202 protein-coding genes and 2 pseudogenes (1 of these 204 cut by a window edge) are annotated in these 230686 nt (G+C 64.1%); 86 read left to right on the top strand and 118 right to left on the bottom strand.

From position 1 onward, the window contains the following. Nucleotides 1-46: 46 nt before the first annotated feature. Genes XH80_RS31095 through XH80_RS31075 form a run of 5 tightly spaced genes read left to right on the top strand, consistent with a single transcriptional unit; the run spans nt 47 to nt 4814 of the window. Nucleotides 47-256: a ferredoxin gene (locus tag XH80_RS31095; protein ID WP_018648108.1), complete on the top strand. Its 210-nt coding sequence runs from the start codon at nt 47-49 to the stop codon at nt 254-256. 56 nt (nt 257-312) lie between these two features. Further along, nucleotides 313-1533: a cytochrome P450 gene (locus XH80_RS31090; RefSeq protein WP_271601878.1), complete on the top strand. Its 1221-nt coding sequence runs from the start codon at nt 313-315 to the stop codon at nt 1531-1533. A gap of 33 nt (nt 1534-1566) precedes the next feature. Beyond that, nucleotides 1567-2889, top strand: a complete 1323-nt coding sequence (locus XH80_RS31085; protein WP_271601877.1) for an MFS transporter — start codon at nt 1567-1569, stop codon at nt 2887-2889. Nucleotides 2890-2906: 17 nt separating this feature from the next. After that, complete coding sequence (locus tag XH80_RS31080) at nt 2907-3566, top strand: sulfite oxidase-like oxidoreductase (protein ID WP_271601876.1); 660 nt, start codon at nt 2907-2909, stop codon at nt 3564-3566. A 24-nt stretch (nt 3567-3590) separates the two neighbouring features. Next, nucleotides 3591-4814, top strand: coding sequence for a bifunctional alpha/beta hydrolase/OsmC family protein (locus XH80_RS31075; protein ID WP_271601875.1), 1224 nt, complete (start codon nt 3591-3593; stop codon nt 4812-4814). On the opposite strand, the gene pdxR is transcribed toward XH80_RS31075, so the two are convergent. Beyond that, nucleotides 4811-6241, bottom strand: a complete 1431-nt coding sequence (gene pdxR, locus XH80_RS31070; protein WP_271601967.1) for a MocR-like pyridoxine biosynthesis transcription factor PdxR — start codon at nt 6239-6241, stop codon at nt 4811-4813. The genes XH80_RS31075 and pdxR overlap by 4 nt on opposite strands. Nucleotides 6242-6341: 100 nt before the next feature. Between pdxR and XH80_RS31065 the strand changes: the two genes are divergently transcribed. Continuing rightward, nucleotides 6342-7259: a DMT family transporter gene (locus XH80_RS31065; protein WP_271601874.1), complete on the top strand. Its 918-nt coding sequence runs from the start codon at nt 6342-6344 to the stop codon at nt 7257-7259. On the opposite strand, the gene XH80_RS31060 is transcribed toward XH80_RS31065, so the two are convergent. From XH80_RS31060 to XH80_RS30980, 17 genes are all read right to left on the bottom strand, one after another. Continuing rightward, nucleotides 7238-8293, bottom strand: a complete 1056-nt coding sequence (locus tag XH80_RS31060) for a YeeE/YedE family protein (RefSeq protein ID WP_271601873.1) — start codon at nt 8291-8293, stop codon at nt 7238-7240. The two genes, XH80_RS31065 and XH80_RS31060, sit on opposite strands and share 22 nt — an antisense overlap. A gap of 149 nt (nt 8294-8442) precedes the next feature. Further along, nucleotides 8443-9447 (bottom strand): quinone oxidoreductase family protein, encoded by a 1005-nt coding sequence (locus tag XH80_RS31055; RefSeq protein WP_271601872.1) that lies wholly within the window; start codon nt 9445-9447, stop codon nt 8443-8445. Nucleotides 9448-9534: 87 nt separating this feature from the next. Next, nucleotides 9535-10866, bottom strand: coding sequence for a phenylacetate--CoA ligase PaaK (gene paaK / locus XH80_RS31050; protein WP_271601871.1), 1332 nt, complete (start codon nt 10864-10866; stop codon nt 9535-9537). A 30-nt stretch (nt 10867-10896) separates the two neighbouring features. Further along, nucleotides 10897-11346, bottom strand: coding sequence for a hydroxyphenylacetyl-CoA thioesterase PaaI (gene paaI, locus XH80_RS31045; RefSeq protein WP_271601870.1), 450 nt, complete (start codon nt 11344-11346; stop codon nt 10897-10899). 55 nt (nt 11347-11401) lie between these two features. Beyond that, the gene (paaE, locus tag XH80_RS31040) at nt 11402-12484 is read right to left on the bottom strand and encodes a 1,2-phenylacetyl-CoA epoxidase subunit PaaE (RefSeq protein WP_271601869.1); all 1083 of its coding nucleotides are present in this window, start codon (nt 12482-12484) and stop codon (nt 11402-11404) included. Between the two features lie 2 nt (nt 12485-12486). Then, a complete protein-coding gene (paaD, locus tag XH80_RS31035; RefSeq protein ID WP_271601868.1) occupies nt 12487-12990 on the bottom strand; it encodes a 1,2-phenylacetyl-CoA epoxidase subunit PaaD in 504 nt (167 codons plus the stop codon). Further along, nucleotides 12984-13760, bottom strand: a complete 777-nt coding sequence (gene paaC / locus XH80_RS31030) for a 1,2-phenylacetyl-CoA epoxidase subunit PaaC (protein ID WP_271601867.1) — start codon at nt 13758-13760, stop codon at nt 12984-12986. The genes paaD and paaC overlap by 7 nt, the downstream gene beginning before the upstream one ends. Before the next feature lie 13 nt (nt 13761-13773). Next, nucleotides 13774-14061, bottom strand: a complete 288-nt coding sequence (gene paaB, locus XH80_RS31025) for a 1,2-phenylacetyl-CoA epoxidase subunit PaaB (RefSeq protein ID WP_008136594.1) — start codon at nt 14059-14061, stop codon at nt 13774-13776. Nucleotides 14062-14071: 10 nt separating this feature from the next. Beyond that, nucleotides 14072-15064, bottom strand: a complete 993-nt coding sequence (gene paaA, locus XH80_RS31020; protein ID WP_271601866.1) for a 1,2-phenylacetyl-CoA epoxidase subunit PaaA — start codon at nt 15062-15064, stop codon at nt 14072-14074. A gap of 229 nt (nt 15065-15293) precedes the next feature. Next, on the bottom strand, nt 15294-16466 hold the full coding sequence (locus XH80_RS31015) for an OpgC domain-containing protein (RefSeq protein ID WP_271601865.1): 1173 nt from the start codon (nt 16464-16466) through the stop codon (nt 15294-15296). Between the two features lie 790 nt (nt 16467-17256). Next, nucleotides 17257-18123, bottom strand: a complete 867-nt coding sequence (gene paaX, locus XH80_RS31010; protein WP_271601864.1) for a phenylacetic acid degradation operon negative regulatory protein PaaX — start codon at nt 18121-18123, stop codon at nt 17257-17259. Nucleotides 18124-18323: 200 nt separating this feature from the next. Beyond that, nucleotides 18324-19094 carry an esterase/lipase family protein gene (locus tag XH80_RS31005; RefSeq protein ID WP_271601863.1) on the bottom strand — a complete coding sequence of 257 codons (771 nt, stop codon included), beginning with the start codon at nt 19092-19094 and terminating at the stop codon, nt 18324-18326. A 202-nt stretch (nt 19095-19296) separates the two neighbouring features. Then, entirely contained in the window at nt 19297-20583 is a 1287-nt protein-coding gene (locus tag XH80_RS31000; protein WP_271601862.1) for a DUF445 domain-containing protein, read from the bottom strand. Nucleotides 20584-20791: 208 nt separating this feature from the next. After that, on the bottom strand, nt 20792-21244 hold the full coding sequence (locus XH80_RS30995; protein ID WP_271601861.1) for a phasin: 453 nt from the start codon (nt 21242-21244) through the stop codon (nt 20792-20794). A gap of 269 nt (nt 21245-21513) precedes the next feature. After that, entirely contained in the window at nt 21514-22107 is a 594-nt protein-coding gene (locus XH80_RS30990) for a GNAT family N-acetyltransferase (RefSeq protein ID WP_271601860.1), read from the bottom strand. Further along, nucleotides 22104-23186 carry a PHA/PHB synthase family protein gene (locus XH80_RS30985; RefSeq protein ID WP_271601859.1) on the bottom strand — a complete coding sequence of 361 codons (1083 nt, stop codon included), beginning with the start codon at nt 23184-23186 and terminating at the stop codon, nt 22104-22106. Before XH80_RS30985 ends, XH80_RS30990 begins: the two co-directional genes overlap by 4 nt. Then, nucleotides 23183-23563 (bottom strand): hypothetical protein, encoded by a 381-nt coding sequence (locus XH80_RS30980; RefSeq protein ID WP_271601858.1) that lies wholly within the window; start codon nt 23561-23563, stop codon nt 23183-23185. The genes XH80_RS30985 and XH80_RS30980 overlap by 4 nt, the downstream gene beginning before the upstream one ends. 126 nt (nt 23564-23689) lie before the next feature. Between XH80_RS30980 and XH80_RS30975 the strand changes: the two genes are divergently transcribed. Beyond that, complete coding sequence (locus XH80_RS30975) at nt 23690-24649, top strand: alpha/beta fold hydrolase (RefSeq protein ID WP_271601857.1); 960 nt, start codon at nt 23690-23692, stop codon at nt 24647-24649. Here the strand turns inward: XH80_RS30975 and XH80_RS30970 are convergent. From XH80_RS30970 to XH80_RS30945, 6 genes are all read right to left on the bottom strand, one after another. Beyond that, nucleotides 24646-25320 (bottom strand): spermidine synthase, encoded by a 675-nt coding sequence (locus XH80_RS30970; RefSeq protein ID WP_271601856.1) that lies wholly within the window; start codon nt 25318-25320, stop codon nt 24646-24648. The two genes, XH80_RS30975 and XH80_RS30970, sit on opposite strands and share 4 nt — an antisense overlap. Before the next feature lie 30 nt (nt 25321-25350). Then, a complete protein-coding gene (locus tag XH80_RS30965) occupies nt 25351-28587 on the bottom strand; it encodes a bifunctional cytochrome P450/NADPH--P450 reductase (protein WP_271601855.1) in 3237 nt (1078 codons plus the stop codon). A gap of 150 nt (nt 28588-28737) precedes the next feature. Further along, nucleotides 28738-29733: an alpha/beta fold hydrolase gene (locus XH80_RS30960; protein WP_220000812.1), complete on the bottom strand. Its 996-nt coding sequence runs from the start codon at nt 29731-29733 to the stop codon at nt 28738-28740. Between the two features lie 10 nt (nt 29734-29743). Continuing rightward, complete coding sequence (locus XH80_RS30955) at nt 29744-31294, bottom strand: WS/DGAT/MGAT family O-acyltransferase (protein WP_271601854.1); 1551 nt, start codon at nt 31292-31294, stop codon at nt 29744-29746. A 46-nt stretch (nt 31295-31340) separates the two neighbouring features. Beyond that, nucleotides 31341-32141, bottom strand: a complete 801-nt coding sequence (locus XH80_RS30950; RefSeq protein ID WP_271601853.1) for an esterase/lipase family protein — start codon at nt 32139-32141, stop codon at nt 31341-31343. Continuing rightward, nucleotides 32141-32398, bottom strand: a complete 258-nt coding sequence (locus XH80_RS30945; protein ID WP_057753225.1) for a DUF6489 family protein — start codon at nt 32396-32398, stop codon at nt 32141-32143. The genes XH80_RS30950 and XH80_RS30945 overlap by 1 nt, the downstream gene beginning before the upstream one ends. Nucleotides 32399-32774: 376 nt before the next feature. On the opposite strand from XH80_RS30945, the gene XH80_RS30940 reads away from it, so the two are divergent. The 12 genes from XH80_RS30940 (at nt 32775) to XH80_RS30885 (ending at nt 46488) form a co-directional block, all read left to right on the top strand. After that, nucleotides 32775-34373: an ABC transporter substrate-binding protein gene (locus XH80_RS30940; RefSeq protein ID WP_271601852.1), complete on the top strand. Its 1599-nt coding sequence runs from the start codon at nt 32775-32777 to the stop codon at nt 34371-34373. Between the two features lie 116 nt (nt 34374-34489). Then, a complete protein-coding gene (locus tag XH80_RS30935) occupies nt 34490-35470 on the top strand; it encodes an ABC transporter permease (protein WP_271601851.1) in 981 nt (326 codons plus the stop codon). A gap of 1 nt (nt 35471) precedes the next feature. Further along, entirely contained in the window at nt 35472-36434 is a 963-nt protein-coding gene (locus XH80_RS30930) for an ABC transporter permease (RefSeq protein ID WP_271601850.1), read from the top strand. 13 nt (nt 36435-36447) lie between these two features. Continuing rightward, complete coding sequence (locus XH80_RS30925; protein ID WP_271601849.1) at nt 36448-37434, top strand: ABC transporter ATP-binding protein; 987 nt, start codon at nt 36448-36450, stop codon at nt 37432-37434. Further along, nucleotides 37431-38420: an ABC transporter ATP-binding protein gene (locus XH80_RS30920; RefSeq protein WP_271601848.1), complete on the top strand. Its 990-nt coding sequence runs from the start codon at nt 37431-37433 to the stop codon at nt 38418-38420. Before XH80_RS30925 ends, XH80_RS30920 begins: the two co-directional genes overlap by 4 nt. 82 nt (nt 38421-38502) lie before the next feature. Further along, nucleotides 38503-40308 carry a gamma-glutamyltransferase family protein gene (locus XH80_RS30915; protein ID WP_057753239.1) on the top strand — a complete coding sequence of 602 codons (1806 nt, stop codon included), beginning with the start codon at nt 38503-38505 and terminating at the stop codon, nt 40306-40308. Nucleotides 40309-40317: 9 nt separating this feature from the next. Continuing rightward, entirely contained in the window at nt 40318-41028 is a 711-nt protein-coding gene (locus tag XH80_RS30910) for a DUF1028 domain-containing protein (RefSeq protein ID WP_271601847.1), read from the top strand. Continuing rightward, nucleotides 41025-42008, top strand: coding sequence for an ABC transporter ATP-binding protein (locus XH80_RS30905; RefSeq protein WP_271601846.1), 984 nt, complete (start codon nt 41025-41027; stop codon nt 42006-42008). Before XH80_RS30910 ends, XH80_RS30905 begins: the two co-directional genes overlap by 4 nt. After that, entirely contained in the window at nt 42008-43114 is a 1107-nt protein-coding gene (locus tag XH80_RS30900; RefSeq protein WP_271601845.1) for an ABC transporter ATP-binding protein, read from the top strand. Before XH80_RS30905 ends, XH80_RS30900 begins: the two co-directional genes overlap by 1 nt. A gap of 22 nt (nt 43115-43136) precedes the next feature. Then, nucleotides 43137-44645 (top strand): ABC transporter substrate-binding protein, encoded by a 1509-nt coding sequence (locus XH80_RS30895; protein WP_271601844.1) that lies wholly within the window; start codon nt 43137-43139, stop codon nt 44643-44645. A 10-nt stretch (nt 44646-44655) separates the two neighbouring features. Further along, on the top strand, nt 44656-45597 hold the full coding sequence (locus XH80_RS30890; RefSeq protein ID WP_220000800.1) for an ABC transporter permease: 942 nt from the start codon (nt 44656-44658) through the stop codon (nt 45595-45597). Nucleotides 45598-45600: 3 nt separating this feature from the next. Continuing rightward, nucleotides 45601-46488, top strand: a complete 888-nt coding sequence (locus XH80_RS30885) for an ABC transporter permease (protein ID WP_271601843.1) — start codon at nt 45601-45603, stop codon at nt 46486-46488. On the opposite strand, the gene cnbZ is transcribed toward XH80_RS30885, so the two are convergent. The 10 genes from cnbZ to XH80_RS30835 all read right to left on the bottom strand — a co-directional run bounded on the left by cnbZ (nt 46485) and on the right by XH80_RS30835 (nt 58939). After that, nucleotides 46485-47231: a 2-amino-5-chloromuconate deaminase CnbZ gene (cnbZ, locus tag XH80_RS30880; RefSeq protein ID WP_271601842.1), complete on the bottom strand. Its 747-nt coding sequence runs from the start codon at nt 47229-47231 to the stop codon at nt 46485-46487. The two genes, XH80_RS30885 and cnbZ, sit on opposite strands and share 4 nt — an antisense overlap. A gap of 8 nt (nt 47232-47239) precedes the next feature. Continuing rightward, nucleotides 47240-48490 (bottom strand): adenylate/guanylate cyclase domain-containing protein, encoded by a 1251-nt coding sequence (locus tag XH80_RS30875; RefSeq protein WP_271601841.1) that lies wholly within the window; start codon nt 48488-48490, stop codon nt 47240-47242. After that, nucleotides 48487-48876 carry a response regulator gene (locus XH80_RS30870; RefSeq protein WP_057753253.1) on the bottom strand — a complete coding sequence of 130 codons (390 nt, stop codon included), beginning with the start codon at nt 48874-48876 and terminating at the stop codon, nt 48487-48489. Before XH80_RS30870 ends, XH80_RS30875 begins: the two co-directional genes overlap by 4 nt. Further along, a complete protein-coding gene (locus XH80_RS30865) occupies nt 48873-51440 on the bottom strand; it encodes a sensor histidine kinase (RefSeq protein ID WP_271601840.1) in 2568 nt (855 codons plus the stop codon). The genes XH80_RS30870 and XH80_RS30865 overlap by 4 nt, the downstream gene beginning before the upstream one ends. Before the next feature lie 54 nt (nt 51441-51494). After that, a complete protein-coding gene (locus tag XH80_RS30860) occupies nt 51495-52475 on the bottom strand; it encodes an ABC transporter substrate-binding protein (protein WP_271601839.1) in 981 nt (326 codons plus the stop codon). A 114-nt stretch (nt 52476-52589) separates the two neighbouring features. Beyond that, on the bottom strand, nt 52590-55685 hold the full coding sequence (locus XH80_RS30855) for a MexW/MexI family multidrug efflux RND transporter permease subunit (RefSeq protein WP_271601838.1): 3096 nt from the start codon (nt 55683-55685) through the stop codon (nt 52590-52592). A 68-nt stretch (nt 55686-55753) separates the two neighbouring features. After that, nucleotides 55754-56947: an efflux RND transporter periplasmic adaptor subunit gene (locus XH80_RS30850; protein WP_271601837.1), complete on the bottom strand. Its 1194-nt coding sequence runs from the start codon at nt 56945-56947 to the stop codon at nt 55754-55756. A gap of 1 nt (nt 56948) precedes the next feature. Then, nucleotides 56949-57650, bottom strand: a complete 702-nt coding sequence (locus tag XH80_RS30845) for a TetR/AcrR family transcriptional regulator (RefSeq protein WP_271601836.1) — start codon at nt 57648-57650, stop codon at nt 56949-56951. Between the two features lie 144 nt (nt 57651-57794). Continuing rightward, on the bottom strand, nt 57795-58385 hold the full coding sequence (locus tag XH80_RS30840) for a thiamine pyrophosphate-dependent enzyme (protein WP_271601835.1): 591 nt from the start codon (nt 58383-58385) through the stop codon (nt 57795-57797). Beyond that, nucleotides 58382-58939, bottom strand: coding sequence for a phosphonopyruvate decarboxylase (locus tag XH80_RS30835; RefSeq protein WP_271601834.1), 558 nt, complete (start codon nt 58937-58939; stop codon nt 58382-58384). Before XH80_RS30835 ends, XH80_RS30840 begins: the two co-directional genes overlap by 4 nt. A gap of 106 nt (nt 58940-59045) precedes the next feature. Here XH80_RS30835 and XH80_RS30830 point away from each other — a divergent pair, with 106 nt between their 5' ends. From XH80_RS30830 to XH80_RS30815, 4 genes are all read left to right on the top strand, one after another. Then, nucleotides 59046-60278: a cytochrome P450 gene (locus XH80_RS30830; protein ID WP_271601833.1), complete on the top strand. Its 1233-nt coding sequence runs from the start codon at nt 59046-59048 to the stop codon at nt 60276-60278. Between the two features lie 6 nt (nt 60279-60284). Further along, complete coding sequence (locus XH80_RS30825; RefSeq protein ID WP_271601832.1) at nt 60285-60962, top strand: potassium channel family protein; 678 nt, start codon at nt 60285-60287, stop codon at nt 60960-60962. A gap of 243 nt (nt 60963-61205) precedes the next feature. Continuing rightward, complete coding sequence (rocD, locus tag XH80_RS30820) at nt 61206-62420, top strand: ornithine--oxo-acid transaminase (RefSeq protein ID WP_271601831.1); 1215 nt, start codon at nt 61206-61208, stop codon at nt 62418-62420. A gap of 562 nt (nt 62421-62982) precedes the next feature. Beyond that, nucleotides 62983-64365 (top strand): Spy/CpxP family protein refolding chaperone, encoded by a 1383-nt coding sequence (locus XH80_RS30815; RefSeq protein ID WP_271601830.1) that lies wholly within the window; start codon nt 62983-62985, stop codon nt 64363-64365. 68 nt (nt 64366-64433) lie between these two features. On the opposite strand, the gene XH80_RS30810 is transcribed toward XH80_RS30815, so the two are convergent. The 7 genes from XH80_RS30810 to XH80_RS30780 form a co-directional block, all read right to left on the bottom strand. Further along, nucleotides 64434-64856, bottom strand: a complete 423-nt coding sequence (locus tag XH80_RS30810) for an SgcJ/EcaC family oxidoreductase (RefSeq protein ID WP_271601829.1) — start codon at nt 64854-64856, stop codon at nt 64434-64436. A 118-nt stretch (nt 64857-64974) separates the two neighbouring features. Beyond that, complete coding sequence (locus XH80_RS30805; RefSeq protein WP_271601828.1) at nt 64975-65244, bottom strand: hypothetical protein; 270 nt, start codon at nt 65242-65244, stop codon at nt 64975-64977. A 106-nt stretch (nt 65245-65350) separates the two neighbouring features. Then, nucleotides 65351-66214 (bottom strand): sugar phosphate isomerase/epimerase family protein, encoded by an 864-nt coding sequence (locus XH80_RS30800; protein WP_271601827.1) that lies wholly within the window; start codon nt 66212-66214, stop codon nt 65351-65353. Beyond that, entirely contained in the window at nt 66214-67404 is a 1191-nt protein-coding gene (locus XH80_RS30795; protein ID WP_271601826.1) for a dihydrodipicolinate synthase family protein, read from the bottom strand. The genes XH80_RS30800 and XH80_RS30795 overlap by 1 nt, the downstream gene beginning before the upstream one ends. A 131-nt stretch (nt 67405-67535) precedes the next feature. Next, the gene (locus XH80_RS30790) at nt 67536-68687 is read right to left on the bottom strand and encodes a Gfo/Idh/MocA family protein (RefSeq protein ID WP_271601825.1); all 1152 of its coding nucleotides are present in this window, start codon (nt 68685-68687) and stop codon (nt 67536-67538) included. 346 nt (nt 68688-69033) lie between these two features. Further along, nucleotides 69034-69693 (bottom strand): TetR/AcrR family transcriptional regulator, encoded by a 660-nt coding sequence (locus tag XH80_RS30785; protein WP_271601966.1) that lies wholly within the window; start codon nt 69691-69693, stop codon nt 69034-69036. Between the two features lie 318 nt (nt 69694-70011). Then, a complete protein-coding gene (locus tag XH80_RS30780; protein ID WP_271601824.1) occupies nt 70012-70860 on the bottom strand; it encodes a VOC family protein in 849 nt (282 codons plus the stop codon). A 209-nt stretch (nt 70861-71069) separates the two neighbouring features. On the opposite strand from XH80_RS30780, the gene XH80_RS30775 reads away from it, so the two are divergent. After that, entirely contained in the window at nt 71070-71963 is an 894-nt protein-coding gene (locus tag XH80_RS30775; RefSeq protein ID WP_271601823.1) for a sugar kinase, read from the top strand. 10 nt (nt 71964-71973) lie between these two features. Next, complete coding sequence (gene rbsK, locus XH80_RS30770; RefSeq protein ID WP_271601822.1) at nt 71974-72879, top strand: ribokinase; 906 nt, start codon at nt 71974-71976, stop codon at nt 72877-72879. 10 nt (nt 72880-72889) lie between these two features. Here the strand turns inward: rbsK and XH80_RS30765 are convergent, their stop codons facing one another. Then, a complete protein-coding gene (locus tag XH80_RS30765; RefSeq protein WP_271601821.1) occupies nt 72890-74110 on the bottom strand; it encodes an NAD(P)/FAD-dependent oxidoreductase in 1221 nt (406 codons plus the stop codon). Between the two features lie 236 nt (nt 74111-74346). On the opposite strand from XH80_RS30765, the gene XH80_RS30760 reads away from it, so the two are divergent. Beyond that, nucleotides 74347-75141, top strand: a complete 795-nt coding sequence (locus XH80_RS30760) for an enoyl-CoA hydratase/isomerase family protein (protein WP_271601820.1) — start codon at nt 74347-74349, stop codon at nt 75139-75141. Nucleotides 75142-75144: 3 nt separating this feature from the next. On the opposite strand, the gene XH80_RS30755 is transcribed toward XH80_RS30760, so the two are convergent. The 4 genes from XH80_RS30755 to XH80_RS30740 all read right to left on the bottom strand — a co-directional run bounded on the left by XH80_RS30755 (nt 75145) and on the right by XH80_RS30740 (nt 79995). Then, on the bottom strand, nt 75145-76485 hold the full coding sequence (locus tag XH80_RS30755; RefSeq protein ID WP_271601819.1) for a TRAP transporter large permease: 1341 nt from the start codon (nt 76483-76485) through the stop codon (nt 75145-75147). Further along, entirely contained in the window at nt 76482-77060 is a 579-nt protein-coding gene (locus XH80_RS30750) for a TRAP transporter small permease (protein WP_271601818.1), read from the bottom strand. The genes XH80_RS30755 and XH80_RS30750 overlap by 4 nt, the downstream gene beginning before the upstream one ends. 175 nt (nt 77061-77235) lie before the next feature. Beyond that, nucleotides 77236-78231: a TRAP transporter substrate-binding protein gene (locus tag XH80_RS30745; protein ID WP_271601817.1), complete on the bottom strand. Its 996-nt coding sequence runs from the start codon at nt 78229-78231 to the stop codon at nt 77236-77238. 63 nt (nt 78232-78294) lie between these two features. Continuing rightward, nucleotides 78295-79995, bottom strand: coding sequence for an IlvD/Edd family dehydratase (locus XH80_RS30740; protein WP_271601816.1), 1701 nt, complete (start codon nt 79993-79995; stop codon nt 78295-78297). A 174-nt stretch (nt 79996-80169) separates the two neighbouring features. Here XH80_RS30740 and XH80_RS30735 point away from each other — a divergent pair, with 174 nt between their 5' ends. Then, nucleotides 80170-80859, top strand: coding sequence for a GntR family transcriptional regulator (locus tag XH80_RS30735; RefSeq protein WP_271601815.1), 690 nt, complete (start codon nt 80170-80172; stop codon nt 80857-80859). Here the strand turns inward: XH80_RS30735 and XH80_RS30730 are convergent. Then, nucleotides 80848-81270 carry a hypothetical protein gene (locus XH80_RS30730; protein ID WP_271601814.1) on the bottom strand — a complete coding sequence of 141 codons (423 nt, stop codon included), beginning with the start codon at nt 81268-81270 and terminating at the stop codon, nt 80848-80850. The two genes, XH80_RS30735 and XH80_RS30730, sit on opposite strands and share 12 nt — an antisense overlap. A gap of 247 nt (nt 81271-81517) precedes the next feature. Here XH80_RS30730 and XH80_RS30725 point away from each other — a divergent pair, with 247 nt between their 5' ends. After that, nucleotides 81518-82201, top strand: coding sequence for a nitroreductase (locus XH80_RS30725; protein WP_271601813.1), 684 nt, complete (start codon nt 81518-81520; stop codon nt 82199-82201). A gap of 13 nt (nt 82202-82214) precedes the next feature. On the opposite strand, the gene XH80_RS30720 is transcribed toward XH80_RS30725, so the two are convergent. Together XH80_RS30720 and XH80_RS30715 are read right to left on the bottom strand one after the other, a co-directional pair. Further along, nucleotides 82215-82622 carry a hypothetical protein gene (locus XH80_RS30720; RefSeq protein ID WP_271601812.1) on the bottom strand — a complete coding sequence of 136 codons (408 nt, stop codon included), beginning with the start codon at nt 82620-82622 and terminating at the stop codon, nt 82215-82217. 334 nt (nt 82623-82956) lie between these two features. Next, nucleotides 82957-83781: an NAD-dependent epimerase/dehydratase family protein gene (locus XH80_RS30715; RefSeq protein ID WP_271601811.1), complete on the bottom strand. Its 825-nt coding sequence runs from the start codon at nt 83779-83781 to the stop codon at nt 82957-82959. Between the two features lie 89 nt (nt 83782-83870). On the opposite strand from XH80_RS30715, the gene XH80_RS30710 reads away from it, so the two are divergent. Beyond that, entirely contained in the window at nt 83871-84839 is a 969-nt protein-coding gene (locus XH80_RS30710) for an SMP-30/gluconolactonase/LRE family protein (RefSeq protein WP_271601810.1), read from the top strand. Nucleotides 84840-85042: 203 nt separating this feature from the next. Here XH80_RS30710 and XH80_RS30705 read toward each other — a convergent pair whose 3' ends face one another. Continuing rightward, entirely contained in the window at nt 85043-86473 is a 1431-nt protein-coding gene (locus XH80_RS30705) for an aldehyde dehydrogenase family protein (RefSeq protein WP_271601809.1), read from the bottom strand. Between the two features lie 250 nt (nt 86474-86723). After that, nucleotides 86724-89087 carry a transketolase gene (locus tag XH80_RS30700; protein WP_271601808.1) on the bottom strand — a complete coding sequence of 788 codons (2364 nt, stop codon included), beginning with the start codon at nt 89085-89087 and terminating at the stop codon, nt 86724-86726. A gap of 130 nt (nt 89088-89217) precedes the next feature. Here XH80_RS30700 and XH80_RS30695 point away from each other — a divergent pair, with 130 nt between their 5' ends. Further along, nucleotides 89218-89679 (top strand): Lrp/AsnC family transcriptional regulator, encoded by a 462-nt coding sequence (locus XH80_RS30695; protein WP_057753316.1) that lies wholly within the window; start codon nt 89218-89220, stop codon nt 89677-89679. A 155-nt stretch (nt 89680-89834) separates the two neighbouring features. On the opposite strand, the gene XH80_RS30690 is transcribed toward XH80_RS30695, so the two are convergent. The 11 genes from XH80_RS30690 to XH80_RS30640 form a co-directional block, all read right to left on the bottom strand. Then, nucleotides 89835-90914, bottom strand: a complete 1080-nt coding sequence (locus tag XH80_RS30690) for a zinc-binding dehydrogenase (protein WP_271601807.1) — start codon at nt 90912-90914, stop codon at nt 89835-89837. A 61-nt stretch (nt 90915-90975) separates the two neighbouring features. Beyond that, nucleotides 90976-91917, bottom strand: coding sequence for a DMT family transporter (locus XH80_RS30685; protein WP_271601965.1), 942 nt, complete (start codon nt 91915-91917; stop codon nt 90976-90978). A 186-nt stretch (nt 91918-92103) separates the two neighbouring features. Further along, the gene (locus tag XH80_RS30680; RefSeq protein WP_271601806.1) at nt 92104-92943 is read right to left on the bottom strand and encodes an aldo/keto reductase; all 840 of its coding nucleotides are present in this window, start codon (nt 92941-92943) and stop codon (nt 92104-92106) included. Nucleotides 92944-93273: 330 nt separating this feature from the next. Next, a complete protein-coding gene (locus XH80_RS30675; RefSeq protein WP_271601805.1) occupies nt 93274-95979 on the bottom strand; it encodes a nitrate reductase in 2706 nt (901 codons plus the stop codon). 1 nt (nt 95980) lies between these two features. Then, the gene (locus tag XH80_RS30670; RefSeq protein WP_271601804.1) at nt 95981-97198 is read right to left on the bottom strand and encodes an NAD(P)/FAD-dependent oxidoreductase; all 1218 of its coding nucleotides are present in this window, start codon (nt 97196-97198) and stop codon (nt 95981-95983) included. 10 nt (nt 97199-97208) lie between these two features. After that, entirely contained in the window at nt 97209-97637 is a 429-nt protein-coding gene (locus tag XH80_RS30665) for a globin family protein (protein ID WP_057753819.1), read from the bottom strand. A 121-nt stretch (nt 97638-97758) separates the two neighbouring features. Then, nucleotides 97759-99138: an MFS transporter gene (locus tag XH80_RS30660; RefSeq protein ID WP_271601803.1), complete on the bottom strand. Its 1380-nt coding sequence runs from the start codon at nt 99136-99138 to the stop codon at nt 97759-97761. 337 nt (nt 99139-99475) lie between these two features. Continuing rightward, nucleotides 99476-100270 (bottom strand): ABC transporter ATP-binding protein, encoded by a 795-nt coding sequence (locus XH80_RS30655; protein WP_271601802.1) that lies wholly within the window; start codon nt 100268-100270, stop codon nt 99476-99478. A 13-nt stretch (nt 100271-100283) separates the two neighbouring features. After that, nucleotides 100284-101180, bottom strand: a complete 897-nt coding sequence (ntrB, locus tag XH80_RS30650) for a nitrate ABC transporter permease (protein WP_271601801.1) — start codon at nt 101178-101180, stop codon at nt 100284-100286. 61 nt (nt 101181-101241) lie between these two features. Beyond that, a complete protein-coding gene (locus XH80_RS30645; protein WP_271601800.1) occupies nt 101242-102558 on the bottom strand; it encodes a CmpA/NrtA family ABC transporter substrate-binding protein in 1317 nt (438 codons plus the stop codon). Between the two features lie 393 nt (nt 102559-102951). Then, entirely contained in the window at nt 102952-103194 is a 243-nt protein-coding gene (locus XH80_RS30640) for a hypothetical protein (protein ID WP_271601799.1), read from the bottom strand. Between the two features lie 43 nt (nt 103195-103237). Here XH80_RS30640 and XH80_RS30635 point away from each other — a divergent pair, with 43 nt between their 5' ends. Together XH80_RS30635 and XH80_RS30630 are read left to right on the top strand one after the other, a co-directional pair. Then, nucleotides 103238-104077, top strand: coding sequence for a formate/nitrite transporter family protein (locus tag XH80_RS30635; RefSeq protein WP_271601798.1), 840 nt, complete (start codon nt 103238-103240; stop codon nt 104075-104077). Between the two features lie 84 nt (nt 104078-104161). Then, nucleotides 104162-105895: a bifunctional protein-serine/threonine kinase/phosphatase gene (locus XH80_RS30630; protein WP_271601797.1), complete on the top strand. Its 1734-nt coding sequence runs from the start codon at nt 104162-104164 to the stop codon at nt 105893-105895. 12 nt (nt 105896-105907) lie between these two features. Here XH80_RS30630 and XH80_RS30625 read toward each other — a convergent pair whose 3' ends face one another. After that, complete coding sequence (locus XH80_RS30625; protein WP_271601796.1) at nt 105908-106825, bottom strand: intradiol ring-cleavage dioxygenase; 918 nt, start codon at nt 106823-106825, stop codon at nt 105908-105910. Nucleotides 106826-106984: 159 nt separating this feature from the next. Between XH80_RS30625 and XH80_RS30620 the strand changes: the two genes are divergently transcribed. Continuing rightward, the gene (locus XH80_RS30620) at nt 106985-108259 is read left to right on the top strand and encodes a serine hydrolase domain-containing protein (protein WP_271601795.1); all 1275 of its coding nucleotides are present in this window, start codon (nt 106985-106987) and stop codon (nt 108257-108259) included. A gap of 249 nt (nt 108260-108508) precedes the next feature. Here XH80_RS30620 and XH80_RS30615 read toward each other — a convergent pair whose 3' ends face one another. After that, nucleotides 108509-108742, bottom strand: coding sequence for a hypothetical protein (locus tag XH80_RS30615; RefSeq protein ID WP_271601794.1), 234 nt, complete (start codon nt 108740-108742; stop codon nt 108509-108511). Nucleotides 108743-108877: 135 nt separating this feature from the next. Here XH80_RS30615 and XH80_RS30610 point away from each other — a divergent pair, with 135 nt between their 5' ends. The 3 genes from XH80_RS30610 (at nt 108878) to XH80_RS30600 (ending at nt 112185) form a co-directional block, all read left to right on the top strand. Beyond that, the gene (locus XH80_RS30610) at nt 108878-109222 is read left to right on the top strand and encodes a DUF1236 domain-containing protein (protein WP_271601793.1); all 345 of its coding nucleotides are present in this window, start codon (nt 108878-108880) and stop codon (nt 109220-109222) included. A 357-nt stretch (nt 109223-109579) separates the two neighbouring features. Then, nucleotides 109580-111037 carry a sensor histidine kinase gene (locus tag XH80_RS30605; RefSeq protein WP_271601964.1) on the top strand — a complete coding sequence of 486 codons (1458 nt, stop codon included), beginning with the start codon at nt 109580-109582 and terminating at the stop codon, nt 111035-111037. Nucleotides 111038-111051: 14 nt separating this feature from the next. Next, complete coding sequence (locus XH80_RS30600) at nt 111052-112185, top strand: mandelate racemase/muconate lactonizing enzyme family protein (protein WP_271601963.1); 1134 nt, start codon at nt 111052-111054, stop codon at nt 112183-112185. Nucleotides 112186-112232: 47 nt separating this feature from the next. On the opposite strand, the gene XH80_RS30595 is transcribed toward XH80_RS30600, so the two are convergent. Next, complete coding sequence (locus tag XH80_RS30595; RefSeq protein WP_271601792.1) at nt 112233-112964, bottom strand: cytochrome c biogenesis CcdA family protein; 732 nt, start codon at nt 112962-112964, stop codon at nt 112233-112235. A gap of 208 nt (nt 112965-113172) precedes the next feature. Next, nucleotides 113173-113439: a hypothetical protein gene (locus tag XH80_RS30590; RefSeq protein ID WP_057753345.1), complete on the bottom strand. Its 267-nt coding sequence runs from the start codon at nt 113437-113439 to the stop codon at nt 113173-113175. Between the two features lie 470 nt (nt 113440-113909). On the opposite strand from XH80_RS30590, the gene XH80_RS30585 reads away from it, so the two are divergent. The 5 genes from XH80_RS30585 (at nt 113910) to XH80_RS30565 (ending at nt 118629) form a co-directional block, all read left to right on the top strand. Beyond that, nucleotides 113910-114959: a LysR family transcriptional regulator gene (locus XH80_RS30585; protein ID WP_271601791.1), complete on the top strand. Its 1050-nt coding sequence runs from the start codon at nt 113910-113912 to the stop codon at nt 114957-114959. 29 nt (nt 114960-114988) lie between these two features. Further along, a complete protein-coding gene (locus XH80_RS30580; RefSeq protein WP_020608151.1) occupies nt 114989-115360 on the top strand; it encodes a helix-turn-helix domain-containing protein in 372 nt (123 codons plus the stop codon). A gap of 405 nt (nt 115361-115765) precedes the next feature. Continuing rightward, the gene (locus tag XH80_RS30575) at nt 115766-117130 is read left to right on the top strand and encodes a L,D-transpeptidase family protein (protein WP_271601790.1); all 1365 of its coding nucleotides are present in this window, start codon (nt 115766-115768) and stop codon (nt 117128-117130) included. A gap of 109 nt (nt 117131-117239) precedes the next feature. Further along, entirely contained in the window at nt 117240-118055 is an 816-nt protein-coding gene (locus XH80_RS30570) for an enoyl-CoA hydratase (RefSeq protein ID WP_057753349.1), read from the top strand. A 298-nt stretch (nt 118056-118353) separates the two neighbouring features. Beyond that, a complete protein-coding gene (locus XH80_RS30565; protein ID WP_220000733.1) occupies nt 118354-118629 on the top strand; it encodes a hypothetical protein in 276 nt (91 codons plus the stop codon). Nucleotides 118630-118670: 41 nt separating this feature from the next. Here XH80_RS30565 and XH80_RS30560 read toward each other — a convergent pair whose 3' ends face one another. The 8 genes from XH80_RS30560 to XH80_RS30525 form a co-directional block, all read right to left on the bottom strand. After that, nucleotides 118671-119750, bottom strand: coding sequence for an isocitrate/isopropylmalate dehydrogenase family protein (locus tag XH80_RS30560; protein ID WP_271601789.1), 1080 nt, complete (start codon nt 119748-119750; stop codon nt 118671-118673). A gap of 110 nt (nt 119751-119860) precedes the next feature. Beyond that, the gene (locus XH80_RS30555) at nt 119861-120928 is read right to left on the bottom strand and encodes an alcohol dehydrogenase (protein ID WP_271601788.1); all 1068 of its coding nucleotides are present in this window, start codon (nt 120926-120928) and stop codon (nt 119861-119863) included. 79 nt (nt 120929-121007) lie between these two features. After that, nucleotides 121008-121979 (bottom strand): ABC transporter ATP-binding protein, encoded by a 972-nt coding sequence (locus tag XH80_RS30550; RefSeq protein ID WP_271601787.1) that lies wholly within the window; start codon nt 121977-121979, stop codon nt 121008-121010. After that, on the bottom strand, nt 121976-122968 hold the full coding sequence (locus XH80_RS30545) for an ABC transporter ATP-binding protein (RefSeq protein WP_439405354.1): 993 nt from the start codon (nt 122966-122968) through the stop codon (nt 121976-121978). Before XH80_RS30545 ends, XH80_RS30550 begins: the two co-directional genes overlap by 4 nt. After that, the gene (locus tag XH80_RS30540) at nt 122965-123837 is read right to left on the bottom strand and encodes an ABC transporter permease (RefSeq protein ID WP_271601786.1); all 873 of its coding nucleotides are present in this window, start codon (nt 123835-123837) and stop codon (nt 122965-122967) included. Before XH80_RS30540 ends, XH80_RS30545 begins: the two co-directional genes overlap by 4 nt. Beyond that, nucleotides 123824-124774, bottom strand: coding sequence for an ABC transporter permease (locus XH80_RS30535; protein WP_271601785.1), 951 nt, complete (start codon nt 124772-124774; stop codon nt 123824-123826). The genes XH80_RS30540 and XH80_RS30535 overlap by 14 nt, the downstream gene beginning before the upstream one ends. Before the next feature lie 7 nt (nt 124775-124781). Beyond that, nucleotides 124782-126326, bottom strand: coding sequence for an ABC transporter substrate-binding protein (locus XH80_RS30530; protein ID WP_271601784.1), 1545 nt, complete (start codon nt 126324-126326; stop codon nt 124782-124784). A gap of 130 nt (nt 126327-126456) precedes the next feature. Continuing rightward, nucleotides 126457-127653, bottom strand: coding sequence for a CaiB/BaiF CoA transferase family protein (locus XH80_RS30525; protein WP_271601783.1), 1197 nt, complete (start codon nt 127651-127653; stop codon nt 126457-126459). Between the two features lie 196 nt (nt 127654-127849). Between XH80_RS30525 and glgA the strand changes: the two genes are divergently transcribed. Next, nucleotides 127850-129265 (top strand): glycogen synthase GlgA, encoded by a 1416-nt coding sequence (gene glgA, locus XH80_RS30520; RefSeq protein ID WP_271601782.1) that lies wholly within the window; start codon nt 127850-127852, stop codon nt 129263-129265. A gap of 138 nt (nt 129266-129403) precedes the next feature. On the opposite strand, the gene XH80_RS30515 is transcribed toward glgA, so the two are convergent. From XH80_RS30515 to XH80_RS30460, 12 genes are all read right to left on the bottom strand, one after another. Further along, on the bottom strand, nt 129404-130354 hold the full coding sequence (locus XH80_RS30515) for an oxygenase MpaB family protein (protein ID WP_271601781.1): 951 nt from the start codon (nt 130352-130354) through the stop codon (nt 129404-129406). Nucleotides 130355-130426: 72 nt separating this feature from the next. Beyond that, nucleotides 130427-131566 carry a patatin-like phospholipase family protein gene (locus XH80_RS30510; RefSeq protein ID WP_271601780.1) on the bottom strand — a complete coding sequence of 380 codons (1140 nt, stop codon included), beginning with the start codon at nt 131564-131566 and terminating at the stop codon, nt 130427-130429. A gap of 129 nt (nt 131567-131695) precedes the next feature. Beyond that, nucleotides 131696-131866, bottom strand: a complete 171-nt coding sequence (gene ccoS / locus XH80_RS30505) for a cbb3-type cytochrome oxidase assembly protein CcoS (protein ID WP_057753377.1) — start codon at nt 131864-131866, stop codon at nt 131696-131698. Further along, entirely contained in the window at nt 131866-134055 is a 2190-nt protein-coding gene (locus tag XH80_RS30500) for a cation-translocating P-type ATPase (protein WP_271601779.1), read from the bottom strand. The genes ccoS and XH80_RS30500 overlap by 1 nt, the downstream gene beginning before the upstream one ends. A gap of 10 nt (nt 134056-134065) precedes the next feature. Then, nucleotides 134066-134551 (bottom strand): FixH family protein, encoded by a 486-nt coding sequence (locus XH80_RS30495; protein WP_271601778.1) that lies wholly within the window; start codon nt 134549-134551, stop codon nt 134066-134068. A 15-nt stretch (nt 134552-134566) separates the two neighbouring features. After that, nucleotides 134567-136033: a cytochrome c oxidase accessory protein CcoG gene (gene ccoG / locus XH80_RS30490; protein WP_271601777.1), complete on the bottom strand. Its 1467-nt coding sequence runs from the start codon at nt 136031-136033 to the stop codon at nt 134567-134569. Nucleotides 136034-136154: 121 nt separating this feature from the next. After that, nucleotides 136155-137030 (bottom strand): cytochrome-c oxidase, cbb3-type subunit III, encoded by an 876-nt coding sequence (gene ccoP, locus XH80_RS30485; protein ID WP_271601776.1) that lies wholly within the window; start codon nt 137028-137030, stop codon nt 136155-136157. Between the two features lie 6 nt (nt 137031-137036). Then, nucleotides 137037-137201: a CcoQ/FixQ family Cbb3-type cytochrome c oxidase assembly chaperone gene (locus XH80_RS30480; protein ID WP_057753387.1), complete on the bottom strand. Its 165-nt coding sequence runs from the start codon at nt 137199-137201 to the stop codon at nt 137037-137039. A 13-nt stretch (nt 137202-137214) separates the two neighbouring features. After that, nucleotides 137215-137949, bottom strand: coding sequence for a cytochrome-c oxidase, cbb3-type subunit II (gene ccoO, locus XH80_RS30475; protein WP_271601775.1), 735 nt, complete (start codon nt 137947-137949; stop codon nt 137215-137217). A gap of 10 nt (nt 137950-137959) precedes the next feature. Continuing rightward, complete coding sequence (gene ccoN / locus XH80_RS30470) at nt 137960-139609, bottom strand: cytochrome-c oxidase, cbb3-type subunit I (RefSeq protein ID WP_271601774.1); 1650 nt, start codon at nt 139607-139609, stop codon at nt 137960-137962. A gap of 216 nt (nt 139610-139825) precedes the next feature. Next, the gene (locus tag XH80_RS30465; protein ID WP_271601773.1) at nt 139826-140251 is read right to left on the bottom strand and encodes a CBS domain-containing protein; all 426 of its coding nucleotides are present in this window, start codon (nt 140249-140251) and stop codon (nt 139826-139828) included. A 37-nt stretch (nt 140252-140288) separates the two neighbouring features. Beyond that, nucleotides 140289-141119 carry a universal stress protein gene (locus XH80_RS30460; RefSeq protein WP_271601772.1) on the bottom strand — a complete coding sequence of 277 codons (831 nt, stop codon included), beginning with the start codon at nt 141117-141119 and terminating at the stop codon, nt 140289-140291. A gap of 188 nt (nt 141120-141307) precedes the next feature. Here XH80_RS30460 and fixL point away from each other — a divergent pair, with 188 nt between their 5' ends. The 4 genes from fixL (at nt 141308) to XH80_RS30440 (ending at nt 144832) form a co-directional block, all read left to right on the top strand. Then, nucleotides 141308-142825, top strand: a complete 1518-nt coding sequence (gene fixL, locus XH80_RS30455) for a sensor protein FixL (protein WP_271601771.1) — start codon at nt 141308-141310, stop codon at nt 142823-142825. A 3-nt stretch (nt 142826-142828) separates the two neighbouring features. Next, nucleotides 142829-143446, top strand: a complete 618-nt coding sequence (gene fixJ / locus XH80_RS30450) for a response regulator FixJ (protein WP_271601770.1) — start codon at nt 142829-142831, stop codon at nt 143444-143446. Nucleotides 143447-143489: 43 nt separating this feature from the next. Then, entirely contained in the window at nt 143490-143912 is a 423-nt protein-coding gene (locus XH80_RS30445) for a response regulator (RefSeq protein ID WP_057753397.1), read from the top strand. Nucleotides 143913-144133: 221 nt separating this feature from the next. Continuing rightward, a complete protein-coding gene (locus tag XH80_RS30440; protein WP_271601769.1) occupies nt 144134-144832 on the top strand; it encodes a helix-turn-helix domain-containing protein in 699 nt (232 codons plus the stop codon). Nucleotides 144833-144874: 42 nt separating this feature from the next. On the opposite strand, the gene XH80_RS30435 is transcribed toward XH80_RS30440, so the two are convergent. Genes XH80_RS30435 through XH80_RS30420 form a run of 4 tightly spaced genes read right to left on the bottom strand, consistent with a single transcriptional unit; the run spans nt 144875 to nt 150789 of the window. Beyond that, a complete protein-coding gene (locus tag XH80_RS30435) occupies nt 144875-146185 on the bottom strand; it encodes an MFS transporter (RefSeq protein ID WP_271601768.1) in 1311 nt (436 codons plus the stop codon). Nucleotides 146186-146208: 23 nt separating this feature from the next. Continuing rightward, nucleotides 146209-146739 carry a PRC-barrel domain-containing protein gene (locus tag XH80_RS30430; RefSeq protein ID WP_271601767.1) on the bottom strand — a complete coding sequence of 177 codons (531 nt, stop codon included), beginning with the start codon at nt 146737-146739 and terminating at the stop codon, nt 146209-146211. Between the two features lie 22 nt (nt 146740-146761). Next, on the bottom strand, nt 146762-148966 hold the full coding sequence (locus tag XH80_RS30425) for an amylo-alpha-1,6-glucosidase (RefSeq protein ID WP_271601766.1): 2205 nt from the start codon (nt 148964-148966) through the stop codon (nt 146762-146764). Nucleotides 148967-149025: 59 nt separating this feature from the next. Then, complete coding sequence (locus XH80_RS30420; RefSeq protein WP_271601765.1) at nt 149026-150789, bottom strand: ABC transporter ATP-binding protein; 1764 nt, start codon at nt 150787-150789, stop codon at nt 149026-149028. Nucleotides 150790-151059: 270 nt separating this feature from the next. Here XH80_RS30420 and XH80_RS30415 point away from each other — a divergent pair, with 270 nt between their 5' ends. Further along, the gene (locus tag XH80_RS30415; protein ID WP_271601764.1) at nt 151060-152130 is read left to right on the top strand and encodes a glycosyltransferase family 4 protein; all 1071 of its coding nucleotides are present in this window, start codon (nt 151060-151062) and stop codon (nt 152128-152130) included. 157 nt (nt 152131-152287) lie between these two features. Here the strand turns inward: XH80_RS30415 and XH80_RS30410 are convergent, their stop codons facing one another. The 4 genes and pseudogenes from XH80_RS30410 to XH80_RS30395 form a co-directional block, all read right to left on the bottom strand. Next, complete coding sequence (locus XH80_RS30410; RefSeq protein ID WP_057753838.1) at nt 152288-153571, bottom strand: TRAP transporter large permease; 1284 nt, start codon at nt 153569-153571, stop codon at nt 152288-152290. A 243-nt stretch (nt 153572-153814) separates the two neighbouring features. Next, nucleotides 153815-154156: pseudogene (locus XH80_RS30405) on the bottom strand (TRAP transporter small permease); the annotation flags it as partial. Between the two features lie 260 nt (nt 154157-154416). Beyond that, the gene (locus tag XH80_RS30400) at nt 154417-155418 is read right to left on the bottom strand and encodes a DctP family TRAP transporter solute-binding subunit (RefSeq protein ID WP_271601763.1); all 1002 of its coding nucleotides are present in this window, start codon (nt 155416-155418) and stop codon (nt 154417-154419) included. A 254-nt stretch (nt 155419-155672) separates the two neighbouring features. Then, nucleotides 155673-156443: a methyltransferase domain-containing protein gene (locus XH80_RS30395; protein ID WP_271601762.1), complete on the bottom strand. Its 771-nt coding sequence runs from the start codon at nt 156441-156443 to the stop codon at nt 155673-155675. A gap of 144 nt (nt 156444-156587) precedes the next feature. Here XH80_RS30395 and XH80_RS30390 point away from each other — a divergent pair, with 144 nt between their 5' ends. After that, nucleotides 156588-157331 carry an SDR family NAD(P)-dependent oxidoreductase gene (locus XH80_RS30390; protein WP_271601761.1) on the top strand — a complete coding sequence of 248 codons (744 nt, stop codon included), beginning with the start codon at nt 156588-156590 and terminating at the stop codon, nt 157329-157331. A 523-nt stretch (nt 157332-157854) separates the two neighbouring features. Here XH80_RS30390 and XH80_RS30380 read toward each other — a convergent pair. Continuing rightward, on the bottom strand, nt 157855-161148 hold the full coding sequence (locus XH80_RS30380; protein ID WP_271601760.1) for an AIDA repeat-containing protein: 3294 nt from the start codon (nt 161146-161148) through the stop codon (nt 157855-157857). Between the two features lie 201 nt (nt 161149-161349). Next, nucleotides 161350-162279, bottom strand: coding sequence for a helix-turn-helix domain-containing protein (locus XH80_RS30375; RefSeq protein WP_271601759.1), 930 nt, complete (start codon nt 162277-162279; stop codon nt 161350-161352). Between the two features lie 499 nt (nt 162280-162778). Here XH80_RS30375 and XH80_RS30370 point away from each other — a divergent pair, with 499 nt between their 5' ends. The 6 genes from XH80_RS30370 (at nt 162779) to XH80_RS30345 (ending at nt 170468) form a co-directional block, all read left to right on the top strand. Then, nucleotides 162779-163789 carry a helix-turn-helix transcriptional regulator gene (locus XH80_RS30370; RefSeq protein ID WP_271601758.1) on the top strand — a complete coding sequence of 337 codons (1011 nt, stop codon included), beginning with the start codon at nt 162779-162781 and terminating at the stop codon, nt 163787-163789. Nucleotides 163790-164007: 218 nt separating this feature from the next. After that, a complete protein-coding gene (locus XH80_RS30365) occupies nt 164008-164877 on the top strand; it encodes an alpha/beta fold hydrolase (protein WP_271601961.1) in 870 nt (289 codons plus the stop codon). Nucleotides 164878-165002: 125 nt separating this feature from the next. After that, nucleotides 165003-166208: an NAD(P)/FAD-dependent oxidoreductase gene (locus XH80_RS30360; protein ID WP_271601757.1), complete on the top strand. Its 1206-nt coding sequence runs from the start codon at nt 165003-165005 to the stop codon at nt 166206-166208. A 37-nt stretch (nt 166209-166245) separates the two neighbouring features. Then, nucleotides 166246-167157: an MBL fold metallo-hydrolase gene (locus tag XH80_RS30355; protein ID WP_271601756.1), complete on the top strand. Its 912-nt coding sequence runs from the start codon at nt 166246-166248 to the stop codon at nt 167155-167157. Between the two features lie 660 nt (nt 167158-167817). Next, complete coding sequence (locus XH80_RS30350; RefSeq protein WP_271601755.1) at nt 167818-169251, top strand: DUF1254 domain-containing protein; 1434 nt, start codon at nt 167818-167820, stop codon at nt 169249-169251. Between the two features lie 170 nt (nt 169252-169421). After that, a complete protein-coding gene (locus XH80_RS30345; RefSeq protein ID WP_271601754.1) occupies nt 169422-170468 on the top strand; it encodes an alpha/beta fold hydrolase in 1047 nt (348 codons plus the stop codon). Nucleotides 170469-170631: 163 nt separating this feature from the next. On the opposite strand, the gene XH80_RS30340 is transcribed toward XH80_RS30345, so the two are convergent. Beyond that, entirely contained in the window at nt 170632-172827 is a 2196-nt protein-coding gene (locus XH80_RS30340; RefSeq protein WP_271601753.1) for a hypothetical protein, read from the bottom strand. Between the two features lie 422 nt (nt 172828-173249). Between XH80_RS30340 and XH80_RS30335 the strand changes: the two genes are divergently transcribed. The 11 genes from XH80_RS30335 to XH80_RS30285 all read left to right on the top strand — a co-directional run bounded on the left by XH80_RS30335 (nt 173250) and on the right by XH80_RS30285 (nt 184197). Beyond that, nucleotides 173250-173699, top strand: coding sequence for a (2Fe-2S)-binding protein (locus XH80_RS30335; protein WP_057753426.1), 450 nt, complete (start codon nt 173250-173252; stop codon nt 173697-173699). Nucleotides 173700-173711: 12 nt separating this feature from the next. Further along, nucleotides 173712-175895 (top strand): xanthine dehydrogenase family protein molybdopterin-binding subunit, encoded by a 2184-nt coding sequence (locus tag XH80_RS30330; RefSeq protein WP_271601752.1) that lies wholly within the window; start codon nt 173712-173714, stop codon nt 175893-175895. A 46-nt stretch (nt 175896-175941) separates the two neighbouring features. Then, the gene (locus XH80_RS30325) at nt 175942-177225 is read left to right on the top strand and encodes an FCSD flavin-binding domain-containing protein (protein WP_442869188.1); all 1284 of its coding nucleotides are present in this window, start codon (nt 175942-175944) and stop codon (nt 177223-177225) included. Between the two features lie 13 nt (nt 177226-177238). Then, entirely contained in the window at nt 177239-177670 is a 432-nt protein-coding gene (gene soxX, locus XH80_RS30320; protein WP_442868690.1) for a sulfur oxidation c-type cytochrome SoxX, read from the top strand. Between the two features lie 8 nt (nt 177671-177678). Continuing rightward, nucleotides 177679-178137 (top strand): SoxY-related AACIE arm protein, encoded by a 459-nt coding sequence (locus XH80_RS30315; RefSeq protein ID WP_271601749.1) that lies wholly within the window; start codon nt 177679-177681, stop codon nt 178135-178137. Then, entirely contained in the window at nt 178137-178454 is a 318-nt protein-coding gene (soxZ, locus tag XH80_RS30310; RefSeq protein ID WP_271601748.1) for a thiosulfate oxidation carrier complex protein SoxZ, read from the top strand. Before XH80_RS30315 ends, soxZ begins: the two co-directional genes overlap by 1 nt. Beyond that, a complete protein-coding gene (gene soxA, locus XH80_RS30305) occupies nt 178451-179230 on the top strand; it encodes a sulfur oxidation c-type cytochrome SoxA (RefSeq protein WP_271601747.1) in 780 nt (259 codons plus the stop codon). Before soxZ ends, soxA begins: the two co-directional genes overlap by 4 nt. A gap of 79 nt (nt 179231-179309) precedes the next feature. Further along, complete coding sequence (locus XH80_RS30300; RefSeq protein ID WP_271601746.1) at nt 179310-180635, top strand: ABC transporter substrate-binding protein; 1326 nt, start codon at nt 179310-179312, stop codon at nt 180633-180635. Next, entirely contained in the window at nt 180632-181570 is a 939-nt protein-coding gene (locus XH80_RS30295) for a carbohydrate ABC transporter permease (protein ID WP_057753437.1), read from the top strand. The genes XH80_RS30300 and XH80_RS30295 overlap by 4 nt, the downstream gene beginning before the upstream one ends. Then, nucleotides 181567-182391: a carbohydrate ABC transporter permease gene (locus XH80_RS30290; RefSeq protein WP_271601745.1), complete on the top strand. Its 825-nt coding sequence runs from the start codon at nt 181567-181569 to the stop codon at nt 182389-182391. Before XH80_RS30295 ends, XH80_RS30290 begins: the two co-directional genes overlap by 4 nt. Before the next feature lie 78 nt (nt 182392-182469). Beyond that, entirely contained in the window at nt 182470-184197 is a 1728-nt protein-coding gene (locus tag XH80_RS30285) for a tannase/feruloyl esterase family alpha/beta hydrolase (protein ID WP_271601744.1), read from the top strand. 51 nt (nt 184198-184248) lie between these two features. Here XH80_RS30285 and XH80_RS30280 read toward each other — a convergent pair whose 3' ends face one another. The 3 genes from XH80_RS30280 to XH80_RS30270 all read right to left on the bottom strand — a co-directional run bounded on the left by XH80_RS30280 (nt 184249) and on the right by XH80_RS30270 (nt 187908). Further along, the gene (locus XH80_RS30280; RefSeq protein ID WP_271601743.1) at nt 184249-185916 is read right to left on the bottom strand and encodes a regulator; all 1668 of its coding nucleotides are present in this window, start codon (nt 185914-185916) and stop codon (nt 184249-184251) included. Between the two features lie 9 nt (nt 185917-185925). Next, nucleotides 185926-186624 (bottom strand): cysteine hydrolase family protein, encoded by a 699-nt coding sequence (locus XH80_RS30275; RefSeq protein WP_057753445.1) that lies wholly within the window; start codon nt 186622-186624, stop codon nt 185926-185928. A 330-nt stretch (nt 186625-186954) separates the two neighbouring features. Then, the gene (locus tag XH80_RS30270) at nt 186955-187908 is read right to left on the bottom strand and encodes a hypothetical protein (protein WP_271601742.1); all 954 of its coding nucleotides are present in this window, start codon (nt 187906-187908) and stop codon (nt 186955-186957) included. Nucleotides 187909-188071: 163 nt separating this feature from the next. On the opposite strand from XH80_RS30270, the gene XH80_RS30265 reads away from it, so the two are divergent. After that, the gene (locus XH80_RS30265) at nt 188072-191548 is read left to right on the top strand and encodes an indolepyruvate ferredoxin oxidoreductase family protein (RefSeq protein ID WP_271601741.1); all 3477 of its coding nucleotides are present in this window, start codon (nt 188072-188074) and stop codon (nt 191546-191548) included. 134 nt (nt 191549-191682) lie between these two features. On the opposite strand, the gene XH80_RS30260 is transcribed toward XH80_RS30265, so the two are convergent. From XH80_RS30260 to XH80_RS30245, 4 genes are all read right to left on the bottom strand, one after another. Beyond that, nucleotides 191683-193413: an FAD-dependent oxidoreductase gene (locus XH80_RS30260; protein ID WP_271601740.1), complete on the bottom strand. Its 1731-nt coding sequence runs from the start codon at nt 193411-193413 to the stop codon at nt 191683-191685. Nucleotides 193414-193471: 58 nt separating this feature from the next. After that, on the bottom strand, nt 193472-194491 hold the full coding sequence (locus XH80_RS30255) for a S1C family serine protease (protein WP_271601739.1): 1020 nt from the start codon (nt 194489-194491) through the stop codon (nt 193472-193474). 91 nt (nt 194492-194582) lie between these two features. After that, nucleotides 194583-195032, bottom strand: coding sequence for a hypothetical protein (locus XH80_RS30250; RefSeq protein WP_271601738.1), 450 nt, complete (start codon nt 195030-195032; stop codon nt 194583-194585). A gap of 7 nt (nt 195033-195039) precedes the next feature. Further along, nucleotides 195040-196638 (bottom strand): GMC family oxidoreductase, encoded by a 1599-nt coding sequence (locus tag XH80_RS30245; RefSeq protein ID WP_271601737.1) that lies wholly within the window; start codon nt 196636-196638, stop codon nt 195040-195042. A gap of 200 nt (nt 196639-196838) precedes the next feature. Between XH80_RS30245 and XH80_RS30240 the strand changes: the two genes are divergently transcribed. After that, nucleotides 196839-197627 (top strand): thermonuclease family protein, encoded by a 789-nt coding sequence (locus tag XH80_RS30240; RefSeq protein ID WP_271601960.1) that lies wholly within the window; start codon nt 196839-196841, stop codon nt 197625-197627. Nucleotides 197628-197842: 215 nt separating this feature from the next. On the opposite strand, the gene cyoD is transcribed toward XH80_RS30240, so the two are convergent. Genes cyoD through XH80_RS30220 form a run of 4 tightly spaced genes read right to left on the bottom strand, consistent with a single transcriptional unit; the run spans nt 197843 to nt 201693 of the window. Beyond that, nucleotides 197843-198232, bottom strand: a complete 390-nt coding sequence (cyoD, locus tag XH80_RS30235) for a cytochrome o ubiquinol oxidase subunit IV (protein ID WP_271601736.1) — start codon at nt 198230-198232, stop codon at nt 197843-197845. Further along, nucleotides 198229-198870 (bottom strand): cytochrome (ubi)quinol oxidase subunit III, encoded by a 642-nt coding sequence (locus XH80_RS30230; RefSeq protein ID WP_271601735.1) that lies wholly within the window; start codon nt 198868-198870, stop codon nt 198229-198231. The genes cyoD and XH80_RS30230 overlap by 4 nt, the downstream gene beginning before the upstream one ends. After that, entirely contained in the window at nt 198870-200870 is a 2001-nt protein-coding gene (gene cyoB, locus XH80_RS30225; RefSeq protein ID WP_271601734.1) for a cytochrome o ubiquinol oxidase subunit I, read from the bottom strand. Before cyoB ends, XH80_RS30230 begins: the two co-directional genes overlap by 1 nt. Continuing rightward, a complete protein-coding gene (locus tag XH80_RS30220) occupies nt 200860-201693 on the bottom strand; it encodes a cytochrome ubiquinol oxidase subunit II (RefSeq protein WP_271601733.1) in 834 nt (277 codons plus the stop codon). Before XH80_RS30220 ends, cyoB begins: the two co-directional genes overlap by 11 nt. 249 nt (nt 201694-201942) lie before the next feature. Between XH80_RS30220 and XH80_RS30215 the strand changes: the two genes are divergently transcribed. Next, nucleotides 201943-202743 (top strand): SDR family NAD(P)-dependent oxidoreductase, encoded by an 801-nt coding sequence (locus tag XH80_RS30215; RefSeq protein ID WP_271601732.1) that lies wholly within the window; start codon nt 201943-201945, stop codon nt 202741-202743. 15 nt (nt 202744-202758) lie between these two features. On the opposite strand, the gene XH80_RS30210 is transcribed toward XH80_RS30215, so the two are convergent. Further along, complete coding sequence (locus XH80_RS30210) at nt 202759-204069, bottom strand: PQQ-dependent sugar dehydrogenase (protein ID WP_271601959.1); 1311 nt, start codon at nt 204067-204069, stop codon at nt 202759-202761. Nucleotides 204070-204274: 205 nt separating this feature from the next. Between XH80_RS30210 and XH80_RS30205 the strand changes: the two genes are divergently transcribed. The 3 genes from XH80_RS30205 (at nt 204275) to XH80_RS30195 (ending at nt 207611) form a co-directional block, all read left to right on the top strand. Then, nucleotides 204275-205468 carry a urate hydroxylase PuuD gene (locus XH80_RS30205; protein WP_271601731.1) on the top strand — a complete coding sequence of 398 codons (1194 nt, stop codon included), beginning with the start codon at nt 204275-204277 and terminating at the stop codon, nt 205466-205468. A 145-nt stretch (nt 205469-205613) separates the two neighbouring features. Next, nucleotides 205614-206471, top strand: a complete 858-nt coding sequence (locus XH80_RS30200) for a VOC family protein (protein WP_271601730.1) — start codon at nt 205614-205616, stop codon at nt 206469-206471. A 171-nt stretch (nt 206472-206642) separates the two neighbouring features. Next, complete coding sequence (locus tag XH80_RS30195) at nt 206643-207611, top strand: lytic transglycosylase domain-containing protein (RefSeq protein WP_271601729.1); 969 nt, start codon at nt 206643-206645, stop codon at nt 207609-207611. A 46-nt stretch (nt 207612-207657) separates the two neighbouring features. Here XH80_RS30195 and XH80_RS30190 read toward each other — a convergent pair whose 3' ends face one another. Beyond that, the gene (locus XH80_RS30190; protein WP_271601728.1) at nt 207658-208791 is read right to left on the bottom strand and encodes a DUF1236 domain-containing protein; all 1134 of its coding nucleotides are present in this window, start codon (nt 208789-208791) and stop codon (nt 207658-207660) included. A gap of 436 nt (nt 208792-209227) precedes the next feature. On the opposite strand from XH80_RS30190, the gene XH80_RS30185 reads away from it, so the two are divergent. From XH80_RS30185 to XH80_RS30145, 9 genes are all read left to right on the top strand, one after another. Further along, the gene (locus tag XH80_RS30185) at nt 209228-209830 is read left to right on the top strand and encodes a hypothetical protein (protein ID WP_271601727.1); all 603 of its coding nucleotides are present in this window, start codon (nt 209228-209230) and stop codon (nt 209828-209830) included. After that, nucleotides 209827-210171, top strand: coding sequence for an HGGxSTG domain-containing protein (locus XH80_RS30180; RefSeq protein ID WP_271601726.1), 345 nt, complete (start codon nt 209827-209829; stop codon nt 210169-210171). Before XH80_RS30185 ends, XH80_RS30180 begins: the two co-directional genes overlap by 4 nt. A 25-nt stretch (nt 210172-210196) precedes the next feature. Beyond that, nucleotides 210197-210553 (top strand): response regulator, encoded by a 357-nt coding sequence (locus XH80_RS30175; protein ID WP_271601725.1) that lies wholly within the window; start codon nt 210197-210199, stop codon nt 210551-210553. 488 nt (nt 210554-211041) lie between these two features. Then, entirely contained in the window at nt 211042-211365 is a 324-nt protein-coding gene (locus tag XH80_RS30170) for a PadR family transcriptional regulator (RefSeq protein WP_220000671.1), read from the top strand. After that, nucleotides 211366-211938, top strand: coding sequence for a DUF1700 domain-containing protein (locus XH80_RS30165; RefSeq protein WP_271601724.1), 573 nt, complete (start codon nt 211366-211368; stop codon nt 211936-211938). It begins immediately after the preceding gene. A 13-nt stretch (nt 211939-211951) separates the two neighbouring features. Next, the gene (locus XH80_RS30160; RefSeq protein ID WP_271601723.1) at nt 211952-212869 is read left to right on the top strand and encodes a GIN domain-containing protein; all 918 of its coding nucleotides are present in this window, start codon (nt 211952-211954) and stop codon (nt 212867-212869) included. 46 nt (nt 212870-212915) lie between these two features. Beyond that, nucleotides 212916-213902, top strand: coding sequence for an alpha/beta hydrolase family protein (locus XH80_RS30155; protein ID WP_271601722.1), 987 nt, complete (start codon nt 212916-212918; stop codon nt 213900-213902). A gap of 223 nt (nt 213903-214125) precedes the next feature. Further along, nucleotides 214126-215628, top strand: a complete 1503-nt coding sequence (locus XH80_RS30150; protein WP_271601721.1) for a CYTH and CHAD domain-containing protein — start codon at nt 214126-214128, stop codon at nt 215626-215628. A 16-nt stretch (nt 215629-215644) separates the two neighbouring features. Further along, on the top strand, nt 215645-215827 hold the full coding sequence (locus XH80_RS30145) for an avidin/streptavidin family protein (protein ID WP_271601720.1): 183 nt from the start codon (nt 215645-215647) through the stop codon (nt 215825-215827). 313 nt (nt 215828-216140) lie between these two features. Here XH80_RS30145 and XH80_RS30140 read toward each other — a convergent pair whose 3' ends face one another. The 3 genes from XH80_RS30140 to XH80_RS30130 all read right to left on the bottom strand — a co-directional run bounded on the left by XH80_RS30140 (nt 216141) and on the right by XH80_RS30130 (nt 217796). After that, nucleotides 216141-216416, bottom strand: coding sequence for a hypothetical protein (locus tag XH80_RS30140; RefSeq protein WP_271601719.1), 276 nt, complete (start codon nt 216414-216416; stop codon nt 216141-216143). Between the two features lie 215 nt (nt 216417-216631). After that, the gene (locus XH80_RS30135; protein ID WP_271601718.1) at nt 216632-217078 is read right to left on the bottom strand and encodes a hypothetical protein; all 447 of its coding nucleotides are present in this window, start codon (nt 217076-217078) and stop codon (nt 216632-216634) included. Nucleotides 217079-217148: 70 nt separating this feature from the next. After that, nucleotides 217149-217796 carry a GDSL-type esterase/lipase family protein gene (locus tag XH80_RS30130; protein ID WP_333968880.1) on the bottom strand — a complete coding sequence of 216 codons (648 nt, stop codon included), beginning with the start codon at nt 217794-217796 and terminating at the stop codon, nt 217149-217151. A 51-nt stretch (nt 217797-217847) separates the two neighbouring features. On the opposite strand from XH80_RS30130, the gene XH80_RS30125 reads away from it, so the two are divergent. From XH80_RS30125 to XH80_RS30105, 5 genes are all read left to right on the top strand, one after another. Beyond that, nucleotides 217848-219095 carry an MFS transporter gene (locus XH80_RS30125; protein ID WP_271601717.1) on the top strand — a complete coding sequence of 416 codons (1248 nt, stop codon included), beginning with the start codon at nt 217848-217850 and terminating at the stop codon, nt 219093-219095. A 34-nt stretch (nt 219096-219129) separates the two neighbouring features. Beyond that, nucleotides 219130-220335 carry a M20/M25/M40 family metallo-hydrolase gene (locus XH80_RS30120; protein ID WP_271601716.1) on the top strand — a complete coding sequence of 402 codons (1206 nt, stop codon included), beginning with the start codon at nt 219130-219132 and terminating at the stop codon, nt 220333-220335. Between the two features lie 147 nt (nt 220336-220482). Next, nucleotides 220483-221571, top strand: a complete 1089-nt coding sequence (locus tag XH80_RS30115) for a mandelate racemase/muconate lactonizing enzyme family protein (protein WP_271601715.1) — start codon at nt 220483-220485, stop codon at nt 221569-221571. A gap of 100 nt (nt 221572-221671) precedes the next feature. After that, a complete protein-coding gene (locus XH80_RS30110) occupies nt 221672-222820 on the top strand; it encodes an amidohydrolase (protein ID WP_271601957.1) in 1149 nt (382 codons plus the stop codon). Nucleotides 222821-222890: 70 nt separating this feature from the next. Further along, nucleotides 222891-224036: a caspase family protein gene (locus tag XH80_RS30105; protein WP_271601714.1), complete on the top strand. Its 1146-nt coding sequence runs from the start codon at nt 222891-222893 to the stop codon at nt 224034-224036. A gap of 127 nt (nt 224037-224163) precedes the next feature. Here XH80_RS30105 and XH80_RS30100 read toward each other — a convergent pair. From XH80_RS30100 to XH80_RS30085, 4 genes and pseudogenes are all read right to left on the bottom strand, one after another. Continuing rightward, nucleotides 224164-224909, bottom strand: a pseudogene (locus tag XH80_RS30100) (Crp/Fnr family transcriptional regulator). Beyond that, the gene (locus XH80_RS30095) at nt 224909-228076 is read right to left on the bottom strand and encodes a CheR family methyltransferase (protein ID WP_271601713.1); all 3168 of its coding nucleotides are present in this window, start codon (nt 228074-228076) and stop codon (nt 224909-224911) included. The pseudogene XH80_RS30100 and the gene XH80_RS30095 overlap by 1 nt, the downstream one beginning before the upstream one ends. A gap of 169 nt (nt 228077-228245) precedes the next feature. Beyond that, a complete protein-coding gene (locus tag XH80_RS30090; protein WP_271601712.1) occupies nt 228246-228527 on the bottom strand; it encodes a hypothetical protein in 282 nt (93 codons plus the stop codon). 8 nt (nt 228528-228535) lie between these two features. After that, nucleotides 228536-229543: a chemotaxis protein CheB gene (locus tag XH80_RS30085; protein ID WP_271601711.1), complete on the bottom strand. Its 1008-nt coding sequence runs from the start codon at nt 229541-229543 to the stop codon at nt 228536-228538. A gap of 90 nt (nt 229544-229633) precedes the next feature. Between XH80_RS30085 and XH80_RS30080 the strand changes: the two genes are divergently transcribed. After that, nucleotides 229634-230035: a response regulator gene (locus XH80_RS30080; protein WP_271601710.1), complete on the top strand. Its 402-nt coding sequence runs from the start codon at nt 229634-229636 to the stop codon at nt 230033-230035. Between the two features lie 360 nt (nt 230036-230395). On the opposite strand, the gene XH80_RS30075 is transcribed toward XH80_RS30080, so the two are convergent. Next, nucleotides 230396-230686: the end of a DEAD/DEAH box helicase gene (locus XH80_RS30075; protein ID WP_271601709.1), read on the bottom strand. 2817 nt of this gene lie beyond the right edge of the window; 291 of the gene's 3108 nt are visible here — the last part of the coding sequence; its start codon lies beyond the right edge, outside the window — the gene reads right to left on this strand; its stop codon occupies nt 230396-230398.

Here is a 230686-nt window from a genome sequence, read left to right as displayed (position 1 = left end):
GAACGCGCAGCCCTCGGGCTACGCGCACACGACCGAGGGAGCCGCAATGGCAGAACGACTGAAAGTTCACGTCGATCCCGACAAATGCCAGGGCCATGCACGCTGCAAGGCGCTGGCGCCTGAATTGTTCGAGCTCGACGAATACGGCAACGCCCACGAGGCCGGAGATGGCACAGTTCCGCCAGGGCTCGAAGACAAGGCCTGGCTTGCCAAATCCAACTGCCCGGAAATCGCGATCGATGTGATCGAGGAGTAGCGCGGCGCCCGCCCGCGCGTGCCTTCAGCGAACACGAGCCTCAAGGGATTCTTCCGATGTCCGATGTCAGCCAGCCCGTCGCCCATCCGCCCGTGACCGACTGGGTCAACGATTTCGACCACACCGATCCGCAATGGACGGACGATCCGTTTCCGATCTGGGAGGAGCTGCGCGCCGCGAGTCCGATCGTGCACACCGAGCGCTTCCTCGGTTGCTACATGCCGACGACCTACGAGGCGGTGCGCGCGATCGCCAACGACACCGAGCATTTCTCCTCGCGCCGAATCATCGTTCGCGACGTCCGGCCCGAGGTCGCGAGGAACGCGGCCCCGCCGATCACGTCGGACCCGCCCGTGCACAAGCCGGCCAAGCAATTGCTGCTGCCGCCCTTCACGCCGGATGCGATGAAGAAGCTGGAACCGCGGATGCGGGCGATCTGCAACGAGCTGATCGACGGGTTCATTGCCGACGGCAAGGTCGACGCCGCCGCGCGCTACAGCAAATACATCCCGGTGCGGGCCATCGCGCACATGCTCGGCATTCCCGAAAGCGACAGCGATCTCTTCATCAACTGGATTCACATGATCCTGGAGCTCGGCATCAGGGACGAGAGCAAGCTGCTCCAGGCCGTGCAGGAGATGAGCGACTATTTTAGGACGCATATCGAAGAGCGCCGGTCGAAGCCGACCGACGACCTGATCTCGTATCTGATGAATGCCCGGGATCGGGAAGGCCAGCCGCTGGAAGAGTCGCACGTGCTGGGTTCGCTGCGGCTGCTCCTGATCGCCGGCATCGACACGACCTGGAGCGCGATCGGCTCCTCACTGTGGCATCTCGCCCGGACGCCGGCGGATCGCGAGCGGCTGATCGCAGAGCCAGGTCTGATTCCCACCGCCGTGGAGGAGCTGCTGCGCGCCTATTCGCCTGTCACGATGGCCCGCGAGGTGGTCAAGGACACCACGGTCTCGGGCTGTCCGGTCAAGGCGGGCAACATGGTGCTGCTGTCCTTCCCGGCCGCCAACCGGGACCCAAAAATGTTTCCGGACGCCGACAAGGTCGTGATCGATCGCCGGGAGAACCGCCATGCCGCCTTCGGCCTCGGCATCCACCGCTGCGTCGGTTCCAATCTGGCGCGAATGGAGATGCAGGTTGCGCTGGAGGAATGGCTGAAGCGAATTCCGGCCTTCGCCCTCGATCCCGCCGGCACCGTGACCTGGTCGCAGGGCACGGTGCGGGGACCTCGCCAGTTGCCATTTCTGCTGGGAAAGGCGATGTAGGCACCCAGACAATAGACTTCTGGGAGGCCGGACGTGACAGAGCAAGCAATCGAACCGGCCTCTGACCATTTCGACATCGCCGACGCCAAGCGGCGAATCAAGGCGATCTTCATCGGCTCCGTCGGCAATCTCGTCGAGTGGTACGACTTCTACGCCTATACGGCCTTCGCGCTGTATTTCGCCCCGGCCTTCTTTCCCGGCAACGATCCCGTGGTGCAGCAATTCAATGCCGCCGTGATCTTCGCGGCGACCTTCCTGATGCGCCCGCTGGGCGGCTGGTTCTTCGGCTACCTCGCCGACCATTACGGCCGGCGCATCTCGCTGACCCTGTCGGTTGTCTTCATGTGCTTCGGCTCGCTGATCATCGCGCTGACGCCGACCTATGCGACGATCGGCTTCGCCGCGCCTGTGATCCTGGCGATCGCCCGGATCATCGAGGGCCTGAGCTTAGGCGGCGAATACGGCGCCAGCGCCACTTATTTGAGCGAGGTCGCCGATCCCAGGCATCGCGGCTTCTATTCGAGCTTCCAGTACGTCACCCTGATCGGCGGCCAGCTGACCGCGATCATCGTGCTATTGCTCCTGCAAAAGGTCTTCCTGACGCCCGATGAGCTGAAGGCCTGGGGCTGGCGCATTCCGTTCGCGATCGGCGCGGCGCTCGCGATCGTTGCCGCGGTGATGCGGCGCAATCTGCACGAAACCGAAGCCTTCGAGGAAGCCAAGAGGGTGGTGAAGCCATCAGGCTCGATCACCAATCTGCTGCGCTATCCGCGCGAGCTGCTGCTGGTGGTCGGCCTCACCGCCGGCGGCACCGCCGCCTTCTACACCTTCACCACCTACATGCAGACCTTCGTCAAGCTCTCGGTCGGGCTGACCGAGGACCAGACCACCTTCGTGATCTTCGGCACGCTGGTGTTCGCGACCATCCTGCAGCCGATCTACGGCGCGATCTCCGACAAGATCGGCCGCAAGCCGCTTTTGATCTTCTTCGGCGTCGCCGGCACCCTCGCGACCGTGCCGCTGCTGATGACGCTGAAGGAGACCAAATCGCCCTTCATGGCGTTCATCCTGATCAGCTGCGCCTGGCTGTTCGTCGCCGGCTACACCTCGATCAACGCGGTGGTGAAGGCCGAGCTGTTTCCAACCACTGTCCGCGCGCTCGGCGTCGGGCTACCCTATGCCATCACCGTCTCCATCTTCGGCGGCACGGCGCCGGCGATCGCACTCTATTTCAAGACCATCGGGCACGAGCAGTGGTTTTACTACTATCTCGCCGGCATCATCTTCCTGTCGCTGATCATCTATTCCACCATGCGCGACACCAAGCGCGAATCCGCGATGCATCGCCACGAGTAACTGACTTCGAGTAAACCATGGCCGACGAAACGCCATCCAACAGCAAGCTGACCCGCACCAAGGAAAAATGGGCGCGCGAAGGCCGCTTCCTTACCGGCAAGGTCACGCGCCCTGAAGACCAGCGATTGCCGCCCGGCCAGCATCTGACAAAGGACTGGCCGGTGCTCGATCTCGGTGTCGTGCCGCCGGTGTCGCGCGAGCGCTGGCGGCTGGACGTCTATGGCGCGATCGATAATCCCATCTTCTGGACTTTTGCAGATTTCGCCGCGCAGAAGCAGGAGCAGTTCACCTCCGACATCCATTGCGTCACGACCTGGTCGCGCTACGACAATCAGTGGGAAGGCCTGGCCACGCGCGAGCTGCTCGCGGTCTGCCAGCCGCGCGAGAATGCGCGCTTCGTCGTGTTGCATTCCTATGACGGCTACACCACCAACCTCGCGTTGGAAGACTTTGCCGCCGAGGATGCGCTGCTGGCCCATAGCTGGTCGGGCCAGCCACTGTCGGACGAGCATGGCGGCCCTGTCAGGCTCGTCGTGCCGCATCTGTATTTCTGGAAGAGCGCCAAATGGCTGCAAGCCATCGAATTCGTGACTGAGGATGCGCCGGGCTTTTGGGAAGTCCGCGGCTATCATAATCGCGGCGATCCCTGGGCCGAGCAGCGCTATTCAGGGGACTAGCCTCAAGCAAACAAGGGGGAGCCCATGCCGACCGAACGCTTCCAGTTCACCGGTGAAGGCGGTCATCAGCTCGCAGCGGCGCTCGAGCTGCCGGACGGCGAGCCCGCAGCCTACGCACTGTTCGCGCACTGCTTCACCTGCGGCAAGGACACGCTCGCTGCAAAACGCATCTCGGTCGCGCTCGCCGCCAAGGGCATCGCGGTCTTGCGTTTCGACTTCACCGGCCTCGGCTCCAGCGAGGGCGATTTCGCCAATTCGACCTTCACCTCGAACGTCGCCGATCTCGTGCGCGCGGCCGATCATCTCCGCAGGTCCCGCAAGGCGCCGTCGATCCTGATCGGCCATAGCCTGGGCGGCGCCGCGATCCTGGCGGCCGCCGGCAAGATTCCTGAGGCAAGAGCCGTCGTCACCATCGCGGCACCGTCCGACCCGGCTCATGTCACCGGCCTGTTCGGGGAACATGTGGATGCGATCCGCGCGCAGGGTGAAGTCGAGGTTTCGCTTGCCGGACGCCCGTTCCGGATCAAGCGCGAATTCCTCGACGACATCGTCGAGCACGAGCTGATGAAGGACATCACTGGCCTGCACAAGGCACTGCTGGTGATGCACTCGCCCGTTGACGACACCGTCGGCATCGACAACGCGACCAAGATCTTCGTTGCAGCCAGGCATCCCAAGAGCTTCGTTTCGCTCGACGACGCCGATCATCTGCTGACCAAGCCGGCCGATGCGCTCTATGCGGCCGACGTGATCGCCGCCTGGGCCAGCCGCTACATCGACACGGCAAAGACCGCAAAAGCGATCGATCTCCTCGATGAACCACGCAAGGTCGTGGTCCAGGAAACCCGCAAGAGCAAGTTCGACCAGCTCATCACCGTCGGGCCGCATCATCTCGTGGCGGACGAGCCGAAAGCGGCCGGCGGCGAGGATGCCGGCCCCGGCCCCTATGATTTCCTGCTGGCGGGCTTGGGCGCCTGCACCTCCATGACCATGCGCCTTTATGCTGACCGCAAATCGTTGCCGCTCGACCGCGTCACCGTCACGCTGAAGCACGCGAAAATCTACGCCAAGGACTGTGCGGAATGCGAGACGCGCGACGGCATGCTCGACCAGATCGAGCGCGAGATCGCGATGGACGGCGCGCTCGATGCCGAGCAGCGCAAGAAGCTGATGGAGATCGCCGACAAGTGCCCGGTGCACCGGACGCTGACCTCGGAGATCCGTATCGTGACCAAGGCCGTGGATTAGAAGCATGCCGCCATCGTTCGCACCGCCGCAGCTATCTCGCTCTCGCGCCAGGCCGCAAAGCCGAGCAGCAGGCCATGATCGCGCGGCTTGCCCAGCGCCAGGCTGGATAGTGCGCGCGCTTCAACGCCGGCGTCGACCAAGCGCTTCACCACCGCCTGATCGGCGCGCCCTCGTTTCAGGCGGGCGACCAGCTGGATGCCGCCCTGGGGCACCTCGACCGTCAACGCCTCGCCGAGATGGCGTTGCAGCCCGTCGACGAGATGATCGCGCCTGAGATGGTACAGCCGGCGCATCCGGCGCAGATGTGCCAGGAAATGCCCGTCAGTGATGAACTCGGCGAGCGCCTCCTGGACGTGGCTGGATGCGATCAGGCCGATATGCCGCTGCGCAATCTCGAATGTGCTGGCCAGCGCGGGAGGCACGACGAGATAGCCGAGCCGGATATCCGACGTCATCGCCTTCGAGAAGGTGCCGACATAGAACACGCGGCCATGGGCATCGAGCCCTTGCAGGGACGGCACCGGGCGGCTGTCATAGTGGAGTTCGCCATCGTAGTCGTCCTCGACGATCCAGGTCCTGCCGGGCCTGCTTGATCCGAGAAACGCGGTGCGGCGGGCCAGCGACATCAGCCGCCCGGTCGGATGCTGATGCGACGGCGTCGTGAAGATGAGTTTCGGCGCGGCCATCCCAGGCATCTGCTGCATGCCCTGCTGATCCAGCCCGATGCCGGTGACGCGCGCGCCAGAGGCACGAAAGCCGGCCGCCGCGCCGGGATAGCCGGGATCTTCGACATAGACCTCATCGCCCGGCGTGATGAGCACGGCCGCAATCAAGGTCAGGGCGGCCTGCGCGCTCGGCAGGATCATGATCTGGTCCACGGCTGCGCGAACGCCCCTGCTGGCCGCGAGGTAATGCGCCAGCGCCTCGCGCAGGCGTGTGCGGTTGACCGGACCAAGCTCACGCTTGGCGGCACGCACGGCGCTGCGGCGCAGGCACCGCGCCCAGACCTCGTTCGGAAACTCTCTTGCATCGCCATGCCCCGGACGCAGCGGCTTGAGCGGCGCCTGATAGGACATCGGCCAGTCGGTCTGCTTGAGCTTTGAAGCCCAGGGTGAAAGCCGAGGCCTGGCGGACCGGGCCTTCGATGCGGCAACGCCCATGCCTTCGATCCGCTCGCCGCCATCGACGGTCACCACAGGACGACGTCCACGCGATGCGGCGAGATATCCCTCGGCGGCAAGCTGCTCGAACGCATAGGTGACGGTGTTGCGTGAGACACCGAGATCGCCGGCGAGCCTGCGGCTGGACGGCAGCGCGCAGCCCTTGGCGATGCGGCCGGCCGCGATCAGGCCGCGAAGCTGGCCCGTCAGTTGCGCCACCAGCCCCTGCTCGTCGGCGCGGTTCAGGACGATCAGGCCGGAGATCATGCTGTCCGAAACTGGCACTCTATTCCTTTCCAATCTGGCGCTTTTTCAGGTGCCAGTCCGGATGCTATCCACCGCACCGGACCGCTTCAAGGACCTTGCGATGAACTCTTCCTTGTCTCCCCGCGCCGCCGTCGGCCTGTTCCTGATAGTTGTGCTGGCCTGGGGCGTGAACTGGTCGATGACCAAGCAGATCGTGCAGTTCCTTCCGCCGCTATGGACGTCGGCGATCCGGAGCTGGATCGCGCTGGCCGGCTTGTTCGTGATCCTTAAGGCGAGCGACAATCTGGTGATCCCGGAGCGGCGCGACATCCCTGTCATCCTCAGCGTGGCGCTGCTGCACATGACGATATTCTCTGTCCTGGTCGCGGCCGGTGTGCGCTTCCTGCCCGCGAGCAAGGCGATCGTGCTCGGCTACACCACGCCGCTGTGGGTCGCGATATCAGCCCCCATGCTCGGCAAGGATACGCTGACCGCACCCAAGCTTGCCGGCGCCTTGTTCGGCCTGGTCGGCCTTGCCGTCATCCTGAATCCCAACTCGATCGACTGGAGCAATCGCAACGTCCTGCTCGGCGCCGGCATGGTGATCCTCGCCGCGATCTCCTGGGCCGCGAACATCATCTATCTCCGGGCGCATCGCTGGATCGGCTCTCCGCTCCAGCTCCTGATCTGGCAGCTGCTGGTTGCGACCATCGTGCTCACGGCATTGGCCGTCATCACCGATGGCCTGCCGCACGCGGCATGGTCATGGAAGCTGGTGCTGCTGCTCCTGTATTCCGGCCTGGTCGGGACGGCGCTGGCCTATTGGGCGATGTCGATGGTCAACAGGAGCATCTCGGCGCTGACGACGGCGCTCGGCACCACGGGGACGCCGCTCGTCGGCATCGCCAGCGCGGCGATCCTGCTGGGCGAGCCGATCGACATCAGCCTCGTCCTCGCAGCCGCGCTGATCGTGACCGGCATCGGCCTTGCGACCTTGGGCGATCGGATGTTGCGCCGTCAGGCGACTGCGAGCGGCTGAACGCGCATGGCTCCGCGCAGGCCCGCCGCCGTGCCGAGCACGATGCCGGCGACTGCGATGAACGAGCCGACCGCAAGCGTCGAGATGCCGGTGAGCCCCTGCCCGATCGAGCAGCCGAACGCCATCACGCCGCCGATCCCCATCAGCGCGGCGCCGGTGCCTGAGCGCAGCATGTGACGCGGCGAGGAATAGCCTTCGAGCTTGAAGCGACCGGTGGCGAGCGAGGTGAGCAGGCTGCCCGCGAAGACCCCGCCCACGGTCGCAATTCCGAAGTTCGGCGTTAGCCCGGTCGAGAGCATCGCATATTGCAGACTATCGGCGATCGGCGCGACGAAGGTGAGCGAAGTCACCGGCACCGGATTGAACTCGTCCGCACCGAGATAGCCGGTGACATACCAGCCGCCGGCAACGAGAAGGCCCACGATGACGCCCGCCGCGACCTGGCCCGGCGAGCGGCGAAACGGTGGATGAGCGAAGGCAAACAGGATCAGCGCAACGACGATCACAGCCGCGGCCAGCGCGCGCGCAACCAATTCAGTGACACCGACCGTCGCGAGCACCGATGGCAGCGAATTCATGGTGACGGTGATCTGCGAGGCCTGGACCAGCGCAATGCGCGCCGGCGCAATCAGGCCCTTGAGCGTCATCTGCGCGGCGATGGCGAGCACGATCACCACGACGAAGGAACGCAGATTGCCGCGGCCGAGCAGCACCAGCGCGCGCGAACCGCAGCCGTTCGAGAGCACCATGCCGTAGCCGAACAGCAGGCCGCCAAGGAACAGCACCGGCACCGAAAAGGTGGGTTGCAGATAGATCGACTTGCCGAGATCGACCATGCCGCTGCCGGCGAGGAGCTGGCTCGCAACAATCGCAACCGCGATCGCCAGCGCGTAAGTTCGCACCAGCCGCCCATCCCCCTCCGCCAGCCATCCGCGCATGCTGCTCATCAGGCAGAAGCCGCTGAGCAGGCCGACGGAGCCGTAGACAAGGCCGATAACGAGGCCGGCGAGGATGACGAGTTGGGCGGATTCCATCGGTAGCTCTCAGACCTCTCGCCATTTTCCGTCATTGCGAGCCACCGGGTCCGCGCAAAGCGCGGCCCGATGACAGGCTCCGCGAAGCGATCCAGACTGTCTCCGCGGAAAGACTCCGGATTGCTTCGCCGCGCTCGCAATGACGAGCTTCATGGCCGCAGGATGACCCTATCGCGCGACGAGCCGGCCACGGCGACATAGGCCTCCTTCGCACGCTGCAGCGGATAGATCGCACTCGCCTTGATCGGGAACGGCTTCAAACGCCCACTCGCAAAGCCCGATTCCAGGTCGCGCAGCACCGCGCCTGTCGCAGCCGACGACAGGCCGAGCGTGTCGATGCCGACATAGGTGTGCTGGCCGCGATAGAATTCCAGAATGTTGAACTGCACGATGCGGTCGATCGCGGCGATCAGGATCTGGCGACCGCGCAGGCCGAGCGACTTGTGCGCGGCCTGGAAATAGGGATCGCCGACCGTGTTGAAGACGATGTCGGCGCCCTTGCCGCCGGTCAGCTCGCGCACGCGCGTGGCGACATCGGTTGTGGAAGCGTCGATCACCTCGATCGGCGCATTGCTGTGGCCCTCATAGGCCTCCGCCTTGCGCACCACGCCGATGACGCGCGCACCCTGCCAGGTCGCGATCTGCACCGCTGATTGCCCGACCTTGCCGTTGACGCCGAACACCAGCAGGGTCTCGCCCGGTTTCGGAACACCGGCGCGGCGAAAGCCTTCCATCGCGGTGACGAAGGGCACGCCGATGCCGGCGGCCTCCTCCCATGACACCGTGTTCGGCTTCTCCACCACGGCATCGGCTTCGACGACGAGATGGCTCGCATGCGTGCCGTCGCGGCGGATGCCGAGATCGCCGGAGGAGCCGAACACCTCATTGCCGACCGTGCCGGCCGGACCATCGATCACCACGCCGGCGTAGTCGCGGCCCGGCGTGCGCGGGAACACGGCGTAAGGCATCAGTCCGGTCGCAGCCTTGACGTCGGATGGATTGACGGCGGCGGCCTTCACCTCGATCAGCAGATCGTTCGGGCCACGCGCGAGCGTGCGACGCTCGACATCGGGGGCAAGCGCAGCAGCGTTTTCGGCCTTGCTATTGAGGCGAACGCAGCGTGCTTCGATGGTCATGGTATCGGCTGGCGACATGGGAAAGGCCCGCGATTTCTCGCGGGCCTTGTCGCCTCTGGGGGCGGTCAAGTCAATCCGTCAACTCAGTCCTTGATCAATCCTTGCTCAATCCTTGGGCCGCTTGTCGTAGAGCCGCTTGGCCTTGCCGAGCGAGCGCTCAAGCGTGGCCGGCGCGACCACCTGGACCCTGGAGCTGACACCGATCGTGTTCTTGATGTGGGTCGAGATCCGGTCGGCATGGTCGACGAGGCCGCGGCCATCCCAGCTCTCGGGCCGGGCCTCGGCGATGATGGTCAGCTCGTCCATGCGGCCTTCGCGGGTCAGCTCCAGGATGAAGTGGCCGCCGCACCAATCGGTCGCGAGCAGCACCTCCTCGATCTGGGTCGGGAACAAATTGACGCCGCGCAGGATGATCATGTCGTCGGAGCGGCCCGTCACCTTCTCCATGCGCCGCATGCCCGGCCGCGCGGTGCCCGGCAGCAGCCGGGTCAGGTCGCGGGTGCGATAGCGGATCACGGGGAACGCTTCCTTGGTCAGCGAGGTGAACACCAGCTCCCCCTTCTCGCCATCAGGCAGCACCGCGCCGGTCTCGGGGTCGATCACTTCGGGGTAGAAATGGTCTTCCCAGATGTGCAACCCGTCCTTGGTCTCGATGCACTCCTGCGCAACACCGGGGCCGATCACCTCGGAGAGGCCGTAGATGTCGGTCGCGTCCATATCGAAGGCGTCCTCGATCTCGCCGCGCATCGCATTGGTCCAGGGCTCGGCGCCGAAGATGCCGATCTTGAGCGAGCATTGGCGCGGATCGAGCTTCTGCCGCTTGAACTCGTCGAGGATCGCCAGCATGTAGCTCGGCGTCACCGTGATGATATCAGGCCGGAAGTCGTTGATGAGCTGCACCTGCCGCTCGGTCATGCCACCGGAGATCGGAACCACCGTGCAGCCGAGCTTCTCGGCACCGTAATGCACACCGAGCCCGCCGGTGAACAGGCCATAGCCATAGGCATTGTGGATGATCATGCCGGTGCGGCCGCCAGCGGCGCGGATCGAGCGCGCCATGACGTCCGACCAGGTGTCGATGTCGCGCTGGGTATAACCGACCACGATCGGCTTGCCCGTCGTGCCCGAAGAGGCATGCACGCGCACCAGCTTTTCGCGCGGCACCGCAAACATGTTGAAGGGATAATTGTCGCGGAGGTCCGTCTTCACCGTGAACGGAAATTTCGCGAGATCGGACAGCTCGCGAAAGTCCGAGGGATGCACGCTGGCCTTGTCGAAGGCCTTGCGATAATGCGCGACGTTGTCATAGGCGTGCTTCAGCGACCAGGCCAGCCGCTGCGTCTGCAGCGCCATGATCTCATCGCGCGAGGCGCGCTCATGCGCGTCCATCTCGGCCTTATAGGTGTGGCCGCCTTCCTTCAGCTTCGTCGAAGCCATTCTCGTTTCCCCACATATGTGTTCTTCTCTTTATTGATCTTGCGTGGGCAGCCACGTGCCCGGAACGACACGCGAATGCCCACGGAATTCAGCAATGACGGTGTCGCCTGATGTGACGCGCACATCATAGATGCCGGAGCGGCCGCCGCGGCTCACCTCCCGCGCCGTCGCAACAAGGCGGTCGCCGAGCCTGCCGGGCTTGAGAAAGGTGATCTGCCCCTGCGCCGCGACGACGCGCTCATTGTGCGAGTTGCAGGCAAAGGCGAAGGCGGAATCGGCGAGCGTGAAGATGAAGCCGCCATGGGCGATGCGCTGGCCGTTGACCATGTCCGGACGCACAATCATGGCCAGCGTCGCGAAGCCCGGGCCGATCTCGACGATCTCCATGCCGAGGCCCTTGGAGGCATCGTCTTCGGCCCACATCGCATCGGCACAGGCGCGGGCAACATCCTCAGGCGACAGGGCGGCTTTGACGTTCACGCGCTTCTCCCGGTGAAATGCTTGCTCATGATGTTCTGCCTGATGGCCAAGACTGTCAAACGTGGTCGTAGTCGACCACCACGCGCTCCGACGATGGCTTGGCCTGGCAGGTCAAGACAAACCCGGCCTTCAGCTCCCAGGGCTCCAGTGAATAATTGATGTCCATGGCCGCCTCGCCCTCGACCAGCTTGGCGCGGCAGGTCGAGCACATGCCGCCCTTGCAGGCAAAGGGCAGATCCACGCCGGCGCGCAGCGCGGCATCGAGGATGGCCTCGTTCTCGGCGACCGGCACGTCGCGGCGCTTGCCGTCGATGATCAGTGATGCGACCGCCTTCGGCGGCGCATCTGAAACTACGACTTGCTTCGGCCGCGGCTTGCCGCCGAACTCCGAGACGAAACGCTCGACATGGATGCGCTCCCCCGCGATGCCGAGATCGCGGCAGGTCGCCTCGATCTCCTCGCTCATGCCCAGGGGACCGCAGATAAAGACGTGGTCGACGCTCTCCGCCGGCACCAGCGAGCGCAGCAGCACCCGCACCTTGTCGCCGTCAAGCCGGCCATGCAGGATCGGGATGTCCTGCTCCTCGCCGGAGATGACATGGAAGATCGAGAGGCGATCGATGAAACGGTCCTTCAGCTCCTCGAGCGCCTCCAGGAACATGATGTTGTCGGTGGTGCGGTTGCCGTAGAACAGGAAGAAGCGGCTGTCCGGCTCGCGCGCCAGCACGCCCTTGACGATCGACAGGATCGGCGTGATGCCGGAGCCCGCGGCAAAGCCGACATGGATGCGTCCGGCCTCGGCCGGAGGGATCACACCAAAGCGCCCGGTCGGCGTCATCACGTCGAGCTCGTCGCCGCGTTTCAGCTCCTCCGCGGCCCAGCTCGAAAACGCGCCGCCGTCCACCTTCTTCACGGCAATACGGATCTCGCCGTCATCGGGGCCGGAGCAGATCGAATAGGAGCGGCGCACCTCCTCGCCGTCCAGCGTGGTGCGCAGCGTGAGATACTGGCCGGGGCTAAAAGCATAGTCGTCGGCGAGCTCGCGCGGGATGGCGAAGGTCATCGAAACGGCGTCCGACGCCTCGCGGCGGAGGTCGTTGACGGCCAGGCGGTGAAAGCGCGGTGCGGCTGCGGACATGGTCAATGACACTTGAAATAATCGAAGGGTTCGCGGCAGGCCTTGCAGCGCCAGAGCGCTTTGCAGGAGGTCGAGCCGAATTCGGACAGCAGCTCGGTCTTCTCAGAGCCGCATTGCGGGCACGCGACGGCTTGCTCGCCGAACAGCGCGCGGCGTGAGCTTGAGGCTTGCGGTGGCGCGATGCCGTAGGCACGCAGCTTGCGGCGCCCCTCCTCGCTCATCCAGTCCGTGGTCCAGGCCGGCGACAGCACCGTGCGCACCGTCGGACGATGGAAGCCGGCGCGCTCCAGCGCGATCTCGATTTCCAGCGCGATCATGTTCATCGCCGGGCAGCCCGAATAGGTCGGGGTGATCGCGACCTCGACGCGGTCGCCGTCGACGGAGACATCACGCAGCACGCCGAGATCGGCGATGGTCAACACCGGAATCTCGGGATCGACCACGCTCGCCGCAGCGTCCCAGGCGCGCTGGCGCAATTCGCTGTCGTGCTCCAACAACGTCACCATGTCTGCCCCGGAAAGGTGCGCTGCATCGATTGCAGCTCGGACAGGAGGTGGCCGAGATGCTCGCTGTGCCGGCCGTAACGGCCGCCCTGCTGCATCCAGTCGTTCTGCGGCAGTATAAGCGTTGCCTCGCTGACGACGTCGGACAGCGTCGTCAGCCAGTGGCCGCGCAGGGTGCCGGGATCGATCGCGATACCGGCGTGGATCAGCGCGCGTTCGCCGTCGTCGACGGCGAACATCTCGCCGGTGAAGGCCCAGAGGTGATCGATCGCGGCTTGCGCGCGTGCGTGACTTTCGTCAGTGCCATCGCCGAGCCGGACGATCCATTCCGAGGCGTGGCGCAGATGATAGGCGCTTTCCTTTTCCGACTTCGCGGCGACAGCCGCGAGCGTCGCATCGCGCGAAGCCATCATCGCGCGCCAATAGATATCGGCGAAGGCGGAATAGAAGAACTGCCGCACCAGGGTCTGGGCGAAGTCGCCGTTGGGCTGCTCAACCAGCAGCAGATTGCGGTACTGCCTGACATCCCGCAGATAGGCAAGCTTGTCCTCGTCGTTGTCCCTGCCCTCGACCTTGGCGGCATAGGTGTAGAGCTCGCGTGCCTGGCCGATCAGGTCGAGCGCGATGTTGGAGAGCGCCATGTCCTCTTCCAGCATCGGCGCGTGCCCGCACCATTCCGACAGCCGATGGCCAAGGATCAGCGCATCGTCGGCGCGCCGCAGCGCGTAGAGCACCAGTGGCGTTTCGGAGACCTGGATGTTGGCGGAAGACATCACATCACCCCCATCACATGTGTCCCACTTCCTCGGGCACCTCGTAGAAGGTCGGATGCCGGTAGATTTTCGATTCCGCCGGCTCGAACATCATGCCCTTCTCGGCGGGATCGCTGGCGGTGATCGCGGTCGACGGCACCACCCAGATCGAGAGGCCCTCGCCGCGGCGGGTGTAGATGTCGCGGGCGGCTTGCAGCGCCATGGTGGCGTCGCTCGCATGCAGCGAGCCGACATGCTTGTGCGCAAGCCCGTTGCGGCTGCGAATGAAGACTTCCCACAGCGGAGTGTTCGGCGTGGCCATCCTGATCTCCCTATTCCGCGGCTTGCGCGGTCTGACGCCGGGCGCGCTTGGCGGCATAGGCGGCAGCGGCCTCGCGCACCCAGGCGCCCTCGTCGTGCGCCTTGAGGCGCGCGGCCATGCGGTCGCGGTTGCACGGGCCGTTGCCGGCTAGCACCTGCTTGAACTCGGCCCAGTCGATCTCGCTGTAGCGCCAGTGGCCATCTGCGTCCTGGGTCATGCCGGGATCGGGAATGGTGAGGCCGAGATATTGCGCCTGCGGCACGGTGGCATCGACGAACTTCTGGCGCAGCTCGTCGTTGGAGAAGCGCTTGATCTTCCACTTCGTCGAAGTGTCGCTGTGCTGGCTCGTCGCGTCAGGCGGGCCGAACATCATCAGCACCGGCCACCACCAGCGGTTCAGCGCATCCTGCGCCATCGCCTTCTGCTCGTCCGAGCCGCGGCACAGCGTCAGCATGATCTCGTAGCCCTGGCGCTGGTGGAACGACTCCTCCTTGCAGACGCGGATCATCGCGCGCGCATAGGGGCCGTAGGAGCAGCGGCATAGCGGGATCTGGTTCATGATCGCGGCGCCGTCGACCAGCCAGCCGATGGTGCCGATGTCGGCCCAGGTCAGCGTCGGATAATTGAAGATCGAGGAATATTTTGCTTTCCCGGCGAGCATGGCGTCGACCAGCTCTTCGCGCGAGCTGCCGAGCGTCTCGGCAGCGGCATAAAGATAGAGCCCGTGACCGCACTCGTCCTGCACCTTGGCCAGCAGCGCGGCCTTGCGGCGCAAGGTCGGCGCGCGCGTGATCCAGTTGCCTTCGGGCAGCATGCCGACGATTTCCGAATGGGCGTGCTGGGAGATCTGGCGGGTCAGCGTCTTGCGGTAGGCCGCCGGCATCCAGTCATTCGGCTCGATGCGCTCCTCGGCATCGATGCGGGCCTGGAACTGCGCAGCTCGGCCTGCGTCCTCGAGACCCCGATCGTCGGTCTCGGCCGTGTTCAGCGCCTGGGTATACATGCGCAGTCCTCCCAATTTGTTGGAGGCAACATATAACAAAAATTACGTCATGCAAGATATTTCTGTAACATAAAAAAAGGAGCCTAGCCTTTCTTCTCTTCTCCCCTCGTGGGAAGACGGGCCGGGCTCCAGTGCCCTATGCGGCCTCGCCTCGTGGCCCTCCGAAGCCCGCCGGTGTCTGTGTCGTGGCCTGGCTGATGCCGCGCGAGCGTCAATGATTGGTCAACAACTACTGCTCGGGCACGTAGCTCTCCGCAACCGAAAATAGGCTCGGAAGACTGCGATACCACGTCGCGAGCCAAGCTATGCTCACCAACAGAGCAATGCCGACAACGCTGACAAGGATCTGGGCGACGATGCCGTCGCTGACCTGCACGAGGATCCAGTAAGCGGCAAAGGAAAGGAATACGCCGAAGCAGAATACAGGCAGCGAGCGCTGACCACACAGGATCACTGGCCGCAGCCGTTTGGAACTGAGCCAGTGCGCGTCCGGTGGAAGGAAATGCAGCAACACGATCAGTGTGGCCACGAAATGCGTGAGACGCAGCGGGTCGAGGTTGGTTTTGTCGATTGGATAAATTGCACGACTTAAAGCCTCTGGCACAAATCCTTCCAAACTTGGCACATGCCATGTCATGACGATCAGAAACGCGAATATGAGCAATGCCACCGCGACAACAGTGACCGAGCGAGACAATGCTGTGGACCTTATCCTTGGCCCGCTACCAAAACCGCACCAGATCCCGAATACAAACAAGAACTGCCATGCGAACGGGTTGAAGTACCATTTGCCTCCTGGGAACGAGGGTAAATTCCAATCGAGATGCCGAGCAACAAAATAAACCATCGCAGAGGCGAGCAGGGTCAAGTTCGGTCGCCGCAGCAGGCACCACAACAGTGCTGGCGCAGCGAGAACCAGCACGATGTAGAGAGGAAGGACATCGAGGTTGACTGGCTTATACCTTAGCATAAGGGCCTGGCCGATCATGATATCGGGACGATTGAGAAATTGCGCCACATTGAACACGTCCTTGTACATCGGGTTGTCAAAGCGAGCCGCGGTGCGCGCGACTTGCGCGACAAAAAACAAGAACAGGAAGATGTGCGCGACATACAGCTGCGACGCTCGCGTCCAAAGCCGCTTCGCTGCGGCTAAGAGCAGCCCGTTCCTGACGGCTGGTCCATACGCAAACCCGATCGAATAGCCCGAGGCATAGACGAAGAATTCTGCAGCGTCGCTGAAGCCGAAGTTGCGAAGGGTGAACCAATTGCAGAAGTTATTTGGGATATGGTCGAGGAAGATGATCCACTGTCCGATGCCGCGGATGAAGTCGAGCCGTAGGTCGCGTTCAGGTGGCTGTAAGAGAAGCGTCATGCGCGGCCCTGCGCTACTTGCACCCATGTCCTGAGCCCTCCGCAGAACTGTTTCAGGCTGTCGCGTGAGGCCGCCGCTTAAGTTGATCTAGCTCAAAGCCGCTGTCGAAAAGGAAGATCCGTTGATGGCCGATGTGGGATTTCGCGTCACCTCGCGTTCACACCGCTATCGAGGGCATAAGCGGACTTCGTTCAAATGTGGGCCGGGCGGGACCAAAGTTGGGTTGTATCGCCTTCGGGCTTCGAGCGAGGCTGGGACCAAGGCTTCCGACATGTAAGGGTTTTATTCCTAGGAATATATCCACAGGAAACTGTCGCTCTCTTCGAATTGGCGCAGGGGGCAGCTTGATCTAGCGCAAGGAACGAACTTCGGAGCGTCCCACGTTGGTGTCGTGAATTAGCAAACCCCTTGGAGACAGCAATGAAGCACGCACGTTCCACTCTCGTGCTGACCGCCCTTCTCTCGACGCTGCTGACAACAACAACTTATGCGGCATCGAAGCATCAGCCACAGATAACCCAAGCCCACTACGACGCGATGGAAAAGTGCGTCTCCCAAACACTCGAGGCACTGCCCGGAACCCCGTCACAGGGAAACGGCCTCTCGGATCGGCGGAGGGCGATGTACATGGAATGCGCAAGAAAGGCTGGCTTTAGGCCTTGAGTTTCTTTGAAACTGAGAATTGTCTGGGACAGTCCGACAATTGTCGACGGCTTGGGGATTTGGGGCGATCAGGCCGCGCTGCAAATCCTCCGGTAGTCAACGGCTGATCGATCATCCGGCACAGTTGGCGCTGCAATACGCAGCTCGCGCGGCTTCAGCTACCGAACCTCCGCTCCAACAGCTTTCGCGCCGACGGCAATGGCCCCTTCTCATTGCTTCCATGGCCGTCAAGCCATTGTTCGGACGGGACAAGCAGCGCGCGATAGATCTCGCCGCAGAGCGCGCGGGCCGCCCTGCCCGGCCAGTCCGCCGGCAGCAGGCTTTCGGGCAGCAGCGGATCGCGCAGCACGACGCGGCGGTAATAGTGGATCAGGAGGATGCGCGCGGTGAAGGCGTCGGCCTCGGACAAATCCGTGCCGCGCGCGAGCGCGGCGCGCAGCGGCTCAAAGGTCTTCATGAATTTCAGATAGGCGTCGGCGGTGCGCTCCAGCGGCCAGCTTGCGCTGAGCAGGCGACGGCCGCTGTCATCCTCCGCCGACACCTCGAGGCGGATCGCGCCCGCGGCCTCGTCAGGCACCGGCACGCCTGACGGAGCGACCCACACGCCCGGCAGCGGGCTGCCGAAGCCGGCATTGCGCAGCGCTTCGCGCGAGGCATCGCGATCCTCACCATTGCCGATCAGCAGCAGCTCGAAGCGGCCGGTCCAGTCCGACGGCGGCGGATCGTAGATGTGACGCGTCGCGGCCTCGAACGTCTCGCGTCCCTTCTCGGCGAGACGATAAAAACTGTTGCGACCGACCTTCTCGCGCGTCAGCCAGCCATCGGCGGCAAGGCGCGACATCGCCGTGCGCACCACGCTGCCATCGATGTCGAGCCCCTCGAAGAACGCCAGCAGCGTGCCGAGCCACACCGAACCGCCGCGCGGCACAATGGCATCGCCAAACATGGTGATGACGATGGAGCCCGTGCGCGACGGCTCACGCTTGAGCTGGTCGATGATGCGAGAAAGCGGATGCGCCATGCGGCAGGCTTAGCGCGTTTGGTGCAGGCGCGACAATTCCCTCTTCTCCTTCTCCCCGCTTGCGGGGAGAAGGTCGGGATGAGGGGGAGTCTCCGCAGGGTCGGCGAGAGTGGGATTCGCGGAGAGTCCCCCTCACCCGGAATTTGCTGTTCGCAAATTCCGGCCTCTCCCCGCAAGCGGGGAGAGGCGAAGAAAGAGCATCACCTATGCGGATCGGGATAGACCACGCTGCGCCAGCCGCTGCGATCGAAGGGGCGCCATTGGCCTTCCTTCTGCGCGAGGCGGTCGGCCACCGCATAGACGACGGCGGGATGGTGACCCATGCCGCAATGGCTGCTCTCGACCTCGATGCTCTCGGTCTGCGCGCCCGTCTTCTCCATGCAGCCCTGCCAGGCGCAGACGCCGTCGGTGCGGCTGAAGATGGCGGTGGTCGGGACCGGCGGCGGGGCGCCGAGGTCGCCGCCGAAGCGCGGGTCGACCTCGTCGGCGCGGCGGCCGCTGGCCCATTCATAGACGCGCCAGGCATTGGTCGATCGAGGATTGCCGGCGAAGGGGCTGCCGAGCGTAATCACCTGGCGCACACGATCGGGCATCATCTTGGCGAGCTGGCGCGCATAGAGGCCGCCAAGGCTCCAGCCGACCAGGCTGATCTTGCGACCGTGGGTGTCGTTGAGCTCCTCGACCAGATCGACCATCGCATGCTGCACGCCCGGCCGCAGGCCGTAGTTACGGCCCTGGCGCCAGCCGCTCACGGCGTAGCCCTTGCTGGTGAGAAAGGTGCGCAGCGCGCGCGTGGAGACATCGGAGGCGACGAGGCCCGGCAGCACCAGCACCGGATGGCCGTCGCCGCGCGGCGCAAGGCTCAGCAGCGGCAACGCGCCGAGGAACGCGCCGAACTCGTGGATCGCGCGCCCTTCCAGAAACATCAGAGTACGGGACGGCGGGCGCAGCGTCTGGGCGGTAGCGGTCATCAATGGATCCCCTTGGGAAGAATTCCTGAACAGCCCGCCGGCCGCGATATCGGCAACGGGCACGAATTCCAATACGCCGGCTTCTTGATCGTTCCGCAGCGCAACATGAATCAGCTAGGCGGCCGGTTCCCGATATTCAAGCGGGAGAGACACGGGGCCACAATAGGCCCGCGCGTTAATGCTGTCAGGCGTGACGCAAAAGTCACAACAATCGGAGCAGGAATTCGCCCGTGTAGAGCGCAAGTCCCGCGAGCCCGCCGATCAGCGAGCCGTTGAAGCGGATGTATTGCAGGTCGCGGCCGATGTTGATTTCGATCAGCGAAATCAGCTGCGCCATGTCCCACGCCTTGACCTGGTCGGAGATGAAGGTCGAGACGCCGCTCTTCTGGTCGGCGACGAAGCTGCGCAGCACTGTGACCAGGCCCTGGTTGATCTCGCCGCGCAGCTCGGCATCGCCGGCGAGCGCTTCGCCCGCCGCGACGAACATGCCGGCGAGATGATGCTGCAGCACCTGGGTCTCGCCGGATGCGCTGCGCTCGATGAAGGAGCGCGTGTTGGCCCAGACGGTGCGGGCGAGATCGGCAAGCTCGGGCCGCGCCAGGAAATCGCGCTTCAAGCCGTCGATGCGGTCGATATAGGCCCGGTCGGTGCCGAGCCGGTCGACGAAGCTGAGCACCATGCGGTCGAACTCGCCGCGGAACGGATGCCTGGGATCGCTGCGCACCTCGTTGAAGAACGCGGTGGCGGACGAGACGATCTTGTTCACGAGAAACTTGTCGGCGCGATAGAGCTTGAGCAGGGTCGGCAATTCCGCGCGCACCTTCTCGCGGATCATCGCCATCGTTTCCTTCTGGTTCAGCGTCTCGTGCATCACGCGCAGGAGATCGTCGAACAGGATCTGGTGCCGCCCCTCCGCGACGAAGCCGCGCAGCGTGCCGGCCGCGAGCGGTGCGAGGTCGATCGCCTGGATTTGTGTCGACATGCGGCGAATGATGAAGGTCATCAGGCCGGAGCTTTCGGTCGCGGACACCGCCTCCGGCAGCAGCCGCAGCGCAAAGCGCGCGAGGTCATCGCTGCGCTTGCGGTCGCGCAGCCAGTCGGCGACGAAGGAGCCGAAATCGATCTCCTTCAGCTTGGCCTCGACGGGACCGGCCTCGAGGAAATGGACCTGGATGAACTCGCCGAGCTTGTCGGCGATACGGGCCTGGTTGCTCTGGATGATGGCCGTGTGCGGAATCGGCAGGCCCAGCGGCCGCTTGAACAGCGCCACCACGGCATACCAGTCGGCGAGGCCGCCGATGGTCGCGGCCTCCGCAAAAGCGGCGACGAAGCCGAACACGGGATGCACCGGCAGCAGCCATTTTGCGACGATGAACAGAGCAAGCGTCGAGGCCAGCACCAACGTCGCCAGCGCTTTCACGCGGCGAAGCTCCGCGGCGCGTTCGGCGTCGCCAGGGGTGTCGAATGAGAAAGTGGCGGGGCGAGTCATTGTGAATTGGAGACTACGTCATTCCGGGACGATGCGAAGCATCGAACCTCAGGTACGCAATTGCGCACCTGAGAATCTCGAAATTCCGGGTTCGCCCTTCGGGCGCCCCGGAATGACGGGGGATGATGACGGCAGCGCAAACAAAAGGCCCGCCGAAGCGGGCCTCAAAACACAGTTTCAACTCAACGCAACAAACTCAACCACACAATCAGGCGGGCTTGTAAACCTTGGCGAAGTTATCCTGAGCGGACTTCGCACCGTTGGCGGCGAGCTTGCCGAGATAGTCGGCGGTCGCCTTGGTGCGCGAGACGAACGCTTCGCCGCGGGCGCGGAGCAGGCTCGACTGGATCTCGACGGCTTCGCTGAACGACTTGGCGGACGCGAGCTTGTCGATACCCGAGAAGAACGCCTCGGCGTCCTCGTAGATCGCCTGCTGGATGTTGCGGCTGATCTTGCCGGCTTCAGTGACGGACTCGGTCACCGCGTTCTCGACGGCGGCGGTCACGCGCTCGGAGCCAGCGAACACCTCGGCAGCACGGTCCTTGGCGGTGTTGGCGGTCTTCTTGACGAATTCGCGGGCAGCCTCGGGAACTTCCAGGTTCTGGATGTTCTTGAAAGCGTCTTTGAAGCCCTCGAAAGCGCTGTTGGTTTCGGTGGTCATGGGGGTTCTCTCCATCCTCATTAGGTTGAGCTATGGGCTCACCCCGTCCTCGATGGCCCGGGGCACTGGATATATGGCATTGTTAATTGTGCGACGCAATATTCATGGTGCAATGCGGCATCACGAATTCGTGATCAGCCTTATCTGGAGGCATTCTGATGCCTCCCTGCCCCCGCCGCCTACTGTGCATGGGGTTGTTTTGCGGTTTTTGGCCGGCGGGGTGGCGCTTTTAGTGCTGGACGGCACTTCTTAGTGCTGGACGGCACTTCTTAGTGCTGGACGGCGCCTGGCAGCCCATAGGCCTCCATCTGGGCCTGGACCTGCGCGATGTTGTGGCCAAGCACGACGATGTCGTGGGTCTTGCCGTCGACGTCCCGGACATGGTCCCGGAGCAACGCCTCAGCCTTGAAGCCGAGGCTTTCGAACAGCGCGATCGCCGCCTGCTGGTCGACCGTCATCTGGACCGAGAGCTTCTCCAGCCCCGCCCCGAGCGCGAGCGCGAAGGTCTCCTGCGACAGCGCCTTCCCGACCCCCTTCCCGCGCACGTCCTGCGAGACCACCATGCGGATCTCGCCGACATGGGGCGACCAGGAATGCGGGTCGCGCACCAGGGTGCCGCAGCCGACGACCGTGCCACCCCTGACCGCGAGCAGGCTCTGAATGGCGCCGCGCTCGATCTCCTTGACCCAGGCCGACAGCACCTTCGGCTCGCTGATGTTGCGCGGCAGGAACAGCAGGTCATGGGTCGGCAGGCCTTTGCCGAAGGCAAGCACGGCGGCTTCATCGGCGGCCGACATCAGGCGGATCTCGATATCGCCGGCGTCGGTCTTGACGTGGCGCGGATAGGTACGCTGCTCAGTCATGTTGATCGTGTCCCCAGCCAGGAATCCAGTTTCGGCCATAGCCGCTTGATGGCATTGGCGCCGGCGACCAGCGAGACGTGACCGCCTTTCAGCATCACCTCTTCCTTGTCCGCCGAGCCGATCTTCGCGATCAGATGTTTGGCCGCGTCATAGGGCACGATGTGATCGTGCTCGGCGACCGCGTGCAGGATCGGCACCTTGATGTTCGCGAGCTTTGCCGGGCGGCCGCCCACCGACATGGTGTCGTTGTAGAGCTTGTTGTCCCACATCAGGTCCTTGGTGATGGTGCGAAAATATTCACCGGCCAGCGGCAGCGTGTCGGTCGCCCAGCGGTCGAACATCCGGTACGACTTCACGAACTCGTCGTTCCAGATGTTTTCCCAGAGCTGGATCTGGCTCGCCGCGCGCGAGGCCGGACGCAGCATCTCGAACGACGACAGGATCATCTCCGGCGGCACGTTGCCGACGCTGTCGACGAGGCGGTCGACGTCGAAATAGCGGCGGTCGGAGAAATTGGAGAACAGCTTCATCTCGCGGAAGTCGATCGGCGTGGTGAAGCAGATCAAATTCTTCATCGGCCCGTCCGGAAAGATCGAGCCGTACAGCAGCGACAACACGCCGCCGAAGCAATAGCCGATGACAGAGACGTCCTGCTCGCCGGAATCGGCCTGCACGCGGCGGACGCAATCGGGTATGAAGTCGAGGACATAATCCTCCATCCGCAGGCTTCGCTCCTCCGGCCGCGGCGCGCTCCAGTCCAGCATGTAGACGTCGTAGCCGCGCTTCAACAGGAACTCGATGAAACTCTGGCCAGGCACGAGGTCGAGGATGTAGCCGCGATTGGTGGTCGCCATCACGATCAGCACCGGCACGCGGTAGATCTCGTCCGACATCGGCCGGTAGTGATAGAGGCTCATCGTGCCGCGCGAATGCAGCACGTCCTTCGGGGTCGATCCGAGCGTCGGACCCGAGGTCGAGAAATATTCGACGCCCTTGATGCTGCGCTGGATGGCGCGCTGCACCTCGGCCTGGATGCGCTCCGGGATGCTAGCGAAATCAAGTCCCGTCGGCGCGTTCATCTCGGCCCTCCGCCTTCGGATGGCGGACGTTTGGTACGCGGCGGCCGCAGTGCGGCATCGACCGGCGATCCGCCCGACGCCGCCGACATCTGGCTGAGCATCGACTTGATCTCGCCGATCTGACCCTCGATGGCTTGCAGCCGCTCGGCGATGCCGGTCATCTGCTCGCGGCTCGGCAGGTTCATCGAGAGAAGATATTTCTCCATGAGATCGCCGAACTGCTTCTGAGCGCCCGCAGCAGCACCGCCGGCCCGATTCATGGCCTGCGAGAATTCAGGCGTCTCCATCGCCTTGGTGGCGAAGGAGTTGAAGCCCTTCTCCATCTCGCCAACCATCTTCTGCCACAGGGCGACAGGGTCGGTGATCTTGTCGGTCATCGGCGTCCTCCAGGTCACGAGGGCTTCTTGCGCCCCTCTTTTGCCGCCATACCACACCGTTGCGACGGGCCGGTCAACGGCTAAGCGACAGGCTGATGTCGTACGGCTTCTTTGCGGCGGCAAACCATGCGATACAATTCCGGCCTGCCACAGGGGAACAATCCGGTGAACGCTTCCGCCCATCAGCCGCCGCAGACCGTTCGCGCCAACGGCATCGACATCTGCTACGAGATTTTCGGCAACGACAATGCCGAGCCGCTTCTGCTGATCATGGGGCTCGGCGCGCAGATGATCCACTGGGACGATGGCTTCTGCGAGCAGCTTGCCGCGCGCGGCTTTCGCGTGATCCGCTTCGACAATCGCGACATCGGGAAGTCGAGCCATCTCACGGGCGGCAAGCGGCTGACGCCGCTCGAATTGATGAAGCTGCGCTTCCTCAGGATTCCCGTGGCCGCTCCTTACAAGCTGATCGACATGGCCAAGGACACGGTCGGCCTAATGGATGCGCTCGGCATCAAGTCTGCGCATCTGGTCGGAGCGTCCATGGGCGGCATGATCGCGCAGGAAGTGACGTTGTCGTTTCCCCAGCGCGTACGCTCGTTGACGTCGATCATGTCGACGACGGGCAATCCGCGTGTGCCGCCGCCGACGCGGGAGGCTGCCGCGATGTTGATGGCGCCGCCCCCGCGCAGCAAGGAAGAGTTCATCACGCGCTTCGGCGAGACCTGGAAGATATTGCGGGCCGGCTCCTTTCCCGAGGAAGAAGCGCTCGATCCAGGTCGTGCCGAACGCGTCTTCGCCCGCGGGCTCAATCCCGCCGGCGTCGGCCGGCAACTCCGCGCCGTGCTGGCCTCCGGCAGCCGCAAGGAACGGCTGCATGGCGTGAAGACGCCGACGCTGGTGATCCATGGCTCCGTCGATCCGCTGGTGCGCCCCGAGGGCGGCAAGGACACGGCGGAGTCAATTCCGGGCGCAAAGCTGTTGATGATCGAGGGCATGGGCCACGCGCTGCCGATGCGGTTCTGGCCGGAGATCATCGGCGCGATCGACAAGCACGCGCATGGCGCCGCGGCCAAAGCGGCTTAAGCCTTCTTCGCGATCCAGATCACGTGGCGCGCCCCGCCGCCTTTGCCGGTGGCGCGCACATTGATCTCGTTGACGTCGAAGCCGGCGCGGCCAAGTCGTTTGGTGAAAGCGGGATTGGGCCCCGATGACCAGACGGCGAGTACACCGCCGGGCCGCAGCGCCGCCTTTGCGGCCGTCAATCCGCTCGCACTGTACAGTGCATCGTTGCCTTTCCGCGTAAGCCCCTCCGGTCCGTTATCGACGTCGAGGAGAATGGCGTCGAAGGCCGAGCTCTTCGCTCGGATGATTTGGCCAACATCGATTTCGCGGATGCTCACCCTGGCATCATCGAGACTGTCGCCGAAGACCTCCGCCATCGGACCGCGCGCCCACGCCACCACCGCTGGCACCAGCTCGGAGACCACGATCTTCGCTTTGGCCCCAAGCGCGGCCAGCGCCGCGCGCAGCGTAAAGCCCATACCGAGGCCGCCGATGAGGACGACGGGTCTTGCCACCTTCTCGATCTGCTTCGCTGCGAGCGTTGCGAGGGCGGCTTCGGAGCCCGACAGGCGGTTGTTCATCAGCTCATTGGTGCCGAGTTTGATCGAAAACTCCTTGCCCCGCCGCATCAGGCGGAGCTCCTCGTCCGAGCCGGGGATTTTGGCGGTGTCGATTTTTTCCCAGGGAATCATGGGAGACGTTTAGCACGATTGGGCTGGCGGTCACCCGCCGGCCCAGACGTCCAGCACGTAGCGGTTCTTCGTACCCATCTCCTCAATCCAGCGGGCGCCCGCGGCCGCATCGCTGCCGCTCCTCTCGCGGTAGATCGCGACCAGCGCCGCCTTCACGTCGGGCTCCATCCTGCTGCCGTCGCCGCAGACATAGATGATTGCGCCCTGCTCGATCAACGGCCAGACCTTGTCTTTCTGCGCGGCGAGCACGTGCTGCACATAGGTCTTCGGTCCGTCCGCCCGCGAGAACGCGGTGAACAGCTCGGTGATGCCGCTCGCAGCAAGCGCCTTGAGCTCATCCGCGTAGAGGAAGTCCTGGTCCGGATGGCGGCAGCCGAAAAACAACATGGACGGTCCGAGGCTGGCGCCCTTGGCCTTGCGCGCGGCGCGCTCCTGGAGGAAGCCGCGGAACGGCGCGAGCCCCGTGCCCGGACCGATCATGATGATCGGCACGGACGGATCGTCGGGAAGCCGGAAACCGGCCTTGGTCTCGCGCACGGTGGCGTAGACCGTGTCGCCCGCACGCCGGTTGGCGAGATAGTTCGAGCAGATGCCCTTGTACGTACCGCGCCCGGAGGCCGCCGGTCCTTCGACCACCCCGACGGTGACGCTGCAACGCGCAGGATCGACCGACGGCGAGGACGAGATCGAGTAATAGCGCGGCGCCAGCAGCGAGAGCATTTCCAGATAGACGTGGAACGGCAACTCGCAAGCCGGATATTCAAGCAGGAGGTCGAACACTGATTTGCGCTTGCCCAGGATCTCGGTCCGGTAGCGCTCGAGCGTTTCAGCCTCCTCGCCGACAAAGGCCAGCAGCTTCGGCTTGGTGACCGGACAGCGGGTGTGCTCCGCCATGGTCTGGATCTGCTTCCGTGTCGCCACCTGCTGCAACTCGACAAACTCGCTGAGCAGGCGTCCGACCGACACGGCATTGCCAACGGGCAATTGCGCGCGGCGGCCTTCAGCCACCTGAAGCCTGATCTGGTCGGCCGGCAGGAAGCCGAAGCGGCGGGCAACGGAGTCCACCAGCGTCGGATCGTTGCGCGGAACGACGCTCAGGTGATCGCCAACCCGATAGCTGATGTTGGCCGGCAGCTGCACCTCGATATGGCGCGTCGATCGCTCCGACGGATTTGCACCGGACCTGTTCTGAAGCTCGTCATTGATAAGCACCTTCATCGCGACCGCGCCGCCCTGGGCGACGATGGTGTTGACGGCGGTCACCGCGACAGGCTCGATCGCGTAGAGCGGATCATCCTCCGCGGTGCGGGTGAAATTCCAGTCGATGCCGAATTCCTTGGTCGCGACCTGGGCAGCCGCCGGGAACCATTTCTGGAACTGGCCGTCGAGATCGCTGCGCGCATCGCCCTCGCCGCGCGGATAGACCGCGCGTGCGCCATGCTTGGACATCTGCTCGTCGATTAAGCGCGGCACCGATTGATAGGTTGCGGCCCAGTCGCTGTTGCCGCAGCCGAACACGGCGTAGCGCACACCGGCAAAGGCATCCTTCGGCAAATCCTCGCCCAGCCATTTGACGAATTGCGTCGCATTATCGGGCGGAGCGCCGTTGTAGGATGCGCAGATGATCAGCACGCCGCCCTGCTGCGGCAACTTCCCGACATACTCGTCGAGCGGCCCGAGATGCACGGCAAAGCCGTTGATCTCGGCAAGATCGGCCATGCGCGTCGCGAGCTCCTCAGCCGTGCCGAGATTGGAGCCGTAGAGCACCAGCATCGGCGTGTTATGGCCTGGCCGTGTCGTCGGCTGGCGTGGTGCCTTTGGCGCAGAAGCCGCAGCCGCGACCGGGCCGCCATAGGCGCCACGCTCGCGATCCGCACGCGGACGCACCTTGATCTTGAAGCCTTCCGGCTTGATCGTCAGCGTTTCCTTCAGGTGCATCTGATAGCGCTGGTGATCGATCAGCTTGAAGCGCTGGAGGATCATGCCGAGCGCCAGCGCCGCCTCGTGCATGGCGAAGCCGCGTCCGATGCAGGCGCGCTGGCCGTTGCCGAACGGCTTCCAGGCATTGATCGGCCGCTTGGCCTCGGCTTCCTTGCTGAAATTCTCGGGATCGAAGGCATCGGGCTTGGGTCCCCAGACGCTGGGGTCGCGATGCAGCGCGGTCACCAGGATCGTGACGAACGTGCCCTTCCTGAGCTTGTACTTGCCGCCGCCGATGGTCTCGTCGTTCAGCGGCGAGATGCCGTAGGCCGGCGCTGGCGGCCACAGCCGCAGCGCCTCCTTCAGGATCTGTGTGATGTAGGTAAGCTGCGTCACCTGCTGATAGGTCGGCTTGGCATTGACGTCGGGGCCGAAGACGCGGTCGACCTCGTCATAGGCCTTCTTGAGAATGTCCGGATGCTTCAGCAGCGCATAGAGCGTGTAGGACAAAAGGCCGCTGGTGGTCTCGTGACCTGCGATCAGGAACGTGTTGATCTGGTAGCGAATGTTGACATCGTCGAGCTGCTCGCCGGTCGAGCGGTCGACGCCGGTCATCATCGCGGCGAGCATGTCCTTCTTGTCGTCAATGCCTTCCGCACTCTTACGGCGCTCGGCGATGATCTCGTCGACCATCTTGTTCATGAAAGCGACGTCTTCGCCGAGCGTCTTCCGCCGCTTCTGCATCCAGAGCTGCTCGAACGGCAGGCCGCGCGTCATCATGATGGTTTCGAGCGAGCGCACCAGCGACTCGACGAAGGGATGGTAGTCGCGCCGGTAGAACGAGTTGAAGCGGTAGTCGAAGCCACAGAGGCCGATGGTGTCGAGCGTCAGCGCGGTCATGTCATGGACGACGTCGATCTCGTCGTCGGCGTTCAGACGCTCCCATTTCTGGACGAGCTGCTCGGCGATGTCGACCATGCTCGAATGATAGGACTGCATGGCGCGATTGCCGAAGGGCTGCAGCAGAATATTGTGCGCCTTGCTCCAGTTCGGCTCCTTGGTATCCGCTGTGAACAGGCCGTCGCCCCCGACCGCCCGCACGCGCCGCAACGCACCGCGCACCGTCTTGTCGAAGCGCTTCTCGTCGGACAGCTCGTCGACGAGATCATGGCCGGACACGACGACGATCGGCGAGCCCATCATGTCGAGCCAGAAGATCGGGCCCAGTTCCTTGGCAAGTCGGGTCAAATGCTGCACGGGTGCGGCCGAGTCGAGCGACAGCATGTTGCCGACCACCGGCTTGGTTGGCGGCTGCGGAATCGGATCCAGACGGTTCTTCGATGACATAAAAAACGTTTCCCCCTGCCGCGATCGCCAACTTCGTCATTGCGAGGAGCTCGCGACAAAATTGCGGAGCAATTTTGCGCTAGTGATGAGCAATCCAGACCGTCTCCGCGGATGCATTCTGGATTGCTTCGCTTCGCACGCAATGACGAGCTAGCCGAACCGCCTTCTACGCCATTCGATCAGCTTGCTGCTGACCTCTTCCGGCTTCTCCTGCTGCGTCCAATGGCCGCTGTCCTTCACCAGGTACTTCTCGAGGTCAGTCACCAGTCTCTCCATGCCGTCGGCCGCCGACGGCGGCAGCACCGCGTCGTTCTCGGCCATGATCATCAGCGAGGGCACGGTGATGTGGTGATCGAGCCCTTTCGAGCGTTCCCAATTGCGGGTGAAATTGCGATACCAGTTGATGCCGCCGGTGAAGCCGGTTCTTGTGAACGTGTCGACGAACACCTTCTTCTCGTCCGCCGACAGGATCGGCGTGCGCGGATCATGCCTGGCGTCGTAGTTCGCGATCATCTGCGGGAACGCCAGGTTGATGCGGGGCGAAGCACCAATGCCGGCAATCGGCTGTTCCTCGGGCGCACCGGGAGGGCGCGCAGCCGGCTTGCGCATGAAGGCGTCAAACGTCTGCTCGACGCGGCTGCCAAAGATCCTGTCCGGCTCGCGCGCGGGGTCCTGGAACTGGACGATATACATCTGGTCGCCGAAGCGCTGGCGGAACAGCGCGATCGGATCCATCGGCGCGCGATCCCAATGCGGCGTGTTGACACCGACGACCCCGGCAACGCGTGAGGGGTGCCGCAACGGCATCTGCCAGACGACGAAACCGCCCCAATCGTGGCCGACGAAGATCGCCTTCTCGATGTTGAGATGATCGAGCAGCCCGACGAGATCGCCGGTCAAATGCTCCATGTCGTAGGCCTCGACCGGCTCGGGCCGGTCGGTCGCGCCATAACCGCGCTGATCGGGCGCGATCACGCGGATGCCGGCCTCGCTCAGCGCCTTGATCTGGTGGCGCCAGGAGAAGGCAAGCTCCGGCCAGCCATGGCACAGCACAACCGGCGGCTTGTCGGTCACTGGGCCCGCATCGTGATAGCCCATGCGGATTCCGTTCGTCTGCGCGAACTGGAGCGGCGGCATTTCAATCATCGCTTGTTCCTTATTCCGCGGCGCCCTTGATGTCGGTCGCCGGCGGCCCATAGGCCGCTTCGAGCGCGGCGAACTCCTCCGGCAGCATGTCGCACATCACCTGCACATGCGGAATGATGTTGGCGCCGACGATGAAGCCGAAGTCGAGCTGGTCGCGATAGCTCTGCACGGTGATGTTGAGCGCCTGCCCGTGGGTCGAGATCGACACGGGGAAGATGTGCAGCAGCTCTGCGCCGGCGGCGTAGAGCGTTTGACGCGGTCCCGGCACGTTGGACACGGTGATGTTGGCGGCCGGCGGCAACACGTCCGACAGATTTGAGCGGCTGTAGAGCAGCGCCAGGATCTGCACCATGATCGGCGCGCCCAGCATCGAGATGTTGGAGACCTGCGGCATCAGCGCGCGCAAGGGATGCGACATCTCCTTGGACTTGGTCGACTGCGCGATGATCGCCTCGAGCCGCGCCTTGGGATCCGCGACATTGGTCGCGATCGAGCAGATCATGCCGAACACCTGGTTGTTGGCCTCGGTGTTGCCCTCCTCGCGCAGCGAGATCGGCACGGCGGCGGTCAGGGACTTCGCCGGCAGCGTACCGTATTGCAGCAGATAGCGGCGGACGACTCCGGAGGCCAGCGCGAGCACGACGTCGTTGAGCTTGCCGCCGGCCTGCTTGGCCAGCGCCTTCGCGCGCGACAGCGAGATCGATACGCCGGCAAAGCTCCGCTCCGACGAGATCGTCTTGTTGAGCATGGTCGGCGGCGACACCATGCTGGCAAGACTCTCGCGCGACTTGGGATCGGCGATCTTGCCGAGTACGTCGGACACGCTCTTGAGCACGGTCGGGATGTTGCCGGCGAAGCGCACGGCGCTTTCGATCTGGTACATCGCGTTGTCGAACAGGATCGAACCAATATCGCTCTTGCCGGTGCGCGGCAGTTGCAGATTCTTCGCAGCCGTCGACGCTTCGAGCGGCTGGCTGAAGAGCTGCTGATAGGAATCGAGCAAGTTCGCGGCGATGTCGCGCGGCTCCTGCCCGGGCTTCGACCCGCCCGTCGGCGGCTCGACCTTTCGCGGGATCGGCGAGATGTCGTAGATCATGTTGGTCAGCGCCGCACCGGCGCCGCCGTCGATGGCGGCATGGTGCATCTTGGAATAGAGCCCGACCTCATTGTCCTTCATGCCCTCGAACACGTAGAACTCCCAGAGCGGGCGGGCACGATTCAAGAGCTTGGCATGCATCCAGCCGACGATGCGCTCGAGCGTGGCGCGGTCGCGCGGCGCCGGCAGGCTAGCGCGGAAGATGTGACGATCGATGTCGAACTGGTCGTCCTCGACCCAGGTCGGATGATCGATGTCGAGCGGCGCCTTCTCCAGGCGCGCTTTGAGGATCGGCGCAATGTGCAGCCGCGAGACGATCATCGCCTTGAAGTCTTCGAAGAAGTCGCCCTTGTAGTCGTCAGGCAGGCTAAAGATCGCCATGCTGCCGACATGCATCGGCATCTCAGGCGTTTCCAGATAGAGAAACGACGCGTCCAGCGACGACAGCTTCTTACCGTCAGCCATAGTTCCCTCCCGAATATTCGACGGGCGCCTTTGACGGCGCTTCTCGTCAGGCCGATACTGCCCGCTCCGGCGGGGCATATGCAATGGCAAACGGCCCTCTGCGGTCAAATGGCCAGAACTCCCCCTCCGGTTGCGCCAGGCGATCGGCCACGGCCCATAGTGCCGCCGGGTTCACCCCGAGCCCGATATGGCTGGCGAAATACAGTTCGATATTCTCGGCCCGGTCCGAGGGGTGCAGCAGGCAAGTCCGCCAATTCACGACGCCGTCTGCGCGCGAATAAATCGACGTCGCCGGCACCTTGAGATCACCGGCGATCGCCTCGCGCAGTTCGGCAAAGTTTTCAACCCGCTCGCCGGACAACGCCTCATACAGCGCGGTCGCATTGGTCGCCCGCACATCATTGGCAAAGGGGCTGCCGAGTGTGATGACATAGCGGACCAACTCAGGTGCCTGAAGCGCGAGATCCCTGGCATAGACACCGCCGAGGCTCCATCCGACCAGGCTGACCTTGCGTCCACTTGCGGCGTGGATCTCGGTGAGACGGGCGAGCAAGGTTTCCCGCATCCGCGCCAGCCCGCCGAGATTGCGGCCCATGCGCCAGGCATGTGCCTCATAGCCGAGCTCGCGCAGATAGCGCCGCATCGGCGCCATCGACAGATCGCTGGCGAGAAAGCCCGGCAGCGCCAGCACCGGATGGCCGTCGCCCCTGGGCGCGCGCATCAGCAGCGGTGACAGCAACACGCTGGCGTTGAATTCGAACAGGCCGCGCGCCTCCGCGAGCAGCAGGCCGAGGGCCGGCGGACGAAGCCGGCCCGAGCCTGGCCCCGCCTCGCGCGCGTCGGACATTACTTCTTCTTGTCGCCGCTGCGCGGGGCGCCGAGACCAGCCATGGTCACGAACATGTCCTGAAACCGTTCCGCCAGCTTGGGATCGAAGGTGAACCAACTCTGGATCAGCGATTCCGGCGAGACCTTATCGATATTGCTCAGGACCTGCTGCTGCAGCTTATCCATGACGGCAATCTGCATCGGCGAGACATCCGGCAATCCGAAGAACTGGCGGGCCTCGAGGGGGGTACAGTCGATTTCGATATTAACTTTCATGTGCCCTCCGGATGAGATTCGAGCGGCGTCAGACAGTATCGCCGCGACATGGTGTGCGACGCAAGCGACCTGAGCCGGGGACGGGACACCGGCCTGCCGCGATCGGCGGATATGGTCAATCAAATTGTCGGCGCGAACGGGCGCCGGCGGGCCATTTCCACCTCATTTTCGAGGTCCGACCCGGCCGAAAGTTCAATGTCGCTCGCGCGCCTGTCTCCCTTAAAAGACTGGTCAGCATTGCTGCAAAGCGGTGCAACTTGGCGCGTTCCTTGCTGGAATGGCGCTTGCACGGGTCGAGAAACTCTGGGCAACATGGATCGATCAGCCCCGCCGAACAATCAAAAATGACGGTCGGGGCGAGTGAAGAGGGTCAAGAATGTCAGTCGGACGAAGTCTATTTGCGGCGACGCTCGCCGGTGCGCTTGCGTTGGCGGTGTCGCCGGTGTCGAGCCAGACGCTGCGCTACGCCAACCAGGGTGAGCTGAAATCGCTCGACCCCTACACCCTGAACGAGTCGACCACCAGCGCGCATCTCGGTCATGTCTATGAGGGCCTGGTCGCCCGCGGCAAGGACCTGAAGATCATCCCGGCGCTTGCCGAAAGCTGGGAGACGCCGGAGCCAACGCGCTGGCGCTTCCATCTGCGCAAGGGCGTGAAATTCCACAATGGCGACCCCTTCACCGCTGACGACGTGGTGTTCTCGGCCGAGCGCGTGCGGGCAAAAGGTTCAAACTTCCTCAGCCGCGTCCCGGCCGATGCCAAGGTCGTCAAGGTCGACGATTACACGGTCGATTTCGTCCTGAGCTCGCCCAATCCCATCCTGACGGCGCTGTGGGCGACCTGGTACATCATGGACAAGAAATGGGCAGAGGCGAACGATGCGGTGGCACCGACGCCAGCCGCGGCGACGACCCCGAGCTATGCCTCGCTCCATGAGAACGGCACCGGTCCCTTTACCATCGAGAGCCATCAGCCGGGCGTGAAGACCGTCTTCAAGGCCAATCCGAACTGGTGGGGCAAGCCGGAGCATAATCTGAAGGAAATCGTCTTCACCCCGATCTCAAACCCGGCCACGCGTGTCGCAGCGCTGTTGTCGGGCGAGGTCGACGTGATCGAGCCGGTTCCGGTCCAGGACATCGAGCGCGTCAAAGCGAGCCCCAACGCCACCGTGCTGACAGGACCCGAGCTCCGCACCCTCTTTGTCGGCATGGATCAGGCACGTGACGAACTGCTGTATTCCAACGTCAAGGGCAAAAACCCGTTCAAGGACGTTCGCGTTCGTGAAGCCGTTTACCGGGCGATCGACATCGAGCTGATCAAGAATCGCGTCATGCGCGGACTCTCCACGCCGTCCGCATTGATGGTGGCACCGGAGATCTTTCCCTCGAAGGATTTCACCCGGCCGAAGTTCGATCCGGACGCCGCCAAGAAGCTTCTGGCAGACGCAGGCTATGCTGACGGTTTCGAGGTGACGATGGATTGCCCGAACGATCGCTACGTCAATGACGCCGCGATCTGCCAGGCGATCGTCGGCATGCTCGCCCGCATCAACATCAAGGTGGACCTGCAGGCACAACCGAAGGCCCAGTATTTCGCCAAGGTGCTCAAGCCCGGCGGCTACAAAACTTCGCTGTACATGCTGGGCTGGACCCCGGATACGCTCGATTCCCAGAATGTGCTGCATGACATCATGGGCTGCCGCGACGATCCCAAGGATCCCAATCGCGGTGAAGCCAATCTCGCCGGCTATTGCAACAAGCAGTTCGACGAGCTCGCCGACAAGGTTCTCGTGGAATCCGATACGGCCAAGCGCGATCTCCTGATCAAGCAGGCTTTCGAGCTGTCGATGAAGGACTGGGCCTATATCCCGCTGCACCAGCAGGCGCTCGCCTGGGGCGTGTCGAAGAAGGTGAAGCTGACCCAGGGCGCGGACAACATGGTCAGGCTCTACTGGGCGACCATGCAAGGCGAGTAGGTGTCGGCTAGTTGTGGAAGTCCCGGAAGCCATCGCTTTCAAGATCTGGCTTCCGGGACTTGTTGTTTCGGGCTAACGCAATGATGCGTGCTGCTGAAGAGATGTGAAAGGAACAGATGCTCGCTTTCACACTACGCCGGGCAATCCAGGCCGTCGGCGTCATGATCGCCGTTGGAATCATCGCGTTCTCGATGTTCCGCTTCGCCGGCGATCCCGTGAACCAGATGGTCGGGATGGATACGTCGGGCGCCGAACGCGCCGCGATCCGCAAATCGCTCGGCCTCGACGATCCCGTCATCGTGCAGTTCGGCCGCTATCTCGGCAACGCTGCGCAGTTCAAGTTCGGGGTGTCCTACCAGTTCCGCCTGCCTGTCACCAATCTGCTGATGGAGCGGATGCCGGCGACGCTCGAGCTGGCCATCGTTGCCACGATCTTCGCGATGCTCAGCGGCATCCTGATGGGCGTTTATTCGGCGCTGCGCCGCGACAGCTGGCTCACGCATATATTCCAGGCCGTCTCGCTGATCGGCATCTCGCTGCCGACCTTCCTGATCGGCGTCCTCATGATCTACCTGTTCTCGGTGACGCTCGGCTGGCTGCCCTCGTTCGGCCGGGGAGACGTCGTGCATATCGGCTGGTGGACCACGGGCCTGCTGACCTTATCAGGATTGAAGGCGCTGATCATGCCCGCGATCACGCTTGGCCTGTTTCAGATGACGCTGATCATGCGGCTCGTCCGCGCCGAAATGCTGGAAGTGATGCGGACCGACTACATCCGTTTCGCCCGCGCCCGCGGCCTCAGCACACGCGCGATCCATTTCGGGCACGCCCTGCGCAACACGATGGTTCCCGTGATCACGGTGGCCGGCCTGCAATTTGGCTCGGTCATTGCTTTCGCGATCATCACCGAGACCGTGTTCCAGTGGCCGGGCATGGGGCTCCTGTTCGTGCAAGCCGTTCAGAACGTCGATATCCCGATCATGGCGGCCTATTTGATGATGGTGTCCCTGATCTTCGTCACCATCAATCTCGTGGTTGATATCCTCTATACCATCGTCGATCCGCGGCTGCGCTCGACGGTCAGCCGGGCACACTGACATGAGCGAAGCTGTCGTTCCGCATACAACCGAGAAGCGCCCTGCGGCGCCGCCTGGCCGGTTCAGGCGCGCGCTCGACGGCGACGTGTTCTACTCGTTCCGCCGCTCCAAGATCACCATGATCGCGGCGGGTGTGACGCTGCTGTTCTTCCTGGTCGCGATCTTCGCTTCGGTGCTGTCGGTGCAGAATCCGTTCGACCCGGCGCAGCTCCAGCTGATGAATTCGCGCATCTCGCCGCTCTGGACCGCCGACGGTCAGAGCCCGTTCCTGCTTGGCACCGACGAGCAGGGCCGCGATGTGCTGTCCGCGATCCTCTACGGCCTGCGCATCTCGCTGCTGGTCGGGGTGCTCGGCGTGGTCTTGTCAGGCGCGATCGGCATCCTGCTCGGCTTGACGGCCGGCTATTTCGGCGGCGCGGTCGACGGTTTGATCATGCGCATCGCCGATGTGCAGCTCTCCTTCCCGGCCATCCTGATCGCGCTTCTGATCAACGGCATCGCCAAATCGGTCTTCGGCAACAAGCTCGACGAGATGAGCATGCTGGCGGTCCTGGTCTTTGCGATCGGGTTGAGCTTTTGGGTGCAATATGCCCGCACGGTGCGTGGCTCGGTCCTGGTCGAGAAGAACAAGGATTATGTCGCGGCCGCGCAATTGATCGGCCTGCCCGCCCCCGTGATCATGCTGCGCCACGTGCTGCCGAACACCACCGGGCCGATCCTCGTGATCGCCACCATCAACCTCGCGCTCGCCATTATCACCGAGGCGACGCTGTCGTTCCTCGGCTCGGGCATGCCCGAGACCATGCCGTCGCTCGGCACGCTGATCCGCATCGGCAACGGCTATCTGTTCGCAGGCGAATGGTGGATCGTGGCCTTCCCCGGAATTGCACTTGCGGCGTTGATCCTGTCGATCAATCTGCTCGGCGACTGGCTGCGCGACGCGCTCAACCCCAAACTCCGATGAGTCTACAGCGTTCATGACCGAACCCGTCCTCTCCGTCCGCAATCTCAAGGTCGAGTTCGCCTCGCGCCGCGGCACACTGCGCGCCATCGACGGCGTCTCGTTCGACATCGCCAAGGGCGAAGTACTCGGCGTGGTCGGCGAATCCGGCGCCGGCAAGTCGGTGACCGGGCTTTCAGTGATCGGCCTGATCGACCCGCCCGGCCGCATTGCCGGCGGCGAGATTCGCCTCGCCGGCCTGCGCATCGACAATCTGCCGCCGGAGGAGATGCGACGCGTCCGCGGCAAGCGCATCGGCATGATCTTCCAGGATCCGCTGACCTCGCTCAATCCGCTGTACAAGGTCGGCGACCAGATTGTGGAGACGATCCGGACCCATCTCAATTTGTCCGAACAGGCCGCGCGCCGCCGCGCCATCGATCTGCTCGCCGAGGTCGGCATTCCCGCGCCCGAAAAGCGCATCGACGGCTATCCCCACGAATTCTCCGGCGGCATGCGCCAGCGCGTGGTGATTGCGCTCGCGATCTGTGCCGAGCCGGAGCTGATCATCGCGGACGAGCCGACCACCGCACTCGACGTCTCCGTGCAGGCGCAGATCATCTCGCTGATCAAGCGGCTTGGCCGCGACCATGGCACCGCCGTGATGCTGGTGACCCACGACATGGGCGTGATCGCCGAGACCTCGGACCGCGTCGCGGTGATGTATGCCGGCCGTGTCGCCGAGATCGGTCCGGTGCAGGATGTCGTCAAGAACCCGCTGCATCCCTATGCCAAGGGCCTGATGGGCGCGATCCCGACGCTTGCCGGCGACGACAAGCGCCTGGTGCAGATCCCCGGCTCGATGCCGCGGCTCTCAGCCATCCCGCGCGGCTGCTCGTTCAACCCGCGCTGCGCCTTCGCATTCGACCGCTGCCGCATCGACCGGCCCGAGCCGCTGCCGCACGGCGCGCAATCGGTCGCCTGCCATCTCTATGACACCGTGCCGGCGGAGACCGCGGCATGAGCACGCCTTTCGTCCAGGGCACAAATCTGCGCCGCGTCTTCGACGTTTCAAAGCCCTGGCTCAACCGCGTGCTCGAAGGTGGGCATCTCGAATTTCTCAAAGCCGTCGATGGCGTCACCTTCGACATCAAGAAGGGCGAGACCTTTGCTCTCGTCGGCGAGTCCGGCTCGGGCAAGACCACGGTGGCCCGGATGGTCGTCGGCCTTTTGCCGCCGAGCTCCGGCGACGTCCTGATCGACGGCATCTCGATGACCGATCCGCGACAGGCGCAGGCGCGACGAAAGCTGCGCCGCCGCATCCAGATGATCTTCCAGGATCCCTATGCGAGCCTGAACCCGCGCTTCCGGGTCGATGCCATCATCTCCGAGCCGATCCGCGCCTTCGACCTGATCCAGGGCGAACGCGACATCCAGGCCCGCGTCGGCGAGCTGCTCAGCCTCGTCGGCCTGCATCCTGACGATCGGTTGAAATTTCCGCACGAATTCTCCGGCGGCCAGCGCCAGCGTATTGCGATCGCGCGGGCGCTCGCCTCCGACGCCGAGTTCATCGTCTGTGACGAGCCGACTTCGGCGCTCGATGTCTCCGTGCAGGCACAGATCCTGAACCTGATGCGCGACCTCCAGGACAAGTTCGGCCTGACCTACATGTTCATCAGCCACAACCTCGCCGTGGTCCGCCACATGGCGAGCCGCGTCGGCGTGATGTATCTCGGCCGCATCGTCGAGATCGCGGAGGGACGCGAGCTGTTCTCCAACCCGCGCATGCCCTACACCAAGATGCTGCTCGGCGCCGTGCCTGATCTCGCCATGAGTGGCCGCCAGCGCATTCCGGTGAAGGGCGAGATTCCGAACCCGATCAATCCGCCTGCTGGCTGCGCCTTCAATCCGCGCTGTCCGCTGGCGTTCGAGCTTTGCCGCAAGGAAGTTCCGAAACTTATCGACGGCGTCGCCTGCCATGCCGTGAACACCTCGCCGGTCCCGGCATAACGCGCGCGTGCCATGCGGCCTGTGCATTTGGCATCCCAGGGCCTGATGTGATCAATTGCGCGCGCCGTCAACGAGGTAGCCCATGGCCAGCATCGTCAATCCGGATCCCTTCACGACGCGTCCCGAGATCGAGGGCACGTTTGGGGTCGTCGCCTCAACGCACTGGATCGCGACCGCCGTCGGCATGGCCATCCTGGAAAAGGGCGGCAACGCGTTCGATGCTGGTGTCGCCACTGCTTTCACGCTTCAGGTCGTCGAGCCGCATCTGAATGGCCCCGGCGGCGATGTGCCTGTCATCGTCCACGACGTGAAGCGCGGCCGCACCGAGGTGATCTGCGGCCAGGGCCCGGCGCCGGCGCGCGCCACCATCGCGCATTACAAGAGCGAAGGCCTCGACATGGTGCCCGGCACCGGCCTGCTCGCGGCCTGTGTTCCCGGCACCTTCGAATCCTGGATGATGCTGCTGCGCGACTACGGCACCATGCGCGTGCGCGACGTGCTGGAGCCCGCGATTTCTTACGCCCGCGACGGCTACCCGCTGGTCGAGCGCGCCTGCGCGACGATCCAGACGGTCGAGCAATTGTTCCGCAAGCACTGGCCAACCTCGGCCGCGGTCTATTTGCCGAACGGCGAGGTGCCGAAGCCCGGCACGATCTTCACCAACAAGACGCTGGCCGGGACTTACGCCCGCATCCTCAGCGAGGCCGAGAGCGGCGGCGGTGGTCGTGACGCCGAGATCGAGCGTGCGCGCAAGGCCTGGTCGCAAGGCTTCGTTGCGGAAGCCATCGACAAGTTCTGCCGGACGCAGGAGGTGATGGACGTCAGTGGCTCCCCGCATCGCGGGGTGCTCTCCGCCGACGACATGGCGCGCTGGCAGCCGACCGTCGAAGCGCCGCTGACTTACGATTACGGCCGTTACACCGTCTGCAAGGCCGGGGTCTGGAGCCAGGGCCCGGTGACGCTGCAGCAGCTCGCGCTGTTGAAGGGCTTTGCGCTCGACGGGCTCGATCCGACCGGGCCGGAGTTCATCCATCTCCAGATCGAATGCGCAAAGCTCGCCTTCGCCGACCGCGAAAAATTCTACGGCGATCCGAAGTTCTCCGACATCCCGATCGCGACGCTGCTGTCGGATGCGTACAACGACGAGCGCCGCAAGCTCGTCACCGACAGGGCCTCGCTCGACTTCCGGCCCGGCACCGTCGAAGGCTTCGGCGGCGTGGTCAAGCTCCGCCGCGCCGAAGGGCAGCGCGAGGCGGTTGGCGCGCTCGGCGCCGGCGAACCGACCGTGGGACGCTTCGGCGAGGTGCGCGGCGATACCGTGCATTTCGACATCATCGACAAGGCCGGCAACATGGTGTCCTCGACGCCGTCGGGTGGCTGGCTGCAATCCTCGCCTGTTATCCCCGAGCTTGGCTTCTGCCTCGGCAGCAGAGCCCAGATGTTCTGGCTTGAGGAAAACCATCCCGGCTCGCTCGCGCCCGGCAAGCGGCCGCGCACCACGCTGTCACCGACCATGGCATTGCGCGACGGCGAGCCGTATCTGGCCTGGGGTTCGCCCGGCGGCGATCAGCAGGACCAATGGATCACGCAGTTCTTCCTGCGCCACGTCCATTGCAATCTCAATCTCCAGGAGTCGATCGACGCGCCGGCCTGGCACTCGGAACATTTCCCGATCTCGTTCTGGCCGCGCACCGCGCGTCCCGGCGTGCTCGTCGTCGAGAACCGCGTGCCGAAGGCAACGATCGAGAATTTGCGCGAGCGCGGACATATCGTCGAGGTCGGCCCCGACTGGTCGGAAGGCCGCCTCACCGCGGCCTCGCGCGTCGGGGTGCGCCGGCGCGCCGCCGCCAATCCGCGCGGCATGCAGGGCTACGCCGCAGGACGCTGAAGGCAGCACATGACCTGGTCGATCATCGCGCGAGACCCTGCCACCGGCCAGTTCGGCATTGCGGTCGCAACCCGCTTCTTCGCTGTCGGCGCCCGCGTGCCCTACATTGCGGCCGGCCTCGGCGCCATCGCGACCCAGGCCTTCGTCAATCCCTATTACGGCATCGACGGCGTCAAGCTGCTGCGCGAAGGCCTCAACGCCCATGACGTGCTCGCCGCGCTGCTCGCGACAGACGACGGCCGCGAGAGCCGGCAAATCCATATCATGGATGCGAGCGGTGCGATCGCCGCGCATACCGGACGCGACTGCGTCGACTGGTGCGGCCACATCGCCGGCAGCGGGTTCTCGATCGCCGGCAACATGCTTGCGGGTGCCGATGTGCTCGCCGAGACGGCGAAGACCTATATCGCCAATGACAGCCTGCCCTTCCCGCGCCGCCTGCTCGCGGCAATGCGCGGAGGCGAAGCCGCCGGCGGCGACAAGCGCGGCAAGCAATCGGCCGCGCTGCTGATCCACGGCGAGGAGGAATGGCCGGCGCTGGACATCCGCGCCGACGACCATCCCGATCCACTCGTGGAGCTCGAACGGCTCGAACGGGTCAGTCACGAGCTCTGGGTCCATTTCCGCCCGTCCATGCCGACCCGGAAGAACCCGGCCGGCAACACCGATCGCAGCGTCATCGAGGCCAGCATCGCCGCGGCGCGGGCGAGACAAGCATGAGCCCTCTCATCGAGATCAGGGACCTTCGTGTCCGCTTTCACGGCGACGACGGCCGTATCACCCACGCGGTCGACAGCGTCGATCTCAGCGTCGCCAATGGCGCGACGCTCGGTCTCGTCGGCGAATCCGGCTGCGGCAAGAGTGTGACGTCGCTGGCGATCATGGGCCTGCTGCCGAAGCAGACGACTGAGATTACTGGCGCGATCCGCTTCGACGGTTTTGACCTGCTGAAGACCCCGGACCAGACCCTGCGGGATCTCCGTGGCAACCGGCTCGCGATGATCTTTCAGGAGCCGATGACGTCGCTCAACCCGAGCTTTACGATCGGCGACCAGATCATCGAGACGATCCTGCGCCATCGCGGCGGCTCGCGGAAAAGCGCGCGCGAGCGGGCCATCGAGCTGCTGCGCCGCGTGCACATCCCCTCGCCCGAGCGACGCGTCGACGAATATCCGCACAAGCTCTCCGGCGGCATGCGCCAGCGCGTGATGATCGCGATGGCTCTAGCCTGCGATCCGCAGCTCCTGATCGCGGACGAGCCGACCACCGCGCTCGACGTCACCTTGCAGGCGCAAATCCTGGAGCTGATGCGCGAGTTGAAGGCGGCCAGCGGCGCCGCCATCATCCTGATCACCCACGATCTCGGGGTCGTCGCAGAAGTCTGCGACGAGGTCGCGGTGATGTATGCCGGCGAGATCGTCGAGCGCGCGCCGGTCGACGAATTGTTTTCAGCGCCGCAGCATCCCTACACCGTGGGCCTGCTTGGCTCGATCCCGCGCCTCGACCATCGCGCCGAGCAGCTGGCGACCATCGAAGGCATGGTACCGAACATGGCGCAGCCGCCCGCCGGCTGCCGCTTCGCCGCGCGCTGTCCGTTCGTGCTGGAGGCCTGCACCAGGGCGCCGCCGCAGCTGATAAACGTCAGCCCGAACCACGTCTCGCGCTGCATCCGCGCACCGCTCGAAGTTTTGGTGTCGTGATGGCGCTGCTCGAGGTCAACGGACTGGTCAAGCACTTCGTCGCCGAACGCTCGCTGTTCGGCCGGGCGCGGGCGCATGTCAAAGCGGTCGATGGCGTGACGTTCTCCCTGGAGGCGGGCAAGACTCTCGCCCTGGTCGGTGAATCCGGTTGCGGCAAATCCACTGTTAGCCGTCTGGTGCTGCGGCTGATCGAGCCGGATGCAGGCAGCGTGCGGTTCGACGGCCGCGACCTGCTCTCGCTCGATGCCGATGCGCTGCGCAAATTCCGCCGCGAGGCGCAGATCATCTTTCAGGACCCCTACGCCTCGCTCAATCCGCGCATGACGGTTGCGCAGATCCTGACCGAACCCCTGGCGCTGCACGATCTCGTTCCACCGGCGCAGCGGCCACAGCGCGTCGCGGAGCTGCTGCGGCTGGTCGGGCTCGAGCCGCGACTGGCCCGGCGCTATCCGCACGAATTCTCCGGCGGCCAGCGCCAGCGCATCGCCATCGCCCGCGCGCTTGCGGTCGAGCCGAAGCTGATCATCTGCGACGAGCCGGTCTCGGCGCTCGACGTCTCGATCCGTTCGCAGATCTTGAACCTGCTGCGCGAGCTTCAGGACCGGCTTGGCCTCGCCTACATCTTCGTCTCGCATGACCTCGCCGTGGTCAAACACATCGCCGACCGCGTCGCGGTGATGAATCTCGGCTGCATCGTCGAAGAGGCCGACGCAGACGAATTGTTCGCCCAGCCCCGCCACCCCTATAGCCGCGCTCTGCTGTCGGCGATCCCGCTGCCCCGGCCTCACGCCAAGCGGGCGAAGGTCGTGCTGCAAGGCGAGATCCCGAGCGCGCTCAATCCGCCGGCGGGTTGCCGCTTCCACACCCGCTGCCCCTTCGTGATCGACCGCTGCCGCACCTCAGCGCCAGCGCTGGTGGCCGACGGCGCGGGCCACGCCACCGCCTGCCACCGCGTCAGCGAGCTGCCCCCGGCCGACGCGATACTGCCCGCAGCGGCCGGATTTTCCCCGGCACTGGCAAAATTAGTCGCGGCCTTCAGCCGAAAGACGGAAGGCGCGAACCCGGCCGGTGTTGGTATACAGAGTGCAAGGCCACCAACCACGTAGCCCGAGCAATGGGGACTGTCCGATGAAGATGTTTCGCCTGGCCGCGACGGCTGCCGTTGCCCTGCTGACGCTTGGAGCCGCGCAGGCCCAGACCACGCTGCGGATTGGGCTTGCCGAGGACCCTGACATTCTCGATCCCACCATGGCGCGGACCTATGTCGGCCGCATCGTGTTCGCCGCCTTCTGCGACAAGCTGTTCGACATCGACGAGAAGCTGAACATCGTGCCGCAGCTCGCGCTGTCGAGCGAGACCGTCGATGATGGCAAGGGCCTCGTCATCAAGCTCCGCCCCGGCGTGAAATTCCACGACGGCGAGCCACTCGATGCGGACGCCGCCAAATTCTCGCTGGAGCGTCACTTGACCTTCCCCGGCTCGTTCCGCAAGCCGGAGCTCGCCTCGGTCGACCACATCGATGTCGTCGATCCCCTCACCATCAAGCTGGTGCTGAAATCGCCATTCTCACCGCTGCTCGCCCAGCTCACCGATCGTGCCGGCATGATGGTGTCGCCGAAGGCGGCGAAGGAAGCCGGCGACAAGTTCGGCCTGCACCCGGTTTGCGCCGGTCCCTACAAATTCGTCGAGCGCGTGCAGCAGGATCGCATCGTGTTCGAGAAGTTCGCCGACTACTGGAACAAGGATAACGTCTTTATCGATCGGATCGTGTTCCAACCCATCGTCGACACCACCGTGCGGCTCGCGAATTTGAAATCGGGCGGCCTCGATTTGATCGAGCGCGTGCTCGCCACCGACCTCAAGGAGGTGCGTAGCGATTCACGGCTGAAGGTCGCGACCGCCATCGAGCTCGGCTATCAAGGCATCACGCTGAACATCGGCAAGGACAAAGCCAAGGGCCCGCTCAGCCAGTCCGCCAAGGTGCGGCAGGCGCTCGACCTTGCCATCGACCGCGAGGCGATCAACCAGGTCGTCTTCAACGGCGAGTTCCAGGTCGGCAATCAATGGGTCAATCCTGATCACCCCTACTATCAGAAATCCCTTCCGGTCCGTGCGCGCGACGTGGAGAAGGCCAAGGCCCTGCTGAAGGAAGCTGGCGTGAAGCCGCCGGTCAGCGTCGATTTCCTGGTGCCGAAGGGCGCGGAAAACGAAACACCGGCGCAGATGATCCAGTCAATGGCCGCAGAAGCCGGCTTCGACATGAAGATCCGCGTGACCGAGTTCGCGACCGGGCTAAAGCAGGCCGAGGCCGGCGATTATCAGGCCTTCTGGCTCGCCTGGAGCGGCCGCATCGATCCCGACGGCAACAGCGTCGTCTTCCTGCACAGCAACGCGCCTCAGAATTACAGCGACTGGAACAATGCGCAGGCCGACAAGGCCCTGGAGGACGCGCGGCTCGTGACCGACCCGGCCAAGCGCAAGGCCAGCTACGAAATCCTGGCCAAGCTGGTCCAGGACGAAGAGCCCATCCTCTATCTCTACCACCGCCGCATCATCATTGCGCACACCACCAAGCTCGAGGGTTACAAGCAGATGCCCGACGGCCTCGTGCGCGTCGTCGGCCTCAAGCTGAAGTGACGCCAAGCGGATGCTGAACTTCCTCGCCCGCCGGCTTGCGCAGATCGTCCCGACGCTATTCTTCGTGTCGGTGCTGATTTTCTCGCTGCAGCAATTGCTGCCGGGCGATCCCGCCCTGGTGATGGCGGGCGAAGAACGCGATCCTGCCGTGATCGAGCAAATCCGGCACCAATACCGGCTCGATCAACCCGTCCCCGTGCAATACGTCTACTGGATCAAGGGCGTCCTTGTCGGCGACTTCGGCGAATCCCTTCGCAACAAGATGCCGGTGCGCGAGCTGATCGCGCAAAAGCTGCCGGTGACGCTGCAGCTCGGCGCCATGGCCATCATCATCGCCTTCCTGATCGGCATCCCCGCCGGCATCGTCGCGGCCGTGAAGAAGGGGACGGCCTGGGACTACGGTGCCAATTTCTTTGCGCTGTGGGGCATCTCGACGCCGAACTTCTGGCTCGGCATCATGCTGATCTTCCTGTTCTCGATCGAGCTCGGCTGGCTGCCTGCCTCCGGCTATGTGCCGCTGACCGAGAACTGGCGCGCGAGCCTGGCCGCCACCATCATGCCGGCTTTCGTGCTCGGCAACGCCATCGCCGCGATCCTGATGCGGCATACCCGTAGCGCCATGCTGCAGGTGCTGGAGAGCGACTATGTGCGCACGGCGCGCGCGAAAGGCCTGTCCGAGCGCTCGGTGATTCTCAAGCATGCGATGCGCAATGCGCTCACGCCGATCATCACGCTCGGCGCGCTCGAACTCGGCACGCTCCTGTCCGGCGCGGTGCTGACCGAGCAGATCTTCTCCATTCCCGGCTTCGGCAAGCTGATCGTCGACGCCGTGTTCAACCGCGACTACGCCGTCGTGCAGGGTGTGGTGCTGGTGACCGCCACGGTCTACATCACGCTCAATCTGGTCGCCGACCTCGCCTATATCCTCGTCAATCCGCGGCTGAGGGGCTAGGCCATGACCGACGCCGTGCTTACGGCCACCCCCATCACTGATACCGGCGAGCTGGACAGCCCGGCGCGCCGGGCGCGGCGTCGCCTGTTCAAGCGCAAGGCGGCGGTTGCGGGCCTCGTGGTCCTCATCGTTTTCATCCTGCTCGCACTGCTGGCGCCTCTGCTCGTGCCCTATGATCCCATCGCGACGAGCTGGAGCCTGGTGCGCAAGCCGCCGACGACCGCGCACTGGTTCGGCACCGACGAGCTCGGCCGCGACATCCTGAGCCGCGTCATCTATGGCGCACGCGCCTCATTGCTGGCCGGCCTGATCTCGGTTGCGATCGCGCTCGGCATCGGCGTTCCTCTTGGCCTGGTCTCCGGCTATCGCGGCGGATTCGTCGATGCGCTGATCAGCCGGATCACCGATGCGATGCTCGCCTGTCCATTCCTGATCCTGGCCATTGCGCTGGCCGCGTTCCTCGGCCCGAGCCTCGGCAATGCCATGATCGCAATCGGCATCTCGGCGACGCCGGTCTTCATCCGCCTCACCCGTGGCCAGGTGCTGAGCGTCAAGGCCGAGGACTATGTCGAAGCTGCTCGCGCGCTCGGCAATCCGCCCTGGCGGATCGCGGTCTCCCACATCCTGCCGAACATCCTGCCCGCGCTGCTGGTCCAGGCGACCTTGTCGATCGCCGCGGCGATCATCGCGGAAGCCGCCCTGTCGTTCCTTGGGCTCGGCCAGCAGCCGCCGTCGCCGTCCTGGGGCAGCATGCTGAATGCGGCGCAACGCTTCCTGACCCAGGCGCCCTGGATGGCGATCTGGCCGGGGCTGGCGATCTTCCTCGTGGTGCTGTCACTGAACCTGCTCGGCGACGGCTTGCGCGATGCGCTGGACCCACGGCAGCGTTAGATCACCACCTCACGCATCACGCGGCGACAATCCATCTCATATTCCAGGTCGACCACCGGCGGCCGCGCAAAGTGCCAGGTCAGGCCCGAGCGCAGCGCGCCGCGCCGTACCAGCTCGTCGACCAGCGCATGATGGAAGTCGTGCACGGAATAGGCCTGGACGCCGGTGGTGTCCTTCCAGCCGAATCCAAATGCCGCCATCCGGTTCTCCATCTGCGAGGTCGTCGTGAAGCGCACCTTCTCGCGCAGGCCTTCCGGACTGAGGTCGCGATAGCGCACGGTACGTTCGACATAGGTGCCGCTGCCTTCGCGCGCCTCGGCACCACCGGCGATCACGAAGGACGGCGCCTTCGACGTCGTCGGGCGCGTGAACGAGAACGCATGGAACGACGGCTCCGCGGGCGGATCGATTTCCGGACAGACATTGCTGCGTGCCACCGGATTGGTGCTGCCGTCGAAGATGCCCCACTCCGACAGCGTCTTCACATAATGCAGGTTGAAGGCGCGAAAGCCTTCCTCGCTGAAGGCGGCCGGCGAGCGCAGCTCGCAGGCGCAGAAAGCCGTCAGCGGACGTCCTTGCGCCTGGATGTAGTTTGCAGCCAGCGTAAACCCGTCGGCCAGCGTCACCAGGCGATCGAACCTGACGCGCTCGATCTCATAGCCGTCGTCGGCAGCAGCACCAGCAGAATACTGGAACACGGAAGGGATGAACCGGTAATTTCCGGCAGAGAATTCACGCGTCATGTCGAACCCTAATCCAGCTGGATGCGAATGCCTTTGGCGCCGTTGAGCAGGCGTCTCAAGTGAAAGCCGGCGAGCGGATCGTCGGCGTGCATCCCGACCAGCGCGGCGAAGGCCGGCATCGCCGCGGCGTCGCCCGCCTCCATCCTTGCAAATGCCTCGGCATATTGTGCCGTCGCGGGCGCATCAAACTTGTCCTGCGGCAGCGGCTCGAACGCGCGCAGCGGTTCGCTGCGTCCGCGCAGCATCAGATCACCCACCGGGCGCCCCTGAAAGCTCGCCGCCGCCTCGGCGACACTGGAGCTGACGCAGATGCGGGTGCCGAGCTGCTTGTTGGCGGCCTCCAGCCGCGCCGCGATGTTGATGGTGTCCCCATAGGCGGTGTAGTCGAAGAAACGATTGCCGCCGAAATTGCCGACCAATGCGGATCCTGCGTGAATGCCGATACGGGTTGTGCCGAAATTCACGCCCCTGGCCTTCTGGCGCACGCAAAAATCCTGCGCCCAACGGTCGAGATCGTGTGCGCAGGCCACCGCACGCGTCGCATAGTCGGGCTGATCGCCGGGCGCATTGAACAGCACGTGGATCGCATCGCCGATGATCTTGGCAACCGTCCCCTCATGCGCGAAGATCACTTCGGTCATCCCACCGACATATTCGTTGAGGAGCCCGCCCAATGTCTCGGGCGCTGCGCTCTCGACCAGCGATGTGAAGCCGGTGATATCAGTGAATATGACGGCGACATCGCGCCATTGCACCTCGATACCCTCGCTATCGCTGCCTGCCGCCAGGCGTTTGGCGAGCTCGGGCGAGAAGTGGCGCGACAGCGCGGCGTGGGCCCGTTCGGCTTCCGCCTGACGGCGCCGCACCTCGCGTAGCATCTCGATGTGGCGAAGCGTCTTCTCGATCGTCGTTTCGAGGTCGGCGAAGTCGATCGGCTTGGTGAGAAAATCGAACGCGCCGCGGTTCATGGCGGTGCGGATATTGCTCATATCGCCATAGGCCGAGACGATGATGGTCGACTTCTTGTCCTCGGCTTCCTGCAGCTTCTGCAAGAGCGACAGCCCGTCCATCCTGGGCATGTTGATGTCCGAGACCACCATGTCGACATGCGGGTTCTGCTCGAGCGACTCCAGCGCCTCGATACCGTCGCGTGCGAACATGATGGCGAGAAGCCCGTCACGGATCTTCCTGCGGAATTTCTGCAGGATCAGCGCCTCGAGATCGGGCTCATCGTCGACGAAGAGAATAGTCGGGGTCATGCCGCCTGCTCGAGCCTCGTGTCGATCTGCTGGCGCAGCTGCGCGAAGTCGATCGGCTTGGTGAGGAGCCCGCTGGCGCCGCGCTCGATCGCCTTGCGATGCGTCTCGGCATCACCGTAGGCCGTGATCATGATCACAGGAACATTCGGATGCTCGGCGCGCACCCTGGGCAGCATATCAAGCCCGCTCATGCCGGGCATGTTGATGTCGGACAGGATCAGGATCAGCGAGGGATCGCGCACCTCGGCGGCACGCTTCAGCGCATCGGGCGCAGAGGGTGCGAACTCCATCTGGAAACGGCCGGCACGCAGGTCGCGCCGGAATTGCTGCCGGAACAGCGCCTCGACATCGGGCTCGTCATCGACGACCAGGATGTAAACGTTCACGTCTTGCCTCCCGAAGTGCCGCTTGCCGCCATTGCGCGCGGCAGGGTGATGATGAATTCGGTGAAGGCACCGGGTGTGGTGTTCACGTCGATCGTGCCGCCGTGCTGCTTCACGATGATGTCGTGGCTCATGGACAGGCCAAGCCCGGTGCCCTCGCCTGCCGGCTTGGTGGTGAAGAAGGGATTGAACATCTTCTCCTTCACGTCCTGCGGAATACCCGTGCCGTTGTCGCGTATCCGGATCTCGACCTTATCGCCGAGATTTTTCGTCGATGCGCTCAGGGTCGGCTCGAAGCCGTCGGCTCCGCTCTCCTTGCGCTTGGCCGCCGCATAGAAACCGTTCGAGATCAGATTGAGGAAGACGCGGGTGATTTCCTGCGGGTAAATATCGACCATGCCGGCTGCGGGGTCGAAGTCGCGCTTGAGCGTGACGTTGAAGTTGGACTTCTCGGCCCGCGCGCCGTGATAGGCCAGATTGAGGCTTTCCTCCAAGATCGCGTTGATGTCGGCGGGGCGATGCTCGCCAGAGCCTTCGCGCGAATGCAGCAGCATGTTCTTCACGATGGAATCGGCACGCCTGCCGTGCTGCACCACCTTGTCGAGATTGCCCTTGAGCATGTGGGTCAGCTCGTCGACCTCTTCCTTCGCCTTGCTGTCGAGCTGCGCCGATTGCAGAACTTCGTTCAGTTCGTCGATCAACTCCATCGAGAGAGACGAGAAATTGTTGACAAAGTTGAGTGGGTTCTTGATCTCGTGCGCGATGCCGGCGGTGAGTTGGCCGAGCGAGGCAAGCTTCTCGGTCTGGACCAGACGGTCCTGGGCGGTGCGCAGATCGTCGAGGGATCGCGATAGCTCTCTGGTGCGCTCCTGGACTTCCTCGAACAGGCGCACATTCTCAATCGCAATCAGAGCCTGATCTGCAAAGGTCGTGGCGAGCTCGATCTGCTTTTCACTGAACGGACGCACGACATGCCGCGTCAAGACGAAGACGCCGATAGGCGCCCCCTCCCGCAGCAACGGGACACCCAGCATCGTACGCACGTTGGAGCGTCTTCGCGCAGACGAAGGTGCATACTCCGGATCGGCCTGCACATCGGGAATATGGACTGTCCTGCAATCGAGCAGGGTGCGTCCGACGACACTTCCCCGCTCCGGCACGGAAGCAAATGTCCGAAGCTTGTTCTCCTGCTCCGCATCGAGGCCGCAGCTCGCTGCCAGATAAAAGGCGCCATCGCGGGGCCGGAAGATCGTTCCTTCGTCGGCATCGCACAGGCGGGCAGCCGATCCCACCAGCGTGTCAAGCACGGTCTGTAGATCAAATGTCGAACGGCTGATCACCTTCAGCACATCGGCGGTCGCGGTCTGCTGCTGTAGCGCTTCCCGCAATTCTGCCGTCCTCTGCTCGACCTTGTTTTCGAGGTCGGCGTAGGATTCCTGCAGCCGCGAGCCCATGTCGTTGAACTGGTCCGCGAGCCCTTCCAGCTCGTCGCCGGTCTTGATCGAGATGCGCTGGGAGAAATCGCCGCCGCCCATCCGCTCGGCGCCGCTGCGCAGTGCCTGGATCGGGCCGACCATGCGGCGCGCCAGGAAAATCCCCGCCAGCACTGCGAAGATCGAGGCAGCGAGCAGCACGATCGCGAGCCGCTGCAATGAGGCATAGAGCGAGGCATAGGCCTCCTCGACCGGCAGCTCGACGAACATGGTCCAGTGTAGCGGCTCGATCGGGGCCGAGGCGGTCAGAACCTTCTGGCCCTGGATGTTGATCGCCTCCTGAAGCGCATCGGGCATGACGCCGCCGCCGGCCTGCGCTGCGCGGACCTGTGCGAGGCCGGACATGTCGGTATTGCGCAGCACCAGGCTGATGTCGGGATGGGCGATCAGCCGCCCCTCGGGGCCGACCACATAGGCGTGCCCATGCTGGCCGACCTTGATCTGGGAGACGACGTCCCAGATGAGCTTCAAATTGACTTCGGCGATGCTGACCCCGGCATCCTTCCTGGCCCCGGCCAGCGCCAGTGTCATGTAGGGCTCGGACTCGCGGCGAAAATACACCGGTCCATAATAGACCTTGTGCGCGACGGCTTCGGTGAACTTCGGATCGCTCGACAGATCAACGCCGCTGTCGATCGCGTCCATCGCCAGCCGCGAGACGCGCAGCCGCTCTTTGCCGGTCGAATCCAGCTGGGCGAGCTCGGTGATTGCAGGCACCTGACGCAGCAGCCGCAGCGCATCGAACCGGCGCGGCTCGATCGAACCCGCAGACCAGGGCAGCTGCGTGGTCCAGCCGAGCTGGCTCTCGATCTCCTTGATGAACTGGCTGATTTTGGCGGCGGCCGCCTCGGCCTGCTCGTGCTGGACCCGGATCAGGGCGGCCTTGTGTTCCCTGTAGTAGAACAAGACCTCGAACAGGCCATTGGTCAGCAGGGCGACCGCGACCACGGCCACGAACAGCGCGACATATTTGGTGAACAGGCGGGTCCTGATCCCCCGCCCCGTCGTGGCGGACCCGGCCGCGCTCGGCAGGGTCCTGGTCTGCGGGGTGTCGGGATGGACGGAAATGCTCATTTCCCCGAGCCTAGCAAGAAGGCCGCACCTTGTCTCTCGCCACGGCGGGCAAGGTTACTCGATGACCTCGTCGGCAAGTGCAAGCAAGGTCGGGGGAATTTCAAGGCCGGTGGCCTTGGCCGTCTTCAGATTGATCACCAGGGGATAGCGGGTCGGCTGCTCGAATGGCAGATCGCCGGGATTGGCACCGTTGAAAATGCGGGCGACGAGGGCGGCCGCCCGCTCGAAGGATTCCAGCACATCCGCTCCGTAAGACATCAGCCCTCCGTCGCGAGCGAGATCGGCATTTTCGTAGATCGCCGGCAGTTTCCGGTGGACGGCGAATTCGTACACGCGCTTGCGGTTGAGAATGGTGAGTGCGTCGGCCACCATCAGGATGCCGTCCGGCGGATCGGCATTCATCACGGAGAAAGCCTCCTCGAAATCATCGGGTTCGCGGACACCTAACGCCTGCACGGACAGCCCGAGCGCCTGTGCAGCCTTCGCGGACGCCTGGTAGCGCATTGTCATGCCGAGGTCGTCCTTGTTCCAGAGCATTGCGACCTTGGTCAATTTCGGCGACATGTCCTTGAGCAGCGACAGCCGCTTGGCGCTGAGTGTCGCTGCGACGTCCGAAATCCCGGTGATTTTGCCGCCTGGATGCGCCAGGCTCTCGATCAGCCTGGTCTCGACGGGATCACCGATGCCACTGGCCGCCACGGTGGGAATGTCGGCCGCTTTGGCCGCCATTGCCGTCGGATAGCCAACGATCACGACGGCATCGACTTTCGCAGCCTTCAGCTCTGCAATCAGCGCGGGGAGCTTCGCGACGTCGCCCGCCGCCCCGCGCGCTTCAATGGCCAAGTTCTGGCCAAGCTTGAAACCGCGCTCGCCGAGCACCTTGATCAGGATCTTGCCGCCAGGACTGGTCTCCGTGATCGGTGCGATCGGCGTCAGCGTGCCCAGACGGAACATCCTGTCGCTCTGAGCCGCGGCCGAGCACGGCCCCAACAGCGAGACACAGCCGAGCCCTGCCAGGAATTCGCGCCGCCTCATCACGTCTCCCTTGCCCCTGGCGCAATAGCACGCCAGCCAAGTCTAGCACGAGACAAGAAAAAAGCGGCAATGGCGATGGCCATTGCCGCCCTGCAATCTTTGATTCGGCCGGCCTCAGGTCGGCCGAAGCGCCTTGGCGTTGAGGTCGAGCTCGTTGACCTGCTTGGTACGCTCGGAATCGGCGGCCGCACGATGGTCGGTCGCCAGCACGACGTAAACTGCGGGTAGGACAAAGAGCGTGAACAGCGTACCGATCGACATGCCGGCGACGACCACGAGGCCGATCGAGAAGCGGCTGGCTGCGCCGGCGCCGGTCGCAGTCAGCAGCGGGATCAGGCCGGTCACCATCGCAGCCGTCGTCATCAAGATCGGCCGCAGGCGGATGCGGGCCGACATTTCGATGGCCGATCGGCGGTCCAGCCGTTCATTCACCTGGAGCTCGTTGGCGAACTCCACCATCAGGATGCCGTGCTTGGTGATCAGGCCAACCAGGGTGAGCAGACCGACCTGGGTGTAGATGTTCATGGTCGCCACGCCGAAGAACAGCGGAATCAACGCACCGACGATCGCCATCGGCACCGAGATCATGATCACCAGCGGATCACGCAAGCTCTCGAACTGGGCCGCCAGCACCAGGAAGATGATGATCAGCGCGAACCCGAAGGTGATCGCGAGCTGATTGCCCTCCTGCACATACTGTCTGGAATCCGCGAGATAGTCGTGGCTGAAGCCTTGCGGCAGCTTCTTGGCCTCGCTCTCGAGGAAGTCAACCGCGGCGCCGACGGTCACGCCGGGCATCGGCACGGCCGAGAACGTCGCCGAGTTGAGCTGATTGTAGTGCGTCAGCGAATTCGGATCGGTCTTGGTCTGGATCGAGACCACGGTCGACAGCGGGAGCTGTTGGCCGGTGCTGGTCGTCACATAGTAACCGCCAAGCGATTCCGGTGACAGTCTGTTGGCGCGCGGCACCTGCGGGATCACCTGGTAGGAGCGGCCCTCGAGATTGAAGCGATTGATGTAGTTGCCGCCGAGCAGAACCGCGAGCGTACTGCCGAGGTTCTGCATGTTGACGCCGAGATCCTGTGCCTTGTTACGGTCGATCGTGACCACAACGCTGGGCTGGTTAAAGGCGAGGTCGCTGTCGGAAACGATGAACATGCCGCTCTTGCGCGCAGCGTCCTTCAGCCTCTCCATCTGCTCAAAGACGGTCTGGTAGCTCGCGGTGGAATTGATGACCATCTGCACCGGCAGACCGCCCGGACCACCCGGCAGCGGCGGCAGATTGAACGCGAACGCCTGCACGCCCTCGATCTTGGAGAGCTCGGCCTGCACCAGCGGCTTCAGCGCGATCGACGATCGCTTGCGCTCTTCCCAGGGCTTGAGCAGCATGCCGGCGATGCCGCCCTGCGGGCCATTGATGCCGTTCAGCACGAAGCGCAGATCGGTCTCCGGGAAGCTCTGAAATTTCTTGTCGAGCTTGTCGCCGTAGAAATCGACATAGTCGATATTGGCGTATTTCGGCGCCTTGGTCACTGCGAACACGATGCCCTGGTCTTCCTCAGGTGCCAGTTCCTTCGAGGTGTGCATATAGAGGAAGCCGACGAGCCCGAGGATCGTGATTGCGAACAGGCCGGTAATTGCCTTGTAATCGAGCGACCGGTCGAGCCTGCGGCCATACCAGCGCGTCAGTGCGCCGAACACCTTGTTGACCAGCTTGGCGAAGCGGCCTTCTTCGGTGTTCTTGAGCAGCACCGAGCACATCATCGGCGACAGGGTCAGCGCAATCACGCCCGATACGATCACTGATCCGGCGAGCGTGAAGGCGAATTCCCGGAAAAGCGAACCGGTGAGACCGCCGAGGAAGCCGATCGGGGCATACACTGCGGCAAGCGTGATGGTCATCGACACGACGGGACCGACGATCTCACGCGCGCCTTCGAGCGCCGACTGCACCGGCGTCTTTCCCTCCTCGAGATGCCGGTGGATGTTCTCCACCACCACGATGGCGTCGTCGACCACGAGGCCGATCGCGAGCACCATCGCGAGCAAGGTCAGCAGATTGAAGCTGAATCCCAGCGCCAGCATCAGAGTGCAGACGCCGATCATCGACAACGGGATGGTGACAACAGGAATGATGACCGAACGCAGCGAGGCCAGGAACAGGAAGATCACCACGATCACGATGATCACGGCTTCGCCAAGCGTCTTCTCCACTTCGTCGATCGAGGATTGGATGAACTTGGTCGAGTCATAGGCGACCTTCATCTTCATCGACGGCGGCAGGTTGCGCTCGAGCTCCGGGAACAGCGCCCTTACACCCTTGACCAGCGTCAGCGGATTGCCCTGCGGCGTCGCGTTCACACCGATGAAGATCGCATGCTCCCCGTTGAAGGCAACACTCGCGTCGGTGCTCTGCGCCGCAAGCTCGACCGTGGCGATGTCCTCCATCCGGACGAAGCCACCGTCCTTGGCCTTCACGATCATCTTCCTGAACTGGTTGACGTCCGTCAGGCTGGTGTTCGTCGAGATGTTGGAAACGATGAGATAGCCCTTGGTCTGGCCCGCCGCGGATTGGAAGTTGTTGGCCGTGATTGCGGCCGCAACATCCGCCGGCGACACACTGCGGCCGGCCATCTTCACGGGATCAAGCCAGAGCCGCATCGCAAAGGTCTGGCCACCAAGAATGTCGGCCGAGGCGACGCCGTCGACGGTCGACAGCACCGGCTGCACCACACGCGTCAGATAGTCCGAGATCGCCGAGCCTGACAGTTCCTCTGAGGAGAAGCCGAGATACATCACGGCCGTGGTCTGGCCTGTGGTCTTGGTGACGATCGGGTCGTTCGATTCCTTCGGAATCAGGTACTTGACCGAGTTCGTCTTGGCCAGCACCTCGGTGAGCGCCTGGTTCGGGTCGAAGTTCAGCTTGATGTAGACCTGGATGGTCGAGGTGCCGAGCACCGAGGACGAGGTCATGTAGTCCACGCCCTCGGCCGAGGCGACCGCCTGCTCGATCGGCGTCGTGATGAAGCCCTGGATCAAATCCGCGGACGCGCCGGGATAGACGGTCGTGATGTTGATGACTGTGTTCGACAGCTTCGGGTACTGCCGGATCGGCAGCACCATCGCCGCGCGCAGGCCGATCAGCAGGATCAACAGGCTGACGACGACCGACAGAACCGGGCGCTTGATGAAAATATCAGTAAAGGCCATCGCGGCGATCTCGACTTCTATGTCTCAAGAGACGTGATCCGGCCGGGCCGGATCACGCGAGTGTACTGTCAGTAGCGCGGGGGCTGCGCCGGGATCGGCGGAGCCGGATCGGTCGAAATTGCGACAGCGGCGCCCGACTGCAGCTTGAGCTGGCCGACGGCGACGACCTTGTCGCCCGCCTTCACGCCCTTGATGATCTCGACGCGACCGTTGACCCGATTGCCGGTCTGCACGAAGGTGCGCACTGCGCTCAGCGTCGTCTTGCCGTCCTCGCCCTGCTTCTCGGTGATCATGAACACGGAGTCGCCGTACAGCGTATAGTCGACGGCCGTTTCCGGAACGGTGATCACGGCCGGCTTGTCCGGCAGCACCACCGTGGTGGTCACGAACATGCCCGGCTTCAGGATCTTCTCCGGGTTGGCGATCGTCGCCTGCACGCGAATGTTGCGGGTGTCGGCGGCGATCTGCGGCTCGATCGTGGTGATCTTGCCGTCGAAGGTGCGCCCCGGATAGGCATCGACCTTCAGCCGGACCGGCTGGCCAACCTTGAGGTTGCCCGAGTCCTTTTCCGTCACCGTAAAGTTGGCCCACAGCTCCGACAGATCGGTCAGCGACACGATCGCGGTGCCAGCTGTGAGATATTGTCCGACCTCGACTTTGCGCACGCCGAGCTCGCCGGAGAACGGTGCACGGACCAGCTTCTGCGAGATCAGGGCCTCGGTCTTGGCGATGCCGGCCATTGCCTGGTCGTAGGCGGCCTGAGCTTGGTCCACCGTGGCCTGCGGGCCGAACTGGCGCGATGCCAGCTGCTTGGCGCGGTCCAGCGAGAGCTGCGCGACGGTTGCCTGCGCCTTGTAGTTGGCGAGATCGCCCTGCTCGGGCGCGTCGAACAGCTGCACCAGCGGCGTGCCGGCTTCGACATGGGCGCCCGGCTCGAACTTGATCTCGGTGACGCGTCCATTGACGTCGGCAGTGACGTCGACCTGGTGGACTGCGGCGAGGCCGCCGACCGCAGTGAGCAGGTTCGGTACCACCTCGGACTTCGCTTCGGCCGCGCTGACCATGGTCGGCGGCGGCTTGTTGTTGGCGAAGAACTGCTTGATCATCTGGCCCCGGAAATAATTGAACCAGACGAGACCACCGACGAGCACGCCGAGAAGCGTGCCGACGATGATGAACCAGAGCACCGGCCGAACCGGGCGCTTGGGGGCCTTGCTGTCGATCGGTTCGCCCGAAATCTTGTGTTCGGCTACGATGTTCATGTCATGCGCTCTCTGCAATCGCCGTCTTGTCCACACCCGGGGCCAATTGATGGCCCAGATGCGAAGCAATTGCGGCGTCGTTAAGTCCGATGCCTCTCAGGAGAAACTCACAAAGCTGCCGCTCCAGATCGTTCGCCCCGCCATAGGCGAGACAATGCACTGAAGGCAGCCTGGTCAGCGCGGCGGTCATCACCGTATGATGCGCAAACCAGAACAGGTTGAGCGGTTCGCCGCCACAGGGCCGCGCATCCCCGGCGGCGACGGCGCGTTCGAGCGAGGCGACGAAAACCGCTCCGATCAGCGTCTCGATCTTTGCATATAACAAACGAGCGAATTCGCCATCATCCAGGTGGCTGGTGGCCATCAGTCGCAGCCGCTGGGCGTCTTCCTGGTCGGGGCCGTCGGCGATCTCCAGGAAATGCTGGACCATGCCCCGGATCAGCTCGACCAAGGTGGCCGTCGATGGCTCCCGCTCGAGCAGGTCCATCAGCGCCGGATCCGCCTCGCACTCGTCGCTGAGGATTTCGGCATACAGCGCCGCCTTGGACGGGAAATGCTTGAAGAGCAGCGCCTCGGAAATGGCAGCGGCGGCCGCCACGCTCTTGGTCGTGGTGCCGTTATAGCCGTGTCGGGCAAAGCAACGCTTTGCGGCTCCGAGGATCAATTGACGCCTCAGGTCGCTCGTCATACGCAATGTGCTCATGCTAGTGAGTAAGCACTCACCCACGCAAAAGTCAAGTCAAATGGTGCGGCGCAACCTAAATGGGCGGGAACTGTTGGAAATTGGTCACATCTTACCTCCGCGGGGAGAGCGTCGCCCACGGGGACCAGATTCAGGGGCTGGGGGTCAGATCGGCCGGAAGCCGAGCTCGCCGCGGATCCGATTGACGATGTAAGTCCCGTCCCGGCTCGGCAGGATCCGTTCGACGTTGGCGCTGTCGATCTTCACATTGGCAAAGCGCGGCCCTGCCGAGAGGTCGTGGATGGCTTTGGCGAAGGCTTCGACCTCAGCCATGGTCGAGATTGCCCGGCTATCGGCGATGCCACAGGCCCTGGCGACGCCGGCCAGGTCGGCGGCAGCCGAAGTGTGGCTGGTCTGGCCGCCGGTCTCGCCATAGGCTTCGTTGTCGAGCACGACGATTGAGAGATTGGACGGCTTCTGCACCCCGATGGTGGCAAGGCTGCCCATGCCCATCAGCATCTCGCCGTCGCCGGTAATGACCAGCACCGGCAGTTTCGGTTGCGCCAGCGCGAGCCCCAGCCCGATCATCGCAGCGCCGCCCATGCCGCCCCAGAGATAGAAGTTGCGGGCATGATCGCCCGCCGCAGTGATGTCGTTGGTGGAAGCACCGAGGCCGCCGACGGCAACGGCGTCCTTGCGATCAGCCAGCAGCGCGGAGACCACCTTTCGGCGGTCGAGGAGATTAGCCTTGCTCATTTGGTGAAGACCTTGGCGCCGATCAGGCGCTGCGACAGCAGGACGGCGGTGGGCGTGAGCGCGTTGTACGCCTGCGCCGCGGCGGCTTCGAGCACAGCCGGCACCTCGGCTGCGTTCGAGGCACGCAGCACCTTGATGCCGGAGAGTTCGAGCACGCCCTGCGTGGTCGAGCCCATCGGCACCTGCCACGGATTGAACTCGCCCCACTCGCCGCGCATGGTCACGAGGCTGAGGAACGGAAAGCGCAGGATCGGGATCAGCGACAGCATGTTGATGCAATTGCCGACGCCGCTCGACTGCATCAGCAGCACGCCGCGCTGGCCGCCGGTCCAGGCGCCGGCGAGCAGCGCCACGCCCTCCTCTTCCGTGGTCAGGGGAATGCCGCGCATCGTGGACGTGGCCAGCACGCGCTGGATCAGCCTGGAATGGCCGGCGTCGGGCACGTAAGGCACCTGCCGGACGTCGAAGCGTTGCAGGGTCTCGAAAATGTCGTCGGGCCAAAGAGTCTTTGACTCCGGCGCCGTCGTGTCGGCAGCGTCAGCGCGGGCGTGCATTTTTCTGTCCGGTCGGCTAGCAAATCACCGCGAGACTGTAGACGGTGATCCGCACGGCTCGAAAGAGCGAAAATGGCATATCGGTCTCATCAGGCGAGTATGGCGGATGAACGCAAGTGCGAAAGAATTGGCGGCCGGTTTCGATCTGGCGAAGCTGACCAGCGAATTCTACGACGATCCCTACCCGACCTATCGTGCACTGCGGGAGAACGAACCGGTCAAGCGGCTTGCGAGCGGCACCGTATTCCTGACGCGCTATGACGACCTCGTCACCACCTACAAGAACACAAGATCGTTCAGCTCGGACAAGAAGCGCGAGTTCGCGCCGAAATACGGCGACACGCCGCTCTACGAGCATCACACCACCAGCCTCGTCTTCAACGATCCGCCCGCCCACACCCGCGTGCGGCGTCTGATCATGGGCGCGCTGTCGCCGCGCGCGATCGCCGGCATGGAGGGCGACCTCGTCAAGCTGGTCGACGGCCTGCTCGATGCCATCGCCGCCAAGGGCCATTGCGAGCTGATCGAGGATTTCGCGGCCTCGATCCCGATCGAGGTGATCGGCAATCTGCTCGACGTGCCCCGTGACGAACGCGCGCCGCTGCGCGACTGGTCGCTGGCAATCCTGGGCGCGCTCGAGCCGGTCGTGTCAGCCGAGGCGGCCGCACGCGGCAACAGGGCGGTGACGGATTTCCTCGCCTATCTCGAAACGCTGGTCGCGCGGCGGCGGCAAAAGCCGGGCAATCCCGACCGTGACGTGCTGACACGCCTGATCCAAGGAGAAGGCAACGCCGAGGAGAACGGCGAGCGGCTGACCGAGAAGGAGCTGCTGCACAATTGCATCTTCCTGCTCAATGCCGGCCACGAGACTACGACCAATCTGATCGGCAACGGCCTAGTCGCGCTCGACCGGTATCCCGACCAGAAGCAGCGGCTGACCGACAATCCTGACGTGATCAAGACCGCCGTCGAAGAGATCCTCCGCTACGAAAGCTCGAACCAACTCGGCAATCGCATGACCACCGAGAAGGTCGAGCTCGGCGGCGTCATGCTCGAGGCCGGCACGTCGGTGACGCTGTGCATTGGCGCGGCCAACCGCGACCCCGCGCAGTTTCCCGATCCTGAGCGCTTCGACGTCGCGCGCACGCCGAACCGGCACCTTGCCTTCGCCACCGGTGCGCATCAATGCGCCGGCATGGCGCTGGCGCGGCTCGAAGGCGCGATCGCGATCTCGCGTTTCCTGGCGCGCTTCCCGAACTTTGCCGTGAGCGGCCAGCCGGTGCGCGGCGGCCGGGTGCGGTTCCGTGGCTTCCTGAGCGTCCCCTGCTCGATCGGCTGAGGCGTGATGACCATCGATCAATTGCGCGAACGCTGGGCCGATCCTGCCCTCACGGTGCTGACCGTGCTGATGGTGCTCATGATGTTCGTGATCGCGCCGTTGCAGGCGCTGGGGCTGTTCGCATTCCAGGTGTCCGAACTCGTGCTGGCGCTGCTGCTCGTCGTCGGCATCTTCGTGATCTCAGGCAGCCCCATCGCAGTGCTCGGCATGCTGATCGCGCTCGGCATGATCGTGACAGGCGCGATCTTGCGGATCAGATCGCCATCCATCCTCGACCTCAATCTGTTTGCCGGCTCCTGGTTCATCGTGGGAACGACGATGGCCTGGGCGGTGGCGCGGCAGACCTTTGCGCCGGGGCGCGTGACCTATCATCGGGTGATCGGTGCCGTGCTGCTGTATCTCACGGTCGCCGTGATCTTCGCGGCGCTCTACACTTTCATCGGCTCGCTCGATCCGGCCGCCTTTGTCAGCATGAAGGTGGAGGACAGTCCGAGCCTTGCGAGCGAGGTGATCTATTTCAGCTTCGCGACGATGACCACGACCGGATATGGCGACGTCGCGCCGCTGCACCCCGTCGCGCGCAGCCTGTGCAACATGGAAGCCATTTTCGGCCAGCTCTATCCGGCCACGCTGCTGGCGCGCCTGGTCACGCTCGAAATCGAGCATCGCAGGCAGGACTCCTGATTGGCCGCCGCCGACCAAAAGTCGAAAACAACCCCATGCACAGTAGAGCATGGATCGGCGCAGGATGCCTTGCGGATTCGCCGAAGCAATTGACTTGCCGGGCAAATCAGCGCTGGACGCGCAATCACCCGGCCGCGCCGCGCTATCGGGCAGGTGAAGGCTTCCGCTCGGACAGACCGATACCCACATCAGCTTGAGCACGGCCGCTTGCCCCCGGCGCAGGCAGCCATGGAGTGACGACAGATGAGCAGGTCGGTCATTGATCTCCTCGCAACGGAAGCACGCTTTGGCGCCCAGAATTACCAGCCGATCGGGGTCGTCCTGACACGCGGCGAAGGGGTCTGGGTCTGGGATACCGAGGGCAAACGTTACCTCGATTGCCTCTCCGCCTATTCCGCAGTGAGCCAGGGCCACTGCCACCCGAAGATCCTGGCGGCGATGGTGGAACAGGCGCACCGGCTGACGCTCACCTCGCGCGCCTTCCACAACGACCAGCTCGCCCCGTTCTACGAGGAGATTGCGGCGCTGACCGGCTCCCACAAGGTGCTGCCGATGAACAGCGGTGCCGAGGCGGTTGAAAGTGCGATCAAGTCAGTGCGCAAATGGGGCTATGAGGTCAAGGGCGTGCCGGACGGCCAGGCCGAGATCATCGTCTGCGCCAACAATTTCCACGGACGCACGCTGGGCATCGTCGGCTTTTCGACCGACCCCGAGACACACGGGCACTTCGGGCCGTTCGCGCCGGGCTTCAGGATCATCCCGTTCGGCGATGCCACCGCCCTCGAGGCAGCGATCACGCCAAACACCGTCGCCTTCCTGGTCGAGCCGATCCAGGGCGAAGCCGGCGTCATCATTCCCCCTTCCGGCTATTTCACTGAAGTGCGCGAGCTCTGCACCGCCAACAACATCATGCTGGTGCTCGACGAGATCCAGACCGGGCTCGGCCGCACCGGCAAGCTGCTCGCCGAGCAGCACGAGGGCATCGAGGCGGACGTGACGCTGCTCGGCAAGGCCCTGTCCGGCGGCTTCTATCCGGTGTCGGCCGTGCTCTCGAACAACGACGTCCTAGGGACACTCCGACCCGGGCAGCACGGTTCGACCTTCGGCGGCAATCCGCTTGCCTGCGCGGTGGCCCGCGCCGCGATGCGCGTCCTGGTCGAGGAAGGCATGATCGAGAACGCGGCACTTCAGGGCGCGCGCTTTCTGGATGGCCTGAAGGACATTCGCGCCAACACGATCCGCGAAGTGCGCGGGCGCGGCCTGATGCTGGCGGTCGAGCTTTATCCCGAGGCCGGCCCCGCCCGCCGCTATTGCGAGGCGCTCCAGGGCAAGGGCATCCTCGCCAAGGATACCCATGAGCACACCATCCGGATCGCCCCGCCGCTGGTGCTCACCAGCGAACAGGTCGACTGGGCGCTGGAGCGGTTCGCCACCACCCTGACGCAGGATTTCTCTTGAGGCTGCCTGCGTCGGAAGATCGCAACGCCGGCCGTCGCCGGCAACGAACGATTCCGCCACCTGCGCGTTGAAAGTTGTGGGCGATTAGGAGCTGGGAGCCACGATCATGCTTCCGCATGGCGTTCGCCTTAGGGCTGTTTTGGTTGGTGTCTCGATGCTGGCGGTAAGCGTCGGCGCGTCTGCCCAAAATCATGGAAAGGGTGGACCACCGGCACCGGCTGCCCATCCAGCGGCGCCACCTGCGATGGCCCGTCCGGCGGCACCGCCAGCCATGGCGCGTCCCGCCGCGCCACCAGCCATCGCGCGTCCTGCCGCGCCGGCGTTCCATCCGCCTGCCATGCCGCAGCGACCGGCCATGGCACCTCATCCGGCGCCGCACATCGCCGCACCGCCACCGCGTCCGGCCCCACACTTCGCTGCGCCGGCACCGCGCGCTGCCCCGCACATCGCGGCGCCGCGGCCTGAATTCCATCGGGCCCCGGCAGCGCCGCAACGCCCGGCCATGGCACCGCGGCCGACGCCGCATATCGCCGCCCCCTCCCGCCCGAGCGGACCGCCAGCCGTGAGCGAGCGGCTGTCGCGACGGGATCAGATCGAACAGCGCGCGCAACAGCGTCAGCAGCAGATTCAGCAGCGCCAGCACGACATGCTGTCGCGCCAGACCGCAGAGCGCCAGACCCGCATCGATCGCCTGCAGCAGCGCATGCAGCAACTCCAGTCGCAGAAGCCGGAGGGCGCGCGGGCATTGCGCGCACAGCAACGAACGCTCCAGGCGCAGAACCGCTTGCTCGAGCGTGAGCAGCGCGCGCAGCAAAACGACCTGGCGCGCCAGCAGCGGCTTGGGCTAAGGGCGCCAGCCGGGCGCACGGCAGCTGCTGCGGCCGCTGTGCAAGCCGCCACGCGCGGACGGTTTACCGAGCGATTCCGCGAGCAGGGCACTCCGCTAGGCCAGGCGGCGCTCGTCACCCGCCAAAGCGGCTGGGCTCCCCGAGAGGCCTGGCGGCACCGCCATCCTGCGATCTTCGTGGCGTGGCTCGGGCCGGTGTTCTGGCCTTACGCTTATTCCGACATCTTCGACTACACGTTCTGGTCCTATGCCTATGACCCCGGCTATTGGGCGTACGCATATGACGACTTCGTCGACACCGTGTATTGGGGCGGTGACAGCCCCTATTCTGCCTATGCCAGCATCAGCCCGTCTGACACTCCGCAAGCCGGCGGCGGCTATCCCGCACGCCGGCGCGCGAGCGTGAGCCCGCAAACGCTACAGCAATTGTGCGGCACCCCGGACAAGGGCGTCACCGCGTGGCCGCTTGCCGACATTGCGCGGGCGGTGCGGCCGACGCCAGAGCAACGCGCGCTGCTCGACGAGTTGAAGACCGCGGCGGCCAACGCCGCTGGTGTGTTCAAGGACTCCTGCGCAGAGACCTATGCGCTGACCCCGCCGGGCCGCTTGCGGGCGATGGAAAACCGCATCAGTGCGACGCTGGAAGCGGTCAAGATCGTGCGACCGGCACTAGAGAATTTCTACAACTCGCTCAGTGACGAACAGCAGGCCCGCTTCAACGCGCTCGGCCCCAATGTCGGCGACCGCTCGCCGCCGCAGCAGCAAGCGAGTGCCGAGGGCTGCGGCGATCCGAAGTCCGGTTTGACACAATTGCCGATCCAAAGGATCGAGGCCGTGCTCCACCCGGCAGGCAAGCAGAAGGAGGCGCTGGCCCGCCTCAGCGAAGCGACGGCAAAGGGCGTCGAGAGCCTCCAGGCGGCCTGTCCGAACGATGCGCCGCTGACGCCGGTCGGACGGCTGGAGGCGATGCAGCACCGGCTCGAGGCCATGCTGTCGGCCGCCAAGCTGGTCGAACCGGCCCTGGACGAATTCTATGCCACGCTGAGCAGCGAGCAGAAGGCGCGCTTCAACACGCTGCAACGGGTCGCAGGCCCGTAAGGTGGCGCGACCCAGAGCACACGCATCGCGGAGAGCTCATAGATGAAGTGGCAGCCTTCATCCCGGGCTTACTTCGGCACGAGTGAGCCGTGATGCTGCGCCACCAGCCATTTGTCGTCCACCTTCACCCAGGCCAGGGTCAGGCGGAAGGGCAACACGGTGCCGTTGGGCAGCGTGAAGTCGGCGAAGCCGGAGCTCAACAACGCGTCGGGCCCTGCCGCGATCGCCTGCTGGTCGCCCATTTTCACCTTGATGCCCGGCGGCAGCTTGCTGAAATAGCTGCGCACGCCGTCCGTGCCGGTGAACAGCTGAGCCGTCGAGCCGAACAGCATGGCGTCCTTGGTGTAGATCGCGGCAAACTTCTCCGCATCACCGGAATTATAGACCTGCTCCCACTGTGCGCGCGCCGCCACGGCGTCTTCGTTTGGTCCGGCCTTCGCCGCGGATATCGATAGCAGCACGACCAGGATTGCCAAGGAGCGATAAATCATTTTTTCAATTCCCCCTGCGAACTCCAATCCGGGCAGCGTAGCACGGCCGGTTGGCGGTGGAAAAGAAACAGACCGGCCCAGCCCGAACCCAAGCTTCCCGATTGAAACCAAGGGGCCGCTAGCAGCCAGGCTTGCCCAACATCCGTTCCGCCCTGGCAGCGTCGTGGGGATGGTCACTGCGAGCTTGTCGACGCCTCGGTCCAGAGAGGACCCAGAAGCGCCCGATCTGACGGCTATCGACCAAGCGGCCCTGGTAAGCGAACGCCGATTGCCGGGCGATGACGATGAAGCCGGGAATCCGCGCTAACATCGTAATCAAATCTTCGCTCATTGCCTCCGTCAGGAATTTGAATTCGCGCTCCTCGGAAAAGCAGACGAAAGGCAGCACGGCAATGGAGGGCTTCCCGGCGATCGCCGGAGGCTCAGCGGTCTCGACGGACGACTTTATCGGCTGCGCCGAAGCTACGTTGCCCGTGAGGGCTGCACGTGTGGACCTACACCACCGTCCGGTGCCGCTCGATGCAGGTGCGCAACACCTCGTCCATCGGCTTGCTCCACCACTCGTTGGAGAAAATCTCGATCTCCGAATAGCCGGCATAGCCTTGCGCCTCGACGGCGGCGCGCACCGATTTGATGTCGATGACGCCGTCGCCCATCATGCCGCGATCGTTGAGGATGTCCTTGGTCGGGACCAGCCAGTCGCAGACATGGAACGCGAGCAAGCGATTCTTGCCGGCGCGCGCGATCTGGTCCATCAGCTCCGGGTCCCACCAGATGTGATACACGTCGAGCGCGACGCCGAGCATTCCGCTGCGGCCGGGGTCGAGCCGGTCGCAGATGTCGAGCGCCTGCTTTGTGGTGTTCACGCAGGCGCGGTCGGCGGCATAGGCTGGATGCAGCGGCTCGATCGCCAGCGGCAGGTTTGCCTGTTTGGCATAGTCGAGCATGTCGGCGAGCGCCTCCTCGACCTGCCCCCGCGCCGCCGCGATGTCCTTCGAGGCCTCGCTGCCGGGGCGCGAATATTGCGGCAGGCCACCGACGACCAGCACTACGCAGGACGCACCCAGCGCCTTGGCTTCGTCGATGCAGCGGCGGTTGTCGTCGCGCACCTCGCCCCGGCGCGATGCGTCAGAGGTGAACATGCCGCCGCGGCAATAGCCCGAGAGATCGAGGCCGGCATCACGCACGGCGCGCACCGCACGATCGAGACCGACAGAAGCGACCTGATCGCGCCAGGGATCGATGGCGCGGATGCCGTGCCTGACGCAGGCCTCGATGATTTGAACAAGGTCACCCTGCTTGCGGACGGTCGCCGTGTTGAGCGACAGCCAGCGATGGTCGGATGAAAAATCGCGCATCACTCTTCCAGTCCGTGCGAGGCCAGCACGGTCTTCATCCGCCGCGTCGCCAGTTCGGGGTTGGCAAGCAGGCCGGCCTGATCGGCGAGCCGGAACAGCTCCGCCAGATGCAGCATGGAGCGCGCGCTCTCCTGCCCGCCGACCATGGTGAAATGGTCCTGATGGCCGTTGAGATACGCCATGAAGACGACGCCGGTCTTGTAGAAGCGCGTCGGCGCCTTGAAGATGTGACGCGACAGCGGCACCGTCGGCCCGAGGACGTCGTGGAAGCCAGCTTCGTCGCCGGCCGCCAGCCTCGACAGCGCGTAAGATGCCGCCGGTGCGATCGCGTCGAAGATGCCGAGCAGCGCGTGGGAAAAGCCCTTCTCGTCGCCGGCAATCAGCTCCGCATAGTTGAAGTCGTCGCCGGTGTACATCTTGATGCGTTTGTCGAGGCGCCGGCGCATGTCGATCTCGCGCTGCTTGTCGAGCAGCGAGACCTTGACGCCATCGACCTTGGCCGCGTTGTTGTTGATGATGGCGACCGCGATGTCCATCGCTCTGTCGAGATTGCTGGTGCCCCAATATCCGGTCAGGGCCGGATCGAACATGTCGCCGAGCCAATGGATGATCACTGGCTGCGCCACCCCCGACAGCACGCGGTTATAGACCTTGGCATAGTCGTCGGCGCCACGGCCGATCTTTGACAGCGCGCGCGAGGCCATCAGGATGATGCGGCCGCCGACCTTCTCGACCGCCGAGATCTGCTCCTCATAGGCGCGGATCACGTCGTCGAGACTCCTGGCATCCTCCACAGCAAGATGATCAGTGCCCGCACCGGAGAACACCAGCGCGTTGCGCCGCTTGGCGGCCGCGACCGAACGCGTGATCAGCTCCAGCGAGGTCGGCCAGTCCAGCCCCATGCCGCGCTGCGCCGTGTCCATGGCTTCGGCAACGCCGAGGCCGAGATCCCAGACATGCTCGCGGAAGGCGATGGTCTTGTCCCAGTCGACCGCCACGGAGAGCCACGGATCGTTGTCGGCGAAGGGATCGGCGACCGTATGCACGGCCGAGAAGGCGATGCGGTTGAGCGGACCCTCGAGCTTTGCGGGAAACGTGCGCGAGGCAGCTAACCGGTAGGTCTCGATCGAGCGATCGGCCTTCGGCAGCTTGAGGGACAGGGACGACATGGGCTGGACAGACTTGTTCATTGCTTCGAACCTCTCCCCGTCATTGCGAGCGCAGCGAAGCAATCCAGACTGCCTCTCCGGAAAGGCTCTGGATTGCTTCGCTTCGCTCGCAATGACGGCGTGGCAAACATCGGGGCCTATTCCAATCGACCTCACGCCTTGATCGGCGCGACGTCGATCCAGCGCCGCTCCTTCCAGCTCTTCAGCGCGCATTCGGCGAGCTGCACGCCCTTGGCGCCTTCGAGCAGCGTGAACTTGTAGGGCGCATCCTCGTAGACATGGCGGATGAACATCTCCCACTGCTCCTTGAAGCCGTTGTCATAGGTGACGTTGTCAGGCAGCTTCTGCCAGTCGCCGTAGAAATCGTGCAGCCGCTTCTCGTCGGGATTCCACACCGGGCGCGGCGTCGCCTGCCGCGCCTGGATCATGCAATCGGTAAGGCCTGCGACGGCCGAGCCGTGAGTGCCGTCGACCTGGAAGGTGACGAGGTCGTCGCGATAGACACGCGTGACCCAGGACATGTTGATGTGAGCGATCACGCCGCCCTCGAGCTGGAAGGTCGCGTAGGCGGAATCATCCGCGGTCGCCTTGTACTTCGTGCCCTGCTCGTCAAAGCGCTCGGGAATGTCGGTGCTGCCGATGCAGACCACGCTCTGGACGTTGCCGAACAAATTGTCGAGCACGTAGCGCCAATGGCAGACCATATCGAGGATGATGCCGCCGCCGTCCTCGCTGCGGTAGTTCCAGGACGGCCGTTGCGCCTCCTGCCAGCCGCCCTCGAACACCCAATAACCGAACTCGCCGCGCACCGAGAGGATGCGGCCGAAGAAACCGCTGTCACGCAGGAAGGCGATCTTCTTCAGGCCGGGCAGGAACAGCTTGTCCTGCACCGTGCCGTGCCTGACGCCCTTGGCATTGGCGAGCCTGACGACCTCGAGCGCCTCCTCAAAATTCGTCGCGATCGGCTTCTCGCAATAGACGTGCTTGCCGGCATTGATGGCCTGGGTCAGCAGGCCGGGGCGCGCCTGCGTGGTCGCGGCGTCGAAGAACATGGTGTCGTTGATGTCGGCGAGCGCGGCATCGAGGTCGGTGGTCCAGCGCGTGATGTTGTAGCGCCTGGCGAGCGCCTCGACCTTCTCGGCGCTGCGGCCGACCAGGATCGGATCCGGCATGATGCGATCGCCGTTCTTCAGGCGGACGCCGCCCTGGTCGCGGATCGCGACGATGGAGCGGATCAGATGCTGGTTCAGCCCCATGCGGCCGGTGACGCCGTTCATGATGAGGCCGAGGCGTTGGGTGGTCATTGTGCGTGCTCCCTTCGCGGCGTGGTCTTCGCCTTGCTCGCGGTTTCTCGATCGGACAGAAATTAACCCGTTGGATAAATACTGTCCAGAAGGGTTCGCTGTGATAATTTGTGGCTGGTTTCAGGCATCGAAAGTCGTATGGAGGGCAAACGAAGGTGGTGTGGCAGGATCGTCGCGCCACACCCTCGTGTCATTCCCCGCGAAAGTGGGGAATCCAGTACGCCGCGGCTTCTCCGTATCTCACCGACGCCTCTGGAATACTGGATTGCCCGCCTTCGCGGGCAATGACAGCGGAGATATGAAGGGAATGGCGGAAGATCCATCCGCTAGCGCACAGACCGCGCCGCTACACGGTCTGCGCCATCGCAGTGCGCGACTTCGGCGCCTTCGCGATGCCGAACAGTGCGGCCGACTTTCCCGTCAGCGCGGCCAGCACCAGGCCGACCATGTGTGCGAGGCGCTCGTCCTTGGCGTCCTTGGCGAGCAGGTCGCGGCCAAAGATCACGCTGAGCGTCGCCGAGTTGGAGAGATAGAAGAAGCTGAGCGCCGCGATCGAGATGTAGAGCTGCACCGGGTCGACCGCGACCTGGAAATCACGGGAGGCGACGCCGCGCCGCACCACGGTGCGGATCATCTCGACGAAGGGCGAGTGCATCGACTTGACCTTGGTCGAGCGCTTCAAATGCTTGGCGCGGGCGAGGTTCTCGGTCTGGAGCAGCGACAGGAATTCGGGGTTGCGCAGGAAGTAATTCCAGGTGAACTCGATCAGCCGCCTGATCGCCTCGGGCGGGTCGAGGTGTTCGAGATCGAGCCGCCGCTCCTCGCTGCGGATCTTGTCGTAGGCGCCTTCGAGCACGGCGAGGTAAAGCTCGTCCTTGTTGCCGACGTGATAGTACAGCATGCGCTTGTTGGCGCCGGCCTTGGCGGCGATGCGGTCGACGCGTGCGCCGGCGAGCCCGTGGGCGGAGAATTCCTGCTTGGCAGCTTCGAGAATGCGCAGCCGCATCCCCTCGGGGTCGCGCTGCCATTTCAGAGTTCGCTTTGCGGTTGCCTTCGCCAAACCGGGTACTCGCTGGGTGCTTACGGTATGCGATGTACCACGCCCCCGCCGTCATTGCGAGGAGCCCTTGCGACGAAGCAATCCAGGCTGCCACCGCGGAGACAGTCTGGATTGCTTCGCTGCGCGCAATGACGGAGGAGAGAGTCTCGTAGAGTGGGCAAAGGCGCACTTGCGCCGTGCCCACGTCTTCTCATCAAGTGGCAGAACGTGGGCACGCTGCGCTTTGCCCACCCTACGGGAGTTTTCGAGCGGAGAGAGCGCCGCCTACTCCACCGGCCTCAGTGAGCGCTCCAAAAGCACGGTCTGGATCCCGCAAGTGCCGCTGCGCACCGTCATGATGCGGGTGCCGGGCTTGCGGCCGTTGCGCACTTCGCTGACGTCGAGTCCGGCGGCGATGAGGCGGGCGCGGGTGGCGTCGATGTCGGCGACGCGCCAGCTCAGGCCCCAGAGCCGGTCATGCCGGGTGTCCCCGCCCGCGACGGGGCGGCGCACCACTTCGACGATGAGATCGCCGCAGCGGAAGAACATCAGCTGGCCCCAATCATGATGGGAGCGGTCGAGCGCGAGATCGAGCCCCAGCCGCGCGCCGTAGAGCGCGGCGGCGCGATCGGAATCCTCTGTGGTGATGACGACGTGATCGAGCCCGTCGATCGGCGCAACGTCTGAGGCCACCGACTTCGGACGCTCCTCGGCAAGCTCGAGGAAGAACATGCGCACGCCGCGCGTCAGCTCGGTCGCGGCCCGCGTGCGCTTCCAGTGCAGCGCCGCGCCTGAGGCGTCGTCGCTGCTCTCGACCTCGGCGACGGGATCGGGCTTCAGTGCCACCCGGTCCAGCCGCCGGTGCATCTTGCCGATGTCGGCGACACGAAAGCACAGGCTGGCGAGCACGCCCTCCTGCTCGTCGAGCAGCGCACGCATCCGGTCCGCGGTCGCGGTAAAGCCGCTCGGCGCCATCAATTCGAGGGTCATGTTGTCGAGGGTGAACAGCACACGGTCGGCGCCCTCGCCGGAATTCTGCCAGGCCGGCGCGCGCGCGAGCAGCGTCTGATAGGCCGCCTTGGCCGCACCGATATCCTTGACCAGAACAACGATATGATCGAGGCCGGTGATCATGCTTGTCCCTTTTGATCGGCCTGGAACCATGGGGCCGGGCAACGGCAAATGTCCGGGCTTGGCACGGGCCTGACATGGTCGTATTCCGGCCCCAGGCCGACCTCAAGCGCTTCGGGCCGGTTTTGTGAATAATTTCCGCGTCTTTCGCGCGGAACCGGTGCTAGAGTAAGTGTGCCGGCCGGGACCACCCAGCGCATCACGGACAAGCAATGCAGGCTCTCTTTATCGGACAGACCTATATCGACGTCGTCTTCATCACCGACCACATGCCGACCGGCGACGAAAAGCACGTGGCCCGGGAATACGCGGTCTCCTTCGGCGGCAACGCGGTGACGGCGGCGTTCTGCTGCGCCAAGCTCGGCATCGTGCCCGACCTGATCGCCACCGCCGCCAATGACTGGCTGGGACGCATGTTCCAGGACATGTGCGCGAAATACGCGATCTCGCTGCATCCGCGGAAGGTGAACCAGTCCTCGCTGTCCTTCATCATGCCCAAGGACGGCAAGCGCGCCATCGTCCGCTGCCGCGACGACGAGCACATCCACCCGTTCCCGATGCTCAATCTCGGCGGCTGCCGCGCGCTGCATGTCGACGGCCACCAGCCGGATGCGGCGATCCACTATGCCAAGGTGTGCCGCGAGGCGGGCATTTTGACCTCGCTCGACGGCGGCGGCCTGCGCACCAACACGCATGAGCTGCTTGAATTCATCGACGTCGCCATCGTCGCCGAGCGCCTGTGCGAGCAGATGGATCTGACGCCGGAGAAGATGCTCGACTATCTCAAGAGCCGCGGCTGCAAGATCGGCGGCGTCACCATGGGCGAGAAGGGCCTGCTCTGGTACGACGAAACCGGAGCGGTGCAGGTGATGCCGGCAATGCCGATCCCGCGCGAGCGCGTGATCGACACCAACGGCGCCGGCGACGTGTTCCACGGCGCCTATGTCTATTCCTACCTCGCCCATCCCGGCAAAAGCTGGCGCGAGCATTTTGACTTTGCCCGCGCCGCCTCGACCTTCAAGATCCAGCGGCTCGGCAACGAGGCGGGCCTGCCGACCCTTGTCGACATCGCCAAGGTCAGGCACGAGTTCGAAGTCAGGGTCTAGGGATTTTGCAATGGGGCGCGTCTTCGTCGCCGGCAGCATCAACATGGATGTGGTGGCGACCGCCGATCGCCACCCCAAAGTCGGCGAGACCGTCGCCGGCCGCGAGGTGCTGTATTTTCCGGGCGGCAAGGGCGCGAACCAGGCGGTGGCGGCATCCAGGCTCGGCGCGAGGACGACGCTGATCGGGCGGCTGGGCAAGGATGCGTTCGGGGCCGAGCTGCGGGCGTTCCTCGCTGCGCAGGGCGTCGATCTCGGCTCGGTGCGCGATGCCGACACGCATAGCGGCACCGCGATCATCACGGTTGCGGCCTCCGACAACACCATCGTCGTCATTCCTGGCAGCAATGCGCTGGTCAGCGCGGAGGACGTCGCGGACGTCCCGCTGGCGAAGGATGACGTCGCGGTCAGCCAGTTCGAGATCCCGCTGCCGACGATTGCTGCGTTCTTCGCGCGGGCGCGTAGCGCCGGAGCGACGACGCTGCTCAACCCGGCGCCGGCGCAAAAGATGTCGGGCGAGCTGCTCGCAATGGTCGATATTCTCGTGCTGAACGAGACCGAGCTCGGCTTTCTGGCCGGTGTGGAGCTCGCCGAGAGCGACGAGGCGGCGAAGATCATCGCCGTCGCGCGACAACTTCAGGCGCGGGCGGACCAGACCATCTGCGTCACGCTGGGAAAACGCGGCGTGCTCGCGCTCGCTGCCAGCGAGGAATTCGCGGTGCCGGGCCGCGCGGTGAAGGCGGTCGACACGACGGGCGCCGGCGATTGTTTCGTTGGCGCACTCGCCTCGCAGCTTGCCGAAGGCGTGCCGTTGCGCACCGCCCTCGCCTTCGCCAACGCCGCCGCCTCGATCTCAGTGCAGCGCATGGGTGCCGGGCCGTCGATGCCGACGGCCGCGGAGGTCAAGGCGGTGCTCTAGCGCCGGCTGATCACCCCAGCGCGCTCTTCAGGTCGAAGCTTTCGTCGGCGGCCTGCTCCGGCGTGATCGAGCGGTCCATGGCCTGCAATCTGCGGCCGAACATGTGATCGCCGGCGCGGTTGATGGATTCGATGCCGAGCAGTCTGTCGCCGTGATAGCAGAACGCCGAAAACGCCTTCTTGGCGGGATCGCCGCGCAGCACGACGCGGTCGTAGCCGGTGGTGAGGCCGGCGATCTGCAGCTTGTCGTCGCCCTGGTCGCTCCAGAACCAGGGATGGCCGTCGTAAGGCTTTTTATCGCCGGTCAGCCGTGCCGCAAGGCAGCGGGCGTGATCGGTGGCGTTCTGCACCGATTCCAGCCGCAGCGAGCCGCCAAAGCGCGGGCTCGCGAACAGCGCGCAGTCGCCGATCGCGGAAATGTTGGGATCAGCCGTCGACAGATATTCATCGACGATGATGCCGGCGGCAACCGGCAAGCCCGCCTCGGCCGCAAGCTCGATATTCGGCAGCACGCCGACACCGACCACCACGAGGTCGGCGGGCAGATGGCGGCCGTCGCTCAAGGAGACGCCGGTGACCTTGCCGTTCTCGGCCTCGATCGAGGTGGCCTGCACGCCGAGATGAATGCGGATGCCGGCCTCGCGATGGCGGGCCTGGAAATATTCCGAGACCTCCGCCGTCACCGCGCGCGCCATCACGCGCGGGGCGAGCTCGAGCACGTCCACTTCCAGGCCCTTGATGCGCGCGGTGGCGGCGAATTCGAGGCCGATGAAACCGGCACCGATGATCACGGCGCGCGTCTTCGTCGGAATGATGTTCCGCAGCGCCTCGCTCTCGTCGAGGATGCGCAAATATTTCACATCGGGCAGATTGGCGTTGGGCAGATCGAGCAAGCGGTTGCGCGCGCCTGTGGCCAGCACGAGATGGCCATAAGGCAGCGTCTCGCTAGATGCGAGCAGCAGTTTTCGCGCGGCCCGGTCGATCGAGACGGCGCGCCCTGAGATCAGCTCGATCTTCTGGTCCTGATAGAATTTTTCGGGGCGGAACATCAGGCTGTCGGGCCCAGCCGAGCCCTTGATGTAGGCCTTGGACAGCGGCGGCCGCTGATAGGGCAGATGCGCCTCGTCATTGATCAGGCAGATGCGATTCGAAAAGCCCGCCTGGCGCAGCGATGCGGCGACCTGGTAGCCGCCGTGGCCAGCACCGACAATGATCACAGGACCCTCAGTCATTGGACAGCTCTTTTCCGCAAGACACGAGCATCACCCATGTCGTCTCCTGTCGCTAAGAATGGCTTGGCTAGCCTTGAGGAGCCGGCGCTCGTGTCCGTCCCTGAACGAAGGCGGCCCCATTTGAGCCGATCATTCCGCGCGGCGCAAGGGCCGGGGCTACTTGCGGCCGGGGATTGTCACCCCTGCCCTTCTGCGATTTAGTTGCAGCCACGAACCTCTAGCAGGGGATATTCCAGATGCCAGCTCCCGTCTCAAAGCCTGACGATCCCGCGCTGCTGCGGATCGAGGGCGCGATCGCGACCATCACGCTCAACCGCCCCGCCGCGTTCAACTCCGTCAACCTCGCGATCGCGCAGAAGCTCGAGCAACTCGCGGCCTATATCGAGGGCGATGATGCCATCAAGGTCGTGGTCATCGAAGGCGAAGGCCGTGCCTTCTCGGCCGGCGGCGATCTGCAGACGATCGGCGCTGCGGCCGAGGCCAACACTGTGACGCCTGTGGTCGGCGAGCTCTTGAAGCACTATCATGCCTTCATCGAGATCCTCAGGCGGATGCCAAAGATCTCGCTATCGAGCGTGCACGGCTCGGCCGCCGGCGCCGGCATGGGCCTCGCCTTCGTCACCGACCTCTGCATCGCCGCTGACGACGCCAAGTTCACGCCCGCCTATGCCAAGATCGGCGTGTCGCCGGATGGCGGCTCGACGGTCGGGATCGTCGCCACGGTCGGCTCGCGCCGCGCGCTGCAAATCTTCCTCGCCGAGGACAATTTTACCGCACAGCAGGCCTATGAATGGGGGCTTGTCGTCAAGACTGTTCCTGCAACCGAGCTGAAAGCCGAAACGCGGCAGCTCGCCGAGCGCCTCGCGCAGAACCCGCCAGCGGCCATCGCCGGCACGAAATCGCTGGTCTATGCGGCCGCGAACACGCCGGCGAAGCAGCAGTTAGATGCCGAGGAGCACAAGATCATCATGGCGATGAACACGGAGGAGTTTCGGCTCGCCGTGAAGAAGTTCACGAGCAAAAGCAAATGAGGTCTAGTGCGGGCAGATGTAGCCCGTCCCCGCCGGCGACTTGAAGCAGCCGACTGATTCCGGCAGCACGTGCTGCGGCAGCCACAGCACGACACTCGGGAAGTAGATGGCGAACGCGATGGTCGCGAAGAAGACGACGTAGATCGGCAGCGCCGCGCGTAGCGCCCTGGCAAAGCTGATCCCGACGAATTTCGAGGCCATCAGCAGCACCAGACCATAAGGCGGCGTGATCAGGCCGAAGGCGAGCGTCGCGATCAGCACCACGCCCATGTGCACGCCGTTGATGTCGCCGGCCTCCGTCAGAGCGTTCACCAGCGGCATGAAGATGATGATGGTCGGCACCGGCTCGATGAAATCGCCGACCACGGTGAAAAGCAGCACCATCAGCAGCATGATCAGGTGCGGATCGTTGCCGGCGATCGAGGTGATCATGTCGGCGATGTAGCTGGCGCCGCGCAAATAGGCGAGCATCCAGCCAAAGGCATTGGCTGCGCCGATGGTGATCAGCGGCAGTGAGAAGATGAGTCCGGCGAGGCAGAAATCGTACGGGATCTTTCTGAAGTGCCCGCGGTTCAGCGCGGGGATCACCACCAGGATGATCCAGACCACGGCGACGACGCCGGCCTCCGTCGGCGTGAACCAGCCCGTCAGAATGCCCCCTAACAGAATCACCGGGATCATCAGCGGCAGGGCTGCATCACCCGCCGCGAACACCACCTGCCGCAATGGCGCCCGCGGCTTGCGCAGGCCCGAGGGGCCGAAGAAGTAGCAGTAGATCATCAGCCCGAAGCCGATCATCAGGCCGGGCACCACACCTGCCATGAACAGGCCCGCGATCGAGACGTTGCCGACGGCGCCGTACACCACGGCCGTGATGCTCGGCGGCACCAGCGCCGCGATGGTCGAGGCCGAGGCGATGATCGCGGCGATGAAGGCAGGCTCGTAGCCTTCGCGCTTCATCGGGCCGCCCAATGCGCGGCTCATCACGGCGACGTCGGCCGTGGTCGAGCCTGACATTTCCGAGAAGAACATGCTGAAGACGACCACGACCTGCGACAGCCCGCCCCTGATATGCCCGACCAGCGACACCGAGAGATTGGCTATTCGCACCACCACATTGGCCGAGCTCATGAGCTCGCCGACCAGCAGGAAGAAGGGAATGGCAAGCAACGCCTCGGAATCGACGCCGTCAAAGATCTTCTGGATGATGGCGGCCAGCGAGACATCGGACAGCAACGCGCCGATGAAGACGCCGGCCATCAGCGAGAACGGCACCGGCACGCCGAGATAGCCGAACGACAGGAAGCAGATCGACATTATTGCCAGAACAATGGGTGCGCTCACGGCTGCGCCCTCGCCTGCGTTTCGGTCACGACGGGCGCAGCGTCCTCGTCCGGCGGTTCTGGATGATCAAACCCATTGCGCAGGCCGTTGACGAGCTGCTCGATGGCGAAGAGGCCGATCAGGATGCCGGAGAGCGGAATGATGGCGTAGAGCGAGGCGATCGGCGTGCCCGACGGCAGGCGGAAGCTGCCGAAGCCGCGCAGATAGTTCTGGTAGCCGTACCGGATCAGGCAGAAGGCAACGCCGAGCACGATGAGGCGGATGATGATTTCGACGATGATCCTGGGTGCACCGTGCATCGCCTCGGAGATCGCGGTGAGATAGAGGTGATCGTTGCGACGCGTCGCCACGGCGGTGCCGATGAAGATCGCATAGATGAACAGCGTCGAGGTGACTTCCTGAAGCCATAGCCAGGGATGGCCGATGGTGCGGGTGACGATGTCGGCGGTGACCGACAGCGAGAAGCCGAAGCACAGCACGCCGCAGAGGACCATCAGCGTAAGCTCGAGCCAGTCGAGCCAGCGCCATTTCAGATGGCGCTGCCGTTGCAGTACGAGCTTGTCGGCGATGGGCATCGACCTCTCCGTCGTCCCGGCCTAGTGCGCAATTGCGCACGGGGGGCCGGGACCCATAACCCCGAAAGGGAGTTGTTGCGCGAGCTGGCGACTCCGAGTCTTCGCCAAACTCAATCCTGTGGTTATGGGTCCCGGCCTTCGCCGGGACGACTCGGTGAAAGAGCCGAGCACCGCCCTAATTAATCGCCCGGATCAGGTCCTTGATCTTCTCGGCATGCGGGCCGAGATCCTTGGCAAGCTTGTCGAGATAGGGATTGGCGATCGCAATGAAGCCCGACTTGTCGACATCGGGGACGATCTTGACGCCGATCGCTTTCAGCTTGACTTGCGATTGATGCTCGAGCTCGATCGCCTTGGCCGGCTGCGTCCTGTTGACTTCGTCCGCCGCGGCCTGAACCCAACCCTGCTGCTCAGGTGTGAGGCTGTTCCAGAGCTTGTCGCTGATCCAGACCAGGCTGTTGTTGGCCTCATGCTCGGTCATCGAGAGCACCGGCGCCACCTCGTAATGCTTGTTGGCGAGATAGACGTTGACGCCGTTCTCGGCGACGTCGACCACGCCGGTTTGCAAGGAAGTGTAGACGCTGCCGAAGGGCATGTGCACGATTTGCGCGCCGTAGGCCGGGAACATGGTGTCCTCGGTCGGCGTCGCCTGCACTCGCACCTTCAGGCCCTTCATGTCGTCGACCTTCTTGATCTCGCGCTTGGAATACATGTTGCGTAGACCAAGAGTCGCAAGCGCAATCACGTGGGCGCCCTGAACCGTGTCCGAGATCATCGCTTTGACTGCGCTCGCCACCGCAGGATCCGCCATTGCCTTGATGAGATGGTCTTCCGAGCGGAACAGGAAATGCATCGACATCACGCCGGCCTGCGGCGAGAGCGTCGCGGCGTTCGCAGACGATGAGATACAGAATTCGATATCACCCGCCTTGACGAGCTGCAGCACCTGCGGCTCCTGCCCGAGCTGCGCGCCGGGATACTGGTCGATGAGCATCGTGCCTTTGCTCAGCGCCTTCAGCTTTTCGGCAAAGATGTCGCCAAGGATTCCATAGCCCGTGATCTTGGGCTGGTCGTAGGCGAAGCGATAATGCTTCACCTCCTGTGCCCCCACGCCAGTGACGAACAGCATGGCGGCCGCAGCCACCAATGCACGCATGGATCGCGCAATCATCGTCTCCCCCTGTTTTATCGCCCGCCGCTTTCAGCGGTCTCGGCGCTCGTTGGTTGTCAGCCCTTACTCCGTCTTCTTCCCAGTCCTCTGCATAAAGTCGAAGTCGCAGCCCTCGTCGGCCTGCATGATGGTCTCGTTGAACAGCCAGGCATAGCCGCGCCGCGCTTCATCCGGCTTCAAGACCGCGCGCCGGCGCTCCAGCTCGGCGGCATCGACCAGCAGCTCGATGCTGCGCTTGGCCACGTCGAGACTGATCATGTCGCCGTTCTTGACCAGCGCCAGCGGCCCGCCGACGGCGGATTCCGGCGTAATGTGCAGCACGATGGTGCCGAACGCGGTGCCGCTCATGCGCGCATCGGAAATGCGCACCATGTCCTTGGTGCCGCCACGCGCCAGCTTCTTCGGGATCGGCAGATAGCCTGCTTCAGGCATTCCGGGCGCGCCCTTGGGACCGGCATTGCGCAGCACCAGCACGTCATCGGAATTTACGTCGAGCTCGGGATCGTCGACCCGCAGGGTCATGTCCTCGACAGATTCGAACACCACGGCGCGTCCGGTGTGCTTCAACAATTTCGGGCTCGCGGCGGACTGCTTGATGACTGCACCGCGCGGCGCGAGGTTGCCGTGCAGGATGGCGAGGCCGCCCTCCTTCTTGATCGGATTGTCGCGCGAGCGGATCGCGTCCTGGCCCGGCACGTCCTCGGCATTGGCGACGACATCGCGCAGCGTCTGGCCGCTGATGGTCTTCGCATCGAGATCGACGAGATCGCCGAGCTGCGCCAGCAATTTCGGCACGCCGCCGGCGTGATGGAAATGCTCCATATAGTGCTCGCCCGACGGCTTGAGGTCGACCAGAACGGGCACCTCGCGGCCGATCCGGTCGAACGCCGGGAGATCGATCCGGTGTGGGGAGCGATGCGCCATCGCGGTCAGATGGATCAGGCCGTTGGTCGAGCCGCCGATCGCCTGCAGCACGACCTGGGCGTTCCTAAAGGAAGCCGGCGTCAAGAGTTGGCTCGGCTTCGGGCCCCTGGTCTTGGCCATCTCGGCGGCGACCCGGCCGCTCGCTTCTGCCAGCCGGAAACGCTCGGCATGCGGCGCCGGGATTGTCGCGCTCATCGGCAGCGACAGGCCCATGGCTTCGATCATGCAGGCCATGGTCGAAGCGGTGCCCATCACCATGCAAGTGCCGACCGACGGCGCGAGGCGGCCGTTCACCGCCTCGATCTCGGTGTCGTCCATCTCGCCGGCGCGATACTTGCCCCACAGACGGCGGCAATCGGTGCAAGCGCCCAGCACCTCGCCCTTGTGATGACCGACCACCATGGGCCCGACCGGAATGACCACGGTCGGCAGATCGGCGCTGATCGCCGCCATCACCTGCGCAGGCAGCGTCTTGTCGCAGCCGCCGATCACGATCACCGAGTCCATCGGCTGGGCCCGGATCATCTCCTCGGTATCCATCGCCATCAGATTACGCAGATACATCGAGGTCGGATGCGCAAAGCTCTCGGCGATCGAGATGGTCGGGAATACGAACGGCATCGCGCCCGACAGCATCACGCCGCGCTTAGCGGCTTCGATGATCTGGGGGACGTTGCCGTGGCAGGGATTGTAGTCGCTATAGGTGTTGGTGATGCCGACGATCGGGCGCTCCAGCGCGTCGTCGGAATAGCCCATGGCCTTGATGAACGCCTTGCGCAGGAACAGCGAGAAGCCGGCATCGCCATAGCTCGTCAGCCCCTTGCGCAAACCACCCGTCATCAGACCGCTCCTTCTCGCCAGCCATTGTGCTACAGCCTGCCCCCTGATTGTCAATAAGACAGGCGTCTACTTCACCATTTCGGGACTGTCGCACCGCCAAACAGTCAGATTATTGACAATCCGCCTCTTCCCTGCTCCCTAAAGGCAAACCGGCAGACGCCGGAGGCCGAGGGCATGTCCGACATTCGCACCGCAGATGCCATGCCTGCCAGGCGCGACGACCCTGACGACGTCGTCGCGCGGCTGGAGGAGGACATCATCTTCGGCCGCCTCGCGCCGGGCGCGCGGCTGACCGAGGACGCGCTGATGTCTCGATATGGCACCTCGCGCCATTTCGTGCGGCAAGCGCTGGTCGATGCCGAGCGCCGCGGCATCGTCCGCCGCGAGAAGAACGTCGGCGCCACCGTGCGGTTCTACTCGGCCGAAGAGGTCCGGCAGATCTACGAAGTCAGGGAGATGTTGACGCGGCAAGCTGCGCTGATGATCCCGCTGCCCGCGCCGCAGGCCCTGATCGACGAGCTGACTGCGCTGCAACGCGACTATTGCGCGAAGGCGGATGTGCGCGACCTGCGCGGGATCCACGAAGCCAACGATGCCTTCCACCTCGCGCTATTCTCCGCCTGCGGCAATCCCTACCTGGTGCGGTCGCTGCAGGACTATATGAACCTGACACTGCCGATGCGCGCAAAAAACCTCGCCGACCGCGAGGGGCTGGCGCAATCGCGGCGGCAGCACGAGCTGATGATCGAGCTCTTGAAGGGCCGCGACAGCTGGGCGTTGGCGCAGCTGTGCGTGGATCACATGCAGTTCAGCAAGAAGGATTATCTGGCGCGGATTGCGGGGGAAACCGCATCACCTGCGTAACCACGAGAAGACGTCTGCTCCAACGAGCACGTTGAGGCTGGCCACAGCGACAATGAAAGCAAGCATCATTAAGATCGTTGCAAGAGCCACCTTGGCTCCAAGACCCAACCTACCTTCTTTTTTGATGCCGTAGTTCGCCGCCAGTCGCGTGATCATGAGTGCCCAGAGCGCGACCCAAGCGAGATTCGCCAATCCGTCCAACAGTGGAGGAAAGCCAATTTGCGAACTCGCAAAACCATATGTGAAAAGTAACGCAGCTAAAAAGATGTGCGCGACCAATGCGATCAGATAAGCCTGCCAAAAAAGCAGCCGTCGCTCGAAATATTTGATCATGCCCCCGTAGATCAAAGGAAAGAACAACGTGCCTGCAAGGAAGCGCAGAATGGCCGGACTATCAGGGTATGGCAGCATCGCGATGACTTCTACTGAGCGCTCGATCTGGATTCAATCAATAGTTGACTATCGACATAAATAAACACCAAATTGTTCGGCGAAGAATAGCGGCGCTGGAGGGTATCGGCCGCGAGTCCGCGCTCGGCGCATCAGCAAAGATTGGCGATACGAAAAGGTCGGGCTGTTCGCTCGCCAAAAAGGCTATGGACACGATCAAAGCTGTGGGGGAGAAGGCGGCATCATGCCAATTTCAGGATGCCGCAAGATGGAATTTGATGATGTCATTCTCGGCCGGCGAAGCATTCGCGGTTACAAGCCCGACCCTGTCCCGCCGGATTTGATCAAGGAAATCCTGGGGCTGGCGATGCGCGCGCCATCGTCGATGAACACCCAGCCGTGGAATTTCTACGTCATCACCGGAGCACCGCTGGATCGCATCCGCCAGGGCAACACTGAGCGCAATCTGGCGGGAGTGCCGCACTCGCGCGAGTTTCGGATCGGCCAGGCGTTCGCGGGGGTGCATCGCGAGCGCCAGATCGGCGTTGCCAAGCTGTTGTTCAGCGCAATGGGAATTGCGCGAGACGACAAGCAGCAGCGGCAGGACTGGGTCCTGCGCGGCTTTCGTCAGTTCGACGCGCCTGTGTGCGTGATCATCACATACGATCGCGAGCTGGCCTCCAGCGACGATACGGCCTTCGACTGTGGCGCCGTGGCGACCGCGCTCGTCAACGCGGCCTGGTCGCGAGGGCTTGGCGCCGTAATCAACAGCCAGGGTATCATGCAATCCCCCGTCGTGCGCGAGCATGCCGGGATTGCGGATGATCAGGTGATCATGAAAAGCATCGCGCTCGGCTGGCCAGATCACAGCTTTCCCGCCAATGCCGTCATATCCGAGCGCAAGTCGGTCGATGAAGCGACGACGTTTGTGGGATTTGCGAGCGGAGCCTAGAAGCAGCAAGAGCTCAGTAGCGTCGCAACAGACCGCGATTCACGCTGGCATCACCATAGTCGGCGCAGGCCCTGTTCGGATCCCTGATCAAATCCGTCCGTACGCGCCTGAACGTCTTTGCGGCTGCCTCCGACACCTCGGCGCGGAATTTACCGGGATCGTAGCTGTCGCCGTCACGCGCCTTGATGGCCGCCGAATAGGCGTCGATCATCGCCATCGCGGCATTGGGGCTGCCGAGCAGCCGCGCACCGAGTTGAACGCCGCCGGCACCATCGGCTTCAAAGCCGACGCACCGTTGCTCCAGCACGACGGATGCGGTGACGAGCTGATCGAGGAACGTTGCCTCGGCGTCGCTGAGTGGTGCGGCTTGCGCTGACGCGATCAGCGTGAGCATTGCGACGGCTGACAATTTGAATTTCATTGTCGTTACTCTCGAATTGCGATCGCACAAATCGAGAGCCAGATGAGGCCAGCAGCAGCGTTGATCTAGATCAATGGCGGGTCTCCGCGAGTCACATGCTCGCTGGCAGGTATCACTTCCTCAACGCGTCGTTGCGAGCGCAGCGAAGCAATCCAGAGTCTTTACGCGGAGGGACTCCGGATTGCTTCGCTGCGCTCGCAATGACGAGTGGTGAGTGACGACGAATCCGATTGCCTCCGCCCCCGCGGCAACTCCCCCTCACCCCAACCCTCTCCCCGCAAGCGGGGCGAGGGAGCGCACCTGCATCGCGGCGAGAGCTCGGGCTACGACAATCCTACCGCTTATTCCAATCGATGATCCGGCTCGTGTCGCCATCGAATTCGTTGCTGCAGAATGTGCCGCCCTGGAAATGATCGCCGACCGGATCCGGCTTCAGCTTGGCCTGCTCGGCCATCGCGTGCTCGCGGAAATCCTCGGCGCGCCCCGCGGGGCGGTAGCCGAACTCGTAGGCGCGGTGGTTGTCCCACCAGGCGCGCTCGTTGAAAGAGGCGCCGTAGAACACCTCGAAATGGATGTCGGGATGTTCGAGCCCGATCCGACAGAGCTGCACCAAATCTTCCGGCTTCAGCCAGATCGAAAGCCGGCGCTGGTCGAGCGGCATGTCGCCGAAATTGCCGATGCGCAGGCACGTCACCTTCAGCCCGTGCTTGTCGGCATAGAAAGCGCCGACGGCCTCGCCAAAGACCTTGCTGACGCCATAACGGCTGTCGGGACGCGGGGTGACATCGGTGCCGATCTTGTGGTGGCGCGGATAGAAGCCGACGGCGTGGTTCGACGAGGCGAAGACCACACGCTTGACGCCCTTGCGATACGCCGCCTCGAACAAATTGTAACCGCCGATGATATTGGCCTGGAGGATCTGGTCCCAGCTGCCTTCGACCGAATAGCCGCCGAAATGGATGATGCCGTCGACGCCCTCGCAGATCGCCTCGACTTGCGCGAGATCGGCGAGGTCAGCCGCCTTGAACTGCTCGTTCGCGCCGAGATCGGCGGGCGGCTTGATGTCGGAGAGCATGAGATCCGGATAGATCGGCGGCAGCAATTTTCGCAGGCTCGTGCCGATTCCGCCCGAAGCTCCCGTCATCAAGATACGCGCCATGTTGTCCCTCGCCGTTGGTGACCGATTTGCGGTCACGTGTCTCTAATGATAGCAGCATTGTCCAGAGGGAACGAAACGAGAGAACCGACATGAATGAGGCATCGTCCCATAACCAAGGCTGGCGGCCGGCGACTTATTACCCTGATCCCGCGATAAAAGCACTGGATCCCCGTTTCGAAAAATACTGGCTAAGGCTGTCGGCGGTGGAGCGGCTGGCGACCGGCCTGCGCTGGGCCGAGGGTCCCGTGTGGTTCGGCGACGGGCGTTATCTGCTCTGTAGCGACATTCCAAACCAGCGCATCATCAAATGGGAGGAAGAGACCGGCGCTGTCAGCGTGTTCCGCAAACCCTCCAATTTCGCCAACGGCAATACGCGTGATCGGCAGGGCCGGCTCGTCACTTGCGAGCATGGCGGGCGGCGCGTGACCCGCACCGAATATGATGGCGAGATCACCGTGCTGATGGATCAATTCAACGGCAAGCGGTTGAACTCGCCGAACGATGTCGTTGTCAAATCGGACGGCTCGATCTGGTTCACCGATCCGACCTTCGGCCTGCTCGGCAACTACGAGGGCTACAAGTCCGAGCCCGAGATCGACATGAACGTCTACAGGCTCGACCCGGAGACCCGCAAAGCCACAATCGTCGCCGAGGGTGTGCTCGGGCCGAACGGGCTCGCCTTCTCGCCGGACGAGAAAATCCTCTATCTCATCGAATCCCGCGGCGTTCCGACCCGCAAAATTCTCGCCTATGACGTCTCGCCTTCCGGTGACAAGCTTTCGAACAAGCGCGTCTTCGTCGATGCCGGCCCCGGTACGCCGGACGGTTTCCGCGTCGACATCGACGGCAATCTCTGGTGCGGCTGGGGCATGGGCGATCCCGAACTCGACGGCGTCGTCGTGTTCGCACCCGACGGCGTCATGATCGGCCGCATCGCGCTGCCCGAGCGCTGCGCCAATCTCTGCTTCGGCGGCGTCAAGCGCAACCGCCTGTTCATGGCGGCGAGCCAGTCGATCTACGCGTTGTATGTGAATACGCAGGGAGCGTTGGGGGGATAGGCGCTCCTCTCGTCATTCCGGGGCGCGCCGTTTTCGGCGCGAGCTATGGTGCGCAATTGCGCACCTGAGAATCCATCGTGCGACAGAGTCGGTGGATGAATGGAATCCGGGCTCGTCGCTTCGCGACGCCCCGGAATGACGACGGAGCAAAACAAAACGCCGGAGCAGTTGCCCGCTCCGGCGGCGTGTTGTTCACGTAAGGCTTACGCCGCGTTGAAGCCAGCGACGGCCTTCACTTCGAGGAAGTCCTCGAGGCCATACTTGCCCCACTCGCGGCCGTTGCCCGACTGCTTGTAGCCGCCGAACGGCGCGGTGCGGTCATTGGGCACGCCCTGGAGGTTGACGTTGCCGGCGCGGATCTGGCGGCCGACACGCTTGGCATCGTCGACCGAGGAACCGTAGACGTAGCCGGCGAGACCGTAAGGCGTGTCGTTGGCAATCTTGACGGCGTCGGCTTCGTCCTTGGCGCCGAGGATGGTCAGCACCGGTCCAAAAATCTCTTCGCGCGCGATCGTCATCTCGGGCGTGACGTCGGCGAAGATGGTCGGGCGGACATAGAAGCCCTTGTTGACGCCTTCCGGCAGACCAGGACCACCGGCGACGAGCGTTGCGCCCTCGTCGATGCCCTTCTTGATCAGCGCCTGGATCTTGTCCCACTGGCCGCGGTTGACGACGGGGCCGATGGTGGTGCCATCGGCGCGCGGATCGCCCGCCTTGGTCTTGTCGGCGACGGCTTTCGCGATCGCGGCGACCTCTTTCATCTTCGACAGCGGCACGATCATGCGCGAGGGCGCATTGCAGGACTGGCCGGAGTTGTTGAACATGTGCATCACGCCGCCGGTCACCGCTTTCGTCAGGTCGGCGCCTTCGAGGATGACGTTCGGCGACTTGCCGCCGAGCTCCTGGCTGACGCGCTTCACGGTGGGCGCGGCGCGCTTGGCCACATCGATGCCGGCGCGGGTCGAGCCGGTGAAGGAGATCATGTCGATATCGGGGTGCTCGCTCATGGCGGCGCCGACCTCGGGGCCGAGGCCGTTGACGAGGTTGAACACGCCCTTCGGCACGCCGGCTTCATGCAGGATCTCCGCAAAAATCAAAGCCGAAGTGGGCGTGAACTCGCTGGGCTTCAGGATCATGGTGCAGCCGGCGGCGAGCGCGGGCGCGACCTTGCAGGCGATCTGGTTGAGCGGCCAGTTCCAGGGCGTGATCATGCCGACCACGCCGATCGGCTCGCGCAGCACCATGGCGGTGCCGATGGGCTCCTCGAAATGATAGTTCTTGAGCACGTCGAGCGTGGTCATGAGATGGCCAAGGCCGGCGCCGGCCTGGAGCTTCTCCGCCATCGGCAACGGCGCGCCCATCTCGTCGGAGACGGCGGCGCCGATCTCCTTGATGCGGGTCTTGTAGATCTCGATGATTTTGCTGAGCAGCGCGACGCGCTCCTCGCGGCTGGTCTGGGAGAACGTTGCGAAGGCGCGCTTGGCGGCGGCAACGGCCTTGTCGACATCGGCCTTGGAGCCGAGCGCAACCTCGTACATCGCCTCTTCCGTCGCGGGATTGACCACGGCGGTGGACTTCTTGACGGCGGGATCGACCCAGGCGCCGTCGATGTAGAATTGCATGCGATTGACCATCGTTAACCTCTTCTTGGGGGCTTGGGGGGGCGTTTCGGCAGGCATCCTTGCACGAAAGCGCCGGCAATTGAACCCGCCATATGCGGGGCCAGCGTTGCGGCGGACGGAGGTTATATGAGCTGGTGGCGGGAACGAGGCAAGGTTCTCTCGATCGTCATTCCGGGGCGATGCGGAGCATCGAACCCGGAATCTCGAGATTCCGGGTTCGGCTCTTCGAGCCGCCCCGGAATGACAACCCCGGTGACTTCCCCTACACCGCCATCTTCCGATGCAGCACCGGCGCGCCGGTGGTGAGGCTTTCGGCCGCATCGATGATGGCGTTGGCATCGATGCCGTAGTGGCGATAGAGATCGGCGATGGTTCCGGTCTGGCCGAACTGCTCGACGCCGAGCGCCTCGACGCGATGGCCGTGGACGCTGCCGAGCCAGCCGAGCGCGGAGGGGTGGCCGTCGATCACGGTCACGATGCCGCAATCGCGCGGCAGCGGCGCCAGCAATTGTTCGACATGGCTGAGATGCTGCACGCCACGGCGGTCGCGCCGCAATTTTCGCGCGGCGGTCCAGCCGGAATGGAGGCGATCGGCCGAGGTGATCGCGAGCAGGCCGATATCGCGCCTGTTCTCGCCGATGAAGCCGGTCGCCTCGATCGCCTCAGGCGCGACCGCGCCGGTATAGGCGATCACGAGCTCGGCATTGGGGCCGGGCTTGCGCAGCCAATAGGCGCCGTCGGTGATGCCCTGCTGCAACTCCGGCGTCATGATGCGCTGCGCCTGCTCGATGCTGCGCGTCGAGAGGCGGAGATAGACCGAACCGCCCTCGCCCGGATCGCGCTGCATGTGCTCAAAGCCCCAGCCCATGACGACCGCGAGCTCGTCGACGAAAGCAGGCTCGAACGAGGCAAGCCCGTCCTGCGCCATGCCGATCAGCGGCGTTGCGATCGACTGGTGCGCGCCGCCCTCCGGCGCGAGCGTGATGCCTGAGGGTGTCGCCGCCACCATGAAGCGCGCATCCTGGTAGCAGGCATAGTTCAGCGCATCGAGGCCGCGCTCGATGAAGGGATCGTAGAGCGTGCCGACCGGCAAGAGCCGCGCGCCGTTGATCTGGTGCGAGAGGCCGAGCGCCGAGAGCATGATGAACAAATTCATCTCGGCGATGCCGAGCTCGAGATGCTGGCCCTTCGGCGAAGCGTCCCAATTGTAGGTCGATGGAATTTTCTCGCTGCGGAATAAGTCCGCCTTCGCGGCATTGGCGAACAGGCCGCGCCGGTTCACCCAGGGGCCGAGATTGGTCGAGACGGTGACGTCGGGCGAGGTCGTGACGATGCGCTTTGCCAGCTCGCTGTCGCCGCGCGCGATCTCGTTCAGCACGAGGCCAAAACCCTGCTGCGTCGACATCTGCGGCGATGGCTTGAAGGCGAGCTGCGCAGGCACCTCGACCACCGGCGCGGTCAGGCGGCGGCCGTCCTGGTTGAACGGCACGCGCGCGAGAAACGCGTCGAGCTCGGCGGCGCTCTGCGGCAGGCCCTCGTACTTGTCCCATTCGTGGCCGGGGCGGATGTTCTGGCTGTCGCGATATTTCTCCATCTGCGTAACCGTCATCAGGCCGGCATGGTTGTCCTTGTGGCCCTGGAACGGCAGGCCGACGCCCTTGATGGTGTAGGCGATGAAGCAGACCGGGCGATCATGGTTGATGGACTCGAACGCCTCGACCATGCTCGCCATGTCGTGGCCGCCGAGATTCGACATCAGCGCCAGCAGCTCCTCGTCGCTGCGCTTGTCGATCAGCGCAGTGATCGGGCCCTGGTCGCCGATCTCGTCGTGCAGATGCTTGCGGAACGCCGCGCCGCCCTGGAAGCATAGCGCGGCGTAAAGAGCGTTCGGGCAATTGTCGATCCAGCGCTTCAGCGCCTCGCCGCCTGGCTCCGCGAAAGCCTCGCGCATCAGCCGGCCGTATTTCACGATCACCACGTCCCAGCCGAAATTGCGGAACATGGTCTCGAACTTTTCCCACAGGCCTTCGCGCACGACGGCGTCGAGCGACTGCCTGTTATAGTCGACCACCCACCAGGTGTTGCGCAGGCCGTGCTTCCAGCCCTCGGCCAGCGCCTCGAAGATGTTGCCCTCGTCCATCTCGGCATCGCCGACGAGGGCGATCATCCGCCCTTCGCGGCGATCCTTCATCCAGCCATGCGCCTTGACGTAATCCTGCACCAGCGAGGCAAACAGCGTCTGCGCGACGCCGAGGCCGACCGAGCCGGTGGAGAAGTCGACGTCGTCGACGTCCTTGGTGCGTGAGGGATAGGACTGCGCGCCCTTGAAGCCGCGGAAGTTCTCCAGCTTTTCGCGGCTTTGCCGGCCGAACAAATACTGGATGGCATGGAACACCGGGCTCGCATGCGGCTTCACCGCGACGCGGTCCTCCGGCCGCAGCACATGAAAGTACAGCGCCGACATGATGGTGGCGAGCGAGGCCGAGGAGGCCTGATGGCCGCCGACCTTGAGTCCATCAGCATTGGAGCGGATGTGGTTGGCGTGGTGGATGGTCCATGACGACAGCCACAGCGCCTTGCGGGCGAGAGCAGTCAGGATTTCGAGACGCGCGGAATCGACGGGCATGGCGATGCTCCGGAAAATAAGGCGGATCATACGCCTGCCGGCGGCGCCAGATTTCTCAATTTTTCGCGTCATACCGGCAGATATTGGGATACCATACCAACACCGGCCATGAAATACAGGTTCTATTCCAATGCCCGAGCTCGACGCCATCGACCGCAAGATCCTCAGCCATCTCCAGAACGACAGCCGCCTGACCATGCAGGAGCTCGCCGACAGGGTCGGCCTGTCGGTCTCGCCCTGTCATCGCCGGGTCAAGCTGCTGGAGGAGCGCGGCGTGATCTCGCGCTATGTCGCGACCGTCGACCAGAAGGCGCTGGGGCTGCATGTCAGCGTCTTCATCTCGATCAAGCTGGCGCGGCAGAAGGAGGAGGACCTCAACCGCTTCGCCCGCGCCATCTCGAAATGGGACGAGGTGCTGGAGTGCTATCTGATGACCGGCAACCGCGATTATCTGCTGCGCGTGGTCGCAGCCGACCTCGCCTCCTACGAGACGTTCCTCAAGACCAAGCTGACCCGGCTCGACGGCATCGCATCGATCGAGTCCAGCTTTGCGCTCAGCCAGGTGAAGTATTCGATCGCGCTGCCGGTGTAGCACAACGCGGGCGTCTGGAGGGACGGCCGCAAGCGCCTCGTAGGGTGGGCAAAGCGTAGCGTGCCCACCACTCGTGATTGCGCAGAGAGATGGTGGGCACGGCGCTTCGCGCCTTTGCCCACCCTACGGCACCTTCCTCGCCGCAATGACGGCCATCACCGCCACGGCTGCACGATGATCTTGGTGTGGGCCTCGGGGTTGGCGAGATCGGCGAAGGCTTTGGCGACGCCGTCGATGCCGACTTCCGCCGTCACCATCGCCGCGGCGTCCACCTGTCCTTCGGCGATCAGGCGCAGCGAGCCTGCAAACTCTTCCGGCGTGTAGCCGAGCACGTACTGGACGTTGAGCTCCTTCATGATGCCCAGCATGGGCTCGTGTCTGTCGCTCTCCATGCAGACGCCGACCACGACGATCCTGGCATCGCGCGGGGCGCCCTCGAACACCTGCTGCAACAGGCCGGGCACGCCGACGCATTCGAAGATGATCGCGGGCTTCAGCGCCGGCAGCATGGCCTGGAACGGCGGTCGCGCCGCCCTCTCCGCCTCCGACATCTGCGCGTGCTCGGCCCAGGTCGCATAGGGCTGCGACACCTTGGGATCGACGACGATATCGGCGCCGAGCTTTGCGGCAAGCGCCCGCCGCGCCGGCGAATAGTCGGCGGCGATGATCGGGTGCAGGCCCTCGATCTTCAGCGCCGCGATCACGGCAAGCCCGACCGGGCCGCAGCCGATCACCAGCGGCACCTCGCCGCCTTGGATATTTGCCTTCGCCACGGCGTGAACGCCGACCGCGATCGGCTCGGTCAGCGCGGCATGTTCCGGCGCGAGGCCGTTCGGCACCTCCAGCAGCAGCGGCTCGCTGAGCAGCATCTGCTCCGCATAGCCGCCGACAAACTCGTTGGAATAGCCGATGCCCTTGATGCCCTCAGGCGTCAGCAGCGCGGGCAGCGAGCACACATGTGTGCCGGGCTTGAGCTTGCGCGTCGTGCCGGGGCCGAAATCCACGATCTCGCAGCAGAACTCGTGACCGAACACGACATCCCGCGACAGATCCATCGGGGTGCGCCCGGTCTTCTTGGCCATCTCGACCATCCGCGGCGCGTGCTGGCGCGCGTGCAAGTCGGAGCCGCAGATGCCGCAGGCGAGCGTCCTGACCAGCACCTGGCCGGGGCCAGGCTTCGGCTCCGCGATCTGCCCCACGACAATCTCGCCGTTCCTGAAAATCGCAGCGCGCATCCGGCTCCCTCCTGATGTGTTGGAACCGTTGATAGCACGTATCAGCGCGCGCAAACTTGCGTCAGGGGTTCGGAGACCGTGCTGCCTGCACCAAGACCTGGGCGCGGCGCACGCGCTCACGATGGGCGATGTAGAGCCCGCTGGCAACGATGAAGGCCGCCCCCGTGATGGTCCAGACATCGGGCAGCTCGCCGAAGACGAAGAAGCCCAAAATGCTGACCCACAGCAGCTGCGTGTACGAGAACGGCGCCAGCACCGAGGCATCGCCGTACCGATAGGCCAGCACGATGATCCACTGCCCGACGGTGGAGGCCAGGCCGATCACGATGCCGAGCCCGATGCCTGTCCAGGTCGGTGTGACCCAGACGAACGGCACCATCACGGTGAGGATCGCAACACCCGTGAGCGCCGAATAGGCCATCGTGGTGAGAACGGCCTCACGCCCGCTCATCAAGCGCGTCATGATCAGTGCGGCGGCCCAGCAGAATGCCGAGATGATCGGGAAGAACGCCGCGACGTGGAATGTGGCCGAGCCCGGACGAATGATGATCATCACGCCAATCAGGCCGACCGCGGTCGCGATCCAGCGGCGCATGCCGACCTTCTCGCTGAGGAAGATGATCGAGAGGGCGGTGACGAACAGCGGCGAGATGAAGCCGGTGGCAGAGGCTTCCGCGATGGGAAGGAAGCGCAAGCCGGTGATGAAGAAGAGGGAGGAACCGAGCAGCGCCGTGCCGCGCATGATCTGCAGGCCCAGCCGCTCGGTCCGCATCGCATGCAGCGGCGAGCCCGGCAGCATCACCGGCAGGAACATGAGCGCGAAGGTGACGAAGCGAATCCAGGTGATCTCGATCGACGGCAGGCTCGATGACAAATATTTCGAAGTGACGTCGGAGCAGCCGAGGAATACCGTCGACAGCAGTACCAGCGCGATGCCCTTGAAGGGATGGTCGACGCGCGCAGGCGCGCGGCGAGCCTCCTGCTTCTTCTCCGGCAAGGGCATGGGAATACTGTCGAGCCTTGCGGCTGCAGCAGGTGGCGGTGTCACTGTAGGAACCCGGCAAAAGGCGAATCGAGAGGCCTCATAAAAACGACAAATGCGCCGCGTTCACAACTTCCGAAAACAGGATGCCGATATGCGCTGACGTCCACGCGCGTCAACGCCCGGTTAATATTGCGCGTTTGTGCGCTACAGCATCGGCAGGCTGCGCGGCTTCGGGCCGCGCGGAAACGCCGCATCCAGCGCCGAGATCTCCTCTTTCGTCAGCACGAGATCGCCGGCCGCCGCATTTTCGCCGGCATGTTCCGCGGACGACGCCTTCGGGATCGCGAACACCGTAGTCGCACGGGTGAGGAAGCTCAGCGCGACCTGACGCGGTGTCGCACGACGTGCCTCTGCAATGCGCGCCAGCACCGCGCCGCCCTTGCTGCGCGCATCCGGAAAATCATCGTGCCCGAACGGCGAATAGGCGACGACGGCAACGCCGTGCCGCTCGCACCACGGGATCACGGCATGCTCGATCGCGCGCTCCTTGAGATGATAAAGCACCTGATTGCAGGCGATCTTGCCTTCACCCGCAACCTCGAGAATCTCGTCGAGATCATCGGCATCGAAATTGGAGACACCCCAGGACTTGATCTTGCCTGATGTCACCAGCTCCTCGAATGCAGCGACGGTGTCCTCGAGATCATACGAGCCGCGCCAGTGCAGCAGATAGCAATCGAGACGATCTGTCTTCAGCCGCTTCAGCGAGCGCTCGCAGGCCGTGATGGTGCCACGGCGCGAGGCGTTGCTTGGCAGCACCTTGGAAACCAGGAACACCTCATCACGACGGCCCGCGATCGCATCGGCAATGACAAGCTCGGCATCGCCATACATCTCGGCGGTGTCGATATGGGTCATGCCGAGATCGAGCCCGCGCTGAAGCGCCGCGATGGCGCGCTTGCGGTCGCCATGGTCGAGATACCAGGTGCCCTGTCCGATGACAGAGACGTTGGCGCCGGTCTTGCCGAAGGGTTTTGTGTTCATGTTGTCTCCGATGCCGCTCGTTGGCACAGGCAACCGCTATCGCGCTCAAGAGTTCAATCCGGGAACGTTTCGACCAGACGCGGGGGCGCTTCGTGGTAAATCATGATTGGTCTTGGAGTGGAGTGAAGGCCGCGCGGCACCATAGGCCACAATCGCGGGCACGTCGATTGGGTGGGAGGATGGTACCTAGCCCACGCTGTCATTCCCGCGAAAGCGGGAATCCAGTACGCCGCGGCTTCTCGGTGAATCACTGACGTCTCGGCGTACTGGATCGCCCGGTCAAGCCGGGCGATGACGGCGGAGCATGCGGAGCCAGCCGAGAACGATGCCCTACCCCGCCGCGCCCGCGACCTTCGCGTGCTTCGCGGGCACAACCTCCGTCGTCGCGATCAGGCGCTTCAGCTCGGGAATGCAGGAGCCGCAATTGGTGCCTGCTTTGAGCTTTACACCGATCTCGGCGGGGGTGCGCGCGCCGCCGGCGATCGCATCGCAGATGGTGCCGCGGCCGACGCCGAAGCAGGCGCAGACGACAGGGCCGGTCGAGACGGCGCCTTCGCTGGACTTACCGGACAAGAGCATGCGGCGTTGGTCGTCGGTGACGCGATCGGCCGCAAACACGCTCTTCACGACCTCCCAGTCCCCGGCATCATGCGCGGGGCCGACGAACAGACAGGTCTCGATCCGGTCGGCCGAAAACGAAGCGGCGCGGAAAACGCCGCCGCCGAAATCGCGGTACTCGGCCACGTCCTCACCGCCGATGCTTGCGAGCCAGGCCGGCCAACGCGACAGGTCAGCATTATCAGCGAAGAGATAGCCGAAGCCGCCGCTGACCGTGACGCGGGTCCACAACAGGTTTGGCGGCAGAGCGAGCTGCTTGCGCGACAGCGCAAAACCGCGGAAGACGTATTCGTAGGGCGCGATCGCAGCCGGCGTCGCTTTCGATTCCGGCTGGCCCGAGAATGGATCGGTAAACGAGTGCACCAGCGCGCCGACGCGGCCATGCGAGGCGTTCATCGCGCTCCAATGGATCGGTGTGAACAGCGTGCCGCGCTGCTGCCGGTCGCTGACGACGACCTTCAGAATGCACTGGCCGTAATCGGTGGTGATACGGGCATAGCCGTCGTGAACAATGCCGTATTTGCTGGCATCGTCAGGATGGATCTCGACGAAGGGTTCGGGCAGATGCGCGCCCAGCCGCTGGCTGAGACCTGTGCGCGTCATGGTGTGCCACTGGTCGCGGATGCGTCCGGTGTTGAGCCTCAGGGGACGCGACGGGCCGGTTTCGGCCCGCAGCGAAGGCACTTCCGGGGCGACGAAGCGACCCTTGCCGTCATTGGTGAAGAAGCCACCTTCCGCGAAGAATCGTTCGCCAGGTGCACCACCTTCGGGGGCCGGCCACTGCACCGGCGTCAAGGCGTCGAAGGCCTCGTCGGACAGCGCGCTCAGCGCGCCGATGTCGAAATCGCGGCTGCCATTGTTCTCGAACGCCGAGAGCGCGGCATGCTCGCGGAAAATATCGGCGGCCGATTTGTATTTGAAGCTGTCGCCGAAGCCGAGACGCTTGGCGGTCTCGCTCAAAATCCACCAGTCCGGCCGCGCCTCGCCGGGCGCCGGCAGGAACGAACGCTGGCGCGAGATGCGGCGCTCGGAATTGGTCACCGTGCCCGACTTCTCGCCCCAGGCCAGCGCCGGCAGCAGCACATGCGGGCCGGCCTCGACCGTATCGTTGCCGAGCACGTTCTCGGACACCACGAACAGCTCCAGCTTCTTCAGCGCCTCGCGCACGATGTCCGCGTCGGGCAGCGACACCGCGGGGTTGGTGCCCATCACCCACAGCGCCTTGACCTCGCCGCGGTTGATCGCCTCGAACAACTGCACCGCCTTCAGCCCCTCATGGGTGGCGATGCGCGGCGCCTTCCAGAACCGCCTGACCCGATCGATGTCGGGCGGCGTGAAGCCCATGTGCGCGGCGAGCATATTGGCGAGGCCGCCGACCTCGCGGCCGCCCATCGCATTGGGCTGGCCGGTGAGCGAGAACGGCGAGGCGCCCGGCTTGCCGATACGCCCCGTGGCGAGATGGCAATTCAGGATCGCATTGACCTTGTCGGTGCCCTGCGCCGACTGGTTGACGCCCTGCGAGTAGAGGGTGACGACGCGCGTCGTGCCACGGAACATCCGGAAGAAGGCGGCGACGTCCTGCTCGGAGAGCCCGGTCGCAAGCGCAGTCGCGGTGATGCTTCCTGCGATGTTACGCGCACGCGCCAGCGCATCGTCGAAGCCAGAGGTATTGTTCGCGATGTAGTTCTGATCGAGCGCACCATTGTCGGCGAGATGCACGAACAGGCCGGAGAACAGCGCGGTGTCGGTACCGGGCCTGAGGCCGAGGAACAGATCGACGTCACCAGCGGTGTCGGTGCGGCGCGGATCGATCACGATCATGCGCGCGCCGCGCTCTGCGCGGTTCTTCAACATGCGCTGGAACAGTACCGGATGGCACCAGGCCGCGTTCGAGCCGACGAAAATCAGGAGATCGGCCTGGTCGAGATCCTCATAGCAGCCGGGCACGGTATCGGCGCCGAAGGCGCGGCGATGGCCGGCGACCGAGGACGACATGCAGAGCCGGGAATTGGTGTCGACATTGGCGGTGCCGACAAAGCCCTTCATCAGCTTGTTGGCGACGTAATAATCCTCGGTGAGAAGCTGGCCCGAAAGATAGAAGGCGACCGCATCGGCGCCATCGCGCGCGACAATGTGCTTCATGCGATGCGCGACATGGTCGAGCGCGTCACTCCAGGCCACGCGCTCCATCACACCCTTGCAGCGGATCATCGGATAGAGCAGCCGGCCCTCCAGCCCGACGGTCTCACCGAGCGCAGAGCCCTTCGAGCACAGCCGGCCGAAATTGGCGGGATGGTCGGGGTCGCCCGCGATCGCTGCGCCGCCCGCGCCATCGGGCGTTGCGAGCACGCCGCAGCCGACGCCGCAATAGGGACAGGTGGTCTTGGTGGTGCGGAGCGTGGGATCGATCGCCGTCATATCAGGCAGCCTTGGAAGGAACGGCGAGGATACGGCCGAACATCATGTCGGCCCGGATGGCGGCAATCTTCTCGCGGGTGCGGATCAGCTCGAGATACCAGAGCGCGTCGGCGGTCTCGCCGACCAGTACGGCGCCGGTGAGGCACCCGTCTGAAATCACGAGCTTCTTGTACGTGCCGCGTCGGCTGTCCGACAGGACGAGGCTCTCACTGCCCTCACCGCCCATGAAGTCGCCTGCCGAGAACACGCTGACGCCTGATACTTTCAGATTGGTCGAGACCACGCTGCCCTGGTAGGCGGCGGGGCGGCCACCGAGATGCCGGGCCAGCACCCGCGCCTGCTCATAGGCCGGCTCGACCAGGCCATAGCAGGTGCCGCGATGCTCGGCGCATTCACCGAGCGCGTAGATGTCGGCAGACGCCGTCTGCATCACGTCATTGACGACGATGCCGCGGTTGACCGCGATGCCGGCGTCCTTCGCGAGCGCAATGTTGGGCCTGATGCCGGCAGCGAAGATCACGGCGTCCGCCTCGATCCGGCCGCCGTCGGCCAGCTCCACGGCTTCGACATGGCGCTCGCCGTGGATGCGGGCGGTCGAGGCGTTGAGCAGGATGCGGATGCCCTTGCGTTCCACGAGCGTCTTGAGCAGATCGGCGGCCGGCCCGTCGAGCTGGCGCTCCATCAGCCGGTCCATCAGATGCAGCAGGGTCACGGACGCACCGGCCTTGGCAAGGCCATAGGCGGCTTCAAGCCCGAGCAGGCCGCCGCCGACCACGACGACGCGCTTCCTCGCCGCGGCCAGCGTCAGCAGCAGGTCGACGTCGCGGGTGTCGCGAAAGGTATGCACGCCGGCAAGATCGGCGCCCGGCACGTTGAGCCGCAGCGGCGTCGATCCCGTCGCGAGCACGAGCCTGGAATATTCCATGCTCTCTTCGCCTGATATCTTGAGCTCGCGGCGGCCGGTGTCGATCTCGGTGACGCGAGAGCCGCAGCGTACGGTGACGCCGCGATCACGCCACCACTCCGCTGGTCGGAGCTCGATCTCGTGCGAGCCGGTCTCGCCGGCCAGCACGGATGAGAGCAGCACCCTGTTGTAAGCGAGCCGCGGCTCTTCGCCGATCACAGCGACCGCATAGCGGCCGAGCGCGGTCCTGGCGAGTTCGTCGACCAGACGCGCGGCTGCCATACCGTTACCGACGATGACGAGCGGTTCACTCACAAGGCATCTCCTATTCGGCGGCCTGCGCCGGTGAGCCGTAGGCCTCGGAAATCATGTAACCGGACAGCACGCCGTAGGCGTCGGTCCAGGCGGTTGCGAGCTCGGGCGTCCAGGCCTCGCCGAGGCCCTTCTCCAGGGTCCACAGCAAGGTCGCGCCGACCACGGGATAGTGCTCGGCCTTGGCGCCATAGGCGACGTGGCGCTTGGCGAGCGCCGAGGCCGCGGGAAGAATCGTCTCGAGATTGGACAGGCCGCCGACGACAGCGGCGAGCATGGCCATCAGCTTCTTGCGCTGCTCGGTCATGTCTTCGGGAAACATCGCGCGCACGGAGGGAGCGACCTCGAACAAGCGGTCGTAGAACAGCTGCGAAGCTGCTTCGGAAATCGGTGCGACCTTGGCGAAGCTTTGCTGGATGAGGGTAATCTGTTCGGGCGTCACAATGGTCTCCTGTCTGTTTCGGTCTGCTTTTGTCCGCGCCATTGCGGAAAAAGTTCATGGATCAAACGTCATCAGAAGGCTTCTCCCCGCGTGCGGGGAGAAGCGTGTTTCATGCCAAGTGTCACACCCGCGCCTCGGCGAGGCTTGGCGCGCCTTCACCCTGCGGGCTGCGACGCAGGTAGAACCACCAGGTGATAGCGAGGCAGGAGGCGTAGAAAGCGAGGTAGATCGCGAGCGCGAGCTGCGGACCGCCGGTCAAGGCGATCGACTTGCCGAAGCCGCTCGGGATAAGATAGCCGCCGACGGCACCGACCGCGCCGATGAAGCCGACGGCCGCACCGCTCTCGATGCTCGCCGTCTTCAACGCCATCGCGCGCGCCGCGTCGCCCTTGCCGCGCACCTTGAACAGATTCTGCTCGCGGAAGATCGAGGGGATCATGCGATAGGTCGAACCGTTGCCGATACCCGTCGTGACGAACAGGATCAGGAACATCGAGAGGAAGCCGATGAAGTCCTTGTGCCCGACGAAGTAGAGCACGCCGACCGTGGCAGCAGCCATCGCGATGAAATTCCAGAACGTCAGGATCGAGCCGCCGATCTTGTCGGCGAGCAGGCCGCCGAGCGGTCGCGACAACGAGCCGACCAGAGGCCCAAGGAACGCGATTCCGATCGTCACCGTCGGAAACTGCGTCTTGATCAGCAGCGGGAACGCTGCGGAATAGCCGATGAACGACCCGAACGTGCCGATGTAGAGATAGGCCATGATCCAAGTGTGCTTGCGCTTGACCACCGCAAGCTGGTTCTTGATCGACGACTTCGCCGAGGTGAGGTTGTTCATGTAGAACACCGCACCGAACACCGCGATCGCGATCGGCAGCACCCACATCAGGCCGGCATTCTGGAGGAAGATGCCGTCGACAGGGCTGGCCTGGAACAGGTTGATGACGGCGAGCATCATCAGGATCGGGGTCAGGAGCTGCACGCTGGAGACGCCGATATTGCCGCCAGCCGCATTGAGGCCGAGCGCCCAGCCCTTCATCCGGTCGGGGAAGAAGAACGAGATGTTGGTCATGCTGGAGGCGAAATTGCCGCCGCCGAGACCGGCGGTCGAAGCAACCAACAGCATCAGCCAGAACGGCGTCTCGGGCTGGCTCACGAAATAGGCAAGCGAGAGCGTCGGGATGAACAGGACCGCTGCGCTGAAGATCGTCCAGTTGCGACCGCCAAAGGTCGTGACCGCAAAAGTGTAGGGAAAGCGCATCAATGCGCCGATCAGCCCGGGTACCGCGACGAGCTGGAACAGCTGGTCGGTGGTGTAGTGGAAGCCCGCCTGCGGCAGCTTGGTGGTCACGATGCTCCAGATCAGCCAGACCGAAAAGCCGATGTGCTCGGCAACGATCGACCAGATCAGGTTACGCCTTGCGATGGTCTTGCCAGTCGCGTTCCAGAACGCCTCATCTTCGGGGCGCCAGTCTGAAATCCAAGTTGGATTCTTCGTCATTGCATATCCCTTCCAGGCTCACCGCTGCGTCGTTGCAGGCTCTGCCTCCGCATGGAGGCGCGCTCCGAGGCGAAGCCCCGGTGGCGAGATCACGATGCTGATTGATGATGTTGAGGGACGTCGTCGTTGGCGTCGCAGAAGGTAATTCAACTTCCGTGCCAATTCGCAACGATGAGGAAAACCAGTAAATTCAGCAGCTTATTCGAATTGCCCGAAATTTTTGCAAGCTCTTTTCGCACGCAAATTTTGCGATTCGCTCAATCCCTGTGCGGCGCACAAGGATTGAGCTTGATGATTCAAAAATAGGCGCAACGTTTTTTGCGCATTAGCCACGCGTTTACGCCGCCTCGACGAAGCGATGACGCTCATAGAGGAATTCGAGCACGCGCTGACGGCACTTCAAATAGGTTGCGTTGGTCGCAAGCTCGAGCCGCTTGCGCTGCCGTGCCAGCGGCACGTCCAGTACCTCGCCGATGCGCGCCGATGGCCCATTCGTCATCATCACGATGCGGTCCGACAGCAGCACCGCCTCATCGACGTCGTGGGTGATCATCAGAATGGTGTTGCCGAGCTTCTGATGCAGCGCCATCACCGAGTCCTGCAAATGAGCCCGGGTCAGCGCATCGAGCGCGCCGAAGGGCTCGTCCAGCAGCAGCACCTTCGGCTCCATGGCGAGCGCCCGGGCAATGCCGACGCGCTGCTTCATGCCGCCGGAGATTTCGGCAGGCCGCTTGTCCCTCGCATGAGCCATCTGCACCAGGTTGAGATTGTGCATTACCCAGGCATCGCGCTCGGCCTTCGTCTTGGTCCTGGCAAAGACCTTGTCGACGCCGAGCTTGACATTCTCGTAGACGGTGAGCCAGGGCAGCAGGCTGTGGTTCTGGAACACCACGGCGCGATCGGGCCCGGGCGCGTTGACCTCGCGGTTCTCCAGTAGCACGCCGCCGGTGGTGGCGTTGGTGAGCCCGGCGATGATGTTGAGCAGGGTCGACTTGCCGCAGCCGGAATGGCCGATGATCGAGACGTATTCGCCCTTCTCGATCGTGAGGTTGATGTCCTTCAACACCTCCGTCGTCGCGGCGCCGCGGGTGAAGGTCTTGTCGATGTGGTCGAGCTTCAGATAGGCGGTCATGTGCCCTTGTCCCTCAGTTCTGCGCTGTGCCACGGGTAACGATCTTGCCGAGGCCTGCAATTAGGCGGTCGAGCACGAAGCCGACGATGCCGACATAGAACAGCGCCAGGATGATCTCGCTGATATGCGAGGAGTTCCAGGCGTCCCAGATGAAGAAGCCGATGCCGACACCGCCGATCAGCATTTCGGCGGCGATGATGGCAAGCCAGGACAGGCCGATGCCGATACGAAGCCCCGTGAAGATGTAAGGCGCCGCCGCGGGGATCATGATCTTGGCGAAGAACTCGAGCGGATTGAGCTGCACCACCGCAGCGACGTTGCGATAGTCCTGCGGGATGTTGCGGATACCAACCGCTGTGTTGATGATGATCGGCCAGATCGAAGTGATGAAGATGACGAAGATCGCGCTGGGCTGGCCATCGCGGAACGCGGCGAGCGAGAGCGGCAGCCAGGCCAGCGGCGGAATGGTGCGCAGCACCTGGAACAGCGGGTCGAGCCCGCGCATCGCCCAGACCGACTGCCCGACCAGGACGCCGAGCGCGATGCCAGCGATCGCCGAGAGCGAATAGCCGAGTGCGACGCGCTGGAGGCTGGCGGAGAGGTGCCAGAACAGGCCCTTGTCGATGCCGCCATGATCAAAGAACGGATCGAAGATCAGCTCCTTGGTGTCCTTGAACACCTTCGACGGGGGCGGCAGCGCCGAGCCGGCGCGGCGGCAGACCAGCTCCCACACCAGCGTCAGCAACGCGATCACGACCAGCGGCGGGATGACGCGCACGGCTAGCTCCCGCGCAAAGCGCGCGTATGTTTCGCTGCGCGGCGGGCGCTTTGGCGTTATCGCGACAACTGGCGTCGCAGCGCGCGCAGGCGCTGCAGTCTCAACCTCAATCTTCGCGGCAGGCATGTTCATCGCAATTTCTCTTCGGCTTCATCAAGACGATGCGGCCGCCCGAAGGCGGCCGCAGGCTCCATCAGACTTCGACGCGCTTGATGGCGAGCGACTTCAGATAGGCAGCCGGATTTTCGGGATCGAACACCTTGCCGTCGAAGAAGGTCTCCTTGCCGCGCGAGGTCGACGCCGGAATGTCGGAGGCGGCGACACCGAGCGTCTTGGCGGCATCCTTCCAGAGGTCCTCGCGGTTGACCTTGGCGATCAACGCCTTGGTGTCGAAGCCGGGCTCATACTTGCCCCAGCGGATGTCCTCGGTGAGGAACCAGAGATCGTGGCTCTGGAACGGATAGGACGCCTGGTCCTTCCAGAAGCGCATCTGCTGCGGCGAGTTCTCGACGACACGGCCGGTGCCGTAGTCGAACTTGCCCTTCATCCGATCGGTGACGTCCTCGACCGGGCAGTTGATCCATTGGCGCTTGGCGCAGATGACGGCGGCCTCTTCGCGGTTCTCGGCCTTCTCGGCCCATTGCTGGGCTTCCATCACCGCCATCAGCAGCGCCTTTGCCGCCTTCGGATATTTGTCGACCCAGGCGGCGCGCATGCCGAAGGATTTTTCCGGATGCTTGTCCCAGAGCTCGCCGGTGGTGATCGCGGTGTAGCCGATCTCCTGATGGATGAGCTGGAGATTCCAGGGCTCGCAGACGCAGAAGCAATCCATGGTACCAACCTTCATGTTGGCGACCATCTGCGGCGGCGGCACCACGATGGTTTCGATGTCCTTGTCGGGATCGATGCCGCCGGCGGCGAGCCAGTAGCGAATCCACAGATCATGCGTGCCGCCGGGGAAGGTCATCGCCGCCTTCACGGCCTTGCCGCCGGCCTTCTTCTTCTCCAGCGCCGCCTTGAAGGGCGCGGTGTCGATGCCGACCTTGATGTCGGCATATTCCTTGGCGACCGAGATGCACTGACCGTTCAGGTTCAGCCGCGCCAGGATGTACATCGGCGTCGGCTGGTTGTTCTGCGTCACCTTGCCGGCCGAGATCAGATACGGCATCGGGGTCAGGATATGCGCGCCGTCGATGCCGTTGCCTTCGGAGCCGAGCACGAGATTGTCGCGCGTGGTGCCCCAGGACGCCTGCTTCTGCACCTCGACATCGGGCATGCCGTATTTGGCGAAGATGCCCTTCTCCTTGGCGACGAACAGCGGGGTCGCGTCGGTCAGCGCGATGAAGCCGAGCTTGGCGCCCTTGACCTCGGGGCCCGCATCCTGCGCGAAGGCGCCGGCGGGGAAATTGAGCTTGGCAGCGGCGAGAAGGGCTGCGGTCGAGCCGGCGGCCTTCAGCAATTGACGGCGGCTGAAGCCAGTCTCGAAGGGCCGGCGAATGCGCTTGGTCATCGGTGGTGTCGTCCTTTGCGTCGTTGCGAATGATTGCGTCAGTGCGCACGAGCAGCCCGTCCGTCCGTCACGCCGCAAAAAGGCGCGTGCAAACGCACGACGGGGGATTCGCCCCGTTCGGATGGCGTCGGCAATTCGGATGAGAAGTCTCGCGGGACGGCTTCAATGGCGTCAGATTGAATGATTCAAGCTTCATGCCAAGCGCAGAGACAGAAAAATATGTTTTATATCAAACAGATAAAAGAGGTGCGCCGGCTTGTCGCAGCCCTGTTCCGCACGCAAGTTTTGCGCCCTGCTCAACTTTTGTGCGACGCACAAACATTGAGCACCGCGCCACGCAAGAAGGCAGATGGCTTTGCGGAACCCAACCGAAACCATTGCAAGCATTTGATATCAAACATCTTTTTCCAGCGCCAACCCGGCACGAGACTTGCTTAGGTAGAGGATGTCAACGAAGACTGCGGCCTTGCCGCATTGTTGCAGCCTCTGGCGGCCGCAACCTGGAAGCTCAACTGCTTCGCGGCCCTCCTCGGCTTGGTCGTCGTGACGCGATCTCCCAAAGCTTCCAAACCATCCTTCACCCTCGTGCACGGCTGAGCCGTTGGCACGGCCAATGACATCCAGCGGTGCTTTCATCTCGAGGGCACTCGATGTCACTTACGAAGCAAAAGGAATCGTAATGTCGTATCTCGCGCCTTCAGAATTCGTCACCAAGATGGTGGACGCAGGGGAATCCAAGATCTTCATGTCCACCCGGGATACGGTCATCCGCGCCTATATGGCCGGCGCCATCCTGGCGCTCGCGGCGTGGTTCGCCGTCACCATCAACGTCAACACTGGCCAGCCGCTCGTCGGCGCGCTGCTGTTTCCGGTCGGCTTCTCCATGCTCTATCTCCTGGGCTTCGATCTTCTGACCGGCGTCTTCGTCCTTTCCCCGCTCGCGCTGATCGACAAGCGGCCGGGCGTCACGCTCGGCGGCGTCCTGCGCAATTGGGGTCTCGTCTTCATCGGCAATTTCGCCGGGGCGCTAACCGTGGCCTTCATGATGGCGTTCGTGACGACCTACGGCTTCACCCAGGAGCCCGATAAGGTCGGTATGACGATCGGCAATATCGGCGAAGGCCGCACCCTCGGCTACGCCGCCCACGGTGCCGCCGGCATGGCGACGCTGTTCATCCGCGGCATGCTCTGCAACTGGATGGTCTCGACCGGCGTCGTCGGCGCGATGATCTCGACCACCGTCCCGGGCAAGGTCATTGCGATGTGGATGCCGATCCTGGTGTTCTTCTACATGGTGTTCGAGCACTCCGTGGTGAACATGTTCCTGTTCCCGTCGGGGCTGATGCTGCACGCCAAGTTCTCGATCATGGATTATTTCATCTGGAACGAGATCCCGACCGTGCTCGGCAATCTCGTCGGCGGCCTCGCCTTCACCGGCCTCACCCTTTACGCCACGCATGTGCTGACCAAGCCGAAGCGTGAGGTGGCGGCGAAGAGCCAGCCGCGCGCAGCGGCCTGAGCGATCGCTGTTCAACGAGGGAGTGTTGTCCAACAAGGGAGTTTCGCCTGCTAGGGTGAAGCTCCCTTTGCATTGGTGGCGAGGATGAGCCGGGGCTTGCGCATTTCGATCGGGCAGCACTCCGACAAGGGGCGCAAGCCGGTCAACCAGGACTTTCACGGCGCGCTGATCCCGACCGAGCCGCTGTTGAGCCTGAGGGGCATCGCCGTCGTCTTGGCCGACGGCATCTCGAGCAGCGCCGTGAGCCAGGTCGCGAGCGAGTCCGCGGTCAAGAGCTTCCTGACCGATTATTACTGCACTTCCGAATCCTGGACGGTGAAGCATTCGGCGCGGCGCGTTCTGGAAGCGACCAATTCGTGGCTGCACGCGGAAACCCGGCGCAGCCAATATGCTTACGACCGCGACAAGGGCTACGTCTGCACCTTCACGGCCATGGTCGTCAAATCGACCACAGCCCACATCTTTCACGTCGGCGACTGCCGGATTTATCGCATCGCCGGCAAGGCCCTCGAGCAGCTCACCGAGGATCACCGGATCATCGTCTCGTCCGAGCAGACCTATCTCGGCCGCGCGCTCGGGATCAATCCGCAGATCGAAATCGACTACCAGGCGATTCAGGTCGAGCCTGGCGACATCTTCCTGCTGGCAACCGACGGCGCCTACGAATTCGTCGATCATCGCTTCGTCACAGGCACCCTTGCAGCCTCTGCCGCCGATCTCGATGCAGCCGCGCAAACCATCGTCGAGGAGGCCTACCGGCGCGGCAGCGACGACAACATCACCGTGCAGATCCTGCGCATCGATGAGATACCGCGGACGGGCTCGGTCGATATTTTCGGTGGCACGGCCGAACTGCCGCTGCCGCCCCTGCTGGAGCCGCGCGCCTTGTTCGACGGCTATCGCATCGTCCGCGAAGTGCATGCCTCCAGCCGCAGCCACATCTACCTCGCCATCGACACCGAGACCGAGGAGATGGTCGCGCTGAAGATTCCGTCGATCGATCTGCGCGCCGATGCCGCCTATCTGAAGCGTTTCCTGATGGAGGAGTGGATCGCGCGCCGGATCGACAGCCCTCACGTCCTCAAGCCCCGCTTACGATCCAGGCGGCGCAACTATCTCTACGTCGCCACCGAGTTCATCGAGGGACAGACGCTGAGGCAATGGATGCTGGACAATCCGCGCCCCGACCTCGAAACCGTGCGCGGCATCGTCGACCAGGTTGCGGCGGGCTTGCGCGCCTTCCATCGCATGGAGATGCTGCACCAGGATTTGAGGCCGGACAACATTCTGATCGACAAGACCGGCACGGCGAAGATCATCGACTTCGGGGCCGTCAAGGTTGCCGGCGTCGTCGAAGCAGCCGCCAATCCGGCTGACGCCGAGATCCTCGGCACGGTTCAGTACACAGCGCCGGAATATTTTCTCGGCGAAGGCGGCTCGCCGCGGTCGGACATGTTCTCGCTCGCGAGCATCTGCTACCAGATGCTGACCGGAAGCCTGCCCTATGGCGCCCAGCTCGCACGCATCAGGGGAAGATCGGATGCGTGGAAGCTCAGGTATCGTCCGGCCAGCCACGATGACCGCGCAGTCCCCGTCTGGATCGATGGCGCGTTGCGGAAAGCCCTGCATCCCGATCCCAACAAGCGCCACGAGGATCTGTTCGAATTCACCTACGAGCTGCGAAACCCCAATCCGGCTTATCTCAGCACGCGGACCACGCCTTTGCTGGAGCGCAATCCGCTGCTGTTCTGGAAGCTGACAACGGTGACACTGGCCTGCGTCGTCGTGGTCCTGCTCGCACTGCTCCACGCGCGCTAGCGCAACGATTGCTCAAGCCGGTTCAGCCGCCTTCGTCCCCAGCGGTTTGGGCGCGATGCCACCACCCGGCTTGAGATGGAATTCGTAGCTCATCAGGTGCCACTTCCCGTTCGCCTTGCCGCCGTCGGGCATCTCAGGATCGTTGCGCGGCTCGACCTTGGCGATCAAATCGTCCTTCACCCCGAACACCACATCGGAATCGAGATAGTTGTCGCCGTCCATGAAGACGTGGGTGATCAGCGGCTCGTAGCCTTTGGCATTGACCAGGAAGTGCACATGCGCGGGACGCATCGGATGGCGCCTGGTCTGCACGATCATCTCACCCACCGGCCCGTCCGTCGGGATCGGATAGCTGCACGGCAAGATCGTGCGGAAGAAGAAGCGGCCGTCGGCATCGGTGATGAAGCGCGCCCGCGCCGAGGCGCCGACCTCGTCGTAATTCGCCTTCTGGGAATCATAGAAGCCGTCATCGTCGGCGTGCCAGACGTCGACCGGGACGTTCGCGAGCGGTTTGCCGTGGAGATCGGTGACACGGCTCTGCACGAACATCCGTTCGCCCGTGAGATTGTTCGGCGAGATGTCGGTGCCGTGAGCGGTGACCTTGTGCTCGCCGACATAGAACGGGCCGAGCACGGTGGTCTGCGTCGCGCCGTCGCGATCGCGATGGTTGACCGCGTCGACCAGCATGGAGACGCCGAGCACGTCGGAGAGCAGGATGAACTCCTGGCGGGTGTCGGTGCATTTCTGGCCGGTTCGGGTGAGAAAATCGATGGCGTATTCCCACTCCTCAAAGGTGAGACCGGTCTTGCTCACGTAATCGTGCAGCGACTTCACCAATTCCTGGAGCAGGAATTTCGCACGCGGGTTTGGCGTGTTGTCGAAGCTCTTGACGACGGCTTCGGTGAGTTCGGTCTCGTTGAACTGGGTCATGGTGCGTTGCCCTGGATTTTCTCGTTGGCCCGGCGGGGCTTTTGACGGCGTTCCGAACCGGAGCCTACACCAACCCGCAGCCCCGCGTTAAGCGCGTCCCGCTTGGAATAGGGTCGTCATTTCGGCTATCAACGCCTGACAAACTGCCTGGAGGAACCGATGCTCGCCCCTACCCCCGCCTCGCCCGAATCCGTGGGCATGTCCAAGGCCGCGCTCGACCGCGTCGATGCCCATCTGAAGGCCAGGTACATCGATGCCGGCCGTTTCCCCGGCACGCATCTCCTGGTCTACCGCCGCGGCAAGGTGGCCCACAGCACCGTGCAAGGCCTTGCCGATATCGAGCGCAAGGCGCCGGTCAAGGACGACACCATTTACCGCATCTATTCCATGACCAAGCCGCTCACCAGCGTTGCCTTCATGATGCTGGTCGAGGAAGGCCTGGTCGCGATCGACGAACCGGTCGCAAAGTACATTCCGGAATGGAAGAATCTCGGAGTCTTCGTCGCCGGCAGCTGGCCCAACTTCCTCACCCGGCCGCCGTCCCGGCCGATGCTGATCGTCGACCTGCTCCGGCATACGTCCGGTCTGACCTACGGCTTCCAGCAGCGCTCCAACGTCGATGCCGCCTATCGCGCCGAGAAGATCGGCGAGGTCGAGAAATCAGGTACGCTCCAGACCATGATCGAGAGCCTTGCAAAAATCCCGCTGGAGTTCTCGCCGGGCGAGTCCTGGAACTACTCCGTCTCTACCGACGTGATCGGCTACCTCATCGGCAAGATCTCAGGAATTCCCTTCGAGCAGTTCTTGAAGCAACGCATCCTCGATCCGCTTGGGATGACCGACACCGATTTCCATGTGCCGGCCTCGAAGGCGCATCGCTTCGCCGCCTGCTATTCCGCCGATCCCGGCGGCGGCATGACCTTCCATGCCGGCCAGCGCCGGCAGGGCCTGACGGTGCAAGACGACCCGACGACGAGCTCGTTCTTGTCTCCGCCCTCCTTCATCTCCGGCGGTGGCGGCCTATGCTCGACGATGGCCGACTATCTCACCTTCTGCCGGGCGCTGCTCAATGGCGGCGAGCTTGGCGGTGTGAGACTGATCGGGCCGAAGACGCTGGCGCTGATGACGACCAACCACATTCCGGGCGGACAGGCACTGCCGGACGTATCGCGCTCGCTATTCTCTGAGGCGACCTATAACGGCATCGGCTTCGGCCTCGGTTTTGCAGTGACGATGCGCCCAGCCGAGACGCTGATCGCGGGCAGCCCCGGCGAATACAATTGGGGCGGCGCGGCCACGACCTCGTTCTGGATCGATCCCGCCGAGGAACTGATCACGATCTTCATGACCCAGGTGCTGCCGTCGAGCGCCTATCCGATTCGGCGCGAGCTACGCAGCATGGTCTATGCCGCGATCACCGAGAGCAATCTCTGACATCTCGAACGTCTGATGGTCGTCGTGCCCGGGCTTGTCCCGCCTGCGCGGCCGAAGCCGCTTCGGCGCGGCGAAGGCCCGGGCATCCACGTTCTTCGTTCGGCTTCGCCAAGGCGTGGATGGCCGGGACAAGCCCGGCCATGACGCTCGTTTTGAATCAGTGGAAATGGCCGATCAGATAGATGCCGCCGCCAATCACCAGCACGGCCGGCACGGCCCACAAGATCAAGACTGGCATGTGCTTCCTCCTCAGTTCGACGTGCAGACCTTGACGGTCTTCATGCCGCTCTCAGCCTCGGTGCGCGATTTGTAGATCGTGCCCGACGGGCTGACGACGGTCATGCTCGTGTCCATCGGCTTCTTGTCGACGACCGTGCACTTCTTGGTCTTGACGTCCTGCACGACATAGAACTCGTCGGCCGCGAACGCCGGCAACGAAAATGCAGCGATCATCACTGCTGCGGTTGCGATCCTCAGCTTCATTCTCTCCTCCTCCAATCCGGGTGTTCCTCGCCCGGTCCAATGGCAAACGGGAAAAACTAGCAATTTGTTCCTATCCGTTGGGGAACGTCATCGGCGGTGAGATGTTGGTGCGGCGCTTGTTATGAGGAGGACGATATGAAAAAGCTGTTCCTGCTTTCCGCGGCGGCGCTGATGGTCTCGACCGGCGCGTTCGCACAATCCACCGTGGTGACCACGACCGGAACCGGTCATACCGCGGCGGTCCAGATCGAGCCGCAATACCGGACGCGGATCAAATCCTACGTCACCGAGCATCATCTGCGGCCGGTGACGACGAAGGAGAAGATCATCGTCGGTGCGAAGGTTCCAAGTGATGTCGAACTCGAGTCGGTTCCGGCCGATTGGGGTCCGTCGCTGACGCAATATCGCTACGTCTACTCCGGCGATCGCGTGATGCTGGTCGATCCTGGCACCCGCACGGTCGTGCAGGAAATCGACTAGGACGTAACCGGACGAGCGGCCGCCTTCCTGGGCGGCCGCTCTCTCGGAGTTGATCACATGACACCGCATCGAGAAGCCCGGATTGCCGGGCTCAGCCTGGCGGCCGTGTACGCCATGTGCCTGCTGCTCACTGCCATCAGCATGAGCTGACGCAACGACGTTCCGCGCCGTCAGCGACCGCGCTGCAAAAATCCCCTCGGCCTGCTCGCCCGATGCGAAAATCGTGGCGCCGCGCAATTCCTGCCCGTATGGTTCTCTGCAAAATCATAATCCGGCGCTTAAGCGCCGGAATCGGGACGCCCGCGTTTGTCAAAGCTCACCCTGCCGGTCCGGCTCGCTCTCCTGGTCACGGGAACGATGTTGCCGCTCATCGTCTTCGCCGTCGGCATCGCGTTCTACAATTACAAGCAGGACCGCAGCGATGCGACCCGCCGCGTGCTGGAAAACGTACGCAGCATGCGCCTGGTGCTGGATTCCGAGGTGCAGCGGATGACCGGCGGGTTGCAGGTGCTGGCGCTCACCGACTCGCTCCGCAACGACGACTTTGTCAATTTTCGCAGTATCGCGCTCGGCTTCCTCGAACAATATGGCAAGAGCGGCCTCGTGCTGATCTCCGACGGCAAGGGACGCATCCTGTTTTCCTCCACGACGGAAGACACTGCGAGCCTGCCGCCACGCGGCAATATGGCGATCGTGGAGAGATTGTTCGCGATCAAGGCGCCGCAATATTCCGATTTGTTCAATGGCGTCTACAATCATCGTCAGGTTCTCACCGTCGAGGTTCCGGTGTTTCGCGACGGCGAAGTCGTCTACGACCTCTGCTTCAGCCCGCCCATCGGCATCTTCCAGACTCTCGTCGAGAAGCAGCGGCCCAACACGGAGTGGACGGTGTCTCTGCTCGACACCACGGGCACCGTGTTCGCCCGCGTGCCCAACCCTGGCGAAACCTTCGGAAAGCGCGCCGCGCCATCGCTCTACGCCGAGATGTTTCGCAGCGACGAGGCTGCACTCTCATCGGTGTCGCTCGACGGCATTGCCCTCGCCTCCGCCTATACGCGATCGCATCTGACGGGCTGGACGGTCGCCGCCGGGGTCCCCGAAAGCTCGCTGATCGCACCGCTCTGGCGCAACATCGCGATCACGAGCCTGATCGGCGGCGTGCTGCTGCTGATCGGCCTCACCTTCGCCGTCAGGATGGCGACCACGATCGCGCGCGGCGAGATGCTGCACAATCTCCTGGTCGAGGAGCTCAACCACCGCGTCAAGAACACGCTGGCCCTGATGCAGGCGATCGCGGTGCAGACTTTTCGCAGCGCCAGCCGCGACGAGCGGACCAAGTTCGAGGGGCGTCTCAGTGCGCTCGCTGAAGCGCACAATCTTCTCAGCCAGGAGAAATGGGCGGGCTCGGAGCTGCGGGACGTGATCGCGCGTGCGCTCCAGCCGTTCCTGCTGGCAAATCCCGACCGCATCCGCATGTCAGGGCCCGCAGTGCCGCTTTCGCCGCGGCTCGCGGTGGTGCTGTCGATGATCGTGCACGAGATCGCGACCAACGCCGCGAAATACGGCGCGCTTTCCAACGAGACCGGCAGGGTCACGCTGGACTGGGAGGTCATCGCCGATATACCGAAGCCGCGGCTCCGGCTGATCTGGACCGAGACCGGCGGCCCCCCGGTGACGGAGCCGGTGCGGCGCGGCTTCGGCTCGCGCCTGATCGAGCGCAGCGCCCGCGACCAGCTCGGCGGCGAGGCAACGATGGACTTCCTGCCGCGCGGCGTGGTCTGCACGGTGACATGCGTGCTGGACGAGACAAGGTGAACGGGATCGGGACGATGAAGATCACCGGGATTCGGACGCACATCCTCGAAGCAAGACTGTCCCAGCCCTTCGCCTATTCGCGCGCCTGGTACGACACGCGCACCGCCATGCTGGTCGAGGTCGAGACGGACACCGGCCTGACCGGCTGGGGCGAGTGCTACGGTCCTGCGCGGATGACTGCGGCCGTCGTGCAGAGCGTCGCGCCGTGGCTGGTCGGTGAGGATCCGCTGCGAACCGACGTGCTGTGGCAGATGATCTATGCACGCCTGCGCGATCACGGCCAGAAGGGCGTGGTGATCCAGGGATTGAGTGGCATCGACATCGCGCTGTGGGACATCAAGGGCAAGCATTTTGGCGTTCCGGCCTATCAATTGCTCGGAGGCGCCGCGCGCAAGGAGGTGCAGGCCTACGCGACCGGGCTCTACCGGCGGAGGTCAGGCGATCCCCTCAAATATCTGCCGGAGGAAGCAGCCAGCTATGTCGCGGAAGGCTTTCGCGCCGTAAAGCTGAAGGTCGGCTTCGGCATCGAGGAAGACGCTGCAGTCACGCACGCCGTGCGCGAGGCGATTGGCGGCGATGTCGCTCTGATGGTCGACGCGAACCACGCCTATGATGCCGTCGCCGCGATCCGGCTCGGACGGCTGATCGAGCGTCACGACATCTCCTGGTTCGAGGAGCCGGTGCCGCCGGAGGACGTCGCCGGCTATCGCACGGTGAGGTCCGCGCTCTCCATTCCCATCGCCGGCGGCGAATGCGAGTTCACGCGCTTCGGCTTCCGCGACCTGTTTGCCTCGCATGCCCTCGACATCGCCCAGCCCGACACCTGCGCGGCCGGGGGCCTGACCGAATGCAAGAAGATCGCCGACATGAGCGAAGCGTTCAGCGTCCGCTACAACCCGCATGTCTGGGGCACCGGAATCGCGATCGCCGCCTCGCTGCAGCTCCTCGCGGTGCTGCCCTCGCATACGCCAACTTCGCTGGCGCCGCTCGAGCCAATGCTCGAATTCGACTGCACCGAGCATCCGATCCGGCAGGCGATCCTGAAAGAGCCGATCGAGCACCGTAATGGCATCGTTCGCGTGCCTGACGATCCCGGACTCGGCATCGAGGTCGACCGCGAGGCGATGGCGCGGTTTGCCGTGAATTAGAACTGGACCCCGCAACGCGGCGTGTGAACCTTCTGATTTGCAACGCTCTACCCGATCGTCTGCAGCATCGGGAACGTCTCCAGCAGCCAGATGCTCACATTCGACACCGCGCCGGTGAGGAAGCCGATGCCGGTGATGACCATCAGCACGCCCATGGCGCGCTCGACATTGACAAGGTGGCCCTTCATCCGCGCGAACAGCGTGGAGAACTGCTCGATCATCAGCGCGGCGATCAGGAAGGGGATGCCGAGGCCCGCGGAATAGACCGCGAGCAGACCTGCCCCCTTCGTCACCGTCGCCTCGGCCGCCGCGATCGACAGGATCGCGGCGAGGATCGGGCCGATGCACGGCGTCCAGCCGAACGCGAAGGCGAGTCCCATGATATAGGCGCCCCAGAGTCCGACGGGCTTCGGGATCGGGAGCCGGCCTTCGCGCATCAAGAAGCCGATCCGCGTCAGCCCGAGGAAGTGCAGACCCATGATGATGATGACGATGCCGGCAAGAATCGACAATTCCGCCGACCAGGCGCGGATCAGCCCGCCGATCAGCGAGGCGCTGGCGCCGAGCGCCACGAACACCGTGGAGAAGCCGAGCACGAACAGCAGCGCCGCCATCATGATGGCGCGCTTGGACGCCGTGTCAGGCTCGCCGCTCTCGACGTGCTCGATCGTGGCGCCGGTGAGATAGATCAGATAGGGCGGGACCAGGGGCAGGACGCAGGGCGAAAGGAAGCTGACGAGACCGGCAATCATCGCCGCGGGAATCGAAACATTTTGCATGATGCAGTCGGAGCCATCCCGGGCCCTCGGGCCGGGCGCGGGGGCTGCGCACGTGACTTGGGCCGAACCGGCTCTGGTGTAGCCGATGCCGGGGAATGCGCAACAGAGGCGCGATCAAACCAGGGCTCCTCCCGATGCCGTCTGTGATCACAGGTGCGGCATCGGGACGCGCACAATTCTCGCCAAAAAGCGAGATTCGGCGGCGCGGCTACTTCACCACGCGGAGCAGCGGACGCCGGGGCTGGTCCTGCGTCTGCTTGGAGGGGGGCGGCGGCGCGCTGGCGGCGCTCCGCAACATTTCGTCGCACAGGGCCTTGAGATCGGCGCTGTCGATTCCTTTGAGCTTCATCCTGACATCAAGGATGACGATCGAGAGCAGCTCGGCCGACTCGCGGCTGTTGCTCTCGTTGAGAACCTTGCGGCACTCCTCGAGCGTCTCGAGCACCGACTGCAATTGTTCGTCTGTATGCGACACCGGCGTTCTTTCCGTTATTTCAGGCTGGAGACGTGCTTGAAGTGATTCCCTCGGCCCCCCAAGCGACCGAAGGATAGCACGAGGGATCCGAGCCCTCGAATACGAATTCAACGTGTTTCTGCGTCGAAACTGCGGTTCCGGACGGCATTGCTTCGCGGCGCAAGTCGGAACGGTCGAGGACGAAACGCTTGGCCAGGTATGATCGATCCATTTCCCGGGAACGCGCGTCATCGCCTACGCCGTCCTGAGATCCACATGGACCCGGCAATCCCGCAGCCACGTCAAGGCTCGCAACGGAACGCACAACTACCCCTCTTCCGAGCAACAATTTGCCCGATTCCCGGTGCTAGCAACACTCCAATACCATATCAGGCGCGGTAAGTATGCCGTTCAAAACTCACCGTTCCCCAACCCGTCGTGGTTGTGGTTTGCGCTAGATTCTGCCAGTTTAGCGGTCCGAAGGGACTTGTATGCACTCCTTGGCGGAAAGGGGCGTTCCCCTGGAGGAACGCCTAAAAACAAATCTCAGCGGCCTCTCCGATTGGGATGCGGCCCGCATATTTCTGGAAGTCGTTCGATGCGGCAGTTTCCGCTCGGCGGCCGAACGTCTGTCTCTGTCGATCAACGCTGTCCGCCGCCGAATCGATGATTTTGAGCGCCAGACCGGCACGACCCTTTTCACCCGGGACGTCCACGGCACCCACCTCACTGACGAAGGCGCGATGGTGGTGTCTGCCGTCGAGCGCATGGAGGCGGCGGCCTTCGACGTGTTGCGCACCAGCGATTCCACCGCCAACGCCCTCACCGGCGAGGTCCGCGTCGCCGTGACGGAAGGGTTGGGAACGTTCTGGCTTGCTCCGCGCCTGGTCGAATTCCAGCAGGCCTATCCGAAAGTCCTGGTCGATTTGCATTGCGCGATGCGGTCGGCCGACGTCTCCCGCCACGAGGCCGACGTCGCCATCCATCTGTCGCGGCCCTCGGCCCTCGACGTCAAGCTGGTCCGGCTCGGCCGCATGCATCTGATGTTCTGGGCTTCGGAAAAGTACCTTGAGAAATACGGCACGCCGCGCTCGGCCCACGAATTGATCAAGCACCGCCTGGTGCTGCAATTCGCCGACCAGCTCGCCGCCAAGGAAACCTTTGAAAGCTTCTTCCCGGGCGTTCAGGAACGTGACCTCCTGGTCATGAAGACAAACGTCTCAAGCGCCAACTACTGGGCGGTCGCGAACGGCGCTGGCATCGGCGTCTTCCCGAGCTATGCCATTGCGCTTGGCGGGAAGTTGATTCCACTGGAGGTCGAATTGAACCGACCACTGGATATCTGGTTGTCTTACCATCCCGGTAGCGGCCGGATTCCCCGCGTGCGGCACATGATTGACTGGCTGATCGAAGCTTTCAATCCGGCTCGCTTCCCGTGGTTTAAGGAAGAATTCGTGCACCCGCATGAATTCAAGGACTCGTATATGGGCGAACCCCTGACCCAGCTCTTCGGGGGATTTTCAACCGAAGAACAAAGGTGAAAACCAAAATGAAAGCAGCGGCGAAGAGAATGAAGCAGCGCAGTGCCGGCAAGCCAGACATCGAGCTTGGCAAGCGGATCCGCTTGCGGCGCGTCGAGATGAAGATCTCGCAGGCTGAGCTCGGCGAAAAGCTTGGCGTGAGCTTCCAACAGGTCCAGAAATACGAGAAGGGCGTCAATCGCGTCGGCGCGGCTCGGCTTCAGCAGATCGCCTCCGCTCTCGACGTGCCCGTGACCTTCTTCTATGACGGCGACAACAAGGCCCGCGAAGTCGAAAGCCTCCTGTTCCTGGACTCGGCTTTCAGCCTCCGCCTGCTGCGCGCCTACAGCAAGATCAAGGATCAGACGGTGCAGCGTCAGCTCGTCTCGCTGATGGAATCGATCGCAGCGAACGAAAGCTGAGCCGATCTGCGGTCCGGCCACCATGGCCGATGTTCAATCCGCCACGTCACGGCGGCGTGGCCGGATTGGACTGGACTGACGGACCCATCTGACGGATCAGATTGGCCTGCGCGTGATCTGCGCGCGGTCACGGTTTCTGGGCGGTCTTGCCGCCCCTTTTTCTTTAGTCATTGACCCGCCATTCGGCGTTGATTTTGCGAACCCATTCCTGCTCTGCAGCGACCAATCGAGAGCCTTCGCACTGGGAGGCGCGGGGTTTTTAATTCGCTGTGCTTAATGGGGCCTCAACCCTGACGACCTAGATTGCCGCCGATTCTAACGAATCGGCGCACACGGCACGGCGGCCGGGAATTGCTGATGCGAGCGTCCGTTGCGGGCCTCGTCCTCATGGGGAAGACCAGACAGATGTCGAAACGCCTTGCCGTGATCATTGCCACGAATCTGTTCGCGACGGGCCTACTCGCCAGCGCGTCCGCGTTGGCGCAGACCGAGACCACGGGCCAGGCCGGCCACAAACCCGCCGCCCCGTCCGGGACGGTACCGGCAACCGCCAACCCGGCTCACGCCGCCGCGCCCAAAACCGCAGTCGCGGCCCCGGCGTCGACCGCCGAGAGCCGCTCCGCCGCGGCGCTCGCGCTGACGCATGAGCCGACCTATGACGAGGGCACCGCCCAGCGGATCAAGGACGCCGCGTTGAGCTATTCCGATCTCGCCGTGCGCGGCGGCTGGCCTACGATTCCCGCGGACGCCAAGTTCGCGCTCGGCGTCCAGGACGCCGATGACGACCTCCTGCGCAAGCGCCTGATCCTGTCCGGTGACCTCGCGGCCGACAAGGCGAGCGGCGCCTTCGACCAGGATCTGGCCGATGCCGTGAAACGCTTCCAGGCCCGACACGGTCTTGCGCCGACCGGCACGATGACGCCGCGCACGCTCGCGGCGATGAACGTGTCCGTGCAAAAGCGCATCCGCCAGCTCGAGGCTTCGCTCGAGCGGCTGGAGAACACGAATTTCTCCTTCGGCCAACGCTACGTCGTGGTCAACATCCCCGCCGCCTTCGCCGAGGCGGTCGAGAACGATGTCGTGGTGCGGCGCTATCGCGTCATCGTCGGCAAGACCGAAAAACCCTCGCCGACGCTGACGGCCCAGATCACGGGCGTGGTGCTCAACCCGACCTGGACGGTGCCCTCCTCGATCGCCAAGACCGAGATCTCGGCGCATATGCGCAAGGACCCGACCTATCTGTCGCGCATGCACATGGAGGTGCTCGACGCCCACGACAATCCGATCGATCCGCATTCGGTCGACTGGTCGGGCACGCACACGCCGAACTTCACCGTGCGGCAGCAGAACGGCAGCTTCAATGCGCTCGGCGCGGTGAAGATCGACATGCCGAACTCCTATTCGGTCTATATGCACGACACCAACCAGCGCAATCTGTTCAGCGACGACTACCGTTTTGATTCCCACGGTTGCTCCCGCGTCGACAATGTGCGCGATCTCGCGGCCTGGCTGCTCAAGGACCAGCCGAAATGGACGCGCGCGGCGATCGACGCCGAGATCGCCACCGGTCAGCATCAGGAGGTCGCCATGGCCAAGAAGGTACCGGTGGCCTGGATCTATCTCACGGCGTGGATGACCAAGGACCAGACCATCCAGTTCCGCAACGACGTCTATAACCAGGACGAGCAGTTGCTCGAGGCCACCGCGGAAGAGGCTGCGTTCTTCAGCAATGCCGGCAACCATCCGCTGACCGCGCATATGGCGCAGTAGGCATGCAATCGCGGTACGGGCGGATGCAGAGCCGCATCCCCGGCCGCGGTTGACCCGGGCCTCGGCCTGACAGCACATTGTGCCTCGCCAAACGACAAGCGAGCGCGCGATGCCTGATCTGTCCCAAGAGACTCCCTACGCCGACGGCAAGATCCTCAAGCAGGTCACCGACGGCGTCGGAATCATCACCTTCAACAATCCCGACAAGCGCAACGCGATGTCGCTGGAGATGTGGGAGGGATTTGGCGAAGCGCTGACGTCCTTGCGCGACGACGAGGCGGTGCGCGTCGTGATCCTGCGCGGCGCCGGCGGCAAGGCGTTCGTCTCGGGCGCCGACATCAGCCAGTTCGAGAAGGTCAGGCACAACGCGGCCGCGTCCGAGGAATACGGCAAGCGCAGCGCGGCCCAGCGCGCGCTGCTCGCCGATTTCCCCAAGCCGACGATTGCCTGCATCCAGGGCTTCTGCCTCGGCGGCGGCATGCAGGTCGCGATGCTGGCCGACATCCGCATCGCCGCGCATGACAGCCAGTTCGGCATTCCCGCGGCGAAGCTCGGCATCGCCTATGGCTATGACGGGTTGAAGCATTTGGTGTCGCTGGTCGGTCCGTCCTGGGCGCGGCTGTTGATGTATACGGGCATGCGCATCGATTCCAGCGAGGCGCTGCGCATTGGCCTCGTCGAACGCGTGATCCCGGACGACCAGCTCTGGGGCGAGACCATGGCCATTGCACTGACGATTTCGCAGAACGCGCCGCTCGCGATCAAGGCCGCCAAGATCACCATCGCAGAGGTGCTGAAGGACGAAAGCGCGCGCGACATGGGCGCCATCAAGGCGATCGGCACCGCCTGCATGGACAGCGCCGATTTCCGCGAGGGCCGGCAGGCCTTCATGGAGAAGCGCAAGCCCCAGTTCAGGGGAAAGTGACTCCTCCGTCGCTGTGAGCTCACATCTCTCGCCACCGTCATTGCGAGGAGCTCTTGCGACGAGGCAATCCAGAATCTTCCGCGGTGAGATTCTGGATTGCTTCGCGGAGCCTGTCATCGGCCGCGCTTCGCGCGGACCCGGTGGCTCGCAATGACGAGGTGGAGAGACCAAGCACACCAGGAACTCTCACCTAAGCTGAACCTTCATTCACCAAGATTAAATTCCTCACTTCCCCGCATCGCGATAGCAACCAATTGATCCGCCGCAGGTTCTCCCGCCACCAACGAGGGAGATCGCGATGAAACTCAAACTTGCCGTTCTTGGTCTGGCTGCGCTCGGCAGCGCGGCGCTGGCGTCGGGACAAGCGCTGGCGGCGATGCCGAACGGCATTCCCCAAGCTGATCAGGTCGCCGGCGGTCCGGCCGCCCAGGTCGACCAGGTGCGGATGGTCTGCAACGCCTGGGGCCGCTGCTGGTGGCGCCCGAACTATTATAGCGCCTATGGTTACTATGGCCCGCGCCCGTTCTACGGACGTCCCTGGGGCTGGCGGCACCGCTACTGGCACCGCTGGTAGATGACGAAGGGGCCGCAAGGCCCCTTTTTTGGGTACGCTCGCTACAGCGCCCCGAGCACCGCCCTGGTGATATCGGCCGTGCCGTTGCTGCCGCCGAGCTCCATCGGCTTGAGCCCGCCGGCATAGACCTGGTCCACCGCCCGCTCGATTTGTTCGCCGGCTTCCGCGACGCCTTCGAGGCCGTGCTTGTCGGCGAGCCAGTCCAGCATCATCGCGGCCGACAGGATCATGCCGGTGGGATTGGCCTTGCCCTGCCCCATGATATCAGGGGCGGTGCCGTGACACGGCTGGAACACGGCGTATTTGTCGCCGATATCGGCCGACGGCGCCATGCCGAGGCCGCCGATCAGGCTCGCGGTGATGTCGGAGACGATGTCGCCGAACATGTTCTCCATCACCATCACGTCGAAATCCCAGGGACGCTTGACCAGCATCGCCGAACAGGCATCGACATAGAGATGATCCGTCTTCACATCGGGATGACGCTGGGCGGCTTCGTCAAAGATCCGGCGGAAGAAGGCAAACGCCTTGAACACGTTCGCCTTGTCGACGCACGCGAGGCTGCCCTGCTTGCCGCGCGCCTTGCGCCGCTCGGCGAGCCGGAACGAGAATTCGAACAACCGCTCCGAGGTCTTGCGCGTGATGACCAGCGTTTCGCGCGCGTCCTCATGGGTGACGATGCCCTTGCCCATCGAGGCGAACAGGCCTTCGGTGGATTCGCGGATCACGACGAGATCGATGCCGCGCTTGTCGGCACCGACGATCGGGCTCGGCACGCCCGGAATGAGACGCGCCGGACGCACGCCGGCATAGAGATCGAAGATGAAGCGGAGCTCGATCTGCGGCGCGATCTCGGTGTTATCGGGATAGCGCACCGACGGCAGGCCGCAGGCCCCAAGCAGGATGGCGTCCGCCTCCTCGCACAGCTTGATGGTCGAGTCCGGCATCGACTTGCCGGTGGCGAGATAGTTGTTGGCGCCGGCAGCCGCCTCGGTAAAGCGGAAGCGCAGGCCTGACCTCGTCTCGATCTTGCGCAGCACCTCGAGCGCGGGCGCCATGACTTCGGGACCGATGCCGTCACCGGCAAGCACGGCAATGTGGAAGGCGTTGTTTGCGGACATGGGAGTTCCTAAAGAGAGCCGTCATTCCGGGGCGATGCAAGCATCGAACCCGGAATCTCGAGATTCCGGGTTCGGTCCTTCGGACCGCCCCGGAATGACGTAAAGAAATGTTACGGCGTCAGCACCGTGCGCCCGACCACCGCGCCCTGCTGCAATTGCAACAGCGCATCGTTGGCTTTGCTGAGCGGCGCCGTCGTCACCGGGATCGGCGGGATCTTCTTGGCGCGCACGAGATCGAGCAGCTCCTGCGTTTCGCGCAGGTTGCCGACATAGCTGCCCTGGATCGTCACGGCCTTGATCGGAATCAGCGGCAGCGCCCAGGTCGCGCCGCCACCGAACAGGCCGACGATGACGAGCTTGCCGCCCTTGGTCAGGCAATCGAAGCCGAGCTGCGTCGTGGCAGAGTTGCCGACGAGATCGATCACGGCGCGGATCGGACCGCCCGCTTTCTTTGCGAGCTGCTCCAACGCGTCGCCCGCCTTGGGATCGACCGTGGCGAGCGCGCCGGCCTTCTCCGCGGCCTCGCGCTTCCTGGCATCGATGTCGACCATGATCGCGCCCTTGCCGCCCATCGCCTTGAGCAGCGACAGCGCCATCAACCCGAGGCCGCCGGCGCCGAACATCACGATCGGCGTGTCAAAATGCTGCTCGACCTTCTTCAGCGCGCTGTAGGTGGTGACACCCGAGCAGGCATAGGGCGCGGTCGTGGCAGGATCGAGCCCTTTGAGATTGAGCAGGTAGCGCGGATGCGGCACCAGCATGTGGTCGGAATAGCCGCCGTCGCAATAGACGCCGAGCGAGCGCGGCGTCAGGCACATGTTCTCGTCACCGGCAAGGCACGTCGCACACTTGCCGCAACCGATCCAGGGATAGACCAGGCCGACGTCCCCGAGCTTGAGGTCGCCCTGGTCGGTCGGCTTCACATCGGGACCGAACGCCAGGACTTCACCGACGGTCTCGTGGCCCATGGTCAGCGGCAGATTGATGCCGCGGTCTTTCAGCGACAGCGGCTTGCGGCCGTGACCAAGATCGTAGCCGCCTTCCCAGATGTGGAGATCGCTGTGGCAGACCCCGGCAGCCTTCACCTTGATCAGCACCTGCGTGCCCGTGGGCTGCGGCGTCGCTTCGTCGAACTCCTGCAGCGGCGCCTTGAATTCGGCGACCTTGAAACTCTTCATGGCGTCCTCCCGGCATGCTTGTCGTCGCGCCACCATGCCATGGGCGGCGGGGCGAGACAAACCCGGCAGGGGTCTTAAGTCAGGCCAGCGGATGATGACAAGCCGCGAACTGGCCGGATGCGACCTCGCGCAGCTCCGGTATCTCCGCGCTGCATCGCAGGTCTGCTCGCGGGCATCGCGTGCGGAAACGGCAGCCGGATGGCGGCGCAATCGGCGATGGCGGCTCGCCGGTCGCCACGCTTTCGGCGGGACGAACATCCGGATCAGGCACCGGGATCGCCTGCAGCAGCAGCGCGGTGTAGGGATGCAAGGGGCGTGCAAACAATTGCTCCGACGGGGCGACCTCGCAGAGCCGGCCGAGATACATCACCGCGACGCGATCGCTGACGGCTTTGACCACGGCAAGATCATGCGCGATGAACAGCAGCGTCAGGCCGAAGCGCGCCTTCATCTCTTCCAGCAGATTGAGGATCTGCGCGCGGATGGAGACGTCGAGCGCCGAGACCGGCTCGTCGCAGACGACGAATTCCGGATTGAGCACCAGCGCCCGCGCGATGCAGATGCGCTGGCACTGACCACCTGAGAATTCATGCGGCAGGCGGTTCTCCACAAGATCGGGATCAAGCCCGACCGCGGAGAGCACCTCCTGGACGCGCCGTTTGCGCTCGGCAGCGTCCTTGACGCCGGCAATGATCAGCGGCTCGGCGACGATGTCGCCAATGCGCCGGCGCGGATTGAGCGAGGCGATCGGGTCCTGGAAGATCAGCTGCACGCGGCGGCGCATTTTTCGCAGCGCCTCGCCTTCCATCGCCGTCAGGTCTTCGCCGTCGAACAGCACGCGGCCGGATTTGGCACGGCGCAATTGCAGCACTGCGCGCCCCAGCGTCGACTTGCCGCAGCCGGATTCGCCGACCAGCCCCAACGTCTCGCCGCGCGCGACGTGAAGGCTGACACCGGAGACGGCATGCACGATCTTGTTGCCAAGACCGTATTCGACAACGAGATTGTCGACGTTCAGGAGCGGCTGATCGCGAACGGCCAGTTGCATCATGCACCCACCCCTTCCGTCATCTGGATCGGATGGAAGCAGGCATAGAGATGCTCTGATATCTCCGCGCTTTTCAGCTCGGGCTTGGCCTCACGGCAACGCCCGGTCGCATAGGGGCACCGCGGCGCGAAGGAGCAACCCTTGAGCGGTCGCGTCGGATCGGGCGGGCGGCCGGAGATGGCCGGCAGCGGCGTGTGCGGCGCGGTCTCCAGCTTCGGGATCGCCGCCAGCAGTGCCTCGGTGTAGGGCATGTGCATGCGCTTGAACAAGGCCAGCGTCGGTGCGCGCTCCACCACCCTGCCCGCATACATCACCGCGACCTCATCAGCACGGCCGGCGACGACGCCGAGATCGTGGGTGATGATGATCATGGCCATATGGCGTCGCCGCTGCTCGCGCGCCAGCAGATCGAGAATTTGCGCCTGGATGGTGACGTCGAGCGCCGTGGTCGGCTCGTCCGCAATCAGCAGTTTTGGCTCGCAGGACAGCGCGATCGCAATGGCAATACGCTGGCGCATGCCGCCGGAGCATTGATGCGGATATTGCGCCAGCCGCTGCTCCGGCGCGGGAATCCCGACGGCCGCGAGCAGCTCGATGCTGCGCTTGCGCGCCGCGGGCGCATCGAGCTCGAGATGCTCCTGGATCGTCTCCATCAACTGCGTGCCGATCGTGAGCACCGGATTGAGCGAGGTCATGGGATCCTGGAACACGACAGCGAGCTCGCGCGCGCGCAGGCGCCGCAGGCTTTCAGGGGCGAGCCGGACCAGATCCTGGCCATCGAACATCACGCGCCCGGAGAGTTTTGCCTTGTTCGGCAGCAGCTGGAGCACCGCGCGCGACAGCATGGTCTTGCCGCAGCCGGACTCGCCGACGATGCCAAGCGTACGGCCCGCCTCCAGCGACAGATCGACGCGATCAACCGCGCGCAAATTGCCGCGCGGCGTCGGCAGCTCGACGGCGACATCCTCGATGGTCAGGAGCGGCATACTCACAGCGCCCCCTGACGCGGGTCGGTCAGCGCCCGCATGGTGTCGCCGACGAGATTGAAGGCCAGCACGGTCAGGAACAGCCCGGCTGCCGGCAGGAAGGCCAGCCGCGGCGCGACGTCGAGACTGTCGCGCCCCTCGCCGATCATGCTGCCCCAGCTCGCCATCGGGGGCGGCACGCCAAGCCCGAGGAAGGACAGCGCGCCCTCGACCACGATGGTGACGGCGACGCCGAGCAGGAAGAAGGCCAGCAGCGGCAGGATCACGTTCGGCAAGAGCTCACGCAGCAGGATGCGCGTGTGGCTGGCGCCCAGCGCCTCAGCCGCAATTACGAACTCGCGCCGCGCCAGCGACAGCGTCGCCGCGCGCGCCACCCGCATGAAGGCAGGAATACCGAGCACGCCAAGGATCACGGTCAGATTGGGAATGGACTGGCCGAGATAGGCCGTCACCGCGAGGGCAAAGATCAGCGGCGGAAAGGCGAGAAGCACATCCATGCTGCCGACCACCAATGTCTCGAACCGGCCGCGGAAATAGCCGGCGAGAAGGCCCAGCGCGCCGCCGATGCCAAGACCGATCATCGGGGCGATCAGCCCAACCGTCAGTGACACGCGCGCGCCAAAGATCAGACGGGCAAGCTCGTCGCGGCCAAGGCCGTCGGTGCCGAGCCAATGCTCGCCGGAGAACGCGGCGCGGCGCTCCAGCATGTCCATGTCGACAGGGTTCTGCAGCGGCAGCACCGGCGCCAGAATCGCCAGTGTCAGGATGATCGCGAGCCAGCCGCTCGCGATCCAGAACAACAGGCCGAGCTTGCGCCCGCGGCGGATCGGCTCGGATGCAATCTCGTCCTGGATTGACAGCTCAAGCGTGGCCATGGCGGATCCTCGGATCGAGCACGGCGTAGAGCATGTCGACGATGAAATTCACGATGACGAAGCCGCAGGCCACCAGCAGCACCACGCCCTGGAGGATGACGAGGTCCCGGGTGTAGATCGCGCCGACCAGCAGCCGGCCGATGCCCGGCAGTGCGAAGATGGACTCAACGATCAGCGTGCCGCCGAGCAGGCGGCCGATATTGATGCCCGTCACCGTCACCAGCGTCAACGACGACGGTTTCAGCGCGTGGACGAACAGGATGCGCGAAGGCTTCAGGCCCTTGGCTTTGGCCAGCGCAATATAGTCCTCTTGCAAGGTTGCGATCATGTCGGAGCGCAGCACGCGCATGATCCCCGGCCATTCCGCCAGCGCCAGCGTCAGGGCCGGCAGCACGAAGAAGCGCAAATTGGCCAGCGGATCCTCGGTTAACGGCACATAGCCAGTCGCCGGCAGCCAATGCAGCTCGACCGCGAACAGGTAGATCAGCAGGATCGCGACCAGAAAGGACGGCATCGACAGCATCGCAAAGGCGCTCCCGGTCATGAAGCGGTCGAATGCGCCGCCCGCGCGCGCGGCACAGGCGATGGCGACAGGAACGCCGATCAGCAGGCCGATGAACTCGGCCATCAGCATCAGCTCGAGCGAGACCGGGATGCGCTCGCTGACCGCCTGCAGCACCGTCTGCCCGGTGCGGAACGAGCGACCGAGATCGCCTTGAAGCAGGTGACCGAGCCAGCTCAGGTAACGCCACCACAGCGGCTGGTCGAGCCCCATGTCATGGCGCAGCGCCGCGACCTTCTCGGGCGTCGCCTGATCGCCCAGGATGACATAGGCGAGATCGCCCGGCAGCAGCGAGGCGATCAGGAACGTGAGCAGCGAGACGGCAAGCAGGACCGGCACAATGTACAAGAAGCGGCGCGCAACGAAGCCGACCATGCGCGGGCTATTCCTTCCAGACGCGGGACACGTCGATCATCCCACTGTACATCTTAGGCAGCCCTTTGATGTTGGCGCTCGACACCGCGTAATAGGTGTTCTGGAAGGTCCAGAACCAGATCGCTTCCTTGTTGATCACACGCGTGGCCGCACAATAATCCTCGATGCGCTTGTCGATCTCGGCAGTCACACGCGCGTGCTCGAGCAGCTTGTCCAGCTCCGGATTCGAATAATTTGCCAGTGCGACCGGACTGCCGGTGTGAAAGTTGGCGAACATCTGCGGATCGGGATCGGCGAGGTCGACGATGCGCCATGGGAGAAGCTGGAATTGCCGCATGAAGCCGCGCGGCGGAATGGTCGCCTGGTCGACCTGGTCGAGCTCCATGCTGGCACCGACATTCTTCCAGAATTGCTGCAACACCTGTCCGATGATGCGGCCGCGCGGAGTGGCCGTGACCACCATCTTGAATTCGACCGGCTTGCCATACTCCTGGATCAGGGCCTTGGCCTTTGCGACGTCAAGTGGCAACGCGCCGTCATCCTTGCACTTGACCCACGAGCCGTCGCCGTACGGATTTGTCGCGGGCTTGGCGAGCCCGTTCGTGACCGCCTGTGACATCTTCTTGCGGTCGATCGCCATCACCAGCGCCTGCCGCACCCGGACGTCATCGAAGGGCGGTGCCTTCGTATTGAATGCGTAGACCTGAGCGCCCGAGCCCGTATAGCTGTGCACGGTCAGCTTCGGATTCTTCTGAGCCTTCTGAAGATTGTCGGGATCGTATTCGTCATCCCAGATAAGATCGGCTTCGCCCGACTGCAGGCTTGCAAAGCGCGATTGCGCGTCGGGCAGCGGCTTCAGGATGATGCGATCGAGAAAAATCTTGTCCTTGTCCCAATAATCGGGATTCCGCTCCAGCACCATGCGATCGCCGGCGGTCCATGACTTCAGAATGTAGGGCCCGGTGCCGACGGGGTTGCGGTTGTAATCGTCGCCCCTGGTCTTCCAGGCGGTCGGCGAATGCACGGCGGCGTTCTGGTGCGGATAGGACACCAGCGTCGGATAATTCACGGAAGGATCGTTCAGATTGTAAACGACCGTCAGCTCGTCGGGCGCCTGAACGTTGTTGACTGCAGCGATGTAGAATGCGCACCGGCACTTGTTGGCGGGATCCTTCTGCCGGTCGAAATTGGCCTTGTAAGCCTCGGCGTTGAACGGCGTGCCATCGTGGAACTTGACGCCGGGGCGCAGCTTGAACGTCCAGGTCTTGAAGTCGTCTGAATGGGTCCAGGACAGCGCAAGCCTGGGCTGTGGTTCGCCTTTGTCGTCGAGATAGGTCAGCGTGTCGAAGATGGCGGCGGCCGGGGTGAGCGCGGCCGCATCGTAGACGCCGACCTTGAGCGGATCGAAGCCGGGAACGTCGAGCTCCAGCCCGACGGTAATGCTGCCACCGGCCTTCTGCGCCTGCGCGGGCTCTGCCAATGGAAGGAACGCAAATGCCGTAGCAAGGAAAATCGGCGCGCGCTTGCGCGCCGCGGCAGCGATGTTCGTCATGGTTCCTCCCGGGATCCCTCGTCCGATGTTTCGGATCGTTGAATGACTCGGGCGAGATTGGCGAGAAATGCTCGCCACGGCAAGAGGAACGGAAGGGGGTTCGATGCCGCTTATATGCGGCGTGACGTGCTCAGCCGATCGCTTCTGTTTTGCCTGACGGAATTGGCGCATCATCGGCGAGGCCAATCTCCCCGCGCAGTTCGCGCGTGTGCTCTCCGAGCGCAGCGATGGTCTTGCCCGGCCTCGTATCGGCGCCCGTCATCCGGAACGGCAGATTGATGACCCTAAACGAGCCGCCGCCATCCTCCACGGATGAAAGCGCCTGCCGGTGCGCCAGTTGCGGATCATCAAGGGCTTCCTTGATGGTGCGATAGGCCGAGGCCGGCACGCCGGCCGCGCCTAGGGCGACAAGGCAGGCGTCAGTCGACAGCTGCCGCGACCAGGCCTCGACGCCGTCCATCATGTCGGCCCAGTGCTCGCGCCGTGGGGCGTAAGACGAAAAGCGCGGATCGGAGATCCATTCGGGGCGACCGATCACACCCATCAAGGCCTGAAAGGTCTTCTCGCTCGCGACAGTGATCATGACATAGCCGTTGGCGGTCTCAGTCGGGCCGAACATCGGCCGCGGCGGCGGCTTGACCGCAAATTGCGAGCTCTGCAATTCGATCACCGTCAGCGTGAGCATCGACTCCAGCATGGAGACGTCGATGTGCTGGCCGAGCCCTGTCACGGTGCGCTGATAGAGCGCGGAGGCGATCGCACCAAAACCATAGGTGCCGGTGACGACATCGGCATGGTAGATGCCGCAATAGTCCGGCCTGTTGCGGCCGGGCTGGTAGGCAAGATGCGCCATGTCGTAGCCGGAGGCCGCATGGATCACCGGTGCGTAGGCCGGCAGCTCGGCCGACGGACCGGTCTGGCCGTAGCCCGAGATCGAGCAGTAGATCAGCCTGGGATTGACCGGGCGGAGGCTGTCGTAGTCGAGCCGCAGCCGGCGCATCACGCCCGGGCGAAAATTCTCGACCAGGATGTCCGCGGTCGCGACCAGACGCCGCACCGCCTCCCGACCGTCCTCGGACTTGAGGTCGAGCACCACGCTCTTCTTGCCGACATTGAGCTGACCGAACACGGTGCTGAAGCCCTTCCGCAGCGGCGGCCGCGTCCGCATCGTCTCGCCCTCGTCGGTCTCGATCTTGATGACCTCGGCGCCCATGTCGGCCAGCATCCGCGCGCAATGGGGTCCGGCGATCGTGGTCGAAAAATCCAGCACCCTGAGGCCGGCGAAGGCCTTTGTCGTCGTCGCTTCGTGCTTATCTGCTAATTGCATCCGCCCTCGCCGAGTCCCCAGTCCATTTGGAACTATCGTTGTTCTCTCTTGTTGGTGCGCCGACCCTAGATGGCGGCGGCCGAGTAGGAAAGTCTTTACCGAGCCGGTGCGTCTCACGGGGGGGCCGAGAATATCGAGAGGCAACTGGACCCGATCTTGCATAGCAGCAATCGGGATCGGAAGAGGGCAGCCGTTCTTGAGGGTCTTATTCGTTACGACAGAGATGGACGACTTCGTCCGCGTCGGCGGACTTGGTGCCGTTTCCGCGGCCCTCCCAAGAGCGCTCCGCCCCTTCGCCGATATCCGGATCATGCTGCCCGGCTATCGCGACATCATCGAGCAACTCACGCATATTCAGGTCGTTGGACGCTGCCCGGCATTTGCGGAGATGCCGGCCTGCTCGCTTGGACGGGCCGCGACCAAGGACGGAATGCCGGTTTATGTGCTGCTGTGCTCGCAACTCTACGATCGTCCCGGCAACCCATACGGTGACGAGTCCGGGCGCGACTGGCCCGACAACGACATCCGCTTCGCGCGCTTTGCTTCGGCTGCCGCTGAGCTTGCCATGGGCAAGCTGGACAAGAATTGGGCAGCAGACCTGATCCATGCCAATGACTGGCAGGCCGCGCTCGTACCGGCCTACCTCGCCTGGCAAGGCGCCAAGCTGCCGTCGATCCTGACCATCCACAACCTCGCCTATCAGGGTCTGTTTCCAAAGGAGTCGCTGCGGCGAATCGGCATCCCCGAAAGCTCCTTCCACATCGACGGCGTCGAGTTCTACGACCAGCTCTCCTTCCTCAAGGCAGGCCTGGTCTACGCCTCGCACCTCACCACCGTCAGCGGCACCTATGCGCGCGAGATCACCACGGAGGAATTCGGCTGCGGCCTCGAAGGCCTGCTGCGCGTCCGCTCCGACGCGTCCGAGCTCACCGGCATCCTCAACGGCATCGACGAGAGCTGGGACCCGCGCTCCTGCGCCCAGCTCGCCCAACAATTCGGCGCCGGCGACTGGGTCGGCAAGAAAGCCAATGCGGACTACGTGCGCAAGCAGTTTGGCCTCGCGGTCTCGCGCGGACCGATGTTCGGCATCGTCGCGCGCCTCGTGCACCAGAAGGGCATCGACCTCGTGCTGTCGGCCGCCGACGAGATCATCGATGCCGGCGGACAGATCGTGGTCACCGGCTCCGGTGAGCCCGCGCTGGAGCAGGCGCTGATCAACGCGCATCGCCGCCGCCCCGATGCCATCGGCGTTGCCATCGGCTTCAACGAGGCGCAGGCCAGGCGCATCTTCGCCGGCAGCGATTTCACCCTGATGCCGTCACGGTTCGAGCCGTGCGGTCTCAGCCAGATGTACGCCCAGCGCTTCGGCTCGCTGCCGATCGGCCACCAGACCGGCGGCCTTGCCGAGACCATCACCGACGGCGAGACCGGCTTCCTGTTCTCGCGCCCCTCGCACGAATCCTTCCTCGGCGGCGTCCGCCGCGCCTTCGAGGCGTTCATGGCCCAGGACCAGCTCGACACCATGCGCCGCAGCGCCATGGGCCGGTCGTTCTCGTGGAGCATCTCGGCGGGAAGCTACACCAAGCTGTACAGGAAGCTGGCGGTAGCGTGAGGCTGGGGGCGTCTCCTCATTCTCCGTCATTGCGAGCGGAGCGAAGCAATCCAGACTGTCTCCGCGGAAGCGGTCTGGATTGCTTCGTCGCAAGAGCTCCTCGCAATGACGGCGCGCGTGTGGCACGAGCGGGCGCTTTCACCCCTTCCCGCGCACATCCATCTTCGGCCGGCCGATCCAGGCGCGATTGAGGCAGCGTGTCAGCCAGTCGGGCTGCGGCTCGCCGCGCAGGCGCGCCTGCGCTTCGTGGTAAGGGCTGGCATAGCGCAGCCTGTCGGGCAGTTTCGGATAGATGCGCCGGATCCATCGCAGCGCTGTGTCGGCAGAGCTTGCGTCCCGCTCGTCAATCGCAAGCCCGAAGCCGGCGCGGAGCCGCTCCGGCAGCATCTTTGCGGTGAGCGCCCGATACCAGCGCGGCGGCCGCAACCAGGGCCGCGCGCCACCAAGGATCTGCGCGGCGATCTCGCGCGCGGCCGGACCGACGGTCAACGTCTCCGATTGCATCATCTTCGCCGTATAAGCCGCAAAGCCAGCCCAGTCCGCCGGCAGATCATCATCAGTCAGTCCGAACAGCGCGCCATAGGTCCGGCTCTCGGCCCAGTAGCGCTCGCGCTCCTCGACCATAAGCGGAGGCAGGATCAGGTCATGCGCCATCAGCGCCGACCCGACCAGCGTCGCATGAACCCAGCGCAGCGACGCGATGTCGTTGGCGCAGTAGCGCGACCCGGCCGCGAACGGGCCGACGGTCTCGGGCATCTCGCCGACGATCATGGTGTGGCGCCGGTGCAGTTGCCGGGCCGACAGCAGCGCCCGGTCGAGCGAGCCGAACACCATGGCAAAGACGACGTCGAAGGTGCGGTGAAAGCGGCCGACCGGATCGACAAGGGTCGTCGAGTGCTCGGCAATGGCGGCCGCCACCCAGGGATGGGCGAGCTGAAGCAGCAGCGCGCGGCCGGCACCGAGAAAGACGGCGGCTTCGCGGTCGATCCGCCAGGTCATCGAGTCCGGGCCGAATACGCCGGCGACCGGTCCTGCGGCTGCAGCCCGCACCTTGTCGAGAGCAGTTTCCAGATCGTCTTCCGAGACCACCTTTGCGACACCTTCCGATTGCGCAAGCGATGACGATCCACAAGGCCTGTGGCAATTCGATGAAGCGAACCGCTACTCCGCCGCCAGCGGCATCTCGTCGATATGATCGTGCAGCACGACACCCGACAACGGATCGAACTCGCCGATCCACGGCGTACGCGCCAACACCGACCTTGTATGCGCATAGCCGGCGTCCCAACGCTGCTTAATGCCGGACGGGCTGAAGTCGATGTCCTTGGTATGGGTCTCGCGCGCGAGCTGCGGCGCCAGCAGCCGCACGACATGCATGCGCGTCGAGCAGCCGTAGGCGATCAACTCCCTCACCGCGGGATCATCGCGCTCGCCCTCGGGCAATCGCGCCGCAAGCTGGTTGATGACGTGGCGCAAGCGATGGGCCTGTTGCTGGCGCTCGATCTGGCTCGTGATCCGGCTGGAATATTGCACGTCCTTGTGCCGGGTCAGGACCTCTCTCATCGTCGTCGGTTCGGCGCCGACGGGATTCCACAGATGCACGGAGAAGATCAGCGAATCCCGGCGCGGATTGTCGTCGAACACGGCTTCCGTCGGCGAGTTCGAAAGAATGCCGCCGTCCCAATAAAGCTCGCCGTCAATACGCACCGCCGGGAAGGCCGGCGGCAGCGCGCCCGAGGCCATCACGTGCTTCACGGTCAGCTCACAGTCGCGCGTGTCGAAATAGCGCATCTGGCTGCTGCCGACATGGGCAGCACCAACCGTGAGGCGCGGCGCGCCGCAATTGGCGCGGCCGAAATCGACGAGCTCGGCCAGCGTGCGCTCCAGCGGCGCTGTCGAATAATAGCCGGCGCGATCGGCGCCGAGCGGAAAGCACTCGCCGGCATGCGCCAGCGGATTGGGCTGGAAGAAGCCGGCAATGCCGTGGGCAACTGTCGACCAATAGGCAAGCGCGTCATCGAAGCCGGGAACGCCCGACGGTAGAGGCCAGGCCGGCTTCTGCTCCATCCGCTTCCAGAATTCCTTCAGGCGCGCGAGCCTGACTTCCGGCGCATTGCCGGCGATCAGGCTGGCATTGATGGCACCGATCGAGGTGCCGATCACCCAGTCCGGCTCGATGCCCGCCTCATGCAGGGCCTGGTAGACACCCGCCTGATAGGCGCCGAGCGCGCCGCCGCCTTGCAGCACCAGCACGATCTGTCCCGGCAGGCCGCTCGGCCTGCACACCCCGGCATTTCCCATGCCCGCCGCACTCCTGCTCCGGAAGAGCCCTACGCAAAATCCTCCGTCATTGTTACGCCCGACGACCATCGGCCGTCCAGCAACCATCGTCCGGGAGGGAGTGCAGAAGCCTGGGGAACCAAGGATACGTTAACGCTTTGCCGGCGCCTCCTGGGGCGGCGGCTCGTCGTCCGCAATCGCCCGCCAGGCGGCACCGTCAAGATCGTCGTACTGGCCGCTGCGGAGCGACCAGAGGAAGGCGGCAAGGCCCGCACCTCCAAGCATCAGCGCCAGGGGCACCAGGATGACCAGGATCTCCATCACACCATCTCCCGCGAGGCGCTGCGGGCCCGCAGCGAGTTCAGCATGACCAGGATCGAGGATCCGCTCATGGCGGCCGCGGCAATCAAGGGCGTCACCACGCCGCTGATCGCGACCGGCACGGCCAGCACATTATAGCCGATCGCAAGCCAGAGGTTTTGCCGCATCAGATGCAGCGCCTTGCGCGCGGAATCGATCGCCGCGACGACCGGGGCCAGCGGCCGGCCGAGGAAGACGAGATCGGCAGTGGCCTGGCTCAGATGTGCCGCCGAAATCGGCGACATCGAGACATGGGCTGCCGCCAGCGACGGTGCATCGTTCATGCCGTCGCCAACCATCAGGACCTTGCTGCCGCGCCGCTTCAGCTCCTCGATCCGCGCGATCTTGTCGGCGGGCGTGACGCCGGCGCGCCATTCGGCGATGCTGAGCGCGTGGGCTGCCGCAATCACCGCGGGCTCGCGGTCGCCGGAGAGGATCTCGACGCCGATGTTGCGATCCTTCAGCGCGGCGATCACGGCCTGCGCATCCGGCCGCAGGCCTTGCCGCACCGAGAGGATGAATTTCTCAGCGCCCTTGCTGAAAGCCACGATAGACGCTTCAGGATCCAGCGTGGCGCGACCGACCAGCGCCTCGGCGCCGCAGAAGGAGGGACGGCCAAGGCGGAGCTCGACACCGTCCACCACAGCACGGACGCCCTGCCCGGCTTCCTCGACCGCGCCCACGATCGGGGACTTTGCATCCGCAGCCTGCGCAACCGCGGCAGCGACCGGGTGATGGCTCGACAGCGCGAGCCGGCCGGCGAGCGCAAAACTGTCGGGGGGAATGTCAGCCGCATTGGTCACATCGAGATCCGGCAGCGTCAGCGTGCCTGTTTTGTCGAAGATGACGTGATCCGCCTCGGCAAGACGCTCGATGGCGTCGCCGGAATTGAGCAGCACACCGGCCTTGAACATCGCGCCCGAGGCCACCGTCTGCACGGTCGGAATCGCAAGCCCGAGCGCACAGGGACAGGTGATGATCAGCACCGCAACGCCTGTCACGATCGCATCATGCCAGCTCGTCCCCGCGATCACCCAGCCCAGAATGGTGATCAGCGCGGTGGCATGCACCACCGGCGCATAGAGGCGCGAGGCACGGTCGGCGAGCCGCATGTAACGCGAGCGCGCGGCGAGCGCGTTGTCGAGCAAGCGGGTGATCTCGGCGAGCAGAGTTGCTTCCGACGCAGCCGAAACCCGCACCCGCAAGCTGCCGGAGATGTTCATGGAGCCGGCATAGACAGGCGTGCCGCGCTCGGCCGTGACATAGAGCGTCTCGCCGGTGATCAGGCTCTGGTCGATCTCGGAGCGTCCCTCGATCACGGTGCCGTCGACGGCGCAGCGCTCGCCGGGCCGCAAGAGCACGATGTCACCGGGATGGATCGCCGCAACCGGCACCTGCGAGATCTCGTCGGGCCCGACGAATTTTGCCGCCGTCTCCGCCTTGAGCGCGGCGAGATTGCCGGCGACCGCGCGGGTCCGGCGCCGCATGTTCTGGTCGAGGAAGCGGCCGACCAGAAGGAAGGTCAACAGCATGATCGCCGCGTCGAAATAGGCGTGCTCGGCGTGATTGACGGTCTCGACCACGGACATTCCGAGCGCGAGGCACACGCCGATCGAGATCGGCACGTCCATATTGGTGGTCTTGTTCGACAGCGCCCGCCATGCCGAGCGGAAGAACGGCTGGCCGGCATAGGCCGCCGCCGGCAGCGCGATCAGCGCCGACAGCCAGTGAAAGAAGTCGCGCTGCTCGGGCAGCATGTCCGAGACGTTGCCCGACCACACCGGGATCGACAGCATCATCACGTTCATGGTGGCAAAGGCGGCAACGCCGAGGCAACGCAGCAGGAAACGCGATTCCGCCACTTCAGTCGCTTCCGCGCTCTCGGTCTCGTAAGGATAGGCCTTGTAGCCGAGCTCCTCGAGCCGGTCGATGAAACGGGCGGGATCGAGCGTGCCCTCCTTCCATTCCAGCGCGACGCGCCGGTCGGTAAGGTTCACCCGCGCCAGCGTGACGTCGGGGATCGCAGACAGGCCGCGCTCGATCTTGGCCATGCAGCCGGCGCAGTGAACGCCCTCGACCGCGAGGTCGATGTGCTGGAGGCCCGCGCCTGCGCTGCGGACGTAGTGGGAGAAATCGCGTGTCACCTGCATGGCGCGGCCTTCAGTTCAAGATGACGCGGTTGCGCGACAGGAACACGCGCTCACCTTTCGCGTCGCCCTCGATGACGAGATCCCACTGGCCGGGCGCGACGGAGGCGGCATTGCCACGATAGATGCCGATGCCGGCCTCCGCGAGCCCGACCGCGAGATCCGCGCGCTTGTCGGTCGGTCGTTCCAGGCGGCCTGCGAATTTCAATCCGGCCAACGGCTGGCCGCTTGCATCACGCGCCTCAACCTGAAGCACGGCGTTGCCGTCGGCGCGCCGCTCGATATGGGCGTTGACTTGCCATTTGCGTGAGGCCTGGTCCTGCGCCGCCGAGATCTCGCGGTCGTAGGCGAGACCCGCGGCATAGGGGCTGTCGACATCTGTGCCGGGCAGCGTCGCAATCGCGAGCTTCATCATGGTGACGTTGACACCGATCACGACGCCGAAGAAGGCGACGAGGATCAGCAAGACCTTTGTTCCGGTCAGCGGCTTGGTTGCCATTGCAGTCTCCTGGTCTTACGGCGCGACGAAATTGTCTGTGGTGGATGCAGCCTCGCCGAGCCCGATATCGGTGACGTGGAAGCGAACCGGAATCGACTTCTCCGGATTGCCCTCGGCCGGCGCAGTGACGAGCAGGCGCAGCTCGCTGGTGGAGTCGCGGGGTATCACGATCATCGGGCGGTCCGGCGTCACGGAATCAGCACCGACGACATGGATCGTCGAATTGACCGGGCCATCGATATCGATCGCGATCACGCGATCATGTCCGCTCTTGTTCAAGAGCCGGGCGGTGTAGGCATTGCGAATCGAGCCGTCGCTGAGCCTGACCGCAACCGGGTTGCGGTCATGCAGCACGTTGATGTCGAGCAGGGTGCGGGTCGCCAGCACGTAGATCATGATGCCGCCGACCGCCGCGATGATCACGCTGTAAACCATGGTGCGCGGACGGACGATGCGGTAGATCGGCGCCTTGCCCTCCTGGCGGCGGTGGATGTTGATGTCGTTGTCATAGGCGATCAGGCGAGTTGGCCGGCCGATCTTGGTCATGACATTGTCGCAGGCGTCGATGCAGAGCCCGCACTGGATGCAGCCCATCTGCGCGCCGTCGCGGATGTCGATGCCGGTCGGACAGACCGCGACGCATTGATAGCAGTCGATGCAGTCACCGACATGCTCGCCGAGCGCGCGCAGCTCGGCGGCCTTCTTCACGGAGGTGCGCTTCTCGCCGCGGTCGTAGCGATAGGTGACGTTGAGTGCCCATTCGTCGGTGAGCGCGGCCTGGATGCGCGGCCACGGGCACATATAGGTGCAGACCTGCTCGCGCATGTAGCCGGCGAGCACGAAGGTGGTCGCGGTGAGGATGGCGATCCAGATATAGGCGATGGCTGGCGCCTGGAAGGTCAACAGCTGCTTCACAAGCGTCGGGGCGTCGTTGAAATAGAGCACCCAGGCGCCGCCGGTCCACCAGGCGATCATCAGCCAGATGAAATTCTTCAGCGCTATCTCCGAGACACGCCGGATCGTCAACGCGCCGACCGATTTGTCCTTCATCATGCGTTCACGGCGGTCGCCCTCGACGAAGCGCTCGACCGCGTAGAACAGGTCGGTCCACACCGTCTGCGGGCAGAGATAGCCGCACCAGATGCGGCCGCCCACCGAGTTCATCAGGAACAGCGCGACCGCGGCGACGATCAGAAGGCCGGTGAAATAATAGACCTCCTGCGGCCACAGCTCGATGAAGAAGAAATAGAAGCGGCTGTTGGGAAGATCGATCAGCACGGCCTGGCTCGGGGCGCCGAGACCGCGGTTCCAACGGACGAAGGGCAGGAAGTAATAGACGCCGAGGCAGAACGCCATCAGGCCCCATTTGATCCGGCGGAAGGTGCCGTGGACGCTTTGGGGATAGACCTTCTTGCGGGCTGCGTAGAGCGGCCCGTAGTCATCATCTGATGTGAGGTCTTTCGGGTTCACGGCCTTGTTCATCGCTCAAGTCGCCTCGGAAGGTGCGATTAAACCTAGACCCGACGTCGCTGGGTCCGTTGATCCAGCGCAAACGGGGGCGATTTTGTTCGCCCCCGCCTGCCGCCGATCGTCAGTTTTCAGGCTATTTTCCACCGCCCAGCGAGTGGACATAGACCGCCATCGCCTTGATGGTGGCCGGATCGAGCCGCCCTTCCCAGGCTGGCATGACGCCGGCGCGGCCATTCGTGATGGTCTCGATCAGGGTCGCCTCGTCGGAGCCGTAGAGCCAGATCTTGTCGGTCAGGTTTGGCGCACCGAGCTCCTGGTTGCCCTTGCCGCCGTCACCGTGGCAGGCGACGCAATTGTCGGCAAAAATCTTCCCGCCCTTGGCAGCGTCGTAGCCGTTCCGGGTCGGAAGGCCCGCGAGCGAGCGGACATAATTGGCCACCGTGACGATCTCGTCCGGCTTCAGCACGCCGTCCTTGCCGAAGGCGAGCATCTGGCCCTCATGGGTCTTGGCGTGACCGGAGCGTGCGCCGAACTGGATGGTCTGCATGATCTGGTCGAGCGTGCCGCCCCACAGCCAGTCGTCGTCGTTCAGGTTCGGAAAGCCCTTGGCGCCGGCCGCGCCCGAGCCGTGGCACGGCGCGCAATTGTCGCCGAACACGGTCTTGCCCTTGGCGCGGGCGAGCGCCAGCAGGGCCGGATCCTTCTCGATGTCGGCAAGCGAGGCCGCGCCCAGCGCCACCATCTTGTCGCCCCTGATCTTGTCGAGGTTGGCGAGCTCGACCGCGACGTCGGCGCGCGATGAATAGCCGAGCACACCGCGCGTGTTGCCGGAGATCAACGGCCAGGCCGGATAGACGATCCAGTAGCCGATCGCCCAGACGATGGTGAGATAGAACGTAATCACCCACCAGCGCGGCAGCGGCGTGTTGAGCTCCTTGATGCCATCCCACTCATGTCCGGTCGTGGACCTGCCGGTGACGGAATCGAATTCCCCTTGATGCTCACTCATGATCTCTCACTCCTCCCGCAGCGGCAGGCGGGCTGCTTCGTCGAAGGCCGCCTTGTTGCGGGGCCAGAATGCGTAGGCGACGATCGCGAGAAAGATCGCGACGAAGACCGGCGTCCAGATCGTTGTCACGAGGCTGGATGCGAGATTGTCGAATGTCAGGATGGCTTTCATCGGTGATGCCTTCTCAGCGAAGATTGGCTTTCTCGTTGTACAGCTTGAAGTCGACCAGCGTGCCGAGCATCTGCAAATAGGCGATCAGCGCGTCCATCTCGGTCGGCGTTCCGGTCTTGCCGTCGAAATTGCGCACGACGGCCTTGGCGTAGCGCTTGGTGAAGGCATCGGCGCCGGCATTGTCAGGATCGGCCTGCGCCTTCATGTCCGCGGCCGCGTTGGCGATCTGGTCGTCGCTATAGGGAACGCCGACGGTCCGCAGCGTGCGCATATGATCGGCGATGGTCGACGGATCGACCTCCGTCGAGCTGAGGAACGGATAGCCGGGCATCACCGACTGCGGCACGATCGCGCGCGGATTGGTCAGATGGGTGACGTGCCAATCGTCGGAATATTTGGCGCCGACGCGGGCAAGGTCAGGACCGGTGCGCTTCGAGCCCCATTGGAACGGGTGGTCGAACATGCTCTCGGCGGCGAGCGAGAAGTGGCCGTAGCGCTCGACCTCGTCGCGCAGCGGGCGGATCATCTGCGAATGGCAGAGATAGCAGCCTTCGCGGACATAGACGTTGCGCCCGGCGAGCTCGAGCGGCGTGTAGGGCCTGACACCGTCGACCACCTCGATCGTGCTCTTGAGGTAGAACAGCGGCGTGATTTCAACGAGACCACCGATCGCGATCACCAGCAGGATGCCGACGATCAGGATGATCGAGTTCTTTTCGAAGACTTGATGGCGTGTCCAGAACGACATGGGAAGCTCCTCACTCCGCCGGCTGAAGAGCGACGGGCATCTGGACTTCCTGCTCGCCGACACGAACGGTCATCCAGAGGTTATAGGCCATGATCAGCGAGCCGATCAGGAACAGCGCGCCGCCGGCGGCACGGATGATGTAGAAGGGATGCATCGCCTCGACGGTCTCGATGAAGGAATATTCGAGGAAGCCGAGCGAGGTGTAGGCGCGCCACATCAGGCCCTGGAGGATGCCGGACACCCACATCGCCGAGATGTAGAGCACGATGCCGAGGGTTGCGATCCAGAAGTGCCAGTTGACGAGCTTCAAGCTGTAGAGACCCTTGCGATTCCACGCCCACGGCACCAGGCAGTACAGCGCGCCGAAGGAAACGAAGCCGACCCAGCCGAGCGCACCGGAATGCACGTGACCGATGGTCCAGTCGGTGTAGTGGCTGAGCGAGTTGACCACCTTGATCGACATCATCGGTCCCTCGAAAGTCGACATGCCGTAGAAGGCGACGGAGACCACCAGCATGCGCAGCACGGGGTCGGTCCGCAGCTTGTCCCAGGCGCCCGACAGCGTCATCAGGCCGTTGATCATGCCGCCCCAGGAGGGCATCCACAGCATGATCGAGAAGGTCATGCCGAGCGTCTGCGTCCAGTCCGGCAGCGCGGTGTAGTGCAGATGGTGCGGACCGGCCCAGATGTAGAGGAAGATCAGCGCCCAGAAATGGATGATCGAGAGCCGGTAGGAATAGATCGGCCGCTCCGCGCGCTTCGGAATGAAGTAGTACATGATGGCGAGGAAGCCGGCGGTGAGGAAGAAGCCCACCGCGTTATGGCCGTACCACCATTGGAACATCGCATCCTGGATGCCGCCCCAGGCGATGTAGGATTTTGAGCCGAGGATCGATACCGGCAGCGCGGGGTTGTTGCCGAGATGCAGAACCGCGATCGTCACGATGAAGGCGAGATAGAACCAGTTCGCGACGAAGATGTGCGGTTCCTTGCGCTTGATGATGGTGACGAGGAAGACCAGCAGATAAACCACCCAGACGATGGTCAGCCAGAGGTCGGAGTACCATTCCGGCTCCGCATATTCCTTGCCCTGCGTCACGCCGAGCAGATAGCCCGTGCCCGCGACCAGGATGAAGAAATTATAGCCGACGACGACGAACCAGGGCGCGAGATAACCCGCGAGCCGCGCACGGCAGCTCTTCTGCACCACGTAGAAGGAGGTTGCGAGCAGTACATTGCCGCCGAAAGCGAAGATCACGGCGGAGGTGTGCAGCGGCCGCAGCCGGCCGAATTGAATCCAGGGCAGATCGAAGTTCAGTGCGGGCCAGGCCAGCTGGGATGCGATGATCAGCCCGACCAGGAAGCCGGCGATGCCCCAGAACATTGCCATGAAGGAGGAGAACTTGATCGGGCCCATGTTGTAGTTGGGCCGGCCGTTGATCTCCTCGGCGGGCAAGCTCGCCGGGCGGTCGTAGTAATTGTTGACGATGAAGAACACCGCGGCAAGGCTGCCAGCTGCTCCGAGCGCAGCGTGGAAGGCGAAGGGCGCGTCAAGCGCCTTGGCCGAAGCGATCACACAGAGGAACGCGGTGACTGCGAACACGACAGCCAAGCCGCTTTCACCGATGGTCATTGATTTGGAGATGGAGGGCTGGGGCATCGCGGATTCTCTCTGAAAGAACACGCTGCCAGAAACCACATTCACCCTCGCGGGGAATTGATTGAAATCAAGACTTGCCGTTCAGTTCTTCGGATCTGGCGGTCATTTTCGCGACAGCCCGGTATTTTTGCGGCGGCGCGAGTTAAAGGCTCTCGGGGCCGCGCTTGGCGCGGACCCGTTGGCTCACAATGACGAGGTCCTGCTGTCCGGTTCCGGTCAGTCGCTCGCGGTCGCCTTCAGCGCCGCGATGACGTCCTCGCGCGCAACGATTCCGGCGAGCTTCTGGGCGCTGTCGAGCACGATGATGCTGCGGATGCGGTGCTCGACCATGATCTGGAGAACGCGCGTCAGCCGCGTGTCGGGACTGACATAGATGAACTCCGGCGTCATGACATCGCCGACCTTCCGGCCCATCAGGTCGTGATAGCGCGGCAGCATCTGGCTCGGCGTGAAGGCGAAGCACTTCAGGATGTCGAACTTGGTGACGATGCCGACGACCTGTCCGTCGTCCTCGACGGGGTAGGAATTGAAATCGTCCTGCTCGAACATCTCGCTGAGCGCGAGCAGATTGTGGTCACGCTGCACCGTCCTGACGTTGCGCGTCATGTAGCCGCCGGCGGTCTGCTCAAGGAATTTGTACACGGCTCGTCCTCATCGATTTGTCAGTACGGCCTCGCCTTCAATGCGACAGCAGCACGCAGCGCGCGGATTGCGTGACCAGATATTCCGTGACGCCGCCGAGAATAAGCTCGCTGAAGCGGGAATGGCCGTAGGCCCCGGCGACGATCAGGCCGGCTCCGACATCGCCGGCGACCCCCTCCAATCGCACGTCGGCCGTTTCGTTCCCCGCCTCCACCACGCGCGCCGTCGCCGTGACGCCGTGGCGGGCGAGCCAGGCGGCGACGTCGCTGACACGCTCGGCAACGACCGCATGGTCTCCGTCCGCCTCAGGAATCTCGACGATGGTGACGTCCTTCGCCTTGCGCAGCATGGGCAGCGCGTCAGCCACCGCCCGCCGCGCCTCGGGCGTGTCCTTCCAGGCCACGAGCACGCTGCGCAGATCGAGCCACTTGATCCCGTCGGGCACCACCAGCAGCGGCCGGCCGGCCTGCATCACCAGATCCTTGGGGCTTGCGAGCGCAAAGGAATCGGAGAAGGCGGGGCTCTGTCCGCCGCTGACGACGATGTCGGCACAGCGCGCCTGCGCTGCGACGAATCGTGCGGGGAAGTCCGTGGCGCTGCGCCATTCCACCCGTCCGCCGCGGGCCTTGGTCGCGGCGCGGAATTGCGTCTCCAGGCCGGCAAGGCGCCCCTTGATGGAGGTTTCTTCCTGATCGATCAACCGCTGAGCTGCGATGCCGTCCGTGAAATAAAGTGGCGGAGCGAACCGCGCCGCGGCGACCCCGACGATCGCCGCCTCGAATCGTTCGGCAAGCTCGCCGGCGACCTGAAGGCGCGCATCGTTGGGCTGGCCGAGCGCCAGGCTGACCATCACCGTCGCGTATGTCATCGGAAGCCTCCAGTGCAAATCTATTTGATGAAAATGTACGCCCCGCCTGACTTCCGGAGATGAGATAGATCAAGCGCTCCGCCTCCACCCGCCGACCGGCGACGGAACTTGCCTCCGAGCCGGGCTTGGGCGACATTGCGGCAGCGGTAACCGCATCGGGGTCACCGCATCAGGATCAGGAGCATTGCTTGTCGCCGACCCGCGTAACGCACCCTCAAGATGACGGCCGGGGCGAACATTTCCGCGTCCGGATCGAGGGATTCGGCGTCGGCACCTGGGATCTCGACCTCAAGACCATGGAATGGGAATGGTCCGACGCGTCCAGGGCCCTGCTCGGCGTCCCGGCAGACCAGCCGGAGAGCTACGAGCTCTTCCTGTCGCATCTGGAGCCGAAGGATCGCGAGCGGGTCGAGAGTGCGATCCGGCGCGTCTCCGAGCGCGGCGGCGGCCTCGATGTGTCCTTCAGAGTCGCCGGGGCCATAGGCGGGGAAAAATGGATCAGGGCTCGCGCCGGCCTGATCCGTGATGAGGCCGGCGCCGCCCGTCATCTCAGCGGCATCTTCCTGGACATCGACGAGGAGAAGCACGTCGAGGAAGCGCTGCGCACGCGCGAGACCCACCTCCGCTCCATCCTCCACACCATTCCCGACGCCATGATCGTCATCGACGGTCGCGGCATCATCCAGCTGTTCTCGACGGCGGCCGAGCGCCTGTTCGGCTGGTCGGAGCAGGAGGCGATCGGCCAGAACGTCAGCATCCTGATGCCGGAGCCGGATCGCTCCCGCCATGACGGCTATATCGCGCGCTACCGCTCCACCCAGGATCCGCACATCATCGGCATCGGCCGCATCGTCACCGGCAAGCGCCGCGACGGCACCACCTTTCCGATGCACCTGTCGATCGGCGAGATGCAGTCGGGCGGCGAGCCCTATTTCACCGGCTTCGTCCGCGACCTCACCGAGCATCAGCAGACCCAGGCGCGGTTCCAGGAGTTGCAGTCCGAGCTCGTCCATGTTTCGCGCCTGAGCGCGATGGGCGAGATGGCGTCCGCGCTGGCTCACGAGCTGAATCAGCCTCTGGCCGCGATCAGCAACTACATGAAGGGATCGCGGCGACTGCTCGCCGGCAGCGCAGATCCGAATCTGGCGAAGATCGAAAGCGCACTGGATCGCGCCGCGGAGCAGGCTGTGCGTGCAGGCCAGATCATTCGGCGCCTTCGCGATTTCGTCGCACGCGGTGAGTCCGAAAAGCGGGTGGAAAGCCTCTCCAAGCTGATCGAGGAAGCCGGCGCGCTCGGGCTCGCCGGTGCGCGCGAACAGAACGTCCAGCTTCGGTTCAGTCTGGATCAGAATGCCGATCTCGTGCTCGCCGACCGGGTCCAGATCCAGCAGGTCCTGGTCAATCTGTTCCGCAACGCGCTGGAGGCGATGGCGCAGTCGCCGCGACGGGAGCTCGTCGTCACCAACGCCCGTGTCGGTGACGACATGATCGAGATCGAGGTTTCCGACACCGGCTCCGGCTTCCAGGACGACGTCGTTCCGAATCTGTTTCAGACCTTCTTCACCACCAAGGAAACCGGTATGGGGGTGGGACTGTCGATCAGCCGCTCGATCATCGAGGCTCATGGCGGGCGCATGTGGGCCGAGAGCAACGCATCGGGCGGCGCGACATTCCGCTTCACTCTGCCTGCAGCCGACGAGAGCTGAACCATGACGACCAACGGAATTGTCTACGTGATCGACGACGACGAAGCGATGCGCGATTCGCTGAATTTTCTGCTCGATTCATCGGGTTACAGCGTAACTCTGTTCGGTGACGCGCAACGCTTCCTCGATGCCCTCCCCGGCCTTGCGTTCGGTTGTGTCCTCTCCGACGTGCGCATGCCTGGCATCGACGGCATCGAGCTCTTGAAGCTGATGAAGGCGCAGCACTCGCCGTTTCCGATCCTGATCATGACCGGCCACGGCGACGTGCCGCTTGCGGTCGAGGCGATGAAGTTAGGGGCCGTCGACTTCCTGGAAAAGCCGTTCGAGGACGACCGCCTCGTCTCGATGATCGAATCGGCGATCCAGCACGCCGAGCCCGCCGCCAAGAACGAAGCCATATCCCAGGACATCGCCGCCCGCGTCGCATCCCTCAGTCCGCGCGAGCGCCAGGTCATGGAAGGACTGGTCGCCGGCCTGTCCAACAAGCTGATCGCCCGCGAATACGACATCAGCCCGCGCACCATCGAGGTGTACCGGGCCAATGTCATGACCAAGATGCAGGCGGGCAGCCTCTCGGAGCTGGTCCGGCTGGCAATGCGCGCCGGCTTGCTGAAGGATTGAGGCAAGTCAAGGCGGTTGCCTCAGCCTGTGCTAGCCAATTCAAATGATCGAAATCGGCTCGCACCATGCGCGGCTCCCCATGGCGTCATCGGTAAAGCCCACCGTCTACGTGGTCGACGACGATGACGCCGTGCTCGGATCCCTGCGTTTTCTGCTGGAAACCGACGGCTTTGCCGTGCGGACGTTCAGGAACGCCACGGCGCTGCTCAACGCGACAAGCCCGTCCGGCGCGGACTGCTACGTGATCGACTACAAGATGCCCGACATCAACGGCATCGAGCTCGCCGGCCGCTTGCACCAGTCCGACCGCGACACGCCGGTGATCCTGATCACCGGCTATCCCGACAGCAATATCTCGGCTCGGGCAAAGGCAGCAGGCGTGAAAGACGTGATCTTGAAGCCGCTTCTCGACGAGAATCTGGTCAAAGGCATCCGTCACGCCATCCAGGCCCGCCGCCGGAATTGACCTACGGGACTCTACGCAGGTCCCCGTAGCCCGGATGGAGCGCAGCGCAATCCGGGAATCCGATTGCGGAGCTAAGCCCGGATTTCGCTGCGCTCCATCCGGGCTACGAACTCGGCGACCTACGGGGTTCTACGTAGGTAACCCTCCTTAAGATATCTCGCGAAATTTTCGAAGCACCCGATACCGCGTATCAAGGCGCCATCACAACGGAGATGGCGCAAATGCTGACGCAGACCCTCAACACCCAGGCGATCAACACCCAAATCGGTGGCAGGATTGCCCCTGTTCATCCCGTCTCCGACCAGTTCGGCGCCGTCACCGGTCATGTCGGCCTGGTCGCCACCGAGTTCTCCTACCGCAAGGACGAGGAGATTTACGGCGAGGACGAGCCTGCGGAATATGTCTACCAGGTCGTCTCCGGCGCGGTCCGCACCTACAAGCTCCTCTCGGACGGCCGCCGCCAGATCGGCGCGTTCCATCTTCCCGGCGACGTGTTCGGCCTCGAATCCGGCGCCAGCCACCGCCTCGCCGCCGAGGCCATTATCGACACCGATGTGCGCCTGGTGAAGCGTGTCAGCCTCGAAAAGGCCGCCGGCACCGACGTGCAGGTCGCCCGCAAGCTCTGGGCCATGACTGCCGGCGAGCTGCGCCACGCCGAAGACCACATGCTGCTTTTGGGCCGCAAGACCGCGATGGAGCGGGTTGCGACCTTCCTGCTCGAAATGGACCGCCGCCTTGCGGTTGCCGGCATGATGGCGCTGCCGATGTGCCGCCGCGACATCGGCGACTATCTCGGCCTCACGCTCGAGACCGTGTCACGCGCGCTGTCGCAGCTCCACGCCCAAGGCATTCTCGGTTTCTCCGGCGCCCGCCAGATCGTGCTGCGCAACCGCCAGCGCCTGCACAATCTCGACGCCTGATCTTTTCGTCCTCCCCTGCCCCCTATGGCCGGCTGATCTCGTTCAGCCGGCCATTTCTTTTGCCGCAATGCCAGTGCGCCGGGTCTCCGGCATCACGAAGAGGATCAGCAAGAGCCCCAAGGCTGCAATGCTCGCCAGCCCCAAGAATGCAGTGGCATTGCCGAACATGTCGCTGACATAGCCGCCAAGCGCGGTGCTCAAGGACGCACCGAGTCCGGTCGCCGTGCCGACAATGCCCTGCGCGAGATTGAAGTGCCCGCTTCCGAACGCGACGTCGGCCACAACAAGCGGAATCATCACTGCGAACACCGCCGCGGTGATGCCGTCGAACACCTGCACCGCTACCAACAGATAGGGATCGCGCACGGTCGCAAACAGAAGACCACGAATCGCCAGCGCGCCGAACCCGATCAGCAGCAGCGGACGCCGTCCCCACGCCTGCGCCTTGCGTCCGACGGTCGGCGACAGCAGCGCCACGATCGCCTGCGGCACGACGATGCAGAAGGCAACCAGCACCGTCGCCCACTGGCTCGACCGTGCCGTTACGGCGCTCGCCATCAGCGGCATCATGGAGGCATTGGCGAGTTGCAGCAACAATACGCTCAGCGCAAAGACGATCAGCGGCCGTTGCCGGATCAGATGCCAGATATTGGTATCGCCGGGCTCCGGCGCCTCGCGCGGCATCTCGCCGTGACAGCGCGCGATGTCGACCTCCTCCTCGCGGATGCGCGACAATGCGATCAGTGTCGGGATCGCGAGCAGGAATGTGACTAGGAACACCGAACGGCTCGAGAGAAGATAGCCGGCCGTGCCCATCACGGCGGCAGCGACGCCGTTGCCGAGCGAGGCAAAGCGCGCATTGCGGCCGAGCCGTTCGCCGATCTTGAGCGGGCCGACCAGGCCAAGGCTGATCGCCGCGATCGCCGGTCCCAGCACGCAGCTCGCCGCCGCATGCAGCGTCGCCGCCGTCACCACCACCGGGAAGATCGGCATCGCCGCATAGGCGAGCGCACAAAAGCCAATGGTGGCGATCGCGAGCGCCGCGACCAGTCGTTCTGATTTCGCAGCATCGATGATGGCGCCGCCCGGCATCTGGCCGATCAGCGCGACGATGCCGCCGATCGACAGCACGAAGCCGATCTCGACCTGTGTCCATTTCTGTGTCGTCAGATAGACCGCGATGAAAGGGCCGAAGCCGGTCTGCACGTCAGCGAGGAAGAAGATGAACCAGTCGAGACCACGCAGGCTTCGTTGCGACGGCGCGGGAATAGCCGCAAGGACGGGTGCGGCGACGTTGTCCTGTTCAACGCGTCCTTCGCGATTTGCATGATCCGGCTTCCTCGACAAGAGCACAGGTGGTCAGCCCTCCCCCGTCCTCACTGGATGGCCTGCAGCGGTTGAAGACTGCCGGACGCCCCGAGCACGACCATCGGCGTATCCTCCTTGTATTCCGGTGCAGCCGCGACCTGCGCTTTGGTCAATTCCAAGGTGATGCTGTCTTTCTTGTTGGCAATCTTGCCGAAGCGCAGTGCATTCCAGTCCACAACGATCTTGCGGCTGCCGACGCCGAGGAAGCCGCCGAAATCGATCACGGCGGCGCGGACATGTCCCTCGCGATCGACGACGACATCGACAATACGCCCCATGTCCTCATCCGCCGCGCTGCGCACGTCACGCCCGAGCACGCCATGGGCGTCGCTGGCGCCGATGATGGTCACCGATGGCGGCGGCACCGCATCCTTCGGGGTGACGGGCACGACCGAAGCCGGCGGCGCAGCCGTCGGCGGTGCGTTCGTCTCGGTCGGGGCATTGGCAGACGCGGGCAATTCCTCCGCGGCACGCGCTAGGGCAACCGTCAATCCCGCGACGATCGCGACGCTCAGAACCAACCATCCGGCGGTACGCATGACACCCTCCTTGCCGCGGCCGCTAATGCGCCAGCACGATCGACACCTGGATCCGGCCGCGCGTGCGCAGCACCTCCAGCGCCACGTCGTGGCCGTGGCGGCTGACGCGCAGATCCACGCTGGATTCGCCCAGGCGCAGGTCGCGCAGGATGACCTCGTTCAGAAATGCCGGCAGATGCGGATTACGCAGCCGGATCTCTCGGCGCGCGACGTCGAACTCGAGGCCGAGCGCCGCCTCCAGCAGCGTGAACGGCGTCGCGCTGGCCCAGGCCTGCGGCGCGCAGGCAACCGGATAGAGCGTCGGGCCGCGCCGCTTCTCGCGGCGGAAGCCGCAGAACAATTCCGGCAATCGTCGCAGATCCATATAGGCCGCGGCGTCGAACAGGCCCTTGAAGACGTGCGCGACCGAGTGCTTGAGCCCGTAATGGGCGAGGCCCAGCGCAATCAGTGCGTTGTCGTGCGGCCAGATCGATCCATCGTGATAGGACATCGGATTGTAGCGGACTTCGCCGCGCGCGACGGTGCGGATGCCCCAACCCGAGAAGAAATGCGGGCGCATCAGATCGGCGGCCACGAGGCGGGCGCGGTCCTCGCGGACCATGCCGCTGAACAGCACCTGCCCGGCATTCGAGGTGCGGACCTCGCAGCGCCGCTTCTGACCGTCCAGCGCGACAGCATAGGTACCAAGCTCCTCGCACCAGAACGCCGCCTCAAAACGTTCGGCGAGCGCCTTGGCCTCCGCCTCGAGCTTGCTGGCGAGGTCGGGCTTGCCCAGCGTCCGTGCGCACCGCGCAGCGAGCTGCTTGGCCATAAAGACATAGCCCTGGACTTCGGCGAGCGCGATATTGCCTTCCGCGAGCTTGCCGTCGGCGTGGAAGATCGCGTCGTAGGAATCCTTCCAGCCCTGGTTGGCGAGCCCCTTTTCGGTCGCGCGCTGGTATTCGACAAAGCCGTCCTGATCAGGATCGCCGGGACCGTCGATCCAGGCAAGCCCCGCCTCGATCGCGGGCCACAGCTCCACCAGTGTGTTCTCATCGCCGGTCCGCTCGAAATAGCGACCGGCAAGCAGGACGAACAGCGCCGTCGAATCCACGCTGCCGTAATATTGCGAGAACGGCACCTCGCGCAGCGCCGCCATCTCGCCGCCGCGCATCTCGTGCAGGATCTTTCCGGGCGCGGCGTCGGCGAGCGGGTCGACCGCCTTGGCCTGGAAATGCGCAAGCCGCCGCAGCACGCCCTTGGCCACCCGCGGATCGACCCACAGCATCTGCAGCGCCGTGATCAGGCCGTCGCGGCCGAACGTGGTCGAATACCAGGGAATGCCGGCATAGGGATAGCGCCCCTGCGGCGTCTCCGTCATCAGCATGTTGAGGTCGGCCATGGCCTGGCACAGCACCTCGTTGAAGATGTTGTTGGAGGTCTCGATGCTGGTCGTGCCGATCGCCGATCGCCGCATCTCGCGCCGATGCGCCAGCAGGCCCCGGAAGAAGCGCGCCGGCTTCTCCGCGAGCGGCCGGTTGCACGACACGGCCACGAACAGCGATTTGGCTTCGTGCGGATCGAGCTCGAGCTGCCAGGTCGCGGCATTGACCGAGAGCCGCGTCGGGCGCGGATCGAAATGCAGGCCGGTGATGCGCTCGACTTCGTCGAGGCCGCGATATTCGAACAGCACGTCGGTGGGCCCGAGCAGCCTGCTGGTGCCGGTCCCCCGGCGCGGCCGCCGCTCGCCGCGCACTTCAAACAGATCGGCAAAATCATTGTCGAACAGCAGCGTCAGCTCGAAGGAGGCCGGCTGCTCGCCGTGGTTCTGCAGTCCGATGCGCTGATACGCCGTGCCGCGCCACAGGAAGATGGTGCGCACGATGTGCAGCAGGTCCTTTTGCAGGACGATGCGGCCCTGGCGATAGATATCGGGGTTGGTGAGGTCGACCGTCAGACCCGAATTGTCGTCGCGCAGGTTCGAGCCGAGCAGCAGCGGCTGGAGATCGTCGAGCACCAGCTCCAGCCGCGCCAGATAACGCGTGTCGCAGTTGAACAGGCCGTCCGGCCCGCCGGCCGAGGCGCCGATGTCGCCATGGCTGTCCAGCACGATGAAGGTGTCGTCGTGCTTGAGCGAGCGACGGGGCCGCGCGGCGGGCCCCGTCATTGGAATGTAGAACGGCTGCTCGGCAACGGCCTCTATCGTCTGCGAGGCCGAGCTGATCCTGGTTGCGGCTTCGACTGCCATGAGCTGCTCCCCTGCTGCCAGTGTTTCGAAGGCGACCAACGCAAACGCAACTGTTGGGTTTACGCGGCGAACTTCGCGAGCCGGCTCATTTCCTGCGTCACCAGCTCGCGGTACGGACCATGACCCTGCATCAGCCGGTCGGGCGCTCCGTCCTCGATGATCTTGCCGTTCCTGAGCACGACGACGCGGTCGAAATTGCGCAGCGTCGCGAGGCGATGCGCAATCGCGATCACGGTGCGGCCGCGCATCAGGCGCGACAGCGCCTCGCGGATCGCCTCCTCGGATTCGCTGTCGAGCGCGGCGGTGGCCTCATCCAGCAGCAGGATCGGCGCGTCCTTCACGAAGGCGCGCGCGATCGCGATGCGCTGGCGCTGGCCGCCGGACATTTTGACGCCGCGGTCGCCGACCATGGTGTCGAGACCGTCGGGCAGGCTGTCGATGAAATCGCAGCGCGCTGCGATCGCGGCGCGCAGCACCTCGTCGTCCGTCGCGTTCGGCCGGCCGTAGCGGATGTTCTCGCGGATCGAGCGATGAAACAGCGAGATGTCCTGCGGTACCACCGAGATCGCCTCGCGCAGGCTCTGCTGCGTGACCTTGGAGATGTCCTGGCCATCGACGGTGATGCTGCCCTCGTCGACGTCGTAGAAGCGTTGCAGCAGCGTGAACAGGGTGGACTTGCCGCCGCCGGACTGCCCGACCAGGCCGACGCGCTGACCGGGCTGCAGCCGCAGGCTGAAGCGCTCGAAGATCTTCTCAGCCCCCGGATAGCCGAAGGTGACATTGTTGAACGCGATCGCGGCACCGCTCTTGACCAGGGGCTCGGCCTCGGGGTGATCGCGCAGCTCGTGCGGCACCAGCAGCGTCGCGATCGCCTCGGTCAGGCGCGCGACGTGCTGGGTGACATCGACCAGCGCGACGGCAAGATCGCGGGTCGCGCTCAGGATGGAGATACCGAGGGTACAGACCAGCACGACGTCGCCGGTGGTCGCCTCGCCCTGCTGCCAGAGCGTGACGGCCCAGGCCATCAGGGCGATCGTCAGGATCACGGTCACGGCGGCATGCAGCAGCCGCAGCTTCTCCAGATAGCGCAGGCTGCGTCCGCGCGCATTGACTTCCCGGCTCACCGTGGCGTCGAACCGCTCATGCTCGTGGCCGATGCCGCAGAAGGCGCGGACCAGCGGCATATTGCTGATAACGTCAATCATCTCACCGTCGACGGCGGCCGCCTTGTCGGCGAAGTCGTCGTGCAACGGCTTGCCGGCCGCGGCCAGGCGGAACATCGCCATCACCATGCCGCCGGCGATCACGGTCAGGCCCGCCGCCATATAAGGACTTACGGTTCCGATCAGCCCGATTGCCGCAATTGTGGCAATGCACGGGGGCAACACATTCCAGACGAACATGTTCTCGACCGTGAACACCGCATTGGACGTGGCGGTGATGCGGCTCGTCAGCATGCCCGGCATGCGGTCCAGGAAGTAACTCGGCGCATGCCCGGTCAGATGACGAAAGATGTCACGGCGCAAATCGCCGGTGACACGGACGAAGGTGAAGCTCGCCGTCCAGCTGGCGATCCGCCACAGAAAATTGTCGGCGGCGATCAGTGACATGAGCAGAATGAATGCCAGCCATACGCTACCGCCATGTGAAGTTCCCGCCGACAACGCGTCGACGAGAGATTTGACGCCGTACTGCGTGCCCACCGAGCAGGCAACGGCTGCCACCACAGCGGTCAGGATCACGAGATGCGACGCCAGCCGTCGCCGCAGGTAGCGCAAGACAAATGCAAATGGCCTGCGCGCGTATCCAGAAAGATAATCCATGAGACCCCGTCGTGATTTCAATTGTTCTGGCTGGTCGATTGAACAACGACCAATTCGCCTCGGTTCCCGGGCAACGCCATCACGACATGCGGATGCGGACGATCTGCGAAGAGGAGATGGCAGCATCGAGACATGTGCGCGATGTGTCGAATAAGTAACGTTTGTTGAGAGGAACTTCGCAACTGCGGGAACGTTCCCTTGGTGGCATGCCGGTGCCGATTACACGGCGGGGGTTCCAACGTTCCACATGATCGCAGAGGAGATGGTGAGATGCGCATCGCGCAGGTAGCTCCGTTGACGGAGGCTGTTCCACCCAAGCTGTATGGCGGCACCGAGCGGGTGGTGCATTGGTTGACGGAAGAGTTGGTGGCCCTTGGACACGACGTCACCCTGTTCGCCAGCGGCGATTCGCAGACGTCGGCGAAGCTCGACGCATTGTGGCCGCGGGCGCTTCGCCTCGACGGTTCCGTGCGGGATCCCAACGCACTGCACATGGTGCTGCTGGAGCGGGTGCGGCAGAAATGTGACGACGAGGAGTTCGACTTCCTCCATTTCCATCTCGACTATTATCCGTGGTCGCTGTTCCACCGGCAGCCGACGCCGTTCCTCACCACGCTGCATGGCCGGCTCGACCTGCCGGAGCATCAGCCGGTGTTCAATACTTTCTCCAAGATGCCGGTCATCTCGATCTCGAACGCGCAGCGGCGGCCGGTGCCGCAGGCGAACTGGGTCACCACCATCCACCACGGCCTGCCCGAGAACCTGCTGGTGCCGAAGCCGGCGAAACAGGAATATCTCGCCGTGCTCGGCCGCATCGCGCCGGAGAAGGGCGTCGACCGCGCCATCAAGATCGCGATGCATTGCGGCATCCCCCTGAAGATCGCAGCCAAGGTCGATCGCGCCGACCAGGATTATTATGACGAGCTGATCAAGCCGATGATCGCAGGCAATCCGCTGGTGGATTTCATCGGCGAGATCAGCGACCACGAGAAGTCGGACTTTTTGAGCGGCGCGCTCGGCCTGTTGCTGCCGATCGACTGGCCGGAGCCGTTTGGCCTGGTGATGATCGAAGCCATGGCCTGCGGCACACCGGTGATTGCCTTCAACCGCGGCTCGGTGCCTGAAATCATCGATGAGGGCCTCACCGGCTTCGTCGTCGAGGACGTCCTCAGCGCCGCAGGTGTCGTGAATCGCCTCGCCCAGCTTGATCGCGCCGCCATCCGCAAGCAGTTCGAGAAACGCTTTACCGCGCGGCGGATGGCACTCGACTATCTCGCCGCCTACCGCAGCCTGACCGAAGAACAGGCGCCACGCATCAAGCTGGTGAGCAGCGCGGAGTAAAGGGCGCCCTCACCTCAAGGCCCACTGCCTTGCCGTCTCTGGAATACTGGATCGCCCGGTCCTAGCGCGCAATTGCGCACTGGCCGGGCGATGACATTGAGTGTGTGGCGATGCCGGAGGGCGCGGCACCACCGCCCCTACCCCACCACGGCGGCGGCTAATGCATCCCCAGCACCCGCGGCAGCCACAGCGTCAAATCGGGCCAATAGGTCACGATGACCAGGAAGCCGAGCATGGTGAGCAGCCACGGCATCACCGCGACAGCGAGGTCGGTGATGCGCATTCGGGCTATCATCGAGGCCACGTACAGGTTCAGGCCGACTGGCGGATGGCAGAGGCCGACCTCCATGTTGACGTCCATGACGATGCCGAAATGCACGAGATCGATGCCGAGCTTCTTGGCGGCCGGCGCCAGGATCGGCGCCATGATCAGGATGATCGAGTTCGGCTCCATGAAGTTGCCGGCGAGCAGCAGCAGCACGTTGACGACGAGCAGGAAGCCGACCCAGCCGAGGTTCTGCGCCGCGATCCAGTCGGCGAGCGTGGCCGGCAAATTCTCGTTGGAGAGCACGAAGGAGAACAGCACCGCATTGGTGACGATGTAGAGCAGCATCGCGCTGGTATTGGCGGCGCGCAGCAGCACGCGCGGCACATCCGACATCCTGATCGCCTTGTAGACGAACACGGCGATGATAAAGGAATAGACCGCGGCCATCGCGGCGGCCTCGGTGGCGGTGAACAGGCCGCTATAGATGCCGCCGATGATGATGACGACCAGCATCAAGCCCCAGATGCTCTCGCGGAAGGTGCGAACAGTCTCGCCCCAGCTCGCCTTCGGCATCCGCGGATAGTCGCGGTTGCGCGCCAGCCACCAGGTGACGATGCAGAGCATCGTCGTCAGCATGATGCCGGGGAGCAGGCCGGCAACGAACAGCGCGCCGATCGAGGTGTTGGTCGAAACGGCGTAAACAATCTTCGGGATCGACGGCAGCATCAGGATGCCGAGCGAGCCGGCGACCGTGATGATGCCGGCGCCGAAGCGCATGGGATAGCCGTGGCGGACCATCTCCGGCAGCACGATGGCGCCGATCGCGGCGACGGTCGCGACGCTGGAGCCGCAGACCAGCGCGAACATCGCGCAGGCGACGATGCCGGCAAGGCCGAGGCCGCCGTGCCAGTGCCCGATCAGCGAGGTCGCGAAGTTGATCATGCGGCGCGCGACGCCGCCATGGGTGAGGAAATTTCCGGCGAGGATGAAGAACGGGATCGCCATGATCTCGAAGCCTTCGATGCCGGTGAAGAGCTTCATCGAGACGGCTTCGATCGGCACTGCGGTCAACGTGAACAGGAACGTCATCACGGTGAGGCCGAGCGCGATCGAGACCGGAATGCCCGTCAGCATCAGCGCGATCAGCAGCGCGAACACGGTCGCGGCGCGCATCCAGTGCGGCAGCACGATGAAGCCGGTCTTTTCGCCAAGGCACAGCGCGAAGATCAGGATCGGCGCCATGATCAGGATGACGCCAAGCGGCGAAACCTTTCGCGCAGCAGCTTTCGTTGCCGCACCGGCAGGCTGCGGATGCAGCGCCGGCGAGACGTCGGCTTCCACGCCCTCGACATGGGTCTCGTCATGATGCGGCAGCTCGCCGGTCCAGTAATAGAACCAGGAGACCTGCAGGAAGCGGAAGCACATCAGGCCGGAGCCGAGCGGTATCGCCAGATACACGAACCACATCGGCGCTTCCAGGTCGTTGGACTGCTGCCCGGTGTGGAACATCTCGCCGACAAAGGAGGCGCCGAAGGCGGCGATCATGCCGGTGAACAGCGCGCCGCACAGCAGCGAGAACAGGATGACGTGCTTGCGCGAATGCTCCGGCAGCCGGTTGACGAGCAGGTCGACGCCGACATGGATGCCGGTGCGCACGCCATAGGCCGCGCCGAACTTCGCCATCCAGATGAACATGTAGATGCAGAGTTCCTGCGCCCAGGACAGATCGAGCTCGGACAGGAAGGTGAACACCGCCATCGACGCCGATGCGAGCCACGTCATGCCATGCGCCGCCGCCCAGCGCGACAGGTTGATCGATTCGCCCGCACCGTAACGGTGCACGACGGCGATGAAGATCAGTCCGGTTGCAGCCGCAATGAGCGTCGCGATCAACCATTCTTCGAGATGATTGAGCAGCTGGTTGAGCACGCGCAGCAAATCAAAGCCCCCCTGTCGATACGAAACGGTCGGGAGTGCACTCACTCCCGACCGTTGGTATATTCTTGCCAGAAACCGCGTCAGTTCATCTTGACGTCGAGTTCCTTGGCGACGAGATCGAGCACTTCCTGCCCGACCCGGCCCTTGGCCCATTTATAGGTCGGCTGCATCGCCTCCTGCCATGCCTTGCGGTCGGCATCGCTGAGATAATGGAGCGTGGTCTTGCCGCTCTTCTTGATCTCGGCCAGCGCGTCCTCGTTCTCCTGGTGCGCGATCTGGTTGGTGTAGTCGGTCGCATCCGCCATCGCCTTCTCGAGCTGGGTGCGGATGTCAGGCGGCAGGCCGGACCAGAATTTCGAATTGACGATCACTGCGTATTGCAGATGCGCGTGATAGGACACGGTGATGTCCTTCTGCACTTCATAGAACTTCTGCGTCAGGTAGTTCGACGCGGTGTTCTCGCAGCCGTCGACCACGCCGGTCTGAAGCGCCTGGTACACTTCGGAGAACGCCATGATCTGCGGGATCGAACCCATCAGGCGGAAATACTGGTCGGCGATCTTGGATCCGGAGATGCGGAATTTGAGGCCCTTGAAATCCTCCGGCTTCATCAGCGGGCGATTCGACGACACCATGTGGAAGCCGTTGTCCCAAAAAGCGAGGCCGGTAATGCCTTTGGCCTCAAGCTTCTGGAACAGCCATTTGCCGACCGCGCCCTTCATCGCGTTCGAATAGGTCTCTTCGTCCTTGAACAGCCAGGGCAGATCCAGCGCCTCGAATTCCTTGATGCCCAGCGGTGCGAATTTCGCGGTCGAGGGCGCCAGCATCTGCACCGAGCCGAGCTGGAGCGCCTCGATCTCCTCCTTGTCCTTGTAGAGCGAGGAGTTCGGATAGACTTCGATCTTGACCTTGCCGTCGGTGTACTTCTCGGCAAGTTCCTTGAACTTCAGCGCGCCCTTGCCCTTCGGCGTATCGTTGGCGACGACGTGGCTGAATTTGATGATGATTGGGCTCTGAGCTTCGGCGACCACAGGGGCCAAAGCGAGCGCGGCCGCGGCGACCGCAAAGAGCAGTTTGCGCATGAAGGACCTCCCCAACAACCCTAGAAGACCGGGTTCTTTTTTGTTTTGCAGATCGGTTTTGCAGATCGGTTTTGCAGATCGGTTTTGCAGGTCAGTAGTGGCAGCAATCGGCAAGCCGAACAACTAGACCTAAGCCCAATTTGCCGCAGCGAAACCATGCCGCAGCGAGGCTATCTTGCCTGCGGTCGCACGCGCAACCCGGCGCGCGCTCCACGGACGGGAGCGAGCGCTTATGTCGCATCGCCGAAACGCTGTTAACCCTTGCGCTGGGCGACGATGAACAGCCGCCGGAACGGGAAGAGCGTCTGCCCCGCCGCATTCTTGGGATAGGCTTTCGCGACCCGCATCCCATAGGCGGCCTCGAACGCGGCCTTCTCGTCGCCCTCGAGCACGTCGAGATACCGCGTCAGCCAGGTGCCCTTGGTCCATTCCTTCACGGGATTTTCGCCCTCGAGGACCTGGAGATATTCGGTCTCCCAGATGTCGATGTTCTGCGACAGCGGCGCGAGCACATCATGATAGAAGGCCGGCCCCTCGACCGGCGGCGGCGTCACGAGATGCTCGACCTTGGACCGCCAGGGCCCGTCCATCGCGGTCTCGCCGATCAGGACATGCGACGGCGCCAGGAAGTTGCGCGGCATCTGCACCGCAAGCATGCCGCCGGGCGCGACCTTCTCCATGACCGAGGGGAAGAGTGCCGCATGATTGGGCAGCCAGTGCAGTGCGGCATTGGAATAGACCACGTCATATTGCTTCGCGGGCCGCCAATGGCCGAGGTCTTCATGGGACCATTCCACGTCGGGCGCGGCCTTGCGCCCCGCAGCCACCATCTCGGCCGAACCCTCGACGCCGGTCACCGCTGCGGACGGCCAGCGCTCCTTGATCAGCTTGGTGACATTGCCGGCGCCGGCGCCGAGGTCAGCAACCGTGCGCGGGCCGACATCGGGAATGCGCATCAACAGGTCGACCGCGGGCCGGAGCCGGTGGCCGGAGAACTTCAGATATTGCTGCGGATCCCAGACCATGGCTCAAGCCTTTTCTTTTTGGTGTTTCCTTCGAGATCGCCCTTGGTTACCACTGCTCCTCCCGCCCAGGCAATTCGGTAAGCGGCGCGGGATCGGCAGGAAACGAAAGCAAAAAGCAAGACCCCATCAAGAGAGCGAGTCACCATGGACCTCGGGCTGAAATCGAAAACCGCTGTCGTCACCGGAGCCAGCATCGGCATCGGCCGCGCCATCGCCAAGGGCCTCGCCGCCGAAGGCGTGCGCGTCGTCGGCGTGGCGCGCCGCACCGACCTGCTCGCCGAGCTGGCAAGGGAGGTCGGCTCCGGCCTGATCACGCCGTTCGAGCAGGACGTCATGGCCAAGGACGCGGCCGAAAGGATTTCGGCCTTCGCGCTGAAGGAGCTCGGCCATGTCGACATCCTGATCAACAATGCCGGCGGCAGCCGTCCCCTGCCGGTCGACGCGCCCGACAGCAAATGGGACGAGGCGATCGCGCTCAACTTCACCAGCTACCGCCGCATCGCGCATGCGCTGCTGCCGCAGATGATCGAACGTAAATGGGGCCGCATCGTCAACATTACCGGCAAGTCCGAGCCCGAAGGCCTCAACGCCGCCTTCGCGGCGAAAGCCGCCGTTCACGCCTGGGCCAAGGGCCTGTCGCGCGAAATCGGCGAGCACGGCATCACCATCAACTGCATCCCGCCCGGCCGCATCATGAGCGAGCAGATCCGCCGCAACTATCCGCCGGAGTATCGCGAGCGTTTTGCCGAGGAAGAGATCCCGGTCGGCTATTGGGGCGAGCCGGAAGACCTCGCCGCACTCGCGGTGTTCCTGTCCTCGCCGGTGGCGCGCTACATCACCGGCACGGTGATCCCGGTGGATGGGGGATTGCGGCGGTATCAGTTTTGATTTCTCTCCCTCTCCCCGCTTGCGGGGAGAGGCAAGGTCACCCCGCGCTCTCTCAATAACAGGGTGGATACGGATAATATCCGCAGGCCCTGCGGTAGCCGTACGCACCGTAAGCCCCGGCAGCTCCAACCGCCGCCGCGCCGTAATAGGCGCGCCGATGCACTCTGCGGTTCACGCCCGCGACGCTCATCGGCGTCAGCGGTCGGCCCACTCTCGCTTCAGCGCGGTCGAGTGATACGGATGGAAGTGTTGAGGACGAAGTGTGGACTGACAATGGTGCGGCGGTTGACAGCGCCACTGCCACCACCAGCCCAAGACGCCTGACGTTGAAGATCATGTTGTTTCCTCCCGTGCGAACACTGACTCGCTCAGCGTGACCCTCCCCACGGCTCGACCTTTGATCAGGGTCAACACCAGGCACAAATGTGAGGCAGAGGTACTGACGTGCCTTCGATCGGGCCACGGCCTCCCCCCGGGGCGAACGAGTCCGTCACTTGCCTTCGCGTTGCAAGGAAGCCGCGTTCTACACGATCGCAAAGTTCGATGCGTGCAATTGGCTGATCGCGGCGTCGACGAAATCGATCGACCCCGCGTCGGGACCACCGCCTAGCGCAAGCACGGTCCCACCATGGCCATCGCTCCTGAGCGCGCTCATGATGTCGGCGACGGAGTGATAATTGCCTGCACCGTTTGCAAGATCGATGACACCAAGCGAGTCATGACCAAAGCCGGAAATCGTATCGATCTGGTTGCCGGAATTGACAGTGACGGTCAAACCCGTGCTGTGATCAACGATGTCGACATGGGCCGGGCCATTGATGATCGCTTGGTTGCCGAACCCGACAAAGTTGAACTGATCTGATCCGCCATTGGCCGTGATGACGTCCTGACCAACCTGGTTCGTCACATCTGCTGTGGATCCGTTGAGCGTCACGTGATTGGCGACCCCGCCGAGCGTGATGGCATCGTGGCCCGCGCCGGCAACGACGCTATCCAATCCGTTGCCGGCTATGATCGTGTTCGTTCCGGAACCGACGGTGATCTGGTTGGCCATCCCGCCGAGGTCAACGGTGTTGTCGCCATCGCCGAGCGTGACGTTGTTGGCGCCGCCTCCGCCGGTGACGACGTCGTCGCCGATTCCGAGCACGACCTTGTTGCCAAATCCGGAGAGCGTCACCTGGTCGTTGCCATTGCCGGCCGTCGTCGTGCTCGCACCGTCACCGGGATGAACGATATCCTTGCCGTCGCCCAGCGTGTTGATGTTTCCGTAACCGCTGGCATTAATGATGTCGTTGCCATTGCCGAGCGCGATCATGGTCGCGCCTGTCGCGCCCGTCACCGTGACGTTGCCGTCACCGCCGGCGACGTGGTTGTCGAAGCCCTCGAGATAGACGGTGCTGTCGCCGCTTGGCACATCAACCGTGCCGTACAGTCCGGCGTAGATCGCATCGTTCCCGCCATTGCCGTGGATGACATTGAACAGGCCGTAGCCGTGGATGATGTCGTTGCCCGTCGTGCCCTCGATGGTCGCATAACCGGATGCCGGCCCGTCGATCGTCGTCGGACCGGTCTGATGCGTGTCCGCCGTCAGCAAGATGCCGCCGGCGCCGTCTTTCGTGATGCTGAAATGCGTGACTGACGTATCCGCCAGTGTGAAAGTCTCGCTCGCAGTGCCGTTGCTGACCGTGAGCGTCGAGCCCGATACAGTCGCCGTCGCGCCGCTTGTATACGACAGCCCGGAAAGATCGATCTGGTCGCCGAGCAGGATGCCGTTGATCTGGCTCGCAAAGGTCGACGGACCCGACACCAGCTTCTGCTCGATCTTGAGTATGCCCTGGCCGGCAAAACTGATCACGTCGTCAGCGATTGCACCCGCCTTGAGGTCAAGCGTCCCTCCAGCGATCGTGGTTGCGCCGACAATGCCGCCTGCTTCCACGAGCTCCGTGGCGCCGTGATGGATTGTCGAAGCGTTCGCGGTGCCCTGATCGAGCACGTCAAGCGTGCCGCCGTTCAGGGTTGTGGAGGTGACGATGCCGCCGTCCGAGACGGAAACGCTACCGGAATTGAGGATTGTCCCAGTCGCCTCGCTGGCATCGACCGCCGGTGCGCTTGGGTCGGGCGGTAAACTTGGGTCGTTAGTCACAGGATCCGGTATCGAACCCGATACCGTCATCACACCGCCATCGATGGTGGCGTTCTTGGCGATCCCCGCCCCGGTCAGGTGCAATTGGCCGCCGCTCTCGACGTCTGCCGAGTCGAATTTGCTTCTGATGACGGTGGCGAAATAGCCGCCAGGCGAATAATAGACGGTCTCTCCGGACGCATTGATGACACCGCCCGATTTGACGATGGTGCCGCTGGCAATGCCCCCATTGGTGAGATCCTGGACGCCGCCGGCATTGACGATGGTCGATGCGACGATGCCGGTATCGACATCTTGTTCGCCGCCATTGTTGATCGTGGTGTGATCGGCCCGTCCCGGTCCCGGCTCATCATGGATGTAAAGGCCGGCGACATGCTGAATGCCGCCCATATTGATCGTGGTGTAGCTCGCGGTGGCGAGCAGCTCGACATCCTGCTCACCCCCATTGATGACGGTGTTGGTCGCGGAACCTCCCTCTCCGAACTGGCCGACGATTTGCTTGCCGTCCGCCAATATCGTCGTGTTCGTGGCCGTGCCGATCACCTTGTACGTGATGCCATCAGCTACGGTGAAGCCGTCTACCGCGTAGTCAAAGTCGACAACCAACGTTGCGCCACTCTGGAAGGTGGTCTTTGAGAACGTCGCGCCACCTTCAAGCATGAGCGTTCCGCCTGCGGTGACAACGCTGTTCTCGAGAACGCCGCCGTCCAAGACGGTCAACGTCACGCCATTCTGAACCGTAAATCCGTTTTCAACCGTACCGCCGCCGATCTCGAAGGTGCTGCCGGCGTTGAAGACCGTTCCCGAAAAACTGGCATTGCCGAGGACGATGAAAACGCCGCCTTGATTGACGGTCGTGTTGGTCGCCGTCGCGCCGGCGGACAGCTGCATCGTTCCCAAATTGATTGTCGTGCCGGTCGCGGTGCCACCTGCATCCACATTCAGCGTCGCGAAGATCTGGAGGGTCGTGCCGGATGCCAACGCGCCGTTGGACACCGTCAAGGTTCCACCATTTTCGATGGTGGTGCCGATCGCCATGCTGGCGTCGACGGATGGCTGGCCTGGAACGTTGGCGAATGGATCCGGTATCGAGCCCGAGACCGTCATGACGCCGCCATGGACGATCGCGTTTTCCGCGGTCCCGCCCCCAGTGACGTCGAATTCGCCCTGGTACTCGACGGTTGCACCGGTCGCCACGCTTCTCATCACGGGTTCCGGATACACGGGTGCCGTTTCGACAGTCTCTCCCGAAACTTTGAGAACGCCGCCGGATTTGACAATGGTGCCGCTGGCGCTGCCACCATTGGTCACGTTCTGGACGCCGCCTGAATTGACCGTCGTCGCCGTTGCGATGCCGGTGTCGACGTCCTGCTCGCCGCCATCGATGGCGGTGTGATCAGCCCTGCCGGGCGATGGTCCCTCATGGACATATGAGCCGGTGACGCGCTGGACGCCCTGGTAGATGGTCGTATAGCTCGCGACGCCGTTGAAGACGACGTCCTGCTCTCCGCCAAAGATGTTCGTGTTGGTTGCCGTGCTTGTCGTGGAGGATCCGCCGACGGTCTGCGAACCGCCAGTCAGGATCCACGTGGCATCGACGGAAATGCCGCCACTGACATCCATCGTGTCGCCATCGTGGAGCGCGACTCCACTGGCGGGAGGAATAACCGTCATATGAACGCTCCGCGTTTGGTTCCCAAGAAATCAAACGAGCAAAGCAAAAATCATTCGAAGGTTATTCAACCTGAGACTGCTGGAGATGAGAGTGGCTGTCAAGCAACCATTGTTTTGCAGCGAACTCTTGAACGGATGCTCGCGCGCCGAAGGCGCGGACGCGGGTGGTCGATGATGATGTGCTGGTCGGCCGCGATGGAATCAACCTTCGCGGCTCGTCGCCCCCAGCGCATCGCGACGCCACGCGCCCGGGCTGACGCCTGTTATCGCCGAGAAGACCCGCGTGAAGTGGCTCTGGTTGGCAAAGCCGGCCGAAATCGCGACCTCGGACAGCGACACGCCGTGGGCGCCCATCAAACGTTTGGCGGTCCTCACGCGATGATGCAGAAGCCAGCGATAGGGCGGCAAGCCGGTCGAGGCACGAAACGCACGCGAGAAATGACTGACCGAGAGGCCGAGCTCGGCCGCAACGGCCTGCAACGGCAGCTTGCCGCCGAGATCCGCTTCGAGCTTGTCGCAAGCGCGCGCCAGCTGCCACGGGGCAAGCGCACCTCTGCCGGTCTCGGCCGTCTGCCGAAAACCTCCATAGGTCTGCGCGACATGGGCGGTGAGCGCCAGCATCATGTGATCGGTGAAGAGCTGATTGGCCTCATCGGGCCGGCGCAGGCCCTCGCGCAAGGACGCGCCAATATGACGGACGATGGCGTCATCATGCCCGACAGGGCGGCAATCAAGCGCATCGATGCGCCGCGCTCCCGACTGATCGGCGAGGCTATCGAGTGCCGAATGCGGCACATAGAAATGGAGAGAGTGGAACGGCTTGTCGATCACATAACGCGGGTCGGCTTTGAGATCGTACAGATAGGTCGTGCCGGCATGGACATCCGTCTTCTTGAGGTGACGTCCCTGCTCCCAGATCTCGCAGGCGGGATAGTCGCGCAGCTTCAGGCTGACGAGATAGGCATCTTCCAGAGCGAACGAACCGGAAAGACCCGGCACGGGATTGTGGTTGCGCGTTTCGGTGACGGCGATCTCGGTGCTGCGCAGCGAACGGCTCAGCAGCGAGGGCGGAGCTTGCTCGAGGCGAAGGAACTCTCCGAACCGTTCGCCGTAAGCGCCTGTCCTGGTCATAGCCCGTTTCTTCCGTGAAGGGTCGCGCAGGCCACTGCATCCTGCCAATTCGCACACGGTGTATCGGCCATTCACCGATCGCTGTCCACGACTTGCCGATGTCGCACTCGGCGGGGCCCGCCGCGCAGGCCCGGCTCCGCCACCGCGAGATTTGGCAATGATTTCAGAACGATCAGGTGAGGGCCGGTACGACTCGGGTCCGTCGTCGACCGCAACGAGGGGATCACGACTTTTCACAAACGCACGCAAGCTGTGAGCGCAACGGGTCCGCGGAGCAGGATCAGGCAAGGCGGGGCAGTATCAGGAAAGACGCGGCTTTTCGCGCCGCCTAGAACCCGCAAATCAACGGTGCCGGAGTTGCGACGAAACGTCCTCGACCACCGGTCCATCCGTTGAACAGAGATCAGCAGACATACCGTACGGCCCCGTCATGCGGCGGCTGACGGCATGATCACGACGTCGCGCATGCAGCGATGCGCCCCCACGCGAGTCAAACTCCATGAGCAACGCCAGCTTGCGCGAATCGTCGAACGAAATGCCCGCCGCGTCCCAAGACCGGCCCCAAGACCGGCCCCAAGACCAGCCCCAAGACCAGCCCCAAGACCAGCCGAAAGACCGGCGCGAGCTCGCTCCGGGCGGCGACCGGCCGGCTGCCGACGCCGAGATGGCCCGCGTGCTCGGAACAGTGCCTTTTCGCATGGCATTGGATGCATCCGGCGCCGGAATTGCGCACTGGAAGCACGAGCCGTTGCACGACGTCGTGGAGCCCATGAACCACCACGTCATCATGGCTTACAACGGCTCGGTCCAGCGTATGGAGCGTCGGTCCGGACGATCCATCGCGATCGGGACGTTTCGTCCGGGCGTCGTGATCATCATTCCGGAAGGATCGAGCTCCCGGTGGGACATCCCAAAACCGGTCGACGTCCTCCAGCTCTATCTTCCGCAGACAACGCTGAGGCGTGTTGCGGACGAAGCCGAAGCCGGCTCTACGGCCGAACTTCTGGAGCGAACCGCTCATCCCGATCCCGTGACATCCCGTCTGCTCCTGAGTGCAGCAGACGTGCTGGAGGGCAACGAGGCCCTGGACACCCTGTTCAGGCAGCAGCTCATGGATCTGCTGGCCACGCGCCTTCTTGCCGCGCACACCGGCTCACCGAACGTCATCACGCCGGCCAGAGGCGGACTGGCGCCGAAGACGCTGCTGCGCGCAATCGAGCGCCTGCGCTCGGACAGCGATGCCGACGTGTCGCTCGCGGCTCTTGCCGCCGAGGCCGGCCTGTCGCGCTTTCACTTCTGCCGCGCATTCAAGGACAGCACCGGACTTTCTCCTCATGCCTGGCTGCGCCAGCATCGGCTTGAGCAGGCCATGAACATGCTGCGCGACACCGACACGCCTGTCGTCTCGATCGCAGCCGCGCTCGGCTACGCCTCGCAGACCGCCTTCGCGGCGGCTTTTCGAAAACTGACCGGAGAATCGCCGAGCGATTGGCGTCGGCGCGTGCGTTAGCAGCAATCGCGCTGCAATCACGTCAATCGCACTGGGGCATCGGCACGTGCGGCTCGCTAGGAATCGCAGCGCCCCCACTCCTGAAACGGAAACTGCAAATGGCCTTGATCAGCTCTGTCAGCCAGTTCGCGAGTACCTCGCGACGAAGCATTCTCGCAACGACGCTCATGTATGCGGCGTCGATGACCCTGCGCTCCACCTCGGCGGCAGGCGGCGATATGAAAACAGCCGCCCTCTCGACCGGGAGGTACGACGCCGCGACCTACGTCACCACCAGCGACGGCGGAAACATCTTCTACAAGGACTGGGGACCGAGGTCGGCGCAGCCGATGGTCTTCCATCACGGCTGGCCGCTCAGCGCCGACGACTGGGATGCCCAGATGCTGTTCTTCCTCGGCAAGGGTTTTCGCGTGATCGCGCATGATCGCCGCGGCCATGGCCGCTCGAGCCAGATCAGCGACGGCCACGACATGGACCACTATGCCGCCGACGTCGCGGCGCTCGCCGAACATCTCGATCTTCGCAACGCCGTTCACATCGGCCACTCCACGGGCGGCGGCGAGGCCACGCGCTACGTCGCGCGTCATGGCCGAGACCGCGTGGCCAAGCTGGTGCTGATCGGCGCGGTGCCGCCGCTGATGCTCAAGACCGAGGCCAATCAAGGTGGCTTGCCGCTCGAGGTGTTCGATGGCTTGCGGCGGCAGCTCGCCGCCAACAGGTCGCAGTTCTACCTCGAATTCGCGAGCGGGCCGTTCTACGGCTACAATCGCCCAGGCGCAGAGCCCTCGCAGGCGGCGATCTGGAATTGGTGGCGTCAAGGCATGATGGGCAGCAGCAAGGCCCATTACGACGGCATCAAGGCTTTCTCCGAGACCGACTTCAGCCAGGACCTGCGAAGCATCACGGTGCCGACACTGGTCCTGCACGGCGGCGACGACCAGATCGTTCCCGTTGCCGACTCGGCGCCGCTGTCGGCCCGGCTTCTGAAGCACGGCACCCTGAAGATCTACGACCTGCTGCCGCACGGCCTCTGCACGACGCATCCCGACATCGTCAACGCCGATCTGCTCAAGTTCGTGACGGCCTGAAGCATGATCCGGAAAAGTGCGAAGCGGTTTTCCCTCGCGACATCAGCGGAACGCGTTTGCGCGGAGATCACGCGTAAACAACACCCTCGCTCCATTGCAATCATCTCAACCAAGGAACACGAGACATGCGCATCGTCATCATCGGCGCCGGCTTCGCCGGCATGTATGCCGCCCTTTCCGCCGCCCGCCTGCGCGAGATCCAGGGCGTTTCGCCCGACAGGCTCGAGATCGCGCTTGTCGCGCCCGAGCCGACGCTGGTGGTTCGGCCGCGGCTCTACGAACCGAAACCCGAAACCTTGACGGCGCCGCTGGAGGGCGTGCTGAAGGCGATCGACGTCGTCTATGTCAGGGGCCATGCCGAGGCGATCGATACCGCGGCGAAGGTCGTCGAGATCGCTGCCGCGCAAGGCACGAAGAGGAAGCTGTCCTATGACCGGCTGGTGATCGCCACCGGCAGCCGCCTGTTCCGGCCGAACGTTCCGGGCCTGGCCGAGCACGGCTTCAGCGTCGACCAGCTTGATGACGCCATCGCGCTCGACCGCCATCTGCACGGCCTGTCGAACCGTCCCGCCTCGATGGCACGCAATACCGTTGTCGTCGCAGGCGGCGGATTCACCGGCATCGAGGCCGCAACCGAGGTGCCATCGCGCCTGCGCAGGATTCTCGGCAACGATGCGGAATTGCGCGTGGTCATTGTCGACCGCAACCAGGCGATCGCGCCCGACATGGGCCCGGGCCCCCGTCCGATCATCGAGGAGGCGCTCGGCAAGCTCGGCGTCGAAACCAGGCTCGGTGCCGGCGTTACCTCGCTCGACAAATCAGGCGTTACGCTTTCCAGCGGCGAACATATCGCATGCGAAACCGTGATCTGGGCTGCCGGCATCCGCGCAGCTCCGTTGACGACGCAGATCCCGGCCGAGCGCGACCAGTTCGGCCGGCTGCTGGTCGACCGTGACCTACGCGTTCCGAAGGTCGATGGCGTCATCGCCACCGGCGATGCCGCACGGGCTGCGTGTGACGACGTCGGCAATTACGCGCTGATGTCGTGCCAGCATGCGACGCGGATGGGCGCCTTCGCCGGCAACAATGCTGCTGCCGAGCTGCTGGGCGTTGCGACCAGGCCTTATCACCAGAAGGCCTATGTCACCTGCCTCGACCTCGGCGAGGCCGGCGCGCTGTTCACCCGCGGCTGGGAACGCACGGTCGAGATGGTCGGCGATGTCGCCAAGAAGACCAAGCAGGAAATCAACACCGTCTGGATCTACCCGCCGAAAGCCGAGCGCGCCGCCGCCCTCGCCTCGGCCGACCCCGAGCGCGTCACCGCTCTTTGAAAAACTCGCCATCAGCGACCTTCAACAGGAGACCAACATGAATCTGCACAACGCTTCCCTGAAATCGAAACCCGAAGAGCTCGTCCCGTCGCGCTATGCGGTCCGTATCGGCGAGATCGACGTACTGGTCGTCAGCGACGGCGTGCTGCCGTTGCCAACCACCATGCTGGCGCACAACGCCGATCCGGCAAGCCGGGCAAGCTGGCTCAAGGACATGTTCCTGCCGCCGGTCGCGTTCGACTGGGCCCTCAACGCAGTGATGGTGCGAAGCGGCGACAAGACCATCCTCATCGACGCCGGGCTGGGCTCAGACCCGAATTTGCACTTGCCGCGGGCCGGTCAGTTGATCAAACGGCTCGAATCCGCGGGGATCGATCTCGCATCCGTGACCGACCTGGTGCTGACCCACCTGCACATGGACCATGTCGGCGGCCTCTTGGTCGACGGCGTGAAGGATCGGCTGCGCAAGGACCTGCGCATCCACGTCGCGGCAGCCGAGCTCAAATTCTGGGAAGCGCCCGACTTCACCCACACCAACATGCCGCAGGGATTCCCGGATGCGCTTCGGGCCGCTGCCCGGCAGTTCGTGAAGATGTACGGCAGCCAGATACGCCCGTTCGATGCGCAGCACGAGGTTGCACCCGGTGTCATCGTTCGCCGCACCGGCGGCCATACGCCCGGACACAGCGTGGTTCGCGTGGCGTCCGGCGGGGACGCATTGACATTCGCCGGCGACGCCGTGTTTGCCGTCGGGTTCGACCAGCCCGAATGGCACAACGGCTTCGAGCACGATCCCGAAGAGGCGGCGCGCGTTCGCGTCCGCCTCTTGCGCGACCTTGCAGAAAGCGGCGAGCTGCTGGTGGCCACGCATATGCCGTTCCCATCAGTCGGCCATGTCGCAATCGCCGGCGATGCCTTCCGCTGGGTGCCCGTGTTCTGGGATTACTGATCGCTCCTGCAAGGGCAACCTGGCGCGCGCTCATGAGCAAGCGCGCGCGAAGCGGGCTTTGCTGCATCCTCTCCGACCGTACGTTGCAGCCAGGCCTGACGCCGGGGGAGGTTTATCGGACATTCGCCCGCTCCGCGGTCACACGCAATTCCTACCTCCAATCCCAAGGGGAGATGCAAAGCTTAGGTCCCGCCCAAGGCCAAGGATTCAGTGTTCTTCACGTGATCGCCGACGAGGTGATCGAATAAGGACAGTGGCGCGGCTTTTTCCATAGTAGCGAATGTCCTATTGGCCCATCGCTGCCGCATCCCACGGCCGAGGATATGTCAGTGTCAGGAGCACCCGAAGCGGACGAAGGCTGCTAGCCATTCGAGCCAGATTGTAGCTGCTCAGCATACACTTGGAATTTGGTCGTACCATTCGAGGCTGATATGCCCCAGGGGTCTCAGTGGTGATGTCAACGATTTCGCCCCAGCACCGTCGGGGCGGACATCCGTTGATCTGAGTCAAATACGGCACCGGGTTAATGACCATCATTTCTTAGGCCGGCCATTCAGACAACCACGTTAGTGGGTTGGTCTACACAGGTTCGAAGCAATCATGCCCCGACCTGCGTCTAGGACCGATGTGACGGCCGGGATTGCAGGGAAGGAGTAAATCATGAATCGCGTGCTAGTCGCGTTCTCATCAGCACTCTTGCTGAGTGCAGCGCTCGTCGCGCCGGCGGCGGCCCAGCAGGCCGCGGCAACCATCACGGAGCAGGAGGCGATCGCTATTGCCGCCGACAGCTATATCTATCTCTACCCGCTGATATCCATGGATGTGACTCGAAAGCAGCTCGTCAACTCGGAGCCTGGCACCGGTATCGGCGGCCCGATGAACGCATTCGTCAGCATCCCGGCATTTCCGCCCGCGGAGATGAAAGCAGTTGTCCGGCCGAATTTCGACACACTCTACTCCTCCGCCTGGCTCGATCTCACCACAGAACCATTGGTGCTCTCGGTGCCTGACACTGGCGGGCGCTACTATCTGATGCCCATGCTGGATATGTGGACCGACGTTTTCGCATCGCCCGGCTGGCGCACCACGGGCACGCAAGCGGGAAATTATCTCATCACGCCGCCGGGTTGGAGCGGCACGATTCCAGCCGGCATGACACGGATCGGTGCGCCAACGCCTTACGTTTGGATCATTGGTCGCACCAAGACCGATGGTCCGCCCGACTACGAGGCGGTGCGACGGATTCAGGCGAACTACAAGATAACGCCCCTGTCCGGATGGGGGCAGGCCCTCAAGCCAGTCCAGCAGATCATTGACCGGACCGTAGATGTGAAGACTCCGCCAAAGACTCAGGTCGACACCATGAGCGGGGAAAAATACTTTGCCTATGCGGCCGAACTTCTCAAGCTGCATCCCCCGCACGCCACCGATCAGCCGATCATCGCACAGATGAGACGGATCGGCATCGAGCCGGGCAAGACCTTTGATTTCACCGGCCTTGCACCTGCGGTCAAGAAAGCCGTCGAACTTGCGCCGGAGACTGCACAGAAGTTGATGGCCTGGAAAGTGCCAACGCTCGCCCGCGTTGCGAATTATTGGTCGATGAATACCGACACGATGGGTGTCTACGGAAATTATTACCTTAAGCGCGCGATCGTCGCCCAAGTAGGTCTTGGGGCGAATCTGCCCGAAGATGCCATCTACCCGCTCAATCTTGGCGATGAAACCGGCAAACCGCTCGACGGGTCGAGCAAATACACAATCACCTTCGAGAAGGGCGCGACGCCGCCGACACAGGCATTCTGGTCAATCACGCTGTATGATTCAGAGGGATTTCAGGTCGCAAACGCGCTCAACCGCTTTGCTGTGAGCAGCTGGATGCCGTTCAAGGTCGACACGGATGGCTCTTTGACGCTCTACTTTCAGAACGAAAGCCCAGGCAAGGACAAGGAGGCCAACTGGCTGCCTGCTCCGAAGGGGCCTTTCAACCTCACCATGCGGGTTTACGGCCCAAAGTCTGAGGTGTTGACCGGCCGCTGGATTCCGCCGGCTGTCTCGCGGGTACAACCAACAGTCGGACTTGGCACGCAATAGCAGGTTTGACTGCTATCGGCCCGAGGCTGGCTACCTCCTTTGCTGTCCAAGCGTCCGCCAATGAGGGTGAAGCAGAAGCAGCGGCCGCTTCGTTTCAATCGGGAAGCGTTGTGAGGCCTGGAGCTGGTCGCGTCCGGGAACGATCTGAATTCGACCGGATTGGTTCGACCATGACAGACCCACTTCGATCGATCGGTTCTGGAGCCGGACCAAAGCTCAACCAATGTCATTTCAACCCGCCTCATCAGACAACGCACTACATCGAAAGCGGGCCGGACGACGGACCGTTGATGATCTTCGTCCATGGCTGGCCGTCCATCGGCTTGATGTGGCGCGCTCAGGTGGACGCGTTCGCCGCCGACGGTTGGCATTGCGTTGCGCCTGATCTGCGCGGCTACGGCGACTCGTCCACGCCTGCGGACAATGACGCCTACACCATCGAGAACGTCGTGACGGACATGGCGGAACTCCACGACCACCTTGGCGGCAAGCCTGCGATCTGGATTGGCCACGACTGGGGCTGTGTTGTGGTTGGTGAACTGGCCGCGCATGAGCCCAGGCGCAGCCGTGGCGTCGTGCTGACCTCGCTCGCGTATCAACCCGACGGGCACGCCCTGCGCACGATCGTCCCACTGGTCGACCGAACGATTTACCCGGCTGACCAATATCCGGACGGCCAATGGGACTACTACCGTCACTACACGACGCACTTCGAGGCGGCCTTCGCCGACCTCGATGCAGACCTCGCAGCGTCACCGGCGTCGATCTTTCGGCCGGGCAACCCCGCTGCGACAGGCAAGCCTTCGCCGAACGCAACGGTTACGCGCAACGGAGGGCGCTTTGGCGCCGCACACCGCGCCCCGCCGACCGAACCTGATCCGGCTCTTTGGCCGCCGGGGGACTTCGACGTGCTGGTGCAGTCGTTCGGGGCTCACGGCTTCCGTCCATCCTGCGCGTGGTACCTGAACGACGATGCCAACATCGCCTACGCGCGCAAGGCACCCGATGGCGGCCGCCTGTCGCAGCCGGTGCTGTTCGTCAACGGCGACTTTGATCAGATCTGCAGCATCACCGGAAATCACCAGGGTGATCCGATGCGCGCGGCCTGCCCAGACCTTACTGTCATGAGTTTGCCCGCCGGGCATTGGCTGCCGCTGGAACGCAAGGCAGAACTCATCGAGGCCATCCGCACCTGGCTTCAGTGTAAAAAGCTTTGATGGTGTCTGTCGTGCCGGTGTTTTGCCCGACGTGTCAACGTCGACGCGATTCAAGGTGTCGTCGCGTCCACATCTGAAAAAGCCCTTGTCCCTTCAAGGGCCCTTCTACTGTGCATGGGGTTGTTTTCGAGTTTGTGCGACTGGCGGTGAAGCAGGCCGTGCTTCAGCGCGCCTTTTGCGCGATCGGCTGGCTGACGACGGTGGCCGTATCGAGCGGCTCGCATGTGATCGTGCGCCGCAGCTTCGGTGGACCTGCCCAGCCCGCAGACCCGCTCACAGGCATGAACGTATTCCCTTGTGGGGCGAGAATGATCGGCTCCGACTTCAGGCAGGCATCGGGAAACGCGAGGGCGTGGCCCGCGCTCTTCGAGAAATGCCCGATCAGCATCTGCGAGGCCTGCATTCGCGCAGCCGGTGAGGCCCGCATCGAACGATCAGGCTCGAAGGCGCGATAGCACGGCCAGTCGGCATGACCGGGCGCAAACTCATAGGTGATCCTGCAAGCCGCCCCCGCCGATTTCACGAATGGCGCATCCGAAGGCGCCGCGGCGTCGCGTTCGAACACCAGCGTCTGCAATATCAGCGCTTCCGTCGTCGCATCCGGAGAGACCGGCTTGTCGGGGTCGATTGCGATTTCACCGCGCGAGAACACCAGCTTCGTCTTGGGCTGAGCATCCCGGGTCTCCAGCACCATCACAGGCCGTGCGGCCCAGGAGCGATCCAGATCCAGGTCCTTGGCACCCATCGTCAGCCGGACAGTACCGACGGCGGGATTATCCTTGGCGAAATCGATCGTCCGGAGGCGCACGGTCTGCTTCGATGCCTCCAGGCTCAGGAAACGCAGATCGTCGATCTTGCGCGTGATCGGCATCATCGGATCGAAGCGATCGTCGATATTGAACCGGACGATCTTCTTCAGCTTGGCCAACGCAGGCCCCTTGGGCGTGGCCGGTGGCGCGACGTCGATCACGAGCAGCGCACCAGCAGGTGAAAAGGTATCGCCAAGCACACGCTGCCAGATCGCCGTCAGCGGCGAGTTCGTCCGCTGGTCGACGTCCCGCGCGAAGACGATCTGCTGTCCGGGACGAATGACCTGAAAGTCCTGGAACGCGCCGAGCGCTGCACCCTTGCTGACGTCGTCCCCGGAGAAGCGGATGCATTTGGACTGGTCGTCATGACCGGATTGATCGATTGGCCTCGATGCCGAACGCGAGCAGAAGCTGAGATCATTGTCGATCGTCTTCTGCGGGCTGATGGCGGTCGCGTAGATCGGGTCGATCGCGCCCGGAATTTCCATCGGCAGCGGAGACGTCGCGAACATGTCGACCTCCACCATGCTCAACGAGGAACCGGCATCTTTCGAGCAGAGATCCCGCCGAGGCAGCGTATTGGTGAGAAGCCGCGCGGCATCCGCGCCGACGATGCAGGACATCGTGTCCTGCCGATTGTTGCGGCTCATCCAGATCAGATGATGCTTGCCGGCGCTGTCGACCAGCAAATGCGGCGCGGCATGATGACGACGCGGCGGCAGCCAGATCGGCACCGTCTCCGACAGCATCGGCTCGCGCTTGAGCAATGCCTCGGGCAGCTTCGTCACGCCGACCGAGCGCAGCTCGGCGTCGACCTCGTTCGGATCCTGCGTGTATTCGAACACCGGAAGTTGTCCGCAAGTCATGCAGGTTACGGCGATGTCGGATCGAACGTTCTCGAACGACAGGATGACTTGGTCCGGATCGTTGCGATATTTGACCGGATCCACGGCCTTGAACGGATGATCCACGACGCGGCTCGCCTGGAATCCATTCGAGCGGAACGGATCGGATTCGAACTCGAAATAGGTCGATCGATCCCAGCCGCGAAAGGCGTTGTATCCACCCATGCTGACGCCTGCCAGGACCATCTTCGAATCGGTCTGGCAGCGCGTCGCGCTGCCGGTCCCGCTGCCGTTGCGAATATAGGTGCACAGCCGGAACGCCGCATTTTGCAGGATGCGGTCGCAATCGTTCTGGTTATAGCCATAGGTGGCGAGGCCGTGGCGGTAGCAGAGGTCATGGAACACGCAGGCCTGCCGGAACCGCTGCAGGACGAGATGACGCTTGCCCCTGGAATCCCTGCTTCCATCGAAGAAGACGTTGGTCAGAGCAGGAAGGCTGCAATTCAACCCCTCCCCGCTGCCACCAATCGTGCTGACGATATCCGGTCCCGACTCAAAGGAGGTGACGGTGGCGGGCATCTCGCCATCAGTGATGTCGTCGACATTCTTGTAGATGGAGTCGGCGACTAGCGAGGGCAGATAGTTGAAGACAAGAACAATCGCGACGAACGCCGCGACCGACCAGCCGATCACCTTCCTTGACATGCCGCACCCCCGAAAAAGCTGTTCTCGTCGCAATGCCGATCTTGATCGCCGACAGGCCTGGAAATCCGCCGGGGTCGCCGCAATCGATGGCGCCCCGGTGTTGTCCCGCAAACGATCACGCCCAGGTTGTCCCGCTGTCAAGCGAGCCGCACACAGTCGCAGCCCTGAATTTGGGGGACGTCAGGTCTGATTTTGCGCTGCGGCCGCGCCGGCGGCAACGACCGGAACCGGCAATTGCTCATCCAGCGCGAGCTTTCCTGGGCCATCCCAAAGTGCGCACAACACCGCACGATCGACAATCTTCCCGCCACTGCGGAAATCTTCGTGGCGATCCCTCAGACTGTTGATTTGAAAGGTTCCAGTTTGCCGGACACATTGCGCCACTGAGTCCATCGGTGGATGGGCCAATCAGGGGACTTGCGATGGCAAACCTAACAATCAACGGAAAAAACTTCACGCTCGATGTCGAGCCAGATACGCCGCTGCTCTGGGCGATCCGCGAGAATGCCGGCCTGACCGGCACCAAATATGGCTGCGGCATTGCGCAATGCGGCGCCTGCACCGTGCACATGGACGGCGTCGCCACTCGCTCCTGCGGGATCTCGGTTGCCGAGGCCGAGGGCAAGAAGATCACCACGATCGAAGGGCTCGCCTCTGGCGCCACGCTGCACAAGGTGCAGGAGGCCTGGATCGCTCAGGACGTTCCGCAATGCGGCTATTGCCAGAGCGGCATGATCATGGCGGTAGCGGCGCTGCTGAGCGAGAAGCCGAAGCCGACCGACGCCGACATCGACGAGGCCATCACCAATATCTGCCGCTGCGGCACCTTCCAGCAGGTGCGCGAGGCGATCCACACGATCGCAAGCGCGTAAGGGAGCCGGCCCATGAACAAGCACGTTGCTCCCAAGATGAACCGCCGCGCCTTCGTGATCGGCACCGCCGCTGTGGGCACTGGCCTCGCGATCGGCTTCGACCTGCCGTTCGGCGGCCCTACCGTGGTTCGCGCGGCTGACGGCTCGCCCGAGGTCAATGCCTGGGTCGTGATCCGACCCGACGACACCGTGATGATCCGCATCGCCCGCTCTGAGATGGGTCAGGGCTCGCTGACCGGCCTTGCCCAACTCGTCGCAGAGGAACTCGAATGCGACTGGACCAAGGTCGCCACCGAGTTCCCCTCGCCCGGCCAGAATGTCGCCCGCAAGCGCGTCTGGGGCGATTACTCGACCGGCGGCAGCCGCGGCATCCGCGCCTCGCACGACTATGTGCGCAAAGGCGGCGCCACCGCGCGCATGATGCTGATCCAGGCCGCAGCCAATGATTGGAAAGTGCCCGTCTCCGAATGCACGGCCGCCAACAGCATCATCACCCACACACCGTCGGGCAAGACCACGACCTACGGCAAGGTCGCCGAAGCCGCGGCCAGGCTGACGCCGCCGGCCGACGTCAAGCTGAAGGACCCCAGGGATTGGCGGCTGGTCGGCAAGGGCGTGAAACGGCTCGACACGCCGGACAAGGTCACCGGCACCACCGTCTATGGCATCGACGTCAAGCTGCCCGGCATGCTCAACGCCGCGATCAAGGATTGCCCTGTGACCGGCGGCAAGCTGAAGAGCTATGACGAAGCCAAGATCGCCGACATGAAAGGTGTGAAGAAAGTGGTGAAGGTCGGCGACACCGCGGTTGCGGTCGTGGCCGACACGTTCTGGCACGCCAAGACGGCGCTCGATGCGCTGCCGATTGTCTGGGATGAAGGCGAGAACGCCAAGGTCTCCAGCGCCTCGATCGCAAAGTGGCTGGCCGAAGGCCTCGATGGCGGTCCGGCCTATGTCGGCAATTCCAATGGCGATGCCAAAGCTGCACTCGCCGGTGCGGCGAAGACGGTCGAAGCCGTCTACAATTATCCCTACCAGAACCACGCCACCATGGAGCCGATGAACGCCACCGCGCTCTATACGGCCGACAAATGCGAGGTCTGGTGTGGGACGCAGAACGGCGAGGCGGCCTTCGCCGCCGTGCTGGAAGCGTCAGAACTTCCGGCCGAGAGATGTGACGTCAACAAGTTGCTGCTCGGCGGCGGCTTCGGCCGGCGCGGCCAGACCGATTATGTGCGGCAGGCCGTGCTGATCGCCAAGCAGATGCCGGGCACGCCGATCAAGCTGCTGTGGACGCGCGAAGAGGACATGACGCATGGCCGCTACCATCCGGTCACGCAATGCAAGCTGACCGCAGGCTTCGATGCCGACAACAACCTTACGGCATTCCATATGCGGATCTCCGGCCAGTCGATCCTGGCGAGCCTGCGGCCGGAGGCGCTGGTCAACGGCATGGATCCGGCGACCTTCGCCGGCCTCAATGCCAAGGGCGATGCACCGTTTGGATATTCGGTGCCCAATCTCCTGATCGAGCATTCGATGCGCAACCCGCACATCATCCCGGGCTTCTGGCGCGGGGTGAACGTCAACCAGAACGCCATCTATGTCGAATGCTTCATGGATGAGCTGGCGCATGCGGCAGGGCAGGACCCGCTGGAGTTCCGGCGCAAATTGATGAAGGACCATCCGAAGCATCTTGCGGTGCTGGAGGCCGTGGCCGAGAAGATCGGTTGGGGCACCGCGCCGCCGCAGGGCATCTACCGCGGACTTGCGCACTTCGCCTCCTACGGGAGTTACGTCGCGGCGGCCGCGGAGATCTCCGTCACCGACGGCACCAAGATCAAGGTACATCGCATCGTCGCGGCGACCGACCCTGGCTATGCCGTCAACCCGGCCCAGATCGAACGGCAGATCGCCGGGTCGTTCGTCTACGGCCTGAGCGGACTGTTCTATGGCGGCATCACGGTCAAGGATGGTGCCGTCGAACAGACAAACTTCGATACCTACGATTCGATGCGTATCGCAGCCATGCCGAAGGTGGAATCGATCGTGATGCCGAGTGGCGGTTTCTGGGGCGGTGTCGGCGAGCCGACCATCGGCGTTGCGGGACCGGCGGTGCTCAACGCCTATTTCGCAGCGACCGGCAAACGCATCCGTTCCGTGCCGCTGCGCGACCAGAACATCACCTTTGCCTAAGGAAGCACCGCGGCGGCCATGAGGGCCGCCGCGGCATTTTGACTGGATGATCCTGATGACCGCGCGACCGATGACACGGCGAACTGCCGCGCTCGGCATCACCGCCGCGGCCGCGACATTGGCGCGGCCATCGCTCTTATGTGCGCAATCGACGGGCCGCGTCGTCGTGGTCGGCGGCGGCTTCGGGGGGGCTGCCTGCGCCCGCGCGCTCAAGCGGGCGCAGGCAGACTTGCAAGTCATCCTGATCGAACCCAATGCGGTCTTCACCGCCTGTCCTTTCAGCAACCAAGTGATCGCAGGCCTGCGCGACATCGAAGCGCAGCAGTTTGACTACAACAAGCTCGCCGCCGAGGGCATCACCGTGATCGGTCATGCAGTGGCCACTATCGAGCCGCAGCAACGCAGCGTCATGACCGCCGACGGCGTCGCGCTGCCCTATGATCGCCTCGTGCTCTCGCCCGGCATCGACTTCCATTTCGAAGCCTTGCCCGGCTATGACGAGGCCGCATCGGAAATAATGCCGCACGCGTGGAAGGCTGGCGCGCAGACGCTGTTGCTGCGCAGGCAGTTGGAGGCGATGGACGATGGCGGCACGGTCGCCATCGCGATTCCTGCCAACCCTTCGCGCTGTCCGCCGGCGCCCTACGAGCGCACCAGCCTGATCGCGCATTATCTGAAGACGAAGAAGCCGCGCTCGAAAGTGCTGATCCTCGATGCCAAGGACAATTTCTCGCAGCAACGGCTGTTCGAGACGGCGTGGAAAGAGCTGTACGGAGACATGATCGAACGGGTCGGCCTGTCACAAGGCGGTCGCGTCACCTCGGTCGATCCCGCCACCAAGACCATCATCACCGAATTCGGCAATTACACCCCTGACGTTGCCAATGTCATCCCGCCGCAGCGCGCCGGACGCATTGCCGAAATCGCAGGCGCTGCGGACGCCACCGGCTGGTGCCCGATCGACCCTGTCACCTTCGAGTCAAAGCTCGTCAAGAATATTCATGTCATCGGCGACGCCTGCCTCGGCGGCGGCATCCCCAAATCAGCAGCGGCCGCGAGCGCGCAAGGCAAGGCGTGCGCCGCCGCCATCGTCAATCTGCTCGCTGATCGTGCGCTGGAAGCGCCGCGCTTGACCGGCGTCTGCTACAACATCGTCGCACCCGGCTATGGCTTCTCGCTCACGGGCAATTACCGGCCAAGGGGCGACATCTTTGCCGAGGTCGAAGGCGGGACTACGAGCCCGGTCGATGCGCCGCGTGAGCTGCGCACCCGGGAAGCGGCCGAGGCGGAGCGCTGGTTTCAAACCATCACGGCGGGCACCTTTGGCTAGGTCGATCGCCCATATGGCCACGTTGATTGCCGCCGGTCTCGCCGTCATCGCGAGCGCGAAAGCCGAAGGACTCGCGCCCTACAAGATCGTCGGCGACGGGATTCCGGAATCGCTGACCGGCGCCCCCGGCGACGCCGCGCGGGGACGCACGCTGGTGGCGACACGCACGACGACCTGCATCCTCTGCCATTCCGGTCCTTTCCCGGAAGTGCGGTTCCAAGGCGACCTGGCGCCCGATCTCGCTGGCACGGGGAACCGCTGGACAATGAGCCAGTTGCGGCTTCGTCTGGTTGACGCCTCGCGTTTCAACCCGGCCACCATGATGCCGTCCTACTACCGTGCGGACGGCCTCGTCCGCGTCGGACGCAATTTCACCGGCAAGCCGATACTATCGGCCGCAGAGATCGAGGACATCGTGGCTTTTCTCGCCACCCTTCGCGACTAGGACCGCTTATGCCAACGACGCGACGACAATTTTTGAGCCTGGCTGGCGGCGTTACGGTCATTCGGATCGTCACGCTGCGGCCGGTCGAAGCAACGCCTGCGATGCTCAGCAGTGCGATCCGGAACATCGTCGGCGAAGCCCCCATTCGCACCGGCAAGGTCAAGCTCGACATTCCGCCGCTGGTCGAGAACGGCAACACGGTGCCGATGACGGTCAGCGTCACAAGTCCGATGACGGCGGACGACTACGTCAAGAGCATCCACGTCTTCAACGAGAAGAACCCGCAGCCCAACATCGGAACTTTCTACCTGAGCCCGTCCTGCGGCCGCGCGCAAATCTCGACGCGAATCCGGCTAGCCGACACCCAGAAAGTGGTTGCGATCGCCCGCCTCTCCGACGACAGCTTCTGGCAGGTCACGGCGGATGTTGTCGTGACTCTCGCCGCCTGCACCGAGGAGGTGAACTGATGGCCGCGCTCATCAACGTCCCCTCAAAGGCCAAGCGCGGCGACGTCATCGAGATCCGCGCGCTGACCTCGCACATCATGGAAACCGGCTTCCGCCGCACCATGGATGGCGCGCTGGTACCGCGCGATATCATCACGAGCTTCACCTGCCGCTACAATGGCACCGAGATCTTTCGCGCCGATCTGTTTCCGGCGATCGCCGCCAACCCGTACTTGTCCTTCTTTACGATCGCCAAAGAGAGCGGCAAGCTCGAGTTCGAATGGATCGGCGACAACGGCTATTCGTCCACCGCATCGGCATCGATCACGGTCGAATGATCTCATGGCGCGCGATAGCAGTGGCGACGCTTGTCGCTACGACCTCTGCCCTGCTCGCCGGTGAGATCCCGGCCGATGCGCGCCGCTCCGGCTATTCCTTCATGGGTGCCGACACCCGCGCCATGCAGGATGACGATACCTCCAATCCAGGCATGCTATTTGTGCTCGACGGCGAGGCGCTGTGGAGCAAGAAGGCCGGCGGCGCCGATAAAGCGTGCGCAGACTGTCACGGCGATGCGCGAAGCAGCATGAAAGGCGTCGCGGCGCGCTATCCAACCTTCGACAAGACGCTGGGGCGCCCCGTTACCCTCGACCAGCGCATCAACCTCTGCCGTGCCAATCATCAGCAGGCGAGCCCCCTGCCTTACGAGAGCCGCGACATCCTGGCGCTGTCAGCCTTCGTTGCTCATCAGTCGCGCGGCGCTGCGATCACTGCGGGCGACGATCCACAGCTAAAACCTTTTGTCGAACAGGGGCGCAGCCTTTTCATGCAGCGCGAGGGACAGCTCAACCTGGCCTGCACCAACTGCCATGACGACAACTTTGACAAGCACCTTGCGGGCTCGCCGATCACCCAAGGGCAACCGACCGGATATCCGCTCTATCGGTTGGAATGGCAGACGCTGGGATCCCTGGAGCGGCGCCTGCGCAATTGCATGGCCGGCGTGCGCGCCCAGGCTTATGACTACGGCGCGCCCGAATTGGTCGCTCTCGAGCTCTATCTGATGTCGCGGGCCCGCGGAATGCCGATGGAAACGCCAGCCGTGCGACCGTAACGCCCAAATTAGGACTAGGCAGGCGTGGAACGGTCGCTAGTATCCCTCCCAAAGAATTGAATCAGAGGGAGGGACTAAAGTGGCTGACCATAAGATCTCGCGCCGTACACTGTTGACGGGCACCGCTGCGGCTGGCGCGCTCAGCCTGACGGGATTGCCGGCTCGCGCCGAGGTCAACTGGAAGAAATATGCGGGCACCAAGCTGGAGGTGATCCTCGCCAAGGGGCCGCGCGGCGACAACCTGCAAAAGAACATCAAGGAGTTCACCGATCTCACCGGAATTCAGGTGGAATCGGAACAGATTCCCGAGCAGCAGCAGCGCCAGAAGTGCGTCATCGAGCTCACTTCGGGCCGGCCGAGCTTCGACGTCGTGCATCTCAGCTATCACGTGCAGAAGCGGCAGTTCGAAAAGGCCGGCTGGCTCGCCGATCTGACGCCCTATATGAAGGACCCGACGCTGACCGCGCCTGACCTGGTCGAGAGCGATTTCTCGGCCGCAGGTCTGCAGTACTGCAAGAACGACAAGGGGCAGATGCTGTCCCTGCCCTGGTCGGTCGATTATTTCATCCTCTACTACAACAAGGAGCTGTTCCAGAAGAAGGGCGTCGCGGTGCCCAAGACGCTGGATGACATGGTTGCAGCCGCCGAAAAGCTCACTGATGCCAAGGACGGCACGTATGGCTTCGTGGGCCGAGGCCTGCGCAACGCCAACATGACGTTGTGGACGAATTTCTTCCTCGATTATGGCGGCGAATTCCTTGATGCCAAGGGCAACATCCTGACCGACGGTCCGGAGGCCGTCGCAGCGACCAAGCTCTACCAGACCCTGCTGACGAAGATGGCCCCGCCCGGCGTCGCCGGCTTCAACTGGATGGAGTCGATGGCCTCGTTCACGCAAGGCAAATCGGCAATGTGGATCGACGGCGTCGGCTGGGCGCCGCCGCTGGAGGATCCGGCCGCCTCGCGCGTGGTCGGCAAGGTCGGCTACACCGTCGTGCCTGCCGGACCGAAGGGCCAATATTCGGCCACCTACGGCGACGGCCTCGGCATTACCGCGGCGAGCAAGAACAAGGAAGCGGCTTATCTGCTGTGTCAGTGGGCGGTCTCCAAGGCGCAGGGCGCACGGCTGTTGCAGGCTGGCGGCGGCGTGCCGTTCCGTAACTCGATCCTGAACGATGCTGAGGTCCAGAAGGGCGTGAAGATGCCCAAGGAGTGGCTGCAGTCGGTGATCGATTCCGCCAAGATCAGCAAGCTCGGCCTGCCGGTGATCATCCCGGTCGCCGAATTCCGCGATCTCGTCGGCGCCGCTGTCACCGCGACCCTGGCCGGCTCCGATCCCGCAACAGAGCTGAAGAAGGCCCACGACCAGTTCCGGCCGATCCTGGAGCGTAGCGAAAAGGCGTGAGTACGTTGATACAATCTGCTCCGCGCGCGGCACAGTCTGATGCCGCGCCGGAGAAGGAGTTGCGGCCGCCGTCCTATTGGCCGTTCGTGGTGCCGGCGCTGGTCGTCGTGCTCGCGATCATCATCTTCCCATGGGTGTTCACGATCTGGATGAGCCTGAACGAATGGAAGGTCGGCTCGCCGACCACCTTCGTTGGCTTCTCCAACTATTTGCGCCTGACTGGCGATCCGCGTTTCATCGAGGCGATCGGACATACGCTGGTCTACACCGTGCTGTCCGTGCTGCTGCCGCTCGTGTTCGGGACGTTCGCGGCCGTGGTGTTTCACCAGAAATTCGCCGGCCGCGGTTTTCTGCGCGGCATCTTCATCATGCCGATGATGGCTACGCCCGTCGCGATCGCGCTGGTCTGGACCATGATGTTCCACCCGCAGCTCGGCGTGCTCAACTATTTGCTGTCCCTGGTCGGGATTCCCGCGCAACTCTGGGTGTTTCATCCGGCAACGGTGATCCCCTCGCTGGTGCTGGTCGAGACCTGGCAATGGACGCCGCTGGTGATGCTGATCGTGCTCGGCGGGCTCGCTGCGATCCCGACCGAGCCCTATGAGAGCGCGCAGATCGATGGCGCCAGCCTGTGGCAGGTGTTCCGCTTCATCACCCTGCCGCTGATCATGCCGTTCCTGTTCATCGCCGGCATGATCCGCATGATCGACGCGGTGAAGAGCTTTGACGTCATCTTCGCGATCACGCAGGGCGGACCGGGATCTGCGTCGGAGACCATTAACCTCTACCTCTACAGCGTCGCCTTCGTTTACTACGACCTCGGCTACGGCTCAGCGATCGCGGTGGTGTTCTTCCTGCTGATTGTCCTGCTTGCAGCGGTGATGCTCTACGCTCGCCAGCGCATGCTATGGACCGAGATCGCGAGCGACGCATGACTCCGAAGCAAATCATCGGCAAGATCAGCCTGTGGTTCGCGGTGCTGGTCATCGTGTCGCCGGCCATCCTGTTCTTTCTCTGGATGCTGTCGCTCTCGCTCAAATTCGAGGTCGACAACGCCGCGTACCCGCCGGTCTTCATCCCCGAGCATTTCGCCTGGAAGAACTATGCGGACGTGCTCGCCTCCAACCGTTTCGTCACCTATTTCTTCAACAGCCTGATCGTCACGGGCAGCGCGACGGCGCTTGCGCTGATGGTCGGCGTCCCCGCCGGCTACGGGATTGCGCGCATGGCCGCGCACAAATCGGCGATCGTGATCCTGATCGCCCGCATCACGCCCGGCCTGTCCTATCTGATCCCGCTGTTCCTGCTGTTCCAATGGCTCGGCCTGCTCGGCACGCTGGTGCCGCAGATCATCATCCATCTGGTCGTGACGGTGCCGATCGTGATCTGGATCATGATCGGCTATTTCGAGACGACACCACTGGAGTTGGAAGAGGCCGCGCTGATTGATGGTGCCGGCCGCTGGCAGGTGTTCCGGCACGTCGCGCTGCCGATCGCCAAGCCCGGTATCGCGGTCGCCTTCATTCTCGCGGTGATCTTCTCCTGGAACAATTTTGTGTTCGGCATCGTACTGGCCGGGCGCGAGACCCGCACCCTGCCCGTGGCCGTCTACAACATGATCTCGTTCGACCAGCTCAGCTGGGGCCCGCTCGCCGCGGCCGCACTGGTCGTCACGCTGCCTGTGCTGCTGCTGACGGTGTTCGCGCAGCGGCAGATCGTCGCCGGGCTTACGGCGGGCGCCGTCAAGGGCGGGTGAGCACCTTCCTCGTCGATCAAGCCGTAGAATCCGGTGCGTGTATCAGGAACAAGCCAATGAGAGCCGAGAAGCATAATTATGCCGGGCGCCGATCATTCACGACAAAGCTTCGCGGTGTGGCACAGAGCCGCCCTCAGCCTCGTTCTTTGCACGATCGCGCTCTCCGCGTCGGGCAGGCCCGCGGCAGCGGAGGCGGCATTCCCGAGTGACTGCGCGCGGCTTGCAGGGCTGAAGATCCCGGCCCCACTGATCGGGCTGCCCAGCGGCGAGGCCACAGTCACATCGGCGAGTTACACGCCTGCCGCGCCAGCGAAGGCGACATCTTCCGCGACACCGGATTTCTGCAAGGTGGTCGGCACCATTGCTCCGATCGATCCCGCCGCGCAACTGATCAACTTTCAGCTTAACCTACCTGCCGCATGGAACGGCAAGCTGCTGCAATATGGCGGTGGCGGTTACAACGGCACGCTCGTGAGCGGCCTGGCTCCCTTGCGCGATGCCGCGCCAGATGACGCTCTGCCCGTGACGCGCGGCTATGCCACGCTGGGCACGGATTCCGGTCATCAGGTTGCTAGCTTTGCGCCCGATCGCATCGGCGAGTTCGGCCTCAACGAGGAGATGCTGATCAACTACGCCTATGCCTCCTACAAGAAGGTGCGCGACGTCGCCATCGCGCTCGTCGACGCGCTCTATCGCAAGCGGCCGTCGAGGATCTATTATTTCGGTGGCTCGGAGGGCGGCCGCGAGGGCCTTACCATGGCACAGCGCTTCCCGGCGGATTACGACGGGATCGTCAGCGTGGTCCCGGTGGTGCAGCTGTCGATGTTGTTCCAGTCCTATGTCCCGAACAATTTGCCGCAATTCGACGGCGGCTGGCTCAACCCGGCCAAGAGCGAGACGCTGGCACGATTCGTGGCCGATGCCTGTGACGACCTGGATGGCCTGCGCGACGGCGTCATCAGCAACTATCTCGCCTGCCAGCCGAAGGTGAGCTTGCAGGGGCTGCGCTGCCAAGGCGGCACCGACACGGGCGATAGCTGCTTGTCGGACGCGCAGATCGTCGCCATCCAGACGCTGCATGCGCCGCATCCCTTTCCGTTTGCGATGGCGAACGGCATCACCAGCTATCCGCAATGGCTCTATGGCAACGAGATCACGCCGGACCCGCAGCGGATGACCATCACGCGCTGGGTGATGGGCACGGCCCCACCGGCGCAGCCAATCGATGTTGCAACGGTATCGCAGCAATGGCTCTATGGCGTCAACGCAATACGCTTTATCGTGACGCGCGATGACAAGTTCGACGTGCGCAACTACCGCCCCGAGAACTTCCGCGCCCGCATCGAGGAGGTCTCGAAACTTCTCGACTCTACGAATCCGGACCTCTCAGCGTTTTTCGCCCACGGCGGCAAGCTGATCCTACGCGAGAACATGGCCGATCTCGCGCAAAGCCCACTCGCCGGGATCAATTATTTCCAATCGGTCGTGGCGCGTCTCGGCCAGTCGACGGTCGACGCATCGGCTCGGCTTTACGTCTCGCCCGGCTCGACACATACCGGATCCGGCACGAGCGTGCTGGACGGCTCGGCGATCCCGACCATGGTCGACCTGCTCGGACCGCTCGACCGCTGGACGAGCGACGGCATCGCTCCGGCCGACACGCTGATCCAGGTCTCGAAAGACACCGCACCGCCTTTCGCCCTGAAGGCAGCCCGGCCGATGTGCCGCTATCCCGATTACCCGCATTATGTGGGTGGCGACAAGGCCGCCGCTGAAAGCTTCGTCTGCAAGAAATCGATGCCCTAAGAAGCGACGACGGGCGGCAACCAGCCGCCCGTCGTTTCGCATCTACCGCTGCTACTCCGCCGGAGCCGCGTGCATCTCCGGATGCGCGGCGTAGTGCTCGCTGGCTCCAAGCTTGCTGGCCGCAAACAGGCCGGCAGCCATCACGGCGTAGGAGAAGGCCACGGCGGGCGTGACACCGAAGCCGCCGCCGACGCCGACGGCCTCACCATGCATGAAGCCGAAATAGGTCAGCACCGCACCGACAAGCGCGAAGGCCGACGCCTTTTCGAAGTCGCGCTCGATGATGAAGACGCCGATCGCGCCGAGGATGAGGCCGCCAAGAATGGAGCCACCGCCCATCACCTCCAGCCCGTGATAGAACACACCCTGCTGCGGCAGAGCGGCGACCGCCGCGGTCTTCACGGCGTCGGCTTTGTCGGCCGCCATGCCGCCGACGGTCGCGGCCGCTGTCATGGTCGAGGCCAGCATCGTGTCGATCTGGAGCTTGGCCCAGGCGGCAAGATGCGGCGTCAGCGCCAGCACGATCGCGGGCGCATGCTTGATCGGTGTGGTCTGGAACGCCTGCGCACCGATCAGCATGCCGATATAGAGCAGGATCGGCGAGATCGCGACCACGGGCACGAGCGCCAGCAGCACCGAGATGATGCCGAACCAGGCCAGCACCACCACCATGATGCCGGTCGCCGCCGAATAGCCGATGCGGCCGCCCATCGCCTTCCAGCCGGGATGGCCGATATAGACTGCGTTGATGAAGGGATTGCCCATAAGGCAGCCGATCAGGCTGACGACGCCGTCGGCAGTCAGCACCCGCGTGGTGGGATATTCGTCACCGGCTGCTTCCGCGCTCTCGACATTGTCCATGGCCTCGACGAGGTCATAGATGCCGAACGGAATGGCAGTGACCAGGATGATGCCGAGGAACTCGAAGCCGGAGAAGACATAGCCCACCGCCGGGATTGGCACCGAGAAGCCGAAGTTTGCGAAGGCTGCGCCCACGCCTGTGAGACTCAACCCGCCAAGGCCGAGCCCGAACAGGTTCGAACCCCAGGCGATGATCATGCCGGCCGCAATCGCCACGAGGCCTGCGGGAATGCCGCGCCAGTATTTCACGCCGCCGAACCAGCTCACCAGGATGATGGCGAAGCATACAAGGCCGATCTGCGGCGTCATATACATCTCCAGCGCAGGCCGCATCGAGATGAAGGTAACGGAGACGCCGGCAAGCGTGCCGAGCAGTGCCGCGCGCGGCGTGATCTTGCGGATGAACGGCGCGATGAAGCCGCCGATCATCAGGATGAAGCTCTGGAAGAACACCCAGACCAGGCCGGCTGACCAGCCCTTGAGCGGATCGCCGGTCTTCAAGGTGATCGGCAGCATGATCACGAAGGTGACGATGAACATGTGCGGCACGCTGACGCCCGACGGCAGCGCGCAGACGTCGTTGCGGCCGGTCTTCTGCGCGAGCCGATAAGCGAGGAAGGCGTAGTAGAAGGTGGAGAGGCACATCATCAGCCCGAGCGCGGGCAGGATGCGGCCGAACACGAGACTATCAGGCATCTTCAACACGAAACGAAGCAGGCCCGTGAGCACCAGCATGTTGACGAGGATGTTGGTGCCGAAGCCGAAAAACGCGTTCCAGTCGCCCGATGTCCATAACGCCGGTTTAAATTCGGACGTATTGCTTTCAGATTTGCCGGCCGTCCCCGTCAAAGTGCTCATGAGAACCCCCTATGTGGTCGAAATCGTCATCGCCTCCAGTACTGCGGCTGAGCTGGCGACCCAGCCGAAGATGCCGCCCTGGGCCTTGATCATCTTCAGGCCCATCTCGTGAAACTCGGGGAAATAGGATGCGCAGCCATCCGAGATGACGACGCAGCGATAGCCGCGGTCATTGGCCTCGCGCACGGTGGTGTTGACGCACACCTCGGTGGTGACGCCGCACACGAGCAGATTCTCGATGCCATATTTCTCCAGCACATCGGTCAGCTCGGTGGCGTAGAACGCGCCCTTGCCGGGCTTGTCGATCACGACCTCGCTGTCGAGCGGATAGAGCTCCGGAATGATGTCGTGGCCGGCTTCGCCACGAATGAGGATGCGGCCCATCGGGCCGGGATCGCCGATCCGCAGCGACGGCGCGCCACGCTCGACTTTCGCCGGCGGCGCATCGGACAGATCGGGCAGGTGACCTTCGCGGGTGTGGATCACCAGCATGCCGGTGTCGCGCGCCGCCTTCAGCACCGCGCCAATCGGCTTCACCGCGCGCGCAAGCTGGCTGACATCATTGCCAAGCGTCTCGCCGAAACCACCGGGCTCCATGAAGTCGCGCTGCATGTCGATGATCACGAGAGCAGTCGACGACCAGTCGAGCCTGATCGGCTCGGGCTCGGCACTGATGACGCCCAGTGTCGGCTTGGCTGAGTTCAACATGACGCAGGCCCCCGCGAGAACTCTCTTTGAGGAGAGTTCTGCAAGCACCGTGCCATTGTGTACAATTGCGTTGACGTGCGAGTTGAAACGAAAATCGATGCGTGCTCAGAAGGTTACGTCAGACGTCGACGTCTGCTTATTCCCTGTGCGACGGCTTTGCGACGTGCATTTGCTTAAAGGATGAGCGGCCTCCGTCGTCATTCCGGGGCGCCGCGCAAGCGTCGAACCCGGAATCCATCGAGCAGCAAAACATGAGGCGAAATGGATTCTCGGATGCGCAATTGCGCATCGTAGCTCGCCTACGCACGCCCCGGAATGACGAGGGTGGTGTTACCGCCCCGCTCCATACAGCCGCCGATACTCCTCCTCATAGGGCGCGTACGAAGCCTTCAGCGTCGCCATGTTGAGCAGCATGGTCGCGACCATCGCGCCAGCCTTGTCGAACACCCGCGTCTTGACCCAGGCGCTTTCGGTGCGACGGCTGCCGGACAGCGCGACCACCTCGCGTTCGACTTCGTACTCTTCGTCAACGAAGAGCGGCCCCTTCACCAGCCGGATCTCCTGGTCAGCGAACAGGCCGACGGCCGGTCCCTTCGCCGGCAGCGGATCGTCCTTGGAACGGTACTGGAACAGCACGCTCAGCATTTCCATCGGGATGATCGCCTTCCGCCACGGATTGTCGGCGCTCGAATAGTAAGGCGAGCTTTCGGTGATGACTGCGAGCTTCTGCCTGAGGGAGAACGGATAGAGGTCGCCCATGTTCTGGTCGAACGCCATCCGCACCGGCTGCCGCTTGCTCGTCTTCGCCACCTTCACGTCGCGCAGGATCACCGGATCGGTGAGCGGCTTGAGCTCTGTCAGGCGCGTCTCCAGCGCTGTCGCAGCGTGGGGATCGCCGACTGACGCCGTGCCGCGCAGCACCTCGGTGCCGTCGCGCTTTATCATCTGGATCTGGCACTGACTCGTTCCAGGCAAAGGCTTTGACAGGATCGCCTGCACGTCCTCGGCTTCGAAACAGGCGTTGCGATAGTGCGCAGAGAGACAACCACTCTCGAACCATGCCCGCCCCCACAGCCGCGCGCCGAGCGGCGCGAACTGGCTGAAATGCGTGGGGCCTTCGATGGTACCGCCCTTGAAGCCGAGCTTCTGCGCGGTGGCGTCGTCGTGGATGGAGGCATGCGCGTCGTAAACCTGCGCGTGCAGCATCTGGCGCGGCTGACGCCACGGCCCGATCAGAGCCTCGGCGGTTTCGGTGATCTCGGTATTGAACGCGTTCGCTGTCATCGGTTCCTCCACAGGCAGCCATGACTAGCAGGCCCGCCACGGATGCGGCCAGCGATATTGACTTCGAGGCTCCATGCTTTTGACTGCAAGCATCCGCTTCGCAAGTCGCCAATCTTTCCGCGGCGCAAAATTCCCACCTGATACGACAACGAGGACTGCTGAAATGACGCTGTTGCAGGTCGAGCTGGACGATAAATACCGGCTCGAATCGAAGCGGATCTTCCTGTCCGGCACCCAGGCCCTGGTCCGCTTGCCCATGTTGCAGCGCGAACGCGACCGGCTCCAAGGGCTCAACACCGGCGGCTTCATCTCCGGCTATCGCGGTTCCCCGCTTGGCATGTACGACCACGCGCTGTGGCGCGCGAAGTCGCATCTGCAGCAGCACGATATCGCCTTCGTCCCCGGCCTGAACGAGGATCTGGCGGCGACCGCGGTCTGGGGCAGCCAGCAGGTCGGCCTGTTTCCCGGCGCCAAGGTCGATGGCGTGTTCGGCATCTGGTACGGCAAGGGTCCCGGCGTCGATCGCTCGGTCGATGCGCTCAAGCACGCCAACGCGGCCGGCACCTCACTCAACGGTGGCGTGCTGGCGCTTGCCGGCGACGATCATGGCTGCCAGTCCTCGACGCTGGCGCATCAGAGCGAGCAGGTGTTCGCGGCGGCGCTGATTCCCGTGATCAATCCGGCCACGCTGCAGGATTATCTCGATCTTGGCCTCTACGGCTTTGCGCTGTCGCGCTTCTCCGGCTGCTGGGTCGGCTTCAAGGCCATCAGCGAGACCGTGGAAAGCTCGGCGTCCATCTACAGCGATCCTGAACGCATCAAGATCGCACTTCCCGATGATTTCGAGATGCCGCCCGGCGGCCTCAACATCCGCTGGCCCGATCCGCCGCTGGAGGCCGAGCGGCGCCTGTTCGGGCCGAAGATGCAAGCGGTGCAGGCCTTCGCCCGCGCCAACCAACTCGATCGCATCGTGCTCGATTCCAAGCCCGCCCGGCTCGGCATCATCGCGACCGGCAAGGCCTATCTCGATCTGCGCCAGGCGTTGGCCGACCTCGGCATTACCGACAAGGACGCGCAGGATCTCGGCTTGCGCATCTACAAGGTCGCGCTGACCTGGCCGCTGGAGGAAAGCGGCGCCAAGCGCTTTGCCGAAGGCCTGCAGGACGTGCTCGTTGTCGAGGAGAAGCGCGGCTTCATCGAAGACCAGCTGATGCGCATCCTCTACAATATCGATGCGTCGAAGCGCCCGACTATCGCCGGCAAGCGCGATGAGAGCGGGGCGCCGCTGCTGCCGAGCGAAGGCGAACTGACGCCGACCATCGTAGCGGGCGCGTTGGTCGCGCGCTTGCGCAAGCTCGGCCATCACAGCCCGGTGCTGGAGCAGCGCCTCGCGCGGCTCGAGGCCTTCGACAATCCCGTCACGACCAGTTCGCAGATCAAGCTCGCGCGGACGCCCTTTTTCTGCTCGGGCTGCCCGCACAACACCTCGACGCGCGTACCCGAAGGAAGCCGCGCCATGGCCGGCATCGGTTGTCACGGCATGGCGCTGAGCATGCCGACACGGCGCACCGACCTGATATCGCATATGGGCGCCGAGGGCGTGAATTGGATCGGCCAAGCGCCCTTCACCACCGAGAAGCACATCTTTCAGAATCTCGGCGATGGCACCTATACTCACTCCGGCTTGCTGGCGCTGCGCGCTGCCTCAGCGGCTGGCATCAATATCACCTACAAGATCCTCTACAACGACGCCGTCGCGATGACCGGCGGCCAGCCGGCCGAAGGTGCCTTCAACGTTGCGCAAATCGCGCATCAGGTCTGGGCCGAGGGCGTCAAGCGGCTCGCGATCGTCTCCGACGATCCCGGCAAATATCCTGAGGGGAACTACTTCCCACAAGGCGCGACCATCCATCATCGCCGCGAGCTCGATGCCGTGCAGCGCGAGCTGCGCGACATCAGGGGCCTCACGGTCATCATCTACGACCAGACCTGCGCCGCCGAAAAGCGCCGCCGCCGCAAGCGCGGCCTCTATCCCGATCCGGCCAAGCGCGCCTTCATCAACGAACTGGTCTGCGAAGGCTGCGGGGATTGCTCGCAAGCCTCCAACTGCGTCTCGGTGCAGCCGCGCGAGACCGAGTTCGGCCGCAAGCGCCAGATCGACCAGTCCAACTGCAACAAGGACTTTTCTTGCGTCGAAGGCTTTTGCCCGAGTTTTGTCACCGTCCATGGCGGCTCGCTGAAGCGCATGAAGACATCGGCGGTCGATTCCGGCCAGCTGTTCGCCGATCTGCCGCTGCCGCCGCTGCGTGAGCTGGACGGTCCCTACAACATCCTCGTCACCGGCATCGGCGGCACCGGCGTCATCACGATCGGCGCGCTGCTCGGCATGGCCGCCCATGTCGACGGCCGCGGCTGCTCGGCGCTCGACTTCACCGGCCTGTCGCAAAAAAACGGCGCGGTGATGAGCCATGTCCGCATCGCACCGAAGCCGGAGGAAATCTCGGCCGTCCGCATCACAACCGGCGGCGCCGACGTCATCCTCGGCTGCGACATGATCGTCTCGGCCGGCCCCGCCGCGCTCAGCCGCGCCGAGCGCGGCGTGACCAAGGCCTATATCAACGCCGACCTGCAGCCGACCGCGAGCTTCGTGCAAAACCCCGATCTCGATTTCGAGATGGGCACGATGCAGACCGTGCTGCGCGACGCCGTCGGCGACAAGAACCTTGACATCATCGACGCCACCGGCGTTGCCGCGGCACTGATGGGCGACAGCATCGCGACCAATCCCTTCATGCTGGGCTTCGCCTTCCAGAAGGGCGCAATCCCGCTGTCGCTGGAGGCCCTGCTCCGCGCAATCGAGATCAACGGCGCCGCGATCGAGATGAACAAGCTCGCCTTCACCTGGGGCCGCCTCGCCGCTCACGACATGTCACGCGTGCGCAGCGTGCTGCAGTTCAAGAGCCGCGCCTCCGCCGCGACCAATTCGCTCGACGATGTCATCGCAACCCGCGCGGAGTTCCTGACGGGCTATCAGGACAAGGCCTACGCCGACCGCTATCTTGCGGCGGTTGCGAAGGTGCGCAAGGCAGAAACGGCCGCTTCGCCTCGGTCTTCGGAGTTGACCGAGGCCGTGGCAAAGAACCTGTTCAAGCTGATGTCCTACAAGGACGAATACGAGGTCGCGCGTCTCTACACAGATGGCAGCTTTGCCAAAAAGGTGTCGGAGAAATTCGACGGCAACTTCACGCTGAAGTACCATTTGGCACCGCCGATCTTCGCCAAGCGCGACAAGACGACGGGACGGCTTCAGAAGCAGGAGTTCGGCGGCTGGATGATCCACGCCTTCCGCGTGCTGGCGAAGCTGAAATTCCTGCGTGGCGGCCCGTTCGATCCGTTCGCCCGCACCGAGGAGCGCCGGATGGAGCGGAAGCTGGTCGCGGATTATCTTGACATGATCGATCAGCGGATGGCTGGACTGAAGGCGGAGCAAATCCCGCTGCTGACGCGGCTCGCGCGTGTTCCGGAAACCATCCGCGGATTCGGCCACGTCAAGGACGCCAACGTCAAGCTGGCAGCGGCCGAGAAGGCGCGGCTGGAAGCGGAGCTGGAGAACAGCCGCTTTGCCGCGGCAGCGGAGTAGCGTTGCCACACACTCAGTGGCATCGCCCGGCTCGACCGGGCGATCCAGTACGCCGAGACGGTTGTGATTGAATCGATGAGCCGCGGCGTACTGGATGCCCCCGCTTTCGCGGGGCATGACAGCGGTGGAGATGGCTAGACTGAGCCTGAGGCTGCTGCCGTTCCGATAGCCGTTGCAGCCCCCTCCGCCAGATGCCGCCCGGCAATATAGCCGAACGTCAGTGCCGGTCCGAGCATGATGCCCGGGGCCGGGCAATTCCCGTTCGTGATCGAGCCCATGTCGTTGCCGCAGGCATAGAGCCCCGCGATCGGCGTGCCGTCCTCGCGCAGCACGCGCGCCTGCGCATCGACCTTCATGCCGATCGCCGTGCCGAGATCGGCTGGATAGATCCGCATTGCAAAGAACGGCGCACCGACGATCGGCGCGACGCAAGGATTGGGCTTGTGCGCAGCATCGCCGTGGTGCCGTTGGTAGATGGTGCTGCCACGGCCGAATTCGGGATCGCGGCCCTCCTTCGCATCGACATTATAGCTCGCGATTGTCGCCGTGAGCACAGCCGGCTTGATACCGATCTTGGCCGCGAGCTCTGCGATGTCGGGCGCCTCAATCAGTTCGCCGCCGGCCACATATCGCCGCACGTTGCGCGTGAACGGCCTGATGCGGCCGAGACCGTAGCTCCACAGGAACGGGCGGTCGCAGACCAGGTAGAACGGCCGGTCCCGCTCGCCATTGGCATCGCGCAGCATGGCGAGCGCGAACTCATGGTACGGCAGCGCTTCATTGACGAAACGGCGACCGGCGGCGTTGACGGCAATCACGCCGGGCTTGGCGCGGTCGGTCACCATGTGGGGAAACACACACCTTCTGCCGTCGGCGCGTCGGAAGAGCGAGGCCGGCACCCAATAGGCCGGGCTCGTCGCCTCCGTGTTGAGCGCAGCGCCAGCCGTCGTTGCAAGGCGAATTCCATCGCCCGTGGTCGAGGTGTCGGTCGCCGAGACCAACCCGGCTGCCGCAGGGAAGAAACGTTTGCGCAGGATGGCATCGTGCGAGAAGCCGCCCGTCGCCAGGACCACGCCGCGCCGCGCGGTGATCAGGCGATCGCGCGCGCCATGACGAATGACTACACCGCTGACACGGTCAACCTGCATCGACAGATCCTCGACATCGGCACTGAAGAGGATCTCCACCCGTCGCGCCAGCAGCGAGGCGTAAAGCCGCGCGGCGAGCGCGTTGCCGACATGCAGCGTCGTCCCGCGGGACCAGCGCAGCCGTTGCAGCGCGTATTGGGAAACGAGCCGTGCCACGCGCAGGGTCGACCGCAACGATTTTCCGACGCGGCATAGATGTGGAATGTCGAGACAATCGACCATCATCCCGCCGAAAAGCATGAACTCCGGCAGTGGTGGGCGCAGCCGCGCGAAAGCTTCGCCTAGCCGTGTTGCGTCGAAAGTCACGGGCTGCAGCACTCGCCCGCCAGATGTCGCACCTAGCCGCTCCGGATAATGGTCCGGGCAGGCTTTCACCGGCTGAAGCTGCACCTCGGTCCTGGCTTCGAGATAGGCGATCGCCTCCGGGCCGCGCGCGAGAAAGGCAGCGCGCAGGCCCGCGTTGGCGGGCTCGGGCACCGTACTCGACAGATACTGGACTGCATCCGCGATGCTGTCGGCGAGCCCCGTCTCCTTCATCTTGGCATTGGCGGGGATCCAGACCATGCCGTCGGACCACGCCGTGGTGCCGCCGACGAAGGCGGTCTTCTCGATCACCAGCACACGCAGGCCTTCAGCGGCGGCGACGGCCGCAGCCGTCATGCCGCCGGCACCCGCGCCGATGACAATGACGTCGTAGGTCTCATGCGCCGGCATCATGCGGCTGGGATCCGGAGGCGAGGCATGACACCGTCATACCCCGCCCGCCGTCCCGCAGCTAGCGCTGCGGCTTCCGCTCGATCGGATCGATATCGATCGCCCGCAGCCGTCCGAGCCGCAGCACGTCCATGGCGAGCCGCCGGCCGATCCGGTCGCGATCGAGCACGCGGATCAGATCATCGACGCCGTTGATTTCGACGCCGTCAAGCCTGATCACGACGTCGCCAGGCAACAGGCCGGCCTTCGCCGCCGGTCCGTCCGGCTCGATCTGCATCAAGAGCGCACCCATCTTGTTCTCGACGCCGGCGAGCACCGCGTGCCGCCGCGGCACCGGCGCGGTCTGCCCGGCAACGCCGATATAGGCGCGGCGGACATAGCCGTGGCGGATGATCTCCGACAGCACGAATTGCGCGGTGTTGCTGGCGACCGCAAAGCAGATGCCTTGTGCCCCATTGATGATGGCCGTGTTGATGCCGATCACCTCGGCATTCGACGACACCAGCGGACCACCGGAATTGCCGGGGTTGAGCGCGGCATCGGTCTGGATCACGTCCTCGATGGTGCGGCCGCTCACAGATCGGATCGAGCGCCCGAGCGCCGAGACCACGCCGGCGGTGACGGTCGATTCGAAGCCGAGCGGATTGCCGATCGCGATCACGAGCTGGCCGCGCCGCAGCGTCTTGGAGTTGCCAAGCGCGGCATACGGCAAGTCGCGCACGCCGTTGGCGCGCAGCAGCGCGAGATCCGTATCCGGATCGACGCCGAGCACCCGGGCGTCGCCGACATGGCCCTCGACATCGCGTAGCCGGATCTCCTTGGCCGAGCCGACCACATGGCTGTTGGTGAGCACGAGGCCATCAGGCGAAATCACGATGCCCGAGCCAAGCCCGCCACGCTCGCGGCCATTCGGCGTTTTTGGTCCCGTCTCAACGCGCACGACGGCAGGACCGACGCGGTCGGTCACATCGATCACGGCGTTGGAATAGGCGTCCAGCAGGACCCGGTCATCGACGGGGGCAGATTCTGTCGTTCGCGATGACGCTGCGTCATCGACGATATCTGAGGTGAAATCCAGCATGGCAAGAATCCTTGAAGCTCACACAGATGGTGGCCTGTGCCCTGCCGCGCAAGGGACCCGCCTGGGACGCGGGACTGAACTGCCCAGATGGCTAGGGCGCGCGCCGCAGTGTGCCGCCCCTCGCCTTGACCGGATCGAGCAGCGACCAGTCTCCGTCGGGGAGCACGTGGCCCTTGGGAAATGGCGCGCGCAGCTCCAGTCCAAGCGAGCGCAGCACGCGGTCGTCGCGGTAGTAGCATTGCAGCACAACACGAACGAGCGTTGCCGCAGCCGCGCCGCCGTTCTTGCGAAACTCCTGCGCCACGGCATCGCGCTGCGTCGCGCCGAGCTCGGCGAGCGGCCCGCCGGCCAGCCGCGCCAGATGGTCCAGCGCTGCCGCCACCATCTTGGTGTCGCGGCCGAGCGTCGCCAGCATGTCGGCCTGGATCGCGGCATCGTCGGCGCCGGGCACCTTGTACTCGTCACTGGCGGGCACGATCATCGCGGCGATGGTGCGGAGGTCGTCGCGCTGAGCGCGCGTGAGTTGCTTGTCAGCGGTCATGACGGCCTCAATCGAACAAATTGGCGAGGCGCTGCTTCATCTGGTCGGCGATGTAGAGCGCAAGGGCCTGGATGGTGGAGGTCGGGTTCACGCCGCCCGAGGTGACGAAGATGCTGCCGTCGACGATGAAGAGGTTCTTCACGTCATGCGTGCGGCCCCATTCGTTGACGACGGAGCGCTTGGGGTCAGTACCCATCCGCGCGGTGCCGAGCAGGTGCCAGCCGCCCCAGGGGATCGGGGAGTTGACGCAGATGTCGGTTGCGCCGGCCATCTCCAGCACCTCGCGGCCGCGGGCGAGCGCATGGTCCATCATCCTCCGGCTGTTCTCGGAGATCGTGTAGTCGATCTTCGGCGCGGGAATGCCGTGGCCGTCCTTCAGCACGGGATCGAGCGTGACCTGGTTGTGCTCCTCCGGAAGATCCTCGCAGATCGCCGAGAAGCCCAAGCGGTGCCCATTGAGCTTGCGGAAGACGCGGTGGTGATCCGCGCCCCACGGCAGAATGCCCTTCTGCTCGCTGATGACGGCCTCGAACACGGGACCGGCCCCGCGCACGAACTGAACGCCATAGCCGCGCACGAAGCCGCGCGAGAGGTCCGTGTCGTACCACTGCTTGCTCCACAGGCAGGTCGGCGGCGCGCGGTTCGAGTCGGTCGGCTCCTTCACATAGCCGTAGATCTGCGCATAGGGATGGAACATCAGGTTCTTGCCGACGAGCCCCGACGAATTGGCAAGGCCGTTCGGAAAGCGGTCGGATTTCGAATTGAGCAGCAGTCGCGGCGTGCCGACGCCATTGCAGGCGATGATCACGACATGCGCGGGCTGGAACTGCTCGACGCCATCCTTGTCGTAATAGACCACGCCCGAAGCCATGCCGTTCTCGTCGGTAGTGATCTCGCGCACGCGGCAATGCGTGCGGAGCTCGACACCGGCGCGAATTGCATGCGGCCAATAGGTGATGTCGGTCGAGGATTTTGCGCCTTGCGCGCAGGCCGGCGTACAATGGCCGAGATTGATGCAGCGCGCCCGGCCTTCATAGTCCATGGTCGCGACCGTCGTGTCCGACGGCCACCAGTGCCAGCCGAGCTTGTTCATGGCCTTGGCGACGATGGCCCCGGACAATCCCATCGGCTGTTGCGGCATCGGCGGATGGGTCAATGGCGAGAGCGGATCGCCTGACAGGCCCGACGTGCCCATCATGCGGTCGTTCTCTTCAAAGAACGGCGTCAGCGCGTCATAGTCGATCGGCCAGTCGTCGGCGACGCCGTCGAGCGTCTTCACCTTGAAATCGGACGGATGCAGCCGCGGCCAGTGCGCGGTGTACATCACCGTCGAGCCGCCGACGGCGTTATAGTTCACGACCTTGATCGGCGAATTGTCGTCGTTGACAGGATAGTCCTCGGGCCGGCCGCGGATATTGGGGCTCGACGACCATTCGCCGAAGAACCTGGCCTCCCAATCCCGGCCCGTGCTCGGATATTCCGCCGGGTTCATCCAGCCGCCCTGCTCCAGGCAGAGAATATGCATCTTGGTCTCGGCCAGCGACCACGCCACCGCAGCGCCAGAAGCGCCGGCGCCGATGATCAGGACGTCCACGGGGTCTTTCATCGAAAAGTCTTCCTCCCGCCCTCGCCACTTCCCGGGCGATTCGGCCATCACGGCTTACAAGGCTGCAGAACGATAGGGGTAGACCGGCCGGCGAGTAAAGGCTGGCTGGCGAATGTCGCACTTCGCACAACGCAGACCATTGGTCTGGCGATGACCGGATGCTAGGAACGAGGAGCCAGAGCAATCGACAGCGAGACATGATGTCCTTCGAAAATTCATCGGCCGCCGCCCGCGCCTTCGCCCTTGTTTTATTTCTCGCTCTAGCCGGGTTCTTGGGGACCTCCAATCCTGCCGCCGCGCTGACTGCGGCTGCGACGATCCGGGATGCCAATTCGATCCAGCTCGGCGACGTCACCTACCGGCTCGACGGCGTCGACGCGCCCGAGCTCGACCAGGTCTGCATCGACGACCACGCTGATTCCTGGACCTGCGGCATCGAGGCCCGCGACCAGCTCACCAAGCTGATCGGCGGCAAGCCGGTGCGCTGTGACGACGTCGGTCCCGAGAAGAAATTCGGCAAGCGCCACCGCGCGATCTGCACGGTCGAGGGCGACAAGGTCTCGTTGAACGAGCAACTGGTCAGGCTGGGCTTTGCCATCGCCCGCGAGCCGCTCAAGGCCAATGTCAAGCCGGCGGCGGCCGAGGCGAAGACGGCGTCATCAGGCATCTGGAAGGGCTGCTTTGTTGCACCGCAAGAATTCCGCACCGGGAAGAAGGACGGCGCCCTGCTCGGCGCCGCCTGCCGCCCCGACCGCGACAAGGAGATTCGGGCGGTGCTGTTTCCGGATGAGCTGACGGCGCCGCCGAGCTGCGCCATCAAAGGCAAGCTCGCAGTGCGCGCCCGCGTCACCGGCAATATCGGCATCTATCACCTCAGGGGCTGCCCGAGCTACGCCGCGACGACCAAGCCGGACCGCTGGTTCTGCTCGGAGGACGACGCCCAGGCCTCGGGCTTCCGCAAGGCCTATAATTGCCGCCGGCCAAAGTGAACATTTGGTTCACGCAGCCGTGAGTGGTAGCCGGAGACAGTAATGATCCGGAATTGAACTGAAACGGGAGTTGCTGCACCTATATGTGTACGCAAGCGCTTTGCGCGGGCGTTTCCTTGGCAGACGATCCTCATCGGATTGTCCTTGCTCGGGCGTTTCCTCCCTAGACTTGGGCCGCTTGTCACGCACAAGCGGCTCTTCTTTTTTGTACAGCGCTAGCTGTGCATCCGGATGAACTGATCCATCGGCGGCATGTTCTGGTTGAGATGCGACATGATCCAGACGGTGCCTCCGACCACCAGGAAGACGACCAGCAGCCCGAAGGCCAGCGCCAGCACGTTGTTGGTGTTGTCCGGGCCCGTGGTGATGTGCAGGAAGAACACCAGATGCACGCCCATCTGCGCGATCGCGAGCACGATCAGTGCGACGGGGATCGATGGCTGCCAAACCAGATCGGTGCCCGCGATGAAGAACGAGGTCGCCGTGAGGATTAGCGCCAGCCCAAGACCGACGACATAGCCAAGCACCCGCTCGCCGACACTGTGTTGCTCTTCGTCGCCCGGCGCGAGATCATGTCCGGCCGGCATATGCGTCTGATCGCTCATGCGCCACCCCCTAGCAGGTAGACGACGGAAAACACCCCGACCCAGATGATGTCGAGCGCATGCCAGAACAACGCAAAGCACATCATCCGACGCAGCACGTCGGCGCGAAAGCCCTTGGCGAAGACCTGCGCCATCATGGTGAGCAGCCAGAGCACACCGGCCGAGACATGCAGGCCGTGACAGCCGACCAGCGAGAAGAACGCGCTCAGGAAGGCGCTGCGTGACGGCCCATAGCCGCGCGACACGAGGTCGGCAAACTCCCTGAACTCGATGGCGAGGAAGATCAGCCCGAGCACGCAAGTCACGGCCATGCCGAGATAGAACCAGAACCGATTGCGCACGTCGGCGGCGATGCCGGCCATGCCGCAGGTAAAGCTCGACAGCAGCAGGCAAACCGTCTCGATCGCGACGTTACGCTGCTCAAAAATCTCCGAGCCCTTGGGGCCGTCAGCGGTCTGGTTGACCAGCACGGCGTAAGCCGCAAAGAAGCAGGAGAACATCACGATGTCGGAGAGCAGGAACACCCAGAAGCCATAGGCGGTCACGGTCCGCTTTGGCGCGGGCCCAGGATGCTCGATGACACGACCGATGTGATGGGGATCGGCGTGCGCGCGGCCGGCGGTCGCGGTCATCGACATCAGATCGCCCCCGCCATGCTGACGAGGCTGCGCCGCTCCTCGAGATTGACGCGGTCGATCGCGGCGACTTCGGCTGCCGGAATCACGTATTCGTCATGGTCGCGCCAGGCGAACACGACGAAGGTCGCGAAGGCGCCGATGCCGCCCAAAATCACCATCCACCAGATGTGCCAGATCAGAGCAAAGCCCATGATCGTGGCAAAGAACGCGCAGACGAAGCCGGTCGGCGAATTCCGGGGCATTTCGATGTCGTGATATTCGGGTACTTCGTGCTGGAGCGACTGCTGCAGGGCCAGGGCCTTCATGTCCCAATAGGCATCCTCGCCGCGGACATCAGGATGGAAGGCGAAGTTGAACACCGGCGGCGGCGACGAGGTCGCCCACTCCAGCGAGCGGCCGTCCCAGGGATCGCCGGTGCGGTCGCGCAAGGCCTCGCGGTTGCGAATGCTGACCACGAGCTGCATGATCTGGCAGATCACGCCGATCGACAGCACGGCCATGCCGATGGCCGCCACGATCATCCACGGCCGCCACTCCGCAACATTATAGTGCTGCAAGCGCCGCGTCATGCCGAGCATGCCGGCGACATAGAGCGGCACGAAAGTGATCCAGAAGCCCGTGAAGGTGAACCAGAACGCCAGCTTGCCCCAGCGCTCGTCGAGACGGAAACCGAATGCCTTGGGAAACCAGTATTCGAAGCCGGCAAAAGCGCCGAACAGCACCCCGCCGATGATGACGTTGTGGAAATGAGCCACCAGGAACATGCTGTTGTGGAGCATGAAGTCCGCCGGCGGTACCGCGACCAGCACGCCGGTCAGTCCGCCGATGATGAAGGTGACCATGAAGCCGACCGCCCACAGCATCGGCGTCGCAAAGCGGATGCGACCGCCATACATCGTGAACAGCCAATTGTAGATCTTCACGCCCGTCGGCACCGCGATGATCATGCTGGCGATGCCGAAGATGGCGTTGACGTCGGGGCCTGCGCCCATGGTGAAGAAATGATGCAGCCAGACCATGAAGGAGATGACGCAGATCGCCATGGTCGCAAGCACCATGGAGCGGTAGCCGAACAGCGCCTTGCCGGAGAAGGTCGAGACCACCTCGGAGAAGATGCCGAAGGCCGGCAGCACCAGAATGTAGACCTCCGGATGCCCCCAGGCCCAGATCAGATTCATGAACATCATGACGTTGCCGCCGGCTTCATTGGTGAAGAAGTGAAAGCCGAGGTAACGGTCGAGCAGCAGCATCGCGAGCGTCGCTGTGAGGATCGGGAACGCCGCGACGATCAGGAGGTTCGAGGCCAGCGTGGTCCAGCAGAACATCGGCATGCGCAGATAGTTCATGCCCTTGGTCCGCAGCTTCAGCACTGTCGTGACAAGATTGATTCCGGCGACCAGCGTCCCGACACCGGAGATCTGGAGCGACCAGGCGTAATAGTCGACGCCGACACCCGGCGAGTAGGACAGCCCCGACAGCGGCGGAAAGGCGAGCCACCCGGTGCGGGCGAATTCGCCGATCACGAGCGACAGATTGACCAGCAGGGCACCTGTCGCGGTGAGCCAGAAGCCGACCGAATTGAGGGTCGGAAACGCGACATCGCGGACGCCGAGCTGAAGCGGCACGACGAGGTTCATCAGTCCGATCACGAACGGCATCGCCACGAAGAAGATCATGATGGTACCGTGCGCAGAAAAGATCTGGTTATAGTGCTCCGGCGGCAGATAGCCTTGCGACTGATAGGCGATCGCTTGCTGAATCCGCATCATGATGGCGTCGCTGCCGCCACGCAGCAGCATCACCGAGGCCAGCAGGATGTACATGACGCCGATCCGCTTGTGATCGACGCTGGTGATCCATTCGTGCCAGAGATAGGGCAGATGCCCTTTCACGACGACCCAGATCAGCACTGCGAGGATCGCAACCAGCACCACGCCACCCGCGATCAGCGGAATAGGTTGATCGAACGGAATAGCGGACCAGTCGAGCTTACCGAGCATCAACGCCTCCAGTGTGGGGACGGCCGGCATCGGAGACGAGCTCCGGCCCCGGCCCTGGCGGAATGTGCTGGGTTGCGATCAGGTCGAACAGGCGGGGATCGTCGAGCCGATAGGTCGGCCTGTCCTTCTCGATGCCCTGCTGCATCAGCTTCTTGTAGCTGTCCTCGTTCAGCACGGCATCGGTCTTCGCTGTGGTTGCGACCCAGTCCGGAAATGAGAGCGGCGAGACCACGTTGACGTCGAACATCATGTCGGGAAAGCCGTCGCCGGAGAAATGCGCCGAGAGGCCTTGCAGCTTGCCCTCATTGTCGGCACGCAGGTTCAAGTTCGTCACCATGCCGTTCATGGTGTAGATCATGCTGCCGAGCTGCGGGATGAAGAACACGTTCATCACGCTCGACGACGTCAGCTGGAAATTCAGTTCGGCACCTGCGGGAATTGTCAAACTGTTGACGGTCGCAATGCGCTGGTCGGGATAGATGAAGAGCCATTTCCAGTCGAGCGAGACGGCTTGGATCCGCACCGGGCTGCCGGTGCCTGGCACGGGTGCTCTGGGATCGAGTTGGTGCGAGCCGATCCAGGCGACGCCGCCGAGCAGGATAACGGTCAGCGCAGGTATGGACCACACCACCATCTCGACGCGGCCGGAATAGACGAAGTCCGGCTGGAAGCGTGCTCTCGTGTTCGAGGCGCGAAACCAGAACGCAAAAGCGAGGATCGCGACAATGGTCGGTACCACGATCGCGAGCATGATGAAGACGGAATCGACCAGGATGGTGCTGTTGGCGGCAGCCACCGGCCCTTGTGGATCGAGCAGATTCATCGGCAAGCCACTGGCGATTGGGAAGCCCCGGAAGAGAGCCTAGCGCGGAAAAGGCTCCGCAACAAACGCGCCAGCGTCGGAGCGGTTCCTAAACACAAGGGGCAACCAAGCCCGATGAGCCGGCCGCAGCATGCAATTCCATGTGATGTCAATGACATGAACGCAGGAGCCGCGCTCTTCTCTCAGGTCGGATCGATTGCTAATGTGCACGAAAATAATGCGATGTATCGATCCAGGGAGCGAAGTGAGATGCGCCTCAAAGACAAGGTTGCGATCGTCGTCGGCGCCGGCCAGAGCCCCGGCGAAGGCATCGGCAATGGGCGCGCCACCGCTCTCACCTTCGCGCGCGAGGGCGCCAAGGTGCTGTGCGTCGATCACCACCTGGAATCGGCGCAGGAAACGGTTGCGATAATCACCGCAAAAGGCGGGACCGCCGCGGCCTTCAAGGCCGACGTGACCAAGTCCGCCGACATCAAGGCGATGGTAGCAGACGCCATATCGCGCTGGGGCCGGATCGACGTGCTGCACAACAATGTCGGCGTCAGCCTCGCCGGCGGCGACGCCGAGCTGCTGCAAATCACCGAGGAGGCGTTCGATCGCGTCGTCGCCATCAATCTGAAGAGCTGCATCCTCGCGGCCAAGGAAGTGATCCCGATCATGCGTGCGCAGAAGAGCGGGGCCATCATCAACATCTCGTCGATGGCAGCGATCACCACCTATCCCTACGTCGCCTACAAGGCGACGAAATCGGCCATGATCGCCTTCACCGAGCAGCTCGCCTACCAGAACGCCGAATACGGTATCCGCGCCAACGTCATCCTGCCCGGCCTGATGAACACGCCGATGGCTGTCGATACCCGCGCCCGCGAATGGCACAGGACCCGCGCCGAGGTAGAAGCCGAGCGCGACAGCAAGGTACCGCTACGCAAGAAGATGGGCACTGGCTGGGACGTCGCGAATGCCGCGCTGTTCCTGGCGTCGGATGAGGCGAATTTCATCACCGGCGTGACGCTGCCGGTGGATGGCGGAGCGAGTGTGCGGCGGGGATGAGGGCGGCAAGCACGATCATCGCGGCGCGCTTGTCACCCGCCAGATCGTGCCGCCAGTATCTTCCGAAATCAGCAGCGATCCATCCTTGGCCACCGCGATCCCCACCGGACGTCCCCACACCTGGCTGTCGTTCACGACAAAGCCCGTGACAAAATCCTCGTACTCCCCGGTCGGCTTGCCGTCCTTCATCCTGATGCGGATCACCTTGTAGCCGGTGCGCTTCGAGCGGTTCCAGGAGCCGTGCTCAGCGGCGAAGGCGTCGCCCTGATATTCGGACGGAAACTGCGTGCCCTGGTAGAAGGTCATGCCGAGCGAGGCTGAATGCGGCTGTATCAACACGTCCGGGATCGTCACCTTGTCCTTGAGGTCCGGCCGCGCGCCGGCATGACGCGGGTCTTCATTGCTGCCGATGTAGAACCAGGGCCAGCCGTAGAAGGCGCCCTCCTTCACGCTGGTGACGTAGTCGGGCACGAGATCGTCGCCGAGTCCGTCGCGCTCGTTGGTCGAGCACCAGGGCATGCCGGTCTGCGGCTGGATCGCAAGGCCGACGCAGTTGCGTATGCCGGTGGCGTAAAGCTTGCGGTCTTTGCCCTCGGGGGTGAACGAGAGCACCGCGGCACGCTCCGCCTCATAGCCCCAGGACGCACCAAGCGCTTGGGTGCGCGCCCAGGCCTCGAGCCCCCCGGGCGGGCTGCCCATGCCCTCGGCGACATTGCTGGCGGAGCCGACCGACACCAGCATGCGCTTGCCGTCAGGCGTGAACACGATGTCGCGGGTGGAATGGCCCGATCCATGCGCCAGGTTGGCCACCACCACATCGGCCTTGCCCGAGGCCTTCAGGTCGCCGGCACGATAGGCAAAGCGGACGACGTTACCGGCATTGGCGACATAGACCCATTGCGGATTGTCGCCATTCGGGGAGAAGGCGATGCCGAACGGTCGGGTGAGCCCGCTGGCAAAGACCTCGTTGCTCGCAACCTTGCCGCCCTCTCCGAGACGCAACACACGAATGCGGCCCGGCCCGGTCTCGGCAACGAAGATATCGCCATTGGGCGCGAGGCGCAGCACGCGGGGGTCGGAGAGGCCGTCAGCCAAAAGCTCAATCTTGAATCCGTCAGGCACATCAGGTGTCGCGCTGCCGCGCGCGGTCACGCGCGTGGGATTTGAGACCGAGGGCGTGGCACCGGGCTTGGCCAGATCCTGCGGACGGATCAGCCTGACGGTGCCGGGCTTGTCGGCCTGCCAGCTACCAAAGGCATCCTTGCCCTGCAGCACGGGCTCACCTTGGGCAACGGTGCAGACGCTCAACAGCCATGCGGGCACCATCATGCGCGAAACATGAATCTTCACGCCACCTTCCTCCCGGACTTACCTGCCAAATCCCACGTCAGCTCATGCCCGCACGATGTGCAGATGGTGTGATCCATCGTACTGGAAAACGGTGCGGATCGGTGCAACAGATTGTAAGGGCACGGCCGCAGGTTGCGGTCATCAAAGCTGCGGCATCGGTGTCGCGATTGATGGGGTGATCATGTGGGGATCGATCGTATCGGAATGGGCGGGCCTGCTGCTGCGCTGGCTGCACGTGGTGGCCGCGATCGCCTGGATCGGCAGCTCGTTCTATTTCATCGCCCTCGATCTCAGTCTCAAGCCCAGGAGCGATTTGCCTGACGGTTTGCAGGGCGAGGCCTGGCAGGTCCATGGCGGCGGCTTCTACCGGATCATGAAGTATCTGGTGGCTCCCGCCCAGATGCCGGACGAACTGACCTGGTTCAAATGGGAGGCCTACACCACCTGGCTGTCCGGCTTCGCGCTGATGGTGGTGGTGTATTATCTCGACGCCGACCTGTTCCTGGTCGACAAGTCGATCCTCGATCTCACGCCTTTCCAGGCCGGGCTGTTCAGCTTCGGCAGCCTCGCACTGGCGTGGCTGCTTTACGAGGCCGCCTGCCGCTCCGGGCTTGCGCAGCGCGAGCTGCCCTTCGCCATCGGCGGCTATCTGTTCCTGGTCGCGCTGACCTACGCCTTCACGCATGTGCTCAGCGGACGCGGCGCCTTCAACCAGATCGGCGCGCTGATCGGCACCATCATGGTCGCCAACGTCTTCGCGGTGATCATTCCGAACCAGAAGAAGATCGTGGCTAGCCTGATCGCAGGCAAGGCGCCCGATCCGAAGCTCGGCAAGGCCAGCAAGGAGCGCTCGGTCCACAACAACTATCTGACCCTGCCGGTCGTCGTGCTGATGATCAGCAATCACTATCCCCTGCTCTACGCCACGCGCTTCAACTGGATCATCGTCGCGATCGTGCTGGCGCTCGGACCGGTGATCCGCCACTTCTTCAACGAGGGACATGCCGGACGCAAATCGCCGTGGTGGGTATGGGGCGTGGCGGCAGTTGGCGCGATCGCGATCCTTTTTCTCTCCGCAGCTGGGCCGCGCGAGGTCAAGACCGGCGCGCTGTCGACGCAGCCGACACTCGCCAATGTCGAGGAGATCGTGATGTCCCGCTGCAGCATGTGCCATGCTGCCGAGCCGGTCTGGGCCGGCATCGTCACCGCGCCGAAGGGCATCCTGCTCGACGCACCCGAGCACATCCATCGCAACATCCGCCTGATCGGGCGCGTCGCGGCCTGGTCCAACGCGATGCCGCCGGGCAATATCACGGAAATGACCAGCGAGGAGCGCGCCGTCCTCGCCGCCTATATCGGCGAGCAGCATCACTGATCACAACGCGTCGATGCCGCGTTTCGCGGAATGAAAATCCGGATCTCCCCTCGATTTGAAAATGACTTGGGCGCTTATCCGGCGTAGACAGGACTGGCGGCCGCAGGCCGTCCAAGGTCAGTTCGCAATTGCCGGGGAAATCACAGTGGCCCTCAAGAACGTCATCGGTATCGACCACGCCGTGGTCATGGTGAAGGACCTCGACAAGGCTGCCGAGAACTATCGCCAGCTTGGCTTCACGCTGTCGCCGCGGGGCACCCACAGCGCGCATATGGGCACCGGCAACTACACCATCATGTTCGACCCCGATTATATGGAGCTGCTCGGCGTGCTGGTCGCAACCGAGCACAATGCGCCGGCGCGCGCCTTTGTCGAGCGACAGGGTGAAGGCATCGAGCGCATCGCCTTCACCGCGATCGATTCCACAGAAGGTGCCGAGGAAATCCGCGCACGCGGCTTCACGCCTGTTGGCCCGACCGATTTCGAGCGGCCGGTGACACTGCCTGATGGCACGGTCTCGGCCGCCAAATTCCGCACCTTCATGTGGCCGACCGCCGAAGCGCCCGGCGGCGTGCGCATCTTCGCCTGTCAGCACAAGACCCGCGAGACGGTGTGGATTCCCGAGCTGATGAAGCACGCCAACGCGGCGAAGCGGATCAGCCAGGTGCTGATCGCGGCGCCCGAGCCCGCAGCGGAAGCCGCTCATCTGGCGCGGCTGATCGATCGCGAGCCGAAGGCAGGGGCCGACGGCGCAGTGACAGTGCCCTCAGGCGGCGACCGCGCCGACTTCGTCTATCTGACGCTGGAGCAGCTCGGCAAGCGCTATCCCGGCGTGCCGCTCGCTGGCCTCTCCGGGCGCGGCGGCGCCGCGCTGGTGCTCATCAGCGGCGATCTCGCGGCGACCGAGAAGGCACTCGGCCCGGCAGGCGTCCGCAGCGGAGCGGCAATCGTCGTGCCCCCGGCCAAGGCCAATGGCACCCTGATCGCCTTCATCGCCGGCTGATCCTGAGCTGCTGTGGAACGGCAGGAAGCGGCCGCCGGCGTTCCTGCGACGGGAACACCGTACTAACACCGGTGGTCTTTCGGAATCGCAGCTTCGCCGCAATTACGGTTAAGAAGTCCTTGTCACCAGCGCTCGCTGGTCGTTCCCCACAGTTCGAGGACTCTTACCGAGATGCGATTTCTCGTCGCGGCTTGCGCTGCGTTCCTGCTTCTGATGTGCGACGTCAGCCCGGAGCCGACATGGCAAATCTCACATGTCGACCAGGCCACGCCGAAGTCCGATCGCGCGCCTTCCCTGGTGCCCCTCGTCGACCTCTTCCTCGCCAGCGTGCAGGCAATTGAACTTGCCAATGCGCGCGCGTCCTACGAGGAGACGATCGAGCCGGAGCCCGGTGTCGAAGGTGCCGCGGAGACTCCGCCGTCTCCGACTGAACAATTCTGCCGCGCGCTGAAGCAAGCGGCGGAGGAGAGCGGCATTCCCGTGCCGTTCTTTGCCCGCCTGCTCTGGCAGGAGAGCCGATTCAAATCCAACGAGGTCAGCCAAGCCGGGGCGCAAGGCGTTGCGCAATTCATGCCGGAGACCGCCGCCGAGGTCGGGCTCGACGATCCCTTCGATCCCATGAAGGCGCTGCCCGCATCGGCAAGATTCCTGCGCAAGCTCCGCGACGATTTCGGCAATCTCGGCCTCGCCGCAGCCGCCTACAACGCCGGCCCCGGCCGTATCCAGAAATGGCTCGCCAGGGAGAGCGAGCTGCCGCGCGAGACGCGCGACTATGTCCGCATCATCACCGGCACCAAAGCCGAAGACTGGATCGAGCGTTCGGATGCGCTGGCGATTCGGATCGACCTGCCGCGCGAGGCGCCGTGCGAGGGCGTCGGCAGCCTCTCCAAGATCAGGGACGTTGCCTGGGTGCCCGCGAGCCTCACGCCCTCGACGGCCAGCATCGTTCGCAAGGCCGAGCAGCTGGCGGCGCGCCTCGCGGCCAATCGCGCCCGCAAGCATCTCGCGTCCCTGCTCCGCAAGGGCGGCGCGGCCCGCGGCAAGGCGCGCAGCATGATCGCGGCCCGCGCCAAGGGTGGAGCGAAGGGGGCGAAGGCCCACGCCGTCCGCGTGGCGGCGCGCGAGCGCTCCTCGGGCTGATGGCATAGATCAGGAAGCCGCTCGATGGAGCGGCTTCCTGCGGCGGCTACTCGACCTCCTCGATCACGCGACGCTCGCGAGGCTCGACGACATAGGTCCGCGTGTCGCGATGGATGTAGCGGTAGTCCCGCAGACCCGGCGCGTCCTGGTAGACCGTGCTCGGGAACTCCTCGACCTCGACACTGTCAGGAACGCGATCGCCGACATGGATCTCGGTGCGCGCGGTGCTGCCGGTGGTCCGCACTTCGCTCCGCTCGGGGCGCGCCTTGACATGCTTGCGGATGACCTCGCGATCCCTATCCGAGAACTTGCTGGCGCTGCGCTCGCGCGTCGTCGTTGTCGTCGTCGCGGTGGATTGCCCTGAGTACGGCAGCACCGTTACGATCTTGTAGGTGGCGGGATCGACGATGACGATCTCGTCCTTGACCAGCGCAAAGCTGTAGCCGCGATATTGCGGCACGATCTCCACGACGTCAGGCGGCAGCGTCGCCAGCTGCACGTCGCGCGGCACCACCGTGCCGACGTTCAGCGAGAAATTCACGTTGGTCAGCGGCCGCACGTTCAGGTGCGAGATCGAGGCGCTGATCTTGGTCTCCTGCTGCCGGTCGAGCTTGACGTCGGTTCGGGCAGCCATCTGCGAATTGGTGTCGGTGCGCGCGCCCTGCGCCTGGTTGCTGCTCGGCGCCTGCTGAGCCTGGTTGTTGGTCGGCGCCTGCTGAGCCTGGTTGGTTCCGGTCGCGCTCGGCGCCTGCTGCGCCTGGTTGTTGGTGTTGGCGGGCGGCTGACTGCGATCCTGTGCCTGGTTGGTGTTCGTCGCAGGCGGATTGGCGCTTTGCTGGCTCGCGGGCGGATTGGTCGGGCTCGAGTTCGCCGTACCGGTCTGCGGCCGTGACGATGTATCCGTGTTGTTGGCCGCGTTGGTCCCGGAACCGGGGGATGCGGAAGATGGTGCGGTGCTCTGGTTATTCTGTGCCGACGGTCCCGACGTCGAGGGCTGCTGCGGCTGCGAGGTGGTCTGCTGCGACTGAGCCGTCCCTGATGGCGTGGTGGTGGAGGGCGTCGCGGATTTGTCTTGCGATGGTGCGGATTGCTGCGAGGTCGTGTTCGTGTTCGGCGCTTGCGCAAAGGCAGCGTTCGCCAGCACAAGTCCCAATGCGGTGGTTGCCAGCAGGCGGATCATGGTTCTCTCCCTTTGGTCCTGACAATTGTTGGCTATTAACCTGCGCTCAGAAGCGAGGTTCCAGTTTTTCCCGGACGAGGCCCGGGCGCTTCATCGGCACGGAACCTTGCGGAGGCCATCGACAAGCGCCGGCATCCGCGCCTGTCGAAAACAACCCCATGCACAGTAGCCGGCCCCCGCCAGATCAGGGCCTTGCACGTCGGCGACTGCTGAATTTCAGAAAATCACTTTGACCCGTCGGGCAAAACAGGAGTATGGTGGCATCATCGCGCTATCAGGCTCTGTCCAGCTCCGCCCAACGAGGCGGCGCGCTCGACCCGGCTGCGCGACAACGTCTCATCACCACCTGAAAAATCTCAACCGCCGCATCAGTAGACGCGCGATCGGCTTCGCTTGCAGCGAGGCCGCGCGCCTGCGCCGGCAAAGGACACATCTCATGACCACATCCCTGACATCTGCCGAAACGACGGCCATCGCAGCCAGCGATCGCGCCGCGATCATCGCAACCCCGAAGGTCAGGCTCCGTCGCAGGCGCATCGTGATCGAACACCCTGATACGAAGGCCGGCGAAGCGCTGCTGGCCGAGGCGCTCGGCGCCGCCGACCGCGACGCGCTGCATGGACTGTTGAGCCAGCTGGTGAAGGCCAGCGTCGTCGCGCGCAAGCCCGACCAAGGCAACCTCGCCTTCATGGTCTCGACACTGAAGAGCATCGCGCCGAGGGATTCGCTCGAATCCATGCTGGCGGCGCAGATGGTGAGCATTCAGGTCGCGACCATGCGCTGCGCCTGTCGCCTCGCCTGCACCGACGATGTGCAGCAGCAGGAGAGCCTCACGCGCGCCCTGACCCGGCTGTCACGCACCTTCGCCGCGCAGATCGAGGCGCTGAACCGTCACCGCAGCAACGGCGCCTGTGCGATCACGGTGCAGAATCTCTCGGTTCAGGACGGCGGCAAGGCCGTCGTCGGCAACTTCACGCAGCACACGAACCTGATCGCCGCGCAGCCCGGCTTTGTGGACGCGGCGGCCCTCCCCGCATGAGCCACGCCCGCAACACCTGCGCGATGCGAACGAGCCGGCGTTGCGGCGCGCAAACACGCAATGGTGACGCCTGCCGCGCGCCGGCGCTGCGCGGCAGGATGCGCTGCCGCATGCACGGCGGCGCATGGGGATCCGGCGCGCCTGATGGAAACAGCAATGCCCTCAAGCACGGCTACTTCACCAGCGAGGCGATCGAGGAGCGGCAGCTCGTTCGTACCGTGCTGCAGGAAGCTGAGGATCTGCTGCGCAAATTGCTCGCGCGTTCGGACACAATTTGCAGCCCGGACGAGGGCGAAGCCGGATGCAGTACGGAGGGAACAGATTCCCTCCTCCGCGATTAACAAATGTTAAAACATGAGGTGCGTCATGGGCCAATCAAAGCCGATCAGGCCGACCGCGCTCGTCGTCGAAGATGACGACATTCAACGCGAGATGCTGGCGCTGCTGCTCGAAGAGAGCAATTTCGAGGTGCTTCAGTGCGAGGATGCCGAGACCGCGGCGCTGGCGCTGAAGGCACGGCACCCCACCCTGATGGTCACCGACATCAATCTGGTCGGCAAGATGGATGGCGTGGACCTGGCCTACCTCGCCCAGCAGCAGGACGCCGACATGCGGATCATCGTGATCTCGGGCCATCCGCTGCCGCGTCGCCTGCCGCCTGGTGCGAGGTTCCTCACCAAGCCGGTCTATGCGACAACGCTGCTGGCGGAAGCCGGGCAATAGTCGATGGTTCGCAGCTCGTAGGATTTGTAGCGCGTCAACGAAACCCTCCGCCTGGGGCGCAGGGCTATCCCATATGGTTGTACGATGCGGCGGCATCGGCAGTCGGCTCCCTCGCCCCGCTTGCGGCCGCGACGAGCTTCGCTCGCGCTGAGAGGGTTGGGGAGAGGGTGTCTCCACAACGGGACGATCCCCAAGAGGAAAGAACCCTCACCCGCCACGCGCGGGACGATGCTTCGCATCGCCCGGGCGTGTCGGCCTCTCCCGCAAGCGGGAGAGGCGGAGCAAGCCCGCAGACAATCCTCCTGAAATCCACACGCGATTGCTCTCTCGTCATCCGCAAACGACAGCCGCATTATTCTCTTCCCTCCAGCAAACGTGATCGCGCCGGCCGCGCTCGCGACAGCCGGGCGCTACCTTTTATAGAGATGTACCTTGCATTAAAAGGTACCTTGCAATATGTTGTCCCCACGGCCAACCGCGCAGCTGCCATGACCGAACAGAACCAAGTCCAGCTCAAGAAAGGTGCACTCGAACTGTGCGTGCTGGCGCTGTTGGCGCGCGGCGAAAGCTATGCCTATGAGATTGCCAGCGCGCTCGCTTCCGGCGTCGGCATGGGAGAAGGAACGATCTACCCGCTGATGCGGCGCATGCAGGACGACGGGCTCGTCGATACGCGCCTCGCCGAATCGAACAGCGGCCCGCCTCGCAAATATTATCGGCTCACCCCCGCCGGCCGCGCTGCCTTCGCGGCGCAGAAGCGCGAGTGGCGGACGTTCACGGATGCCGTCAACCAGTTGCTGGGAGAACGCTGAATGAACCGCGTCGCCTTCTTGACTGTCCTCAATGACGGGCTCGCCGGACTTCCAGCGCGGGAGATCGACGACATCCTTGCCGACTACATGTCCTATTTCGACGAGGCCGAGGCAGCCGGGCGAAGCGAGGCCGATGTGGCAGCCGCGCTCGGCGACCCCAGGCGGCTGGCGCGCGAGCTGCGCGCCGAGACCGGGCTGCGTCATTGGGAAAATCACCGCACGCCGGGCAACTCCGCCGCCGCCCTGCTCGCGCTGGGGGGACTGGCCACCGTCGATATTCTGTTCCTGCTGCCGCTGCTGTTCGCCGTAGCCCTGATCATGCTGGTGATCGGCCTCGTCGTCTTCGCGCTCGGCATCGTCGGGCTCGGATTGCTGCTGAGCCTCGTGAAGATCGGGCACTTTGCCTCGATCGCCGCGATGCTGCTGCGCGCGGTGGCCGGGATCGGGCTGATCTCGGCCAGCGTCGGATGCGGCGCACTCCTGCTGCTGGCACTCGACGGCGCCGTGAAGTTGCTCGGGAATTACGCCCGGCTGCACTACCGGCTGCTCAAGCCAGAACAAGATCCGACTTGATAGGAGGTGCGCCATGCGCAGACGTCTGTTAGGGATCGCAATGTTGTCGCTGGGCATTGCGGCGGCGTGCGGGGTCATCGCGGTTCTGACCTCCGCAACGGAATGGATGGACGGCGATCACCGATCCTGGGCAGGAACGTTGCGAAGCTGTGCTGCGGCGAAACCGGCCGGCGCAAGCGAGCGCCGCACCGTCGATCTCGCATGGGCCGGCAGCGATGCCGTCAAGATCAGAATTCCGGCGCAAGTGCATTATCAGCCCGGCCCGAAGCCACAGGCCAGCGTCAACGGCGATGCCGAGCTGGTCAGCCATGTGCGCCTGCGCGACGGCACGCTGGAATGGGACACGGTGGAGTGGGACCGCCTGGTCGATTGCTTTCCGGCGAGCGATCTCGTCGTCCAGCTCTCCGGCCCTGCGGTCACGGCCTGGACGCTGAACGGCTCGGGCGAACTGACCCTCTCCGACATCAAGCAGGATGCGCTGCGCGTCGCCGTGCACGGCAGCACCACGGTGACGGCAAGCGGCGAAGCCAAGGTGTTGTGGTTCGATGCCGCCGGCTCGGGCCGAGCCGATTTCGGCCGGCTCGTCGCGCAAAAGACCAGCGTGAACATGTCGGGCAGCACGAACCTCAAGCTCGCCGATGTCAAGCAGGACATGCTGCGCGTCGTCATGAGCGGCAGCAGCACCATAACCGCCAGCGGAACGGCCAACGAGGTGTCGCTCGAATCCGCCGGCTCCAGCCGCGCCAATCTCGGCGGACTGATCACCGAACAAGCCAGCGCGAAAATCCACGGCAGCGGCGACGTCGACCTCGCGCCACGCCAGGATGCCGATATCTCGGTCTCCGGCAGTGCCGTCGTGAAGCTGCACGGCAACGTGGCGCGGATCAATTCGCACGTGTCGGGCTCCGGCGAGATCAAGCGGATGCCGTAGGACTTTCGCGAGTCAAGCAGCCCTGCGCAACACGAAGGAGACGTCGATGTCCGCTTCCGTCAACGCTTGCAGATTCCTCGCCGCCATCGGCTTCTGCCTCATATCGACGTTGGCGCAGGCTGCCGGCCTGCGATCGATCGATATTCCCGCTGACGCCGATGGTCCGGCGATTCACGGCATGGTCTGGTATCCCTGCGCCGAACCGCCGGGAGAGATTCGTATCGACATCTTCGTCCTGCCAGGGGTGAAGAATTGCCCGCTCGCAGGGGACCACCTGCCGCTGATCGCCGCTTCCCATGGACGGCGCGCCTCGCTTCTCGGCAATCGCGACACCGCCGAGGCGCTCGCCGACAACGGCTTCGTCGTTGCAGCTATCAATCACCCAGGCGATACCGCGCTGGATCCAGGCCGTTCCGGCGATCTCTCGGTCTTCGTCGAGCGGCCCACCGACATCAAGCGCCTGATCGACTTCATGATCGGGACATCGCCGTTCGCAGCGAGAATCGATCAAGACAGAATCGGCTTCTTCGGCTTCTCGCGCGGCGGCTATACCGGACTTGTGCTGCTCGGCGCCAATCCGGATTGGACCGGAGCGGCCACGAACTATTGCCGCCGAGGGCAGTCGCTGTTCTGCCAACAGATCCTCGGCAGGACATATCCTTCGCAGCCCCTCACGCACGATCCGCGGATCAAGGCCGCGGTGCTCGCCGATCCTCTGGCCATCTTCTTCTCTGCCGAGAGTTTGGCGCCGCTCAAGGCGCCGGTTCAACTCTGGGCATCGGAACGGGGTGGAGACGGCGTGCTGCCCCACGATGTCGGCGCTGTGGAGGCAAACCTTCCGGCCCGACACGAATATCGCGTCGTTCCGAACGCCGGGCATTTCGCGTTCTTCCTGTGTCCGCCGGCGCTGGTCAAGGAGCGGCCCGAACTCTGCGCGGATGCGCCCGGCTTCGACCGGGGCGCATTCCATGCCGAGTTCAACGCCGACGTGCTGGCATTCTTCCGGAAATGGTTGATCCCGACGGCCGAGTGAGATGCATCGAGACCGGGATGGCACTGAGATGCACGGGCCCATGGGAGCCTGCTTCGACAGAGCTCTCGCTCTCAACGGTCGCTGACACCACGCCGCGCTATTCCCTGAAGTTTCCACGACAACAACTTCAGTTCCACCACGCTGAATGACCTGCACTTCGCGGCCGCTTCGCGGAACTTCTCGTTCCTGCGCCACTTTGAATCCCGCAACGGAGGCATTGCCGATGAATGCCGAAACGGAACTGAAATTCCGCGTTGCGCCCCGCAAACTGTCGTCGGTCCTGCGCGGCGGCCGGCGCAGCGACCGGTCGGAAAAGACGCTCGTTTCGACCTATTACGACACGAGCAAGCACAAGCTGCGGCGGCACGGCCTCACGCTTCGCGTGCGCAAGGTCGAGGGCCACTGCGTCCAGACCGTGAAGGCGGGCGGAGCGGGAGGCGTCACCCGCGGCGAGTGGGAACAGGACGTCGCCGGCGAAAAGCCCGATCTCGAGAAGACAAGAGATACGCCGCTCGACAGGCTCGCGAGCAAGAAGCTTTCTCGCAAGCTGAGGCCGGTTTTTCAAACGATTGTTCATCGCGTCGCGCAGGCGCGACGTCTCAGAAACAGTCGGATCGAGCTTGCGGTCGACCGCGGCCGGATCGGCGCCAGGCGCCGCGCGCAGCCGATCGCCGAGCTCGAGCTGGAACTGAAATCCGGCCGTGTCGGCAACCTGTTCCAGATGGCGCGAACCATCGCGCGCAAAACCGATGCCGAGCTCGATCTACGCTCGAAGGCCGAACGGGGCTACCGGCTTGCCACGGGCGTGCGCGACGGCGCACAACATGCCGAGCCGATCCGGCTCGATCACGCGATGTCGGCCCTCGATGCATTCCGCGCCATCGCGCATTCGACGCTGCGGCAGATCACGGCGAATGCCGATCCGGTGCGGAAGATGGATTCGGAAGGGGTCCACCAGATGCGGGTGGGCCTGCGGCGGCTGCGGGCGGCGATCTCGCTGTTTGCCGATGTCCTGCCGCGCACGCGGACGGCGCGGATCAAGGCCGAGCTCAAATGGCTCACGGGCGAGCTTGGCCCGGCGCGCGAGATCGACGTGTTCGTGAGCGAGAGCGTTCGACCGATCACCGATCGGGGCATTCCAAAGCGCGGTGCACGCGCGCTCCGCAAGAAATTCTCCGCAGAGCGGAAGGCGGCGTTCAGCCGCGCCGGCGAGGCGGTTGGGTCGGCGCGCTACCGCCGTCTGCTGATTGACGCAGTCGAATGGATTGAGACCATGCGCCCCCGCCCCGATGATGACCTGGGGATCCCTGCCTACGCAGCGCAGGTGCTTGGCGGGCGCATCGACAAGGCGCGCAAGCAGGGCAAACGGCTCGGCGAGCTCGCTCCCGAACAGCGCCACAAGCTGCGCATCAGGATCAAGAAGATCCGCTATGCCATCGACTTCTTCGGGAGCCTCTACCGCAAGCGTGACCAGAACGAGCTCGCAGAGCTTTCGTCCCGGCTGAAGCGGATTCAATCCGCGCTGGGATCGCTCAACGACTTCATGGCGCATCGCGAGCTGGCAACAGACGCCGCGCTGAACGCCCCGCCGGCGAACCGGCGCGCCCAGGCTTTCGCCTCGGGCTTCATCGTCGGCCAGGAACACGAGGCGGCGCGCGGGCTGATGCAGGATGCCGCAAAGGAGCTGCATCGATTGCACCGGCTGCGCATCGCGCCGGGCAAGTGACTTCGGGAGATCAGGTATGGCATCACGGGTCGGCACGTCATGGGTTGGTGCTTGGCGAAATCAATTCGGCTCGATGTTGCGCATCATCAGCGATGCAGAGGGCCGCATCGAGGGCACCTTCGAGACCGCGCTCGAGGACAGCGGCTTCTATGGACAAACGGTGCAAGTCACCGGATTTCACACCTGGATTCCGCTATGAGGCACAAGCACCCGGTGTAAGGAATGGGCCGGCAACTTCCGGTCTAACGCGTCCGCTTTGTTGCGCCGTGCTCACGTTAACGCGCGGCCAAAGAGAATCACCGGCCGCCCGCGATCAGGAGGTACCTGCGGGCCCCTCGCCGCCTGCTTTACCTGTGCGCAATGCTCGCCGGAGGAGAGCAATGCCCCGAGCACTCCTGAACGGAGTGAAATATGTGCCGTTCGGGTAACAGTCCGCGCCAGAAATGGCGTGCGCACCTGCTCGCCTTAATCAGTCACCCTTTGTGCGGAACATTCGATCGAGCGCTCGACTTTCAAACACCATCGAGGCGCGTCGTGTTGCCCTGGGTTAGCCGCGCGGAATTGATGGCGAAGAGGAGATCATCGTGACGAAGCTCGCCAAGCTGCTTGCAATAACCGCCATACCGGCCTTGTTGATCGCAACGTCTGGACCGCTGCTCGCTGGAGGCGGTGGTGGGGGTGGTGGCGGCGGTGGCGGTGGTGGCGGTGGTGGCGGTGGTGGCGGCGGCGGAGGGGGAGTTGGCGGCGGCGGCGGCGTCGGAGCCGGCGTTGGCATGGGTGGGGGACATGGCGGCGGCGTGGGTGCAGGGCATGGCGGAGTGGGAGGAGTCGGCCACGGCAGTTCGGCGTCAGCTCCAGGGCACGCGATGCAAGCAGCGTCTTCGAGCTCGCACTCGCATGGAACGAATCACGGCGCTTCAGGCTTCAGCCCGGGACACCTAGGGCACGCAATACAGGCGGCGTTTTCAGCGGTGTTTTCGAGCTCGCACTCGCATACCGGACATCACGGTTCACCAGGCCATGCCGGGCATTCCGGCGCATCCAGCTTCAGCCCAGGACACGAAATGAAGGCGGCAACTTCAAGCCCGCCATCCGGGCATCCGGGGGCATCCAGCTTCAGCCCGGGACATGAGATGCAGGCAGCGACTTCAAGCACGCCCTCCGGGCATCCGGGCGCATCCAGCTTCAGCCCGGGACATGAGATGCAGGCGGCGACTTCAAACCCGCCCTCCGGGCAGCCGGGCGCATCCAGCTTCAGCCCGGGACATGAGATGCAGGTGACGACTTCAAACCCGCCCTCCGGACAGCCGGGCGCATCCAGCTTCAGCCCGGGACATGAGATGCAGGCGGCGACTTCAGGCACGCCCTCCGGGCAGCCGGGCGCATCCAGCTTCAGCCCGGGGCACGAGATGCAAACGGCTCCGAAGCCTTGAACGGCGACGACCAGCAACGAGCCGAGCTTCGCTCAAGTCGAACGGCCTAGCCGTTCAGACTTGAGCTCCTTGATCTCAACAGACGATCTATTTGCCCAGCGCCGCGGCGACCTGGCCGGCCAGCTGCTCGGCCAGCATGTGATAGCCCTCGGGCGTAAGATGCTGCCCGTCGGGTTGATGCGGCAGTCCGTGCAGCATCCCGTTCGGCAGCATGACCACCTTGACTCCCATCGCGCCGAGCCGGCTCTGGATTTCGGGCGTGTTGTCGGCGGCCAGCTTTCTCCGGTCGTTTCCGCCGGGCTGGAGGATCACCACACTCGTTCCCTTGGGAACGACGCGATCGAGCCGGGCCAGCATGCCTCCCGTGGTGTCACCGTTGATGCCGGCATTGATGACGCGGACGTTAAGCCCCCTCGCACGGAGCAGCGCTTCCAGCTGTGCGGGATAGGCCTGGCTGCGCGAGACGCCCTTGCCAAACGTGTTGCTGGCGCCAAGGGCGACGACGGTTGCAGCGTGAGCGGTGCCAAACATGGCGAACGCCGCGAATGCACCGAGAAGAACGATCCGTCCGAGCCTTGCGATCACTTTTGCCCCCTGATCGAGATGACATTCCCACCACATGCTTATCATCGATTGCGGCATCACGCGCACGCTCCAATCGAGCGCGGCGCCGGCGCGTCGTGCCGCCACCGCTGGCGGGCCATGCGATAAGCTGCCCCCTCGCGGCATTGGCATGCCCTCTCCGATCATGTAACCCGACAAAAACCTTGCCGGGACGGAACGCTGATGGATGCGATTGCCAATGACGACGCGAGGCACGGCACTCGCTCGCTGATCTTTGCGCTGGTGGCGCTGGCCTGCGGGCACATGCTGTCCACGCTGCTGCGCACCATTCCCGCGCTCAGCCTCGATCTGATGGCGGCGGATTTTCATGTGCAACCGCAGGCGCTGGCGAGCCTCACCTCCGTCTATCATTTTGCGTTTGCGGCCTCGCAGATCCCGGTGGGCGCGGCGATGGACCGTTTTGGCGTGCGGCCGGTGTCGCTGAGCCTGCTTGCGGGAACCGTGGTCGGCGCGATCGCGTCGGGCTTGGCGACGGGACCTGAGAGTTTTGCGTTCGGGCAATTGCTGCTGGGCGTCGCCACGTCGGGCATGCTGATGTGCCCGATGACGCTGGCTGCCAAGCAATTGTCGGCAGCGCGCTTCGGGCTGTGGTCGGGCGCGATCCTGTCGATCGGCAATATCGGCATGCTGCTGTCGGCGAGCCCGCTCGCCTTCGTGGTCGACACTTACGGCTGGCGCGCCGGGTTCTGGGTCGCCGCAGCCGGCGGCATCGCGGTGGCGCTCGCGGTGTTGGTGCTGGTGCCGAACCAGCCGGCCGAGCACAAGGACGATTCGTCGCCGCTGGCGCAGATGATCGAGGTGCTCAGGCTCGGTCTGTCGCGGCCGTTGCGCGGATTGATCGCGCTGGCATTGGTGTCGCTGGCGACCTCGCTGGTGCTGCGCGGATTGTGGGGCGGGCCGTGGCTGATGCAGGTCAAGGGCCTGTCGCGGGTCGAGGCCGGCAACCAGCTCGGCGCCTACACGCTGGCGATGATCGCGGGCCCCCTGCTGATGGGCATGCTCGACCGCAAGGTCGGCCGCCGCCGCGAGCTGGTGGCCGGCACGCACAGTCTCGCGGCGACGCTGGTGGCGCTGATGGCGCTCGGCGCGCCGCATTATGCGGTGGCATGGCTGTTCGGCGTTGAGGTCATGCCGCCGCAATATGATCTCGTGCTGTTCGTGCTGATCGGGCTCGCGACCTCCGCCCAGCCGCTGCTGTTCGGCATGTGCCGGCAGCTGGTCGACGCGCAAGTCGCGGGCAAGGCGCTGGCGGCAGTGAACCTCGCCTTCTTCCTCGGCACCGCGCTGATGCAGTCGATGTCAGGCGCCGTCGCGGCGGTCGCGGGACTGCCGGCAGTGCTGCTGTTCATGGCCGCGATGCTGTTCATCGGCGTGATGATCTTTTTGACTTACACCTCGGAGCATTCGTAAGTTAGGCGCTTCGCATCTCAAGGGAATTCAGTTCATGCCTGTCGACACCAAAGCCGCCACCGACCGTCTCATGCGCTTCCTTTCCGTGGAAGGCGTCACCGGACAGGAGGCGGCGATCGGGCGTGAGCTCACCGCTGCGCTGAAGGAGGTCGGCGTGCCTGCCAAGGCGATCCGGCTCGACGACGCCAACACGCGCATTCCCGTGCCGACCGAAACCGGCAACCTCATCGTCGACCTGCCCGGCCGCGGCGCGCTGCACAACCAGCCGCGCATCATGTTCATGACGCATATGGACACGGTGCCGCTCTGCGCCGGCGCCAAACCGAAGAAATCCGGGCGCAAGATCGTCAACGAGGCCAGGACCGCGCTCGGCGGCGACAACAGATGCGGCTGCGGCGTGCTGGTGACCCTGGCGGCCGAGCTCGAGAAGCAGAAGCTCGATCATCCGCCGATCACGCTGTTGTTCTGCGTGCGCGAGGAGAGCGGGCTCTATGGCGCGCGCCACGTCAAGCTCGACGAGCTCGGCTCGCCGGTGATGGCGTTCAACTATGACGGCGGCTCGGCCTCCAATGTCGTGATCGGCGCTGTCGGCGCCGACCGCTGGACCGTCGAGATCTTCGGCCGCGCCTCGCATGCCGGCGTCGCGCCGGAACGCGGCATCTCCGCGACCATGATCATGGCGCTGGCGCTTGCCGAGGTGAAGGCCGGCGGCTGGTTCGGCAAGGTGGTGAAAGGCAAGGGCGCGAGCGCGCGGATGGGCACCAGCAATGTCGGCCCGGTCACCGGCGGCGAGGGCCGACCTGCGGGCGATGCCACCAACGTCGTCACCGACTATGTGCATGTGCGCGGCGAATGCCGCAGCCATGACGGAAGATTCTTCAAGGAGATCACCAAGGCCTACAAGGCCGCGTTCGAGCAGGCCGCCAAGAAGGTGACCAATGCGCAGGGCAAGTCCGGCAAGGTCAAGTTCAAGGCCGAGACCGACTATTATCCGTTCCGCATGAAGGAGAACCTGCCGGTGGTGAAGCGCGCGATCGAGGCCGTGTCTGCCGTCGGCGGCACGCCCAACGTCCGCGCCGCCAATGGCGGCCTGGATGCCAACTGGATGGTCCGCCACGGCATTCCGACCGTGACGTTCGGCGCCGGCCAGAACGAGGCGCACACGATCGACGAGTGGATCAACCTGGACGAATACGACCGGGCCTGTGCGCTGGCCGTGCAGCTGGCGACGACGCGCTAGAGAGATCCGTAGGGTGGGTTAGCGCTGCAGATTCGCGAAGAGCATCTGCAGGGCGTAACCCACCGCTGTTTGTCACCGCAGAGACAGAAGTGGTGGGTTACGCCTTCGGCTAACCCACCCTACAAAAGAAAAAAACAGGGAGGCCACATGCCGCGCATCGCTGATATCGAGACCGGACTCTACCGGATTCCCCTCCCCGTCACGCTGTCCGATTCCACCCATGGCGACATGACGGCGTTCGAGCTGATCACCTGCCGCATCCGCGATGCCGATGGCGCGGAGGGTGTCGGCTACACCTACACGGTCGGCCGCAATGGCGGCGCCATCGCCGATATCCTCAAGCGCGAGATTCCGCCGCTGGTCGGGGGGCGCGAGGCCGAGGACACCGAGGCGATCTGGCACCACGTCTGGTGGGGCCTGCATTATGGCGGGCGCGGCGGGCCGACGGTGCTGGCGCTGTCCGCGCTGGACATTGCGCTCTGGGACCTGAAGGCGCGGCGCGCGAATTTGCCGCTGTATCAGCTGCTCGGCGGCTTCGATGCACGCGTGCCGTGCTACGCCGGCGGCATCGACCTCGATCTCTCGGTCGAGGCGCTGCTCAAGCAGACCGACGGCAATCTCGCCAAGGGCTTTCGCGCCATCAAGATGAAGGTGGGCCGGCCCGATCTCAAATCCGACGTCGCGCGCGTCGCGGCGATGCGACAGCATCTCGGCGACGGCTTTGCGCTGATGGCGGACGCCAACATGAAATGGACGGTGGAGGAGGCGATCCGCGCCGCCCGCGCCTTGGTGCCTTACGACCTCACCTGGCTCGAGGAGCCTGTCATTCCCGACGACGTCGCAGGCCACGCGCGCATCATGCAGGCCGGCGGCGTGCCGATCGCGGCGGGCGAGAATCTGCGCTCGCTGTGGGAGTTCAAGAACTACATCGTGGCAGGCGCGGTGTCCTATCCCGAACCCGACGTCACCAATTGCGGCGGCGTTTCCGCCTTCATGAAGATCGCGCGGCTGGCGGAGGCCTTCAATTTGCCCGTCACCAGCCACGGCGCGCACGACGTCACCGTGCATCTGCTCGCGGCCTGCCCGAACCGCTCTTACCTCGAGGCGCACGGTTTCGGGCTGGACAAATATATCGAGCATCCGCTGGTGCTCGAGGACGGCAAGGCGCTGGCGCCGGACCGCCCGGGCCACGGCATCGGCTTCGACTGGACCGGGCTGGCGAAGCTGGAGGCGTAGGAACGCGTTGCTGCACGCGAGGCATTCCAACGGGCTTGATGCGAAGTGCGGATAATCGACTAGAGTGGTGACAGCTGACACCATCAGAGAGAGCCGCATTTTGACCCCCGAGCTGCATCAAAAACTGACCGCGTGGCGCCAGCATCTGCATGCCCATCCCGAGCTATCCCTCCAGGAAAAGGCGACCGCCGCCTTCGTGCGGGAGCGGCTCACCGAGCTCGGCATTCCCTTCGTGTCAGGCATCGGCGGCCACGGCATCGTCGCGACGCTGACGCGCGGATCGGCCGAGAGGCGCGTCGGCCTGCGCGCCGACATGGACGCGCTGCCGATCACCGAGGATACGGGGCTCAGCTACGCCTCGAAACATCCGGGCGTGATGCATGCCTGCGGCCATGACGGGCACACCGCCTCGTTGCTCGGCGCGGCCGCGCTGCTCGCCGCCGACACCAGCTGGAGCGGCACCGTCGATTTCATCTTCCAGCCGGCCGAGGAAGGGTTTGGCGGCTCGCGCGCGATGGTCGCGGCCGGGCTGTTCGAGCGCTTCCCGATGCAGCGCGTGTTCGGCTTCCACAACTGGCCGGGTCTCGAGGCCGGAACCATCGCGGTGCATGACGGCGCGGTCATGGCCTCGGGCGGACGCGTCACCATCACCATCGAGGGCCATGCGGGCCACGCCGGCATGCCGCATCTCACCCGCGATCCCGTCATGGCCGCCGGCCATCTGATCGTGGCAATGCAGTCGATCGTCTCGCGCAGCATCGATCCGCTCGACACTGCCGTGCTCTCGCTGTCGACCATCGAGGGCGGCACTGCGCCCAACCAGATCGCGGGGAAAGTCACGATCCGCGGCACGCTGCGGCATCATCGCAATGGCGTGAAGGACATCATTCTGGCGCGGATCGCCGAGATCTGCGCCGGCATCGCCACGAGTTTTGACGTCAAGGTGACGCCCGACATTGTCATGGGGGTCGGCGTGACGATCAACTCGCCGGCGGAAGCGGGCCTTGCGCGCATGGCCGCGGACAAGGTGGGGGCGCCCGTGCGGCGCGATCTCGCGCCGAGCATGGCCGGCGAGGATTTCGCCCACTACCTCGCGCAACGGCCCGGCGCGTTCGTGTGGATCGGCAACGGGCCCCTGCGCGACGGCGCCGAGCTGCACGGTCCGCGCTATGATTTCAACGACGCGATTCTCCCGGTGGCATCGGGCTGGATGGCCGAAGTCGCCAAGACCGCGCTGGCGGCGAACTGAGAGGCGGCCCCGTGGCCCCCTTGGGCCGGATGCGCTAGGATCGAAACGGATTCGATCCAGCGAGATCAGGATGAACCGGCGCGAATTCGTCTCAGGATTGGCTGCGGCGTCAGCATTCGCGAACGTAGCGCCTTTGGCTGAAGCCGCTGAAGCAAAGCGCGTCGCACTCGTCATCGGCAATGGCGCCTACAGGAATGTGCCCGCGCTGCTCAATCCGCCGAATGATGCGAACGACATCGCCGCGGCGCTGAGGCGGCTTGGCTTCACGGTCTCCCTGGCAACGAATGCGAGCTTCGACGAGATGCGGCGCGGCCTGATCGCGCTGGGGCGCGAGGCCGCCGGCGCCGACATGGCGGCGGTGTATTTCGCCGGCCACGGCATGGAGATCAATGGCGAGAACTGGCTGATCCCCGTTGATGCCGAGCTGAAGCGGGACACGGACGCGGCAAATGAAGCCATCAATCTGCAAAGCGTGATGTTGCAGGTGTCGAGCACCACGAGCCTCGGTCTCGTCATTCTCGACGCCTGCCGCAACAATCCGTTTGCGGCCAAGATGAACAGGTCGATCGCGACGCGCGCAGCTCCCGTGAGCGGGCTCGGCCGCATCGAGCCCGTCGGCAACGTGCTCGTCGCCTATGCCGCGCGCGACGGCACCACGGCGCTCGATGGCGATGCGCGCAACAGCCCGTTTGCGGCGGCGCTGCTGCGCAACATCGAGGCGCCGGGCGTCGAGGTCACCTTCATGTTCCGCAACGTCCGCGACGACGTGATGGAGGCGACGCGCAACGCACAGCAACCGTTCGTCTATGGCTCGCTGTCGCGCAAGGCGATCTATCTCGCCGGCCGGCCTGCTGATGGTAGCGGGCAAGCACCGCCGCCGAGCCCGCTTCCGGCGGCGGTGTCCCCCGCACCGACGTCGCCTGTGATCGATCCTGCGCTGGTCGGCACCTGGGAGATCATGGTGTCGAGCGGCCGCGGCCAGTCGCGCTGGATCTGGCAGATCATGAGCGACGGCACCTACAGATTCCATGCCGAGCCGCAGCGCTCGGCGCGTGCGCATGAAGGCACGATCACGGCCGCGAACGGCCGCTGGACCCTGCACGCAACCAGGGGCCTGTCAGGCTACAGCGATGGCGGCGCCTATGAGATTCACGACGCGCTCGCCGTTATTACAGGCAAGCTCGGCACCGGCGCCTGGAAGCGCAGCGCTGAGTAGCTCACTGCAGGCTCGGCTGACGCCCGACTAAAGCGCGATGAGATTAAGCTGAATCGTCATCGCGCTTTAGGTATTGTTTGAGCATGATCCCTTCGGAAAACCGCTTCGCACTTTTCCGGATCATGCTTTAGCCGCGCCGATAGAGTTGCAGATATCCCGGCGAGAACAGCGCCGCACTCTTGAGCGCACCCAGATCCGGGATCGTGACGTCCGCTCTCGCAGGATGATCAGGCCGGCTGCCCTGAGCTCCTGGACCGTGCGGTTGAGGTGGACAACCGAAAGTCCGGTCGCGTCGGCCAGATCCATCTGGGTCACGGGAAAGCTGCACGAATTGCCGTCGGCATGTCCGACCGGCCGGAGCCGCTCGTAGATTTCGCAGAACAGGTGGGCAACCTTCTCCAGCGCCGCGCGCCGCCCAAGATTGATCGCCCATTCCCGCTGAATTGCATTGTTCAGAACGGTCTCGCACATGAACGCTTCGGCAAGCGTGCGCTCGCTTGCCATGAGGGTCTCGAAGTGGGGGCGTTTGATCTCGGCATAGGCAACCGACGTCGCCGTCGAGATCGAATGGTCGATGGCAGGCAGAAGATAGGCATGCGCGTCGCAGGTCTCGCCGGGCAGGATGAAATTGACGATCTGGCGACGACCGTCCTCGAGCGTCTTGTGCCGGAACAGCCAGCCCGAGAGCACCACCCTGACGCTGTCGATCGGATCGCCTTCAGCGACCAGATCCTCTCCCGGACCGGCCCGGAACAGGCCCTCGGAAATGGCTTGCTCGAGTGCCGCAACAGCGCTTTCCGACAACGGCCGCAACAGGTTGAGGCGGCGAACGACCGCCTGTGCCAATCCTCCTTCGTTGCCTTGGGAGCGCATCAGCCGTCCATTGAAGGCGTGTGAAAGGTTCGTTTGCTCAGGGGAATTGCCATCTGGCACTGAAACCCTGAGGCATTGAAGGACATCGTCGTCTGCCCCTTCAGGTCGAACGCCAGGGTCCGCTCCAGGAGCTCCGCACCAAAGCCTTTCCGCGTCGGCTGAATGACCGGCGGCCCGCCTCGCTCGCGCCAATCGAACAGCAGACGCGGCGAGTCGGCGGCTTCATCGATGCGCCAGGAGATTTCGAGGCGGCCCAAGGGGTGGCCGAGCGCGCCGTATTTGAGCGCATTGGTCGCAAGCTCATGGATCGCCAGCGCAAAGGTCTCGGCGGCCTTGGGTTGGAAGCGAACCGCGGGGCCGGACACGCGCATCTGCTCGCCCTCTCGGGCATTATAGGCAAGCAATTCCTCGACGACGAGGTATTCGAGATCGACACCACCTTCGGGATCGCGCGTCACCAGCGCCTGCGTCCGTGCAAAGGCATTCAGGCGGCCATCGAGATGCGCGGAATACTCCTCAACGGTGGAGCTGGTCTCGGCCGATCGGCGAGCGATCGAACGTACCACGCCGAGTGTGTTGCGGACGCGATGCTGCAGCTCGGCAAGCAGCAGCCGCTGCCGCTCCTCCGCGCGCGTGATCGCGGTGACGTCGATGAAGGTGACGACCACGCCGGCGATGAAATTGTCGATGCTGCGATAGGGCAGGATTCGGACGATATAGCGCGTGCCACTGTCCGGCGCGGGCAGCTCGCGCTCGGCGCTGGCGAGCGTGCGCGCCACGCGACGGACATCGTCGTAGAGCTCTTCGATCGGAATACGGGCCTTGATGTGGGCGATCGGGCGGCCGACATCGGTCTCGACCAGATGCAGGATCTGGGTGATCGCCGGCGTGAAGTTCATCACACGCAGATCGTTGTCCAAGAACACGGTCGCGATCTGCGTGCTTTCGAGGAAATTCTTGAGATCGCTGGTGGCGCGCGTCAACTCCTGTACGCGGTGGGCGAGTTCGCCATTGACCGTGGTCAGCTCTTCATTGACCGACTGCAATTCCTCCCGCGAGGTTTCGAGCTCTTCGTTCGCCGACTGCAGCTCCTCGTTGAGCGACTGATACTCCTCGTTGGAGGATTTCAGCTCTTCGTTGGTGCTTTCAAGCTCTTCGATGGTCGCCTGGAGGCGCTCGCGAGTGGCGCGCAAATCGCTCTCAAGCCGCTCGACATGCTCGGTTCGCACCAGACTGCCCGAACCGCTGTCGCTTGCCTCCAGCCCGCGCGCCGGTCCATCCTTGAACAGCACGACGAAACTACGGTGGCCGTCCGGGCCATCCTGGATCGGCTCCACGGAGATATCGACGAGCACACGGTGACCGTTGACGCCGAGCTGGACCTGCTCGGCGTGGGCGGATTCGCTGGTCTCGGCCGCGCGGCTGAGCGCCGTGCGGAGCTCCAGCCTGAGGTCGCGGTGCACGAGCTGGAGCAGGTCGAGCGAGGCTGCACCCGCCGTGGGCTCGATATAGCGGCCGGTGCGACCGGAAAAATGCAGGATCTGGAAGTTGTCGTCCGTGATCACATAGGCCGGGGCGTAGCGCTCGCCGATACGTTGGGCGCGGCGCTCCAGCCCGACGTCGGGGCCGAACGAACGAACCGAGGGCAACTCGACCGGAACGCGGCCCGCGCTGGTCGAGATCGGAAACTCCGGCGGCAGCCGCGTGCCGGTATCCAGCTTCTTGAAGATACGGGCGCGACGATCGACCGGCGCGAACAGTTTCGGATGCCGCGTCACGTTCTCGGAATTGCCGAGAAACAGATAGCGCTCAGGCAGCAGCGCAAAGTGAAACAGCGGGATGACGCGATTCTGCAGCTCGGCGTTGAGATAGATCAGGAGGTTGCGACAGGACACCAGGTCGAGTTTCGAGAACGGCGCGTCCTTGATCACGTTGTGCTGGGAGAAGATGCACATCTCCCTGAGCTCCTTGACCACGCAGTAGGTATCGCCCTCGCGCACGAACCAGCGCGCCAGGCGCTCGGCGCTCATGTCATGCTCGATATTGGTGCGGTAGCGGCCGACACGCGCGGTCGCGAGCGCCCGTCCGTCGATGTCGGTCGCGAAGATCTGGACCTGCGGGGCGGAGTCCAGCGTCGCCATATGCTCCCGCAGCAGGATGCCGATCGAATAGGCCTCTTCGCCGGTCGCGCAGCCGAGCACCCAGACGCGAACCTGTTGCCCGGCTCCCTTGTTCTCGAAGATCTTTGGAATGATCTGGGATTCCAGCACGTCGAACTCCCGCTTGTCGCGAAAGAACTCGGTGACGCCGATCAGAAGATCGTTGAAGAGATGCTGGGCCTCGTCCTTGTCGTTCCTGAGGAAATCGACGTAGGAGGCAATCTCCTCGATCTGCACCACCTGCATGCGGCGCTGGACGCGGCGCAGGAAGGTGTTCTGCTTGTAGCCGTGGAAGTCGTTGCCGGTCTTGTTGCGCAGAATGTCGGCAATGCGCGACAGTGAGGTCGCGGCGGCCGCCAGCACCTCGTCAAAGCCCTGTTTCTCCTCCAGGCGCCGCAGATGGCGCGCATAGACCTGGATATGCTCCGGAATATCTTCCGGAGAAAGCACATAATCGGCGATAGCGGCTGGTCCGTTGCCGTCGACGAGATGCTCGGAATCGTCATCGGCCACTTTTTCGGCGATCGCCAGGCCGCCATGGTCCTTCAGAGTGGCCGCTCCCAGCGTGCCATCGCCGTCGGTGCCGTTCAGCAGCACGCCAATGGATTGCTCGGCGCGCTCTTCCGCGAGCGACACCAAAAAGCTGTCGATGGTCGCCCGCTCGCCGGGCCCCTGCTCCGCCCTGCGCACGGCAAAACGACCGCCCTGAATCGTGGTGATCATGGCAGCCGGACTGAGATAGATCGTCCCGCCTTCGATCGGCCCCCCGTCTCGCGGCTCCGAGAGCAGGGCTCCCTCGGCGCGCTGAATGAGAGCCGCGAGCCGCCCGTCCGAGAACGCTTCGCGATGCTGAAGCACGAGCACGACCGTCTGGTCGTCCCCAAGAGCAAGCTTTGCGAAGAAGCGCTCGATGCTGTCGATGGCGCCCGAGGAGGCACCAACCCCGATGATCAGTGGCGCCTTGCCCTGGCGCTCCCCATCACCCGGCGCAGTGGCAACTTCATCCATGATGGCCGTTACTCTCGTTCGCGGGATCCAAGCAATTCAGCCGCCAGCAGATACCAGAAAATCAGCCTATCCCAACAGCCAAATGGCGGAAATAGCTTCGTGTTCCGCGTGGAGCTGGGATCATAGAACAAGGAGAGAGGCTGATCGGCTACCCCGAAAATCGTGGCGATCAGCGGGCCGGCGATGGCGCGGAATCGATCTCACTTTGGAGGTAGTTGACCCGCTGGACGATCAGGGTGCGGTGCCGCTCCCATTCGACGAGGGTCTGCTTCAATAGCTCGACCAGTCTTTCCGCATGGCGCGAGTCGTGCCCCCCGGACTGCAGCTCGCGCACCAGATCCTCCTGGTTGCGAATCCGCAGCCAACCTTCGTTGATGTCGGCATCCGCCTTCACGAGAAGGCGCTGCTCGGCGTGGAGCTGCTCGGTCCGGTCGGCAAGGGAGATGGCCATGTCGCGCCTTACGTCTCTCGCGGGCGGATCGCCGGATGGAACGATTGTAGCACAACCCGCCGGATCATGTCGGCATATTCGCGATATTCGGCGGCGCGCAGATCGTACATCTCGGCGACCGCGGGCCGACCGCTGCGCCTTCCATCGTCCGCCATGCGCTGCACCAACTCGGCGCGCTCTTCGATGATCCGCAGCGCCACACGCAGTGCCTCGTCAACCTCTCCCTCCTGCTCCTTGGCGAGCGTGTCGGCGGTATAGGCATGGCCGACCTGACAGCGAAAGCGCATGGGCGGGCCACCTTTCAACAGGGATAGAACCCCGCCGCAGCTCGGACAGGTCAGCGCTGCAGGATCCGCAATCTTGGTGAGGCTTCCTGCCCCGATTCTTTCGCCGGCCGCGATTTCGACCTCCAGGCGGATGTCGGGAGCCACCGGCAGCGCGGTCCCCGGTGCCTCCTGCGCGAGATCGGACAGGACATCACCGAGTCTTGCAGCCGGAACGCAGAGATCGGCGATGGTCGCCCCCAGCGCGCGCTGCGGCATTTGCGGCGAAATCGCGTCGGCGGGGTCCTGGACCAGCGCCATTCCGCCGCAGCGTTTGATGGCATGGAGCCCGGCAGCGCCGTCCGAAAGCAGGCCGCTGAGGACAATGCCGATGACGCGGGGACCGTGGTGCACGGCCGCAGAGCGGAACAGGGCGTCGATCGCCGGACGGACCATGTTCTCGCGCGGACCACGCCCAAGCCGGATGTGCGTTCCCGATAGCAGAAGGTGGTAGTCGGGCGCAGCCAGATAGACATGGCCGCGCTCGAAGGTCATGCCGTCGACCGCCTGATGAACCGGCAGCCTCCCCGCAGCGGCGGCCACGGTCGACAGGATGCCGATGCCCTGCGCCGGAATGTGCAGCACGATGAAGATGGCCGCCGGCAATTCGCGCGGAAGCCCGGCCAAGATCTGCTTCAACGGGGCGGTGGCGCCAGCGGAGCCACCGATGACAATGATGTCGCGGTTGCTCATCGGGAACCCGCCATCTCCTGCTTGGTTTGCACCAAGGCGGCCCTTCGCCGTATGTTCCAATGTCTTTCGAGAAGCGGAGGAAACCTGCCGATGATGCCAACGTCGTCGCATGAGCGCGGGTCGCTGTCGGGACGCCGAGTCCTCGTCGTCGAGGACGAATATTACCTCGCTGACGATATCGGCCGTGCCCTGCGATCGGCCGGCGCCGACGTCGCCGGACCGGTCGGCGAAGTCGAGGATGCGCTGCGCATCCTCCACGACGGCTCGATCGTCGACGGCGCGGTGCTCGACGTGAACCTTCGCAGCGAGACGGTTTATCCCATTGCGCAAGAGCTCAGGACACGCCAGGTGCCGTTCGTGTTCACGACAGGCTACGACCCGGTGAGCATCGCACCTCAATTCCAGGACGTGGCGCTCTGGGAAAAGCCGATCGACATCGCGTCAATGATCCGCGGACTCGGCGGACTGATCGGCTCGCGCCGGATGTCGTAGCGCAGTTCGAGGGGCCCCTCTCGACTTGCGACAGCCAGATTTGAAGCGCAGGAAATTCCGAGCCGGCTAGAGCAGCCTGCTCCAGGTCACCCACGCAGCGACCACGACGCAGATGAAGACGGCGAGATATGGCAGGAAGACGCGCAGGACCGGAGTCGCTCTGGCCGCTAGCTCAACATCATCCATATCATCGCCCCGAGCATAATGAGAAAGCCCGTGATCGCCGTCCCGACGAAAACGTTTTCGACGCGATCCATTGCCGTCGTAGCCCCATTCCCGGAACGATTTTGGAGAGTCTGGGTGCTTTCCGCATTGGGCTATGTGAATCGGCAAGACATAACGCCGACCTGCGCTGCGCGATCAAGCCTCGTCGAGAAGCTCCAGCAGCTCCTCGACCCGCTCGAATGGGGCATCGCGCATCGGGCAGTGATAGACGACGCGATCGCCGTCGCGTTGCAGCGATTTGCCCTTGGACTTCCGCAGCCGCCCCGGCAGGAACGTCGCGGCCACCGCGCTTTGCCCGACGTCGAGGCGAATGATGCCTCGGCGCTTGCAGTCCAGCCGCAGCCGCGCCGCTGCAAAGAAATCGCGTGCGGCCTGCGGCAACGGTCCGAAGCGGCGCGAGGTTTCCTCTTCGAGATCGTCGAGATC

This window comes from Bradyrhizobium sp. CCBAU 45384 (genome assembly GCF_028128665.1).
Classification (GTDB): Bacteria; Pseudomonadota; Alphaproteobacteria; order Rhizobiales; family Xanthobacteraceae; genus Bradyrhizobium; species Bradyrhizobium manausense.
This window is presented reverse-complemented; position numbering and strand designations above follow the sequence as displayed.

Bases quoted from the DNA above. Each gene is read 5' to 3' on its own strand.
- XH80_RS31095 (WP_018648108.1), top strand. From the start codon at position 47: ATGGCAGAACGACTGAAAGTTCACGTCGATCCCGACAAATGCCAGGGC.
- XH80_RS31090 (WP_271601878.1), top strand. From the start codon at position 313: ATGTCCGATGTCAGCCAGCCCGTCGCCCATCCGCCCGTGACCGACTGG.
- XH80_RS31080 (WP_271601876.1), top strand. From the start codon at position 2,907: ATGGCCGACGAAACGCCATCCAACAGCAAGCTGACCCGCACCAAGGAA.
- XH80_RS31075 (WP_271601875.1), top strand. From the start codon at position 3,591: ATGCCGACCGAACGCTTCCAGTTCACCGGTGAAGGCGGTCATCAGCTC.
- pdxR (WP_271601967.1), bottom strand. From the start codon at position 6,241: ATGATCTCCGGCCTGATCGTCCTGAACCGCGCCGACGAGCAGGGGCTG.
- XH80_RS31065 (WP_271601874.1), top strand. From the start codon at position 6,342: ATGAACTCTTCCTTGTCTCCCCGCGCCGCCGTCGGCCTGTTCCTGATA.
- XH80_RS31060 (WP_271601873.1), bottom strand. From the start codon at position 8,293: ATGGAATCCGCCCAACTCGTCATCCTCGCCGGCCTCGTTATCGGCCTT.
- XH80_RS31055 (WP_271601872.1), bottom strand. From the start codon at position 9,447: ATGTCGCCAGCCGATACCATGACCATCGAAGCACGCTGCGTTCGCCTC.
- paaK (WP_271601871.1), bottom strand. From the start codon at position 10,866: ATGGCTTCGACGAAGCTGAAGGAAGGCGGCCACACCTATAAGGCCGAG.
- paaE (WP_271601869.1), bottom strand. From the start codon at position 12,484: ATGTCCGCAGCCGCACCGCGCTTTCACCGCCTGGCCGTCAACGACCTC.
- paaD (WP_271601868.1), bottom strand. From the start codon at position 12,990: ATGGTGACGTTGTTGGAGCACGACAGCGAATTGCGCCAGCGCGCCTGG.
- paaC (WP_271601867.1), bottom strand. From the start codon at position 13,760: ATGTCTTCCGCCAACATCCAGGTCTCCGAAACGCCACTGGTGCTCTAC.
- paaB (WP_008136594.1), bottom strand. From the start codon at position 14,061: ATGGCCACGCCGAACACTCCGCTGTGGGAAGTCTTCATTCGCAGCCGC.
- paaA (WP_271601866.1), bottom strand. From the start codon at position 15,064: ATGTATACCCAGGCGCTGAACACGGCCGAGACCGACGATCGGGGTCTC.
- XH80_RS31015 (WP_271601865.1), bottom strand. From the start codon at position 16,466: ATGGGTGCAAGTAGCGCAGGGCCGCGCATGACGCTTCTCTTACAGCCA.
- paaX (WP_271601864.1), bottom strand. From the start codon at position 18,123: ATGGCGCATCCGCTTTCTCGCATCATCGACCAGCTCAAGCGTGAGCCG.
- XH80_RS31005 (WP_271601863.1), bottom strand. From the start codon at position 19,094: ATGACCGCTACCGCCCAGACGCTGCGCCCGCCGTCCCGTACTCTGATG.
- XH80_RS31000 (WP_271601862.1), bottom strand. From the start codon at position 20,583: ATGACTCGCCCCGCCACTTTCTCATTCGACACCCCTGGCGACGCCGAA.
- XH80_RS30995 (WP_271601861.1), bottom strand. From the start codon at position 21,244: ATGACCACCGAAACCAACAGCGCTTTCGAGGGCTTCAAAGACGCTTTC.
- XH80_RS30990 (WP_271601860.1), bottom strand. From the start codon at position 22,107: ATGACTGAGCAGCGTACCTATCCGCGCCACGTCAAGACCGACGCCGGC.
- XH80_RS30985 (WP_271601859.1), bottom strand. From the start codon at position 23,186: ATGAACGCGCCGACGGGACTTGATTTCGCTAGCATCCCGGAGCGCATC.
- XH80_RS30980 (WP_271601858.1), bottom strand. From the start codon at position 23,563: ATGACCGACAAGATCACCGACCCTGTCGCCCTGTGGCAGAAGATGGTT.
- XH80_RS30975 (WP_271601857.1), top strand. From the start codon at position 23,690: ATGCGATACAATTCCGGCCTGCCACAGGGGAACAATCCGGTGAACGCT.
- XH80_RS30970 (WP_271601856.1), bottom strand. From the start codon at position 25,320: ATGATTCCCTGGGAAAAAATCGACACCGCCAAAATCCCCGGCTCGGAC.
- XH80_RS30965 (WP_271601855.1), bottom strand. From the start codon at position 28,587: ATGTCATCGAAGAACCGTCTGGATCCGATTCCGCAGCCGCCAACCAAG.
- XH80_RS30960 (WP_220000812.1), bottom strand. From the start codon at position 29,733: ATGATTGAAATGCCGCCGCTCCAGTTCGCGCAGACGAACGGAATCCGC.
- XH80_RS30955 (WP_271601854.1), bottom strand. From the start codon at position 31,294: ATGGCTGACGGTAAGAAGCTGTCGTCGCTGGACGCGTCGTTTCTCTAT.
- XH80_RS30950 (WP_271601853.1), bottom strand. From the start codon at position 32,141: ATGTCCGACGCGCGCGAGGCGGGGCCAGGCTCGGGCCGGCTTCGTCCG.
- XH80_RS30945 (WP_057753225.1), bottom strand. From the start codon at position 32,398: ATGAAAGTTAATATCGAAATCGACTGTACCCCCCTCGAGGCCCGCCAG.
- XH80_RS30940 (WP_271601852.1), top strand. From the start codon at position 32,775: ATGTCAGTCGGACGAAGTCTATTTGCGGCGACGCTCGCCGGTGCGCTT.
- XH80_RS30935 (WP_271601851.1), top strand. From the start codon at position 34,490: ATGCTCGCTTTCACACTACGCCGGGCAATCCAGGCCGTCGGCGTCATG.
- XH80_RS30930 (WP_271601850.1), top strand. From the start codon at position 35,472: ATGAGCGAAGCTGTCGTTCCGCATACAACCGAGAAGCGCCCTGCGGCG.
- XH80_RS30925 (WP_271601849.1), top strand. From the start codon at position 36,448: ATGACCGAACCCGTCCTCTCCGTCCGCAATCTCAAGGTCGAGTTCGCC.
- XH80_RS30920 (WP_271601848.1), top strand. From the start codon at position 37,431: ATGAGCACGCCTTTCGTCCAGGGCACAAATCTGCGCCGCGTCTTCGAC.
- XH80_RS30915 (WP_057753239.1), top strand. From the start codon at position 38,503: ATGGCCAGCATCGTCAATCCGGATCCCTTCACGACGCGTCCCGAGATC.
- XH80_RS30910 (WP_271601847.1), top strand. From the start codon at position 40,318: ATGACCTGGTCGATCATCGCGCGAGACCCTGCCACCGGCCAGTTCGGC.
- XH80_RS30905 (WP_271601846.1), top strand. From the start codon at position 41,025: ATGAGCCCTCTCATCGAGATCAGGGACCTTCGTGTCCGCTTTCACGGC.
- XH80_RS30900 (WP_271601845.1), top strand. From the start codon at position 42,008: ATGGCGCTGCTCGAGGTCAACGGACTGGTCAAGCACTTCGTCGCCGAA.
- XH80_RS30895 (WP_271601844.1), top strand. From the start codon at position 43,137: ATGAAGATGTTTCGCCTGGCCGCGACGGCTGCCGTTGCCCTGCTGACG.
- XH80_RS30890 (WP_220000800.1), top strand. From the start codon at position 44,656: ATGCTGAACTTCCTCGCCCGCCGGCTTGCGCAGATCGTCCCGACGCTA.
- XH80_RS30885 (WP_271601843.1), top strand. From the start codon at position 45,601: ATGACCGACGCCGTGCTTACGGCCACCCCCATCACTGATACCGGCGAG.
- cnbZ (WP_271601842.1), bottom strand. From the start codon at position 47,231: ATGACGCGTGAATTCTCTGCCGGAAATTACCGGTTCATCCCTTCCGTG.
- XH80_RS30875 (WP_271601841.1), bottom strand. From the start codon at position 48,490: ATGACCCCGACTATTCTCTTCGTCGACGATGAGCCCGATCTCGAGGCG.
- XH80_RS30865 (WP_271601840.1), bottom strand. From the start codon at position 51,440: ATGAGCATTTCCGTCCATCCCGACACCCCGCAGACCAGGACCCTGCCG.
- XH80_RS30860 (WP_271601839.1), bottom strand. From the start codon at position 52,475: ATGAGGCGGCGCGAATTCCTGGCAGGGCTCGGCTGTGTCTCGCTGTTG.
- XH80_RS30855 (WP_271601838.1), bottom strand. From the start codon at position 55,685: ATGGCCTTTACTGATATTTTCATCAAGCGCCCGGTTCTGTCGGTCGTC.
- XH80_RS30850 (WP_271601837.1), bottom strand. From the start codon at position 56,947: ATGAACATCGTAGCCGAACACAAGATTTCGGGCGAACCGATCGACAGC.
- XH80_RS30845 (WP_271601836.1), bottom strand. From the start codon at position 57,650: ATGAGCACATTGCGTATGACGAGCGACCTGAGGCGTCAATTGATCCTC.
- XH80_RS30840 (WP_271601835.1), bottom strand. From the start codon at position 58,385: ATGAGCAAGGCTAATCTCCTCGACCGCCGAAAGGTGGTCTCCGCGCTG.
- XH80_RS30835 (WP_271601834.1), bottom strand. From the start codon at position 58,939: ATGCACGCCCGCGCTGACGCTGCCGACACGACGGCGCCGGAGTCAAAG.
- XH80_RS30830 (WP_271601833.1), top strand. From the start codon at position 59,046: ATGAACGCAAGTGCGAAAGAATTGGCGGCCGGTTTCGATCTGGCGAAG.
- XH80_RS30825 (WP_271601832.1), top strand. From the start codon at position 60,285: ATGACCATCGATCAATTGCGCGAACGCTGGGCCGATCCTGCCCTCACG.
- rocD (WP_271601831.1), top strand. From the start codon at position 61,206: ATGAGCAGGTCGGTCATTGATCTCCTCGCAACGGAAGCACGCTTTGGC.
- XH80_RS30810 (WP_271601829.1), bottom strand. From the start codon at position 64,856: ATGATTTATCGCTCCTTGGCAATCCTGGTCGTGCTGCTATCGATATCC.
- XH80_RS30800 (WP_271601827.1), bottom strand. From the start codon at position 66,214: ATGCGCGATTTTTCATCCGACCATCGCTGGCTGTCGCTCAACACGGCG.
- XH80_RS30795 (WP_271601826.1), bottom strand. From the start codon at position 67,404: ATGAACAAGTCTGTCCAGCCCATGTCGTCCCTGTCCCTCAAGCTGCCG.
- XH80_RS30790 (WP_271601825.1), bottom strand. From the start codon at position 68,687: ATGACCACCCAACGCCTCGGCCTCATCATGAACGGCGTCACCGGCCGC.
- XH80_RS30785 (WP_271601966.1), bottom strand. From the start codon at position 69,693: ATGCGGCTGCGCATTCTCGAAGCTGCCAAGCAGGAATTCTCCGCCCAC.
- XH80_RS30780 (WP_271601824.1), bottom strand. From the start codon at position 70,860: ATGATCACCGGCCTCGATCATATCGTTGTTCTGGTCAAGGATATCGGT.
- XH80_RS30775 (WP_271601823.1), top strand. From the start codon at position 71,070: ATGCAGGCTCTCTTTATCGGACAGACCTATATCGACGTCGTCTTCATC.
- rbsK (WP_271601822.1), top strand. From the start codon at position 71,974: ATGGGGCGCGTCTTCGTCGCCGGCAGCATCAACATGGATGTGGTGGCG.
- XH80_RS30765 (WP_271601821.1), bottom strand. From the start codon at position 74,110: ATGACTGAGGGTCCTGTGATCATTGTCGGTGCTGGCCACGGCGGCTAC.
- XH80_RS30760 (WP_271601820.1), top strand. From the start codon at position 74,347: ATGCCAGCTCCCGTCTCAAAGCCTGACGATCCCGCGCTGCTGCGGATC.
- XH80_RS30750 (WP_271601818.1), bottom strand. From the start codon at position 77,060: ATGCCCATCGCCGACAAGCTCGTACTGCAACGGCAGCGCCATCTGAAA.
- XH80_RS30745 (WP_271601817.1), bottom strand. From the start codon at position 78,231: ATGATTGCGCGATCCATGCGTGCATTGGTGGCTGCGGCCGCCATGCTG.
- XH80_RS30740 (WP_271601816.1), bottom strand. From the start codon at position 79,995: ATGACGGGTGGTTTGCGCAAGGGGCTGACGAGCTATGGCGATGCCGGC.
- XH80_RS30735 (WP_271601815.1), top strand. From the start codon at position 80,170: ATGTCCGACATTCGCACCGCAGATGCCATGCCTGCCAGGCGCGACGAC.
- XH80_RS30730 (WP_271601814.1), bottom strand. From the start codon at position 81,270: ATGCTGCCATACCCTGATAGTCCGGCCATTCTGCGCTTCCTTGCAGGC.
- XH80_RS30725 (WP_271601813.1), top strand. From the start codon at position 81,518: ATGGAATTTGATGATGTCATTCTCGGCCGGCGAAGCATTCGCGGTTAC.
- XH80_RS30720 (WP_271601812.1), bottom strand. From the start codon at position 82,622: ATGAAATTCAAATTGTCAGCCGTCGCAATGCTCACGCTGATCGCGTCA.
- XH80_RS30715 (WP_271601811.1), bottom strand. From the start codon at position 83,781: ATGGCGCGTATCTTGATGACGGGAGCTTCGGGCGGAATCGGCACGAGC.
- XH80_RS30710 (WP_271601810.1), top strand. From the start codon at position 83,871: ATGAATGAGGCATCGTCCCATAACCAAGGCTGGCGGCCGGCGACTTAT.
- XH80_RS30705 (WP_271601809.1), bottom strand. From the start codon at position 86,473: ATGGTCAATCGCATGCAATTCTACATCGACGGCGCCTGGGTCGATCCC.
- XH80_RS30700 (WP_271601808.1), bottom strand. From the start codon at position 89,087: ATGCCCGTCGATTCCGCGCGTCTCGAAATCCTGACTGCTCTCGCCCGC.
- XH80_RS30695 (WP_057753316.1), top strand. From the start codon at position 89,218: ATGCCCGAGCTCGACGCCATCGACCGCAAGATCCTCAGCCATCTCCAG.
- XH80_RS30690 (WP_271601807.1), bottom strand. From the start codon at position 90,914: ATGCGCGCTGCGATTTTCAGGAACGGCGAGATTGTCGTGGGGCAGATC.
- XH80_RS30685 (WP_271601965.1), bottom strand. From the start codon at position 91,917: ATGCCCTTGCCGGAGAAGAAGCAGGAGGCTCGCCGCGCGCCTGCGCGC.
- XH80_RS30680 (WP_271601806.1), bottom strand. From the start codon at position 92,943: ATGAACACAAAACCCTTCGGCAAGACCGGCGCCAACGTCTCTGTCATC.
- XH80_RS30675 (WP_271601805.1), bottom strand. From the start codon at position 95,979: ATGACGGCGATCGATCCCACGCTCCGCACCACCAAGACCACCTGTCCC.
- XH80_RS30660 (WP_271601803.1), bottom strand. From the start codon at position 99,138: ATGACGAAGAATCCAACTTGGATTTCAGACTGGCGCCCCGAAGATGAG.
- XH80_RS30655 (WP_271601802.1), bottom strand. From the start codon at position 100,270: ATGACCGCCTATCTGAAGCTCGACCACATCGACAAGACCTTCACCCGC.
- ntrB (WP_271601801.1), bottom strand. From the start codon at position 101,180: ATGAACATGCCTGCCGCGAAGATTGAGGTTGAGACTGCAGCGCCTGCG.
- XH80_RS30645 (WP_271601800.1), bottom strand. From the start codon at position 102,558: ATGACCAAGCGCATTCGCCGGCCCTTCGAGACTGGCTTCAGCCGCCGT.
- XH80_RS30640 (WP_271601799.1), bottom strand. From the start codon at position 103,194: ATGAAAGCACCGCTGGATGTCATTGGCCGTGCCAACGGCTCAGCCGTG.
- XH80_RS30635 (WP_271601798.1), top strand. From the start codon at position 103,238: ATGTCGTATCTCGCGCCTTCAGAATTCGTCACCAAGATGGTGGACGCA.
- XH80_RS30630 (WP_271601797.1), top strand. From the start codon at position 104,162: ATGAGCCGGGGCTTGCGCATTTCGATCGGGCAGCACTCCGACAAGGGG.
- XH80_RS30625 (WP_271601796.1), bottom strand. From the start codon at position 106,825: ATGACCCAGTTCAACGAGACCGAACTCACCGAAGCCGTCGTCAAGAGC.
- XH80_RS30620 (WP_271601795.1), top strand. From the start codon at position 106,985: ATGCTCGCCCCTACCCCCGCCTCGCCCGAATCCGTGGGCATGTCCAAG.
- XH80_RS30615 (WP_271601794.1), bottom strand. From the start codon at position 108,742: ATGAAGCTGAGGATCGCAACCGCAGCAGTGATGATCGCTGCATTTTCG.
- XH80_RS30610 (WP_271601793.1), top strand. From the start codon at position 108,878: ATGAAAAAGCTGTTCCTGCTTTCCGCGGCGGCGCTGATGGTCTCGACC.
- XH80_RS30605 (WP_271601964.1), top strand. From the start codon at position 109,580: ATGTTGCCGCTCATCGTCTTCGCCGTCGGCATCGCGTTCTACAATTAC.
- XH80_RS30600 (WP_271601963.1), top strand. From the start codon at position 111,052: ATGAAGATCACCGGGATTCGGACGCACATCCTCGAAGCAAGACTGTCC.
- XH80_RS30595 (WP_271601792.1), bottom strand. From the start codon at position 112,964: ATGCAAAATGTTTCGATTCCCGCGGCGATGATTGCCGGTCTCGTCAGC.
- XH80_RS30585 (WP_271601791.1), top strand. From the start codon at position 113,910: ATGCACTCCTTGGCGGAAAGGGGCGTTCCCCTGGAGGAACGCCTAAAA.
- XH80_RS30580 (WP_020608151.1), top strand. From the start codon at position 114,989: ATGAAGCAGCGCAGTGCCGGCAAGCCAGACATCGAGCTTGGCAAGCGG.
- XH80_RS30575 (WP_271601790.1), top strand. From the start codon at position 115,766: ATGTCGAAACGCCTTGCCGTGATCATTGCCACGAATCTGTTCGCGACG.
- XH80_RS30570 (WP_057753349.1), top strand. From the start codon at position 117,240: ATGCCTGATCTGTCCCAAGAGACTCCCTACGCCGACGGCAAGATCCTC.
- XH80_RS30565 (WP_220000733.1), top strand. From the start codon at position 118,354: ATGAAACTCAAACTTGCCGTTCTTGGTCTGGCTGCGCTCGGCAGCGCG.
- XH80_RS30560 (WP_271601789.1), bottom strand. From the start codon at position 119,750: ATGTCCGCAAACAACGCCTTCCACATTGCCGTGCTTGCCGGTGACGGC.
- XH80_RS30555 (WP_271601788.1), bottom strand. From the start codon at position 120,928: ATGAAGAGTTTCAAGGTCGCCGAATTCAAGGCGCCGCTGCAGGAGTTC.
- XH80_RS30550 (WP_271601787.1), bottom strand. From the start codon at position 121,979: ATGATGCAACTGGCCGTTCGCGATCAGCCGCTCCTGAACGTCGACAAT.
- XH80_RS30540 (WP_271601786.1), bottom strand. From the start codon at position 123,837: ATGGCCACGCTTGAGCTGTCAATCCAGGACGAGATTGCATCCGAGCCG.
- XH80_RS30535 (WP_271601785.1), bottom strand. From the start codon at position 124,774: ATGGTCGGCTTCGTTGCGCGCCGCTTCTTGTACATTGTGCCGGTCCTG.
- XH80_RS30530 (WP_271601784.1), bottom strand. From the start codon at position 126,326: ATGACGAACATCGCTGCCGCGGCGCGCAAGCGCGCGCCGATTTTCCTT.
- XH80_RS30525 (WP_271601783.1), bottom strand. From the start codon at position 127,653: ATGCAATTAGCAGATAAGCACGAAGCGACGACGACAAAGGCCTTCGCC.
- XH80_RS30510 (WP_271601780.1), bottom strand. From the start codon at position 131,566: ATGGGAAATGCCGGGGTGTGCAGGCCGAGCGGCCTGCCGGGACAGATC.
- ccoS (WP_057753377.1), bottom strand. From the start codon at position 131,866: ATGGAGATCCTGGTCATCCTGGTGCCCCTGGCGCTGATGCTTGGAGGT.
- XH80_RS30500 (WP_271601779.1), bottom strand. From the start codon at position 134,055: ATGCAGGTGACACGCGATTTCTCCCACTACGTCCGCAGCGCAGGCGCG.
- XH80_RS30495 (WP_271601778.1), bottom strand. From the start codon at position 134,551: ATGGCAACCAAGCCGCTGACCGGAACAAAGGTCTTGCTGATCCTCGTC.
- ccoG (WP_271601777.1), bottom strand. From the start codon at position 136,033: ATGAACAAGGCCGTGAACCCGAAAGACCTCACATCAGATGATGACTAC.
- ccoP (WP_271601776.1), bottom strand. From the start codon at position 137,030: ATGAGTGAGCATCAAGGGGAATTCGATTCCGTCACCGGCAGGTCCACG.
- XH80_RS30480 (WP_057753387.1), bottom strand. From the start codon at position 137,201: ATGAAAGCCATCCTGACATTCGACAATCTCGCATCCAGCCTCGTGACA.
- ccoO (WP_271601775.1), bottom strand. From the start codon at position 137,949: ATGTCGTTCTGGACACGCCATCAAGTCTTCGAAAAGAACTCGATCATC.
- ccoN (WP_271601774.1), bottom strand. From the start codon at position 139,609: ATGCCCCAGCCCTCCATCTCCAAATCAATGACCATCGGTGAAAGCGGC.
- XH80_RS30460 (WP_271601772.1), bottom strand. From the start codon at position 141,119: ATGACATACGCGACGGTGATGGTCAGCCTGGCGCTCGGCCAGCCCAAC.
- fixJ (WP_271601770.1), top strand. From the start codon at position 142,829: ATGACGACCAACGGAATTGTCTACGTGATCGACGACGACGAAGCGATG.
- XH80_RS30445 (WP_057753397.1), top strand. From the start codon at position 143,490: ATGATCGAAATCGGCTCGCACCATGCGCGGCTCCCCATGGCGTCATCG.
- XH80_RS30440 (WP_271601769.1), top strand. From the start codon at position 144,134: ATGCTGACGCAGACCCTCAACACCCAGGCGATCAACACCCAAATCGGT.
- XH80_RS30430 (WP_271601767.1), bottom strand. From the start codon at position 146,739: ATGCGTACCGCCGGATGGTTGGTTCTGAGCGTCGCGATCGTCGCGGGA.
- XH80_RS30425 (WP_271601766.1), bottom strand. From the start codon at position 148,966: ATGGCAGTCGAAGCCGCAACCAGGATCAGCTCGGCCTCGCAGACGATA.
- XH80_RS30420 (WP_271601765.1), bottom strand. From the start codon at position 150,789: ATGGATTATCTTTCTGGATACGCGCGCAGGCCATTTGCATTTGTCTTG.
- XH80_RS30415 (WP_271601764.1), top strand. From the start codon at position 151,060: ATGCGCATCGCGCAGGTAGCTCCGTTGACGGAGGCTGTTCCACCCAAG.
- XH80_RS30410 (WP_057753838.1), bottom strand. From the start codon at position 153,571: ATGCGCGCCGCGACCGTGTTCGCGCTGCTGATCGCGCTGATGCTGACG.
- XH80_RS30400 (WP_271601763.1), bottom strand. From the start codon at position 155,418: ATGCGCAAACTGCTCTTTGCGGTCGCCGCGGCCGCGCTCGCTTTGGCC.
- XH80_RS30395 (WP_271601762.1), bottom strand. From the start codon at position 156,443: ATGGTCTGGGATCCGCAGCAATATCTGAAGTTCTCCGGCCACCGGCTC.
- XH80_RS30390 (WP_271601761.1), top strand. From the start codon at position 156,588: ATGGACCTCGGGCTGAAATCGAAAACCGCTGTCGTCACCGGAGCCAGC.
- XH80_RS30380 (WP_271601760.1), bottom strand. From the start codon at position 161,148: ATGACGGTTATTCCTCCCGCCAGTGGAGTCGCGCTCCACGATGGCGAC.
- XH80_RS30375 (WP_271601759.1), bottom strand. From the start codon at position 162,279: ATGACCAGGACAGGCGCTTACGGCGAACGGTTCGGAGAGTTCCTTCGC.
- XH80_RS30370 (WP_271601758.1), top strand. From the start codon at position 162,779: ATGAGCAACGCCAGCTTGCGCGAATCGTCGAACGAAATGCCCGCCGCG.
- XH80_RS30365 (WP_271601961.1), top strand. From the start codon at position 164,008: ATGAAAACAGCCGCCCTCTCGACCGGGAGGTACGACGCCGCGACCTAC.
- XH80_RS30360 (WP_271601757.1), top strand. From the start codon at position 165,003: ATGCGCATCGTCATCATCGGCGCCGGCTTCGCCGGCATGTATGCCGCC.
- XH80_RS30355 (WP_271601756.1), top strand. From the start codon at position 166,246: ATGAATCTGCACAACGCTTCCCTGAAATCGAAACCCGAAGAGCTCGTC.
- XH80_RS30350 (WP_271601755.1), top strand. From the start codon at position 167,818: ATGAATCGCGTGCTAGTCGCGTTCTCATCAGCACTCTTGCTGAGTGCA.
- XH80_RS30345 (WP_271601754.1), top strand. From the start codon at position 169,422: ATGACAGACCCACTTCGATCGATCGGTTCTGGAGCCGGACCAAAGCTC.
- XH80_RS30340 (WP_271601753.1), bottom strand. From the start codon at position 172,827: ATGTCAAGGAAGGTGATCGGCTGGTCGGTCGCGGCGTTCGTCGCGATT.
- XH80_RS30335 (WP_057753426.1), top strand. From the start codon at position 173,250: ATGGCAAACCTAACAATCAACGGAAAAAACTTCACGCTCGATGTCGAG.
- XH80_RS30330 (WP_271601752.1), top strand. From the start codon at position 173,712: ATGAACAAGCACGTTGCTCCCAAGATGAACCGCCGCGCCTTCGTGATC.
- XH80_RS30325 (WP_442869188.1), top strand. From the start codon at position 175,942: ATGATCCTGATGACCGCGCGACCGATGACACGGCGAACTGCCGCGCTC.
- soxX (WP_442868690.1), top strand. From the start codon at position 177,239: ATGGCCACGTTGATTGCCGCCGGTCTCGCCGTCATCGCGAGCGCGAAA.
- XH80_RS30315 (WP_271601749.1), top strand. From the start codon at position 177,679: ATGCCAACGACGCGACGACAATTTTTGAGCCTGGCTGGCGGCGTTACG.
- soxZ (WP_271601748.1), top strand. From the start codon at position 178,137: ATGGCCGCGCTCATCAACGTCCCCTCAAAGGCCAAGCGCGGCGACGTC.
- soxA (WP_271601747.1), top strand. From the start codon at position 178,451: ATGATCTCATGGCGCGCGATAGCAGTGGCGACGCTTGTCGCTACGACC.
- XH80_RS30290 (WP_271601745.1), top strand. From the start codon at position 181,567: ATGACTCCGAAGCAAATCATCGGCAAGATCAGCCTGTGGTTCGCGGTG.
- XH80_RS30285 (WP_271601744.1), top strand. From the start codon at position 182,470: ATGCCGGGCGCCGATCATTCACGACAAAGCTTCGCGGTGTGGCACAGA.
- XH80_RS30280 (WP_271601743.1), bottom strand. From the start codon at position 185,916: ATGAGCACTTTGACGGGGACGGCCGGCAAATCTGAAAGCAATACGTCC.
- XH80_RS30275 (WP_057753445.1), bottom strand. From the start codon at position 186,624: ATGTTGAACTCAGCCAAGCCGACACTGGGCGTCATCAGTGCCGAGCCC.
- XH80_RS30270 (WP_271601742.1), bottom strand. From the start codon at position 187,908: ATGACAGCGAACGCGTTCAATACCGAGATCACCGAAACCGCCGAGGCT.
- XH80_RS30265 (WP_271601741.1), top strand. From the start codon at position 188,072: ATGACGCTGTTGCAGGTCGAGCTGGACGATAAATACCGGCTCGAATCG.
- XH80_RS30260 (WP_271601740.1), bottom strand. From the start codon at position 193,413: ATGATGCCGGCGCATGAGACCTACGACGTCATTGTCATCGGCGCGGGT.
- XH80_RS30255 (WP_271601739.1), bottom strand. From the start codon at position 194,491: ATGCTGGATTTCACCTCAGATATCGTCGATGACGCAGCGTCATCGCGA.
- XH80_RS30250 (WP_271601738.1), bottom strand. From the start codon at position 195,032: ATGACCGCTGACAAGCAACTCACGCGCGCTCAGCGCGACGACCTCCGC.
- XH80_RS30245 (WP_271601737.1), bottom strand. From the start codon at position 196,638: ATGAAAGACCCCGTGGACGTCCTGATCATCGGCGCCGGCGCTTCTGGC.
- XH80_RS30240 (WP_271601960.1), top strand. From the start codon at position 196,839: ATGTCCTTCGAAAATTCATCGGCCGCCGCCCGCGCCTTCGCCCTTGTT.
- cyoD (WP_271601736.1), bottom strand. From the start codon at position 198,232: ATGAGCGATCAGACGCATATGCCGGCCGGACATGATCTCGCGCCGGGC.
- XH80_RS30230 (WP_271601735.1), bottom strand. From the start codon at position 198,870: ATGTCGATGACCGCGACCGCCGGCCGCGCGCACGCCGATCCCCATCAC.
- cyoB (WP_271601734.1), bottom strand. From the start codon at position 200,870: ATGCTCGGTAAGCTCGACTGGTCCGCTATTCCGTTCGATCAACCTATT.
- XH80_RS30220 (WP_271601733.1), bottom strand. From the start codon at position 201,693: ATGAATCTGCTCGATCCACAAGGGCCGGTGGCTGCCGCCAACAGCACC.
- XH80_RS30215 (WP_271601732.1), top strand. From the start codon at position 201,943: ATGCGCCTCAAAGACAAGGTTGCGATCGTCGTCGGCGCCGGCCAGAGC.
- XH80_RS30210 (WP_271601959.1), bottom strand. From the start codon at position 204,069: ATGGTGCCCGCATGGCTGTTGAGCGTCTGCACCGTTGCCCAAGGTGAG.
- XH80_RS30205 (WP_271601731.1), top strand. From the start codon at position 204,275: ATGTGGGGATCGATCGTATCGGAATGGGCGGGCCTGCTGCTGCGCTGG.
- XH80_RS30195 (WP_271601729.1), top strand. From the start codon at position 206,643: ATGCGATTTCTCGTCGCGGCTTGCGCTGCGTTCCTGCTTCTGATGTGC.
- XH80_RS30190 (WP_271601728.1), bottom strand. From the start codon at position 208,791: ATGATCCGCCTGCTGGCAACCACCGCATTGGGACTTGTGCTGGCGAAC.
- XH80_RS30185 (WP_271601727.1), top strand. From the start codon at position 209,228: ATGACCACATCCCTGACATCTGCCGAAACGACGGCCATCGCAGCCAGC.
- XH80_RS30180 (WP_271601726.1), top strand. From the start codon at position 209,827: ATGAGCCACGCCCGCAACACCTGCGCGATGCGAACGAGCCGGCGTTGC.
- XH80_RS30175 (WP_271601725.1), top strand. From the start codon at position 210,197: ATGGGCCAATCAAAGCCGATCAGGCCGACCGCGCTCGTCGTCGAAGAT.
- XH80_RS30170 (WP_220000671.1), top strand. From the start codon at position 211,042: ATGACCGAACAGAACCAAGTCCAGCTCAAGAAAGGTGCACTCGAACTG.
- XH80_RS30165 (WP_271601724.1), top strand. From the start codon at position 211,366: ATGAACCGCGTCGCCTTCTTGACTGTCCTCAATGACGGGCTCGCCGGA.
- XH80_RS30160 (WP_271601723.1), top strand. From the start codon at position 211,952: ATGCGCAGACGTCTGTTAGGGATCGCAATGTTGTCGCTGGGCATTGCG.
- XH80_RS30155 (WP_271601722.1), top strand. From the start codon at position 212,916: ATGTCCGCTTCCGTCAACGCTTGCAGATTCCTCGCCGCCATCGGCTTC.
- XH80_RS30150 (WP_271601721.1), top strand. From the start codon at position 214,126: ATGAATGCCGAAACGGAACTGAAATTCCGCGTTGCGCCCCGCAAACTG.
- XH80_RS30145 (WP_271601720.1), top strand. From the start codon at position 215,645: ATGGCATCACGGGTCGGCACGTCATGGGTTGGTGCTTGGCGAAATCAA.
- XH80_RS30140 (WP_271601719.1), bottom strand. From the start codon at position 216,416: ATGTCCCCCACCCATGCCAACGCCGGCTCCGACGCCGCCGCCGCCGCC.
- XH80_RS30130 (WP_333968880.1), bottom strand. From the start codon at position 217,796: ATGCCAATGCCGCGAGGGGGCAGCTTATCGCATGGCCCGCCAGCGGTG.
- XH80_RS30125 (WP_271601717.1), top strand. From the start codon at position 217,848: ATGGATGCGATTGCCAATGACGACGCGAGGCACGGCACTCGCTCGCTG.
- XH80_RS30120 (WP_271601716.1), top strand. From the start codon at position 219,130: ATGCCTGTCGACACCAAAGCCGCCACCGACCGTCTCATGCGCTTCCTT.
- XH80_RS30115 (WP_271601715.1), top strand. From the start codon at position 220,483: ATGCCGCGCATCGCTGATATCGAGACCGGACTCTACCGGATTCCCCTC.
- XH80_RS30105 (WP_271601714.1), top strand. From the start codon at position 222,891: ATGAACCGGCGCGAATTCGTCTCAGGATTGGCTGCGGCGTCAGCATTC.
- XH80_RS30095 (WP_271601713.1), bottom strand. From the start codon at position 228,076: ATGGATGAAGTTGCCACTGCGCCGGGTGATGGGGAGCGCCAGGGCAAG.
- XH80_RS30090 (WP_271601712.1), bottom strand. From the start codon at position 228,527: ATGGCCATCTCCCTTGCCGACCGGACCGAGCAGCTCCACGCCGAGCAG.
- XH80_RS30085 (WP_271601711.1), bottom strand. From the start codon at position 229,543: ATGAGCAACCGCGACATCATTGTCATCGGTGGCTCCGCTGGCGCCACC.
- XH80_RS30080 (WP_271601710.1), top strand. From the start codon at position 229,634: ATGATGCCAACGTCGTCGCATGAGCGCGGGTCGCTGTCGGGACGCCGA.